191 protein-coding genes, 10 tRNA genes, 1 other RNA gene and 1 pseudogene (1 of these 203 cut by a window edge) are annotated in these 230,686 nt (G+C 65.2%); 136 read left to right on the top strand and 67 right to left on the bottom strand.

The genetic code is table 11. The annotated features are described in order from the left end of the window. A protein-coding gene (locus tag AC5RVS_RS13595; protein ID WP_494108543.1) for a UDP-glucose dehydrogenase family protein crosses the window boundary here: on the bottom strand, positions 1-751 show its 5' portion. It extends 563 nt beyond the left edge of the window; 751 of the gene's 1,314 nt are visible here — the first part of the coding sequence; the start codon lies at positions 749-751; its stop codon lies off the left edge, out of view. A gap of 124 nt (positions 752-875) precedes the next feature. On the opposite strand from AC5RVS_RS13595, the gene gltX reads away from it, so the two are divergent. From gltX to AC5RVS_RS13560, 7 genes are all read left to right on the top strand, one after another. Beyond that, entirely contained in the window at positions 876-2,375 is a 1,500-nt protein-coding gene (gene gltX, locus AC5RVS_RS13590) for a glutamate--tRNA ligase (protein WP_494108542.1), read from the top strand. Positions 2,376-2,517: 142 nt separating this feature from the next. After that, positions 2,518-2,589, top strand: a tRNA-Gln gene (locus AC5RVS_RS13585). Positions 2,590-2,652: 63 nt separating this feature from the next. Further along, positions 2,653-2,725 (top strand) — tRNA-Glu (locus tag AC5RVS_RS13580). A gap of 50 nt (positions 2,726-2,775) precedes the next feature. Further along, positions 2,776-2,851: transfer RNA gene (locus tag AC5RVS_RS13575), tRNA-Glu, on the top strand. Between the two features lie 101 nt (positions 2,852-2,952). Next, positions 2,953-4,743, top strand: a complete 1,791-nt coding sequence (locus tag AC5RVS_RS13570; protein ID WP_494108541.1) for a dynamin family protein — start codon at positions 2,953-2,955, stop codon at positions 4,741-4,743. Then, positions 4,740-6,350 (top strand): GTPase, encoded by a 1,611-nt coding sequence (locus AC5RVS_RS13565; RefSeq protein ID WP_494108540.1) that lies wholly within the window; start codon positions 4,740-4,742, stop codon positions 6,348-6,350. Before AC5RVS_RS13570 ends, AC5RVS_RS13565 begins: the two co-directional genes overlap by 4 nt. Before the next feature lie 23 nt (positions 6,351-6,373). Then, positions 6,374-7,414, top strand: a complete 1,041-nt coding sequence (locus tag AC5RVS_RS13560) for a thiamine-phosphate kinase (RefSeq protein ID WP_494108539.1) — start codon at positions 6,374-6,376, stop codon at positions 7,412-7,414. Between the two features lie 6 nt (positions 7,415-7,420). Here AC5RVS_RS13560 and AC5RVS_RS13555 read toward each other — a convergent pair whose 3' ends face one another. Continuing rightward, a complete protein-coding gene (locus AC5RVS_RS13555; protein WP_494108538.1) occupies positions 7,421-8,140 on the bottom strand; it encodes an IclR family transcriptional regulator in 720 nt (239 codons plus the stop codon). 147 nt (positions 8,141-8,287) lie between these two features. Here AC5RVS_RS13555 and leuC point away from each other — a divergent pair, with 147 nt between their 5' ends. The 6 genes from leuC to AC5RVS_RS13525 all read left to right on the top strand — a co-directional run bounded on the left by leuC (position 8,288) and on the right by AC5RVS_RS13525 (position 14,881). Next, positions 8,288-9,754, top strand: a complete 1,467-nt coding sequence (gene leuC / locus AC5RVS_RS13550; protein WP_494108537.1) for a 3-isopropylmalate dehydratase large subunit — start codon at positions 8,288-8,290, stop codon at positions 9,752-9,754. Between the two features lie 15 nt (positions 9,755-9,769). Next, positions 9,770-10,369, top strand: a complete 600-nt coding sequence (gene leuD, locus AC5RVS_RS13545; protein ID WP_494108536.1) for a 3-isopropylmalate dehydratase small subunit — start codon at positions 9,770-9,772, stop codon at positions 10,367-10,369. A 224-nt stretch (positions 10,370-10,593) separates the two neighbouring features. Continuing rightward, complete coding sequence (gene murA / locus AC5RVS_RS13540; RefSeq protein WP_494108535.1) at positions 10,594-11,910, top strand: UDP-N-acetylglucosamine 1-carboxyvinyltransferase; 1,317 nt, start codon at positions 10,594-10,596, stop codon at positions 11,908-11,910. Positions 11,911-11,916: 6 nt separating this feature from the next. Then, a complete protein-coding gene (locus tag AC5RVS_RS13535; protein WP_494108534.1) occupies positions 11,917-12,702 on the top strand; it encodes a lysophospholipid acyltransferase family protein in 786 nt (261 codons plus the stop codon). Further along, positions 12,699-13,733, top strand: coding sequence for an NAD(P)H-dependent glycerol-3-phosphate dehydrogenase (locus tag AC5RVS_RS13530; protein WP_494108533.1), 1,035 nt, complete (start codon positions 12,699-12,701; stop codon positions 13,731-13,733). Before AC5RVS_RS13535 ends, AC5RVS_RS13530 begins: the two co-directional genes overlap by 4 nt. Beyond that, positions 13,730-14,881 (top strand): D-alanine--D-alanine ligase family protein, encoded by a 1,152-nt coding sequence (locus AC5RVS_RS13525; protein ID WP_494108532.1) that lies wholly within the window; start codon positions 13,730-13,732, stop codon positions 14,879-14,881. The genes AC5RVS_RS13530 and AC5RVS_RS13525 overlap by 4 nt, the downstream gene beginning before the upstream one ends. A gap of 9 nt (positions 14,882-14,890) precedes the next feature. On the opposite strand, the gene AC5RVS_RS13520 is transcribed toward AC5RVS_RS13525, so the two are convergent. Then, positions 14,891-15,373: a DUF3515 domain-containing protein gene (locus AC5RVS_RS13520; protein ID WP_494108531.1), complete on the bottom strand. Its 483-nt coding sequence runs from the start codon at positions 15,371-15,373 to the stop codon at positions 14,891-14,893. 73 nt (positions 15,374-15,446) lie between these two features. Here AC5RVS_RS13520 and AC5RVS_RS13515 point away from each other — a divergent pair, with 73 nt between their 5' ends. The 14 genes from AC5RVS_RS13515 to AC5RVS_RS13450 all read left to right on the top strand — a co-directional run bounded on the left by AC5RVS_RS13515 (position 15,447) and on the right by AC5RVS_RS13450 (position 34,028). Beyond that, positions 15,447-16,499 carry an LCP family protein gene (locus tag AC5RVS_RS13515; protein ID WP_494108530.1) on the top strand — a complete coding sequence of 351 codons (1,053 nt, stop codon included), beginning with the start codon at positions 15,447-15,449 and terminating at the stop codon, positions 16,497-16,499. A gap of 8 nt (positions 16,500-16,507) precedes the next feature. Then, on the top strand, positions 16,508-17,311 hold the full coding sequence (locus AC5RVS_RS13510; protein WP_494108529.1) for a hypothetical protein: 804 nt from the start codon (positions 16,508-16,510) through the stop codon (positions 17,309-17,311). 53 nt (positions 17,312-17,364) lie between these two features. Continuing rightward, positions 17,365-18,582 (top strand): glycosyltransferase family 4 protein, encoded by a 1,218-nt coding sequence (locus AC5RVS_RS13505; RefSeq protein ID WP_494108688.1) that lies wholly within the window; start codon positions 17,365-17,367, stop codon positions 18,580-18,582. Beyond that, a complete protein-coding gene (locus AC5RVS_RS13500) occupies positions 18,579-20,321 on the top strand; it encodes a glycosyltransferase family 4 protein (RefSeq protein WP_494108528.1) in 1,743 nt (580 codons plus the stop codon). Before AC5RVS_RS13505 ends, AC5RVS_RS13500 begins: the two co-directional genes overlap by 4 nt. Positions 20,322-20,323: 2 nt before the next feature. Beyond that, entirely contained in the window at positions 20,324-21,223 is a 900-nt protein-coding gene (locus tag AC5RVS_RS13495) for an ABC transporter permease (protein ID WP_494108527.1), read from the top strand. Further along, positions 21,207-22,109, top strand: a complete 903-nt coding sequence (locus AC5RVS_RS13490) for an ABC transporter ATP-binding protein (RefSeq protein ID WP_494108526.1) — start codon at positions 21,207-21,209, stop codon at positions 22,107-22,109. The genes AC5RVS_RS13495 and AC5RVS_RS13490 overlap by 17 nt, the downstream gene beginning before the upstream one ends. Before the next feature lie 236 nt (positions 22,110-22,345). After that, a complete protein-coding gene (locus tag AC5RVS_RS13485) occupies positions 22,346-24,022 on the top strand; it encodes a glycosyltransferase family protein (protein ID WP_494108525.1) in 1,677 nt (558 codons plus the stop codon). Positions 24,023-24,032: 10 nt separating this feature from the next. Continuing rightward, positions 24,033-25,340, top strand: a complete 1,308-nt coding sequence (gene wecC / locus AC5RVS_RS13480) for a UDP-N-acetyl-D-mannosamine dehydrogenase (protein WP_494108524.1) — start codon at positions 24,033-24,035, stop codon at positions 25,338-25,340. Between the two features lie 9 nt (positions 25,341-25,349). Continuing rightward, positions 25,350-26,210, top strand: coding sequence for a hypothetical protein (locus AC5RVS_RS13475; protein WP_494108523.1), 861 nt, complete (start codon positions 25,350-25,352; stop codon positions 26,208-26,210). 53 nt (positions 26,211-26,263) lie between these two features. Further along, the gene (locus tag AC5RVS_RS13470) at positions 26,264-28,198 is read left to right on the top strand and encodes a glycosyltransferase family 2 protein (RefSeq protein WP_494108522.1); all 1,935 of its coding nucleotides are present in this window, start codon (positions 26,264-26,266) and stop codon (positions 28,196-28,198) included. Between the two features lie 649 nt (positions 28,199-28,847). Then, positions 28,848-30,101, top strand: a complete 1,254-nt coding sequence (locus AC5RVS_RS13465) for a nucleotide sugar dehydrogenase (protein ID WP_494108687.1) — start codon at positions 28,848-28,850, stop codon at positions 30,099-30,101. A gap of 149 nt (positions 30,102-30,250) precedes the next feature. Continuing rightward, on the top strand, positions 30,251-30,763 hold the full coding sequence (locus AC5RVS_RS13460) for a hypothetical protein (protein ID WP_494108521.1): 513 nt from the start codon (positions 30,251-30,253) through the stop codon (positions 30,761-30,763). After that, positions 30,756-32,771 carry a glycosyltransferase family 2 protein gene (locus tag AC5RVS_RS13455; RefSeq protein WP_494108520.1) on the top strand — a complete coding sequence of 672 codons (2,016 nt, stop codon included), beginning with the start codon at positions 30,756-30,758 and terminating at the stop codon, positions 32,769-32,771. Before AC5RVS_RS13460 ends, AC5RVS_RS13455 begins: the two co-directional genes overlap by 8 nt. 240 nt (positions 32,772-33,011) lie before the next feature. Beyond that, on the top strand, positions 33,012-34,028 hold the full coding sequence (locus AC5RVS_RS13450; RefSeq protein ID WP_494108519.1) for a DUF6395 domain-containing protein: 1,017 nt from the start codon (positions 33,012-33,014) through the stop codon (positions 34,026-34,028). Positions 34,029-34,898: 870 nt separating this feature from the next. On the opposite strand, the gene AC5RVS_RS13445 is transcribed toward AC5RVS_RS13450, so the two are convergent. The 3 genes from AC5RVS_RS13445 to wecB all read right to left on the bottom strand — a co-directional run bounded on the left by AC5RVS_RS13445 (position 34,899) and on the right by wecB (position 38,828). After that, positions 34,899-35,714, bottom strand: coding sequence for a hypothetical protein (locus AC5RVS_RS13445; RefSeq protein ID WP_494108518.1), 816 nt, complete (start codon positions 35,712-35,714; stop codon positions 34,899-34,901). Between the two features lie 323 nt (positions 35,715-36,037). Further along, entirely contained in the window at positions 36,038-37,090 is a 1,053-nt protein-coding gene (locus tag AC5RVS_RS13440; protein ID WP_494108517.1) for an ATP-grasp fold amidoligase family protein, read from the bottom strand. 595 nt (positions 37,091-37,685) lie between these two features. Next, the gene (wecB, locus tag AC5RVS_RS13435) at positions 37,686-38,828 is read right to left on the bottom strand and encodes a non-hydrolyzing UDP-N-acetylglucosamine 2-epimerase (protein ID WP_494108516.1); all 1,143 of its coding nucleotides are present in this window, start codon (positions 38,826-38,828) and stop codon (positions 37,686-37,688) included. A gap of 581 nt (positions 38,829-39,409) precedes the next feature. On the opposite strand from wecB, the gene AC5RVS_RS13430 reads away from it, so the two are divergent. From AC5RVS_RS13430 to rsmD, 3 genes are read left to right on the top strand one after another with little or no spacing between them, the layout of a single operon-like run. Then, a complete protein-coding gene (locus AC5RVS_RS13430) occupies positions 39,410-40,348 on the top strand; it encodes a DAK2 domain-containing protein (RefSeq protein ID WP_494108686.1) in 939 nt (312 codons plus the stop codon). Continuing rightward, positions 40,338-42,533: an ATP-dependent DNA helicase RecG gene (locus tag AC5RVS_RS13425; RefSeq protein WP_494108515.1), complete on the top strand. Its 2,196-nt coding sequence runs from the start codon at positions 40,338-40,340 to the stop codon at positions 42,531-42,533. The genes AC5RVS_RS13430 and AC5RVS_RS13425 overlap by 11 nt, the downstream gene beginning before the upstream one ends. 3 nt (positions 42,534-42,536) lie before the next feature. After that, positions 42,537-43,127, top strand: a complete 591-nt coding sequence (gene rsmD, locus AC5RVS_RS13420; protein WP_494108514.1) for a 16S rRNA (guanine(966)-N(2))-methyltransferase RsmD — start codon at positions 42,537-42,539, stop codon at positions 43,125-43,127. On the opposite strand, the gene AC5RVS_RS13415 is transcribed toward rsmD, so the two are convergent. Together AC5RVS_RS13415 and AC5RVS_RS13410 are read right to left on the bottom strand one after the other, a co-directional pair. Further along, positions 43,110-43,880, bottom strand: a complete 771-nt coding sequence (locus AC5RVS_RS13415; protein ID WP_494108513.1) for a spermidine synthase — start codon at positions 43,878-43,880, stop codon at positions 43,110-43,112. The two genes, rsmD and AC5RVS_RS13415, sit on opposite strands and share 18 nt — an antisense overlap. Before the next feature lie 3 nt (positions 43,881-43,883). Further along, positions 43,884-45,125: an aminotransferase class I/II-fold pyridoxal phosphate-dependent enzyme gene (locus AC5RVS_RS13410; RefSeq protein ID WP_494108512.1), complete on the bottom strand. Its 1,242-nt coding sequence runs from the start codon at positions 45,123-45,125 to the stop codon at positions 43,884-43,886. Between the two features lie 62 nt (positions 45,126-45,187). Between AC5RVS_RS13410 and coaD the strand changes: the two genes are divergently transcribed. Together coaD and galU are read left to right on the top strand one after the other, a co-directional pair. Beyond that, a complete protein-coding gene (gene coaD / locus AC5RVS_RS13405; RefSeq protein ID WP_494108511.1) occupies positions 45,188-45,670 on the top strand; it encodes a pantetheine-phosphate adenylyltransferase in 483 nt (160 codons plus the stop codon). Between the two features lie 60 nt (positions 45,671-45,730). After that, positions 45,731-46,663, top strand: a complete 933-nt coding sequence (gene galU, locus AC5RVS_RS13400; RefSeq protein WP_494108510.1) for a UTP--glucose-1-phosphate uridylyltransferase GalU — start codon at positions 45,731-45,733, stop codon at positions 46,661-46,663. On the opposite strand, the gene AC5RVS_RS13395 is transcribed toward galU, so the two are convergent. Continuing rightward, positions 46,660-47,214: a YdcF family protein gene (locus AC5RVS_RS13395; RefSeq protein ID WP_494108509.1), complete on the bottom strand. Its 555-nt coding sequence runs from the start codon at positions 47,212-47,214 to the stop codon at positions 46,660-46,662. The genes galU and AC5RVS_RS13395 overlap by 4 nt on opposite strands. A gap of 219 nt (positions 47,215-47,433) precedes the next feature. On the opposite strand from AC5RVS_RS13395, the gene AC5RVS_RS13390 reads away from it, so the two are divergent. The 6 genes from AC5RVS_RS13390 to AC5RVS_RS13365 all read left to right on the top strand — a co-directional run bounded on the left by AC5RVS_RS13390 (position 47,434) and on the right by AC5RVS_RS13365 (position 52,989). Beyond that, complete coding sequence (locus tag AC5RVS_RS13390) at positions 47,434-47,997, top strand: YceD family protein (RefSeq protein WP_494108508.1); 564 nt, start codon at positions 47,434-47,436, stop codon at positions 47,995-47,997. 2 nt (positions 47,998-47,999) lie between these two features. Continuing rightward, positions 48,000-48,203 carry a 50S ribosomal protein L32 gene (rpmF, locus tag AC5RVS_RS13385; protein ID WP_127511582.1) on the top strand — a complete coding sequence of 68 codons (204 nt, stop codon included), beginning with the start codon at positions 48,000-48,002 and terminating at the stop codon, positions 48,201-48,203. Positions 48,204-48,214: 11 nt separating this feature from the next. Further along, the gene (rnc, locus tag AC5RVS_RS13380) at positions 48,215-48,934 is read left to right on the top strand and encodes a ribonuclease III (protein ID WP_494108507.1); all 720 of its coding nucleotides are present in this window, start codon (positions 48,215-48,217) and stop codon (positions 48,932-48,934) included. Beyond that, entirely contained in the window at positions 48,927-49,922 is a 996-nt protein-coding gene (gene mutM / locus AC5RVS_RS13375) for a bifunctional DNA-formamidopyrimidine glycosylase/DNA-(apurinic or apyrimidinic site) lyase (RefSeq protein ID WP_494108506.1), read from the top strand. Before rnc ends, mutM begins: the two co-directional genes overlap by 8 nt. A 207-nt stretch (positions 49,923-50,129) precedes the next feature. Next, the gene (locus AC5RVS_RS13370) at positions 50,130-50,957 is read left to right on the top strand and encodes a glycosyl hydrolase (protein WP_494108505.1); all 828 of its coding nucleotides are present in this window, start codon (positions 50,130-50,132) and stop codon (positions 50,955-50,957) included. 91 nt (positions 50,958-51,048) lie between these two features. Continuing rightward, the gene (locus AC5RVS_RS13365; RefSeq protein WP_494108504.1) at positions 51,049-52,989 is read left to right on the top strand and encodes a glycosyl hydrolase; all 1,941 of its coding nucleotides are present in this window, start codon (positions 51,049-51,051) and stop codon (positions 52,987-52,989) included. Between the two features lie 27 nt (positions 52,990-53,016). On the opposite strand, the gene AC5RVS_RS13360 is transcribed toward AC5RVS_RS13365, so the two are convergent. The 6 genes from AC5RVS_RS13360 to AC5RVS_RS13335 form a co-directional block, all read right to left on the bottom strand. Further along, the gene (locus AC5RVS_RS13360) at positions 53,017-53,832 is read right to left on the bottom strand and encodes a serine hydrolase domain-containing protein (protein ID WP_494108503.1); all 816 of its coding nucleotides are present in this window, start codon (positions 53,830-53,832) and stop codon (positions 53,017-53,019) included. An 8-nt stretch (positions 53,833-53,840) separates the two neighbouring features. After that, positions 53,841-54,854, bottom strand: a complete 1,014-nt coding sequence (locus AC5RVS_RS13355) for an NAD-dependent epimerase/dehydratase family protein (RefSeq protein ID WP_494108502.1) — start codon at positions 54,852-54,854, stop codon at positions 53,841-53,843. After that, positions 54,851-57,490 (bottom strand): alpha/beta fold hydrolase, encoded by a 2,640-nt coding sequence (locus AC5RVS_RS13350; protein ID WP_494108501.1) that lies wholly within the window; start codon positions 57,488-57,490, stop codon positions 54,851-54,853. Before AC5RVS_RS13350 ends, AC5RVS_RS13355 begins: the two co-directional genes overlap by 4 nt. Then, on the bottom strand, positions 57,484-58,509 hold the full coding sequence (locus AC5RVS_RS13345; RefSeq protein ID WP_493986929.1) for a 3-oxoacyl-ACP synthase III: 1,026 nt from the start codon (positions 58,507-58,509) through the stop codon (positions 57,484-57,486). Before AC5RVS_RS13345 ends, AC5RVS_RS13350 begins: the two co-directional genes overlap by 7 nt. A gap of 200 nt (positions 58,510-58,709) precedes the next feature. Then, positions 58,710-60,206: a hypothetical protein gene (locus tag AC5RVS_RS13340; RefSeq protein WP_494108500.1), complete on the bottom strand. Its 1,497-nt coding sequence runs from the start codon at positions 60,204-60,206 to the stop codon at positions 58,710-58,712. After that, positions 60,191-61,201 carry a glycosyltransferase family 2 protein gene (locus AC5RVS_RS13335; RefSeq protein WP_494108499.1) on the bottom strand — a complete coding sequence of 337 codons (1,011 nt, stop codon included), beginning with the start codon at positions 61,199-61,201 and terminating at the stop codon, positions 60,191-60,193. Before AC5RVS_RS13335 ends, AC5RVS_RS13340 begins: the two co-directional genes overlap by 16 nt. A gap of 293 nt (positions 61,202-61,494) precedes the next feature. On the opposite strand from AC5RVS_RS13335, the gene smc reads away from it, so the two are divergent. The 6 genes from smc to AC5RVS_RS13305 all read left to right on the top strand — a co-directional run bounded on the left by smc (position 61,495) and on the right by AC5RVS_RS13305 (position 69,237). After that, a complete protein-coding gene (gene smc / locus AC5RVS_RS13330; protein ID WP_494108498.1) occupies positions 61,495-65,106 on the top strand; it encodes a chromosome segregation protein SMC in 3,612 nt (1,203 codons plus the stop codon). Positions 65,107-65,124: 18 nt separating this feature from the next. Beyond that, on the top strand, positions 65,125-65,901 hold the full coding sequence (locus AC5RVS_RS13325; protein WP_494108497.1) for an alpha/beta fold hydrolase: 777 nt from the start codon (positions 65,125-65,127) through the stop codon (positions 65,899-65,901). Next, a complete protein-coding gene (locus AC5RVS_RS13320) occupies positions 65,898-66,599 on the top strand; it encodes an esterase/lipase family protein (RefSeq protein ID WP_494108496.1) in 702 nt (233 codons plus the stop codon). Before AC5RVS_RS13325 ends, AC5RVS_RS13320 begins: the two co-directional genes overlap by 4 nt. Positions 66,600-66,796: 197 nt before the next feature. Beyond that, positions 66,797-67,780, top strand: coding sequence for a 1-phosphofructokinase family hexose kinase (locus AC5RVS_RS13315; RefSeq protein ID WP_494108495.1), 984 nt, complete (start codon positions 66,797-66,799; stop codon positions 67,778-67,780). Further along, a complete protein-coding gene (gene surE, locus AC5RVS_RS13310) occupies positions 67,777-68,559 on the top strand; it encodes a 5'/3'-nucleotidase SurE (RefSeq protein ID WP_494108494.1) in 783 nt (260 codons plus the stop codon). Before AC5RVS_RS13315 ends, surE begins: the two co-directional genes overlap by 4 nt. A gap of 171 nt (positions 68,560-68,730) precedes the next feature. Next, entirely contained in the window at positions 68,731-69,237 is a 507-nt protein-coding gene (locus tag AC5RVS_RS13305) for a flavin reductase family protein (RefSeq protein WP_494108493.1), read from the top strand. A gap of 22 nt (positions 69,238-69,259) precedes the next feature. On the opposite strand, the gene AC5RVS_RS13300 is transcribed toward AC5RVS_RS13305, so the two are convergent. Continuing rightward, a complete protein-coding gene (locus tag AC5RVS_RS13300) occupies positions 69,260-69,727 on the bottom strand; it encodes a GatB/YqeY domain-containing protein (RefSeq protein ID WP_494108492.1) in 468 nt (155 codons plus the stop codon). 30 nt (positions 69,728-69,757) lie between these two features. After that, complete coding sequence (locus tag AC5RVS_RS13295) at positions 69,758-70,492, bottom strand: glutamine amidotransferase (RefSeq protein ID WP_494108491.1); 735 nt, start codon at positions 70,490-70,492, stop codon at positions 69,758-69,760. A gap of 207 nt (positions 70,493-70,699) precedes the next feature. On the opposite strand from AC5RVS_RS13295, the gene ftsY reads away from it, so the two are divergent. Beyond that, positions 70,700-71,908, top strand: coding sequence for a signal recognition particle-docking protein FtsY (gene ftsY, locus AC5RVS_RS13290; RefSeq protein WP_493987520.1), 1,209 nt, complete (start codon positions 70,700-70,702; stop codon positions 71,906-71,908). A gap of 77 nt (positions 71,909-71,985) precedes the next feature. On the opposite strand, the gene AC5RVS_RS13285 is transcribed toward ftsY, so the two are convergent. Continuing rightward, positions 71,986-73,251 carry an MFS transporter gene (locus AC5RVS_RS13285; protein WP_493986942.1) on the bottom strand — a complete coding sequence of 422 codons (1,266 nt, stop codon included), beginning with the start codon at positions 73,249-73,251 and terminating at the stop codon, positions 71,986-71,988. 387 nt (positions 73,252-73,638) lie between these two features. Here AC5RVS_RS13285 and AC5RVS_RS13280 point away from each other — a divergent pair, with 387 nt between their 5' ends. The 4 genes from AC5RVS_RS13280 (at position 73,639) to AC5RVS_RS13265 (ending at position 77,922) form a co-directional block, all read left to right on the top strand. Continuing rightward, entirely contained in the window at positions 73,639-74,943 is a 1,305-nt protein-coding gene (locus AC5RVS_RS13280) for an ammonium transporter (RefSeq protein WP_494108490.1), read from the top strand. Further along, positions 74,940-75,278, top strand: coding sequence for a P-II family nitrogen regulator (locus AC5RVS_RS13275; protein ID WP_494108489.1), 339 nt, complete (start codon positions 74,940-74,942; stop codon positions 75,276-75,278). Before AC5RVS_RS13280 ends, AC5RVS_RS13275 begins: the two co-directional genes overlap by 4 nt. Before the next feature lie 343 nt (positions 75,279-75,621). Continuing rightward, positions 75,622-76,053 carry a DUF4383 domain-containing protein gene (locus AC5RVS_RS13270; protein WP_494108488.1) on the top strand — a complete coding sequence of 144 codons (432 nt, stop codon included), beginning with the start codon at positions 75,622-75,624 and terminating at the stop codon, positions 76,051-76,053. Positions 76,054-76,206: 153 nt separating this feature from the next. Next, positions 76,207-77,922, top strand: coding sequence for an HNH endonuclease signature motif containing protein (locus AC5RVS_RS13265; protein WP_494108487.1), 1,716 nt, complete (start codon positions 76,207-76,209; stop codon positions 77,920-77,922). A gap of 23 nt (positions 77,923-77,945) precedes the next feature. Here AC5RVS_RS13265 and AC5RVS_RS13260 read toward each other — a convergent pair whose 3' ends face one another. After that, the gene (locus tag AC5RVS_RS13260) at positions 77,946-79,340 is read right to left on the bottom strand and encodes a glucose-6-phosphate dehydrogenase (RefSeq protein ID WP_494108685.1); all 1,395 of its coding nucleotides are present in this window, start codon (positions 79,338-79,340) and stop codon (positions 77,946-77,948) included. A gap of 287 nt (positions 79,341-79,627) precedes the next feature. Here AC5RVS_RS13260 and ffh point away from each other — a divergent pair, with 287 nt between their 5' ends. The 15 genes from ffh to AC5RVS_RS13185 all read left to right on the top strand — a co-directional run bounded on the left by ffh (position 79,628) and on the right by AC5RVS_RS13185 (position 91,217). Beyond that, positions 79,628-81,214: a signal recognition particle protein gene (gene ffh, locus AC5RVS_RS13255; RefSeq protein WP_494108486.1), complete on the top strand. Its 1,587-nt coding sequence runs from the start codon at positions 79,628-79,630 to the stop codon at positions 81,212-81,214. 196 nt (positions 81,215-81,410) lie between these two features. Beyond that, entirely contained in the window at positions 81,411-81,968 is a 558-nt protein-coding gene (locus AC5RVS_RS13250; RefSeq protein WP_494108485.1) for an NUDIX hydrolase, read from the top strand. Between the two features lie 10 nt (positions 81,969-81,978). Then, positions 81,979-82,692, top strand: a complete 714-nt coding sequence (locus AC5RVS_RS13245) for an alpha/beta hydrolase (protein ID WP_494108484.1) — start codon at positions 81,979-81,981, stop codon at positions 82,690-82,692. 23 nt (positions 82,693-82,715) lie between these two features. After that, the gene (locus tag AC5RVS_RS13240; protein ID WP_494108483.1) at positions 82,716-83,957 is read left to right on the top strand and encodes a hypothetical protein; all 1,242 of its coding nucleotides are present in this window, start codon (positions 82,716-82,718) and stop codon (positions 83,955-83,957) included. Positions 83,958-84,023: 66 nt separating this feature from the next. Continuing rightward, positions 84,024-84,911 carry a VOC family protein gene (locus tag AC5RVS_RS13235; protein ID WP_493986951.1) on the top strand — a complete coding sequence of 296 codons (888 nt, stop codon included), beginning with the start codon at positions 84,024-84,026 and terminating at the stop codon, positions 84,909-84,911. 69 nt (positions 84,912-84,980) lie between these two features. Next, entirely contained in the window at positions 84,981-85,466 is a 486-nt protein-coding gene (locus AC5RVS_RS13230) for a hypothetical protein (protein ID WP_494108482.1), read from the top strand. A gap of 228 nt (positions 85,467-85,694) precedes the next feature. Next, complete coding sequence (gene rpsP, locus AC5RVS_RS13225) at positions 85,695-86,123, top strand: 30S ribosomal protein S16 (RefSeq protein ID WP_493977360.1); 429 nt, start codon at positions 85,695-85,697, stop codon at positions 86,121-86,123. Next, positions 86,123-86,362, top strand: coding sequence for an RNA-binding protein (locus tag AC5RVS_RS13220; RefSeq protein ID WP_493977361.1), 240 nt, complete (start codon positions 86,123-86,125; stop codon positions 86,360-86,362). The genes rpsP and AC5RVS_RS13220 overlap by 1 nt, the downstream gene beginning before the upstream one ends. A gap of 110 nt (positions 86,363-86,472) precedes the next feature. Beyond that, positions 86,473-87,021, top strand: a complete 549-nt coding sequence (gene rimM, locus AC5RVS_RS13215; RefSeq protein ID WP_494108481.1) for a ribosome maturation factor RimM — start codon at positions 86,473-86,475, stop codon at positions 87,019-87,021. Next, positions 87,022-87,906, top strand: coding sequence for a tRNA (guanosine(37)-N1)-methyltransferase TrmD (gene trmD / locus AC5RVS_RS13210; RefSeq protein WP_494108480.1), 885 nt, complete (start codon positions 87,022-87,024; stop codon positions 87,904-87,906). It abuts the gene before it with no gap. Positions 87,907-88,244: 338 nt separating this feature from the next. Beyond that, positions 88,245-88,604 (top strand): 50S ribosomal protein L19, encoded by a 360-nt coding sequence (gene rplS / locus AC5RVS_RS13205; RefSeq protein ID WP_493941266.1) that lies wholly within the window; start codon positions 88,245-88,247, stop codon positions 88,602-88,604. 32 nt (positions 88,605-88,636) lie between these two features. After that, entirely contained in the window at positions 88,637-89,347 is a 711-nt protein-coding gene (lepB, locus tag AC5RVS_RS13200; RefSeq protein WP_494108479.1) for a signal peptidase I, read from the top strand. Between the two features lie 5 nt (positions 89,348-89,352). After that, positions 89,353-90,165, top strand: coding sequence for a signal peptidase I (lepB, locus tag AC5RVS_RS13195; protein WP_494108478.1), 813 nt, complete (start codon positions 89,353-89,355; stop codon positions 90,163-90,165). Then, on the top strand, positions 90,162-90,860 hold the full coding sequence (gene rnhB / locus AC5RVS_RS13190; RefSeq protein ID WP_494108477.1) for a ribonuclease HII: 699 nt from the start codon (positions 90,162-90,164) through the stop codon (positions 90,858-90,860). The genes lepB (AC5RVS_RS13195) and rnhB overlap by 4 nt, the downstream gene beginning before the upstream one ends. Positions 90,861-90,893: 33 nt before the next feature. Further along, complete coding sequence (locus AC5RVS_RS13185) at positions 90,894-91,217, top strand: DUF2469 domain-containing protein (protein WP_494108476.1); 324 nt, start codon at positions 90,894-90,896, stop codon at positions 91,215-91,217. Positions 91,218-91,256: 39 nt separating this feature from the next. Here the strand turns inward: AC5RVS_RS13185 and AC5RVS_RS13180 are convergent, their stop codons facing one another. From AC5RVS_RS13180 to AC5RVS_RS13145, 8 genes are all read right to left on the bottom strand, one after another. Then, positions 91,257-91,619: a cupin domain-containing protein gene (locus AC5RVS_RS13180; protein WP_494108475.1), complete on the bottom strand. Its 363-nt coding sequence runs from the start codon at positions 91,617-91,619 to the stop codon at positions 91,257-91,259. 77 nt (positions 91,620-91,696) lie between these two features. Continuing rightward, positions 91,697-93,100 carry an NAD(P)/FAD-dependent oxidoreductase gene (locus AC5RVS_RS13175; RefSeq protein ID WP_494108474.1) on the bottom strand — a complete coding sequence of 468 codons (1,404 nt, stop codon included), beginning with the start codon at positions 93,098-93,100 and terminating at the stop codon, positions 91,697-91,699. A 10-nt stretch (positions 93,101-93,110) separates the two neighbouring features. Then, the gene (locus AC5RVS_RS13170; protein WP_494108473.1) at positions 93,111-94,223 is read right to left on the bottom strand and encodes an ABC transporter ATP-binding protein; all 1,113 of its coding nucleotides are present in this window, start codon (positions 94,221-94,223) and stop codon (positions 93,111-93,113) included. Next, positions 94,213-95,010 carry an ABC transporter permease gene (locus AC5RVS_RS13165; RefSeq protein ID WP_494108472.1) on the bottom strand — a complete coding sequence of 266 codons (798 nt, stop codon included), beginning with the start codon at positions 95,008-95,010 and terminating at the stop codon, positions 94,213-94,215. Before AC5RVS_RS13165 ends, AC5RVS_RS13170 begins: the two co-directional genes overlap by 11 nt. After that, complete coding sequence (locus AC5RVS_RS13160; protein ID WP_494108471.1) at positions 95,007-95,933, bottom strand: ABC transporter permease; 927 nt, start codon at positions 95,931-95,933, stop codon at positions 95,007-95,009. Before AC5RVS_RS13160 ends, AC5RVS_RS13165 begins: the two co-directional genes overlap by 4 nt. Then, the gene (locus AC5RVS_RS13155; protein ID WP_494108470.1) at positions 95,933-97,054 is read right to left on the bottom strand and encodes an ABC transporter substrate-binding protein; all 1,122 of its coding nucleotides are present in this window, start codon (positions 97,052-97,054) and stop codon (positions 95,933-95,935) included. Before AC5RVS_RS13155 ends, AC5RVS_RS13160 begins: the two co-directional genes overlap by 1 nt. Before the next feature lie 56 nt (positions 97,055-97,110). Continuing rightward, entirely contained in the window at positions 97,111-97,674 is a 564-nt protein-coding gene (locus AC5RVS_RS13150; protein WP_494108469.1) for a helix-turn-helix domain-containing protein, read from the bottom strand. 163 nt (positions 97,675-97,837) lie between these two features. Next, the gene (locus AC5RVS_RS13145) at positions 97,838-98,458 is read right to left on the bottom strand and encodes a TetR/AcrR family transcriptional regulator (protein WP_494108468.1); all 621 of its coding nucleotides are present in this window, start codon (positions 98,456-98,458) and stop codon (positions 97,838-97,840) included. Between the two features lie 144 nt (positions 98,459-98,602). Between AC5RVS_RS13145 and AC5RVS_RS13140 the strand changes: the two genes are divergently transcribed. Both AC5RVS_RS13140 and AC5RVS_RS13135 read left to right on the top strand, forming a co-directional pair. After that, positions 98,603-100,771 (top strand): GcvT family protein, encoded by a 2,169-nt coding sequence (locus AC5RVS_RS13140; RefSeq protein ID WP_494108467.1) that lies wholly within the window; start codon positions 98,603-98,605, stop codon positions 100,769-100,771. 11 nt (positions 100,772-100,782) lie between these two features. Then, complete coding sequence (locus AC5RVS_RS13135; RefSeq protein ID WP_494108466.1) at positions 100,783-101,076, top strand: glycine cleavage T C-terminal barrel domain-containing protein; 294 nt, start codon at positions 100,783-100,785, stop codon at positions 101,074-101,076. A gap of 23 nt (positions 101,077-101,099) precedes the next feature. On the opposite strand, the gene AC5RVS_RS13130 is transcribed toward AC5RVS_RS13135, so the two are convergent. Beyond that, positions 101,100-102,248, bottom strand: coding sequence for an NAD(P)/FAD-dependent oxidoreductase (locus tag AC5RVS_RS13130; protein WP_494108465.1), 1,149 nt, complete (start codon positions 102,246-102,248; stop codon positions 101,100-101,102). A 677-nt stretch (positions 102,249-102,925) separates the two neighbouring features. Between AC5RVS_RS13130 and AC5RVS_RS13125 the strand changes: the two genes are divergently transcribed. The 6 genes from AC5RVS_RS13125 to AC5RVS_RS13100 all read left to right on the top strand — a co-directional run bounded on the left by AC5RVS_RS13125 (position 102,926) and on the right by AC5RVS_RS13100 (position 108,928). Next, positions 102,926-103,666: a DUF8548 family protein gene (locus AC5RVS_RS13125; RefSeq protein WP_494108464.1), complete on the top strand. Its 741-nt coding sequence runs from the start codon at positions 102,926-102,928 to the stop codon at positions 103,664-103,666. A gap of 328 nt (positions 103,667-103,994) precedes the next feature. Continuing rightward, positions 103,995-104,351 (top strand): YraN family protein, encoded by a 357-nt coding sequence (locus AC5RVS_RS13120; RefSeq protein ID WP_494108463.1) that lies wholly within the window; start codon positions 103,995-103,997, stop codon positions 104,349-104,351. Further along, complete coding sequence (locus tag AC5RVS_RS13115) at positions 104,351-105,889, top strand: YifB family Mg chelatase-like AAA ATPase (RefSeq protein ID WP_494108462.1); 1,539 nt, start codon at positions 104,351-104,353, stop codon at positions 105,887-105,889. The genes AC5RVS_RS13120 and AC5RVS_RS13115 overlap by 1 nt, the downstream gene beginning before the upstream one ends. A 38-nt stretch (positions 105,890-105,927) precedes the next feature. After that, positions 105,928-107,133: a DNA-processing protein DprA gene (gene dprA, locus AC5RVS_RS13110; RefSeq protein ID WP_494108684.1), complete on the top strand. Its 1,206-nt coding sequence runs from the start codon at positions 105,928-105,930 to the stop codon at positions 107,131-107,133. An 89-nt stretch (positions 107,134-107,222) separates the two neighbouring features. Next, positions 107,223-108,176 carry a tyrosine recombinase XerC gene (locus tag AC5RVS_RS13105; RefSeq protein ID WP_494108461.1) on the top strand — a complete coding sequence of 318 codons (954 nt, stop codon included), beginning with the start codon at positions 107,223-107,225 and terminating at the stop codon, positions 108,174-108,176. Positions 108,177-108,424: 248 nt separating this feature from the next. Next, positions 108,425-108,928 (top strand): DUF3145 domain-containing protein, encoded by a 504-nt coding sequence (locus AC5RVS_RS13100; RefSeq protein WP_494108460.1) that lies wholly within the window; start codon positions 108,425-108,427, stop codon positions 108,926-108,928. 124 nt (positions 108,929-109,052) lie between these two features. On the opposite strand, the gene fabF is transcribed toward AC5RVS_RS13100, so the two are convergent. From fabF to aceE, 6 genes are all read right to left on the bottom strand, one after another. After that, positions 109,053-110,288, bottom strand: coding sequence for a beta-ketoacyl-ACP synthase II (fabF, locus tag AC5RVS_RS13095; protein ID WP_493986972.1), 1,236 nt, complete (start codon positions 110,286-110,288; stop codon positions 109,053-109,055). Positions 110,289-110,391: 103 nt separating this feature from the next. Beyond that, positions 110,392-110,637: an acyl carrier protein gene (locus AC5RVS_RS13090; RefSeq protein ID WP_136786952.1), complete on the bottom strand. Its 246-nt coding sequence runs from the start codon at positions 110,635-110,637 to the stop codon at positions 110,392-110,394. Between the two features lie 111 nt (positions 110,638-110,748). Beyond that, positions 110,749-111,816 carry a beta-ketoacyl-ACP synthase III gene (locus tag AC5RVS_RS13085; protein ID WP_493986973.1) on the bottom strand — a complete coding sequence of 356 codons (1,068 nt, stop codon included), beginning with the start codon at positions 111,814-111,816 and terminating at the stop codon, positions 110,749-110,751. Continuing rightward, positions 111,813-112,778, bottom strand: coding sequence for an ACP S-malonyltransferase (locus AC5RVS_RS13080; protein ID WP_494108459.1), 966 nt, complete (start codon positions 112,776-112,778; stop codon positions 111,813-111,815). Before AC5RVS_RS13080 ends, AC5RVS_RS13085 begins: the two co-directional genes overlap by 4 nt. Before the next feature lie 95 nt (positions 112,779-112,873). Continuing rightward, positions 112,874-114,205: a PucR family transcriptional regulator gene (locus tag AC5RVS_RS13075; RefSeq protein ID WP_494108458.1), complete on the bottom strand. Its 1,332-nt coding sequence runs from the start codon at positions 114,203-114,205 to the stop codon at positions 112,874-112,876. A gap of 127 nt (positions 114,206-114,332) precedes the next feature. Next, complete coding sequence (aceE, locus tag AC5RVS_RS13070; RefSeq protein ID WP_493986976.1) at positions 114,333-117,074, bottom strand: pyruvate dehydrogenase (acetyl-transferring), homodimeric type; 2,742 nt, start codon at positions 117,072-117,074, stop codon at positions 114,333-114,335. 384 nt (positions 117,075-117,458) lie between these two features. On the opposite strand from aceE, the gene AC5RVS_RS13065 reads away from it, so the two are divergent. The 6 genes from AC5RVS_RS13065 (at position 117,459) to gnd (ending at position 122,216) form a co-directional block, all read left to right on the top strand. Then, complete coding sequence (locus AC5RVS_RS13065) at positions 117,459-117,881, top strand: DUF3052 domain-containing protein (protein ID WP_493986977.1); 423 nt, start codon at positions 117,459-117,461, stop codon at positions 117,879-117,881. Beyond that, the gene (locus AC5RVS_RS13060) at positions 117,878-118,342 is read left to right on the top strand and encodes a peroxiredoxin (protein WP_494108457.1); all 465 of its coding nucleotides are present in this window, start codon (positions 117,878-117,880) and stop codon (positions 118,340-118,342) included. Before AC5RVS_RS13065 ends, AC5RVS_RS13060 begins: the two co-directional genes overlap by 4 nt. Before the next feature lie 6 nt (positions 118,343-118,348). Beyond that, on the top strand, positions 118,349-119,182 hold the full coding sequence (locus AC5RVS_RS13055; protein WP_494108456.1) for an NAD-dependent protein deacetylase: 834 nt from the start codon (positions 118,349-118,351) through the stop codon (positions 119,180-119,182). A gap of 195 nt (positions 119,183-119,377) precedes the next feature. Continuing rightward, positions 119,378-119,450, top strand: a tRNA-Val gene (locus AC5RVS_RS13050). A gap of 1,022 nt (positions 119,451-120,472) precedes the next feature. After that, positions 120,473-120,655: a hypothetical protein gene (locus AC5RVS_RS13045; RefSeq protein ID WP_494108455.1), complete on the top strand. Its 183-nt coding sequence runs from the start codon at positions 120,473-120,475 to the stop codon at positions 120,653-120,655. A gap of 124 nt (positions 120,656-120,779) precedes the next feature. Next, the gene (gene gnd, locus AC5RVS_RS13040) at positions 120,780-122,216 is read left to right on the top strand and encodes an NADP-dependent phosphogluconate dehydrogenase (protein WP_494108454.1); all 1,437 of its coding nucleotides are present in this window, start codon (positions 120,780-120,782) and stop codon (positions 122,214-122,216) included. A 125-nt stretch (positions 122,217-122,341) separates the two neighbouring features. Here the strand turns inward: gnd and AC5RVS_RS13035 are convergent, their stop codons facing one another. The 7 genes from AC5RVS_RS13035 to msrA all read right to left on the bottom strand — a co-directional run bounded on the left by AC5RVS_RS13035 (position 122,342) and on the right by msrA (position 129,022). Beyond that, positions 122,342-122,866 carry a DUF1360 domain-containing protein gene (locus tag AC5RVS_RS13035; RefSeq protein ID WP_494108453.1) on the bottom strand — a complete coding sequence of 175 codons (525 nt, stop codon included), beginning with the start codon at positions 122,864-122,866 and terminating at the stop codon, positions 122,342-122,344. A gap of 178 nt (positions 122,867-123,044) precedes the next feature. Further along, complete coding sequence (locus AC5RVS_RS13030) at positions 123,045-123,953, bottom strand: sunset domain-containing protein (RefSeq protein ID WP_494108452.1); 909 nt, start codon at positions 123,951-123,953, stop codon at positions 123,045-123,047. Between the two features lie 282 nt (positions 123,954-124,235). Further along, on the bottom strand, positions 124,236-125,558 hold the full coding sequence (locus AC5RVS_RS13025) for a hypothetical protein (RefSeq protein WP_494108451.1): 1,323 nt from the start codon (positions 125,556-125,558) through the stop codon (positions 124,236-124,238). A 251-nt stretch (positions 125,559-125,809) separates the two neighbouring features. Continuing rightward, the gene (locus tag AC5RVS_RS13020) at positions 125,810-126,796 is read right to left on the bottom strand and encodes a diaminopimelate dehydrogenase (protein WP_494108450.1); all 987 of its coding nucleotides are present in this window, start codon (positions 126,794-126,796) and stop codon (positions 125,810-125,812) included. 47 nt (positions 126,797-126,843) lie between these two features. Further along, entirely contained in the window at positions 126,844-127,431 is a 588-nt protein-coding gene (gene epsC / locus AC5RVS_RS13015; RefSeq protein ID WP_493986990.1) for a serine O-acetyltransferase EpsC, read from the bottom strand. A 46-nt stretch (positions 127,432-127,477) separates the two neighbouring features. Continuing rightward, the gene (gene cysK / locus AC5RVS_RS13010; protein ID WP_493986991.1) at positions 127,478-128,413 is read right to left on the bottom strand and encodes a cysteine synthase A; all 936 of its coding nucleotides are present in this window, start codon (positions 128,411-128,413) and stop codon (positions 127,478-127,480) included. An 84-nt stretch (positions 128,414-128,497) separates the two neighbouring features. Beyond that, entirely contained in the window at positions 128,498-129,022 is a 525-nt protein-coding gene (gene msrA, locus AC5RVS_RS13005; protein ID WP_493986992.1) for a peptide-methionine (S)-S-oxide reductase MsrA, read from the bottom strand. 97 nt (positions 129,023-129,119) lie between these two features. Here msrA and AC5RVS_RS13000 point away from each other — a divergent pair, with 97 nt between their 5' ends. Both AC5RVS_RS13000 and AC5RVS_RS12995 read left to right on the top strand, forming a co-directional pair. Further along, positions 129,120-130,109, top strand: coding sequence for a Nif3-like dinuclear metal center hexameric protein (locus tag AC5RVS_RS13000; protein ID WP_493986993.1), 990 nt, complete (start codon positions 129,120-129,122; stop codon positions 130,107-130,109). Between the two features lie 74 nt (positions 130,110-130,183). Then, positions 130,184-130,924, top strand: coding sequence for a zinc ribbon domain-containing protein (locus AC5RVS_RS12995; protein ID WP_494108449.1), 741 nt, complete (start codon positions 130,184-130,186; stop codon positions 130,922-130,924). 338 nt (positions 130,925-131,262) lie between these two features. On the opposite strand, the gene AC5RVS_RS12990 is transcribed toward AC5RVS_RS12995, so the two are convergent. Both AC5RVS_RS12990 and AC5RVS_RS12985 read right to left on the bottom strand, forming a co-directional pair. After that, entirely contained in the window at positions 131,263-133,026 is a 1,764-nt protein-coding gene (locus tag AC5RVS_RS12990) for a hypothetical protein (protein WP_494108448.1), read from the bottom strand. A 148-nt stretch (positions 133,027-133,174) separates the two neighbouring features. Further along, a complete protein-coding gene (locus AC5RVS_RS12985; protein WP_494108447.1) occupies positions 133,175-133,939 on the bottom strand; it encodes a YaaA family protein in 765 nt (254 codons plus the stop codon). 128 nt (positions 133,940-134,067) lie between these two features. Here AC5RVS_RS12985 and rnpB point away from each other — a divergent pair. Beyond that, an RNA gene (rnpB, locus tag AC5RVS_RS12980) (RNase P RNA component class A) lies at positions 134,068-134,459 on the top strand. 26 nt (positions 134,460-134,485) lie between these two features. Here rnpB and AC5RVS_RS12975 read toward each other — a convergent pair. After that, positions 134,486-135,247: a glycerophosphodiester phosphodiesterase gene (locus tag AC5RVS_RS12975; protein WP_494108446.1), complete on the bottom strand. Its 762-nt coding sequence runs from the start codon at positions 135,245-135,247 to the stop codon at positions 134,486-134,488. A gap of 564 nt (positions 135,248-135,811) precedes the next feature. Here AC5RVS_RS12975 and AC5RVS_RS12970 point away from each other — a divergent pair. The 3 genes from AC5RVS_RS12970 to AC5RVS_RS12960 all read left to right on the top strand — a co-directional run bounded on the left by AC5RVS_RS12970 (position 135,812) and on the right by AC5RVS_RS12960 (position 139,566). Beyond that, positions 135,812-137,347: a L,D-transpeptidase family protein gene (locus AC5RVS_RS12970; RefSeq protein WP_494108445.1), complete on the top strand. Its 1,536-nt coding sequence runs from the start codon at positions 135,812-135,814 to the stop codon at positions 137,345-137,347. 357 nt (positions 137,348-137,704) lie between these two features. After that, entirely contained in the window at positions 137,705-139,165 is a 1,461-nt protein-coding gene (locus AC5RVS_RS12965) for a glyceraldehyde-3-phosphate dehydrogenase (RefSeq protein WP_494108683.1), read from the top strand. A 200-nt stretch (positions 139,166-139,365) separates the two neighbouring features. Continuing rightward, complete coding sequence (locus AC5RVS_RS12960) at positions 139,366-139,566, top strand: hypothetical protein (protein WP_494108444.1); 201 nt, start codon at positions 139,366-139,368, stop codon at positions 139,564-139,566. Between the two features lie 54 nt (positions 139,567-139,620). On the opposite strand, the gene def is transcribed toward AC5RVS_RS12960, so the two are convergent. The 3 genes from def to orn form a co-directional block, all read right to left on the bottom strand. Beyond that, the gene (def, locus tag AC5RVS_RS12955) at positions 139,621-140,193 is read right to left on the bottom strand and encodes a peptide deformylase (RefSeq protein WP_494108443.1); all 573 of its coding nucleotides are present in this window, start codon (positions 140,191-140,193) and stop codon (positions 139,621-139,623) included. A 141-nt stretch (positions 140,194-140,334) separates the two neighbouring features. Further along, positions 140,335-140,407, bottom strand: a tRNA-His gene (locus AC5RVS_RS12950). 151 nt (positions 140,408-140,558) lie between these two features. Next, on the bottom strand, positions 140,559-141,173 hold the full coding sequence (gene orn / locus AC5RVS_RS12945; protein WP_493987001.1) for an oligoribonuclease: 615 nt from the start codon (positions 141,171-141,173) through the stop codon (positions 140,559-140,561). A 210-nt stretch (positions 141,174-141,383) separates the two neighbouring features. Here orn and mptB point away from each other — a divergent pair, with 210 nt between their 5' ends. The 9 genes from mptB to AC5RVS_RS12900 all read left to right on the top strand — a co-directional run bounded on the left by mptB (position 141,384) and on the right by AC5RVS_RS12900 (position 149,857). Beyond that, positions 141,384-142,916: a polyprenol phosphomannose-dependent alpha 1,6 mannosyltransferase MptB gene (gene mptB / locus AC5RVS_RS12940; protein WP_493987002.1), complete on the top strand. Its 1,533-nt coding sequence runs from the start codon at positions 141,384-141,386 to the stop codon at positions 142,914-142,916. 36 nt (positions 142,917-142,952) lie between these two features. Further along, complete coding sequence (locus AC5RVS_RS12935; protein ID WP_493987003.1) at positions 142,953-143,369, top strand: DUF3224 domain-containing protein; 417 nt, start codon at positions 142,953-142,955, stop codon at positions 143,367-143,369. 118 nt (positions 143,370-143,487) lie between these two features. Beyond that, the gene (locus tag AC5RVS_RS12930; protein ID WP_494108442.1) at positions 143,488-144,336 is read left to right on the top strand and encodes an ABC transporter permease; all 849 of its coding nucleotides are present in this window, start codon (positions 143,488-143,490) and stop codon (positions 144,334-144,336) included. A gap of 14 nt (positions 144,337-144,350) precedes the next feature. After that, a complete protein-coding gene (locus AC5RVS_RS12925) occupies positions 144,351-145,103 on the top strand; it encodes an ABC transporter ATP-binding protein (RefSeq protein ID WP_493987004.1) in 753 nt (250 codons plus the stop codon). Continuing rightward, positions 145,100-146,173 carry a glycosyltransferase family 2 protein gene (locus AC5RVS_RS12920; RefSeq protein ID WP_494108441.1) on the top strand — a complete coding sequence of 358 codons (1,074 nt, stop codon included), beginning with the start codon at positions 145,100-145,102 and terminating at the stop codon, positions 146,171-146,173. The genes AC5RVS_RS12925 and AC5RVS_RS12920 overlap by 4 nt, the downstream gene beginning before the upstream one ends. After that, complete coding sequence (locus tag AC5RVS_RS12915; protein WP_494108440.1) at positions 146,170-146,994, top strand: CDP-alcohol phosphatidyltransferase family protein; 825 nt, start codon at positions 146,170-146,172, stop codon at positions 146,992-146,994. The genes AC5RVS_RS12920 and AC5RVS_RS12915 overlap by 4 nt, the downstream gene beginning before the upstream one ends. Continuing rightward, complete coding sequence (locus AC5RVS_RS12910; protein WP_494108439.1) at positions 146,991-147,926, top strand: glycosyltransferase family 2 protein; 936 nt, start codon at positions 146,991-146,993, stop codon at positions 147,924-147,926. The genes AC5RVS_RS12915 and AC5RVS_RS12910 overlap by 4 nt, the downstream gene beginning before the upstream one ends. Positions 147,927-148,003: 77 nt before the next feature. Next, the gene (locus AC5RVS_RS12905) at positions 148,004-148,465 is read left to right on the top strand and encodes an FAD synthase family protein (protein WP_493987008.1); all 462 of its coding nucleotides are present in this window, start codon (positions 148,004-148,006) and stop codon (positions 148,463-148,465) included. A gap of 111 nt (positions 148,466-148,576) precedes the next feature. Continuing rightward, positions 148,577-149,857, top strand: coding sequence for a polysaccharide pyruvyl transferase family protein (locus AC5RVS_RS12900; RefSeq protein ID WP_494108438.1), 1,281 nt, complete (start codon positions 148,577-148,579; stop codon positions 149,855-149,857). Here the strand turns inward: AC5RVS_RS12900 and AC5RVS_RS12895 are convergent. Beyond that, a complete protein-coding gene (locus AC5RVS_RS12895) occupies positions 149,854-150,906 on the bottom strand; it encodes an acyltransferase family protein (protein ID WP_494108437.1) in 1,053 nt (350 codons plus the stop codon). The two genes, AC5RVS_RS12900 and AC5RVS_RS12895, sit on opposite strands and share 4 nt — an antisense overlap. Positions 150,907-151,144: 238 nt before the next feature. On the opposite strand from AC5RVS_RS12895, the gene AC5RVS_RS12890 reads away from it, so the two are divergent. Beyond that, positions 151,145-152,470, top strand: coding sequence for a glycosyltransferase family 2 protein (locus tag AC5RVS_RS12890; protein ID WP_494108436.1), 1,326 nt, complete (start codon positions 151,145-151,147; stop codon positions 152,468-152,470). An 11-nt stretch (positions 152,471-152,481) separates the two neighbouring features. Here the strand turns inward: AC5RVS_RS12890 and AC5RVS_RS12885 are convergent, their stop codons facing one another. Continuing rightward, positions 152,482-154,593: an acyltransferase family protein gene (locus tag AC5RVS_RS12885; RefSeq protein ID WP_494108435.1), complete on the bottom strand. Its 2,112-nt coding sequence runs from the start codon at positions 154,591-154,593 to the stop codon at positions 152,482-152,484. 179 nt (positions 154,594-154,772) lie between these two features. Between AC5RVS_RS12885 and AC5RVS_RS12880 the strand changes: the two genes are divergently transcribed. Further along, positions 154,773-155,873 carry a stealth family protein gene (locus AC5RVS_RS12880; RefSeq protein WP_494108434.1) on the top strand — a complete coding sequence of 367 codons (1,101 nt, stop codon included), beginning with the start codon at positions 154,773-154,775 and terminating at the stop codon, positions 155,871-155,873. Next, on the top strand, positions 155,870-159,313 hold the full coding sequence (locus AC5RVS_RS12875) for a CDP-glycerol glycerophosphotransferase family protein (RefSeq protein WP_494108433.1): 3,444 nt from the start codon (positions 155,870-155,872) through the stop codon (positions 159,311-159,313). Before AC5RVS_RS12880 ends, AC5RVS_RS12875 begins: the two co-directional genes overlap by 4 nt. Here AC5RVS_RS12875 and AC5RVS_RS12870 read toward each other — a convergent pair. From AC5RVS_RS12870 to AC5RVS_RS12850, 5 genes are all read right to left on the bottom strand, one after another. Next, a complete protein-coding gene (locus AC5RVS_RS12870; RefSeq protein ID WP_494108432.1) occupies positions 159,310-160,515 on the bottom strand; it encodes a CDP-glycerol glycerophosphotransferase family protein in 1,206 nt (401 codons plus the stop codon). The genes AC5RVS_RS12875 and AC5RVS_RS12870 overlap by 4 nt on opposite strands. 42 nt (positions 160,516-160,557) lie before the next feature. Further along, positions 160,558-163,431 carry a GH25 family lysozyme gene (locus tag AC5RVS_RS12865; protein WP_494108431.1) on the bottom strand — a complete coding sequence of 958 codons (2,874 nt, stop codon included), beginning with the start codon at positions 163,429-163,431 and terminating at the stop codon, positions 160,558-160,560. A 303-nt stretch (positions 163,432-163,734) separates the two neighbouring features. After that, positions 163,735-165,636 (bottom strand): glycosyltransferase, encoded by a 1,902-nt coding sequence (locus tag AC5RVS_RS12860; RefSeq protein ID WP_494108430.1) that lies wholly within the window; start codon positions 165,634-165,636, stop codon positions 163,735-163,737. 56 nt (positions 165,637-165,692) lie between these two features. Then, positions 165,693-165,765, bottom strand: a tRNA-Arg gene (locus tag AC5RVS_RS12855). Positions 165,766-166,055: 290 nt separating this feature from the next. Continuing rightward, the gene (locus AC5RVS_RS12850) at positions 166,056-166,895 is read right to left on the bottom strand and encodes a hypothetical protein (protein WP_494108429.1); all 840 of its coding nucleotides are present in this window, start codon (positions 166,893-166,895) and stop codon (positions 166,056-166,058) included. 386 nt (positions 166,896-167,281) lie between these two features. Here AC5RVS_RS12850 and AC5RVS_RS12845 point away from each other — a divergent pair, with 386 nt between their 5' ends. After that, a complete protein-coding gene (locus tag AC5RVS_RS12845) occupies positions 167,282-168,544 on the top strand; it encodes a CDP-glycerol glycerophosphotransferase family protein (RefSeq protein WP_494108428.1) in 1,263 nt (420 codons plus the stop codon). 16 nt (positions 168,545-168,560) lie between these two features. On the opposite strand, the gene AC5RVS_RS12840 is transcribed toward AC5RVS_RS12845, so the two are convergent. After that, positions 168,561-169,787: a CDP-glycerol glycerophosphotransferase family protein gene (locus AC5RVS_RS12840; RefSeq protein WP_494108427.1), complete on the bottom strand. Its 1,227-nt coding sequence runs from the start codon at positions 169,785-169,787 to the stop codon at positions 168,561-168,563. A 230-nt stretch (positions 169,788-170,017) separates the two neighbouring features. Here AC5RVS_RS12840 and AC5RVS_RS12835 point away from each other — a divergent pair, with 230 nt between their 5' ends. After that, entirely contained in the window at positions 170,018-171,520 is a 1,503-nt protein-coding gene (locus AC5RVS_RS12835) for a glycosyltransferase family 2 protein (RefSeq protein WP_494108426.1), read from the top strand. A gap of 85 nt (positions 171,521-171,605) precedes the next feature. On the opposite strand, the gene AC5RVS_RS12830 is transcribed toward AC5RVS_RS12835, so the two are convergent. Continuing rightward, on the bottom strand, positions 171,606-173,453 hold the full coding sequence (locus AC5RVS_RS12830; RefSeq protein ID WP_494108425.1) for a glycosyltransferase: 1,848 nt from the start codon (positions 173,451-173,453) through the stop codon (positions 171,606-171,608). Further along, entirely contained in the window at positions 173,450-173,833 is a 384-nt protein-coding gene (locus tag AC5RVS_RS12825; protein ID WP_494108424.1) for a hypothetical protein, read from the bottom strand. The genes AC5RVS_RS12830 and AC5RVS_RS12825 overlap by 4 nt, the downstream gene beginning before the upstream one ends. 418 nt (positions 173,834-174,251) lie before the next feature. On the opposite strand from AC5RVS_RS12825, the gene AC5RVS_RS12820 reads away from it, so the two are divergent. Together AC5RVS_RS12820 and ettA are read left to right on the top strand one after the other, a co-directional pair. Next, on the top strand, positions 174,252-174,827 hold the full coding sequence (locus AC5RVS_RS12820; RefSeq protein ID WP_494108423.1) for a single-stranded DNA-binding protein: 576 nt from the start codon (positions 174,252-174,254) through the stop codon (positions 174,825-174,827). Positions 174,828-174,921: 94 nt separating this feature from the next. Then, positions 174,922-176,604: an energy-dependent translational throttle protein EttA gene (gene ettA / locus AC5RVS_RS12815; RefSeq protein ID WP_493977427.1), complete on the top strand. Its 1,683-nt coding sequence runs from the start codon at positions 174,922-174,924 to the stop codon at positions 176,602-176,604. 90 nt (positions 176,605-176,694) lie between these two features. Here the strand turns inward: ettA and AC5RVS_RS12810 are convergent, their stop codons facing one another. After that, the gene (locus AC5RVS_RS12810; protein WP_494108422.1) at positions 176,695-177,579 is read right to left on the bottom strand and encodes an acyl-CoA thioesterase; all 885 of its coding nucleotides are present in this window, start codon (positions 177,577-177,579) and stop codon (positions 176,695-176,697) included. A gap of 155 nt (positions 177,580-177,734) precedes the next feature. Between AC5RVS_RS12810 and AC5RVS_RS12805 the strand changes: the two genes are divergently transcribed. After that, positions 177,735-178,265 (top strand): acyl-CoA thioesterase, encoded by a 531-nt coding sequence (locus tag AC5RVS_RS12805; RefSeq protein ID WP_494108421.1) that lies wholly within the window; start codon positions 177,735-177,737, stop codon positions 178,263-178,265. Beyond that, the gene (locus tag AC5RVS_RS12800; RefSeq protein WP_494108420.1) at positions 178,265-178,939 is read left to right on the top strand and encodes a DUF8185 domain-containing protein; all 675 of its coding nucleotides are present in this window, start codon (positions 178,265-178,267) and stop codon (positions 178,937-178,939) included. The genes AC5RVS_RS12805 and AC5RVS_RS12800 overlap by 1 nt, the downstream gene beginning before the upstream one ends. Positions 178,940-178,966: 27 nt before the next feature. On the opposite strand, the gene AC5RVS_RS12795 is transcribed toward AC5RVS_RS12800, so the two are convergent. From AC5RVS_RS12795 to glsA, 6 genes are all read right to left on the bottom strand, one after another. After that, the gene (locus AC5RVS_RS12795) at positions 178,967-179,494 is read right to left on the bottom strand and encodes a globin (protein WP_493987028.1); all 528 of its coding nucleotides are present in this window, start codon (positions 179,492-179,494) and stop codon (positions 178,967-178,969) included. A 40-nt stretch (positions 179,495-179,534) separates the two neighbouring features. Continuing rightward, complete coding sequence (locus AC5RVS_RS12790; protein ID WP_493987029.1) at positions 179,535-180,008, bottom strand: OsmC family protein; 474 nt, start codon at positions 180,006-180,008, stop codon at positions 179,535-179,537. Positions 180,009-180,093: 85 nt separating this feature from the next. Beyond that, positions 180,094-182,208 carry a DUF6541 family protein gene (locus AC5RVS_RS12785; RefSeq protein WP_494108419.1) on the bottom strand — a complete coding sequence of 705 codons (2,115 nt, stop codon included), beginning with the start codon at positions 182,206-182,208 and terminating at the stop codon, positions 180,094-180,096. A 200-nt stretch (positions 182,209-182,408) separates the two neighbouring features. After that, positions 182,409-184,961 (bottom strand): aminopeptidase N, encoded by a 2,553-nt coding sequence (pepN, locus tag AC5RVS_RS12780; RefSeq protein ID WP_494108682.1) that lies wholly within the window; start codon positions 184,959-184,961, stop codon positions 182,409-182,411. A gap of 262 nt (positions 184,962-185,223) precedes the next feature. After that, a complete protein-coding gene (locus AC5RVS_RS12775; RefSeq protein WP_494108418.1) occupies positions 185,224-186,822 on the bottom strand; it encodes a glycosyltransferase in 1,599 nt (532 codons plus the stop codon). Between the two features lie 293 nt (positions 186,823-187,115). Beyond that, complete coding sequence (glsA, locus tag AC5RVS_RS12770; protein ID WP_494108417.1) at positions 187,116-188,894, bottom strand: glutaminase A; 1,779 nt, start codon at positions 188,892-188,894, stop codon at positions 187,116-187,118. A gap of 151 nt (positions 188,895-189,045) precedes the next feature. Here glsA and AC5RVS_RS12765 point away from each other — a divergent pair, with 151 nt between their 5' ends. The 10 genes from AC5RVS_RS12765 (at position 189,046) to AC5RVS_RS12720 (ending at position 197,813) form a co-directional block, all read left to right on the top strand. After that, positions 189,046-189,519, top strand: coding sequence for a ribose-5-phosphate isomerase (locus AC5RVS_RS12765; protein WP_494108416.1), 474 nt, complete (start codon positions 189,046-189,048; stop codon positions 189,517-189,519). Between the two features lie 14 nt (positions 189,520-189,533). Beyond that, on the top strand, positions 189,534-190,433 hold the full coding sequence (locus AC5RVS_RS12760) for an Fpg/Nei family DNA glycosylase (RefSeq protein ID WP_494108415.1): 900 nt from the start codon (positions 189,534-189,536) through the stop codon (positions 190,431-190,433). 260 nt (positions 190,434-190,693) lie between these two features. Continuing rightward, positions 190,694-190,764: transfer RNA gene (locus AC5RVS_RS12755), tRNA-Gly, on the top strand. Positions 190,765-190,902: 138 nt separating this feature from the next. Further along, positions 190,903-190,975 (top strand) — tRNA-Pro (locus AC5RVS_RS12750). Positions 190,976-191,029: 54 nt separating this feature from the next. Further along, on the top strand, positions 191,030-192,454 hold the full coding sequence (gene tig, locus AC5RVS_RS12745) for a trigger factor (protein WP_493987035.1): 1,425 nt from the start codon (positions 191,030-191,032) through the stop codon (positions 192,452-192,454). 446 nt (positions 192,455-192,900) lie between these two features. Further along, a complete protein-coding gene (locus tag AC5RVS_RS12740) occupies positions 192,901-193,515 on the top strand; it encodes an ATP-dependent Clp protease proteolytic subunit (protein WP_493987525.1) in 615 nt (204 codons plus the stop codon). Positions 193,516-193,555: 40 nt separating this feature from the next. Further along, complete coding sequence (locus AC5RVS_RS12735; protein ID WP_493987036.1) at positions 193,556-194,227, top strand: ATP-dependent Clp protease proteolytic subunit; 672 nt, start codon at positions 193,556-193,558, stop codon at positions 194,225-194,227. 200 nt (positions 194,228-194,427) lie between these two features. Then, on the top strand, positions 194,428-195,720 hold the full coding sequence (gene clpX, locus AC5RVS_RS12730) for an ATP-dependent Clp protease ATP-binding subunit ClpX (protein WP_493977441.1): 1,293 nt from the start codon (positions 194,428-194,430) through the stop codon (positions 195,718-195,720). A 60-nt stretch (positions 195,721-195,780) separates the two neighbouring features. Continuing rightward, a complete protein-coding gene (gene clpX / locus AC5RVS_RS12725; RefSeq protein ID WP_494108414.1) occupies positions 195,781-197,073 on the top strand; it encodes an ATP-dependent Clp protease ATP-binding subunit ClpX in 1,293 nt (430 codons plus the stop codon). A gap of 119 nt (positions 197,074-197,192) precedes the next feature. Beyond that, entirely contained in the window at positions 197,193-197,813 is a 621-nt protein-coding gene (locus tag AC5RVS_RS12720; RefSeq protein ID WP_494108413.1) for a mycothiol-dependent nitroreductase Rv2466c family protein, read from the top strand. A gap of 398 nt (positions 197,814-198,211) precedes the next feature. On the opposite strand, the gene valS is transcribed toward AC5RVS_RS12720, so the two are convergent. After that, positions 198,212-200,836 carry a valine--tRNA ligase gene (gene valS / locus AC5RVS_RS12715; RefSeq protein WP_494108412.1) on the bottom strand — a complete coding sequence of 875 codons (2,625 nt, stop codon included), beginning with the start codon at positions 200,834-200,836 and terminating at the stop codon, positions 198,212-198,214. A gap of 93 nt (positions 200,837-200,929) precedes the next feature. Here valS and AC5RVS_RS12710 point away from each other — a divergent pair, with 93 nt between their 5' ends. From AC5RVS_RS12710 to ndk, 8 genes are all read left to right on the top strand, one after another. Beyond that, on the top strand, positions 200,930-201,298 hold the full coding sequence (locus tag AC5RVS_RS12710) for a DUF488 domain-containing protein (RefSeq protein ID WP_494108411.1): 369 nt from the start codon (positions 200,930-200,932) through the stop codon (positions 201,296-201,298). 226 nt (positions 201,299-201,524) lie between these two features. Next, entirely contained in the window at positions 201,525-201,851 is a 327-nt protein-coding gene (locus AC5RVS_RS12705; RefSeq protein WP_493987041.1) for a hypothetical protein, read from the top strand. Positions 201,852-202,016: 165 nt separating this feature from the next. After that, positions 202,017-202,760, top strand: a complete 744-nt coding sequence (locus AC5RVS_RS12700; protein ID WP_493987042.1) for an SDR family oxidoreductase — start codon at positions 202,017-202,019, stop codon at positions 202,758-202,760. A 252-nt stretch (positions 202,761-203,012) separates the two neighbouring features. Further along, positions 203,013-204,746: an HNH endonuclease gene (locus AC5RVS_RS12695; RefSeq protein ID WP_494108410.1), complete on the top strand. Its 1,734-nt coding sequence runs from the start codon at positions 203,013-203,015 to the stop codon at positions 204,744-204,746. Positions 204,747-205,233: 487 nt separating this feature from the next. Continuing rightward, positions 205,234-208,515: an isoleucine--tRNA ligase gene (gene ileS / locus AC5RVS_RS12690; protein ID WP_494108409.1), complete on the top strand. Its 3,282-nt coding sequence runs from the start codon at positions 205,234-205,236 to the stop codon at positions 208,513-208,515. Between the two features lie 14 nt (positions 208,516-208,529). After that, positions 208,530-209,882, top strand: coding sequence for a bifunctional folylpolyglutamate synthase/dihydrofolate synthase (locus AC5RVS_RS12685; protein WP_494108408.1), 1,353 nt, complete (start codon positions 208,530-208,532; stop codon positions 209,880-209,882). An 8-nt stretch (positions 209,883-209,890) separates the two neighbouring features. Then, positions 209,891-210,370 carry a DUF4233 domain-containing protein gene (locus tag AC5RVS_RS12680; RefSeq protein ID WP_494108407.1) on the top strand — a complete coding sequence of 160 codons (480 nt, stop codon included), beginning with the start codon at positions 209,891-209,893 and terminating at the stop codon, positions 210,368-210,370. Between the two features lie 108 nt (positions 210,371-210,478). Next, the gene (ndk, locus tag AC5RVS_RS12675) at positions 210,479-210,895 is read left to right on the top strand and encodes a nucleoside-diphosphate kinase (protein ID WP_493977451.1); all 417 of its coding nucleotides are present in this window, start codon (positions 210,479-210,481) and stop codon (positions 210,893-210,895) included. A 107-nt stretch (positions 210,896-211,002) separates the two neighbouring features. Here the strand turns inward: ndk and AC5RVS_RS12670 are convergent, their stop codons facing one another. Beyond that, complete coding sequence (locus tag AC5RVS_RS12670; protein WP_494108406.1) at positions 211,003-211,677, bottom strand: vitamin K epoxide reductase family protein; 675 nt, start codon at positions 211,675-211,677, stop codon at positions 211,003-211,005. A 394-nt stretch (positions 211,678-212,071) separates the two neighbouring features. Here AC5RVS_RS12670 and AC5RVS_RS12665 point away from each other — a divergent pair, with 394 nt between their 5' ends. From AC5RVS_RS12665 to AC5RVS_RS12610, 12 genes and pseudogenes are all read left to right on the top strand, one after another. Beyond that, positions 212,072-215,884, top strand: a complete 3,813-nt coding sequence (locus tag AC5RVS_RS12665) for an Rne/Rng family ribonuclease (RefSeq protein ID WP_494108405.1) — start codon at positions 212,072-212,074, stop codon at positions 215,882-215,884. Positions 215,885-216,389: 505 nt separating this feature from the next. Continuing rightward, complete coding sequence (rplU, locus tag AC5RVS_RS12660) at positions 216,390-216,698, top strand: 50S ribosomal protein L21 (protein ID WP_493977453.1); 309 nt, start codon at positions 216,390-216,392, stop codon at positions 216,696-216,698. Positions 216,699-216,753: 55 nt separating this feature from the next. Then, complete coding sequence (rpmA, locus tag AC5RVS_RS12655; RefSeq protein ID WP_493967755.1) at positions 216,754-217,014, top strand: 50S ribosomal protein L27; 261 nt, start codon at positions 216,754-216,756, stop codon at positions 217,012-217,014. A 125-nt stretch (positions 217,015-217,139) separates the two neighbouring features. Further along, positions 217,140-218,654: pseudogene (obgE, locus tag AC5RVS_RS12650) on the top strand (GTPase ObgE); the annotation flags it as partial. A 25-nt stretch (positions 218,655-218,679) separates the two neighbouring features. Continuing rightward, the gene (proB, locus tag AC5RVS_RS12645; protein ID WP_493987526.1) at positions 218,680-219,813 is read left to right on the top strand and encodes a glutamate 5-kinase; all 1,134 of its coding nucleotides are present in this window, start codon (positions 218,680-218,682) and stop codon (positions 219,811-219,813) included. Between the two features lie 82 nt (positions 219,814-219,895). Then, positions 219,896-221,212, top strand: coding sequence for a glutamate-5-semialdehyde dehydrogenase (locus AC5RVS_RS12640; protein ID WP_494108404.1), 1,317 nt, complete (start codon positions 219,896-219,898; stop codon positions 221,210-221,212). Positions 221,213-221,336: 124 nt separating this feature from the next. Continuing rightward, the gene (locus AC5RVS_RS12635; protein ID WP_493987050.1) at positions 221,337-221,570 is read left to right on the top strand and encodes a hypothetical protein; all 234 of its coding nucleotides are present in this window, start codon (positions 221,337-221,339) and stop codon (positions 221,568-221,570) included. Between the two features lie 45 nt (positions 221,571-221,615). Then, entirely contained in the window at positions 221,616-222,260 is a 645-nt protein-coding gene (gene nadD, locus AC5RVS_RS12630) for a nicotinate-nucleotide adenylyltransferase (protein ID WP_494108681.1), read from the top strand. 34 nt (positions 222,261-222,294) lie between these two features. Beyond that, a complete protein-coding gene (locus tag AC5RVS_RS12625) occupies positions 222,295-223,758 on the top strand; it encodes a hypothetical protein (RefSeq protein WP_494108403.1) in 1,464 nt (487 codons plus the stop codon). A 40-nt stretch (positions 223,759-223,798) separates the two neighbouring features. Further along, the gene (gene rsfS / locus AC5RVS_RS12620; RefSeq protein ID WP_493987052.1) at positions 223,799-224,185 is read left to right on the top strand and encodes a ribosome silencing factor; all 387 of its coding nucleotides are present in this window, start codon (positions 223,799-223,801) and stop codon (positions 224,183-224,185) included. 151 nt (positions 224,186-224,336) lie between these two features. Next, a tRNA-Ala gene (locus AC5RVS_RS12615) sits at positions 224,337-224,409 on the top strand. Between the two features lie 73 nt (positions 224,410-224,482). Next, positions 224,483-224,555, top strand: a tRNA-Ala gene (locus tag AC5RVS_RS12610). Between the two features lie 261 nt (positions 224,556-224,816). On the opposite strand, the gene AC5RVS_RS12605 is transcribed toward AC5RVS_RS12610, so the two are convergent. Next, positions 224,817-225,740, bottom strand: coding sequence for a LysR family transcriptional regulator (locus AC5RVS_RS12605; RefSeq protein ID WP_493987053.1), 924 nt, complete (start codon positions 225,738-225,740; stop codon positions 224,817-224,819). 747 nt (positions 225,741-226,487) lie between these two features. Between AC5RVS_RS12605 and nrdH the strand changes: the two genes are divergently transcribed. From nrdH to nrdF, 4 genes are all read left to right on the top strand, one after another. After that, positions 226,488-226,730, top strand: a complete 243-nt coding sequence (gene nrdH, locus AC5RVS_RS12600) for a glutaredoxin-like protein NrdH (RefSeq protein WP_127513743.1) — start codon at positions 226,488-226,490, stop codon at positions 226,728-226,730. A gap of 31 nt (positions 226,731-226,761) precedes the next feature. Continuing rightward, positions 226,762-227,244 (top strand): class Ib ribonucleoside-diphosphate reductase assembly flavoprotein NrdI, encoded by a 483-nt coding sequence (gene nrdI, locus AC5RVS_RS12595; protein ID WP_493987054.1) that lies wholly within the window; start codon positions 226,762-226,764, stop codon positions 227,242-227,244. A gap of 17 nt (positions 227,245-227,261) precedes the next feature. Further along, positions 227,262-229,382, top strand: coding sequence for a class 1b ribonucleoside-diphosphate reductase subunit alpha (gene nrdE / locus AC5RVS_RS12590; RefSeq protein WP_493977561.1), 2,121 nt, complete (start codon positions 227,262-227,264; stop codon positions 229,380-229,382). 165 nt (positions 229,383-229,547) lie between these two features. Beyond that, on the top strand, positions 229,548-230,525 hold the full coding sequence (gene nrdF / locus AC5RVS_RS12585; RefSeq protein ID WP_493987055.1) for a class 1b ribonucleoside-diphosphate reductase subunit beta: 978 nt from the start codon (positions 229,548-229,550) through the stop codon (positions 230,523-230,525). The last annotated feature ends 161 nt before the right edge of the window (positions 230,526-230,686 follow it).

Below are 230,686 nucleotides of genomic sequence, written 5' to 3'. Positions count from 1 at the left end.
GGCCGATGCGGTCGTCCATGCCGATGGCGTCGGCGAGGGCCGTGACGTCGGCGCCCGTCGCCGCACAGATTTCCGCCATCGCGTTGATGAAGGAAATCTTCGTGGCGAGGAACGAGTTTGCAGCCGTCTTCACAAGCTCTGCCGTTGCATAGTCGACGACCAGCCGGGGCGTGTTGTCGGCCAGCGGAGTGGCATACACCTCGTCAAGGGCTGAGGTCGCGGCCTCGCCGGCGGCGCCCTCGGGGACGCCGTACACAAAACGGTCGGGAGTCAGCGTGTCCTTGACTGCGTGGCCCTCGCGTAGGAACTCAGGGTTCCATGCCAGGACGGCACCGGGGGCGCCGGCAGCAACGGTTTCAGCCAGCCGCGCTGCAGTTCCGACGGGGACGGTCGACTTGCCGACCGCGACGTCCCCATTACGCAAATAAGGGATGAGTTCGGTAAAGGCCGCGTCAACATAGGTGAGGTCTGCGGCATACTCGCCCTTGCGTTGGGGAGTGCCGACGCAGACAAAATGCACCTGCGCACCTTCGGCCGCGGCCATGTCGGTGCTGAAGGTCAAGCGGCCTGTCGCCTGAACTTCAGCAAGGAGTTCAGGCAGGCCCGGCTCGAAGAAGGGAGCCCTGCCGGCCTGCAGGTCAGCAACCTTCCGCTCATCGACGTCTATGCCAACAACATCGTGGCCCAACTTGGCCATGGAAGCTGCGTGCACGGCACCGAGATAACCGCAGCCGATGACAGAAATACGCATGGAAATCCTTTGAGATGGAAAATGCAAAGAGTAAAAGCTGTTGACAGTATCCCGGGTTCATTCTCGCGATGCCAAAACGTATAAACAACGGTGCAGCGCGCAGCAGACTAAACTGGAGCACATCATGACTACTGCAGCTGCCATCCCCTCTGTCGACGACGAAACTCCTGTCCGTGTGCGCTTCTGCCCGTCTCCCACGGGCACGCCGCACGTAGGACTGATCCGGACTGCCCTGTTCAACTGGGCCTACGCCCGGCACACCGGCGGCACCATGGTGTTCCGGATCGAGGACACGGATGCCGCCCGCGACAGCGAGGAAAGCTACCAGCAGCTGTTGGAAGCGCTGAAGTGGCTGGGCATTACCTGGGACGAGGGCGTGGAGGTCGGCGGACCGCATGAACCGTACCGCCAGTCCCAGCGCGGCGATATCTATCAGGACGTCATCGCGAAGCTGAAGGAAGCCGGCCACCTCTACGAGTCCTATTCCACCCCGGAAGAAGTCGAGGCCCGGCACAAGGCCGCCGGCCGCGACGTCAAGCTGGGCTACGACAACTTTGACCGGGAGCTGACGCGGGACCAGATCGCCGCGTTCAAGGCCGAAGGACGCGAACCAGTGCTGCGGGTCCGGATGCCGGACGAGGACATCACCTTCGCCGACCTCGTGCGCGGGGAGATCACCTTCAAGGCCGGCAGCGTGCCGGACTTCGCCGTCGTCCGCGCCAATGGCAAGCCGCTCTACACGCTGGTCAACCCGGTGGACGACGCGGTGATGGGCATCACCCACGTTCTCCGCGGCGAGGACCTGCTGTCCTCGACTCCCCGCCAGATCGCGCTCTACCGGGCTCTGGTGGACATCGGGGTGGCGCGCTACACGCCGCTGTTCGGCCATCTCCCGTACGTGATGGGCCAGGGAAACAAGAAGCTTTCGAAGCGCGACCCCGAGTCCAACCTGTTCCTGCACCGGGAACGCGGTTTCATCCGCGAGGGCCTGCTCAACTATCTCTCCCTGCTGGGCTGGTCGCTGTCCGCCGACGAGGACATCTTCACCATCGACCAGATGGTGGAAGCCTTCGACATCCACGACGTCCTGGCCAACCCGGCGCGCTTCGACCTGAAGAAGGCCGAGGCCATCAACGGGACCCATGTGCGCCTGCTTGAACCCGGCGACTTCAAGCTTCGGCTGGTCCCCTACCTGCAGCACGCCGGCCTGGTCGGGGAGTCGTTGACGGAACGCGAGCAGATGATCCTCGCCGACGCCGCACCGCTGATCCAAGAGCGCATCACCTTGTTGGGCGAGGCGCCGGAGATGATGGCGTTCCTTTTCAAGAACGACAACGAGATCGAGATCGCCGACGATGCGCGCAAGGGCCTGCCCGAGAACCTGACGGAAGCCCTGGACGCCGCCCTGGCCGCGCTCGAACCCCTCGAGGAGTGGACGGCAGAGAACATTCAGGCAGCCTTGCGGGCGGCCTTGGTCGAGGGCCTGGGGCTTAAGCCGCGGCTGGCCTTCGGGCCGGTGCGCACCGCCGTCTCCGGCCGTCGGATTTCGCCGCCGCTTTTCGAATCCATGGTGATCCTGGGCAAGGACTCCTCCCTGGCGCGTATCAAGGCCTTCCGCGGCTGAGCGCGGCCCGAGCCACGCACGGTCTGGCCGCCGCGCGTCGCTCGTTTTGCACTTTCGAGCAGGCATCCGGTAAAGTAATTACTCGTGCTGAGGCGCTAGGGAAAGGGCGAGAGCCCGTTTCCAACGGCTCCGAAAGTGCCATTGGGATATGGTGTAATTGGCAACACAACGGTTTCTGGTACCGTCATTCTAGGTTCGAGTCCTGGTATCCCAGCGCTACAGTCTCCGCTCCGGCGGAGACTGGATTGTGTGGAGCGAAAACTCCACGCAAACCTACGGCCCCATCGTATAGCGGCCTAGTACGCCGCCCTCTCACGGCGGTAACGCGGGTTCGAATCCCGCTGGGGTCACGGTCCGACAAGGACAAGGCAGTGCAGGCCTTCAACTGTGCAAGCTATGCGGCCCCATCGTATAGCGGCCTAGTACGCCGCCCTCTCACGGCGGTAACGCGGGTTCGAATCCCGCTGGGGTCACCAACAGCCGGTCCCGGACATCCCGTCCAGGACCGGCTTTTTGTATGCCCGGAGATTCGTCATGCCTACGGCCCGCCTTGGCGTAGGTGACGGCTCCTGCTGGCATGATAGGAAACGTGACGAGCAGGTTGCCCGAGGGCCAAGACAGGGGAGCGGCGGCCGCTGTCGTGCTCCTGGAACAAAGCCGCGACTCGCTTGAAGCGATGGAGTTGCCGCTGGACGTTCCCGGTGCCGCTGCAGCCCGCGACTCAATCGCGGCCGCCATTGCCCAATTGAACGACTACGTTCTGCCCCGCTACCGCACCCTGGAAGCGCCGCTGCTGGCAGTAGTTGGAGGATCCACCGGGGCCGGGAAATCAACGCTCGTGAACGCGGTGGCGGGTTTTCCGGCCACCCGTGCCGGAGCGATTCGGCCCACCACGCGCCAACCCGTCCTGCTGCACCATCCGAGCGACGCGGCATGGTTCACGGAACGGCGGATCCTGCCCGGCCTCAGCAGAATCACCGGAACACTGGCGACGGACGCTGCCGACAGGCAAGCCTACAATCCGGAACCCGCGGGCGAGCCCGCGGGAACCTCTCTGGTGTTGCTCGCCGACGGCAGCATCCCTGCCGGCATAGCGTTGCTCGATGCACCGGATATCGATTCGATCGCCGACGAGAACCGGCGACTGGCCGGACAACTGCTGGCCGCCGCGGACTTGTGGATTTTCGTCACCACCGCCAACCGGTACGCCGACGCCGTGCCGTGGGCGCTGCTCCTGGACGCCGCCCGCCGGGACATCGAAGTGGCCGTCGTCCTGGACCGGGTACCGGAAGAAGTTGAGCGTGAGGTCCGCGCCGACCTTGCCGGCCTGCTGCAGCGGCAGGGCCTCGCAGCGGCCCGGCTGTTTGTCATCCTCGAGTCCAGGCTGGACGACCAGGGCATGCTGCCGGCCGGTGCCGTCGATCCCCTCCGGGCGTGGCTCCAGGAACTCGCCGCTGACGCGTCCGGCCGCGCCGACATTGCCCGCCGCACCCTCGGCGGGGCGGTGCGCTCATTGGCCACAACGGTCGGGGCGGTCGCCGATGCCGCGGACGACCAGCATGCCGCCGGCCGGAGACTGCGCAAGGTCGTGGAAGACGCTTACGAGGCGGCGACCACGCGGGCTCTCGCGGCTACGGAGGACGGAACCCTCCTCAGGGGCGAGGTATTGGCGCGGTGGCAGGACTTTGTCGGCACCGGGGAATTCTTCCGGGGCATCGAGAGCGGGATAGGCCTGCTGCGGGACCGGATTGGCGCGTTCTTTTCCGGCAAGCCCGCTCCCTCCGTCGAAGTCGAGGAAGCCATCGAGTCCGGCCTGCAGGCCGTCGTCGTCGAGGCAGCGGCCGCCGGCGCCGAGGAGGCCGACACGCGCTGGCGGGCGGACCCGGCCGGACAGGGCCTGCTCGGACGGGAGGACCTCTCGACCCCCAGCGCGGGCTTTGCGGATGAAGTAGCGCGTGAAATCCGGGCGTGGCAGGCAGACCTGCTGGAATTGATCCGCAGCGAGGGCGAAAGCAAGCGCTTTACCGCACGGATGCTCTCCTTCGGAGTAAACGGCCTCGGGGTGGCCCTGATGGTGGTAATTTTCGCGGCCACCGGCGGGTTGACCGGTTTGGAAATCGGCGTGGCGGGCGGAACGGCCGTCGTGGGCCAGAAGCTGCTGGAAGCGGTCTTCGGCGAGGACGCCGTGCGCCGGCTGGCGCGCAAGGCCCGCGCCGAGCTGCGGGAGCGCACGCGCAGGCTCATGCACGCCGAAGCGGAGCGCTTCCTGTCCCGGATCCCGGACGTGCCGCAGGCAGGGCCCCTGCGCGGACTGGCACAGCAGCTGCAGGCCTTGGGAGCCCAGACGGACACGGGAGCGTCGGATTGAGCCGCCACCGGGGGCAGCCCGAAACGTCCCTGTTGCAGACACGGCTGGATGCCTTGAACACAGCAGGCGGGCTCGCCGCGGGCGTGCTGCCGGAAGCGGAACTCGCACCCATCAACGAAGTCCTGGAACGGGCCAGCACCCGCCGTTCCCTGTCCGCCGAGCACACCGTGGTCGGGTTTTTTGGTGCGACGGGCAGCGGAAAATCCTCCCTCTTCAACGCCGTATCCGGGACGCACTACGCCACTGTGGCGGCACGTCGTCCCACCACATCGGAAGCGTTGGCGGGAATTTGGGGAACCGCCGGCAGCGAACCGCTGCTGGACTGGCTGCAGGTGGCCAACCGGCACGTTTTGGACGACGGGTCGTTCGCCGGGCACGGCGGCCTGATCCTGCTGGACCTGCCGGACTTTGATTCCACCGCCGTCGAGCATCGCGCCATTGTGCAACGGTTCGTCGGCCAGGTCGACGTACTGGTCTGGGTGCTGGACCCGCAGAAGTACGCCGATGCAGCCGTGCACCATGGGTTCCTGCGGCCGCTGGCCTCCCACGATGCGGTGACGTTGGTGGTGCTGAACCAGGTGGACCGGCTGGCCGAGGGACAGCTGCAACCGGTCTTGGGTTCGCTGAGGGAGATTTTGCTGCGTGACGGTCTCGGCCGGGTGGATGTTTATCCCGTCTCCGCCACGACGGGGACCGGCCTTGAGGAGCTGACGGCAGCAATCACGGCCTTCGCCGACAAGCGGCAGGCCGCAGCGGAGCGGCTGCTCGCCGATGTCAGAAAGGCAGCCCAGGCGCTGGACGTTGAACCCGAGGCGGAGCCGGCCGGCGTCAGCAAGGCAGCCAGGAGCATCTTGGCCGAGCAGCTGGCCCAGGCGTCAGGGGTGGATGCGATTGGCGACGCCGTGGGGGCTTCGTACCGGCGGCGGGCGCATGCCAGGACCGGATGGCCGGTAGTCCGCTGGCTCGGAAAACTGCGCCGTGATCCGCTCAAGCGGCTTAACCTGGACCGCAAGGACGTCAATCCGCTGCTCAACCGCTCGTCGATGCCGGCGCCGGGCCCCGCCCAACGGGCGCAGGCCGACAAGGCTATCCGGCAGTTCGCCGACCGCGCCGGTGAAGGCGCCGGCGCCCCTTGGCGCGCAGCCATCCGGCGGGCAGCACGGTCCGCGGAGGAGACACTTCCGGACGACTTGGACCAGGCCTTGGTGGGCACAGACCTGCGCTCCGACCGTGCGTCGTGGTGGTGGCCCGTCTTTGGCCTGCTCCAGTGGCTCGCCCTCGCGGCCGCCTTGGCCGGAGCGCTCTGGCTCCTGGGCATCGCGGCCCTGGGGTACCTCCAGTTCGTGGTGCCTGAGACACCGCTGGTCGAAGGCTTCCCGGTGCCGACCTTGTTGCTGACCGCCGGGGTCCTCGCCGGGGTGGTGCTGGCGCTGGCATCCGGCCTGATCTCACGTTTCGTTGCCCGCGCCCGCGCCTCGAAGGCACGACGGCGGCTCCGGGACGCTGTTGCGCGGGTGGCGGAAGAGCGGGTGGTACGGCCTGTCGAAGAGGCAGTGGCCCGGCACCGGGAATTCAGGCAGGCAGTGCTGCAGGCGTCCGGGGAATGACATCCGCGGGGAGCCGCGGGGTCATGGAGCCGGCAACAGACGAGATACAAGGGAGAACGCAAAGATTGGCCGCTGAACTGACTGTTAACGATCTGGACGAAGGGGCGCTTCTGGACAGGATTTTCCCCCGGCTCGGCCCGGCCAACGTCCCGGTCGGCCCAGGCGATGACGCTGCCGTTATCGACGCACCCGATGCCCGGACCGTCATCTCGATCGACACGTTGGTCCAGGATCAGGACTTCCGGCTTGAATGGCCCTCCGGGTACCGGACCACGGGCTACGACGTCGGGTGGAAATCCGTGGCGCAAAACGTCTCGGACATCAATGCCATGGGAGCAGTGCCAACGTCCATGGTCATCAGCCTGACCCTGCCCGGTGAGACGCCGGTGGCGTGGGTCGAGAGCCTGGCCGACGGCGTGGCGGATGCCATGCGCAAACTGGGTGCGGACCGGTGCTCCGTCGTCGGCGGTGATCTTGGCCGCGGCGAGGCGCTCGTGGTCACGGCTGCCGTCACCGGGGACCTCGAAGGCCGCCGCCCCGTACTGCGCGGCGGTGCGCGTCCCGGCGATGTCGTCGCCGTGGCGGGGACGCTCGGGCGGGCGGCGGCTGGATTACGTCTGCTCGAAAGCACACATTTCAGCGAAAAGGCCCCGGCTTCCCTGCAGGCGCTGGCTGCGACCCAGTCCCGGCCCGTGCCTCCGCTTTGCGCCGGCCCGGCTGCGGCAGAATCCGGCGCCACCGCCATGATGGACATTTCGGATGGCCTGCTCCGCGATGCCTCTCGGTTGGCACGCGCCAGCCGTGTCGCGGTGGACCTGACGTCAGCACAGTTGCAGCACTTTTCCGCACCGCTGGACGAGGCAGCCGCTCTGTTGGGCGCGGACCCCATGGACTGGGTCCTCGGCGGCGGCGAAGACCATGGCCTGCTCGGTACCTTCCCCGCCGCACGAGCCCTGCCGGGGGGATTCGCCGCCATCGGCGTGGTCCGCGGCAGCGGATCGGCTCCTGTGACCCTCGACGGCATTTCCGCCCAGGTCCGGGGATGGGACCACTTCCGGGGCTGAAGCCTGCTAGTCGTTGGTCTTCTTCAAGGCTTCGGTCAGTTGCGCGGCCGCGTTGCAGACCACCTCGGCGTGGAGCCGGCCGGGTTGCCGCGTGAGCCGCTCGATCGGCCCGGAGATGGAAACTGCGGCAATGACCCGCCCGGACGGACCGCGGACCGGGGCCGAAACAGACGCCACGCCTGGTTCGCGTTCGCCGAGGCTCTGGCCCCAGCCGCGGCGGCGCACGCCGGCGAGGACCGTCGGGGTGAAACGCGCCCCATGAAGTCCTTCGAGCAGCCTTTCGTGGTCTTCCCACGCCAGCAGCACCTGGGCGGCGGAGCCGGCCTTCATCGAAAGCTGCGTCCCAACGGGAATGGTGTCCCGCAATCCGATCGGCCGCTCGGCCGAGGCGACGCATACCCGCGAATCGCCCTGCCGGCGGAAGACCTGGGCGCTTTCACCCGTGGCATCGCGGAGGTTCATGAGCACCGGGCCGGCAGCTGCTATGAGCCGGTCTTCGCCCGCGGCCGCGGCCAACTCGACCAGCCTGCTGCCCAGGACGAACCTGCCTTGCATGTCCCGGCTGACCAGCCGGTGGTGGACCAGCGCCAGGGCGAGCCGGTGGACGGTGGGCCGGGCCAGCCCGGTGGCGGCAACCAATTGCGCGAGGGAAGTGGGCCCGGCCTCCAGGGTGTCCAGCACCATGGCCGCCTTGTCGATGACGCCGACACCGCTTGGATTGTCCATAAGCTGATACTCCCATCTCAATATGTGAGATGCAAGTCCATTGACTGGCGGGAGAGCAGCCGCACTGGAAGAGTTAAAGCACACACTTAGTGCGGGCCTCCCGGCGGGAGGTAACCCTGCGTTGGTATTGATGGAGGAGATCTGGCCATGGCCGGTAACACTGCGGGCAAGACGCTCGCCGAAAAAGTCTGGGATGCACACGTCGTGCGCCGCGGCGAAGGTGAAGGCGCGGCGCGCCAGCCCGACCTCCTCTTCATCGACCTTCACCTGGTGCATGAGGTCACGTCGCCGCAGGCTTTCGAGGGGCTGCGCCTGGCGGGGCGCAAGCTGCGCCGGCCGGACCTGACCATCGCGACCGAGGACCACAACACCCCCACGCTGGATATCGACAAGCCCATCGCCGATCCCACCAGCCGCACCCAGATTGAAACACTTCGCACCAACTGCCGGGAATTCGGGGTGCGCCTGCACTCGCTCGGGGACGCCGAGCAGGGAATCGTGCACGTGGTGGGGCCCCAGCTGGGGCTCACCCAGCCGGGCATGACCGTGGTGTGCGGCGACTCGCATACCTCCACCCACGGCGCGTTCGGTGCGCTGGCTTTCGGCATCGGGACCTCCGAAGTAGAGCACGTGATGGCGACGCAGACGCTGTCGCTGAAGCCGTTCAAGACGATGGCCATCAATGTTGAGGGCACGCTGCGCCCCGGCGTCACCGCCAAGGACATCATCCTGGCGGTCATCGCCAAGATCGGAACCGGCGGCGGCCAGGGCTACGTGCTCGAGTACCGTGGCTCCGCCATCCGGGCACTGAGCATGGAAGCCCGGATGACCATCTGCAACATGTCCATCGAGGCGGGCGCCCGCGCCGGCATGGTCGCCCCGGACCAGACCACCTTCGACTACCTGAAGGGCCGTCCGCACGCCCCGGAGGGTGCCGACTGGGACGCCGCCGTCGAAAACTGGCAGACGCTGCGTACCGACGACGACGCCCCGTTCGACGCCGAGGTCTTCCTGGACGCCGACACGCTGGAGCCGTTCGTCACGTGGGGGACCAACCCTGGACAGGGCGTTTCCCTGTCGGAAGCCGTGCCGTCGCCCGACGACTTCGCCGACGAAAACGCCAAAGCCGCGGCGGAACGCGCGCTGACGTACATGGGTCTCGAAGCCGGCACCCGCATGAAGGACATCCCGGTCGACACCGTCTTCCTGGGCTCCTGCACCAACAGCCGGATCGAGGACCTGCGCATCGCGGCAGACATCATCCGCGGCCGGACCAAGGCGCCGAACGTGCGCATGATGGTGGTCCCCGGCTCCGCCCGCGTGCGACTGGAAGCAGAGGCTGAAGGCCTGGACAAGGTGTTCAAGGAGTTCGGTGCCGAGTGGCGGTTTGCCGGCTGCTCCATGTGCCTGGGCATGAACCCGGACCAGTTGGCACCGGGGGAGCGCTGCGCGTCCACGTCCAACCGAAACTTTGAAGGCCGGCAGGGCAAGGGCGGACGGACGCACCTGGTATCGCCGGTAGTGGCGGCGGCCACTGCAGTCCGGGGCACGCTGAGTTCCCCCTCGGACCTGGGCCCGGTCAACAACGACGCCGTATCGCGGCCTGCTGCTTAAGGAGCCTGAACAATCATGGAGAAGTTCACCACTCATACCGGCATCGGCGTCCCGCTGCGGCAGTCCAACGTGGATACCGACCAGATCATCCCGGCGGTGTACCTCAAACGGATCACCCGGACAGGCTTCGAAGATGCCCTCTTCGCGGCCTGGCGCAAGCACGAGGACTTCATTCTCAACCAGGAGCCGTTCAACCGCGGGTCCGTCCTCGTGGCCGGCCCGGATTTCGGTACCGGTTCCTCGCGTGAACACGCTGTCTGGGCGCTGAAGGACTACGGGTTCCGTGTTGTGCTCTCCTCCCGGTTCGCCGACATCTTCCGGGGAAACTCCGGCAAGCAGGGGTTGCTGGCTGCCGAGGTCGCCCAGGATGACATCGAGCTGATCTGGAAGGAACTGGAGAACCACCCGGGCACCGAAATCACGGTGGACCTGGAGTCGAAGACCGCCATCTGCGGAACCATCACCGCCCCGTTCGAGATCGACGACTACACCCGCTGGCGGTTGCTCGAAGGTCTGGACGATATCGGGTTGACCCTTAAGCATGAGGCGGAAATCACCACCTACGAAGCGACCCGGCCATCGTGGAAGCCGAAGACCCTCCCGGCCAAAGTCTGAGGACACGCGCTTTGCCCCGAATCGGCGCCGTCGAGGGAACCGTTCCGGCTCCGTCGGCGGCGCTGATTTGCACCTGAGACTGCATCATGCAAGGCACCGGCCGGCCGCAGGGAAAGCGCCGGGCTCGTACCCCGTTTATTTCAGAGTGGTCACGGATTGCCAATATGCTTAGCTGAGGCCTTGGCGCAGTTCGGCGCTAAACTAGCTTGAGGAAACAGGTATTCATGGCAAGTGTTTTGACCATTCGTGGTGGCGTTCCGTTGGCGGGGAAGGTGTCCGTCCGCGGTGCCAAGAACCTGGTTCCCAAAGCGATGGTCGCGTCCTTGCTCGGCGGAGACGCGTCGGTCCTGCGGAATGTGCCCGAAATCAGGGACGTGGAAATCGTCACCAGCCTGCTCCGGCTGCACGGCGTCGAGGTGTCCAAGGACGCGGTGACCGGTGACCTCACGCTTGACCCCACCAACGTCAAGACAGCCCACATGAAGGACATCGACGCCCACGCCGGTGATTCCCGTATTCCGATCCTCTTCTGCGGGCCCCTGATCCACGCGATCGGCGAAGCCTTCATCCCCGACCTGGGCGGCTGCCGAATCGGCGACCGGCCCATCGACTACCATCTCGACGTGCTGCGGCAGTTCGGCGCGATCGTGGACAAGCGGCCCGGTGGCATTGCCATCTCCGCACCCAGGGGATTGAAGGGCGCGAAGCTCACGCTGCCGTATCCCAGCGTGGGCGCCACCGAACAGGTTCTCCTGACCGCAACCCGCGCCGAAGGCATCACGGAACTAAGCGGCGCCGCCATCGAGCCGGAGATCATGGACCTGATCGCCGTGCTGCAGAAAATGGGCGCCATCATTTCGGTCCAGACCGACCGCGTCATCCGTATCGAGGGCGTCACCGAACTGGCCGGGTTCAACCATCGAGCGTTGCCCGACCGCAACGAGGCAGCGTCCTGGGCTTCCGCGGCCCTGGTGACGCAGGGAGACATTTACGTCGAAGGGGCCCATCAGGGCGATCTCACCGCCTTCCTGAACACCTACCGCAAGATCGGCGGGGCGTTCGACATCGACGACGACGGCATCCGCTTCTACCACCCGGGCGGGAGCTTGTCTCCGCTGGTGCTCGAGACCGACGTCCACCCCGGCTTCATGACGGACTGGCAGCAGCCCCTGGTCGTTGCCCTGACGCAAGCCGAAGGCGTCTCGATCGTGCACGAGACCGTCTACGAGAACCGGTTCGGATTTACCGAAGCCTTGATTCGAATGGGCGCGAACATCCAGGTGCACCGCGAATGCCTCGGCAGCATTCCGTGCCGCTTCGGGCAGCGGAATTTCCTCCATTCTGCCGTCATCTCGGGACCCACCCAGCTTTCCGGCGCAGAAATTGACATCCCCGACCTCCGCGGAGGATTCAGCCACCTGATCGCCGCCTTGGCGGCGGCAGGAACCTCCCGCGTCACCGGCATCGAACTCATCAACCGTGGATACGAACGCTTCCAGTCAAAGCTGGAGGGCCTCGGCGCGGATTTCGACGTCGAGTAGGCGGCCATGGGAGCAGACTCCAAAGAGCGGGTGGTCATCGGCGTCCTCGCCGGCGCAGTCCGGCCGTTCCTGAACCTGGCACTCCGGCGCAACTGGACGGGGACAGAGAATTTCCCCAAGGACCGGGGATTCATCGTCTGTCCGAACCACAACACGGAGATCGATCCACTGGTGGTCGGCCATTACGTCTACAACCAGGGCGCCCTTCCGCATTTCCTGGCGAAGGCCTCGCTGTTCAAGATTCCCGTGGTCGGGCAACTGTTGACGGCGGCCCGGCAGATACCGGTGGAGCGAAGCAGCTCGGGCGCAAACCGTTCCCTGGACGCCTCGCGCGAGGTGCTCGATGAAGGCGGTGCCGTGATCATCTACCCCGAGGGGACGCTGACCCGGGATCCGGATCTGTGGCCGATGCGCGGGCGCACCGGGGCGGCAAGGCTCGCCCTGCAGACCGGCGCTCCCGTCATTCCGGTTGCGCACTGGGGTGCCAACGAACTGTTGCCCCGCTATGCGAAGAAGCCGAGCCTTTTTCCGCGCAAAACGGCCCACGTCACGGCCGGACCTCCGGTGGACCTGAGCGAATTCAGCGGCTTGCCGATCACCAGGACCGTTCTCGAGGCTGCAACGAATAGGATTATGGACAGCATCACGGCGCTGCTCGCCGAAGTACGCGGCGAGGAAGCGCCTGCCGTCCGCTGGGATCCTTCTGCTCACGGTCAAAGCGCCATTGGCCGGGACTTTGGTTCCGGCGAGCCGGTGCATACAGAAGAGCTACCGCCCGAGGAGAAGTTGTGACCGCACGCCCCGACCTGCCTGCCAACATCGCAGTTCTCGGAGCAGGAAGCTGGGGCACCACCTTTGCCAAGGTAGTCGCGGACGCCCATCCCGAGGTCGAGGTCAGGCTTTGGGCCCGGCGTGCGGAAGTGGCTGCGGAAATCAATTCCACGCACCGGAATGCGAAGTACCTGCAGGACATCGTGCTGCCGGAGAACATCGTCGCTTCGGAGGACGTAGCCAAAGTCCTCCATGGTGCGCCGCTGGTGGTACTGGCGGTTCCCGCCCAGACTCTTCGGCCGCAGCTGGCTTCCTGGAAGCCGCTGCTCGATCCGGAGGCAGTGGTTGTCTCGCTCATGAAGGGACTGGAGCGGGGCACCGATGCCCGCATGAGCGAAGTCATCAAGGAGGAGCTAGGCCTGTCCGACGACCACGTAGCCGTCATTTCCGGCCCCAACCTGGCGCTTGAGATTGCGCGCAAGGAGCCGACCGCCTCCGTGGTGGCCTGCACGGACGACGACACCGCGCAGTGGATTGCGCGGCTGTGCACGGCCAGCTATTTCCGTCCCTACACGAACCCGGACGTGACGGGGGTGGAGATCGGCGGCATCGTCAAGAACATTATTGCCCTCTGCGTGGGAATTTGTGACGGCAAGGGCATGGGTGACAACACCAAGGCGACGGTCATCACCCGCGGACTGGCCGAGACCACCAGGCTCACCCTTGCCCTCGGTGGCGAGGTCCAGACGATGGCCGGTCTGGCGGGGCTAGGCGACCTGGTCGCCACCTGCGCGTCGCCGCTGTCGCGCAACCATACGGCCGGACGGCTCTTGGGCGAAGGCCTGACCCTCGACCAAGTGACGGAACGAATGACCCAGACAGCCGAAGGCATCAAGTCGGGCCGCGCCGTGCTGGATTTGGCCACCAAGGTGGGCGTGGACATGCCGATCACCGAGGCAGTGGTTGCCGTTTTGGAGGGGCAGGTTTCCGTTGAGGCGCTGGCGCCACGCTTGTTGACCCGTGAACTCAAATCCGAAGGTGAACTCCAATGAACGACGAAAGCGTGCCCACCGCGAACGCTCCGGCTCCGCGCCGCAAACCCCGCGTTGCCGTCCTTTTCGGCGGGCGGTCCAGCGAACATTCCGTGAGCTGCGTCACCGCGGCCGGGGTTCTCGGGGCCATCGACAAGGACAAGTACGACGTCGTTCCCATCGGCATTGCGCGCAACGGCCAGTGGGTCCAGGTCGCCGATGATCCGGCCAAGTGGTCGCTCGCCTCGGGGAAGATGCCGGAGATCAGTACGTCCGCCGAACCTGTCATGCTGGCCAGCCGGCGGGACACGCCGGAACTCATGGTTGCGCCGGCCGCGCAGGTTCCGCAGAGCCTGGGGAACGTGGACGTGGTGCTGCCGCTGCTGCACGGGCCGTTTGGCGAGGACGGAACGCTTCAGGGGTTGCTGGAAATGGCCGATGTCCGATACGTCGGCGCCGGCGTGCTGGCCTCTGCCGTCGGCATGGACAAGCACTATATGAAAGTGGTCTTCGAATCTGCCGGCCTCCACGTCGGCCCCTATCAAGTCATCACGGACCGTCAGTGGCAGCAGGACCCGGAAGCGGCGCTCGAACGTCTGGGCACGCTTCAGTTCCCGGTCTTCGTCAAGCCGGCCCGGGCGGGCTCTTCCATGGGCATCACCAGGGTCGCCGAGCCGGGCGGCCTCCGCGCCGCCGTGGAAGCTGCCCGGGAACACGATCCCAAGGTTGTTGTCGAAGCCGGCATCATCGGCCGCGAAATTGAGGTAGCGGTGCTGCAGGGCCGGGGAGTGGAACCCACCCGCACCAGCCTGCCCGGGGAAATCGCCGTCCAGCCCGGCGGGCATCAGTTTTACGATTTCGAGGCGAAATACCTGGACGGTACGGCGGCTGCGCTCAGCTGCCCGGCGGATCTGCCCGCTGACGCCACGGAGAAGGTACGCGAGCTCGCCGCGCAGGCGTTCGACGCGCTCGGGGGAGAGGGGCTCTCCCGGGTTGACTTCTTCTACACGCCGGACGGCGAGCTCATTATCAACGAGATCAACACCATGCCGGGGTTTACGCCCATCAGCATGTATCCGCAGATGTGGGCGAAATCCGGGCTGCCCTACACCGAGTTGATCGACGAACTGCTGTACCTGGCGCTCAACCGCAAGACGGGTCTCCGTTAAGCAGGCTGGCTACCGGACGTCGGAAATGCTCAGGCACTCCCGTTCCTGGGGGATTTCAGCCGCAGCCGCCGAGAGGTCCATCAACACGCTGCTCTCGGCTACGTCGTCGGGCCTGAAAATCAGTTCCGTGGCAGGGGTGCGCCCGTAGGTTGTGGCCGTCCAGTAGCCGTTCTCGCCTTCGCGCAGCACCCAGTCGACGTCGTCGACCGAGACGCATTGGTCCGTCGTAGGGCCCGGAACCTGCACCCCGCACCGCAGGATTACCTGGGAAGGGTCCCCCCAGGCGGCCGTAGCCTGGCTGCTCGTCTCCCGGCGTGGGAAATCGGCGACGTACTGCGGGAGGATGACCATCATCGGTGCGCATCCGGGGTTTGCCGCGTCCGGAGCCGCGTCGACATTAACAACCGGCGAGCAAGCAGACGTAAAGGCAACGGTTGCCGCTCCCAGCAATAATCCGAGGGAGAAGCGGCGTGGCGAAATCATGCGCGGCATAGGTCCAGTTTACGGTTGTCGTAGGCAATGAGGCTAAAATGAACAGGTTGCCTAAGTTGGGAAGGTCGATCCGTTGACTGAAGAATCGCATTATCCGGACTATGATTCCGGGCGCCGCCTGCGTCAGGGGCGGAAAAAGAATCGATCTGTCTTGATTACCATGGTGACCCTGTTGGGTCTCGTTTTGGTGGCAGCGATCGTAGCCGGTGGCTACCTCTTCAACTTGGCGAACACTTTTAATCACGAGACCCAAACCATCGATAGCGCCTTTCCAGAAGACGGGAACCGTCCGGAGAAGAACGATGACGGGTCGATGAACATCCTGTTGATGGGTTCCGACAGCCGCAACGCCAACGACGGGGAGAACCTGTCTGGAATTTCGGATGGCGGTCGCTCGGACACAATGATGCTCATGCACATCCCTGGCAACAAAGAGGCCGTCTACGTCATGTCCGTCATGCGCGACACCTGGACGGAAATCCCCGGTTACGGCGAGCATAAGATTAACGCCGCTGCAGCCTTCGGAGGAGTGCCGCTCACAGTTGAAACGTTTGAAAGACTCCTCGACACCCGCATCGACCATGTAGCCATCATCGACTTTGCCGGTTTCCAGGCTTTGACGGACGCCTTGGGCGGAGTCCAAATTAACAATCCCATGGCGTTCCAATCCAGCGGTTCAATGGGAGAGTTTTTTCCCCAAGGGGCACAAACCCTGGATGGTGAGTCGGCCCTGAAGTTCGTCCGGGAACGTAAGGCCTTCAGCGACGGCGATTATCAGCGTGTTAAAAACCAGCAGCTTTTCGTCAAAGCCATCATGTCGCGTTTCCTGACAGCGGATACCCTGACTAATCCCGGCCGAATTGCTGACGTAGTCTCCGACTTCTCGCCGTACATCAGCGTCGATTCAGGGTTCGACGCGGTTACCGCCGGTTCCCTGGGCTTCGGCCTCAGGAATATCCGCACGTCGGATGTCCACATGTTCACGTTGCCGACCTTGGGTACCGGAACGTCGGCGGACGGGCAATCAATCGTGGTCAAGGATGAAGCAGCAATCGCGGAGGTCACTAAAGCGTTGAAATCGGGCTCGATGGACGATTACTGGGCGACCTCCGAAGCCGCTGGATAGGATCCGATGTGAAACTCGCGAGGACATCGGCGACAGTATCGCTTGTCGCCCTCTTGCTGACCGGGGGAGCCGCATCGGCGGCCGTTGCATCGGAGTTCACCGTGAGGCCGCCCGTCGTCCTCATCCAACCGGAAACAAATGAGTCCGTCGTGCCCGAACCGGCAGCGCCTGGGATTCAAAATCCTGCAGCGCCGCCGAGTCCGGCGCCCGCACAGCCGGAGCCGGAACCGGCACCGGAACCCGGCAATCAAGAACAGGATCCAGTTGAACCTTCGCCGGCCGAACAAGGCGCCGATGCCGAACAGGAGGTAGATCCCGCGACCGGGCCCGCGGTCGATCCCGTTACAGGCTACTACTTGGATCCGGTGTACGGCCTGCCCATCCACCCCTCCACTGGATATTTGATGCACCCGGCCACCGGGCTGTTGTTCGTGCCCAACACGGATTACCTGATGGACCCCGTAACGGGGGATTACTTTGACCGGTACACCCTTCTCCCAGTGGAAGGTACAAAGACCGCCGAACCCAACCCTGAGAAATCTGAGCAGCGCAAAAAAGACAAGGAGTCTGACTCAGCTGCCAGCCCTGCGCCGACGTCGGAGCCAAGTCCGTCTTCCACGGCAGAAGCAGCGGCTTCCGGGGACGGACCGCCCTTGGCCGGACCGGAGGAAAGGGCCTCTAGCGTAGGTTCATCCCCCTTGCTGCGCGCGAGCGTGGCGGCGGGCCTGATCGCCATCGGCATTCTCTACTACCTGCGGTTGCGTGGCGGCCGCAAACCAACTCTGCAACACGGCGTCCATCCGGGCGCCTAGTCCCGCCACTGCGCACCAGTCTCAAGTTTTAGGGGGAGCTCTACGTGCGGATCATGCTCTTGACCCATTCATACACACCGGAAGTGAGCCCGCCGCAACGTCGTTGGTCCCAATTCATCACTCATTTCCGTCAGCGCGGCTGGGAGGTGGAGGTCGTGGCTCCCATCGCCCACCTTCCCGAAGGCCGCCGCACTCTTCCCAAGGACCAGGCAGGCCGGGCTTTCCGCCGGCATGCCGGTACCCACGGTGAACGAATCCGTAGAGTGCCCTACCTGCCGCATCGGACAACCCGTCTGGGCAGGCTTGCCAATCACGCGTTTTCGGCAGCGTGCACTATTCCTGCTGCCATGATGGGGCGTCGACCTGATGTGCTCATCGTGACCGTGCCGAGCTTGCCAATTCTCGGGGCGGGGTTCGTCGTCGCAAAATTACTCAAGGTCCCGCTGGTCGTGGATATGCGCGACGCCTGGCCGGACATCGCCCACGATGCCCGGCTGGTCCAGGGCGGGGCCAAGAGCTTGGCCGAGAAGGCGATCATTGCCATTCAAGACCGTGCGGATCTTGTAGTCACTGTTACTTATGGCTTCGCGGACACGTTGCGTGAACGCGGACTGAAGAACGTGGCCACGGTCACCAACGGCGTGGACCTGGACTTCATCGAGGAGCTGCCCCCGCGGCCTACCGACCCGTCCCGGCTGGAAGTGGTCTATCTTGGCAACCACGGGGAGAGCCAGATGCTGGAAGTCGTGGTCAAAGCGGCGGCTTTGGTGGGGGACAAGGTTCAACTCACCATGGTGGGCCACGGCGTCGAGCGCAACCACTTGATTAATCTAGCCACCGAGCTGGATGCCCCGGTGGAGTTCCATCCGCCAGCCAACCGGACTGCGGTGATGGAGTACTACCGCCGCGCGGACACTTGCGTAGTGTCTCTCCGCGATGACTGGAAGTCTTTTGAAACCACCATCCCCTCCAAGACCTTTGAAGTGTTGGCTCTCGGCCGCCACGTTACTGGTATCGTCCTCGGCGAGGCCAAGAAGATCCTTGAGGACTCCGGCACTGGCGACGTCGTTCCTGCGCAGCCGGAGGCCGTGGCGCAACTGTGGCGGGACCTGATCGACGACCGCTCCCGTTTGGCTACTGGTGGTTCTGGCCGGGAATGGTTGAGGAACAACGCCAATGTTCCGACGCTTGCCGCCTCCTACATGGAACTGCTCGAGAGCGTAGCCGCGCCAGCCGTGGGTACAACGACCACCACAGTGGCCGCCCAATGAGCTTTTGGCAGTTGCCGGGCAATGCCCGGTTGGCTGAGGCCACCCTCCGCCAGCATGTGGGTGACGACCCGATGGTCCTCGCACTTCAGGTTTCGCGGCGGCTGCCGGCCCGGCTGGTGCAGCCGCTGGCCCGACTGGCCGCCCGTACACGTGGCAGGGGCGTGCTTCAGCCACTGGGCGCCTATATCGCTGGTGACCTTGACCTTGCCCGCGAACTGCTCGAGTCGGCCGCCCAAGCCGGGGCGTCCGGCGGTCTGGCACGGCGGCTGGCGGACGTAGCCATCGCGGCCGCCATGCCGGAGGTAGCGGACAAGCTCCTGCAGAATGTGGCTTCCGGTACAGCCGGTCGCAGCGGTACCGTGGCCAGGCGCCGCTGGTACGACGGCGATATGGCCGGGGCGGTAGCCGTGCTGGGCGCCGGCACGCGCCGGGAGCGACGCCAGCGGCACCAGTTGGCCGGTGAGCTGAAGGTCTTCACCGGGTGGACACCCCGGTTGCCATCGGTGGATGGATACGTACCAGAATCCCAGACGGTGCTGCATCTGCTGACCAATTCCCTGCCGCATACGGGAAGCGGTTATGCACAGCGTTCGCATTCTCTGCTTAAAGCCCAGCGCGAGCTCGGGTGGAGGGTCCATGCCGTTACGCGAACGGGCTATCCAGTGCAGGTGGGGCGCCTTTTCGCGCAGGAAAAGGACGTGCTCGACGGCGTGGTCTACCACCGGGACTTGCCCGCCAATTTGGCGCGTGGTTTCGACGAGCGCCTCCAGCAGCAGGCGGAGCGCCTGCTGGCGCTCGCGTTGGAGATCCGGCCCGCCGTTCTTCACACGACCACCCACTTCGTCAACGGTTTGGTGGCAGCGGCAGTGGCGGGTGCGCTCGGAATCCCCTGGATTTACGAGGTCCGTGGACAATTGGCGGATACTTGGGCCTCCACCCGGGGGTCCGACGCCCGGAGCAGTCAGCGGTACAAACTGTTCCGTGAGCGCGAAACTGCTGTCATGCACCGGGCAAACGCAGTGGCCACCCTCGGGGTGACGATGAAAGGGGATATCCTAAGCGAAGGATTAAGCCCGGAAAAGGTGCTGCTTCTGCCCAACGCGGTCGGAGACGGCTTCCTCAACGAGCCTTACACGCCACGCGAAGCCAGGCGTCGACTGGGTCTACCCCAGGACGGGACGTTCATCGGGACAGTCAGCAGCCTCGTTGATTACGAAGGCCTGGATGATCTGCTCAGGGCCTTCGCCCTGCTGGCCGGTGAGCATCCAGATCTCAAGTGCCTGATTGTCGGGGATGGTGTCGCTGCGCCCAGGCTCAAGAACCTGGCCGCGGAGCTCGGCGTTTCGCCGCGGGTCCTGTTCCCGGGGCGGGTGCCCAGGACCGAAGCGCATGTGTACCACCAAGCATTGGATGTTTTTGTTGTGCCACGAAAGGATCTCAAGGTGACTCGTAGCGTCACTCCGCTCAAGCCGGTGGAGGCGATGGCCTCTGCCCGTCCGGTCGCTGCCAGCGATCTGCCGGCCCTGCGCGAGATCGTCCTGGAAGGCAGAACCGGACTACTGTTCAAGGCGGGCGACCCCGCGGACCAGGCTGGAGCGGTCGGGAAACTTGTGGCAGATGCGGAACTGCGCATGGAGCTGGGGAAGATGGGACGGACATCCGCTTTGGCAGAACGGACTTGGGCGGCGAATGCAGCGGCGCTGGCCCGGCTGTATACCGACGTTGAAGGTGATCGCTGATCGTGACTGAAACCCGGCCACAGGCAGCGAATCCCGCTCCGGTTCAGCAGACGGTGACGGTCCCGGTCAGCCTGAAAAAACTGCACAGGATCGGTGCACGCCCGGACTTTACGGATTATCTGGTCCAGCTCTGGGACCGGCGGCAGTTCATCATCTTCGATGCCCAAGCCCGCGTGCAGTCCGCTAATGACAAGGACAAGCTGGGCAGCCTGTGGCTGATCCTCACCCCGCTGTTCAACGGCCTGACGTACTACTTTATCTTCGGCATGCTGCTGGGGACGGGCCGGGGCATCGATAATTTCGTGGGGTATCTTGTGATCGGTATTTTCACCTTCCAGGTCTCCGCCGGTGCTCTGTTACAGGGCGCCCGCAGCCTGGTAGCCAATGAATCCGTCATCAAGGCGTTCACATTTCCCCGTGCTGCTTTGCCGATCGCGGTGAACCTGCGCGAGTTGCTCTCCTCGATTCCGTCCACCATCGTTATGCTGCTGATCGTTCTCATAGCTGCGCCAATTGAGGAGATAACATGGCGCTGGCTGCTGATCATCCCGGCCATTCTCCTCCAGCACCTTTTCAACCTCGGCATCGGCATGCTGCTGGCCCCGTTCCTGTACAAAGTCCACGACATTGGAAACCTACTGTCCTTCCTGACTCGTTTGTGGATGTACAGTTCAGCCGTCTTCTACAGTCTGGACCGCTTTAAGGACTACCCAACTTTGGTTAAGGTTCTTGAGGCGAACCCCTTGTATATAGTCATCGACATCATCCGGGACTCCGTCCTTTATGCCACCACGCCGAGCTGGCAGAGCTGGGCGGCCTTGACTGCGTGGGCCTTGGGGCTGTTGGCCGTTGGCTTCTTCGTTTTCTGGCGTCAGGAGGAATCTTATGGCCGTGTCAGCTAGCGGGGTCCGGTGGGACGCCGAGCCGTCGGTCGTTGTCGACCAAGTGGATGTTCAATACCGCACTAAACAGGATGCATCGCGGGACGGCGGCTCGGCCACGGGACTTTCAGGTGTCATCCGACGTCGGATCAACCCTTCGGGCAAGGCTGTCAAGCGCGCGTTGCACCAGGTCAGTTTCGTGGGGTACAAAGGCGATTCCATCGGAATCATCGGCCGCAACGGCTCCGGTAAGAGTACCTTGATGCGAGTCTTGGCCGGCTTGACGTTACCCACGGGTGGCGCCGTATATGCCCAAAGCCAGCCCGTCCTCTTGGGCGTGAACGCAGCGCTGATCTCCTCCCTCTCCGGTGCCCAGAACATCCGTCTCGGATGCTTGGCCATGGGCATGACTGACGATGAAGTGGACAGCAAGTTTGCGAGCATCGTTGAGATGTCGGGGCTCGAGGACGAGATCAATCATCCGATGAACACCTATTCCTCGGGCATGGGCGCTCGGCTCCGCTTTGCCATCGCCTGTGCAGTGGATCCGGAAATTCTGCTAATCGACGAAGCCCTGAATACCGGTGACGCCCAATTCAGGCAGCGGTCCAAGCAACGCATGGATATCATCCGCGATCAGGCGGGCACTGTATTCCTGGTCAGCCACAGCGCAGGCACGATCAAGGAGAACTGCAACCGCTGCATCTGGCTCGACAAAGGTGACTTCATCATGGATGGGACCCCGGACGAAGTCACTAAGCAATATCGAGACTTTGTCTGGCGCATGACTGAGGGCAACAAGGACCACGGTATGCGTATTCGCAATGAAATCATGTCCAGCCGTCCTCATCTGCAGGTCGAACTGCTCGAGAGCGGCTGGCGGAGCGCCAAGGCCGGCAGAAAATGACTGCTTTATTGGACGCCGCATCCTTTAGGCGCGCGCTATGGCATGTGCGCCACGGCGGAATGGCGGCTTTACGGGAGCATCTGCTGCGCCAAGACCCCGCGGGGGCCGGTCCTCGGCTTCTGCCCGTCTTCTCAAAGATCGCGCTTAGCCCGAGGCACCGGAATCGTCCCCGGATTGAACCCACGCAGCCCACGGCGGCCGTTCCAGTGAATGCCCGAGTGCACGCCGGTGTCATCTTGGACGAATTTTCGCTGGCGGGATTCGAGTGGGAATGGCGCTGCACGCCTTTGCGTCCCGGACTGAGCCAGGCCGAAGTAGCTGAACTTGGACTGGACCTGGTGCTGATCGAGTCGGCCTGGGCGGGAAACGACGGTGCGTGGCGCTACAAGCTGTTGGGTAGCACAGGACCGTCCCCGCAGATTCGGGAGCTGATTGCCCATGCAAAGGCTTTGCATCTCCCGGTCGTGCTCTGGAACAAGGAAGACCCACCGCATTACGAGGACTTCTTGCCGCTGGCCAAGCTCTGCGATTACGTTTTCACTACCGACGAGAACATGTTGGCGCTATACCGCAAGGATCTGGGGCACGCCAACGTGGCCTGTTTGCCGTTCGCCGCTCAGCCGAAGATCCACAACCCGGTGCGGCCGAAGCGCGGTTGGCAAGACAGGGACGTGGCCTTCGCCGGCATGTACTTTGCGCATAAGTACCCCGAACGGCGCAAGCAGATGGACATCATCCTCCCCGGTGCAGCCGAAGCCTGCAGCGGACGGGAATTTAAGTTCGAGATCTTCTCCCGCCAGCTTGGCAAGAAGTCCGAGTACCAGTTCCCGGAGCCGTTGGACAAGTTCGTCGTTGGATCCCTTTCCTACCGGCAGATGCTCACCGCCTACAAGGCGTACAAGATCTTCCTCAACGTGAATTCTGTGGTTGATTCAGCCACAATGTGCTCGCGGAGGATCTTCGAGATGACGGCCGCAGGCTCGACGGTAGTGACTACGCCAAGTCCGGCCGTGGACTACTTCTTTCCTGAGGGAGAGCTGCCGGTAGTCCAAAACCGTGTGGAGGCAGCCCACACCATTCGAGCGCTGCTAAAAAATCGGGAGTATGCAGAACGCCTGGTCCACCGAGCGCAGCGACGCATCTGGTCCGGACACACCTACCGCAACCGTGCGGAGCAGATTCTCCAAGCAGTTCGTCCGGAATTGGCGGCTGGTACGGACAAACCTGTAGTTTCCATCTTGGCTTCGAGCATTCGACCGGGGCAACTGGACCATGTGATCGACGGAGTCGCCGGCCAGCGCGGTGTCACCGTTCAATTGCTCTATGGTGCCCACGGTTTTTGTCTGGACAAGGATGAGTTCAAGCGGAAATGCCTTGCGGCGGGGATCACAGATGCCCTCGCACTGGAATTTCCGGCAGAGGTGACGTTGGGGGAGTGTTTGAATGCTCTCGTCGAGCAGGCGTCCGGGGAGTTCGCGGCCAAGTGGGACGATGATGATCTCTACGGACCCTGGTACTTGTTCGACCAAGTGCAGGCGCTTGCCTACGCAAGTGCCGCTGTCCTCGGAAAACGGGCGCACTACATGCACCTACAGGGACTGGATGTCACAGTGTTACGAAATTCCCAATTCGAACACCGATACTCCCACTTCGTCGCCGGGCCGACGCTTTTCGGGCGGCTTGCGATATTCCGTGAGAACCCCTTTCCTGCCGTCAGTCGGGGCGAGGATACTTCGTTCCTGAGAAGTGTTCTAGAATCGGGTGGGAAGATTTACGCCTCAGACCGTTTCAACTATTGTCAAGTGCGCGGCGCAGACCACACACAGCATACTTGGCAAGCAACGGCCCACGAGTTGCTTGCTACGTCTGCCATAAAGTTTTTCGGAAATCCCGTGGAACAGATCTTTATATAGGGAGTCGATTATGGAGAAGGTCAGGTATGACCTCGCCGTTATCGGTTTGGGGTACATCGGACTGCCGACGGCGGCGACTTTCGCCAGCCAGGGAAAGCACGTGGCCGGTGTCGATGTGAACCATGCCACTGTTGATGCCGTGAACCGGGGGGAGGTTCCGTTCGTTGAACCGGACCTGGGTGTGGTGGTATCCGGCGCGGTGAGCCTCGGCAACCTTAAAGCTTTCACCGAAGTGCCTCCGGCTGACGCTTTCATCGTCTGTGTTCCTACGCCGGTACGGGTCGACAAAGATGTGGACCTCTCATACTTGCGCAGCGCAGCGGAAAAGCTCGCGCCGGTGTTACGTGGAGGAGAACTGGTCATTCTGGAGTCCACCTCGCCGCCTGGTACCACCGAGCGCATTGGTGAGTTTCTGGTCAGCGCCCGGCCGGACCTGAGCCTCGCTCCGGAGCCCGGCAAACGGCAGATTTACTTGGCACACTCACCCGAACGTGTGCTGCCCGGCCGAATCATGGTTGAAATTGTTACCAATGATCGCGTAGTCGGCGGCCTGACACCGGAGGCATCCTCCATGGCAAGGGAACTGTACAGCGTGATTTGCCAGGGCGAAATCCACCTCACCGATGCCAAGACGGCCGAGATGACTAAGCTCGCGGAGAACTCGTTCCGCGATTTGAATATAGCCTTCGCCAACGAACTGGCCTTGATGTGCGGCAGCATGGGCGTGGACGTCTGGCGCTTGATAGAACTGGCCAATCGTCATCCGCGCGTCGATATCCTGAATCCGGGTCCCGGAGTCGGGGGCCATTGCATTGCTGTTGATCCGTGGTTCCTCGTCGGTGCTTTCCCGGAGCACTCGGGCCTGACGCGTGCGGCGCGCGACCTGAACGATTCCATGCCCCGCCATGTGGCGGAAAAGGCACTGGCAGCTGTCGCAGAGTTGGAGGAGCCGACGATCGTTGTCCTGGGCCTTGCCTTCAAGGCCAACGTCGACGACACTCGGGAATCTCCGGCCGTGGACGTAGTGCGTATGCTTTCCGCGGCAGCTCCTGCCGCCGATGTGATCGCTGTGGATCCGCATGTAACGACACTTCCACAGAGCCTCACCGGCCTGCGCAACCTGCGTTTGGAGGAGCTTGATGTAGCGCTGGATGTGGCCGACCTAGTGGTCCTGCTGGTTGATCATGATGAATTTAAGTACCTGGATCAGGAGCTGTTGATTGGTAAGCGTGTCATTGACACCCGCGGTGCCTGGCGGCAGCCCGATGCTTTGGAGGCAGAACTGGCCACCATGTCCGCGGCTGCCTTCGCCAAGTAGGACGTGTCGATGACACGCACCGGCATAGGCTCCAGCATCCACGAGCAGGTCTTGCAATGGCAGGCCGAGGCTGACGTACCAACCGCAGGCGTCCAGCAGCCCCGTCAAACCCCAATTGGTACTTTGACCATCATGGTGGACGCCCGAGCCGCGGATGCACGCACTACAGCGTTGACTATCTCTTCTATTTTCTCGGGCAGCGTGCAGCGCTCCTTCCTCCAGGTGCTGATGCCGGAATCTGCGGACTCGGCAAAACTGGAGCGGTGGTTGGCATCCGAAGTCGGCGTCCAGTTCATCCGCAGTGTGGAAGACGCAGTCGCGGGGGAGCAGTATTTGCTGGTTTGCCCAGCGGGCGTAATGCTCGGCACATATTCCATTGAGGCCGCCATTGAAGCGGCAGCGGAAACGGGCGCCGACCTGCTGCGGGTACTCGTAGACGGCGCCCCAGGCACAATGGAACTTTGGAAGACCGACAGGTTAGGCCCTCCCGCTGCAATGAACGGCGCAGAGCAAGCCATCCGGAATCAGGGCAGCGAGAGGTGGGTATCGGGGGCCAGTCTCGGCGCCCACGCTCTTGGCCGCCCCGCGCCCAAGCAATTCCTCCGCAAAGGCAGGGCCGGTAAGTTTGATCTGCACGTCGTCGTCAAGGACCTCAAGGATCCTGCGACGAGGCGGGATTATGAGCACCAAGTGCGCCGGCTCGAATTGGAACTGGCCCGCGCCAAGCGCCATCAGTGGCAGGACGCCGTGAGCAAAGCCTCTCCTCCCACGGCCTTACTGCCCTTCGGCGCCGCCCTTCGGAGGGGTCCGCGGTACATCGCCTCTCGAGCCGCTGCCCGCTTACGACGCCGCAACGCGGGGTTGAAATAGCGGTGGTCCTTGCCAATACCTTGGCCGGCAGTAGCAACATTTCGCTTCTGCGGTTGGCCAATGCACTCAATTTCGGACCGAAGGCCTTCGAATGGACGTTTGAGGATCTGAACGAGCCTCAAAGCATCGCGTCTGCCTCCAAAGCGCAGCAACGGTGGCATGACAACTTTGTGCTTGCCGTCCGGTCGGTGGCACAGGCACGGCAGTGGCTGCCCCTGCTGACGCTGTCCGGCAAGGCACACCGGGTCCACTTGGTGCTGCAGAACGACGGCGAAAAGCACCCGCCGCCGGCACGGCCCACGGTCGCGCAAATGCGCGCAGGGCTGATGATCTCGGCGTCGGCAGCGCCGGAAGGATATGCAGCCGTCACCGTTGCGGCGGGCAAGTGGGTAGATGTCCACCGCGCGATCGCCGCGGGGCTGATGCATCTGGAAATCGGCCGGCCCGGATCGGTGCTTGGTGGTTTGCGGGTGGGGATCACGGATCCCGCTCACGCGGCCTGGGCCGCAGGCGATCCATTGGCCCGGTCGCTTTGCCCGGACCTGCTAGAACCGGCCGACGAGGATATCTTCCCGGTGGACTTGGTAGTGGCGGACACCGAACCCGAAATCGCCTCGGTCCGGAGGCCTGCCGGTTTTGTCCGGCCCACTGATGGGCTGGCGGATAACAGCGGCTGGTCAATGGCCCTGCCGCCCGTGGATGTGCGCTGTGTGTCGCCGCGCGGCTTCAACCCCTACCCGGACCACGGCACCGTCCGCGCCAACTTCGCCCCCGGGGGCGGCCTGGTCTTCAGGGATGCCGAAGCTGCGGATGCTGACCAGCCGGTTGCTTCGCTGGCTCCAGGGGAGCCGCTCGGCGAGTACTGCATTGCCGCGCTGCGCTCCCGCAGTTATGTGGACGTTTCCACGTTGGTTGGCGCAGCCGACCACCGTGCCACCGCCGTTGTGCTTTCCGGCCTGGCCACGGCCGGCGTCCCGCTCTTGAGAGCGGGCGACACGGCTGCTGTGCGCATGCTCGGACCGGACCTTGCTGCCGCCATTTCGGCCTTCGACGCACAGGACACGGCGTTGCTGCGCGAATCCAAGTCCATTGACATGCGCCGGCTGGCCCTGGGTCTCTTCGAACCGGCCGCCCGCTGGAACCACTGGGCCGCCGGCGCCGGAATGACGCCCCTGGAACCGGAGGCGGTCAGCGTGGTGCTGGCCACCCGCCGTGCCGACAGGATCCGGGAAGCCGTCCGGCAAATCGAGCGGCAGGACTGGCCGGCCGTGGAAATCGTGCTGGTGCTGCACGGCATCGAAGTGCCCGATGCCGAGCTGGAGCAGCTGCGTGCAGATTGCTCGCGTGACCTAGTGGTTCGAAAAGCCGGACCTGAAAAGGTTTTGGGAGAGGTGTTGAACCTCGGCGTTCGAGCCGCCGGAGGCGGGCTCATTGCCAAGATGGACGACGACGACTGGTATGGGCGGCATCATCTGCGCGACTTGATCTACGCCCGCCGCTACTCCGGTGCGATGCTCACCGGAAGCCAAGTTGAATTTGTTTATCTGGAGGATCTGGACATCCTGACCAGGCGTCCCTCCGAGGGAGAGCGCTACTCGGACCATGTGGCTGGCGGCACCATGCTGATTTCTAAGTCGGACCTGGCGGACGTCGGCGGCTGGCGGCCGGTGCACCGCGCCGTGGACCGCTGCCTGTTGCAGGCAGTGGAGGCCGCGGGCGGCAGTATTTACCGCAATCACGGCCAGAACTACGTGATGCATCGGTACAATGACGCCCCGGGGCACGGTGGACACACCTGGGCGCCGGAGACGGAGACCTTCCTGCAGAATTCCCGAGAGCAGTGGGACGGGTTCGTCCTGCCGCCGCAGATCGACGCCGAGGATATCCGCTACTATCCGCCCGGTCGCCACGCCAGCCTGTCCAGCGTTTTCAGTAGGCTTGCGTCAGGCCCGCAGACCGCCGCTTCGGCAAGGGGAGAGCAGGAATGACCCGGCAACCAGTCATTTGGGTCTGTGGACAATGAAGCCCTCTTCAGTCGGCAGTAGCGGGGACGCCCAACCAAAGAGGTCTAAAACCTTTCGCCCAGTAACCAAATTCTGCCCAGCACACCTAGGGCCTTGAGTAGCTGCGACTAGTTTCGGAGAGGAAGCCGATTCAGCGCTTGGCCACGGGAGATGCCCGCTTCAGCGGCTGCTCCTCTGGACACCCCGGTCGCCATCGTCTTCAAGCCGGTGAACTCGGGGTGCGTATACCTCCCGAAACCTGTCCCCAGCCGGTTAATTCTTTGAGGTGATGGTCGCCTCCGAGCTTGATCGTGAACCTGGGTATCAGGGAGTCGGGAACGGGCCGCAACCACGCCTAACTCCATCCAGGTGTCCTCACGCTGTCCGCTGGACTCTCGTCTGGTGAAACCTTTATAATATAGTAGCCACACGGATTATTTATCGTGAGCCCTGATATTAGGAAACAAACTAACAGGCCCTTTTGGTTTTCAGCTCATCAGATGTCACATACAGTGCGATTATAACGGTTGTGCCAGATAATGACGGTAGGCATGCGGCTCCGTGAATAGGTGTGAGTGCGATTCTCAGCTACGGTACGGTGCTGGAAGATCAGTCCATGAACCGGAGAAAAAGAATGAAACTAGTCGTAATAGGACAGGGGTACGTTGGCCTCCCCTTGGCTCAGGGAGCCTCGGCATCGGGTGTCAAGGTAACCGGACTCGATCTGAACGAAGTTACCGTGCGCAATCTAAACGCCGGACGGTCGCACATAGACGATTTAAGCGACCAAGATGTCATGAAGATGATCGAGGAAGGATATGAAGCAACTACGGACGCCGCCGTGATCGCGGATGCCGACGTCGTAGTCGTTTGTGTCCCCACACCATTGGGGGAAGGAGGCAGCCCTGATCTTCGCGCCGTTGAAGGCGCAATGCGTTCGGTGTCGTCGCACATACGCGAGGGCACCCTCGTTATATTGGAATCAACAACATATCCAGGTACAACGAACGATCTTGTCCTGCCGATCCTTGAGAAGAGCGGCCTCATCCTCGATGAAGATTTTTTTCTTGCCTTCTCACCCGAACGAATTGATCCGGGGAACCCTATCTGGGGCTTGACAAATACACCGAAGGTAGTCGGGGGCGTCAGTCCCCGATCAACTGAACGCGCCCAATCGTTTTATGAACGGTTTATCGACGTCGTGGTGCCCGTGAAAGGTGCGAAAGAGGCGGAAACCGCCAAACTTCTCGAGAACACTTATCGACATATCAACATTGCGTTGGTCAACGAAATGGCCAAATTCTGCCATGAGTTAGACATCGATCTATGGGATGTCATCGACGCCGCGAAGACTAAACCATTCGGCTATGAGGCGTTCTATCCGGGACCTGGTGTTGGAGGACATTGCATTCCCATCGATCCCAATTATCTTAGCTTCCAGGTTCAACGTTCACTGGGATATCCCTTCCGCTTTGTTGAACTCGCGGAAGAGATCAATAATTCCATGCCCCGATACATTGTAGATCGTGTGCAGGACATGCTGAACCAAATTGGCAAGGCACTGAACGGGGCAAAAGTCCTGCTGCTTGGCGTGACCTATAAGGCAAATATTGCGGACCAGCGCGAATCTCCGGCCCTCCCGATAGCAGAGATATTGCTGGCTAAGGGCGCAGAGATTTCGTATCATGATCCGAGCGTCCCGGAATGGTACGTCAATGGCTTAGAGATTCCTTTTGCCATCGAACTGGACGACGCGATTTCCGATGCGGACATCGTGCTTTTACTCCAGAATCACTCTGCTTATGACCCGGACGCGATGAGTAAAAACTCACGCATCTTCTTCGATACTAGAGGAGCGACTACCACTTCATCGGCGAACCGTCTGTAACAGTAGCAAATCTAAGTTCAAGAGAGAGTAATTTCCCGATGCCTCCCCGCAGAATGGCCATAATCCTCGCGACTGCGGCGGTTGCTGCATGTACCGTCATTGCCGTATATGGAAACGCTGTCTTTGCAAGTGTGTCTATGGTTGGGATTATGGCGGCGACCGCCGCTTGGATCGTTGCAGATATCAGAACAAAAGTTATCCAAACTCGAAAAGCATCCGTCAAGCTGGCTGCAGATGTTGCACGCTTGGAAATCGAGATCCGGCAGACGCATGCCCATCAGTCGGAATTGTTGCGGATGATGAAAGAGGATCAGCAACAAATTGTTATCCTCAAAGGAAAGATTGACCGCGGACGCGATAAGACGATCGATCACATCAAAGCTCTCCGCGGCGAAGTCGTCAAGCTACTAGCGGACCAGGCGCATTTGATCGAAGCTGTGGAGACTATCCGTGGCGATTCCACCGAAGCTTTCAATCTGAGCAAGATAGGTCGCGTTGAAACGCGCATTTACTTGGAGGACTTGAAATCAGAACTTCTTGCAAAAGTGGAATCGGCACTGCACCCACGTGCGCACGTATCGGGGTCCGCCACCAGCTGCGAGACTCCCGCATCCGACTTGCGAGAATCTTACGTTTCGGAGACTGGTAGTGCCCATGACTAAGTTTGACTGTATGGGTAAGTCCAGCCGTGAATGCCAAGTTTATTACTCGCGTCAAGTCAGCGCATATGAAAGAGAAAACGTTCTCCACGCCGCCCTACGGATTCGATCTTCTGCTGCGCGAAACGTTTTGGCTCGCCTAGCATCGAATGAGCGTTTCGACTTTAACGAGATCCGGTCGTGGTTTATGTCAGGCGCCTCAACGGACATAACTATGTTTGATAGAGACTGGCTGTTGGGTTTGGCTGAATTCCTCATGCTTCAGAATGAGCGGATCGATACTCAGTTGGGAAGCCTCATCGTTGACACAGTTTTGGCTGAGGGCGGCGGGGCATCGTTCTCGCCGGCCTTAAGGAAGATTTCCGTCGATACGGCGCTTCGAGACAGGGACCTTGGCCGTGCATCCCGGTTGATACAGTGCTTTGACTGGCACCCAAGGAGGCGGGCATCGCTGTCTTTGAACATGTCAAATCCTTTCGTGTCCGCTGCGGAATCTGACAGTGAAGAACGATGGATCGAGTCGCTCAATGCCATGGTGGCGGCCCCTGGGCTCAGACGAGTTGCACTTCGAGATCAGGATGGAGGAATGCCGTTTGACCGCCTGACCACGGTGCCAACGGTCACCGAGACATCCTTAAAGCCCTCTGAAGAACCACTGGTCACAGCGGTTGTTACTACCTACAAACCCGACTTGGGTCTCCTGACGGCGGTACGTTCGCTTGTCGCACAAACCTGGCAAAATCTCGAGATTCTTGTTGTTGATGATGCGTCTGGTGCAGAATATGACGGTATCTTAGAGCAAGCCCTTCAACTCGATCCTCGCGTACGGCTAATCCGTCAGATACGTAACGGAGGGACCTATATAGCCCGCACGAAGGCAATGGTTCTTGCGCAGGGCGAATTCGTTACTTTTCAGGACTCTGACGACTGGTCGCGACCAGAGCGCATCACGACCCAGATGCAGCCCCTCTTGCAAGATGATCGCATCATGGCTAGTCATAGTCGCTGTATTCGTTTGGACGAGCAGTTGGTTTTCGATGATCCCGGGTATCAGAATCCTCTCAGGTTGAATAGCTCATCGTTACTTTTTAGGCTATGGCCAGTAATGAGAAGAATAGGCTACTTCGATACCGTCAGAAAAGGCGGCGACAGCGAATTCCAGGAGCGCATAGAGATAGCATTCAGACAACGCATTCCTGTTGTTGGGAACTTCCCCCTTGCGTTCGTACGTCTTAGTAAAGGTTCGTTGTCAAGAGCAGAGTTCCAACCACGTTGGAGACATCAGGCGCGTGTTTATTATCCATCGCTCTATAAAGCGTGGCACGAGAAGGCTGTCAAGGAAAACCGGAGCCTCTTTGTCGATCACGTGATCTCGGAGCGGAAATTTTCTGCCCCCAATCGTTTTTTGCAGTCAAAAGACAAGGAGACAGAATATGATGTGCTTATCTGTGCAGATTTGCGCTATTCCGAGACGGTTGGCGCACGCCTAATCAAAGTTACAGAGGCCCTCTCCTCCTGCAAATTGCGGGTTGGATTAATTGACATGCAACCTTTCCTTAGCATCGCTAGGTCGATTTCTAACACTAAGATACAGAATCGATTAGTGCGCAAAGACATATCGAATCTTGTTAACTCGGGAAAGGCTTCGCTCGTGGCGACGGACGACAATGTTACTGCGCGTCTCATTGTGGTGGATGATCCAATATTATTGCAATTCGTGGGAGATGAACCGTGGGCTGTCCAGGGCGCGAAGGGTTTGCTACTTGTCAATGAACCACCTTTGGATTCAGAGAGTAGACTACTAAAGTACAGCGTAGAAGATTGCATTGAAAACTCGCGGAATGTCCTTGGCCAAGACCTTGTGTGGGTGCCGTCGAGAAATGATGTTGCCGAAGAATTAGCTTCTGGAGTGCCGGCGGAGCTTTTGGCCAAACCTGTGCATTGGGACTTTTGGGAAGAACCACATGCATTAGCTGCTTGGATCAATGAGCAACTGAAACCGTCCTTCTGACCGCCGAACTATGTTATTTCGCCTTAACGTAAAGGATCGCTATATGTCCATACTGCGAGTTCTAGTCGCAGGGAGCGCGGCTGCGCGGCTTCCGTAATTCGGCCACTCAAATGTGCTTCGAGAGTGGAATGGTTAAGGGAGCTGGACTTGGCGTGTTGCTTTGCATGCTATGCCAGTCCGCATCCGGTAGCGGGTGGATAATAGGTTTGAGTCTTTACGCGCTGTAGGAAAGGTACAAGAATGAAGTGGTCTCTTGACGGGCCTAAGTTGGTATTCCATCACCAGGGCGGTGATATCTTCTGGGATATGCCTCACGGTTACGGTATGCCAAGTCGCGAGTTGTTGTCACTGGTCGAATACGTAATGCTCACGCCGCACGGTGAGAAAGTTGATGTGATTCCAAGAGACGTGGGGTTCGGCAATGCTCGGCACGGGCGCACTGCCGTTGCCTTTTCGGGCGGCGTGGATTCAGCGGCTGCACTCAGGTTAATTGAAAATCCAATACCGATATATACGCGCGTGGCGGTGCCGAGCAAATTGCACAAGCTGGAGAATGCGCTCTTAGCAGTCAAAGAAGTAGGTGGTATCTCCATAACCACAAACCAGGATTATCTAGCCAAAGCCTATGGCAAACCGCGTGGCTTTTACGGCGCGGCGGGATGGACAGTTACCAGCCTGTTGCTTGCAGAACATTTGAATATCACAACTTTTGCCGACGGTAACATAATCGAGTTTATTTACCTCCGGTCTCAGCATGGACATGGGACGAAATATGTTGAACCTCGGATCAGTGACTTGGAAACCGCATTCACAAAGCTGGGCTTCTACTACTTTTGTCCATGTGCTGGTCTGACAGAGGTGAGTACAACCAAGATCGCTAGAGGGTTCCAATACGCCATGGGATGCATGAGAGGTTCTAATGGGAGGCCGTGTCTGAACTGCATGAAGTGCTACCGAAAGTGTGCACTCATCGGCAACCCAATACCGTCGAATCCAGAGGTTGAAAAGGTACTAGCAAGAGCATGGGTGCCAGTACTAGGAACACTGCTCTGGGCAAGGGATATTTATGGACTCCGTCATGAAAGGATAAACGATCTCACTCGCGACATTTCTTGGGTAGACGCTTGGTATGGTGAGTCGATTCGTCATGTTCCCGTGCATCTAAGAGAATACTTCTTGGAGCAATTGGAGGCTTATGGAATCCGAGCTTTGAGCGACGATTCCAGCCTGAAGAGTTGGTCTTCGTACGTCGGCTAGCCAATTGCTGAGGATTTTTTGACCCACTTCAGGCTGGAGCGCATCATCATCAACACAGCGCGTGCGGCATGGTCCAGGCGGCGTCAGCCGCAAGAAACTGCTGGATAAGGCCCGCCCCAGGATGAGACGCATGTGCGTTTCATCGCAGGCCTCACAGTAGGGCACAGCACACCGAGGCCTAAAGGCCAGCAACCCAGATTCATGCTTATTCAGGACACTCCAAGTAAGTAGCGCATGCGGCATCTCATCCGTTGGCAATAACAGCAGGTGCTTCGCCGGGACGAATTCCATCGGTCAACCGCGCCTACCCCTGGTCTCCTTAGTCATTTGGTGGCGGATCAGCGTCCGTATGCTGGTCGCCATTTCCACTCATGGGAGTGGTACAACGCTGATAGCAGCTCGGGCGACCATACCCGCAGTACGTTCCTAATGGCGCCTAACGCCGCTGAGGGATTGCCTCCGCCATTTTCTACCCGAGAGAGGGCCGCCAGCGGCGGGCTGGGCATCGCCACGAGCGAGGGGGTCAGAGTGCAAGGGCGCGCCGCCAGTGGCACGTGAAGTAACCCCTAACGGGAGAACCCGGGATCACGACTACCGGTGGGGCGGCATTGGCGCGGCTGAGGCCATGGAAAACCTGCATGTGTTCTTCCTGGCGGAGGGCCAGTAGTCCCTACCCGGTGCGGTTCCTCGGCACTGGAGGACACGAATAATAGTTCGCGTACATTTCAGTACGGGGACGGGCGCCGACTGGGAGCGGGTGACCCTGCTCCTGGACATTCACGGGAGACATCATCCCGGCTCTGCCACCTACCACATTGCTTCGATCGCCGGCCTGCAGAGACGATGGCCCGAACCTGCAACAGCGTCCGGTCAGCGTTTGGTCACGGCGTTCAATTGCGGTTCGAAAACATCTGCCCGCGGAGTGATGTGACCATTACCAAGGTCGATTGGGACGATCTCAATTGTTCCGTCCTCACTCACTCCACCGCTCGTCGACAAGCCGAACAACTCAGCGAAAGCGGCGCAATGAACCCGCACATGGTGGTCGTCGCCCTGGTTCATCACATAGCGCACCTTGTTTTGCCGCGCCATGTTGGCGTAAGTGTGTACAGCCGAGAGTCGCTCGATGTACTTTTCGTGCGCCTCCTTGCCGCTCAGCCCTGGGAAGGCATGCTCCACGAGCCGGTTGTAGTGACCCGAATAGTATTTCGACACGTCAGTTTGCGGAGCGAAGACAATCGCAGTCGAGCCAGGCCACCGGATGGAGTGCTGAAGGGCAGCGAAACCGCCTGCCGATGATCCAGTGAACTGGACATCGTTTGACCCGCAGACGTCCGCAACCTTCCTAACTATTGCCAAGAACATATCTGTAGGATCGTCGTCGGCGGCACCGACGAACCAGCCGATCTTCATTTCTTCCGACAGTAGTAACGTCGGATCAGCGAACAAGATAAATGATTCCGGACTCCGCATCCGAGAGGTTAGACGCTCAAACAGCGGTAACCGCTGCTTGTCCACAGCTCCATGGTAACCAACGGTTAGGACCGGGTGGCTGCGGATCGCGGCAACGCATTCGATAACACCGCCTTCCCACTTAATGCGGTGGGTAGCTACTTCCTCCGTCGGAGTGAACTTTTCCACGCTGTCATGTTCGTAGATAGGGATTTTATAATATTCGTCCTGCACAAGAGTCAACTGTACTGGCCCGCTGCGTGATTTTACGAATTACTCAGCTGATCAGGCGTAGATGCAAACCTCTAGCCTCGCACCCTTGCTGCGGTCGGCACCAAGGGCATACCCAAGAAACTCGAGTGGAAGAATCCGGCTCACCTCACTGAGCCACCATCTGCACGCTCGTGGGCCACTGAACCGGCGACCCTCGTGGGCCCGAACGGATTCGGTCGCGAAGATGTAGGGGTCCACTGCTGGCTGCTTCTCATCAGTAACTGTCATGCTAACCAATGTTTCCAGCGTCAGGTAGACGTAACGCCCGCGGACGACAATCAGATCTATTCTGCCAGGTCGGGGGAAGCAGTTGAGACCTTATAGGTTGAGAAATATTTGGAAAAAGACTTCCCGTTGAACAAATCAATTAGCAGTCTTGCTTCTGCTTCCAGGAAAAGATGCCCGAACTCCTTATCGATATTATCGTATAGGCGGCCAGCATAAATTCCGCCCGGATGTGGAGTTATCTCTCCGAGGTAGCATTCCTTCGCCCCGCGAAGAAAATCGATTCTCAAAAAGGGAACAGGCGAAGCGAGAGATATACGTTTTGCGTGCTCAAGCAACCCGCTGGGGATCCCAGATCCCTCAAAACTCGATATGTTTTTCAAAAACTTAAAAGACTCACCGTTGGGTCGATAAGAGCAGTATAAATTCTGTCCATCTTCTCCACGGCCACGGGCAATTTCGAGCACGGCGCCAATGTGGCCATAGAATGAATAAAACTTCAGGTCGCTCGCCAATTCCCCTGCGGTATTGAGAACAGCTTCTTCGATAATCCAAGCATCCATAGAGACGCGAGATTCGTGCCCTCGGAGTTCAAGCAGGGCGCTGGGGAAGTCCTCGTATACCTTCTGTGTTCGAAGTGACTGTAAATGCAGATTTTGGTCGACAAAGAATACTCCTCGTGAAGAGTCTCCCCAAGTAGGCTTGATGACAGTAAGCGGACGCAGTTGTAGGGTGTCGAGTGACGCGTTTCTCGCGTATATATTTGGGATAGGCACGCCGAGAGTTTTTGCAAACTCTTGGTCAGCCTCTTTAGAGTTCAGACTGGGTGCAAGGGGGCATCCCATTTGCGCAAGTTTGGACTTGAATCGCATCATATTGGTAACGCATGAACGAAAGGATACGCCGATTCCATAAATGTCGCCATCGGTGACAAAGCTTTGCTTCATATCTTTCGTGCTCAATGGCGAATACAGTGCTGTCAGAAGCCTCTCACGGTCAGCCTGCGGCATGTCCTGCTGTCCTCGTACTCGGTTTATGGTTCTCCAAAGCTGCTGCAGCCCGTTTGCGTATTCATCAACGGCTCGAGTAACTTCCGCATCGTAGGTGCCCATTATAGCCTTTCGTAAAGTTGGAGAGATGGCTTCAAGCGTTCATTTAAGTCGCCAGGTAGATTCCATCGATCCATTTCAGGGATTCACTACTTTTAGTGGTAATTCGTGCTGGTCTGTATTTATTGCTGGCCCCTTGCACGGAGCGCGAGGAGTAATTGCCCTGATTGCTGGGCAGCTTGCGATGACGTAGGTTAAGGATCCATATACGCACTTGGGCCGCACGGTGAAGGTTGGGCGATGTGCAGCATAAATCGCTGTCTGTTGGGTGCTTCGACGCGCTTGAAAGCTGGGCGGCACATGGGGTAATTCCGTGATTTGATGTGCTGGCTGAGTTCAAAGGCGGTTACCGTTGGTGCGTCCATGTCCATCTGTCTGGCCTTCACTTGGAGGCCCCATAACGAGTTGGGGGCCAGACAAGGAGGTCTCGTTGGCGGCGCACGTTACCTTGTCCTGGGGGATGCAGTAGGTTTCATCGAGCTCATAATGGAATAGGTTGGAACCCATGAATCGCGCGTCGCCGGCCGCAGTAATTTGCGAAGTGACAATTATTGACTCCCGGCCTCGGTCCGTCAAAGATTTCAGTGGGAAGCACGGTTTAGCCCGCGAAGTCCGGCAGTCGCTCGCCTAGGCCAAGCAGGGCACGGACAGCAGCGACGGTCCGGGCGGCGGCTCTGCCGTCGCCATAAGGGTTCACCGCTGCTGCCATGGCGTCATAGTGGTCCCTGTCATCGACCAATTTGGTGACCTCCGCTACTATCCTGTCTTCATCGGTGCCGATGAGCATGACCGTGCCCGCGTCAACGGCCTCGGGCCGTTCGGTGTTTTCCCGCATGACCAACACTGGTTTCCCCAAGCTAGGGGCTTCCTCCTGAACACCGCCGGAGTCGGTTAGCACAATGTGGGCAAGCGACAGCAGGCGAGTGAATTCCGGGTAGTCCAAAGGTTCGGTGACCACGATGTTTGCAGCCCCATCTAGTGCGGGCAGCACTGCTTTGCGCACTACCGGGTTCTTATGGATGGGGAGGACAATTACAATGTCGGGATGCCTGGACGCAATGCGGGACAGGGCACGCCCTACCCCTCGCATTGCCTCTCCCTGGTTCTCCCGCCGATGGGTGGTCACCAACAGGACCCTTCGGTCTTCGGCGGTTAGTTGCTCCAGTCGCGGATCCGTGAAGGGCGTTTCGGTAGCGACAGCCCTCAATAGGGCGTCGATCACGGTGTTTCCGGTGACAACGATGTCGCGGTCAGTCACATTTTCAGCTATCAAGTTGGCTTTGCTGGCGACAGTTGGGGCCAAGTGAAGGCTGGCAATTTGGGAGGTGATCTTGCGGTTCGCTTCCTCTGGAAACGGAGAGAACACGTTGCCGCTGCGCAATCCGGCTTCGACGTGGATCACAGCAATGCCTCGGTTGAAGGCGGCTATAGCCGCGGCGGTCGACGTCGTGGTGTCGCCTTGGACTAGGACGGCCGCAGGCGTGACATTGGTAAACAGCGTGTCCAAACCTGAAACGGTACGCGTGAGGATTCCGTTTAGTGACTGGCCCGGCTGGATGATGTCCAGATCGTGGTCGGGGGTGATACCAAAAAAGGTATTGACCTGATCCAACATTTCGCGGTGCTGCCCAGTGACTGTGACCACGCACTGGAAGCGGGGGTCAGCCTCCAGCGCCTTAATGATTGGCGCCATCTTGATCGCCTCGGGGCGGGTGCCGTATATAGGCATGACGGTGTGCAAGGATCCCCCAGTGGTAGCGGTGATGCAGCCCTGAAACATGGGCAGAACTGGTTGTCAGGCTTCCCGCTCCCGTTACAGGAAACGTTGGGCCTCTTAGAGCATAATGAGTGCCGCGATCAAAAGAGGAATAGTGACTATGACAGCCACAGCCAGCAGCGCGGCAATCCGTCGTTTTCTACGATATGCGCGTTCTGAATTACGGGGGATAACGTTATTCTTGGCACGTGCATCCCCTGAACGCATGGTGTTGGAGCTCGCAGGGCTGCTCATATGACGGGCTGCCGGCAGCTCCGCAGGTGAGTAAGTCATGGAAGGGCCTCCGCGCGTATTAGTAAATCTTCCCTAACACTATAGATGGCCAGAATTCGTCCAAGCCTTGGCACGCCCGACCGGCAGTCCTAGCGGACCCTGAGTTCAGCGCAGTCTTGATCGTCCCGCCTTTGCGGAACTGCCACGCCCGGAGGGACAACTGCGGTAGGCTCGATTAACGCCGGAGAACTAAGGACGATCGTTGGCGGGCATCGCCGGCGCATGCAGATGGGAACAGTTTGCAGACGAAGATTGCTGCCAATGCCGAAGCGCTGCGCCGCTGGCTGTCCAAGGCCGAAGTCGTCCTCGGCAACCACAGCGACCGTCTGAATGCGATCAATATCTTCCCGGTCGCCGACGGAGACACGGGGACCAACCTTTATCTGACTATCCGGGCGGCGGCGAAGTCGGCCGCTGAAAACCGGACGGCGGACATCGGCGAACTCCTGGCCGGAGCCGGCCAGGCCGCGATGGAAGAAGCGCGCGGCAACTCGGGCACCTTGTTGTCCGTTTTCCTGGCGGCCCTGGCCGAACCTTTGCGGGGCACGACCCGGTTGACCGGGCCGCTGCTGGCCGCGGCCCTCCAGCGTGCCGAAATCCGGTGCTGGTCAGCGTTGAGCGAGCCCGTTGAGGGAACCATGCTCTCCGTCATCGCCGCAGTCTCCCGGGCGGCGTCGGCGGTACATGCGGCGAAGAACGGCGACGACAGCAACCACGGGCTTGCGGCAACGTTGGAATCGGTCGTGGAGGAGGCCGTCGTCGCGGTCGTCAGGACCGAGACGCAGCTCGGCGCACTGGAGTCGGCGCACATCGTCGACGCGGGCGCCGTCGGGTTCCTGCTGATCATGGACACCTTGCGTGCCAGCGCCCTGGGCGTGGAACTGCAGCCGGAACTGCTGGACGGCCTGCACGGATACAACGTGCAGGATCCCCACCTGCATCTGGACCACGTGGATGAAGGCGTCGAAGTGATGTGCACCGTCAACCTCAGCCCCCTGGACGCCGCAACGCTGCGCTTGAAGCTGGACGAGTTGGGCGACTCGGTCATCATGAGCGCGGTGACCGAAATTGAGGGCGGGTACCGTTGGCGCGTCCACGCCCACGTGCCGGACGGCGAAGCGGCCCTGGACGTCATCCGTGAGCTGGGTGAACCGATGAACGTCAGCATGACGGAGCTGGCCGGCCCGCCGGAGCAGTCCCATGGCGGCTGACCTGCCTGATGAGCTGAGCGTCCCGCTGGAGCGGCGGCTCGGCAAGCGCTCGGCCTCGGCACTCGAAAAACACCTGGGCATGACGGTGACCGGGGAACTGCTGAATTACTTCCCGCGGCGATACATGAAGCGCGGGGAGCTGACCATGATCGCCGAGCTGCCGATCGACCAGGACGCAACTCTGGTGGCCCGGGTGCTCAGCACCAGTTCCCGCAAAATGCGGGCCCGTCGCGGTTCGCTGACCGAGGTTGTCGTGACCGACAATTCCTCGGACATCAGCCTCACCTTCTTCAACGGTTATCAGGCCGAACGGGAGCTGCGGCCGGGAACCATCGCCATGTTCTCCGGCAAGGTGACCTCCTACCGCGGAAACCTGACCTTGACCAACCCCGACTACCAGTTGCTCGAAGACGCCTTCGAATTCGACGCAGAGGAGGCTCTGCGCCCGGTGCCCATGTATTCGGCTACGGCAAAGCTGGGCAGCTGGCGGATCAAGGCAGCCGTTGACCTTTTGCTCGATGCCGTGGACTTCAGCCGCCTGGGCGACCCCATCCCGACCGACATCGCAGTCCGGGATGGGATGCTCTCGCTGGCCGAGGCCTACGAACAGATCCACCGGCCCCCAACGATGGAGGCCGCCAACGCGGCCCGGGACCGTTTCCGGTATCAGGAAGCGCTGGTTTTGCAGGCGGCCCTCGGGCGGAAGCGGGCCATCGCCGCGGCGGAACAGGCGACTGCGCGCCCGGGACGGAAGGGCGGTATTGCCGACAAGTTTGACGCCCGCCTGCCGTTCGACCTGACCTCGGGGCAGCGCGAGGTCGGCGCAACCATCGCGGCCGAGCTGGCCGGCGATTCACCCATGAACCGGTTGCTGCAGGGCGAGGTCGGTTCGGGGAAGACCCTGGTTGCCCTTCGGGCCATGCTGCAGGTGGTCGACTCGGGCGGGCAGGCCGTCCTGCTCGCGCCGACCGAGGTCCTGGCGGGCCAGCATTTCGCCTCGATCACCCGGACGCTCGGACCCCTGGCGCAGGGCGGCATGTTGGGCGGCGACCCCGACGGCACCAAGGTTGTGCTGTTGACCGGGTCGATGACCGGAACGGCCAAGCGCAGGGCCTTGCTCGATGTGGCGACCGGAGAGGCGGGCATCGTCGTCGGCACCCATGCCCTGCTGTCCGACTCGGTGCAGTTCCTGGACCTTGGCCTCGTGGTGGTGGACGAACAGCACCGGTTTGGCGTGGAGCAGCGCGACCGCCTCCGGAGCCGTTCGGCCACGCCCCCGCACCTGCTGGTCATGACCGCCACTCCCATTCCCCGGACGGTGGCGATGACCGTCTTCGGGGACCTGGAGACGTCCGTGCTGACAGAGCTGCCCGCGGGCCGCGCGCCGATCAGCACCCACATGGTGGCTTTGCAGGAACACCCCGCCTGGGAGGGCCGGATCTGGGAACGTGCCCGCGAGGAGGTCGCCGCCGGCCGGCAGGTCTACGTTGTGTGTCCCAAGATCGGCGATGACGAGCTCGAAGAAGCCGATCCGCCGGACGAGCTGTCTGAGCAGCAGGAGCAGCAGCGGCCCATGGCGTCGGTGGCCGCTCTCGTCGAGCACCTGAACGGGCTGCCGGTCCTGGACGGGGTCCGGATCGGCATGCTGCACGGCCGGATGGACCCGGAGCAGAAAGCTTCCGCCATGGCGGCTTTCAACGACGCCACGCTGGACATCCTGGTGTCCACCACGGTCATCGAGGTTGGGGTCGACGTGCACAACGCCACCATGATGGTGATCCTGGACGCCGACCGCTTTGGCATTTCGCAGCTCCACCAGCTCCGCGGACGGGTGGGCCGGGGCGGTCTCCCGGGTACCTGCCTGTTGGTCACGCAGCTGGAGCCGGGGCACCCCAGCCGGGAGCGGCTGCAGGCGGTCGCCGCGACCACCGACGGGTTTGAACTCTCGCAGGCAGACCTCCAGTTGCGTCGCGAAGGTGACATCCTCGGGGCGTCCCAGTCCGGCGGCAAATCGACCCTGAGGCTGCTGCGCGTGATCAAGGACGAGGCGGTTATCGCCCAAGCCCGGGAAGACGCGACGGCGATCCTGCAGCGTGACTCCACCCTCGCCCAGTATCCGGAGCTGGCGGACGCCATCGAGTTGTACCTGAATCCCGAGCGGGAGGCCTTCCTTGAGCGCGGGTAGCCGTTGAGTCGCATCGTCGCCGGCGTGGCCGGGGGCCTGACCCTGGCGAGCGTGCCGGGGGAGAACACGAGGCCCACGACGGACCGGGTCAAGGAAGCGCTGTTCTCCCGGCTGGAATCCTATGACGTGGTGGCCGGCGCGCGGGTGCTCGACCTTTTCGCCGGCTCCGGGGCACTGGGAGTCGAGACCGCCAGCCGCGGTGCCGCAACAGTGGACCTGGTCGAAGCGGCCGACAAAGCCGTGGGGGTCTGCCGCCGCAATGCCGAACTGGTCAACGACAAGCTGGGCCGGAGGACGGTCAAGGTACACCGCATGAAGGCGGAACGGTTCCTTGAGGACCAGCCGGCGGGACACCACTGGGACCTGGTGCTGATGGACCCGCCGTACCCGCTGGGCGAGGACGCGCTGGGCGGCATCCTCAGATCCCTGTCCGGATACCTCGCCGACGGTTCCGTCGTCGTCGTTGAACGCTCTTCGCGGTCTCCCGAACCCGGATGGCCCGAAGGCCTCGAGCGGTTCGCCGTCCGGAAGTACGGCGAGACCCAGCTCTGGTTCGCCGAACCTGCCAGGGATCCGTCAGCCGCCGGCGAATGAATCGAGCTCGGGGCCGGTGAGGACGGCCGCCGGGTGCGGGCCCGCCGCCACCAGGGCGGCCGACCATTCCGCCGGCCAGGAGCCATCGCGGGCGGCGAGGACAATGTTTCCGGCCCTTCGGCCGCCGAACATGCTGGCCTCGCCCAGTGCCGCCACTGAACCGGCGACCGACGCCAGCTCGGTGATCTGCCGCTTGGCGAACGCCAGCGGCGGATCGTCTCCCACATTGACCAGCACCACGCCGTCCGGTTCCAGTACCTCCAGCAACTCCTCGTAAAAGTCCGCCGTGGTCAGGTGTTCCGGGGCATCGTCGCCGGCGAAGACATCCAGCACGACCACATCGAAGGTTCCCTCGATGTCCCCGAAGGCCAGTTCATGCCGCGCATCGCCGAAGTGGACCGCGAGGTCGGTTCCGTCCGGCATGGGAAGGTGCTCGAGTACGAAGTCCAACAGCTCCCGCTCCAGCTCGACGGCGACCTGCCGGGAACCGGGCCGGGTGGCCTGCACATACCGGGCCAACGTCAGCGCCCCCGCGCCCAGATGGAGGCAACGCAGCGGGACCCCTGGCGGGCCCGCCAAATCGACAACGTTGGCGATCCTGCGCAGGTATTCGTAGAAGACGTCGTCGGGATGCCTCAGATTGACGTGTGATTGCTCGGCGCCGCCAATGCCCAGGACGAAGGACCCCGGCACGCGGTCGTCCTTGTCGATGGTGGCATGCAGGCCGCTGCCTCGAAGGTAACGTTCGGCCACTGCTCAGACCCTGTTCGGCAGCGAGGCGAGACGGTGTGCGGCTTCCTGCAGGACCTCGGTCTTCTTGCAGAATGCGAAGCGCAGCAACGAACGGGTCCGCTCGGCGCCGTCGGGGTGGCAGAAGACCGGCACCGGGATGGCAGCGACACCAATCTGCTCGGGCATCCGGCGGGCGAGTTCCAGCGAGTCGGTAAAGCCCAGCGGCGCCGTGTCCACGTTAACGAAGTACGTTCCCTGCGGTGTGAAGACATCGAAGCCTGCCTGCCGCAAGCCGGCGCTGAGCAGGTCCCGCTTGGCCTTCAGGTCACCGGCGATTCCGCTGTAGAACGAGTCCGGCAGCCCCAGCCCCACCGCCACCGCGTCCTGGAACGGCGCGCCTGAGCTGTACGTGAGGAATTGCTTGACCGTACGCACCGCGGCGACGAGGTCCGCCGGGCCGGAGAGCCAGCCGACCTTCCAACCGGTGAACGAAAACGTCTTGCCTGCCGAGGAGATGGTGAGTGTCCGCTCGCCGGCTCCGGGCAAGGTGGCGATGGGGATGTGCGGTACATCGAACGTCAGGTGCTCGTAGACCTCGTCGGTGACGATCAGCGCGTCGTAGCGCTCGGCCAGCTCGACGATGCGCGCCAACGTCTCGCGGGAAAAAACGCTGCCCATCGGATTGTGCGGGTTGTTCACCAGGACCATGCGGGTGCGCTCCGAGAAGGCCGCTTCGAGTGCGTCGAGGTCCGGCTGGAAATCTGGGGCGAGGAGGGCAGCCGTGGTGTGCCGGGCCCCGGTCAGCCCGATGAGCGCACCGTACGCGTCATAGAATGGCTCGAACGTCAGGACTTCGTCGCCCGGTCCGGTCAGCGCCAGCAGCGTCGCGGCCAGCGCCTCGGTGGCTCCGGTCGTGACGATGATTTCGGTTTCCGGGTCCGGCGACAGGCCGTAGAACCGCTGTTGGTGGGCGGCAATAGCGCCCCGCAGGGTGGGTGATCCCTTGCCCGGAGCATATTGGTTTTTTCCGCCCCGTATGGCGTCGATGGCGGCGGCAGCGATCTCCGCCGGACCATCCTCGTCGGGAAACCCCTGCCCCAGATTAATGGCGCCGGTCCGCGCGGCGAGGGTCGTCATTTCCTCGAAGATGGTGACGCCGAGGCCGCCGTCGTCGGCGAGGAGGTTCGATCCGGCCGCGGTCCGCTGCCACGGTGCCGGAACATCGGCCCGCCTTCCGTGGACGAGTTGCCTCATTGCTGTGCTCATGACTCCCAGTATTACCACCGAAGCGTGGTGCACCGTCCGCCGGATCGACTAGATTCGACTCTATGCGCCGTGCCGTTTGCCCAGGATCCTATGACCCGCTCCACAAAGGCCACGTGGAAATCATTGCCCGTGCCGCCAGCATGTACGACGAGGTCATCGTCGCCGTCTCGACCAACTACGCCAAGAAGTACCGCTTTAGTCTCGACGAGCGGCTCACCATGGCCCGCGAGACGCTGTCCTACCTCCGCGGCGTGAGCGTTGAAGCCATGGGCGAAGGCCTGCTGGCCGAATACTGCCGCAGCCATGGTGCCGGCGTCATCGTCAAGGGCCTGCGCTCGTCGCAGGACTACCACTACGAGCTGCCCATGGCGCACATGAACCGGCACCTGGCCGGCATCGAGACGGTTTTCCTCGCCGCGGAGAGCAGCTACACGCACCTGTCGTCCACCTTGATCAAGGAGATTGCCTCGCTGGGCGGGGATATTTCGGAGTTCGTGCCGAAGGCCGTGCTCGCCCGTTTCCGCGCGGGGGAGCAGGTCCGCTAGCCCTGCCGGGACTGGGTAGGCGATTACGGCGGAGCCGTTGCTTCAGCTAACGTTTGACGCATGCCTCAAGCTCAATCAGTACGAAAAGCCGTTCTGCCTGCCGCCGGGTTGGGGACCAGGTTCCTGCCGGCCACGAAGGCCATGCCGAAGGAAATGTTGCCTGTCGTCGACAAGCCGGCCATCCAGTATGTCGTCGAAGAAGCGACACGCGCCGGCCTGGACGACGTCCTGATGATCACCGGGCGCAACAAGCGTTCCCTGGAGGACCACTTCGACCGCGTCCCGTTTATCGAGCAAACTCTGGAGGACAAGGGCGACGACGCCAAACTGGCCGCGGTCCGGGAATCTTCCCAGCTGGCCGACATTCACTACCTGCGTCAAGGAGACCCCAAGGGTCTCGGCCACGCGGTTCTCTGCGCCAGGCAGCATGTGGGCAACGAGCCCTTCGCCGTCTTGCTGGGCGATGACCTGATTGATGAGCGCGACGAACTGCTCACGGAGATGATCGCGGTCCAGCAGGCGACCGGCGGTTCCGTCATCGCCCTGATGGAAGTCGATCCGGAAGCGATCAGCGCCTACGGTTGCGCCGACATCAGCCGCATCGACGGCGCGACGCACGTGAAGGTGAACGGCTTGGTGGAGAAGCCCGCCGCCGCCGAGGCGCCGTCGAACCTCGCCGTGATCGGCCGCTACGTCTTGCATCCGGCCGTGTTCGACGTGCTGGAGCAGACCCCGCCCGGCCGCGGCGGAGAAATACAGCTGACGGACGCGCTGCAGGCGCTGGCCGGGTCCGAGGAGGACGGCGGCGGGGTTTATGCAGTGGTCTTCAAGGGTCGCCGGTACGACACCGGCGACAAGCTCAGCTACCTCAAGGCGGTGGTCTCGCTGGCGACGGAACGCGAAGACCTGGGACCCGAGTTGAGCTCCTGGATTGTCGATCTGGCATCGCAAATCCAGGCGCGGGATCACGTCCCTGTAACCGCCGACGCCTAGATCTGGCTGGCACAGACCGGCCGGATCCAGGCGGAAGCCAGTGCGACGGATTCTTCGGTGAACCGTCGCAGCCATTCGGCCGGCCCGGCGTCCGGGGATGAGGCCGCCACCATGATGTGCTCGTCTGAACATTGCCGAATGTAAGTCGACGCCCGGGCGACGTGATAGCGGGAAGTTACTACTACCACGTTGTCCCAGCCATTGGTTTGGGCCAAACGGGCGATGCTGCGCGCTTCACCACGCGTGGTACCAACCTCCGGAGTGAAGCAGATCAACTCATACGGGATAAGCGACGGATCCTGGCAGGCCCGGTCAGCATGGATGTTGCCGGGAGTGTCCGTGGATGAGAGCACCAACACGGGAGCAGTTCCCTGCTCCATGATTTCAAGCCCCAAGGGCAGCCTTTCGCCGCTGGCCCCTGCGAGGACCACGACAGCATCGGCCTCGCGTAGAGGTTGGGTCTGCGGGTTGTAGAACAGTGCATAGCACGCTGTGAGCCATACCGTCCCCAGGGTCACGGCCGGTGCAAGCAGCGCGAGCATAGTCATCATGAGACGACGGGTCTTCCACGAAGGACGAGTGCCTGCCACATCTTCACGCTATCTTTGCTCATGGCAATCGCCTTCGACGACCCGGCTTCCGCCGTCGTGATTCCCAACACCGCCCCTTGGTTTGGGCAGGCGGGAGATCCGGGCTAAGATGATACGTCGGTCGTATGTTCCTTAGGAGTTCTCAGTACTGTGGTCTTGAACCATGATCAAAGTTCGGCCTTGACCCTTGCGGTCAAGGACCTCGGGCGCAGCCCGGGCACCATGCGGACTCTTGAAGAACGTATCGCTGCGCCGAAGGATTTCGGGGCAGCACTCATTGGCGTTCAGGAAGGCTCCGATATGGAGTTGGACCTGAAGCTTGAGGCCGTGCACGAGGGAATCCTGGTTTCCGGCACCGTTTCCGTGGCTGTCACGGGCGAGTGCGGGCGCTGCCTGGATCCCATCGCGTACGACCTCGACGTCAATGTGCAGGAACTCTTCTACTACGAGGAAGCTGAACTCCTCGAGGAAGAAGAACAGGACGAACAGCGGCGGGTTGAGCGCGATCTGATCGATCTCGAGCCGGCGCTGCGGGACGCAGTGGTGACCGCCCTGCCGTTCCAGCCGGTGTGCCGGGAAGACTGCCAAGGCTTGTGCCCGGAATGCGGGATGCGCCTTGAAGAGGATCCGGGTCACCACCATGAGGTCGTGGATCCTCGCTGGGCAGCCCTTGCCGGGCTGGCCGGTACGGCCGCCGACGAGGCGCCCAAAAGTAAAGAGTCAGACGAGAGAGAAGAGAGTTAGCCGTGGCTGTTCCCAAGCGGAAGATGTCCCGCTCGAATACGCGCGCACGCCGGTCCCAGTGGAAGGCCACTGCGCCCAACCTGGTCAAGACCGTTGAGAACGGCCGTGTCACCTACAGCCTGCCGCACCAGGCCAAGGTTGTCACCGACTCGGCAGGCACCGCGCTGTTCCTTGAGTACAAGGGCCGCAAGGTAGCCGACGCGTAACAACGTACGGCATGCCTTCAACTGAAGAGCTTTTGGAGCGTCTCGGCGTTGATATCGACGCCGAGACGCTCCGTCTTGCTTTAACCCACCGTTCCTACGCCTACGAGCATGGCGGACTGCCGACCAACGAGCGCCTGGAATTCCTCGGCGACTCGATCCTGGGCTTTTCCGTGACCGACGCGCTGTACCGGGACAACCCGGACCTGCCCGAGGGCGAACTGGCCAAGCGGCGTTCCGCCGTCGTCTCCACCCGCGCGCTGGCCGGCATCGCGCGCAGCCTGGAGGTCGGCCAGCATGTGCTGCTCGGCCAGGGCGAAAAGCTCACCAACGGGGCCGACAAGTCGTCCATCCTGGCCGACACGATGGAGGCCCTCTTCGGCGCCGCCTACCTGTGCCAGGGCATCGAAGCGGCACGTCAGCTGGTGATGCGCCTCGTCGGGCCGCTCCTCGCGGATGCCGACGCCCTGGGCGCGGGCACGGACTGGAAGACCAGCATCCAGGAGCTGGCCGCCGCCCGGAAGATGGGCAACGTGACCTACCAAGTGGAGGGATCGGGCCCGGACCACGCCCGGACCTTCGTGGCCACGCTGCTGATCGGCACCACCGAATACGGCCGCGGCACCGGACACTCCAAGAAGGAAGCCGAGCAGGAAGCTGCGGCCACCACATGGCGGGCGCTGCGTGCCTCGCTGCCCGTGTCGGTGACGGAGACCGCCGACTCCGATGCCTGAACTGCCTGAGGTGGAGGTTGTCCGCCGCGGGCTCGCCCAGTGGGTCCGCGGACGGACCATCACCGGAGTAGACGTCCTCGACGAGCGATCCATCCGGCGCCACGCCCTCGGAGTCGACGACCTGCGCGGCAACCTGATTGGCGCCCACGTGGCCGACGTCGCCCGGCGGGGAAAATTCCTCTGGATGCCGCTGCTGGAGACCACACCGGACACTTCGCCGCCCCCGGCCGCGGTTGAGGCCGTGCCCGACGAGCCCAAACTCGCCCTGATGGCACACCTCGGCATGAGCGGGCAACTGCTGGTCGAAGACAGCGCGCAGCCCGACGAGAAGCACCTGAAGGTCCGATTGACGCTCAGTCCGGCCGAAGGGACCGATGGCCCGCCGATGCCGGCCGAGCTGCGGTTCGTAGACCAGCGGATTTTCGGCGGCATGTTCCTGGCCGACCTGATGCCCACTCCTGACGGCCACGCCGGCGGCATGTCCGAGACCGGCCTGCCGCTGATCCCGGTCGAGGCCTCGCACATCGCCCGCGACCCCCTCGACCCGGCGTTCTCCTTCGAGGCGTTCTACCAGCGCCTGCGTGCCCGCAGGACCGGCATCAAGCGCGCCATCCTGGACCAGGCCCTGGTCTCCGGCATCGGCAACATCTACGCCGATGAAGCGCTGTGGGCCGCCAAGCTGCACTACGCCCGCCCGACCGACACCTTGCGCCGCAAGGAAGCCGAGCGGCTGCTGAACGCTTGCCGGGACGTCATGACCAGGGCGCTCGACGCCGGCGGCACCAGCTTCGATTCCCTCTACGTGAACGTCAATGGCGCATCCGGGTACTTCGAACGGTCGCTGAACTCCTACGGCCGAGAGGGCGAGCCCTGCCACCGCTGCAGCGAACTGGGGCTGTCCACGAGGATCCGCCGGGACACCTTCATGAACCGGTCCTCCTACACCTGCCCGGCCTGCCAGCCCAGGCCCCGGAACGGCCGCTGGTAAGTACCCTGGGCCGGCGCCCGCCGCTCCCTGGATGGGAAGTGCAGGCATAGCCCTTAGCCTGAATCTGAGCAGGCAGACACCATGTTGCCCGCGATTCCCCGGCGGAATGTGCCGTGAAGTGCGTGAAAACGATGACGGGCCCTCGCCATTGCCCCGCGTCGGGAAATATTCTGTTATTCCAACCCTTTTACCGCGGGAGAGGAAATCGTGGACCGTCGAAAGTTTCTGACCGTGCCGTTGGCGGCTATGGCGGCGCCGGGAGCTGTCCTCGCTTCTACTGCCGCTCCCGGACAAGCCGCAACCAGGGCGCTTAAAGGCATAGCTCATGGCGGTAAGGACGCACTCGCGCTGAAGCAGATCCAGAGTCTAAAGGTTGATTGGTACTACACTTGGGGGTCGACTTACACCGTCACCACTAATCCGCCGTTTGTGCCGATGGTCAAGGACGCTAGACGGCTCTTGGAGCAAAATGCCATCGGAAATGTGATGAAACAATTGCCGGTGACGAAAGCCAAGCACCTCTTGGGCTTCAACGAACCAGACCACCGGGCCCAGGCCAACATGTCCGTCGATGAGGCCATTAGGCTGTGGCCAAGACTCCAGAAGACAGGTCTGAGACTGGGATCTCCAGCGACGGTCAATCCAACGAGTCCCTGGCTCTCCGAATTTATGTCCAAGGCGAAGAAGGCCGGGCTGCGCGTGGATTTTATGACCATGCACTGCTATGCGTGGCCTAACGCCGATAGTTTCTTGGGCAAGGTTAAGGCGCTGTACGAGAAATACGGGAAGCCCGTCTGGGTGACTGAATACGCCGTAGCGGACTGGTCGGCTACGAAAATAAGACCGAGCCGCTACAGCAGGGCCGAGACCAACGATTTCATGAGAGCCACGGTAGCCGGAATGCGTGCCATGCCTTTCGTTGAGCGTTTCTCCTGGAAAACGCGGGCTGCCTTTGACCCGATTATGGGCTCGTCGGCGCTTTATCACACAAATGGTTCGCTGACCTCGACTGGCAGGTTGTACGCGTCGCTGTAGAAGAGGCTGCAAATAAAGGTGGTGGACCCGCCTAAACATGTCGTTCGACTAGGCTGAAACGGATATCCGCAGGGGAGCCAGGAGAGCCGCATTGTCGTCTGAGAAGCCGTTTACCGTAGGACGACGCACAGCCCTGGGCTTCGTTGCCGGCGTAGCTCTGCCGCGGGTGGTCACCTACACACCTGAGCAGCCCGCGGCGCCGAGCCTGGAAGCCGGCAAGCCGGTCGACGCGAGCATAGAGCAGGCCGCTGCCACCAGCGTCAGGCGCCCGTGGATTGGCGTTCGCGTACGCGGCGAATCCGAACAGGACTACACCGGCGCCAACTACTTCAAGCCGACGCAGGAGCTTGAGTCCGAGCTCAACGCAAGCTTCGACGTCGTGTCCTATTACCGGGCCGTCGGGGCTGACACTGCAGAGACTTACACCGCAGAGGTAGTGCCGGAACTGGCGCGCGACAGGACGCGGAAGCTCATGTACGCGCTCGAAATCTGGAAGGAGAACGACGCCTTCATCAAGGAATTCGACGCGAAGAGCGGGATCTATCGCGATCTGGTCAGGCTTTTTCAAGCCATCATCGACGGCGGGAACATGGAGCGCGTCTATCTGGCGCCGTTCCACGAGGGCAACGGCACGGACAGCTACCCGTGGCAGATGTACCGGGACACCGATGCCAACAGCCCGGAGAAGTTCAAGCAGGCGTTCCAGCGGGTCGTGAAGTTGGCCCGCTTTATGGGCGTGGAGTGCAAATTCATCCAGTGGTATCTGACCAGCAACGGCGGTGACGGCGATTCGCAGAACCTGGCGGAAGGGTATGCCGGGGACGAATGGGTGGACCTGGTTGGGGTTTCCTATTACAACCGCTCCAACGCGAAGGGCTACAGCGAGACCTGGCTGCCCGCCGGAGCAGAGCTGCGCCGGTTCGTCAGCCGGGTCGAGGCAATGTCCGCCCGCAAGGTCTGGATCTGCGAGTCCGGCTGTGCGGCCAGCAACCAAGGAGAGGACAAGGGTCAGTGGTATGCGGATCTGATCCGTTTGGTGGCCTCCCCGGAGCTGCCCCGGATCGAGGCGGCAATCCTGTTCCTCATCGACGCGGACTCGACGGACATGCGGTTGGAAAATGCGGAGCAGAGGCGGTTGGTGGGTCAGGCAATTAACGACGCCGGCCGGGTGACCCGCTTCGAAGAGCCCTCGGATTTCAACCGTAACCTGTTGCCGCCGTCCGTTTCGGTACCCGAGTCCACAGCCACCTGGTCCCTCGCCGGGGACGGTTCCACATTCGAGATCACAACCAACGCTCCGTCCGTCATGGACCGTGGAACCACCAGCCTGCGAGTGACGAAGCCGAAGTCCAACGGTTCATCCGAGAACGACTATGCGGTCTATCGCGACGCCCGGTCCGGCGAACTTGATTTCGAGCTCGGCAAGCCGCACGTGTTCACCTTCAAGGCCCGCGCCTCCTTCGACGGCTTCCGCCTCAGCGCAGGCATGCGCCAGCCCGACGGCGATGCCCTCTTCTCCGGCGACCGTTCGCTGCTGCTCGGCACGGTTTGGCAGACTCACATTGTCCAGTTCGCCAATACTTCCGACGACCAGGGGGCGTGGCGTTTCCCCTTCTTCCGGTACGGCACCAACTCCCAAGCCGGCTGGTTCGAGATCACGGACCTGAAGATTGCCCGCGGCACCTATCCCAGCCCGAACGTCGACAAGGTGCTCCGGAAACGTGTGCGGAGTACGCCTGAGGCGGGCACCATCCGATGGTCCTGTGAGCACGGGGATCTCTACCGGGTGACCCTGTCCGGTAACCGGTCACTCGCGCTGCCCTCCGGCCTGCCTTATGACGGGCAGGATCTGACGCTGCGGGTGAAGCAGGACGGCACAGGGAAGCGTCGCCTGGAGCTGGCTTCAGGGTTCCGAAAGTCCTCAGTCGCTCTGACACTGGCCGAGGCGCCGAACGCCACGAGCCTGCTGACGTTCCAGTACGATGCCGATGCCGGCAAGTGGGGCCTGGTCAACCTCGTCCGGTGGGACTGACCGGAGGTGGCCGCTGGTAACCGGGCTCTAGCGCCGCAGTTCAGCCAGCACGGCATCCGTGTAGGCGGGCCACGCGTCGGCGGCCCAGGACCCGAAGTCGCGGTCGGTGAGCGCGATGCACGCGGCGCCGGCGTCGGGATCCACCCAGAGGAAGGTGCCGGACTGGCCGAAGTGGCCGAACGTCTTCGGTGAGCTCGTGCTGCCGGTCCAGTGCGGCTCCTTGTGGCCGCGGACTTCGAAGCCCAGGCCCCAGTCGTTGTTTTGCTGGCGGCCGAACCCCGGCAGCACACCCGCCAGCCCCGGGTAGGTGACCTGCGTTGCTTCCTGCACCGTGGCGGGGGCCAGCAGCGACGGCCGCTCGAGTTCGGCGGCGAAGCGGGACAGGTCAGCGGACGTGGAGGTTGCCCCGGCTGCGGGGGAGCCGTCCAGGCTGGTGTCCTTCATGCCGAGGGGAACCAGCACGCCTTCGCGCAGGTAGTCCGCGAAGGCGATGCCCGTGGCGGCCTCGAGCGTCTCGCCGAGCATCTCGAAACCCGCATTGGAGTAGAGCCGCCGGCCGCCGGGGGAGAACCTGACGGTGCGGTCGCCGAAGTCGTAGCCGGCGCTGTGGGCCAGCAGGTGGCGGACGGTGGCGCCTTCGGGGCCCGCCGCCTGGTCCAGTTCCAGCGCGCCTTCTTCGACGGCCAGCAGCACCGCGTAGGCGCTGAGCAGCTTGGTCACGGACGCAAGCGGGAAGCGGCGCTGCTGGTCGCCATGGGAGGCCACAACGGCGCCGTCGGCCGCGACGACGGCGGTGGCCGCGTTGTCCACCGGCCAGGATTCGATCAGCTTCACGCTTTCCATGTCTGCTCCTACCTCGTCGTTCCGCCGTAGTGGGCTGCCAACCGGCGCAGCCCTTCCTCAATGCTGACCTCGGGCACCCAGTCCAGCACCTCGTGGGTGCGGCGCTGGTCGAACCAGTGCGCAGTGGACAGCTGCTCGGCGAGGAAGCGCGTCATGGGCGGTTCGTCGTGGACCAGCCCGCGCGCTCCGGCAGCAGTCCAGACCCGTTCAATAACGGCGCCGGCGCCGCGGGCCACCCAGCCGGGGACCGACCATCCGGGCGCCGCCACGCCGGCGGCCGCGCAGATGCCGGCGATCAGTTCGCCGACCGGCCGGGGCTGGCCGTTGGTGACCACCAGGGCCTGCCCGTGCGCCTGGTCCATCCGTTCGAGCGCACGGACAATCGCCGCCGCGGCGTTGTCGATGTAGGTGGTGTCGATCAGGGCGGCGCCGTTGTCCAGCAGCGGCAGCCGGCCGGCCCTGGCCCGCGCAACCACACGTTCCACCAACTGGGTGTCGCCGGGGCCCCAGACAATGTGGGGGCGGACGGCGGCAACCCGGAATCCGGGGGAGTCCTGGGCCAACGCGAGCAGTTCGGCGGCGGCCTTGGACCGGGCATAGTTGCCGCGGGCCCGGTCCGGGTCAGCCGTCCCCGCACCGGCGCCGGCAATTGCCTCGCCGAAATGCGCGACCGAGGGGGAGGACACGAACACCACGTCGCGCACACCGGCAGACTTCGCCGCGTCCAGCAGCGTCCGCGTGCCGTCGATGTTGGTGGCGACGAACTCGCTCCACTCGCCGGTGAAGGAAACTTTCGCCGCCAAGTGGATGACGGCGTCGGCTCCTTCGACCGCCCGGGCGACGGCGGCGGCGTCTGTCAGCGAGCCGAGGACGGTCCCGACAGCGGATCCGACGCCGGCCGCGGGGCGGCGCTGGAATGTGCGGACGCTTTGGCCCTCCACCAGCAGCAGCCGGGCCACGGCCGCGCCCAGCATCCCGCTGGCGCCCGTGACGAGGACGGTCCGGGTTTCCGCGGCGCTCACGGTTTGGTGATCCGTCCGCCGGCCAGCGCCGTGCCGGCCCACGCCGCCAGCCTGGCGCGGTCGATCTTGGAGTTATGCCGGATGTCGGTGGGCAGCTCGGGGAGCACCAGGACGGCGGCCAGGTCCAAACCCGTGGCGCGGGCGACGGCGGTGCGCACCTCTTCGGCGAGGGCGTAAGGTGCGGTGCCCGGCGACGACGACGGCGGCACGGTCTCCAGCACCGCGACCGGCACCTGCGCCCCCGCGGGACCGACGCCGACGACGGCGGCCAGCCGGACGCCGTCGTGCGTTTCCGCCGCCTGCTCGGCGGCCACCGGGGTGGCGACGCCGTTCGCCGTGGTGATGATGTGCGCCAGCCGGCCTTCGACCCACAGGTGGCCGTGGGCGTCGAGATGGCCCACATCGCCGGTACGGTGCCAGCCGGGCACGGACGCGCTGTGCCGCTGCGTGATCCAGAGCCGGTCGTACCGGTCCTTGACGTGCGGGGCGCTGACGAGGATCTCCCCGGTGACGCCGGGGTCGGAGGTGGGCAGGTCCGCCACGCTGCCGTCCCCGGCAACGGCCGCGATGGCCACCGTGGCCCCCGCCACCGGGGTGCCGACGCAGACGCCGTTCCCAAAACCGGCCGCGCGGATCTCCGCCAGGCTGATGTCCGTAACCGGCAGCGCCTCGGTCATGCCGTAGGGGGTGTGCAGCCCCGCGGACGGCATCAGCGACTGCACCTTGGCCAGCAACGGTTCGGGGATCGGGGCGCCCGCCGAAAGCAGCAGCTTCACGTCGGCCAGTGCCACCCGGTGTTCGTCCGTGAGGCCGTCGGCGGTGGCCAGCACGTTGGCGAGGGCGGCCGGCGAAGCGAAGACGGCGGTGGCGCTGACTGCCGCGGCAGCATCGGCCAGGGCCGCGGCGGTGAGCGTCTTGGGCGCGGTGACGTCCATGTCCGGGGTCACCGACGTGGCCCCCAGCGCCGGACCCAGCAGGGCGAACGGCGCGAAGCCGGCCACGAGCGAGGTGCCGGCCTCCAGCCCGTAGGTGTCCTTGAGGGTGTCCCGCATGGCGGCCAGCCGGCGGTGCGTGTAGACAACGCCCTTGGCCGGGCCGGTGGAACCGGAGGTGAAGAGGATGGCGGCGTCGTCGTCGGGATCGGGGCCTGCATGCTCGGCGCGGCTGCCCGCCGGGGCGGCCGCAATGGCGGCGGCTTCGAGGAGTTCGGGAACGGAGTGGGCAACCCCGTAGAGCGTGCGCTTGGCCCGGCCCATCCCGGTCAGGCTGATCCGCTGTCCCGGCCAGTTGAACAGCCGGGCGGCGGCGAAGGCACGTTCGACGCCGATGATGAACCGGGGGCCGGCGCCCTTGATCGCGCGGCTCAGGCCGGCGGGCCCCAACCCGGCGTCGGCCACCACGATGACGGCGCCAAGCTTCAGGCAGGCGTAGATCAGGCTGGTCAGTTCAATGCCGGGCGGGACCAGCAGGTTGACGCGGTCGCCTGCGCTCACGCCGATCCGGGCGAGGCCGTCGGCGAGCAGGTCCACCCGGCCTGCAAGCTCGGCCCAGGACAGCGTCCGCTTTCCTCCCGCCGCGGCGCCCAGCGGGGCCATGTCGACGACGGCGGGGGAATTGTCGTTCCGGCGTTCGTCCAGTTCGGCGAGCATGGAGCGGAAGGGAGCCGCAGCCCGGGGCTCTTCTGCGGCCGCCGCGCGCCCGCCGCCAGCCACGGCGGCGTCGAGCCACGTGAACACGGGGGCGGCGATGTCGCGGTCCTCGGGGAGGAGGTGTCCGGCGCCCTCGAAGCGGTGCACGTCCGCCTGCGGCAGCCGGTCCATCAGGTCGCGCAGGTAGCGGTCGGAGAACACCGGGTCCCTGGGGCCCCACAGGATCAGCGCCGGAACGTCCAGGGTGCGGATGCCTTCGGCCACCCCGTTCAGCGCGTCCCAGCTGGGCGTGCCCTCGTCGGCGGGGATGTCGGCCACGAAGTTGCCCACTCCGGTGCGGCGGGCCGTGTGCCGGTACGGGGCCATGAACGCGTCCCTGACGTCCTTCGCCAACGGAGGACGCGCCAAAGCGTGCGTGACGCGCAGGAACGCGGCCGACGTCGTCGTGCCCCACTGGTGCACGGCGGGGTGCAGCGCCAGTTTCAGCGGGGCGGGCAGCCCGAAGCCGGCGGGGTGCACGGCGGTGTTGGTCAGGACGACGCCGGCGAGCTGGCCGCGGTGCCGGGTGGCCCAGCCCAGCGAGATCACGCCGCCCCAGTCGTGTCCGACGGTGACGACGGGGCCGGTGATGCCCAGTTCGGCGGTCAGGTCGCCCAGATCGGTGATCCGGTCTTCGAGCCGGCGGAAGCTGCCGGTGCGTTCGGAGAAACCCATGTCCAGTTGGTCGACGGCGACCACGCGCCACGGCGCCGCGGCGTCACCGGTGGCGGCCAGCAGGCTGCGCCACAGGTAGGACCAGGTGGGGTTGCCGTGCACGCACAGCAGGGTGCCGGCCGGCTCGATGCCGCGTTCGGCCAGTTGCGGCCCGTTGTCCAGAAGGTGCCAGGTGTGCGCGCTACCGGCCGGGTCCACGGCGGCGGTGGAGCGGACGCGGACGCGGCGGGACCAGGCCGGGTCGACTCCGGGCCAGAGGGGGGCGTCTACCACGCAATCTCCATCATTGTGGTGTTCAGGCCGGAGCCCACGCCCATGCAGAGCACCCGGTCGCCGCTGCCCAGGGTCTGGGATTCCTGGGCCAGGGTCATCGGCAGCGAGGCCGGCCCCACGTTGCCCCACTTCGGGAAGGTGATCGGCACGCGTTCGCGGACCAGATTGACGGCCTTGATGATCGCGTTGGTATACGAGGTCGAGACCTGATGCGTGACGTACCGGTCCATGGCGGTCCAGTTCCAGCCGTCGCGGTGGGCCTCGTGCCAGGCATTGACCACCAGTTCCAGCCCGTTCTCCAACAGGCCCTTGGTGTCCGTAAACATGCCCGCGGGCCCGCCGACGCACAACTTGTGGTGCTCGGTGCCGGCGCGGGAGACGCCGCCGAGGATCCGGTGCGAGCCGGGGTGGGCGTCGGCGGGGCCGATCACGGCCGCGGCGGCCCCCGACCCCAACGTCAGCGTGGCGAATTCGCGCAGGTAGTCGGCGCGGGTGGAATCCGGGTGGTTCAGCCGCTCGAAGGTGGTTTCCTGGGTCGGCTGCGCGTCCTCGCCGGCGACGATCAGCGCGTACTTGATCTGCCCGGAATCGATCATGTTGGCGGCCAGCGTGATTCCGTTGACGAAGCCCAGGCAGGCGTTCGTCAGGTCAAAGTTCATGGCCGACGACGGCAGGCCCAGCCCGTGGTGGATCTTCACCGCGACGGACGGCTCCAGGTTCTTGCGCGTGACCGAGGTGTTGATCAGCAGGCCGATCTGGCCCGGCTCCACGCCGGCTTCGGCAAGGGCCTTGGCCCCGGCTTCGATGGCGGCGTCGTCGAATGATGATCCGGGCGACCACCAGCGGCGTTCGGTCACGCCGGCAACACGTTCCAGCAGCTTCCGGGAGAGCTTCAGGCGCTTGAGGCTGGGTGCCAGCCGGTCGTCGAAGTCGGCGGAACTGACGGCTACCGGGGCCTCCACGCTCGAGACGGCCAGCAGTGCCGTGTTGTCATGTCGAAACGTCGCGTTACCGATCAATATCCAGCCTTTATTCGTCTTCCGGGACGGTCACCTGTATGCGGAGAATCCCGCATGGGTACCCGAACTCTTAACTATGCACCTCGAAGCAGCGTTCCGCACGTGCCGAGAATGGCATGGGACTGTGGTCATTGTCTCGCCCGCTGCTCCTCCGTGTGCGGCGGATAGCCCTATTGACGTTACCCGGGGACCACAAAGTGTCATCCCAGGGGCGGTCCGGATTCGGCTGGTACGGCGGAAGCTTTGCGGAATCTGTTGTTCAAACGGCGGTCCGCCAGAAAGAGCAATCCGGCAAGTGAGCAGGCGACAGCGGGCCAATAGCTATACCGGAAATCAGAAGCCGGGACAATCGGAATGTAACCGGCAAGGTAAAGAAAAGACGACCAGCTGAGCGCCGCGATGTAGGGCCGCATATATCTTGCCTTCGGGAGTAACAAGATGATGGTCACCGCGACAGCAAGCCAGAACCAGGCCCTGAAGAACCAAGGGAACGTTTTCGCACCCAGTTCCACTACATAATCGAACAGGATGTTGTCGGCCTTGGTGGGCTCAACGTGGTACTCGGCGGGGACTGCATGGCGGCCCGCCGTGATTCCCACGTACTCGCTCTTGCCAACAAACAGGAAGCGCGCGTAGGTCTGCGCCCGGTAGTAGGCATACCGGACAGGGTGGGTGACGACTTCGCTCAGCCAGAGGTCCCGGACCTCCGACTGATAAGCGATCGGTTCGAAGGATTTGCCGGTTGCCCCGCGGCCATAGCACTTCCAATAAGCATCCCAAATCGCGTCTTCAGCCTGACATTCTTCGCGGGCTTGCAGCAGCTTGTCTTCCAACTCCTGGGGGATATCCGCATCCCTTATCTCATCGGCAGGCACGGTGAAGATGATGTCGTCCAGGAAGACCTGGGACAGCTGGCCGGTGGCCTTGGGCTGGAATGCGGCGTTGAACGCTGCACCCGCGCCCAGCAACAACACCAGGAACGTCACGGCGGCTATCGAATATCCGCCCACAAAGTGTTTCCGGTCGGCCGTCAGCCGTCTGCGCCGCTGCGGTGACGCGTTGCGCCACGCCCGGTAGAGGAGGAAGACAAGGGGGAGGATCGCAAAGAACGCATTTTTTCGGACCATCGCTCCGTACAGCAGGAACAACAGCGACAGGGCGAGCAGCGGATATCGGAATCTTGGGAAGCGCTCGGCCAGCAGTATGAGGACGGTGCCGCTAAAGAACGCGATCATCATGAGCACGTCCTTCCACATCACACCTAAGAACGTGATGGTGAACGGCAGCAGCGGAATCGCGAGGGCGAGCGAGGACATGAGCCGGCTGCGGGTGAGGTCGTGAAGGTAGATCGCCAGCAGCAGCGCGGCAACGAACGTCAAGCAGATCTGCACCAGCACCATTGAGCTGACTTCGCCGGTCAGCCTGTACAAACCTGTCCAGCTGGCCGTCATGATGGCAGGGTGCCAGTCGTCCAGCGGAATCAGGCCGAGGACCTGCTTGAGCTGATGGGCAGAATCATTCGTCATGCGTCCCGGCCGGTTCGCCACCCACAGAAAAACGGTGGCCAGAAAAGCGGCGACGCCCAAGACTGAAAGCCACCAGTAGTCAGACGCAGTCCATGCCGGCCGTACGTCGGTCGGGCCGCCGGTCTGGCTGCGGGCCGTGCGGGCGGATGAACCGCTCACGTGTTCGCCCACTCGGGACGCACCTGTGCCGCGTCCGCCGAAACCGCATGTCCATCCTGCTGCTGCTGCGGCGGCTCCAGCCGCAGGTAGGCCAAGCGGGCTGCTTCACGCCGTCCTCGCTTCAAGCCGTCGAGGATGATGCCGATGCAACCCACCAGAACCGCCAGCCCCATCAAGGCAGCAGCCAGAATCGCCGTCGGGAACCGGGGAACCAGGCCGGTTTCGAAGAACTCGATGACCACGGGCACCCCCAACCCAAGGGAAGCCAGCGCCAGCGCTGCGGCGATGGTGCCGTGGAAGAGCGTCGGCCGTTCCTGGCGGACGAGCTGAAAGATGAGGGACAGGATTTTGAAGCCATCCGTGTAGGTATTGAGCTTGCTTTCGCTTCCCTCGGGCCGTTCGCGGAATCCGACCTCGACCTCGGTCTGCGGCAGGCGCAGGGACGTCAGGTGCACCGTGAATTCGGTCTCGATTTCGAATTCCTTGGACACGGCGGGGAATGACTTGGCGAAGCGGCGGGAAAACACGCGATACCCCGACAACATGTCCGAAACCTGGGATCGGAAGAGAAGGCTGACAACCCGGTTAAACATCCGGTTGCCCATCTCATGCCCCGGGCGGTACGATCCGGTTTCTGCCGTATCGGCACGAACACCGAGCACCTGATCGTACGGGCCGTCCAACAGGGCTTCGATCATGCGGGGCAAGTCCGCCGCCTCGTACGTGTCGTCGCCGTCGATCGTGACATAGATATCGGCGTCGATATCGGCAAACGCCCGCCGGATAACGTTGCCCTTGCCCTTGCGCGTCTCGTACCGGACGACGGCGCCGGCTGCGCGCGCCAGCTCGGCGGTGCGGTCGGAACTGCTGTTGTCATAGACGTAGACCGTTATCCCCGGGACTGCGAGTCTCAGATCCCGGACCACGGTGGCAACTGTCTGTTCTTCGTTGTGACACGGGACAATGGCGGCAATACGCTGTCCCGGAAAACCAGCTGGATCTGACACGGGCAAAAGTACTCCTAACCGGAGGTGGACTGGCCTTCAGGGTAGTTCGCCGTGGCCAATACACAAGGTTGCCACCCCCACCGTCCGGGGTCATTGATTTCGGGGTCGGGTAGCAAAACATCGCGAACGCCTCGTCCGCGCGTCGGCAATGTACGTCCTGGACAGGATGACCGGGCCTCCACAGGCTGGCCTTTACACGGGCTTGTCCACCAAGACAAGCCCGTCCTGCCCGGGAATTCGCGGAGGGCACGGTAGATTGATGCAAGGAAAACGTCCGCCGCGGGAGACACAACGTGCATCTTAAATCTCTGACTGTGCGGGGCTTTAAGTCTTTTGCGTCGGCGACGACCTTCGACTTCGAGCCCGGCGTCACCGCCGTGGTCGGTCCCAACGGGTCGGGCAAGTCCAACGTGGTGGACGCCCTCGCCTGGGTGATGGGGGAGCAGGGCGCCAAAACGCTGCGCGGCGGCAAGATGGAGGACGTCATCTTTGCCGGGACGGCGGGCCGCCCGCCGCTGGGCCGCGCGCACGTGTCGCTGACCATCGACAATTCCGACGGCGCCCTGCCGATCGAATACTCCGAGGTCACCATTTCCCGCACCCTGTTCCGCACGGGCGGGTCCGAATACGCCATCAACGGCAGCAGCTGCCGGCTGCTGGACATCCAGGAACTGCTCTCCGACTCCGGGCTGGGCCGGGAGATGCACGTGATCGTCGGCCAGGGCCAGCTGGACAAGGTCCTGCACGCGACGCCTGAGGACCGCCGGGGGTTCGTGGAGGAAGCAGCCGGCATCCTCAAGCATCGCCGCCGCAAGGAAAAAACGGTGCGGAAGCTGGAGTCCATGCAGGCCAACCTGCAGCGGCTGACCGACCTCACCGGCGAGATCCGCCGCCAGTTGACGCCGCTGGGTAAGCAGGCAGAGGTGGCCCGCCGGGCCCAGCAGGTCCAGTTCGAGGTCCGCGATGCCCGTGCCCGGCTGCTCGCCGACGAGCTGGTGGAGCTGAGCACCTCCCTGGCCCAGGAAGTGGCGGACGAGGCCGCGCTGAAGACCCGGCAGGCCGAGGTGGAGAAGACCCTGGAATCCGGGCGCCGGCGCCTGGCCGAGCTGGAGCGGCTGGCGGCCGAAGCCACGCCGACGCTGAACGCCGCGCGCGACAGTTGGTACCGGCTCTCGTCCACCCGCGAACGTTTCCGTGCCCTCGCCAGCCTGGCCAATGAACGACGACGGCTGCTCGGCTCGGCGGAGCATGAACCGGAGGGCGGGCGGGACCCGGAGATCCTGGAACAGCAGGCAGCCGAGGTCCGCGAGGAGCAGGCCGAGCTGGAGTTCGAGCTCGAGGACCGCCGTGGGGTATTGGACGACGCGATCGAAGCGCGCGCCGCCGCAGAGCGGGCGGCGCAGGACGAAGAGAAGCGGCTGACCAACATCCTGCGGGCCGCCGCCGACCGCCGCGAAGGGCTGGCCAGGCTGGCCGGCCAGGTGGGCGCAGCCAGGTCCCGCGTGGAGTCCGCCGAGGCCGAGCTGGGCCGGCTCCGGGCGTCGATCGGCGAGGGAGAAGAACGCCGACGCCAGGCGCAGGCCGAATTCACCGCGCTGGAGTCCCAGGTGGCCGGGGTGGAACAGGGCGAAGAGGGTCTGGACGCCGCGTACGAGGACGCCAGCGACGAACTCGCCGCCATTGAGGCGGAGCTGGAGCAGTTGCGGGCCGACGAACGCGAGGCCGAACGCGAACGCGACGCCCTCGCCGCGCGCAAGGAGGCACTGGAAGTCGGGCTGAACCGGCGGGACGGCAGCGAGACGCTGCTGGCCTCGGGCACCGAGGGCGTGCTGGCCCCGCTGGCGGACCTGATCACCGTGGAACCCGGTTACGAAGCGGCGATTGCGGCAGCCTTGGGGCCGCTGGCCGAGGCCGTCGCCGTCGCCGACCGCGACGCCGCCGTCCGGGCGCTGGAACTGATGAAGGCCGACGACGCCGGCCAGGTGGACCTCCTCATCGCCGGCGCGCCGGGGGCGGAGGGCGGAAGCGCCGGCGATCACACGGGGCTCCCGGAAGGGGCCGTCCCCGCGGCCGGCCTGGTCCAGGCCAAGCGGGGCGTCGAAGGAACGGTGCGCACACTGCTGGGCTCCGTCGTCGTCGTGGCAGACCTCCGGATGGCTGCAGGGGTTATCGCGATCGACGCGGCGCTGTCCGCCGTCACCCGGGACGGGGACATTTTCACCGCTTGCGCGGCGCGCGGCGGATCCGCCGGCGGTCCGAGCCTGTTGGAGGTCCAGGCGGCCGTGGACGAAACCATGCACCGGCTCGAAGCCGCCACGGCCCGGGCCGAACGGGCCAAGTTCGCGATCGCCGGCGCAACCTCGCGCCGCGACGGGGCCAAGCTGCGGGCGGACGCCGCCCTCGAGCAGCTGCACGAATCCGACGCCCGGCTGGCCGCCGTCGCCGAACGCCTGGGGCAGCTGGGCTCGGCGCTGCGCTCGGCCACGGGGGAGAGCGAACGGCTGGCCAAGCTGGTGGAGGCCGCCGAGGCGAACATCGTCACCGAACAGCAGAAGCTGGCCGACATCACCGGGCGGCTGGCCGCGGCACAGGCCGCCGAGGATGCTCCGGCCGACGCCGAACCGTCCACCGAACAGCGGGACGCGCTCGCCGCGGCGGCCGCCCGGGCACGCCAGGTGGAAATGGAGGCCCGGCTGGCGCTGCGATCGGGCGAGGAACAGCTGACGGCCATCGGCAACCGGGCGGCCTCGCTGGAACGGGCCGCCGCCACGGAACGGCACGCCCGGGCGCAGGCCGCCGAGCGGGCCCGCAAGCGGCGGCTCCAGGCCGCCAAGGCCGCCGCCGTCGCGCAGGGTGCCCAGCAGGCGTTGGCCTGGCTGGACGTCTCGGTGGACCTCGCCGAACGGGAACGGGACGAGGCCGAAGAGGTGCGTGCGGCGTGGGAGGCGGAGCTGTCCACGGTGCGCTCGTCGACCGACGCGCTCGCCGCCGAACTGCGCGAGCTGACGGATACGGTCCACCGCGACGAGCTGGCACGGGCCCAGCAGCAGTTGAAGATCGAGGCCCTGCAGACCCGCTCCATCGAAGAGCTGGGCCTGACCCCCGACCATCTGATTGCCGAGTATGGGCCGGACCAGCCGGTCCCGGTCGCCACCGCGGCGTCGAACGACAAGTGGGCCGCACTGCGGGCCCCGGTGGACGAGGAAGGCAACGCCGTCGTCGAGGGTGTTCCGTTCGTGCGGGAGGAGCAGCAGAAGCGGCTCAAAAAGGCCGAACGCGACCTGGCCGCGCTGGGCAAGGTCAACCCGCTGGCGCTGGAGGAGTTCGCCGCGCTGGAGGAACGCCACCAATTCCTGAGCACCCAGCTGGAAGACCTCAAGGCCACCCGCAAGGACTTGCTGGAGATCATCAAGGAAGTCGACGAGCGGGTGGAACAGGTCTTCACGGAGGCCTACCGAGACACGGCCGTGCAGTTCGAGCGGGTGTTCGGCCGGCTCTTCCCGGGCGGCGAGGGCCGGCTGGTGCTCACCGACCCGGAGGACATGCTCACCACGGGCATCGACGTGGAAGCCAGGCCGGCCGGCAAGAAGATCAAGCGCCTGTCCCTGCTCTCCGGCGGCGAGCGCTCGCTGACCGCGGTGGCCCTGCTGGTGGCGATCTTCAAGGCCCGACCGTCCCCGTTCTACGTGATGGACGAGGTGGAAGCGGCGCTGGACGACACCAACCTGGGCCGGCTGATCACCATTTTCGAGGAGCTGCGCGAATCCAGCCAGCTGATCGTCATCACCCACCAGAAGCGCACCATGGAAGTGGCCGACGCGCTGTACGGTGTAACGATGCGCGGCGACGGCGTAACCACCGTCATCTCGCAGCGGCTGGAACATGCAAAGGCACTGGTCGACTGAGGTAGGAAGGCAGGCGAATTGGCGGGAATACCGGGCGAGACAGCCCAGATGCTGACCATCGACGGATGCGAGGTCCGCATCCGGACCGTCGGCTCGGGGCCCACGGACTTCGTGCTGGTACACGGCATCGGCGTCTCCGGACGCTACTTTGAACCGCTCGCGGCCGAACTGGCCCGGCACGGCACGGTACACCTGGTCGATCTGCCGGGCCACGGCGGAACCGCCAAACCGGAACGCGCACTCGGGCTGGTGGACTTCGCCGGGCTGGTCGACGGGGCCATGGGCCGGCTGGGCATCGGCCCCGCGGTGCTGGTGGGCCACTCCATGGGCTGCCAGGTCGTCGTGGAAATGGCGCTGCATCACCCGGATACCGCCACCGCACTGGTGCTGCTGGCGCCCACGGCGAACCGCCGCGAGCGCACGGCCTGGCAACACGGCCTCCGGCTGTTCCAGGACGGGTTCCGGGAACCGCTGACCGTGGACATGATCGAGGTCACCGACTATGTGCGCTGTGGGCTGCGCTGGTACCTGAAGACACTGCCGGCCATGCTCGACCAAAAGCTGGAGCACCGGATCGCCGGCGTGCAGGTGCCGGTGCGCATCGTCCGCGGCGACCGGGACCCGATCGTGCCGCTGTACTGGTGCCGCGAACTGGCCGATGCCTGCCCGGACGCGACGGTGGACAGCATCCCGGGCGAGGCACACGTGATGATGTTCCGTTCACCCGGCCCGGTGGCCCGGCTGTGCCTGGCCACGGCCGGATTCGACGATGCTGCCCTCGTAGACCGGTCGTGAACCACCTGCCCCCGGGACTGCGGCTGGGCCGGGCCTGGCTGCTGGACTACGCCTACATCGGCTACCAGCAGGTCCGCGGTCTCTTCGACCGGACCGGCCCGGCCCGATACCGGGAGGCCGGAACCCGCCGGGCGGACCCCGTCGTCGTGCTTCCGGGCATCTACGAGTCCTGGAAGTTCATGCGCCCGCTGATCGAGCACGTCCACGGCCGCGGGCATCCGGTGCACGTGATCGAACCGCTGGGCTACAACGTGGGCAGCGTCGAGCGGATGGCCGGGCTTGTCGCCGACTACCTCCGCGGGCAGGACCTGGACAACGTGACCATCATCGCGCACAGCAAGGGCGGGCTGATCGGCAAATACGTCATGACGGGTGCGGAGTCCGGGGCGCGGGTGAAGCGCATGGTGGCGATCGGCACGCCTTTTTCCGGTTCCCGCTACGCGTCCTTCGCGGTGACGCCGATGGTCCGGGCGTTTGCGCCGAACAACCGCGTCCTGCGCCGGCTGCTGGCCAACCTGGAGGTCAACCACCGGATCGTGTCCGTCTACAGCGCGTTCGACCCGCACATTCCCGGCGGCTGCCGGCTCGACGGCGCCATCAACATCCGGCTCGAGACCAGCGGGCACTTCAAGATCATCGCCGAGGACCGCGTGCGGGAAATCATCGACCGGGTGCTGGACGGCGCGACGCCGGAATGACCGGCCCGGTCCCCGTTTCCCACGGTGCGGTGGGGACTTGCGCGCCGGGGGCGGCCATTGTCCGGTCCGCGGCGGGGCGTTAGTGTCGAAACCAAGGACCACTTCAGAGGAAACCGGGCAGCCGCGCAGCCGTGACGGCGGTCCGGGCAACACAAGGAGGCAGGCATGGCCGGACACCGGTTCGATGGAGGTTCGCGATGGGCTCCGTAGTAATTTTTGCTCCCTCGCCCGTTCTCACGGTGACCGTGGAGGACGTCGAGGGCATTGCCGATATCCACCTGCACGCCGGCGGCCAAGGCGTCTGGCAGGCGCGGATGCTGACCGCCCTTGGCGCTTCCGTCACGATGTGCGCCGCGTTCTCGGGCGAAGCCGGCGGCGTGATCCGGCATCTGATCGCCGACGAGGGGGTCAAGGTCCTCCCGGTAAAGGGCGAGGGCAGCAGTGCGGCGTACGTCCATGACCGGCGGGGCGGCGACCGGGAGGTCATCGCCGAGAGCCCCGGGGAAAAACTGACCCGCCATGAGCTCGACGAACTCTACGGCCTGACCCTGCAGGCCGGGATCGAGGCGGGCACGGCGATCCTCAGCGGCGCGGTCCGCGAAGACGCCGTGCCGCACGACGTCTACCGCCGGCTTGCCGCCGACCTGCGCACCGCCGGCTGCCAGGTGATCACCGACCTCACCGGCGACCGGCTCACCGCCGCGCTCGCCGGCGGCGTAACCGTGGCCAAGATCGCCGACGACGAACTGACCGAGAGCGGGCGGGCCGCCTCGGACGAACCCGAGGCGATCATCGAGGCAATGCGCGGCCTGCACGCTGAAGGAGCCGGCACGGTGATTGTCACCCGCGCGCACCTGCCGTCCCTGATGCTGCATGAAGGCGCCCTCAGCGAGATCCGGGTCCCAGAGATGCAGAGCGTGGACACCCACGGGGCGGGGGATTCGCTGACCGCCGGGGTGGCGGCGACCCTGGCCGACGGCGGCACCATCCACGAGGCGGTGGTGCTGGGCACGGCTGCCGGCGCGCTGAACGTGACCCGCCACGGCCTGGGCACCGGGGAAGCGGGCGCCATCCGGAACCTGACCAAGCTGGTGACGGTCTCGCCCTACGACGGCGGCGGGAAGGCAACAGGCCGGAAAATCAGCCCGGACGAGCTGGCGCGGAAGGTTCAAGAACAATGAGCAAGCCGAAGATGGTCCTGATCACCAACGACGACGGCATCGACTCCCCGGGCCTGCACGCCTTGGCTGCGGGGGTCCTGGAGGCCGGGCTGAACGTGACGATCGCGGCCCCGGTTGCCGAGGCAAGCGGCAGCAGCGCGTCCATCACGGCCCGGGAGGACGAGGGCCGCATCCGGATCGAGCGGCGCACGCTGGCGGGCCTCGAGTCCGTGCCGGCGTTTGCCGTGCACGGCACGCCCGGTTTCATTGCCATGATTGCGCCGCACGGTGCCTTCGGGGATGCCCCGGACCTGGTGCTCTCCGGCGTGAACCGCGGCGCGAATGTGGGCCGGGTGATCCTGCACTCCGGCACGGTCGGCGCGGCGCTGACCGCTGGCGTGAACGGCGGACGCGGGATGGCGGTGTCCCTGGACACCGGGCTGGAGCCGGCGCACCTGAACTGGAACACCGCGGCCCGGCTGGCCACCGGGCTGTTGCCGTACCTGATGGACCAGCAGACCGGCACCGTGCTGAACCTCAATGTGCCCAATGTGGACGGCGCCCGGCTGCCCGAATACCGGTCCGCGACACTGGCGGAATTCGGCATAGTGCAGACCACGTTGGCCGAGCGCGGAGACGAGGACCTGCGGCTGGCAATTGCGGACAGCCGGGAGGAAGCCCCGCCGGAGAGCGACTTCGCGCTGCTGGCCGCCGGTTTCGCCACGGTCACCGGAATCCAGCCGGTCACCGAGAGCGAGTTGCCGGAGCTTTCGGCCACCATGGCCACGTTGCAGTGGTAATCGGGAAAGCCCCTTGAAGGGAGGCCAGGGTCCCGCGGACCCTGGCCTCCCTTTTGATGCGGCCCCGGCCCTCCAAGCGCCGACCGCGGCCTAAGGGGTTCCCGGACGGGACCTTCGCCGTCGCCGGGGCGGCCGGCACAGCATCGGCGTGAAGTACGGCATGATGTGGGAATGGCGCAGAAACAGGCAACGTCCGAGCAGCTCATGAGCGGCTTCGTGCAGGGCTTCGACTATCCGATGTACATCGTCACGGCCGCCGGGGCCGGGGGCGAGCGGTCCGGCTGCCTGATCGGCTTCGCCACGCAATGCAGCCTGAAGCCCGCCCTGTTCCTGGTGTGCATCTCGCAGCAGAACCGCACCCATCCCGTCGCGCTGGAGGCCGGCGTCCTGGCGGTCCACGTGCTGGAGCGCGGCCAGCGGGCGCTCGCAGAACTGTTCGGCACCACGACCCGCGACGACGTGGACAAGTTCTCGCACTGCGACTGGGTGCCAGGGCCGGAGGATGTTCCGCTGCTGGCGGACGCCGCGCGCGTGCTGGTCGGACGCGTCGTGAAAAAGGTCGATCTCGGCGATCACACCGGGTTCCTGCTGTCCCCGCTCGAGACCCACGGGGAGGATGCCGCCGAACTCCTGGCCTTCAGCGACGTCCAGGACCTCGACGCCGGCCATCCGGCCTAGATTCCGTCGGTGACCTCCTCGGTTACTGCCGGGCCAGGCGCCCGCGGACCATCTCGCTGACGGCCTTGCCGTCGAAGCGGCCGGCGACCTTCTCGGTGACCGGCTTCATCACCGCTCCCATCTGCCGCATGGACAGCTCCACGCCCTCTGCTTTGAGCCCGGCGATGGTTTCATCGACGATCTCCGCCACCTCGGCCTCGGTGAGCGGCTTGGGCAGGTACGCCTCGATGACCTCGGCTTCCGCGGTTTCCGCGGCGGCCCGCTCCGGCTCCCCGGCTTCCGTGTAGATGCGCGCAGTGTCGCGGCGCTTGGCCGCTTCCTTCTGCAGCAGCGCGGTGGTCTGGGCGTCGTCCAGCTCCACCGGCGCCTTGCCGGACTTTTCCTTGGTCGCGATTTCGCCCAGTACGTTGCGGACGGTGGTCAGGGCCGTCTTGTTGCCCGCCTTCATGTGGGCGACGACGTCGGCCTGCAGCTGCTCTTTCAAACTCATGCGGGTTCCTCGTTTCGGTGGTGTGCTGTGTCAGTCGGTGGCGTAGCGGGTGACGAAGTTGCGGAGTATCCGCTGCGGGATCGTCACGGTGCGCCCGCGCACCCGTTCCATGACGGCATCGGCCTGGTCCGGCGGGAAATAGCCGGCATCGCGGTAGATCCAGATCCGGGTCAGCAGGCCGTCAACATCCAGCTCGGCATGGAACTGCGTGGCGTAGAGGTTCTCGCGCAGCCGGAACATCTGGTTGGGGCAGTGCGCGGACCCGGCCAGGCGGACCGCGCCCGCGGGCAGCACCGAGCAGGCCTCCTTGTGCCCGACGAAGGCACCGAACTCCCGGGGCAGGCCGGCGAGCAGGGGATCGGCGCCGCCGGCGTCGGTCAGCACGATCTGCGCTTCACCGATCGGCTCGCCGTATTGCCGGTCCACCACGCCGCCGCCGTACCGGCCCAGCGTGCCGACGCCGTAGCAGGCGCCCAGGAACGGGAAATCGTGTGCGATGACGGTGTCCAGCAGCTGCTCCAACTCGGCTTCGACGCGCAGCTGGGCGGCGGACTTGAACGCGTCGTCGTCGCTGGAGGTGTACGGGCTGCCGCCGAGGATGATCCCGCTGTAATCGTCCAGATCGATGGCCGGCATCGGGCCGGCCTCCAGCCGCACACGCTGCAACTGACCCGGTTCCAGGCCGCCGAAACGGGCGAAGGCCGCATACTCTTCATCGGCTGCGGTGTCTTCGGCGCGTGTGGCCAGCAGCAGGAACGGCTTCATGCGTCGATCGTACAGTCGCTGCGGCAGGCCGTGGAACGTGCGCTGGCCGCCGTCGCCCGGCTCGGCCGCCGCTGTTGCCGTTGCTGCGCCCGCAGTCGCCGTTCCCGTCCGCCTCGGCCACCGCGTTCCAGCTAACGCCGCCGCCGTCGCCGTCCGACCCGTGACGCGGAACGCTCAGCAGCTAGGCTAGGAACCGTGGACGCAACCATGATCATCATTTACGTAGTCATCGCCATTGTCGTCATCGGATTGGTGGCAACGCTGCTGCTGCGGGGACGCAGGACCCCGCCCGGCACGTACACCACCACCCGGGACGCCAATGACCCGGCCATGCCGCCTACCGGGGGCGGGACCGGCACCCTGGAAGCGCCCCGCGGACCGACGGCCCCGGCGCCGCCCCTCGGCGCACCGACCGAGGAGGAACTGCCGCCGGCCGACGTCGAAATTCCGGAGGACGCCGCCGCGCTGGAGACCATCCCGGTCGAGACGCCGGCACCGGTGCAGGGCCGCCTGTCCCGGCTGCGCGCCCGGCTGGTCAAGTCCAACAACGCGCTGGGCAAGGGGCTCCTGGCGTTGCTCGCCAGCGACAAGATCGACGACGACGTCTGGGACGAAATCGAAGAGACGCTCCTGCTGGCCGACCTGGGCACCGAGCCCACGATGGAACTCGTGGATGCGCTCAAGGACCGGGTGAAGGTGGAGGGCAGCCGCAGCCCGGAGCAGGTCAAGGCCATGTTGCGCGAGGAACTGATCAAGCTGGTGGACCCGTCCATGGACCGCTCGCTGGCCGTGATGCGCCATGCCGACCGCCCCGCGGTGATGATGGTGGTGGGCGTCAACGGCGTGGGCAAGACCACCACGGTGGGCAAGCTGGCCCGCGTGCTGGTGGCCGAGGACAAGGACGTGATCCTCGGCGCCGCGGATACCTTCCGTGCGGCAGCGGCCGAGCAGCTGGCCACCTGGGGGTCGCGTGTGGGCGTGCCCACCGTAAAGTCCGACGTCGATGGCGCGGACCCTGCGTCCGTCGCCTTCGAGGCGGTGAAGGCCGGCATCGAGCAGGAAGTCGATGTGGTCATGGTCGATACCGCCGGGCGCCTGCAGAACAAGGTGGGCCTGATGGACGAACTCGGCAAGGTCAAGCGCGTGATCGAGAAGCAGGCCACCGTGGACGAGGTGCTGCTGGTGCTCGACGCGACCACCGGCCAGAACGGCCTGAACCAGGCCAAGGTGTTCGCCGACGTCGTCAACATCACCGGCATCGTGCTGACCAAGCTGGACGGCACCGCCAAGGGCGGCATCGTCGTCGCCATCCAGCGCAGCCTCGGCGTACCGGTGAAACTGGTGGGCCTGGGCGAAGGCGCCGACGATCTGGCGCCCTTCGAGACCGAGGACTTTGTGGACGCGCTGCTGAATTAGCGTCAGCCGGGCCAATCCGCTTGGCGGTTCCCGCGGCGGCCGCGGGAACCGCCGGGAAGCATCACTCGCGTCCGAAGTCAGCCCCTGGCCGGCTCCTCGAGGGGCTTCACCAGCGTCTCGCGGCCGAAGAGCAGCCAGAGGAGGGCGGCGCCCAGCATGATGGCGCCGGTGGCACCGAAGGCCCAGGCATAATTGAGCCGGTCGGCCAGCGCTCCGGCCAGGACCGGGCCGATGATCGCACCGGCGTCGGTGCCCATCTGGAAGACGGCCAGCACCTTCCCGCCGCTGCGGTCGTTGCCGATGATGTCAGCAATGGCAGCCTGCTGCGCCGGCCCGAGCAGCCCGGATCCGAAACCCGCGATGACCGAGGCTGCCACGAACACCGGGACGGACTCGGTGAACCCGATGGCTGCGATCGCCAGCCCGGCAATGGTCAGCCCGGCAATCACCAGGGGACGGCGGCCGGCGGTGTCCGAGAGACGGCCGGAGAAGGTCAGCGCCAGCGCGTTGCCGACGGCGAAGACGGCCAACGCCAGCCCGGCAGTCTCCGGGCCCGCACCCAGCACGGCCGCGGCAAAGAGCGGAATCAGCGCCATCCGGACCCCGAACGTGGCCCAGCCATTGGCGAAAGCGGACACGACGGCGGCGCGGTACCCCGGGTCCGAGAGCGCCTCGCGCAGATCCATCGTTTCGGGAGCCGGCGCGTCGTTGCCGGTCCGGGCGGCCGGTTTCTTGAGCATGACGGCGACGACGGCTGCCGCCACGAGCAGGGCGATGGCATAGACCACGAACGGCATGCGCAGGCCGAACCCGGCCAGCAGGCCGCCGGCCACCGGGCCGAGGATGCCGCCCATCAGGAACGTGCCGGCGTAGAGGCTGGAAACCCGGCCGCGGCCGTCCGGCGGGGCCAACCGCAGGATCAGCGCCATGGCCGAGACTGTAAACATGGTGGAGCCGAGGCCGCCCAAGCCACGGAAAATCAGCAACTGCCAGTAGTCCTGTGCCAGCGCGCAGGCGCCGGTCGAAGCCGCGACAATCAGCAGGCCGGTTAGGTACACCCTCCGTTCACCCCAGCGGCCCACCAGGGCGCCGCCCGCGGGCGCGAAGACCAGCCGGGCGAGGGCAAACACGCTGACGATGATGCTGGCAGCCGCGACGCCGACGTCGAAACTTGCGGCAAACTGCGGCAGGACCGGAGCCACCAGTCCGTAGCCCAGGGCGATGACGAAGGCGGCGGCAACCAGCACCTTGATGTCGCGAGGAATCGGAGTAGGCGCCGGCTTGCCCGGACGCTGGTGGCCGGACAGGCTGAACTGACGCGCCGTGCGGCGGAAAACTGGCATGTCAACCAGCGTAGCCCGACCCGCGCGCCCGCTCGGTGCCGGCCCCGGGCCGCGCGCCGCCGTCGTCCTCTGTGCCGGACTCGGTGCCGGCCCCGGGCCGCGCGCCGCCGTCGTCCTCTGTGCCGGACTCGGTGCGGGACTCTGCCGCCGCCGTCGTCCTCTGTGCCGGACTCGGGCCGCGCGCCGCCGTCGTCCTCGGTGCCGCTTTCTGCGCCGCCGCTCTGTGCCGCCCGAAACAATGCCGAAACACGACGGTTGCACGGGTTTTACCTGCGCTGGTTTCTTGTAACGCGGCCGCAACGAAGCATCTGGTTGGCCGAAACACGCCGTCGGCAGTCTTGGTTCATCGGCGGGAAGTTGCCCGCCAACGAACGAGGGGACGTGAAAATGGATCTGTCAGCGGGTCACGTCTGGGTGATGCTTTCGGCGGCCATGGTGCTGCTCATGACGCCGGGACTGGCATTTTTCTACGGCGGAATGACGCGGGCCAAATCGGCCCTGAACATGATGATGATGAGCTTTTCCGCCGTCGCGCTGGTGGCGGTGGTCTGGGTGCTCTGGGGTTACTCGATGAGCGGCGGCGTGGGCGTGGCGCAACTCTTCGGCAATCCGTTCGCCGCGTTCGGCCTGGAGGGGTTGCTCAACACCGGGGACCTGATCAGTGCCGGCTATGGTGCCACGTTCGCCATCATCACGGTGGCGCTGATCTCCGGTGCCATCGCCGATCGCGCCAAGTTCAGTGCCTGGGCGGTCTTCGTACCGGTCTGGGTCACTTTGGTTTACTGCCCGCTGGCCTTCATGGTCTGGGGCGGCGGATTGCTTGGCGCCGAGGGGGTCATCGGTGCCTGGGCGGGCGAGGCGATCGATTTCGCCGGCGGCACGGTGGTGCATATCAACGCCGGTGTCGCCGGCCTGGTCCTGGCCCTGATCCTGGGCAAGCGCAAGGGCTTCGGCAAGGACCCGGCACAGCGCCCGCACAACATTCCGCTGGTGATGATCGGTGCCGCCCTGCTGTGGTTCGGCTGGTTCGGGTTCAACGGGGGAGCGGCGGGCACGGCGCAGGAAGCCGGCCTGATCTGGGTCAACACCATGGTCGCCCCGGCGGCGGCCATCGCGGGCTGGCTGGTGACCGAGCGCCTCCGCGACGGCCGTCCCACCTCCCTCGGGGCGGCTTCGGGCGTTGTCGCGGGGCTGGTGGCGATCACGCCGGCCTGCGCCAATGTTTCCCCCGTGGGGGCGGTGGGCCTGGGCCTGGTGGCCGGAGTGCTGGCCGCGCTGGCGGTCGGGCTGAAGTACAGGCTGGGCTACGACGACTCGCTGGATGTGGTGGGCGTCCACCTGGTCGCCGGGCTGGTCGGAACGCTGGCCCTGGGCTTCATCGCCCTGCCGGTCGAGGGTGCAGGCGGCGGCCTCTTCTACGGCGGCGGTGCCGCCCAACTGGGGGCGCAGTCCGTGGCGGCGGCGGTCTCCATGCTGTTCTGTGGCGTGATGACAGTGATCATCGGCTTGGCGATCCACAAAACCCTTGGCTTCCGGGTGACCGAAGAGGATGAGGTCGCCGGCGTGGACCTTGCCCAGCACGCCGAATCCGCCTACGAATTCGGCGGCCTGGGCACCGGCGGAACCTTCATCCCGCACCCGGCAACCGACCCCAGCGCCCGCAGCACGATCAAGGAAGAGGTCAGCGCATGAAACTCGTCACCGCCATCATCCGGCCGGAAAAGCTGGACGCAGTCCGCAACAGCTTGGAAAGCTACGGAGTCCAAGGGCTGACCGTCAGCCAGGCCAGCGGGTACGGGCGCCAACGCGGCCACACGGAGGTCTACCGCGGCGCCGAATACACCGTGGACCTGCTGCCCAAGGTCCGCGTCGAGGTCCTCGTGGCGGACGACCTGGCCGACGACATCGTCGACGTCCTCGTGGCAACGGCCAACACCGGCCGCGCGGGCGACGGCAAGGTCTGGCTGGTGGATGTGCAGGAAGCGGTCCGCGTCCGCACCGGCGAACGCGGCGAGGCAGCCATCTGAGACTTCGAACCACAACATGATGAACCCTTCCGGCACCGTCATCTCCTGGCGGTGCCGGAAGGGTTCTGTCGTGCTGATAACGACGGCGGCGCTCGGTTCTGTCCTCCGCGGCGCCCCTGTCCTCAGCGGCGCCCCTCGGCACCGGGGGAACGGCGTCGGAACTGCACAGGTCGGCAGCAGGGGGTTTGGCTGCCACAGCACTGTTACGGCACCGGGCGGCATAGCCGGAGTCCGGCTGCGCCACTAGGATGGGCGCCGCCGGGACGGCACTGGGCGGTCTAGCAGGGATATTGGCGCGCCACTAGGATGGGCGCCACGGCAGGCACCATGTGGAAGGGAACCTATGCAGTCCACACCAGTCCAGAAAGCCGCACGGATCTCAGCCATCGTTCTAGCCGTGCTGGCAGTCCTTGGCTTCATCCCCGGCATAACAGCCGACTATGACCAGCTCGGTATAACAGGAAACGGGCCGGACGCCCAGCTCTTCGGGCTGTTGGCCATCTCGGTTTTACACAACGTGTTGCTGCTGCTTTTCGCGGCCTTGCTCCTGGTTACGGCAAAGCGGGCCGGTGCTGCCAAAGTCACCTTCATGGCACTGGGGCTGTTCAACCTGTTGGCCGCCCTGTACGGCCTGATCAACGCCCGCTACGGATCGGAGACGTGGGTTCCGGCGGGGGTTAGCGACAACTGGTTCCATTTAGTGCTCGGCGCAGTGCTGTTCTTCCTCGGTCTGCTCAGAGGCCCGGTGGTGATTGGAAGGCCGAGGTCCGGTTAGGAACCTCGCCAATGTCATGGCGAGGTTCCTAACCGGCCCCGCTGGTACAGCCTGCCCTACGACTCGTCCTCCACAAGCCCACGACGGCCGGCCGTCATCCCCATACATCGAACTTTTGTTCTAGTCGAGGCTCGTGCTGCGTAGCGTTGAAGTATGGCAGCGGAACCGTTCGACGAGGCACAGGAGCCGGAGGAATTCTCCGGCACCCCTGCCGTGCCCGACGACGGTGCCGCTGCGGTTTCGGTACCGGCGCGGCAGGGGTGGGCGGAGGATTGGGAGGAACTGGGGCCGGCGGAATTGGCCGGTCTGCTCGCGGGCACCGACCCGGCTACCTTGGACGACTGGTCGACCCTCGATTACCTCCAGGCGGTGCGCAAACACGAGGCCTGGACCCAGTCCCGTAGGGTGCGGGCCGTGCACCGTATGGCGGTGCTGCGCCCGGCCACCGGCGCCGAGGCCGGGGCACCGGACGGGATCTGCCGGCACGCCGCCCACGAGCTCGCGCCCATCCTGGCCGTGCCCCGCCAGCGCGCGGCAGCGGAACTGGCCGACGCCCACCAGATTGCCACCTGCCTGCCCGCCACCCTCGCCGCCCTCGACAAAGGCGACCTCGATCTGGACCGCGCCTCCGCCATCGCCCGCAAAGGCGCCGGCCTGCCGTCCGAGGTCTTGGCAGGGTACGAGGCCAAGGTTGTTCCGGGCGCCGGTGCCATCACGTTGGAATCCGTCCAGGCCCGGGCCCGCACCGCCCGCGACCGGCTGCACCCCGAACCCCTCGAAACCCGGCACAAAGCAGCGATGGAACGCCGCACCGTCCAGTACCTGCCCCAGGACGACGGGATGGCCGAGCTCTACATCCGCACCAGCGCGGACAAAGCCCTGCTCGCTTACAACCTGATGCAGGCCTACGCCCGCAAACTGCAGACCGCCGACGAAACCCGCACCCTGGGCCAACTCCGCGCCGATGTGTTCACCGACATGCTTCTCCGCTACCCCGACCGCGCCTACCGGCCCGGCACAGACACGGCCGCAACCACCGGAACCGCCGCCAACCAAGCGGCAACCGGCCCGGGATTGGCGACCGACTCCGGAACGGTGGCCGGGTCCGGGACGGGAGCCGGGTCCGGGACGGGAGCCGCAGCAGCAGCCACCGGGAGGGCAAGGCAGGGGCCCTGTACCTGCGGGGGCGGGAACGTGACCGCCGCCGTCGCCGTCACCGCGCCCCTGCCAACGTTGCTCCGGCTCGCCGAAGCACCCGGCGACCTCACCGGCTACGGGCCCATCCCGCCCGACATGACCCGCGACCTTGCCGCCCTGGCCAAATCCTGGCTGACCGTGCTCACCGACGACCACGGCCAGGCCATCGCCGCCGCCAAAGACCTGCGCCACCCGCCTGAATGGCTTAAACGCCTCGTCCGACTGCGCGACCGGCACTGCCGCGACTACGGCTGCACCATCCCCGCCGACCACTGCGACATCGACCACACCATCGCCTGGGAAGACGGCGGCAAAACCGTCCTCGAAAACCTCAGCGCCAGATGCAAACCCGACCACAAAGCCAAACACCACGCCGGTGCCACCGTCACCCAGGACCCCGACGGCGCCCTCCACTTCACCACGCGCTCCGGCCACACTCACACCACCACCCCCGACGACGGCTGGACACTCACGCTCCCCTCGACCCCCAGCGAAGGAAATGCCACGGAAAGCCCGGACGACGGAGCCAACAGTTCCCATAGCGACACCGGCGGCGAGGGAGATGCCACTGGAAGCCCGGACGACCGGGCAAACAGTCCCCGAGACGAGACTGGTGGCCACGGAGCCGCGGACGCGGACGGCCCACGGGACGGTACCCCGCCACCGTTCTAGATATTCACCGTTCTAGATCTCCGTCAGGGGAGCGGCCTGTCGCTCCGGGAAGTTTCCCAGCCGGCGGGCCCGTTGCTGCCCGCTTCGTATTCTTCCAGCGGAACTTCGTCCTTCTCCCAGGCCTTCAGCACGGGCTCGACTATCCGCCAGCAGTCCTCGGCGATATCTCCGCGGACGGACAGGAGCGGGTCGCCGCGCAGCACGCCTTCCAACACTTCGCCGTAGGGCAGCAGGTCGGCCGAGTGCAGGTCGGCGCTCATGACCGCCCGGTCCAGCGTGAAGATGTCGCCGGGGCCGTTCACGTCGATCTCCAGTTGAAGGGTTTCCGGTCCGAGGCCAATCCGCAGCCGCGTCGGGGCGTCGATGCCCTTGAAGCCCGTTGGCAGGTGGTTGACCGGCTTGAAGGTGATGATCACTTCCTTCTGCGGCTTGCCCAAAGCCTTTCCCGAGCGCAAGATGAACGGCACGCCGGACCACCGGGAGTTGTTGATCGAAACTTCAACCTCGGCCAGGGTTTCGGTCTTCCTGACCGGGTCCACGCCCTGTTCGGCGGCATAGTCCGGAATGTCGCGGTCGCCGATCCGCCCGGCCGTGTAGCGGGCACGCCGCGTGCTCTTGGCGAAATCCGGGTTGATGCTGCTGGCACGGAGGACGCTGCCGATATGGTCGCGCAGGTCCCGTTCCTTGATGGTGGCCGGGGCGTTCAGGGCGGTCAGCGCCATCACCTGCAGCAGGTGGCTCTGGATCATGTCACGCAGCGCGCCGGCGCCGTCGTAGTAACGGGCGCGGCCCTCCAAAGCCAACGACTCATCGTAAAAGATCTCAACCTTCGCCACATGTTCATTGCTGAGCAGCGGCTCCAGCAGGCGGTTGGCAAAGCGCAGGCCGAGGATGTTGAAGACCGTCGCCTTGCCCAGGAAGTGGTCCACCCGGTGGATATGGTCCTCCGGCACCAGCTTCAACAGCGTCTTGTTCAGCGATGCGGCCGATCTACGGCTGGAGCCGAACGGCTTTTCCAACACCAACCGGGTTCCCTCCGGTACGTCCTCGGGCCGGAGTATCTCGCAGGCTTTCTGGCTGACCGCGGGCGGCAGGGCAAAGAACACGGCAACCGGACCATCCAGCGCGGCCAGCAATTCCGCCAGTGCACCTTCCGCCGTCACGTCCACCGAGTGGTACCGGGTGTTCTCCTGGACGTCGATCAGTTGCCGCCGTCCGTCGTCGTTCGCGGCACCTGCGCAGGCTTCGAAGGCGCCTCGGACGCGTTCCTGCCACCTGCCCTCGTCCCAGTCGTCCGAGCCAGCGCCCACCACTTTCAGTCCGCTGGTCCTGCCTTGCGCGATCAATTTGCCCAGCCCGGGCAGCAGCAGCCGGCCGGTCAGGTCGCCGGAAGCTCCCAAAATCAGCAACGTGCGGATCTGCAGCGGTCCGTCGGCAGCGGGGGAGGACACGGCCTCGGTTTGGGTCTGTTCCTGTGTCTGGGTCTGTTCAACGCTCACGTTTCCCACCTTGCCACGGCACTACAGTTAGGGGGAACGGTCCGTCGGCAGCATGAGCGCCCGGCTGCCCAAGGGCACTCGGTCCGCACGGGAGTCAACCGGGGTGGCCGGCGCGACTGCTGCCACCGCCAGTTGATACCCTTAAGTGCTGAACTCCGGCGCGGCCCGGGGACTGTGAACCAGATCGACGAAAGTAGACACGGCCCGTGTTCAATTCACTCTCTGACCGGTTGGCCTCAACCTTCAAGAATCTGCGCGGCAAGGGACGGCTGTCCGAGGCCGACGTCGACGCCACCGTGCGCGAAATCCGGCGTGCCCTGCTCGACGCCGACGTCGCCGTGCCCGTGGTGCGCGAGTTCACGGCCCACGTGAAGGAACGCGCGCTCAGCGAAGAAGTCGCCGCGGCGCTGAACCCCGCCCAGCAGGTCGTCAAGATCGTCAACGACGAGCTGGTCAACATCCTCGGCGGCGAGACCCGGCGCATCAAACTGGCCAAGACCCCGCCGACGGTGATCATGCTCGCCGGCCTGCAGGGCGCCGGCAAGACCACCCTGGCGGGCAAGCTGTCCAAGTGGCTCAAGGGCCAGGGCCACAGCCCGCTGCTGGTGGCCGCCGACCTGCAGCGCCCCAATGCCGTGACCCAGCTCCAGGTCAACGGCCAGCGCGCCGGCGTGCCGGTCTACGCCCCGCACCCCGGCGTGCAGTCCGAGTTCGACGCCGTCACCGGTGATCCGGTGGCCGTGGCCCGCGACGGCGTGGCCGAGGCGCGGCAAAAGCTCTACGACGTGGTCATCGTGGACACCGCCGGCCGGTTGGGCGTGGACGCCGAGATGATGCAGCAGGCGGCTGACATCCGCGCCGCCGTCAACCCGGACGAAGTGCTCTTCGTGATTGACGCGATGATCGGCCAGGACGCGGTCAACACCGCGCAGGCCTTCAACGAGGGCGTCAACTTCACCGGCGTGGTCCTCTCCAAGCTCGACGGCGATGCCCGCGGCGGCGCGGCGCTCTCCGTTGCGTCGGTCACCGGCAAGCCGGTGATGTTCGCTTCCACCGGCGAAAACCTGGACGACTTCGAGATCTTCCACCCGGACCGGATGGCCAACCGCATCCTGGACATGGGCGACATGCTCACCCTGATCGAGCAGGCGGAGAAGTCCTGGGACAAGGGCGAAGCCGAACGGATGGCGCAGAAGTTCGCCGACCAGGAAGACTTCACCCTCGACGACTTCCTCGCCCAGATGCAGCAGATCCGCAAAATGGGCTCGATGAAAAAGATGCTCATGATGATGCCGGGTGCCGCCAACATGCGCCAGCAGCTGGAGAACTTCGATGAACGCGAAATCGACCGCGTGGAGGCGATCGTCCGGTCGATGACCCCGCACGAGCGCGTTGCCCCGAAGATCATCAACGGCTCCCGCCGCGCCCGCATCGCCAAGGGCTCGGGCGTGCACGTCTCCGAGGTCAACGGCCTGCTGGAGCGCTTCGGCCAGGCGCAGAAGATGATGAAGAAGATGGCCCAGGGCGGCGGCATCCCGGGCATGCCCGGCGTGGCCGGGCCGGGCGGCTTCGGCGGCGCACGGAAGAAGCAGCAAACCGCCAAGGGCAAGAAGAAGGCCCGCTCCGGCAACCCGGCCAAGGCGGCACAGGAGCTGCGCGAGGCCGAGGAACGCCGCAAGAACAAGGCATCCGTTCCCGCGGGAAGCGCCTTCGGCGCCCCGCAGGACGGGCAGGACTTCGACCCGTCGGCGCTGAACCTTCCCAAGGGCTTTGAGAAGTTCCTCGGCAAGTAGCCGCGAAGACTGTACCGTTGCACGTAAGTGCCCCGTCGTTTATCCGGCGGGGCACTTTCCATGCGCCGGAAGGTAAGCTGGGTGTCGAATCGTATCAACGCGGACACGTACCGGCATCACGCGGATCGTTGGCCGGGCGGCTTTCTTCGCCCCGGCGAAAGCGGTCCCACCCGCGGCAGCGCAGCGAAGGAGTTTTGTGGCAGAGCAGGCACGCGGCGCCGACGGCGGCCGGCCCGGAACGCGGCGGGACACCGTCGCTGTGATCGTCCGCAGTGTCGGCGGTTCCGTGGTGCTGGTGGATAATCCCGGCGGCCCCTCGCTGCCGGCGGCGCCGGTCCTGCCCGGCGAGGACCCGCGGGCGGCAGCCGCCCGGGTGCTCGCCGAGTCCTTACTGCTCGTACCACCCGGGCGCATCCTCGCGCTGGATTACCAGCCGATGGACGGCGAGGCCGCGGAAGCCATCACCTTTGTGTACGACGGCGGAACCTACGACGGCGGTGAACTCGCCGCCGGTGCCGGGGGACAGGCGGTCTTCCTGCCGGTCGAGCAGGCCGAAGCCGTCCTGGACCCGGCGCAATCCGCCCAGCTGGCCGCTGGGCTCCGGGCCCACGAACTGCTCACCGTGGTTGAACTGCGCCACGGGCAGGTGCTGCGGACCGGGCAGCGGCGCGTCCCGGAACGCGAATTGGTGCCCCACGTCTGGGCGCTGGAGGCCGCGGGCGACTCGAAGGGAACCGTGGGTTCCGGCGTCTAGTATTTCTCCCATGGCAGTCAGAGGCAGCGGAGAGCGGGTGGTCTTTGTCCACGGCACCGACAGCTTCGGAGCCGCGGCCTGGCCGCACCAGCACCGCCTGGCCGGACGCTACGACTGCCTGTTCCTGCGCCGCCACGGGTTTGACCCCCAAACAGAACCCCGCCCGACGGACTTCGACGAGGACGCCCGGATCGTCGGCCGACATCTGGGCCCGGGGGCCCACGTCGTAGCCCACGCGCAGGGCGCCGTCGCGGCGATGATGGCCGCGGTCGATCACCCAACCAGGGTGCACTCGCTCACGCTGTTCGAACCCGCTTGCCTGTCCCTGACCGCGGATTTGCCGGCCACCCGTGCCTACCGCGAACGGCTGGAGCCGTTGTTCGACGCGCGGCGGGAGCTGACCGACGAGGAATACCAGCGTGCCTTCGTCCGGCTGGTGGTCGGCGTCGAGGCGCTGCCGCTGGCCACCGCGGCCGACCGGACACAGGCGATGCGGGTCCGCCTGCAGTCTCCGCCCTGGCAGGCGCCGCTGCACATCGTCCCCGGCTTGCCCACCCTGGTGGTCACCGGCGGCTGGGAACCGCTGTACGAGGAAGTGGCCGAATACCTGGCGGGGACAGGCGCCGTCCACCGCCACGCCGGCGGACACCACCGCCCGCAGGACACGGACCGGGGCCATGCCCTGCTGACGGCCTTCCTGGCCGGGGCAGCACTGCCGGACTGATCATTGGTTGCTAGCGTTGAGCTATGAATGAATCAGGCTGGGAACCAGCGTCAGGACAGCTGTGGTGGCCGTGGCCGCTGGACGAGGCCGGCGTCGCGGCCCTGCAGCAGCAACTCACCGACCGCTCGCTGCTCGGCGCCTTTGCCGGCGGCGCCCCGCAGGCAGGCGACAGCGTGGTCTCTGTGCTGCTGGCCGTGAACGGGGAGCAACGCGCCGCCGTCCTGGATCCGGCCGGCCAGGCAGTGCCGGGGCCCGACGTCGCGGCCTTGGTCCGCGGGCTCTCCGCCGACCTGGGGGCGGCCGTGGAGATTGACGGCGTCGAATACGAGGCACCCGCACCCGATGCTGCGCTGGAAGTGGATGCCGTGCCGGAACCGGACGAGGCCGAGGAGCCCACAGTGCCGGACGCGGCCGAGCTGCGCACCGTGCTGGTGGGCAAGTTCCGGCGCGAGGACCTGATGATGTTCGGCGCCCTCAACGGTGTAGAACTTCATGTCCTGGAGCCCGACGCGGGCAGGCCCGACGGGGCCGCACCCGGCCAGCGGATCGTGTTGGTCTACGGGGAGGCGGCACCCGGGCTCTACAACTGGCCGGCCTCGGCCAAACCGATTGTGGCGCTGATGGATCTGGACGGCTTCCGCGCGGTCGAGGCATGGCTGCCCGGCACGCGGAGCGACCCGGACACCAGCTTCTGGCATGCCTGGGAGGCGCCGGCCAAGCCGTTCCCTTCGGCGTCCCGGGCCGACGCCGAGGCGCTGCGGCTGCTCGGCCGGATTGTGCATCCGGAAGGACCCGACACGCAGCGGCTCAGCGATGTGCTCGGCCTGGCACCGGGCGCCGTTGAGGGGCTGCAGGAGCTGATGGCCTCCCCGGACGAGCCCGGGATCCTGGCCCGCGCGGGCCAACTGCTGCAACTGCCCCCGGTCGCCGCCCGGCTCGCCGAAGGGTCGCTGCAGCCCGACCGGGTGCCCGGGATGGAATCGATCCCGGTCCAGTCGATCGGCAGGGCACTGCTGGAACTGGCCAGCACCCCGGCGGAAGGCAGGGGACCGTTGGCGGCGTGGCAGCGCGCCGTCGTCGCGCGCCCCGGCCTGCTGGCCGGCAGCGCCGCCGCGGCTGCCACCGGCGCCGCCCTGCTGTTCCGCGCCGCCGGACGCCGGCCCGCCGGCTCCCGGTTCTTGCGCGCCGGCGCCCTGGGGCTGGTGCTGCAGGCGGCCGGAGACGTGGCGCTGGGCAGCTACCTGGCGTACCGGCGCCGCCGCTGAACCCCGGATACGCCCGCGGGAGCCCCGGACTGGAATAAACGTGAAGCTTCAAGTATTGTTAATTGCATGAACATTCAAGTAAATCCCCAGGACCTGCTCTCCGGCGACCTCAGCATGGGCACCGTGATGCTCAAGGTCGGCGATATGAAGAACATGACCAACTACTACCAGCAGGCGCTGGGGCTGGATCCTGTCTCGGAGGGTCTGGGCGGGGTTTTCCTGGGCCGCGGCACCACGCCGCTGCTCCACCTGGCTCCGGCCAACGGGCTGCAGCTGCCGTCCCGTGGCGAGGCCGGGCTGTTCCACACCGCCTTCCTGTTCGAGAACCAGTCGGACCTGGCCGCCACCGTGGCCACCGCGGCGCAGACCGATCCCTCCCGGTTCGCCGGCAGCGCCGACCACCTGGTCAGCGAGGCGTTCTACTTCACCGACCCGGAGGGCAACGGCATCGAGCTCTACTGGGACCGCCCGCGCGACCAGTGGTCCTGGAATGAGACCGCCGACGGCAAGGAGGTCCACATGGACAGCCTGGCCCTCAACCCCCAGACCTACCTGCAGAGCCACCTCACCGAGGAGTCCCTCGCCAGCCAGCGCGGGGCCGGCGCCGGAATCGGCCACGTGCACCTGCAGGTCGGCGACACAAACGTCGCCGAGGAGTTCTACGTGAAGACCCTCGGTTTCGAACGCACCGCCGGCTGGCATGGCCAGGCACTGTTCGTCGCCGCCGGCGGCTACCACCACCACATGGCCATGAACGTCTGGAACAGCCGCGGCGCCGGGCCGCGCAAGGACACCCTGGGCCTGGGCGAGGTGCTGATCCACGTGCCGACTGAGGACGAGGTCGGCGCCCTGACCGAACGCCTCACCAGCGCCGGCATCGCCAACCACCACACCGGGGCCGAGCTGCGCTTCGAGGATCCGTGGCGCAACCAGTTGCGCGTCGCCGTCGGCTGAGGCGGAATCCCGCCCGGTGCGGCTAGGCTGAAGAGGAACCACTCGGTCTAGCCGCGGAAGGACCTGCAGATGTCCGGAACCACCGAAATCTTCGTCGCCACCCACGATGTCGCCGTCCGGCGCGCCGCCGAGCTCGAGGCCAGCGTCGACTCCCGTGGGGAAACCGACGGGCCAATGGCCCAGGTCGAGGATGCGCCCAGCCTTCGCCTCAATGGGGTCACCGACCTGGAGGTCGAAATCCTCGGCGGCCTGGCTGCCAAGGCCGTCGGCGCCGCCGGCGGCGAGGCCCTGGACATGGCCGACGTCTCCAGCGACTACCTGATGGTCGCCCCGGATGCCATGGTCCAGTCGCTGGCGGAACTGCTGACCTACACCGACGACGACGGTGCCTCCTTGATCCCGGAGGTCGCCTCGCGGTGGGCCGCCGAAGAGGACATGCCGTTCAGCGGCGCCATCGCCGAAGACAACGTGCGCCGGATTGCGCAGCTGGCGTCGCAGGCGGAGCAGGCCGAACGCCAGCAGCTCTACGTCTGGTCCACGACCGCCGAAGCCTGACGTTCCCGGGCCCAACGGCCTCGGGTGCCCGCCGCCGAACCGGCGGCAACGCGCCGCCGTCGCCAAGTCGCGCGGATTGGTTCCTATCTGGCACAATAGACAGGTACTCGATCTGCGCGGCCCCTCTCTCCGCGTGTGTATCTTGTCCTTTGAACCCCAACCATGGCCCGCCCCACGGGAGCAGACATACGGGTTCGCCCATTTTCAGAACCAGGAGTGACCACAACAGTGGCCGTAAAGATTCGCCTTAAGCGCTTCGGTAAGAAGTTCTCTGCCCACTACCGCGTCGTTGTCATGGATGCCCGCGCCAAGCGCGACGGCCGTGCCATCGAAGAGATCGGGCAGTACCACCCGACCGAAGAGCCCTCGTTCATCGAGATCAACTCCGAGCGTGCCCAGTACTGGCTCGGCGTCGGCGCCCAGCCGACCGAGCAGGCCGAAGTTCTGCTCAAGATCACGGGCGACTGGCAGAAGTTCAAGGGCATTGAGGGCCAGGAAGGCACCCTCAAGACCAAGGCTGCCAAGGAAGCCTTCGTGGCTCCCGAAAAGGATTCCGTGATCGTCCCCGAGGCCATCACCCCGAAGGCCAAGAAGGAAGAAGCTGCCGAGGCTCCGGCCGAGGAAGCAGCCGCAGACGAAGCCGAAAAGGCTGAGTAATGCTGGCCGAAGCGCTCGATCATCTGGTCCGCGGGATCGTTGACAGTCCTGACGACGTCAAAGTAACGCAGAAGAGCAACCGCCGCGGTGACATCATCGAGGTGCGTGTTCATCCGGAGGATCTGGGCCGCGTCATCGGCCGCCAGGGCCGCACCGCCCGCGCACTGCGCACGGTAGTGAACGCCTTGGCCGATGACCAGGTCCGCGTGGATGTGGTCGACACCGACCGCCGCCGCTGATCCGGATCGGCGCCTGCCCGGCACCGAGCCGGGCACCCATTCCATAACCTCCGGCCCCTGTACCAGATAATGGTCCAGGGGCCGGACGTTTTTCTTCCAGAGGAGTCTGCATGCAGGTACAAGTTGCCCGGATCGGCAAGCCGCACGGCATTCGGGGCGAAGTTACGGTCCAGGTGCTGACCGACGCTCCGGCCGATCGCTTCGTTCCCGACGTCGAGCTGACCGTGGAGCCGGCCGGCCTGGGGCCGCTGACGGTGCGCAGTGCCCGCTGGAACAAAGACATCCTGCTGCTGGGTTTCCATGAAGTCGCCGACCGCAACGGCGCCGAAGAACTCCGTGGCGCCAGGCTCTTTGTCGACACCGAGGACGTCGAGGACGACGACGACGCCTGGTACGAACACGAGCTCGTCGGCCTCGACGTGCGCGTCGGGGAAGACGTGGTGGGCAAGGTCTCCGGCCTGAACACCATGCCCGCCCAGGACCTGCTGATCGTGGAGGACCTGAACGGCGGGGAAGTCCTGGTGCCGTTCGTCGAGGAGATCGTGCCGGAGGTGGACGTGGAAGCGGGCTTCGTCCGGCTCACGCCGCCGGCCGGGCTGTTCGAGCTGAACTCCCCTGACGCGCAGGAGACCCCCGACGACGGCGAGGGGGAGCGCTAGGTGCGCATCGACGTCGTCAGCATCTTTCCGGAGTACCTGGCCGCGCTCGATCTGTCGCTGATCGGCAAGGCGCGCCAGGACGGGCTGCTGCAGCTGCAGGTCCACGACCTGCGCGACTTCACCACCGACCGCCACCGCACCGTCGATGACACCCCGTACGGCGGCGGCGCCGGCATGGTCATGAAGCCCGAACCCTGGGCGCAGGCGCTCGAGTCGGTGGTCGTTGCCGCGTGCTCCGGCCCAGACCTGTCGGCCCGCCCGGATCCCGCCGCGGACAGGGTCCCCGAACCGGCCGCCGCGCGACCCGTCCTGATCGTCCCGTCCCCGGCCGGCGAGGTCTTCAACCAGGCCCTCGCCTACGAGCTCGCCGCGGAGGACCACCTGGTCTTCGCCTGCGGCCGCTACGAGGGCATCGACGAGCGCGTCCTCGACTGGGCGGACGGGCATTTCCGGGTCCGCCCGGTCAGCCTCGGCGATTACGTGCTTAACGGGGGAGAGGTCGCCGTGCTGGCGATGGTCGAGGCCGTGGGCCGGCTCATTCCCGGCGTCGTCGGAAACCCCGACTCGCTGGTGGAGGAGTCCCATTCCGACGGGCTGCTGGAGTATCCGGTCTACACCAAACCCTCCGAGTGGCGCGGCCGCGGGATCCCGGACGTGCTGCTCAGCGGCAACCACGCCAAGATCGCCCGGCACCGCCGCGACGAACAGCTGCGCCGCACCGCCGAGCGCCGCCCGGACCTGATCCTGGCGCTGGATCCGGAGACCCTGGACAAGCAGGACCGCGCCACCCTGGCCAAACTCGGCTACACCGTCACGCCGGATCAGGTCGTTCCGGTTCCGGCGAGGTCGGGGGATGCCGTCGAGAACACCCCGCATACCTCCTGATCTCGCAGGCAGACGGTCATCTGGCGCCAGCTCAGGGGGTTGCTGCCCCTGGCCTCGGCGACGGTACCTGACGGGCGCGCCGGTACCGGGTTCCGGCGCACCCGGAGCTTCAGCCGCGCCGGAATTAGAGCTTGGGCCGTGCCGTGTGGCAAAATAAAGGATTGTGTCCGCTGGGCACGTTCCTGCCACAGGGGGAGCGTTGCCAACAGCCGGACTCTCCGGCCGCCGATTCCCGGATGGCCGGTTCTTGAATTTCGGCAGCGACTGTTGCAGGCATCTGCCTGACCGTCGCGCCGTGACCAAAGTGAATGACCTGTGGCGTTCACCAGGAGTGAGCAATGCATATCCTCGACTCTGTTGACGCAGCATCCCTGCGCAGCGACGTTCCCGAGTTCCGCGCCGGCGACACCGTCAAGGTGCACGTGAACATCATCGAAGGCAAGACCGCCCGTATCCAGGTTTTCCAGGGTTTCGTCATGGGCCGCCAGGGCCATGGTGTCCGTGAGACCTTCACGGTCCGCAAGGTTTCCTTCGGCGTGGGCGTGGAGCGTACCTTCCCGGTACACTCCCCGATCATCGACCACATCGAGGTCGTGACCAAGGGCGACGTGCGCCGCGCCAAGCTGTACTACATGCGCAAGCGGCACGGCAAGGCAGCCCGCATCAAGGAGAAGCGCGACTTCGGCACCGCCAAGTAAAGTTGCCCACCGGCAACTTCTTGACCTAGGCAGTGCAGCACCTCTCTGGTTCCCCCGAAGCTTCGGGGGAACAACCAAGACGCCGGCCCGGACTTCCGGGCTGGCGTTTTGTGTTGGCCGTCGTGGCCTGCGCCGTGGTGCTCAGCTCCGTCGTTCGCGCCACGCTGCTGGACGTGTACTACATCCCCTCCGGGTCGATGGAGCCGCTGCTGGAGACCGGCGACCGTGTGCTGGTTTCCCGCACCGACTACCACCTCGGCGCGATCCGGCGGGGTGACCTGGTGGTCTTCGACGGGCGGGGCTCGTTCGCGCCCTTCAACAGCGGCAATTCCCCGTTCGTGGACGCCCTCCACCAGGCCGGCCAGTGGCTCGGAATTGCCGGCAGCGACACGATCTACGTGAAACGCGTGATCGGCCTGCCGGGCGACTCCGTCGAATGCTGCGGCCCGGACGGGCGCCTGCTGGTCAACGGCGAACCGGTCCAGGAGGACTACCTCTTTCCCGGCGACGCGCCCAGCGAGATGGAGTTCTCCGTCCAGGTGCCCAACGATAGATTGTGGTTATTGGGGGACCACCGGTCGGCCTCGGCCGATTCGCGGGCCCTCCTCGGCGCGCCCGGCGGCGGCATGGTCCCTGTGGAGCGCGTCATTGGCCGCCCGCTGAGCATCATCTGGCCGCTCGACCGGATGGCCGGGCTGGACCGGATACAGTTGGATGCCCAGCCGGCGGAGAATCGAGGATAGTGAGTATGGACCAGGACCCGAAGGACACTGGCGGGTACCAGCCGGATGCCTCCGGGCCGCGGAAGCGCGAACGCAAAAGCGAACGCAAGAGCGCCGGGCGGAACTCCCTGGTGTCGTGGCTGAAGGAGATCGCCACGATCGTCGCGGTCGCCGTCGTCCTTTCTTTCCTGATCAAGACGTTCCTCTTCCGCGCCTTCTTCATTCCGTCGACCTCCATGGAGGACACGCTGGAGGTGGACGACCGGATCTTCGTGAACCTGTTGGTCCCGCAGCCGTTCGAGCTCAGCCGCGGCGACGTGGTGGTTTTCCAGGACAAGCTCAGTTGGCTGCCTCCGAACGGCATGGACGACGCCGGCAACTGGTTCCAGCAGATCCTCACCTTCGTCGGGCTGATGCCTGATGCGTCCCAGCAGCACCTGGTGAAGCGCGTCATTGGCCTCGGCGGCGACCAGGTGGTCTGTTGCGACGCCGATGGCCGCATCTCGGTCAACGGGGAGCCGCTGGACGAGGATCCCTACCTCGCGCCGGGCTCGGACAACACCCGGATTCCCTTCGATGTGACTGTGCCCGAGGGTAAAATCTGGGTCATGGGCGATAACCGGAACCATTCCGCGGACTCGCGCGAGCATCAGGACGAGGCGTCGCAGGGCTTCGTGGACCTTGAGTCCGTCGAAGGCAAGGCCAGCGTCATCGCCTGGCCGTTGGACCGGCTGGGCTTCCTGGGCAATTATCCGGAAGTGTTCGACGGCGTCCCGGAACCGTCCGAGGCTTCCGGCACGGAGCAGCCGGCCTTGGCCCGGCAGGACGAGTCACAGTGACCGGCAGGGCCCCCACGCTGCGCTTTGAGCGTTCCTTCGTCGAGGCCGGGCATCGGCTGGTCGCCGGTGCGGACGAAGTGGGCCGCGGAGCCCTGGCCGGACCGGTCAGCGTAGGGATGGTGGCCATCGACGCGACCTCGGCCAAACAAATCCGCGGCGTCCGCGACAGCAAACTGCTCAGCCCGGCGGACCGGGTGGCCCTGGTGCCCAAGATCCAGAAGTGGGCGACGGCCTACGGGGTGGGACACGCCAGCGCGGCGGAAATCGATGCGCTGGGCCTGATGGCGGCCCTGCGGCTGGCCGGTGCGCGCGCCTGGGGCCAGGTGCTGGCCACCGCGCGCCCGGACATCGTGATCCTGGACGGCAACCACGACTGGCTGTCGGCCGGGGAACCGTCGCTCTTCGACGACGTCGCGCAGCCCGGCTGCGACGCGCCGGTCCGGACCAGGATCAAGGCGGACCTGCAGTGCCTCAGCGTGGCGGCCGCCAGCGTGCTGGCCAAGGTGGAGCGCGACGCCATGATGACCGGCTACGCCTCCGACTACCCGGACTACGCCTGGGACATCAACAAGGGCTACGCCACTCCCGCGCACCGAGCCGCCCTGCAGGGCATCGGCCCCTCGGAGCTGCACCGCAGAAGCTGGCGGCTCACCCCCGAGCAACCGCTGATGCCCGCCGTCGAACTCGCGGAGTAAACGCCGCCGGGCAATCTGGGGCAGGATGGATACATGAGCGCCGAAGACCTTGAGAACTACGAGACCGACATGGAGCTGCAGCTCTACCGGGAGTACCGCGATGTCGCCGGCCTGTTCAGCTACGTCGTGGAAACCGAGCGCCGCTTCTATCTGGCCAACCACGTGGACCTGCAGGCGCGCTCTGCCGACGGCGAGATCTACTTCGACCTGACCCTGCAGGACGCGTGGGTCTGGGACGTCTACCGTTCCGCCCGGTTCGTAAAATCCGTCCGCGTGATCACGTTTAAGGACGTCAACGTCGAGGAACTTGCCAAGAACGACGACCTCACCCTGCCCAAGGACGGGCTCGGCAGCTGACCGGCTACCGGCCGTTGACCGGCTACGGCAGCTGACCGGCTACTGGCCGCCGACCCCGTCCAGGGTGATGTAGGTTTTCCGGACGGTGTCGTGGACCTCCCACGTGCCCTTCCAACCGGCGGGCATGACAACGGTGTCGCCGGCGCCCACTTCCACCGGTTTCTGCCCCTCGGCGGTGATCGTTACCCGCCCGGCCAGGATCTGGCAGACCTCGTGGTAGCCGTCCCGCACCGCGGTGAACAAACCGGGGGAGCACTCCCAGATGCCCACGTTCAGGCTGTCCGCGCTCCAGACCTCCAGGGATGCCTCGTGCTGGTCTACGGTGACCGCCGTGGGCTTGGGCGCGGACGCTCCGAGCACGGCGTGGGGTGCCGAGGGGAGGTGGATGGTGTCAATGGACATGGTTGATCCTTTCTCAGGGGTGATCCGCGCTGGTCGAGCAGGGCGGTGCTTGCGCTGCTCGACCAGCGCGAAGTACTTCAGGCGCGGCCGGAGATGAGGTCTGCGGCCTTGGCGATGGGGGATGTGGACGTGCGGCCGGAGTTTTCCGACTTGTCTGCGGCGTAGTACGCCGCGTACAGGGCTTGGACGGCAATCCAGCGCAGCGGTTCCACTTCCCATTTGCGCACCCGGCGGTTCACCCACGGCATGGTGGTCAGTTCGCTCTCCGAGCCCAGGACCAGGTCCCGCAGCGTCCGGCCGGCCAGGTTCGTCGCGGTCACGCCGGTGCCGACGTACCCGCCGGCCCAGCCGATGCCGGTTTCCCGGTCCAGTCCGACGGTGGCCTTCCAGTCGCGCGGGACGCCCAGCACGCCGGCCCAGGCATGGTCGATGCGTGCACCGCGGGCCGCCGGGAACATGTCATGCAGGATCGCGGTCAGGTTCTGGATGGTTTCGGGCTGGGTGGCCCCGTCCGTGTCGGTCTTGGAGCCAAACCGGTAGGGGACACCGCGTCCGCCGAGCGCAATTCTGTTATCGGCCGTGCGCTGGGCGTACATGTAGGCATGCGCCATGTCGCCCACGGTGTCGAAGTCATTCCACCCGATCGCCGCCCAGACGCCGTCGCCGAGGGGTTCGGTGGCGATCATCGACGAATTCATCGGCAGCCATTCGCGGTGCGACCCCTTCAGGTTCGCGGTGAAGCCCTCCGTCGCCCGCAGGATGTACTCGGCCTGGACGTCACCGTTTTCCGTCCGCGCCAGCCGGGGGCTGATCTCGGTGACGGTGGTGTCCTCGTAGATCCGCACCCCGAGTGCTTCCACCCTCTCCGCCAGGCCGCGTACCAGCTTGGACGGATGGATCCGGGCGCAGTGCGGCTGGTGGATGGCGCCGAGCGTGCCGGCGATCCGGACCCGCTCGTTGCTTTCCGCCGCGCTCAGCAGGCGGACGCCGGACTCGGGCCACTCGGCTTCGGCTGCGGCCAGGGCCTTGAGCCGTGCCAATTGGGCCGGGTTGCGGGCCACATTCAGCTCCCCGCCCTTGCGGACACCGGCGTCGATGCCCTCCGCGCCGGCGACGGCGATGACCTCATCCACGGTCTCGTTCAGCAGCGTCTGGAACCGGCCCACCAGCGCACGGCCGTGCGCCTTGACGTACTGGCCGCGGCCGCCGGTGATGCTGTTGGTTAACCAGCCGCCGTTGCGGCCCGAGGCACCGAAGCCGGCGAAGCGGCTCTCGAGCACGACGACGTCGAGCTCCGGCCGGGCCTTCTTGAGGTAGTACGCCGTCCACAGCCCGGTGTAGCCGGCGCCGACGATGGCGACGTCCGCCGTCGTGTCCCCGGCCAGGGCCGGCCGGGGTGTGGGCAGCCCGCCCTCGGCAAACCAGAAGGAGACGTTGCCGTTGACCGTCGAGGCCGTCTCGTTGATCAGTTTTTTGCTCATGGTGTGGTTCCTAGGTCGTGGAGACGAGATCGGAGTCTTCGAGCAGTACGCCGTCGTGGGCGGACCAGTAGACGAAGGCATCGTCTCCGGGCTTCAGGCCGTTGCTTTCGGACAGCGGGGTGCGGACGATGCCGGTGGAACCGTCGGCCAGCTGCAGCTCGTATTTGTGGCCGGAGCCCAGATAGATGTTCTGGACCACCTTGACCGGGACGGTGACGGCCCCGCCGGGAGCTTCCTCCGCCTTCGGGGCGACGCGCAGCTGTTCGGGCCGCAGGACCAAGGCGCCCTTGCCGGAGACGCTGCGGCCGGCGGGGCCGCGGAGCCTGGCCCCGTGGAAGTCCATGGACCACTCCCGGCCGGACGTATCGACATCGGCACGGAAAATGGTGGACTCGCCCATGAACTGGGCCACGAACAAGCTGGCGGGGCGCTCGTAGAGCTCCGCGCTGGTACCGACCTGCTCGATCCTGCCGTTGTTAAAGATGGCGATGCGGTCGCTGAGGATCAGGGCTTCTTCCTGGTCATGGGTGACGAAGACGAAGGTGCGGCCGACTTCCTGGTGGATCCGCTTGATCTCCAGCTGCAGCTTCTCGCGCAGGTTCTTGTCCAGGGCGCCCAGCGGCTCGTCCATGAGCAGCGCCCGGGGATTGAAGACCATGGCGCGGGCGAAGGCGACGCGCTGCTGTTGGCCGCCGGAGAGTTCGCGCGGGTAGCGGTCCTCATAGCCGGACAGGCCGACGGTCTTCAACGCCTCGGCAATCAGCGTTTTCTGCTTGGACTTGGGAGTCTTGCGCTGCTGCAGCGGAAACGCGATGTTCTCGGCGACGCTCATGTGCGGGAACAGTGCGTAGTGCTGGAAAACGACGCCGAGCCCGCGCTTGTGCGCCGGCACGTTGTCCACGCGCTGGCCGTCGATTTCGATCGAGCCGCTGGTCAGGTCGGTGAAGCCGGCCACGAGATTCAGCGTGGTCGTCTTGCCGCTGCCGGACGGCCCCAGCAGCGTGATGAACTCACCCGGCTCGATGGTCAGCGACACGTCGTCCACGGCGGTGGATTTGGCATAGCGCTTGGTGACATTTTGGATCTCGATCCGGGTGCCGGCCCCGGTGAGCTTACTGGACACGTTTCCTCCTACGCATACTGAGCAGCCCGACGGCAATGATGATTGTCGTCAAGAGCATGATCATGGTTGCCGCGGCCGCGATGGTCGGGTCCGTGTCCCTGGTGACGGACGAATACATCTTGACGGGCAGCGTTTCCAAGTACGGACTTTTAATGAAGATGGACAACACGACCTCGTCGAACGAGGTCACGAAGGCGAAGAGCGCCCCCGAAACGACTCCGGGCAGAATGGCCGGCAAAATGACCCTCAGGAAGGTGGCCCACCGGTTCGCGCCCAGGCTTGCGGCCGCCGTCGCCAGCCGCTGATCGAAACCGCTGAGGGCCGCCGTAACGGAGACGACCACGAACGGGACGGCCAGGACCGTATGGGCCAGCACGAAACCGCTCAAGGTGCCCAGCATCTGCAGCCGCAGGAAGATGGCGTAGATGCCGATGGCGAGGATGATCGCCGGCACCACGATCGGGGCCAGCAGCAGCGCCTGCACTGTCTTGGCGGCCCGGCGCCGCACAAACTTCTGCAGGCCCATCGACGCCGCGGTGCCGATGACCGTCGCCACGACGGCAACGATGACGCCGATCAATATCGAATTGCCGAGGGCCGACATCCACGCCCGGTCGCTGAAGAAATTCTCATACCAGCGCAGTGACCAGCCCGACGGCGGGAAAGTCAGCGAGGCCTTGTCCGTAAAGCTCAGCGGAATGACGATCGCAGTCGGTGCGATCAAGATGACGGCCACCAGTCCCGCATAGACCAACAGCAGGGACCGGGTCAGCACGGAATGTTTCACAGCAGCCCTCCTTCATCGCCGGCGGCACGTTTGCTCTTGCGCAGCAGCAGCGCCAGCAGGCCCAGCAGCAGCAGGGTGGCAACGAGCAGGATGACGCCCAGCACGCTGCCGCGGCCCCACTGGAGCTGGCCATTGACCTGCACGTAGATGTATTGCGAGATCAACATTTCGGACGGTGAGCCGAGCAACGCCGGCGTGATGTAGAAGCCGAGCGCCTGAATGAAGACCAGCAGGGAGCCGGACACCACGCCCGGCATGGCCAGCGGCATGAAGATCCGGGTGAAGGAGACGAAGGGAGCGGCGCCCAGGCTGCCGGAGGCCTGCAGCAGCCGCAGGTCCACGTTCCGCATCGACGCATACAGCGGCAGCACCATGAAAGGCAACAGCACCTGGACCATGCCGATCAGGACGCCGGTGGTGTTGCGGATCATTTCGAATGGCCCCAGCCCCAGGAACCCGAGCATGCCGTTGATCAGGCCGTTGTCCTGCAGCAGGATGATCCACGCGAAGCTGCGGATCATCAGCGACGTCCAAAACGGTATGAGGACGATGACCACCAGTGCGGCGCGCACCTTCGGGCCGGAAATCACCATGAAGTACGCATACGGGTAGGCCAGCACCAGGCAGATGGCTGCGGACAGCAGCGCCACCCACAGCGTGCGGCCCAAGACGGCCCAGTTCCCGGCGTTGGAGGCAAACCACTCGTAGTTCTGCGGGCCGGGCACGGGATCCGCCACGCTGCGCCACATTGCCTCTGCCAGCGGATAGGCGAACACGCCGACCATCAGCGCCAGCGCCGGGAGCAACAACAACAACGGACTCAGCCGTGTGCGCCTGCCGGCCACCGGCGCCGCACCCTCGCCATTCCCCGTCCGGCCAGCCGAGGCTGCCGGCCGGACGGGGTCTTTGACTGCATTGCTCATTAGGAGACCCAGGCCGTCCAGCGTTCCAGGGTCGAGGCGTAGTTCTCGCCCCACCAGGCGAAGTCAGAGACCAGGACCTTGTCGGCGATCTCCGGCTCGGTGATGAGGAACTTCTTGCCGTTCTCATTCACCGCCGGCTTGGCGTCCACGTGGACCGGGGAATACGACGTTTCCTCCGTGAGCTTTTCCTGCTGTTCCTTGCCCAGCGCGTAGTTGATCAGGGCCATCGAAGCCTTCGGGTTCTTGGCGTTCGTGGGAACGGCCAGGACATCCATGACCACGACGCCGGTCTCCCAGACCGGCTCGAACGGGGCACCGTTTTCCACGGCTCCAAAGGCGCGGCCTGACCAGATCAGGGCCATGTCCACTTCCTCGGCCTCCAGCATCTGCTGCGACTGGGCACCCGTGGTCCAATACACGAGGCTGTCCTTGATCGTGTCCACCTTTTTCAGCGCCCGCTCGACGTCGAGCGGGTACAGGTCCTCCTCGGCCACCCCATCGGCGATCAGGGCGCCCTCCAGGAGGCCGCCTCCGACGTCGGCGCCCTGGACGGCCCGCTTGCCGGGAAACTTCTCGGTATCGAAGAAATCAGCCCAGCTCTGAGGCGCGTCGCTGAACTTCTCGGTGTTGTACACCATGACCGTGGCGTACTGCATGGCCGGCACATAGCAGTCGCTCGCCAATCCCTCCGGAATATTGGACTTATCGATGATCGAGAAGTCCAGCTTCTGCAGGAGCTTCCCGCATTGCCCGGCCGCCCAGTTCGAATCGGTGTCAACGACGTCCCACGTGACGTTGTTCGACTCCACCTGTGCCTGGATTTTTGCGTACTCCATCGGCCCATCGGACAGGATGTTCGCCCCGGACTCCTCGGCGAACGGCGTCACTGCCGCCGCCATCTGTCCGTCCTGGTACAGCCCGCCGTACGAGGCAAAGGTCATGTTCAGGCCCTCCAAGGCGCCGGGCTTGACCGTGCCGGCCTCCGCAGGACCGGTGCCCAGGTCGATCTCGGCGGAGGCGGCACTGCCCCCGCCGCCGCAGGCCGACAGGAGCAGGGCAACTGCTGCCGCCATTCCGACCGGCAAGGCCCGCTTGCGGCGGGGTGTGGTAACTGCTGACATTGTTTCTCCTCTTTCGTGTGAAACGCTGACTGTCGAAGTGTGCTGACTGGAAGGTTCTAGGTAGTTGGCGGGCTGATGATCCACATGACTTCGGATTCGCCGTGGGCCAGGTTCCGAAGACCGTGCGGCGTGGAGGAGAGGTATTCGACGCTGTCCCCGCCTTCCAGGACATGGGACTCGCCGGCGAGGCGAACTTCCACCCGCCCCTTCAAGCAAACGAGGACCTCCTGGGCATTGCCGTGCGCGTACAGCTCCTCGCCGGTCCCGCCGTGAATCTCGAGCTCGCCGGCGTAAACCTCCAGATTCCGCTGCGGCGAGCCAGTGAGCAGGTATTTGTTGAGGCCGTCGCCGGAGTGGAAAACGGGCCGGTCGGCCTTGCGCAGTACCCGGCCCTCGGGCCTGGTGCCGTCGATCAGTTCCGCCGTCGTTGTTCCGAGGGCTTCCGCGATTTTCTTGAGCGTGGAGACGCTGGCGTTCGAGTGCGCGTTTTCCAACTGGCTCAGGAAACCCGAGCTGACGCCGGTCAGTTGAGCCAGGCTGCGCAGCGAGATACCCCGCAGTTCCCGGGCGGCGCGAATGCGATGGCCGATGGACTGCTCGTTGTCGGCTGCATCGTTCACCAAACACCTCCCTAAGTCATACCGAACAGGTGATTTGTATCACTAATCACTGTGTTTAGTCAGACCCTAGCCCGGGAGCCGGCCGGAGACAAGGGGTCCGCCGGTTTTTTCGTGAGCGGGATTTTTGGACGGTTTCAAGCAACCGCCGATGCCGCCCCTCCGGTCATCCCTCCAGATCGGCTCTAAGCTGTAGGCGTGCCGCCGAGAGCAGCAGCGAATTGGTGTAGTCCGGCGTGATCTTGGGGTCCTTGGTGGCCACGGCCATGATCAGGCCGTCGATGAGCGCGACGAAGGTGTCGACGATCTGATCCACGGGGATGGCGGGGGTGAATTGGCCGGCGTCCGTGCCTTCAGCAATGGCTTCGGCCAGCGCCTGCCGCCATATGTTGTTGGTGTGCACCACAACGGGTTGCACCTCCTCGTATCTGCTGGCGGCCGCGCAGGACTCCAGCCAGACGGTGCAGTTTTCCGGATCCGTGACCGCACCTTTGAGGAGCGCCCGGATCTTCCCGGCCGCGTCTTCCCGCCGCAGTGCCGGCAGTTGCCATTCCGTCGCCCTGCGCTCGCACGCGGTGACCAGCATTTCGCGGACCACGGCGTCCCGGCTGGGGAAGTAGTGCTGGATCATCCCGATGGAAATCCCGGCTTCCGTGGAGATATCCCGCAGGCGGATTCCGTCGAATCCGCGGGTCGCCAGGAGCCGTTCCGCCGCCTCGAGGATGAGCAGGCGCCGCGGCTGATCCTCGATGGAGAATGCGGGCTTGGGGGCGGCAACGGGGGTCATGATTTCCCTTCAATGTGCTGTGATACGGTTCACAATAATTCATTATTAACGCAAAGGACAGCGGGCGGAGCGCACCGTCCACTGCGGGCACGGACGACCGCATGGCGCGCGCCCGTAACCTGCCACCAACAGAAGCGAGGAACCATGGACCGGCTCGTCGACCGCACCATCAGCGCGTCCGCCTTCACCCAAGAAGCCCACCAGCCGCTGCCCGCCCGGGCGCGCACCGTCGTCGTCGGCGGGGGAATCGTAGGGGCCAGCATCGCCTATCACCTGGCGGCGGCGGGGGAGACGGACGTCATCCTGCTGGAAGGCAACGTCCTGGGCAGCGGCACCACCTGGCACGCGGCAGGCCTGGTAACCGGCGGGAGGACCACGACGGCGATGACCAAGCTGGCCAAGTACGGACTCGAGACCTACGGCACGCTCGAACAACGGTCCGGGCTCGACGTCTCGTTCCAGCAATCCGGCTCGGTCATGGTGGCGCGGACCCCCGGCCGGGTGGATGAAATGCACTACGCCTGCGACGTGGCCCGCCAGAACGGCACCGAGGCGGAGATCCTGGACGCCGCCGGCCTGGGCCGGCTGTGGCCGCTGGCCCGGACCGACGGCGTGCTCGGCGCGCTCTACCTGCCGGGCGACGGGCACATCAACCCCGGCTACGCGGCGCTGTCCTTCGCCAAACTCGCCCACGAGCTCGGCGCCGACCTCCGCGAAAACGTGTACGTCACCGGCATCCGTCACGTTGAGGGCCGGGTGACCGGGGTCGTCACGGATCGGGGGACCATAGAGAGCGAACGGGTAATCCTCGCCTGCGGGCTGTGGACGCGCGATCTGGCCGCGACCGCCGGGGCGCATGTGCCGCTGTACGCCGCCGAGCACGTGCACGTGAGGACCGAGGAGATCGACGGCGCCGTGCCCGAGCTGCCTGTCTTCCGGGACCTGGACAACAGCTACTACATCCGGCATGAGCGGGGGCGGCTGCTGGTCGGCGCCTTCGAGCCGGACGGGCTGCCGCGGCCGGTGGGTGAGATCGGCCGAGGCGGTTTCGCGGAGTTCGAGGCCGACTGGGAGCATTTCGCGGCGATCCGCAGCAAGGCCGAGGCGGCGGTGCCGGTACTGGCGCAGAGCCGTTACGACCGCTTCCTCAACGCCCCGGAAAGCTTCACTCCGGATTCCAACTTTGTCCTAGGGGAGACGTCCGAGGTGCGCAACCTCTTTGTTGCGGCCGGCTTCAACTCCCAGGGCATCATTTTCGCCCCCGGCGCCGGCCGGGAACTGGCCGAGTGGGTGATCTCCGGATCGCCCGGCTTCGACGCAGCCGCGGTGGACGTCCGGCGGTTCTCGCGGCACCAGAGCAACCGACGCTACCTCCATGCACGGACCCGGGAGGGGCTGGGACGCCTCTACGCCATGCACTGGCCGCAGCTGCAGCCGGCCACCGCCCGCAACGTCCGGCGCTCGCCGCTGCACTCCCGGCTCGCCGGGCTCGGCGCCTGCTTCGGGGAACTCAACGGCTGGGAGCGGGCCAACTGGTATGGCGACCCCGGGACCGCGCCAGGCTATGACTACAGCTACGGCCGGCAGAATTGGTTCGACCGCGTCGGCGAGGAGCACCGTGGCGCACGGGAAGGGGTGGTGCTGTTCGACCTGAGCTCCTTCGCGAAGATCGAAGTGGCAGGTCCGGAGGCGCTGGAAGTCTGCCAGCGGGCTTGTACCGCGGACGTCGACGTCCGCGTCGACAAGGCCGTCTACACCCTGATGCTCAACGAGGCCGGGGGGATCGAACTGGACGGCACCGTGACCAGGCTCGGGGAAGACCGGTTCCTCGTGGTGACGCCCGCCTTCAGCCAGGACAAGACCCTGGGGTACCTGCGGCGGCTGGCGCAAGGCAAGGCGGCCGCGGTCTTCGATGCGACGGCCGGCCTGGCGACGATCGGGGTCATGGGGCCCAAGAGCCGGGAACTGCTCAGCCGCGTCTCGCCCGAGGACTGGTCGGACGCCGCCCAGCCCTACACCGAAGGACGGACGGTGGAGGTTGCAGACGGTTTCGCCTACGCCCTGCGGGTGAGCTTTGTCGGCGAACTCGGCTACGAGCTGTACCCGGGCGCGGACACGGCCGTCAATGTGTTCGACGCGTTGTGGGAGGCCGGTCAAGACCTCGGCGTGCGGCTGGCCGGCTACCACGCCCTCGACTCGTTGCGCAGCGAGAAGGGTTTCCGCCACCTCGGGCACGACATCGGCCCCGCCGACGACCCGTACTCCGCCGGACTCGGCTTCACCGTGGCGCTGGCCAAGCGGGCGGCTTCGTAGGCCGGGACGCGGTGGCGAAGCTGGACCGGGCGGCGCCCCCGTACCGGACCGTGTACGTGGCGCTGGACGACCCGGAGCCACTGTTCGTGCACGACGAGACCGTTTTCTGCGACGGCGTGCCGGTGGGTCGCATGACCAGCGGCAGCTACGGCTACACGCTGGGACGCGCTGTTGGGCTTGCCTCGGTCGCCGGGGATGCGGACCTCTCCGGAAGATTCACGGTCGGATGCAAGGGCAAGCTCGTCGCGGCCACGGTCTCTCGACGCCCGTTCTACGATCCGAAAGGTGAGCGGCTGCGCGGTTAGCTGCCGGGGTCTCCGCCGCTTAGTCAGCGGCCCAGCGCGGTCGGAACACCCCAGTCGGCGCTTTCCGCGACCTCGAAGCGACCCAGCCGGTAGGGGCTGATGTCAGCCTCGGGCTGCTTGTCCTCGGCCAGGTCGGCGACAATGATGCCCATCAGCGCCGAGTACTTGAAGCCCTCGCCGGCATCCCCGCAGGCAACAACGACGCCGGGGACCGGCGAATCGATGACGAACCTGCCGTCGGGGGTATCGGTCCACACGCAGACCTGTGCGTCGAGCACATCAGGCTGCAGCGACAACAAATTGCGGCGCACCCGTTCCCGGATGATGCCGGTGCGCACCTCATCCGGGGACCTGTCGGCATCTCCCTCGGCGTAGTGTCGCAGCGGACTGTCCAGGCCGACCTTGTAGCCTACGCCGGGGCTGCTCATCGCGTAGATGCCCGGAGCTTCGTCCGTGGGGCCGTCAAAGAAGCAGGGATAGTCGTCGGCGGCGCCCCGGCGACGAGCATCACCGAAGTGGACCACCTGCTCCAGGTACGGCCGAAGCGGCGCGGGCAAACCAAGCTGTGAGAGCAAGGCGCCGCTCCCCGGACCGGCCGCAATCACCAACACGTCCGCATCGACGCGCCTGCTATCGGAGAGGGAAGCCCTGACAGTCCCTGCAGTTGCCGAAACCTCGGCCACCGTGGCTCCTTGCAGAAACGTGCCGCCCGCCGCGGAAAACAGCCGAAACTGGGCCTGCAGGCTCACATCGGCCAGGACGACGCCGGCGTCCCGCTGCCAGATGGCATCCCGGCCATCCGGCCTCAAGCCGGGCAGAAACTGTGCAACTTCACTCGAGTCGACCTCCTCGAAGGGCACGTCTTCGGCGAGAAGGGTTGACCGCAGGCGCGGCAGCGACATCGTGTCTCGCCACAGCAGGCCCTTTTGGAGGTAGACCGGCGTCCCGGCCCTGCTCGATAGCCGCTTCATGGCTTCCAGCCCCAGCCTGGACAGCCGAACCCGACCGGGGTCCGGGTCGGCAATGCGCCACATGCGGGTCGGTCCATAAGAGGATGACAGCGGGTTTGATACGCCGAAGCGGTCAATCAGGGTGACGTGATGACCTCGACCGGCCAGCTCGGCCGCTGCCGGCAATCCCCACGCACCGGCTCCAACGACAGTTATCCGCACTGCGGGTCCTTCCTGTTCCCTGAACCGTTCCTGTCAGTACCACGCGGCATGCCGGCGGCCCGCGTCCGGACGACGCGTATGCCGGCGCCCCGAGGCTGAGATAGAGCGCAGGCCAAGGTGTGCTGCGCGTCACTTCTTCAGCGTAACGGAGGCTGCCGCCCTGCCTGTGCATGCCGCAGGCGATGCGCGCCCCCACCGATGCTCGCGCGAACCCCGGCGGGCGCCCTTGACCGCTTGTCCAAGGCGGACCTGGCCGGAGGCCATGGCCTCGATGCCGCCGTGTCCTGCACAGGCTGCCGTCCGGGGCGGGCAAACCGGGGGTGGTCTAGCTGGCTGGATCTGCTAGGTCGATTCGGCGATGCAGTTTCTGGATCCAAAGTCAATAAGCTTGACCTATTGAGCCAGATAACGCCGGTGCCGCCACTGGGATCAGGGATCTCCACAAGGAAGCCATCATGAATCGGTGTGCTGACTTCAAAGAAACCAAACTCGCTTTGGAGCATGGCCTTTACCTACGCGCGCTCTTCATCTGCCGTTCCCGGGTTGCGAAACATTACGACCTTTTTGATGCCACAACGACGGCCATTGTTCCTAAGTAGCTCACGTCGATCCTTTCGTTAGATGCGGATCGGTGCTTATAAGTAAACAAGATGGAAGGGCACTGCTAAAGTGCGCCTATGACCTACGCCCTCAGCGCTGAAGCTGACATTCTGGCCGAAAAGTGCCGCGAGCTTTTCGACGATCAGGCCCGCTGGATCACTGCCGACGGCTACTCGAATAGCTTGGCTCTCGCCATCATCGATTCGATCTACTCAACAGGTTCGCATTACCAGAGCGTCAAAAACGTGGTGAACAAGTACAGGGCCTATCGGGAAGCTCAGGGAGCCAACGCTTATCATGACGGCGTCCATGAGCTACTGCAGACCTTCGAGGAACTTGGCGGCAGCAGTGGCTGGGCGGCTATGGTGGGCAACAACAAGCCGGCGCATACGAAGGAAAACGCGCTCCTGAAGGCGGAGGTCATTCGCCGAGCAGCCGAGATGATGAAGTCCCTTGGCATCACAACTAGAGCAGCGCTTCACCAAGAGGCAGCTAAGAACGACTCTCTTGAACGTGTAAAGAAGGCCTGGCTAAGGCTTCCGAGCCAGTCGTCCGGTATCACGTTTAACTACTTACTCATCCTCTCAGGATTCCAGTCCGTCAAACCTGACCGGATGATCATCCGCTTCGTAGAGGAACATGCAGGACTGGCTGAGAAGAGCCTTGCGCCTATGCAAGCGGCAGAGCTGATTAAAGAAGCAGCGCTCCGGTATCCCACCGAACCTCGGCGACTAGACCACGTCATTTGGCGCTATGAGTCCGGGCGACAAGTGTTTCTTTCCGACGAAGTTGCCTCGTCAATCGGTACTCTTGCCTGAATATTCATAGTTAGCTACGGGAGTGCCTTGAAATGCTCTAATAGTTGGTCTCGGGGCGGCAAGAAAGGTCCAAGACGAAGCGGGATGTCCAGGCGTCCGCGTTGCACAACGGGTAAGCGAGCAAGGAGCAGTTAACCAGCTCAGGCAGCATGCCCAGACATGCTAGTCAGTCGTCCAGGGTCCCTTCAACTGCTTGTGCATTCTCCGGGCTCCATTCAATAAAGCCTGACTTCTCACTTCTCCTACACGAGTTAGTTTTCCTGCAGCTGTCCACAGCCAACATTTCACCCCGCTTTCATGCACCCGGTTCTCCATCAGGCTGGAGGGCATGAGAGCGAAAGACGAACTGGGCCGACGCGGCGAGGAAATGGCCGCGGCCTATCTTTCCGGCGCCGGCCACCGTGTCATCGACCGAAACTGGCGCAGCCCGGACGGCGAACTGGACATCGTAGCGGTGGACGGGGCGACCATCGTGGTCTCCGAGGTCAAGACCCGGCGCAGCACCGACTACGGCCACCCCTTCGAAGCCATCACCGACGCCAAGGTCCGCCGTCTCCACTTCCTGGGGCACCAGTGGCTGCGCGACCACGGCATGACCGGTACGGCGATGAGGGTGGACGCCGTCGCGGTGCTCTACGGACAGGGGCGGTGGCCCGTGATCGAGTACATGAAGGACGTCGGCTAATGGGGCTCGGACGGACGTTCTCGGTAGCGCTGGTGGGCCTCAACGGACACATCGTGGAAGTCGAAGCGGACATCGGCCAAACTCTCCCGGCCTTCATTCTTCTGGGACTGCCGGACGCTGCCCTGACCGAGGCCAAGGAACGGATCAAGGCCGCGGCGAAGAACGCGGGGGTTCCGCTTAGCAGGCGGAAGATTACAGTTAACCTTGTCCCCGCTTCGCTGCCGAAGAAGGGCTCCGGCTTCGACCTGGCCATCCTGATGGCCTCGCTCCAGGCGGCGGGAGACGTCCGGCCCAGCGGTCGTACCGTCTTCCTGGCCGAAATGGGACTCGATGGGAGGCTCCGGCCGGTCAGGGGTGTACTGCCGGCGGTTATTGCGGCAGTCGAGGCCGGATATCCGCATGTTGTCGTAGCCAAAGCCAACGCCGCCGAGGCCGCGTTGGTGCCCGGCGCCCAGGTGCGCAGCTTCAGCAACCTCGTTGAGGTGTTGATGGCCTTCGGTGCCGACGCGGACCGGCTCAATATCGGCCCGCCGGAGAAGCCTGCCCCGTCCGTCCCGGCCACGGCTCCTCCGGCGCCCGCCCCCGACCTGGCGGACGTGGCCGGGCAACATGAAGCCCGGATCGCGCTGGAAGTCGCAGCCGCGGGCGGCCATCATTTGCTGCTCGTCGGTCCGCCCGGTGCAGGCAAGACGATGCTCGCCGAACGGCTGCCGGGCATCCTGCCCGATCTTCCCGACCACCATGCCATGGAGGTCACCGCCATCCACTCCCTGAGCGCCACGGCGGCCCCGCTGACCGAGCTGGTTCGTCGGCCACCCTACGAGAGCCCGCACCACACGGCAACGGCCGTCTCCATCATCGGGGGCGGCTCAGGCATGCCGCGCCCTGGAGCGGCCTCGCGGGCACACCGTGGCGTGCTCTTCATGGACGAGGCGCCCGAATATGACCGGCAGGTTCTCGATGCGTTGCGCCAGCCGCTGGAGAGCGGACGGCTGGTGGTGCACCGGGCGGCGGGCAGCGCGGCCTACCCGGCACGCTTCCAGCTCGTCATGGCAGCGAACCCCTGCCCGTGCGGGCTCTCCGGTGGCAAAGGTTTGGAATGCACCTGCACGCCCGACCAAAGGCGCCGCTACTTTGGCAAGCTCTCCAACCCGTTGACCGACCGCATCGATCTCCAGTTGACTCTGCCACGGCTGACGGTGGGGATGATGGCCACGGGCGCGCGGCGGGAGGACAGCGCGGCTGTCGCCGCCCGGGTGGCGGTGGCTCGGGCGGCACAGCGTGCGCGGCTGAAGCCCTGGGGCATCGGGTTGAACTCGGAGGTCAGCGGCGAATTGTTGAACGGGAAGCTGCGGCTTCCGGCCACTATCACCAGGGATTTGGACCGGGCCATGGAGAGCGGAGCGCTGACCGGTCGTGGCTACTCGCGTGTCCTGCGCGTGGCGTGGACGCTCTCCGACCTGTACGGCCTGGACCGACCGGACCGGGACTGCGTCAGCACAGCCCTGGCCTTCCGCCAAGAGGTCAAGGCGGCGTGACCATGCCTTCCCCATCTGCGGCCGCCGGCCAGGAGGAGATGACCAGGATGACGCAACTGCCGTCCACCAATGAACGCCTTGCGAGGGCGGCGTTGTCCCGGCTGATGGAACCATCTGACTGGATCGGCCAGGCACTGGTCGCTACGGCCGGCGCGCACGACGCCCTGAGAATCGCCACCGGCCAGATAAACGCCGGGCATGGTTTACAGGCCGAATTGCTGCGCGCCCTTGACCGCGAGCCCTCTGCCGGCAACCCCCAGCCGCTAAACGACGCCCTCGACCGATGGGCGCCGCGGATAAAGGACCTTGCGCCGGAACGCGACCTTGCGGTCATAGGCAGGCTCGGCGGCACCGTGCTCATTCCGGGAGACGCTGTGTGGCCGGCGGCGTTGGCGGATCTGGGACTGGGCGAACCCATCTGCCTCTGGGCGCGGGGAAGGTTTACGGACGGCATACCGGAGCTACGGTCGACCGTGGCCGTAGTCGGCTCCCGCGACAGCACGAACTACGGCAACCAGGTAACCGGCGACATCAGCAGCGGGCTTGCCCAGCGCGGCTATTGCGTGATTTCCGGCGGGGCCTACGGGATCGACGCGCAGGCGCATCGGTCGGCCCTGGCGGCGGAAACGGAACATGTCGCCACCATGGCGGTCATGGCCGGCGGCTTGGACCGGTACTACCCGGCCGGAAATGAAGAACTGCTCCGCGCCATCGCCAGCCGGGGGATCCTGCTGGCGGAAGTGCCGCCCGGCGCAGCACCAACCCGATGGCGATTCCTGCAAAGAAACAGGCTCATCGCGGCCTTGGCCGCCGCGACCATCGTCGTGGAAGCCCGCTGGCGCTCCGGGGCACTGAACACCGCCCATCACGCCGCGGGTCTTGGCCGCAGCGTGGGCGCAGTACCCGGATCCGTCTACAGCGCGAACTCCGCCGGCACCCACCGGCTGCTGCGCGACGGGAGCGCAACGGCCGTCACGGACGCCGCAGAAGCGGCCGAACTCGCGGGCCCGCTGGGAATAGTGGAGCCCGGGGCCCAAGAGGTGCTCGCGGACCACGACGGACTTGGCGTGGACGACCTGTTGCTGCTCGACGCCCTGCCGGTTCGCCGGGGAAGCACCGTAGACAAGCTCGCCACCGTCGCGGGGATCCCGGTCCGCACCGTCCTCGCGGGGCTCGGACGTCTGGAGGCGGCGGGATTGGCCGTCCAAGATGGCTCCGGCTGGCGCCGGCGGCGCAAGGACTGAGGCGGACAAGGGAAAGGAGGCCACGGCAATTCAGCCCCGCTCCCGTGCGCCTCCTTGAGTTCGGTGGGCCGGGCCAGCAAAGTGAGGGGATGAGCTCTGCAGACCAACCCGAACCGCAGGGCACCGAGTCGCTCCCGCGGGCGTTCGACGTGGCCCTGGATGGGTTCGCCCGCTATCTGAAGGCGGAGCGCGCGCGCTCGGAACACACCATCCGCGCCTACGTGACCGACGTCCGGCACCTGCTCGGATACGCAGCGGAAACCGGCGCCAGGGAGCTGCCCGAGATCACCCTCGGGACCCTGCGGTCCTGGCTGGGCGCGATGAACGGAGCCGGCATGGCCAGATCCACGCTGGCGCGGCGCACAGCCACCGCCCGCACCTTCATGGGCTGGGCGCTGCGGGAGGAGCTCGTCCGCACCGACCCGTCGCTCAGACTGAGGGCGCCCAAACGCAACAGCTCGCTGCCCACCGTGCTGCGCCCGGCCCAGGTCGACGAGCTGTTCCGGACGCTCGCCGAGGAAGCGGCGGAGGGGGCGCCGATGCCGCTGCGGGACCGGGCGATGATCGAGCTGCTCTATGCCACTGGCGTCCGCGTCAGCGAGCTCGCTGGCCTGGACATCGACGAAGTGGACAACGAACGCCGGACCATCCGCGTGCTCGGCAAGGGCAACAAGGAGCGCACCGTCCCGTTCGGCCTGCCGGCCGCCGTCGCCATGGACGACTGGCTGCGCCGCGGCCGCCCCAAGCTCGCCATCGCGGAAAGCGGTCCGGCCTTGTTCCTGGGCCAACGCGGCAGGCGGGTGGACCCGCGCCAGGTGCGTTCGGTCGCCGCGAGGCTCTTCGGCCTGCTGGGCGACACCTCGGCCACCGGGCCGCACGCCCTCCGGCACAGCGCCGCCACCCACCTGTTGGATGGGGGAGCGGACCTGCGGGCCGTCCAGGAGATCCTGGGCCACAGCACTTTGGCGACCACCCAGCTCTACACCCACGTCTCCGTGGACCGGCTGCGCCGCAGCTACCAGCAGGCGCACCCGCGGGCCTGATCGCGAAAACGGCAGCGGCGGGCCGGACCAGCCATCCACCCGGAACGCGGCATGCGAGGGCCCCGAAGCGCCCTGTACTGGCGCAATCGGCGACACGCCATAACACATTGGTAGTTACACTGGCGCAATTCCTTGCCGTACGGCACAATGAGGAACGAAGCGTCGGAAACAGCAGTACTGACAAGTTCCATCCGTTGACAGGCTGAAGGTCGTTGGGGAAGACGTACCTACAGCAAATGGAGGATGGGATGTCTGTTGTGATGACGCGTGGAGTGCTGTTTGTGCATTCAGCACCTTCGGCACTGTGCCCTCATATCGAGTGGGCCGTCGGATCCGTCGTGGACAAGCGAACGGATCTTGAGTGGACCCCTCAACCGGCCGCGCCCGGAATGTACCGGGCTGAGTTGTCGTGGGTCGGGGCGCAGGGGACCGGCGCCATGCTGGCTTCCGCCCTGCGCGGCTGGGCCCACCTGCGCTATGAAGTCGCCGAAGAGCCGAGCGCCGGTGTGGACGGCGGCCGCTGGTCGCACACGCCCGAACTCGGCATTTTCCACGCGATGACTGACGTCCACGGAAATATCATGGTGAGCGAGGACCGCATCCGCTACGCCTACGAAGCCGGGGCCGGCGATCCAGCAACGGTCTATCACGAACTGTCCCTCGCCCTGGGCGAGGCCTGGGACGAAGAGCTCGAGCCCTTCCGCCACGCCGCCGAAGGCGCACCGGTGCGCTGGCTGCACCAGGTCGGCTAAAGCCCCGCAACGTCCCCGCAACACCGCATCCTCCATCACGCAAGAAGGGAGGGCGACCGGAATAAAACCGGCCGCCCTCCCTTTCGTGCTGCCCGGAGGCAAGCACATGGTGAACGGTGAACTGCTAGACGTTGCGGAACACGACGACGGCGTTGTGGCCGCCGAACCCGAAGGAGTTGTTCAATGCGACGATGTCGCCCTGCGGCAGGTCGCGGGCGGAGGTGACCACGTCCAGCGGGATCTCCGGATCCTGGTTTTCCAGGTTGATCGTGGCCGGAGCGCGGCGTTCGTAGACAGCCATCACCGTCATGACGGATTCGACGGCGCCGGATGCACCGAGCAGGTGTCCGGTCTGCGACTTCGTCGCGGAGACGGCCACGTTGTCCACGTGGTCTCCGAGCGCCGCCTTCAACGCGGTGTATTCCGGCTTGTCGCCCACCGGGGTGGAGGTCGCGTGGGCGTTCACGTGCACCACGTCCGTAGCCTGTGCCCGGGCATCGAACAGCGCGGCCTTCAGCGCACGGGTGGCGCCAAGACCTTCGGGATCCGGGGCGGTGATGTGGTACGCATCGGCGGTGACGCCGGAGCCGGCAAGTTCGGCATAGATGCGGGCACCGCGGGCCAGGGCGTGTTCCTCGGCCTCGAGCACCAGCGCACCGGCGCCTTCCCCCATCACGAAGCCGTCCCGGTCCAGGTCGTACGGACGCGAGGCACGCTCGGGGTCGTCGTTGCGCCTGGACAGGGCCTGCATCGCGCTGAACGCCGCGATGGGCATGGGGTGGATCGCGGCCTCGGCGCCGCCGGTCATGACCACGTCGGCCTTGCCGGCGCGGATCAGGTCGATGCCCAAGGCCATGGCTTCGGTGCCGGAAGCGCAGGCGGAGACCGGGGTGTGGGCGCCGGCGCGGGCACCCAGGTCCATGCTCACGGCCGCGGCTGGACCGTTCGGCATCAGCATCGGTACGGTCATCGGCAGCACCCGCCGCGGCCCGCGGTCGCGCAGGGTGTCCCACGCGTCCAGCAGCGTCCACACGCCGCCGATACCGGTGGCGAAAGCTACGGCCAGGCGGTCGTGGTCCACCTCTTCGATGCCGGAGTCTTTCCAGGCCTCACGGGCCGCCACCACCGCGAACTGCGTGGAGGGGTCCATCCGCTTGGCTTCGACCCGGGTCAGTACTTCGTCCGGGCGGTTGCTGGCCTGGGCGGCGAACGTCACCGGCAGCTCGTACTGGGCCACCCAATCATCTTCGAGGGTACGGGCCCCGGAAACGCCCTTGAGGGCATTCCGCCACATCGTGGGGACGTCGCCGCCGATCGGGGTGGTGGCGCCGAGGCCGGTGATGACTACTTTGCGTGCCATTGATTCATTCTCTCAATAGTGATTGGGCAATAAATCCAGTGCGGCGGCCGGACCGGGGGTCACCCGCCGGCCGCCGATCCCGGGAGGCCCGGGCGACGCGGAACTAAGCCTGGGCGTTGACGATGAAGTTGACGGCGTCACCGACGGTCTTGAGGTTCTTGACCTCTTCGTCCGGGATGCGCACGCCGAACTTCTCCTCGGCGTTGACCACGATGGTCATCATCGAGATGGAATCAATGTCCAGGTCATCGGTGAAGGACTTGTCCAGCTCGACAGCCTCCGGGGCCAGACCGGTCTCTTCGTTGACGATCTCGGCCAGACCGGCCAGGATTTCTTCGTTGCTAGCCATGGTGGCTCCTTTTCTTGTGCTGCCGGACGGTGTCCGGACGGGGTGTCAAACCGCGGTCTGCGGCCTGGTTCTGGTTGGAATGTGGGGGAGGCCCGACTACCGCAAGGCAGTCTACGGCAGGACGATGACCTGCGCGCCGAACACCAGTCCGGCGCCGAAGCCGATCTGCAGGGCGAATCCGCCGGAGAGCGCGGGGTTCTCCTGCAGCAGCCGGTGCGTGGCCAGGGGGATGGACGCCGCCGAGGTGTTGCCGGCTTCGGCGATGTCCCGGGCCACGACCACGCTCTCGGGCAGCTTCAGCTGCTTGACCATCTCGTCGATGATGCGCATGTTCGCCTGGTGCGGCACGAACGCGGCGAGGTCTTCCGGCTGCAGCCCGGCCGCCTCCAGCGCCTGCTTGGCTACCTTGGCCATCTCCCAAACCGCCCAGCGGAATACGGACGGACCGTCCTGGCGCAGCGTCGGCCAGAGCTTGCTGTCTTTCTCGTCGAACGTGTCCGAGACGGCCGACAGCGAGCCGGCGGCCTCCGCTGCCAGCGAGAGCTCGCGGACGTCGTTGAGGGAGTGGGTCATGCTGATGGTGTCCCACTTGCTGCCGTCGGAGCCCCAGACCGGCTTGCTGATGCCCGGCGTATCGGACGGGCCCACGATGACCGCGCCGGCGCCGTCGCCCAGCAGGAAGGACATGGTCCGCTCGGTGTTGTCGATGACGTCGGAGAGCTTTTCCGCCCCGACCACCAGTACGTAGTCGGCGGTGCCCGAGCGCACCAGGGCGTCGGCCTGGGCGATGCCGTAGCAGTAGCCGGCACAGGCAGCGGAAATGTCGAAGGCGGGAGCCGGGGTGGCGCCTATCCGATCGGCCAGGGCGGCGGCGGCCGACGGCGTGGCGTACGGATGGGAGACGGTGGAGACTAGGACGGCCCCGAGCTGGTCGCCGGTGATGCCTGCCTGTGCCATCGCTTCCTTGGCGGCGCCTTCGGCCATGTCCAGCACGGACGTCTTGGCGTCCGCCCGGTGGCGGGTGATGATCCCGGTCCGCTGGCGGATCCATTCGTCGGAGGAATCGATCCACTGGCAGACATCGTCGTTGGTGACGATGACGTCGGGACGGTACGCTCCGATGCCGAGGATGCGCGTGAAGTCGCGTAGCGGGGTCTGCTGGATGACGGGTGTGCTCACTGCTCGGATTCTCCAGACGTGCTGTTCATGACGGGGGTCTGTTCGGTGTGCTCGGCGATGAAGGCCCGGGCTGCTTCCAGGTCTTCCGGCGACTTCAAGGCCATGGTCGCCACGCCCTTCATGCCGCGTTTGGCCAGCCCGGCCAGGGTGCCGGCCGGCGGCAGTTCCAGCAGCCCGGTGACACCGACGGACACCAGCTTCTCCATGCACTTGTCCCAGCGCACCGGACGCGAAACCTGGGCGATCAGGCTGTCGAGGTTCTCATCGCCGCCGAAGACGGGTTCGCCGTCGTAGTTGGAGAGCAGGGTCAGCGCCGGCAGGGCCGGCTTCAACTGGGGACGCAGGGTCTCCAGGGCGCTGACCGCGGGAGCCATGTGTTCGGTGTGGAAGGCTCCGGCGACCTTCAGCGGGATCACCCGCGCCTTGGCCGGCGGATTCGCGGCGAACGCCTGCAGCTGCTCGAGCGTGCCGGCGGCCACCGTCTGGCCGCCGCCGTTGGCGTTGGCCGCGGTGAGTCCGGCCGCTTCGATCGCGGCGAGCACTTCGTCCGGGTCGCCGCCGAGCACGGCACTCATGCCGGTCGGGGTCTGCGCGGCGGCGCGCGCCATGGCGTTGGCCCGCTCGCGCACGAAGTTCATCGCATCGTTCTCGGTCAGCGCGCCGGCAATGGCGGACGCCGTAATCTCACCCACCGAGTGGCCGGCGACGACGGTGGACAGGTCGAGGGGCTCATCGGCGGTCAGGGCGCGGGCGGCCAGCAGGCCAGCGGCCACGATCAGCGGCTGGGCGACGGCGGTGTCCTTGATGGTCTCCTCATCCGACACGGTGCCGTGCGTGAGAAGGTCCAGCTGGGCGATGTCGCTGAGCAGTCCGAGGTGTTCGGGCACACCGGGGACCTCGAGCCAGGGATTGAGGAATCCGGGCGTTTGGGAACCCTGGCCCGGGCAGACGATTGCAAGCACGTATTCAAGCTTTCCAAAGAGGAGTCGGTTTCCACGGTGTTTCGGCACACGAAGCTCGCCGAACCGCTTTGTAGGAAGTCTACAAGGTGGCGCAACTACTGCCGAGCCGGCGCGCGGTCCTTCGGGCTCCGCGCGGGAGCCACCAGGCGGCCGACGCCGAGGGCGGTCTGGAGCACGAAGGCCTCCCGCGGCAGCAGCGGATCCCAGCCGGTCACGTCGCACACCCGGCGCAGCCGGTAGCGCACCGTGTTGGCGTGGACGAACAGTTCCCGGGCCGTGGCTTCCAGCGAATGACCCAGGGACAGGTAGCTGGAAAGCGTTTCGACCAGCCCGTTGCCGGCATTGAGCAGCGGCACATAGATGTACTTGTAGAGGTCGCGGCGCGCGGCGTCGTCGCCGGACATCACCCGTTCGGGCCACAGGTCGTTGGCGGCCACGGGCCGCGGCGCGGCCGGCCAGGCCCTGGCCGCGTTGAGCCCGGCGAAGGCGGCCTGGGCCGAGGTGCTGGCATCCACCAGCGAGCGGGCTTCGGGGCCGTAGACCACCGGCCCGGGCCCGAAGAGCTCGGCCAGCCGCACGAAGGCGGTGTCCTGGTCCGATAGGCCGCCCAGCACCAGGATCAGCCGTTCGCCCTGGATGCCCACCAGCGTGTCCGCGGCGTAGCGGGAACTGGCGCGGCGCAGCTCGGTCACGAAGCTGGGGCCCGGTTCACCGGGGGAGCCGCCCACCATCACCGTGATGGGGCCGGTGGTCTTCCAGCCGACCGCGGCGATCCGGGAACGCAGCGCGTCGGAGCTTTCGCCGCGCAGGATCGCGTCGACGACGAGCGCCTCTAGCCGGGTGTCCCACGAGCCACGGGTCTCGGCGGCGCGGGCGTACACGTCCGCGGCGGCGAAGGCGACCTCGCGCGAATAGCGCAGCACCGCTTCGCGCAGCTGGGCCTCGTCGCCTTCGCCGGCAAGGTCCGGCACTTCGTCTTCCACGGCTTCGACCACCACGCGGATCAGCTGCAGTGCGCGTTGCAGGCTGATGGAACGGGTCAACTCGGTGGGGGCGGTGCCGAAGACATCGTTCATCACCCAGGCCGGGGACGTGGGGCGTTCATACCACGTCACAAAGGACGCGATGCCCTTCTGCGCCACCAGGCCAAGCGCGGAGCGTTCGTCCGGCCGCAAGCCGCGGTACCAGGGCAGGTCCGAATCCAGCCGCTTCAGGGTCACTGTCGCCAGCGCGCCGATCTTGGTCCGCAGCCGTTCCAACGTTGCCGGGTTGCCGGTGGCCGCCCGGTCGCCCTTCCGCCCGGCGCCGGGGCGGCCCCCGCCGGCGGCTGATGTCGACGGCGGCGCCTGCCGTGCCGTGGTTTTCTTGGCGGCCGTCGTGCCCGGTGGGGCAGCCGTCTTGGCGGGTTCGGTCCGGGCGTGGGGCATGCAACGAGCATACGCACTTGCCCGGGCAAGCTCCATTCCGTCTTTTGTGTGGTTCCTACTAAAACAGGCGGCGGACCGGCCGGAAAAGGCCAGGTCCGCCGCCTGTCTGGTGGCGCGGTTGCCGCGGTTAGGAGTCGCCGCCGGCGTTGCCCGAGGTGCCCGCGTTGACGTCCATCAGGCGGTACTTCTCGAACGCATCCCGGGGCACATTCTGGTCGATCTCGCCGCGGCGGGCCAGCATCTGCAGGGCCCGGACCACGATTGAGTGGCTGTCGATCTTGAAGAAGCGCCGGGCCGCGGCCCGGGTGTCGGAGAACCCGAAGCCGTCGGCGCCCAGGGTCGCGAACTCGTTGGGCAGGTACTGCCGGATCTGGTCCGGCACGGCGGCCATGTAGTCGCTGACCGCCACGATCGGGCCGGTCGCGCCTTCGAGCTGCTGGGCCACAAAGGGCTTGCGCGGCTCGGAGCCGGGGTTCAGGAACGCCTCCTCCTCGGCGGCCAGGCCGTCGCGGCGCAGCTCGTTCCAGCTGGTCACCGACCAGACATCGGCGGAGACGCCCCAGTCATCGGCCAGCAGCTGCTGGGCTTCCAGCGCCCAGGGCACGGCCACGCCGGAGGCCAGCAGCTGGGTGCGCGGCCCGTCGACCTTGGCCGGAGCCAGCAGGTAGATGCCCTTCACCAGGCCCTCGACGTCCAGTTCCTCCGGTTCGGCGGGCTGGACGATCGGCTCGTTGTACACGGTCAGGTAGTACATCACGTTGGGATCCGGATGGTTGCCGCCGTACATGCGGTCCAGGCCGGCGCGGATGATGTGCCCGATCTCGTACCCGTAGGCCGGGTCGTAGGTGACGACTGCCGGGTTGGTGGAAGCCAGGACCGGGGAGTGTCCGTCCGCGTGCTGCAGGCCCTCGCCGGTCAGGGTGGTCCGTCCCGCGGTCGCGCCGATCACGAAGCCGCGGGCCATCTGGTCGGCGGCGGCCCAGAAGAAGTCGCCGGTGCGCTGGAAGCCGAACATCGAGTAGAAGATGTAGATCGGCACCAACGGCTCGCCATGGGTGGCGTAGGAGGTGCCGACGGCGGTGAAGGCGGCGGTGGAGCCGGACTCGTTGATGCCAGTGTGCAGGATCTGCCCCTGCGGGGACTCCTTGTACGCCAGGACCAGGTCGCGGTCCACGGAGAGGTAGTTCTGGCCCTTGGGGTTGTAGATCTTCGCCGTCGGGAAGAACGAGTCCATGCCGAAGGTCCGCGCCTCGTCCGGAATGATCGGGACCACGCGGGCGCCGAATTCCTTGTCCCGCATCAGGTCCTTCAGCAGGCGCACGAACGCCATGGTGGTGGCCGCCTGCTGTTTCCCGGAGCCGCGCTTGGCGACCTCGTAGGCCTTGTCCTCGGGCAGGTGGAGCTGCTGGTGCGCGGTCCGGCGTTCAGGCACGGCGCCGCCGAGCGCTGCCCGGCGCTCCATCATGTACTTGATTTCCGGAGTGTCCGGTCCCGGCCTGTAGTACGGCGGCCGGTACGGATCGGCTTCGAGCTGCTCGTCCGAGATCGGGATGCGCAGGTGGTCGCGGAAGTCCTTCAGGTCCTGCAGGGTCAGCTTCTTCATCTGGTGGGTCGCGTTGCGGCCCTCGAAGTGCGTGCCCAGACCGTAGCCCTTGACCGTCTGGGCGAGGACCACCGTGGGCTTGCCCTTGAATTCGGTCGCGGCGCGGTAGGCGGCGTAGACCTTGTGGTAGTCGTGGCCGCCGCGCTTGAGGTTCCAGATCTGCTCGTCGGTCATGTCCGCGACCATTTCCTTGGTCTGCGGGGTCTTGCCGAAGAAGTGCTCGCGGACGAACCCGCCGGATTCGGCCTTGTAGGTCTGGTAGTCGCCGTCGAGGGTGGAGTTCATGATGTCCACCAGCGCGCCGTCCTGGTCCTTGGCGAGCAGTTCGTCCCACTCACGGCCCCAGGTCACCTTGATGACATGCCAGCCGGCGCCGCGGAAGAAGGCCTCGAGCTCCTGCATGATCTTGCCGTTGCCGCGCACTGGGCCGTCGAGGCGCTGCAGGTTGCAGTTGATCACGAAGGTGAGGTTGTCCAGCTTCTCGTTGGCTGCCAACTGCAGGAAGCCGCGCGACTCCGGTTCGTCCATCTCGCCGTCGCCCAGGAACGCCCAGACATGCTGGTCGGAGGTGTCCTTGATCCCGCGGTTCTGCAGGTAGCGGTTCAGCTGCGCCTGGTAGATGGCGTTGGCCGGGCCGATGCCCATGGAAACGGTCGGGAATTCCCAGAACTCGGGCATGGAGCGCGGGTGCGGGTAGGAGGGCAGGGCGTGGCCTTCGCGGGACTTCTCCTGCCGGAAACCGTCCAGGTCCTCCTCGGTCAGCCGGCCTTCGAGGAAGGCGCGCGCATACATGCCGGGGGAGGCGTGGCCCTGGAAGAAGACCTGGTCGCCGCCGCCGGGGTGGTCCTTGCCGCGGAAGAAATGGTTGAAGCCCACTTCATAGAGAGTTGCTGCGCCGGCGTACGTGGAGATGTGTCCGCCCACGCCGATGTCCGGGCGCTGGGCCCGGTGCACCAACATGGCGGCGTTCCAGCGCATCCATGCGCGGTAGCGGCGCTCGATCTCCTCGTCGCCCGGGAACTCCGGCTCCTGGTCGACCGGAATGGTGTTCACGTAGTCCGTGGTGGTCACCATCGGCACGCCGACGCTCTGCGCACCCGCACGCTGCAGGATGGAGCGGACAATAAACTGGGCCCGTTCGGTGCCCTGGCTCTCCACCAGACCGTCGAAGGACTCAATCCATTCGGCGGTTTCTTCGGGATCGCGATCCGACAGCTGGCTTGTCAGCCCGCTCAGGATGTGCGAGGTATCTTCTCCTGCGCTCACGTCCAACCTCTCATACGTGCAGATTGTGTCTGCGCCTTACGTGGCATAGCGACCCGGCGCATGGTCCGGCCGGGAGATATTCTTCAGTGCCACTCTAACTGTTCAGGGCATTACAACGCAGCCGGAGCCGCCCGTGCCAGTTGTTACGACGACGGCGGAGGCCGCGCCGCCGTCACCCCGGGAAGCCCCACCGCCGTCGTTCCCGGCAGGCGCACGCCGTCGTCCCTTAAGAAGAGGCGTAAGAGGCGGCGCGGCGCGGCAAAAAACCGCAGCGTCTTGCGGGTGGCTTGAAGCGACGGCGATTAGGGTGTTGGCTTGTAACTAGCAACACGCCCATCCTCATCGGTGGGGCGAATCAAATACGTTCCATACAGGAGGAGCACAGTGGGCGAGGCCGAAGCCGCCGCGGTAGAGAATGTGGCAGGCAATTTGGGTTTCAAAGACGGGGACCTGATCCAGGAATTCGGCTATGACGAGGACGTGGACTTCGATCTGCGTGACGACATCGAGGACCTCACCGGCTCCGAACTGCTTACCGAGGACGACCACGACGTGGTGGACGCGGTGATCCTGTGGTGGCGCGACGGCGACGGCGACCTGGTGGACGCGCTGGTCGACACGCAGACAACCCTCGGGCCGGGCGGAGTGGTCTGGGTGCTGACGCCGAAGTCCGGCCGGGACGGCTACGTGCCGCCGGCCGACGTCCAGGAAGCGGCGCCGACTGCCGGCCTGCACGTGACCACGTCCGCCGGAGTATCCGGCGATTGGGCTGCCACCCGACTGGTCAGCAAGCGGACCAACAAGTGACCGCGGACGCACCCCGGACAGGGCTGCCCGCACCCGATTTCGAGCTGGCCAACCAGTTCGGCGAACCCATCCGGCTCTCCGCCCTGCGCGGTGAGAACGTCGTGCTGGTGTTCTACCCGTTCGCGTTCTCCGGCATCTGCACCGGCGAGCTGTGCGAGCTGCGCGACGACCTGGGCCTTTTCCGCAGCGAGAACGCCCGCGTCCTGGCCGTCTCGGTTGACCATAAGTTCGCCCTGCGGGCGTTCGCGGAGCAGGAGGGCTACGAGTTCGACCTGCTGGCCGACTTCTGGCCGCACGGCGACGTCGCCAAGGCCTACGGCGTGTTCGACGACGACTCCGGCATGGCGCTGCGCGGCACCTTCATCATCGACGCCGAGGGGACCCTGCGGCACGTGATCCGCAATCCGCGCAGCCAGGCTCGCGACATCCAGGAATACCACCGCGTGCTGAAAGAGCTCTAACCAGCCATGGAGTTGCTGCGGCCGGCGCTCGAGATCCTGGCTGGACGCCGTCTGGCCGTGTTGACCGGCGCGGGCCTCAGCACCGATTCCGGCATCCCGGACTACCGTGGCCCCACCTCCATTCCGCGCACTCCGATGACGTACCAGCAGTTCGTGGGCGACGAGGACCTGCGCCGCCGCTACTGGGCGCGCAACCACATCGGCTGGCGGCACATGCACCACGCCGCGCCCAATCCCGGCCACTACGCGCTGGCAGCGATGGAGGAGAACGGCCTGCTCAGCGGCCTGATCACGCAAAACGTGGACCGGCTGCATGAGGACGCCGGCAGCGTGAACGTCATCGACCTGCATGGGCGTTTCGACCGGGTGATTTGCCTGAACTGCGGGGATGTGACCAGCCGCTCCTCGCTGGCGGTGCGGCTCGAGGAACTCAACCCCGCCTACGCCGCCACCGGAGATGCCGGCGACGTCGCTCCCGACGCCGACGCCGAGGTCGCCGACACCACCCGCTTCGTCGTGGCCGACTGCCTGGTCTGCGGCGGCATGCTCAAGCCGGACTTCGTCTACTTCGGCGAGAATGTCCCCAAGGACCGGGTGGCGGCGGCCTACGCCATGGTGGACGACGGCGAGGCGCTGCTGGTCGCCGGGTCCTCGCTGAGCGTGATGAGCGGCCTGCGGTTCGTCCGGCACGCCTCCAAACAGGGCAAACCCGTGGTGATCATCAACCGAGGCGCCACCCGTGGCGACGCATTGGCCGACCTGAAGCTGGAAACGGGCGTCTCCGAAGCTCTCGGCCACCTGGCGGCGGAGTTGCCGGGCCGCCTCCCTAAGCTGGCCTGAGACGCGGCCAAAGGGACTGCAGTGTGCCCTTCCGGGCGCCGACCGTTCCGACTGAGGGGAGTCTCAGGTTACAGGTTGCATCGTGTTTATCCGCACGCCAATTTGGTTGGCGTTCACGCCGGGTTATCCGGTAGAGTAAATCCTCGTGATGTTGCGGCGGATAACGCTCCGCGGTCCCGCTTTCGACATTACAACGGGTCTTTAGCTCAGCTGGTAGAGCGCCACGTTTACACCGTGGATGTCATCGGTTCGATCCCGGTAGGACCCACGGGCCAACCCCGCTCTGTCAGGCAATTCGTCTGAAAGCGCGGGGTATTTTCGTTCCCAGGCCACCCCGGATGCGCCGACCCGCAGCCTCCGATTCCTGAGCGAATCTTGGGATTTAGCAGGGGACTGCCGGTGTAACGTGGGGCTCCCGGTGACCGCTGCATGGGGGCAGTCAGAGCCGGATGGATGAGGTAAACGGCCCCGCCCGCTGTTGGGGGATGGGCGGGGCTGTTCCTCAGAACCATGGGATGCCCGATGAAGTATCCGTCCGCGTGCAGCACCCGCCGGCGTCGGACCCCGTTCCCGCGACTCCAGGCGAGACCAAATAGGCGTGTTTTCCACGCGCGCCCCGCATTAGGCAGGTTGTCCTGTCCCGCTTCCATGAGGTCTCCCCGGCATAGCCGGAAAGAACCGCCAGCCAGCGGTCGGTCGCGCAGATCCTCGTACCCGGAGTTGCTGTTGCAGGCGGTTCACAGCTCCAAAAGGGAAAGGCACTGTCCCGTGAGGGACAGTGCCTTTCGGGGCAGCCGTTAGATGGGGGATCAACGGAACTGCCAGGGGATAGGCGGTGCAGCAACCAGGAGATGGGGGCTCCCGGGCGTTCAATGCCACCGCCAAGCCACAGTTTGCCATGACCCGTGGGCATTTCTCAACCACCATGATTGATCTGTTAAACGTGTCTCTCATTATCAGCTAATCCGGACCAAAATGCGGCGCACAGCCCTACCATCCACGCCCCTTCGAACGGTGCTGTCGGGCCCCAATTGCGCCGATCTTATGCCAAGACAAAGCAGCCGCTGCGTCATGCCATAACGGTTAAGCAACGGCGCTTGCATACTCTCCACAACCGGCCTCCGGTCTGCAACGCTGTACCGATCATGCTGGTTTGCGTTAGGGGCAACAATGGAGAAGTTCTGCCGGAGTGCAGGCCGCAGTTTCATCCCTGTGCGCACCGTCTCGGCGCAGCGTTGTGCCTGCTGCGGCACGCACCGCCGGCCGTGGTCGGCACAGGACGCTGGCTGGATGCCCCGGCGGGACCTGGATGAAATCGACCTGATCGCGGCAACGCCTAGTGTCTTGACTCCCCGCCCGGATCCCGGCGCGGACGCCACCCCCGGCGTGGGTTTTCCCGGCGAGGACGACGCGGACGATGACGCAATCGACGCCTGGCTGCGCTTCCGCCCCTCGGCTGCCGCCGGTGAATGAGTCATAGCTAACGTCCGCGCGCTTAGCCGGTGCCGCCGGTCGGGATTAGGCTTGATGAGGAACCTCGGCCCTCGGGCTGTACGCTGACGTCCCTGACCGCGGGGACCGCACACATGGAGACTCAATGAGCGCACACATCGGTGTGACAGGTCTGGCCGTCATGGGCGCCAACCTGGCACGGAACTTCGCCCGCAACGGCTACACGGTCGCCCTGCACAACCGCTCGGTGGAAAAGACGGACGCCCTGCTGTCCGCCCACGGCGACGAGGGGGATTTCATCCGCACCGAGTCGCTGCAGGAGTTGGTGGACAACCTGCAGAAGCCCCGCCGCGTGCTCATCATGGTCAAGGCCGGCAAGCCGGTCGATTCGGTCATCGAGCAACTGGTGCCGTTGCTGGAGGCGGGCGACATCGTCATCGATGCCGGCAACTCGCACTACGAGGACACCCGGCGCCGGGAGGCCGCCCTGGCGGAGAAGGGACTGCACTTCGTGGGCATCGGCGTCTCCGGCGGCGAGGAAGGCGCACTCCTGGGCCCGTCCATCATGCCCGGCGGCTCCCGCCAGTCCTACGACTCACTCGGCCCCATGCTGGAAAAGATCTCAGCCAAGTACGACGGCGAACCCTGCTGCAGCTGGGTGGGCACCGATGGCGCGGGCCACTTCGTAAAGATGGTGCACAACGGCATCGAATACGCGGACATGCAGGTAATCGGCGAGGCCTACGACCTGCTGCGCACCGGTGCCGGCCTGGAACCGCAGCAACAGGCCGAGATCTTCACCGCGTGGAACAAGACCGAACTGTCGTCCTTCCTCATCGAGATCACCGCCGAGGTGCTCGCCCACACCGACGCCAAGACCGGCAAGCCGTTCGTCGACGTCGTGGTGGACTCGGCCGGACAGAAGGGCACCGGCCGCTGGACCGTTGTCTCCGCGCTGGAACTGGGATCGCCGGTCTCCGGCATCGCCGAGTCCGTTTTCGCGCGCGGTCTTTCCTCGCAGCGCGGCCAGCGGGCGATCGCCCAGGACGTGCTGTCAGGGCACGAAGAGGACGTCAAGGTCCCGCAGAGCTTCGTCGAGGACGTCCGCCAGGCGCTCTTCGCCTCCAAGCTGGTCAGCTACGCGCAGGGCATCGACATGCTCGGTTCCGCAGCGGGCGAGTACGGCTGGGACCTGAAGCTGGACGAGATCGCCTCGCTATGGCGCGCCGGCTGCATCATCCGCGCAGAACTGCTGGACGACATCATGAAGGCCTACGCCGGCGACTCAAAGCCGGAAAACCTGCTCTTCGCCCCGGCCTTCGCCGAAGCGATCGGCGCGGCAGTCCCCGCCTGGCGCCGCGTGGTGGCCACCGCCGTCCAACTGGGCATCCCGGTACCGGTGTTCGCATCCTCGCTGGCCTACTACGACGGGCTGCGCCGCAAGCGCCTGCCCGCCGCCCTGACCCAGGGCCTGCGCGACCTCTTCGGCGCCCACACCTACGGCCGGACGGACGCCGAAGGCACCTTCCACACCCTGTGGAGCGGAGACAAGTCCGAGGTCTCCGCCGTCGACACGCACTGATCCGGACGGCGGACAGCCGCTTGAGGAATTCCCGGAGCCCCCAACCGATTTTTGAGGTTGGGGGCTCCGGCGGCTTATCCCGCTTTCGTTCGGGACTCAGGAGGCCCGGAGCGATTCGTCGGAGATCATGCCGCCGACTTCTGCACCTTCGAGTAGAAGAACTGGAGGAGGTCGGCCCCGAATTCGGCGCTGAACAGGGCGGCGGTCCAGCGGGTTGGTTTCGGAGCCAGTAGCAGGCCGAAGATGAAGCCGCTGGCCACCCATTGGCCCAGGCAGAACGGGCACGTGAGTAGTTCGCCGATGGCTTTCCGTGGCCCGGTGCCGCGTACGTCTTCGGCCAGTTCGGCTGCTCCGCTTTGCCCTTCGAAGGTAGTGAAGGGGGCCCGCAGCGGGCTGGTGACCGGGGCCTTGGTCAGCAGGCGGGAGAGCTTGTGCGTGGCAATGGCGATCAGCGCCAGGTCGCTCCACCGGGGTGCTTCCGGCAGGGTACGGCGGGAGCGGCGAACGGCGGCTGTCCCCAAGGCCAGTCCTGCGCCGTGGACGCCCATCAGCAACAGGAATGAGCCCAGCGGCCGGTGCTCTCCGTGGGTGTATTCATCCTTCTCGCGCCGCAGCAGGGCCCGTAATCTCTGAGCGTTTTCCTGATACATGTGTTGCTTGCCTTCCCGGGCTGGTGCCTGGGGCGAGTTTATCGATGCCCCGGGCCTCGCAACAGGGCGGGACGCTCGTGGAACCGCATAATCGACGGGCGAAATCCGCGTGGTTAAGCGGAAATCGGCCCCTCCTCGGATACTTGAGGAGGGGCCGATTTTTCAGGATTCCGTCCTGCTATCGCTTTGAAGCGCGGTAGCCGGCAGCAATGGCTGCGCCCTGGCTAGCGAAGCACTCTTCCGGATTCGTGCGGTTGTAGAATGCCCCGCCCGGCACGTGATAGATCCCAGAGCTGGCGTTGCCCTTGATCGGGTAGCCCGACGGGCAGTTCCAGCTGCCCGTTCCGGCAACACTGCTGGGCTTCGCGCCGGCCTTGATAGTCAGCCACTGGCCCTTCGTGGCAGTGCGCGTGTTGGTCGACGACGGCAACCGGTACTCAACGGTAGTGGTTACTTTGTACTTGCCGGCCCGCAAGGATACCGACTTCTTGTTCTTGGCTACGGTCTTACTGCCGGCTTTCACCGTCAGCGTCTTGGGCACGACTTTCACGCCCTTGGCAGACGAAACATTCGGCTTGATGCTCGCCGTGCCGTTATAAGGAGCCTTCTTGCCCGCAATGGTCTTCAGCGCCACTGCAGTGCGGACCACGAGCTTTTGTGTCTTCGACGTCGTCTTGAGCTTCGAGTAGACGCGCTGGCCGTCCACTTCTGTGTAAGTCTTGTACTTCACGGTTGTGGCCACCGAGTAGGTTCCGGCCTTGAGCTTCGCGCTCTTCTTGTTCTTGAGCACAGTCTTGTTGCTTTGCTTGACCGTGATGGTCTTGGCTGTAACGGCGACCCAGCCGGTGGCAGCAACTGTGGGCTTCACCGTGGCAGTGCCGTTGACCGGGGCAACCGGGCTGCCGATATTTTTGATCGCCACGCTCGTCTCGGGCGCAGGCGTCGAGACCGTCGCCTGAACGGCGGTACCAGTCACCGCTGTAACGGCCTGGACCGGAGCCGCGGTTGCGGCAGTGACGCAGCTTAGAAGGAGCGAGGCAGCGGCTGCGAACACAGCGGCGCCACGCACATAAGGTGCGAGTTTCAATTTCCCCAACTTTCCCGGACGGAGCCGGAACCAAAATGATTACAGGTTATCGTACGAGCAAAATGCTCAGGCATCGGCCAATATTGCCCAGCGTCGTCGCCCACCAGACGCTGTCCTGCAGCCGATTGCATGGGATCTGGACGCTCTGCGGCGGGGAGAAGGAGAGATGGGTTGTTGCAGAATCGCAACAACCCATCTCGAATGAGCCGTGTTTGAGGAATACCGTTCCTGAAGGGTTCTGGTTATGGATTCTTCATCACGGGGATAGTGATTGATATTTCTCTAGAATCCCTTGACGTACTCAACGGACCCGTCGTACGAATCCGTGATGCGCCAGACTCCGCCCTTGACTGCAGCGGCCGGGACATCGGCAAACACGACTCCGTAACCGATGGAGGATTCTACGTCTACTTCCGCGGGAAGCAGTGGCCCCATATCGAGGTAGGAATCTTCTACCGTGTACCCGGAGTCGTTGTAGATGTTCCCGTCGCCCCCGATGTATTCCACGACGATCCAGTCGGCGGGGTCCAAGATGGAATCGCTGCTGTTACCCAGGAGCAGTTCTACATAGAGGTCCACTTTTCCAGACTCTGTGTTGCTCGGGTATTGACGTGGTTCGAAGAACAGCACCGTCCAGTCAGGCAAGGTGAATATCTTGTCGATAGCGAAGGGGTCTTGCCTCGTTGATCGCACAAACAGCACCGTTTCAGCTGACGTGGCTTTCCCGGCTTTGTTCGTGACTACGACTCGGTAGGTATCCAGTTCGTTCTTCGACCGTGCGGTAAATGTGTAGTTCGCGCTTGTTGCTCCCAAAATCCTCTTCCAAGAGACCCTGCCGTCGGCTCCTTCGACCTCATGTTCCCATGCGTAGGACAGGGACCCACCCGTGGCTTGGCTCTTGATAGTGACGGATTTCCCCGTGGTGGTCTGAATTGAACGCGGGATCTTCACCGTCGGTTTGACGACGGTCGTGACCTTCACGCTGTTGGAAGTCGCTTTTCCGGCCTTGTTGCCCGCTATGGCCCGGTACTCATTTACTGACTGCCCGGAGGGAGCTGTGAAGGAGTGGGTTGACTTGGTGCCCGTGGAAATGTTCGCCCATTTAGATCCTGCCTTACGCTGCCACTGGTATGACATGGCTCCGCCGCTCGCTTTGACCGAAAGGGTTACCTTCGATTGGGCAGGAGTGGTCACATTCTTGGGCTGAGTCGTGATCCTAGGTGAGGTGACAACGGTGAGCGTGGCGCTCCTCGAAGTGATTGTCGAGCGAGAGTTGGAGACGAGGACGCGGTACTGTGCGCCATTAAGGCTAGTCGTGGCCTTGACCATGAGAGTGTGGGTTTTTGCAGAAGAGCCGGTGGCTTTGACCCAGTTATTGGACTTAGGTTTCTTGACCTGCCATTGATACCTGAGTTTGCTGCCGACGGCCTTGACTTTGAAGCTATGGGTTTTGCCGCTGGCCACGGTTGAGGACTTTGGAGAACCCGTGATCGTTGCCTTCGCGACTGCCGTGGAGACCGCTGTCGTTGAAGTGACGGTAACGGTGACTGGGTTCGCCTGAGCTGGAGCGAGTGCTATCGGTGCAGTGAATAAAAGAGCGGCCATTGAAACTGTAACGGCGCGCTGAAGTAGCCTTTTCAAGAATTTCCCCCAACAGGAATGAAAACAGAGCAGACGGAAGAGAAAGCTCCTCGTCAAGTTGAGGAGTTATCCGAATAATACCTAATCATTAGGCATAAGCAGTCAACGGCGTCATCGGGGCGCGAGAAACCTAGACAGATGGCGAGAGGCCCCTCTGCGCCATGCAGAGAGGCCTCTTAGGGGTGGTCGAGCAAACCGGCCGACCGCGACGAGTTCTACAGCAGTTCGGCTCGCAGTTCGGCCGCCGATTTGGGCGAGAGTAGTCCGGGTGGAACGTCGAAGACGGTCACGGCGCCGAACCGGCCCTGCTGGTGCAGGCGGTGCACGGCCCGGGCGTAGGCCACCAGGACGCTGGCCGTGAACTCCGGGTTGCTCTCCAGCGTGAGTCCGTATTCGATGACCTGAGCGTGTTCGGCGCTGGTGTTGCCGCTGCGGATGGTCATCCCGCCGTGCGGCATGGCGCTGTGGTCGCGGGCCAGTTCTTCGGCCGAGATGAAATGGACCTCGGTATCGTACTGGTCAAAGTAGTGCGGCATGGTCACGATGGCCTCGCGGACTGCGTCGGCGTCGGCGCCGTCGGCAAGCACGACGAAGCATTCACGGGTGTGCTTCTGCCGCGTCTCCAGTTGCGGACGGCTGCCGTCGCGCACCTGCTCGATGGCGGCTTCCGATGGGGAGGTGTACTGCACGCCGGCTGCGACACCGGGTACCCGGCGGACGGCGTCGGAGTGCCCCTGGCTCAGTCCGCGGCCCCAGAAGGTGTAGGTGTCGCCGTCGGGCAGGAGGGCTTCGCCATAAACCCGGTTGATGGAAAACATGCCGGGGTCCCACCCGGCGGAAATCAGCGCCGTCTTGCTGGAGGCACGCGCCGGCACGTTAACGGCGTCGAAGTATTCCGGGATGCGGGCGTGCGTGTCGAAACTGTCCACCGTGTTGAAGCGGGCCGCCATGACCGGTCCCTGCTGCGGGAGGTCCTCCTTGGAACCGCCGCACAGGATCAGCACGTCGATGCTGTCTTCGTGGGCGGGGAGCTCGTCCATGACAAACACGGCAGTCTCCTTGCGCAGGGTGGCAAGGTCTGAGGGGGACCGGCGGGTGAAGACCCCGGCCAGTTCCATGTCGGGGTTTTTGGCCACCGCGGCCTCCACGCCGCGGCCCAGGTTTCCGTAGCCGGCTATGCCGATGCGGATCGATTCGCCCACGGCTTGTCCTCTCGTCAGGTTCAACGTTTATCAGGCAGCAGTGGACGTTAGATCCACATCGCCGGGTCGATGTATTCGGCCGGGTCTACGGCGGGTTTGGTTTCGCGCTGTGGATCGCGGTGGCGGAAGGTGGCCGGGATGCCCGTGATGATCGATTCCGGCGGAGCGTCCTTGACCACAACGGCGTTGGCGCCCACGGCGCTGTCAGCACCGATGACCACGGGACCGAGCACTTTGGCGCCGGCACCGATGACCACCCGATCGCCGATGGTGGGGTGGCGCTTGACCTTGTCCAGCGAGCGGCCGCCGAGCGTGACGCCGTGGTAGAGCATCACGTCTTCGCCGATTTCGGCGGTCTCGCCGATCACCACGCCCATGCCGTGGTCAATGAAGAACCGGCGGCCGATGGTCGCGCCGGGATGGATCTCGATGCCGGTCAGGAAGCGTCCCGCCTGCGAGATCAGCCGGGCCGGCAGCCGCAGCGACGGGTTGGCCCACATCCTGTGTGTCAGCCGGTGGATCCAGATGGCGTGCAGCCCGGAGTAGGCCAGGAAATTCTCCACGCGGCCCCGGGCCGCCGGGTCGTGCGACCGGGCGGCCTCGAGGTCTTCACGCAGTCGCGCTAGGAAACCCATGTGCTCTTTCTGATCGGACATCGCCGCTCGGCGGCAAGGAAGCTGGTTAGCCGCGGATGTCGTCGTACAGGATCGTGGAAATGTAGCGCTCACCGAAGTCGGGCACCACGGCCACGATCAGCTTACCGGCGTTCTCCGGACGCTTCGCCACTTCCAGCGCCGCCCACACGGCCGCGCCCGAGGAGATGCCGCCGAGGATGCCTTCCTTGATGCCCAGATCGCGGGCAACGGCGACGGACGCCGACGTCGGCGCGTCCAGCACCTCGTCGTAAACGCTGGTGTTCAGTACCTCCGGCACGAAGTTGGCGCCCAGGCCCTGGATCTTGTGTGGGCCAGGATTGCCGCCGGTGAGGATGGGGGAGTCTTCCGGCTCGACGGCGATGATCTGGACGCCGGGCTTGCGCTCCTTCAGCAGGCCGCCGGCGCCGGTGATGGTGCCGCCGGTGCCGATGCCGGCCACCAGGATGTCGACCTGGCCGTCGGTGTCGGCCCAGATTTCCTCGCCGGTGGTGGTGCGGTGGATCAGCGGGTTGGCCTCATTGGCGAACTGCTGGGCCCAGATGGAGTTCTCGGTGTTGGCCACGATCTCCTTGGCCTTTTCGACCGCGCCGCGCATGCCCTCGGAACCGGGGGTCAGCACGATTTCGGCACCGAAGGCGCGCAGCATGACGCGCCGCTCGGTGGACATGGTCTCCGGCATGGTCAGGATCACCTTGTAGCCGCGGGCCGCACCGACCATGGCTAGCGCGATGCCGGTGTTGCCGGATGTGCCCTCCACGATGGTCCCGCCCGGCTTCAGCGCACCGGCCTTTTCGGCGGCGTCGACGATGGCCACGCCAATCCTGTCCTTGACCGAGTTGGCCGGATTGTAGAACTCCAGCTTCACGGCGATTTGGGCCTCCAGGCCCTCGGTGAGCCGGTTCAGGCGCACCAGCGGGGTGCGCCCCACAACCTGGGTGACGTCGTCGTAAATCGGAGCCATGTTTTCCTGCCTTCTGGCCGTTGGGCCGTTACAGATGGGAGTAACAAAACTTCTTCCACACTAGTCAGCGCGGCGAGCGGTGAGCTAAGCGGTGAGCCATTCGGCGTAATATTTTCGGGCCTTGGCCAGCTTGGGATTGATGATCACCTGGCAGTAGCCGGCGTCGGGATGCTTGGCGTAGAAGTTCTGGTGATAGTCCTCCGCCGGGTAGAACTCGGGCAGCCGCACAACCTCGGTCACGATGGGGTCCTGCCAGTCCGCCTGCGCGCGCTCGATGGCGGCTTCGAAAGTCTGCTTCTGTTCGTCGTCGACGTAGAACATCGACGAGCGGTACTGCGTCCCGACGTCGTAGCCCTGGCGGTTCAGGGTGGTGGGGTTGTGTGAGGCGAAGAACATTCCCAGGATGACGTCTTCGGGCACCACCGTTTCGTCGAACGTCACGGCGACCACCTCTGCGTGCCCGGTCGTTCCGGAGCAGACCGCCTCGTAGGAGGGATTCTTCAGGTGGCCGCCGGTGTAGCCGGAAACCACCTCCGTGACACCGCGCGTCCTGTTGTAGACCGCGTCCAGGCACCAAAAGCACCCACCGCCAAGCACAAAAGTCTTCATGGCTTAACAATGTCACGGACCCCTCGAATGTTCCCGGGCGGCGAACGTGGGCGGTGGCTGGTGGGCGGACCACCGCGGATGGGGTAGAAAAGGATTCATGGTCGACGACGAACAGCTCCGCACCGGGGATGCCGAAGCCCCCGAAGGCACCAAAGCCCCCGCGGGAACCGAAGGCGAAAAAACCCAAGTCCCCGCAGGAACCGAAGCCTCCGAGGGAACCGAAACCTCCGTGCAGGACGAAGCGCGGCCGAAGACGCCAGTCCTGGGCGATGTGCTGCTGGCCATCGAGGAGCTCTGGCCCGAATCGCTGGCCGAGCCATGGGACGCTGTGGGCCCCGTCGTCGGCAGGCCCTCGGCCGAAGTGCAGAAGATCATGTTCGCCGTGGACCCGACAACCGACGTGATCGCCGAGGCCATCGAGTGGGGTGCCGACCTGCTGCTCACGCACCACCCGCTGCTGCTGAAGCCGGTCAATTCGGTCGCAACCACCAGCTTCAAGGGAGACGCCGTGCACCGGCTGATCGAAAGCGGCTGCGCCTTGGTCACGGTTCACACCAACGCGGACAGCGCCGTCGGCGGCGTCTCGGACGTGCTGGCCGATGCGCTCGGGCTGCAGGACGTGCGGCCGCTGTCACCCGCGGACAACGGTTTGCCGGAAGAAGGCATCGGACGGGTGGGGGAGCTGGCCGAAGCCAAAACACTGGGCGAGTTCGCCGAACAGGTGTTCAGCATCCTGCCCGCCGTCGCCGGGGGAGTGAAGGTGGCCGGCGACCGCAACGGGATCATCCGCAGCGTGGCCGTGTGCGGCGGTGCAGGGGACTCGCTGTTCGACCAGGTCCGGGCCTCGCGGGCGGACGTTTATGTCACGGCCGACCTGCGCCACCACCCAGCGTCCGAAGCACGCGAAGGAGCCGTGGACGGCCGGCCATACCTCATCGACGTCTCGCATTTCGGCAGCGAATGGCTGTGGCTGACGCCCGCATCCGTGGCGCTGGACAATGTCCTGGCGGACCAGGGCTACACGGTGGAGGTCAAGGTCAGCGTCACCAACACCGATCCCTGGGATTTCGTCCTGACGCCGGGGTAGCAGCCCTCCGTCCGGACTGTAGGCTAGGACGAGGCTGAACCGCAGCGGTTCCGCAGCGTTTTGAAAGGACGTACATGGCGAAGGCACCGGCTTCCGAGCAACTGAGGCTGCTCGACCTGCAGGCACTGGACGGCAAGCTCACGCAACTGAGCCGCCGCGCTGCAGCCACCGCCAAGAACGCCGACATCGACGCGCTGGTGGAGAAGCTAGCCGCCGCCGACTCGTCGCTAGTCGCCCTCAACACGGAGATAGCGGACACCGAACGCGAACTGAAGCGCGCCGAAGGCGACGTCGAAACCGTCCAGTCGCGGATCGAACGCGACCAGAAACGCCTGGACGGCGGAGCGGGTTCGCCCAAGGACCTGACCGCGCTGCAGCACGAACTGGTGTCGCTGAATAAGCGCCGCAGCGACCTGGAAGACGTGGAGCTGGAAGTGATGGAGCGCCTCGAGGGGCTCCGCACCCGGCAGGCCGAACACCAGCAGGCCAACGACCAGCTGCGCGAAGAGCTGTCCGGCCTGGAGCGTGCCCGCGACGAAGAGCTCGCCGGCATCGAAAGCGACCGTGCCGCTGCCGCCGCGGAACGCCAGGAGGTGGCGGGCAGCTTCGAGGCGTCCCTGCTGGCCGTCTACGAAAAGACCCTTGCGCATCGGGGCATCGGCGCCGCCCGGCTGTTCCACGGCAAGTCGGAGGGCTCCGGCATGCAGCTCAGCCCCGGCGACCTGGCCGACATCCGCAAGGCCGCACCGGACGACATCGTCTTCTGCCCCGACTCCGGCTGCATCCTGATCCGCTCGGAGGAGTGGGGCAGCTAGCCACTGGCAACGCTCCACTCGTTCCAGAGGCCAGCTCCCACAGCATAGAGCGGTTCCGGCGGGGAAATCCTGAGGGTAAACGATGCGCAGGCCGGGACGTCCTTCGCAAGAAAGCTGACGGCGGTCCCGCACGACTCAGGGACGGTCGGGCACTTTTTGTTTAGGGTTGCATCACCCTATTGCAGGGCGCCGGATGGGGTGCTGAAGCGAGGACACGGTGCCTCCAGTACTGTCGCCAGCAGTGCCTTTGCCCCATGTCACCGATGGATCGCACGCGTTCGAGCAAACGCCCAATGTAGCGATCAGGGCGCTGCGGGTAAAGGCGTGGGCCGGGCTAGTCAGCGCACGATCAGGCGGGACAGCCTCCGCTTGATCTTCCGCCTGAGCGCCGGCGGCGCGAGGCGGACAATCCCGCTCCGGAACGACGCCGGTCCGGGTACGGTGTCGTGCATCGTGGCGGTGGTGCCGGCGGCGTCGGCGGCCCGGATCTGTACGGTTTTGCCGGCCGGGAGGGTGTAAAGCCCGCCGGCGCTGCTGAGGCTGACGGCGACTTCGTACGTTCCCGGCAGCAGCGCCGAGATGTCGACGCCGGTGCCCTTGGGGGTGCCGAAGTGGGCCCCGGAGTAATCGCTGAGCGCGTCGCCGAAGACGTCCGCGTTCCCGCGGAAGCCCCCTGCGGCCAGGGGGAAGGCGTGGGTGCCGGCGGGCCCGTGCAGCACCAGGTAGTAGCGGGCGGTTTCATTGTGGGGGATTTCCACACCACGCACGGCGTAGTCCCCGTCCAGATGCACCCTAGGCCCGCGCGCCCAGCTGGTGCGCAGCCGGAAGTACGCCTGTGCCGGGGCGGTACCGAGCACGGGCCGTACATCCAGCACGGCGCCGCCGGGCCGCGTCCGGAAGCGGTACAGCCGCCCGTCCAGTTGCGATTCGGCCGCCAGCGGTGTGCCCGAGGCCAGCGGCAGCTCCGCCTCACGGCCAGGGACCGCCAGCCGCAGCCACACCTCGTACGTCCCCGACGGCAGCCCACCCAGATCAATGCCCCGGTGCTTGCGCGAGGAAAACCTAGCCAGTCGGTAATCGCAATAGGCCTGTTGGAAGTAGCTGAAGGAGATGCCCGCATCCTCGTTCCCACCCAGGGCGAACTCGTGTCGGGAGTCTTCCCCCGCGAGCACCAGCGTGCTGGCCAGATCCGTCCACTGACCGGTGGCATGCCCGCGCAGGAACCCCACGCCCTCCGGAAAGAACACCGATCCGGCCAGCCGCGCGCCGCTGAAGTTGGCGACGACGTCGCCCGCCTCCCGCTGCCGCAACAGCAGGTCCGCGCGCAGCTGCGGTTCCAGCCGGTTCCCGTTGCGCACCGTGCCGTAGCGCGGCGGCGCGTTTTCTGCGAGTGCATAGAGCGTGGCCAAAATCAGCGGTACGTTATAGCGCGTCACATCCGTGTGCTCGTTCACCAGATCCGAATCTGTCTCGATGAAGTTGAAGTTCGCGTACTTGGCGAACAGCGGCAGCGCGGGCACAATCTGCGCCAGGTGGAACTGGTCCTGCGGGGAGCTGAGCACATAGATGTTCCTCTCCGTCTGTACATCGGCAGCCACCGCGTCGGGCAGCAGCCGGTCCAGCTTCTGCATCTCGGCCTGCCCGCCGCCGCCGGTCATGTGCGCGAAGATCTTTGGCCGGTTGGCGCGCGTATGGGTGCCGACGTACATCTGGGGGGCGCTCGCGAGGATATTGCCGAAGTCGTATTTGATTCCCAGATACAGCGCAGCAAACCCGCCCTTGGAAAAACCCGCCAGCGTGCATTCATTCCGGCTCAGCCCCAGCCGCTCCAGCTCTGCATCGATCAACGCGACCACTGCCTGCTCAATGGAAAAGTCCATGTTCCGGCACAGGTAGTATGCGTGCTGCCCATCGAACTTGTCCTTGATCCACAGCCAGTGTGCCTGACTGTCCTGTGAGGCCCGGCCGTCAAACTCGTAGCTGTCGAGCGCACCCACCCCGGCGAACATGACAATCAGGTGGCGCCGGTCCAGCTTCGCCGCGCGCCGCTTGTACTGGACCAGCACGCCGCCGTGGACAAAATCTAGTTCCCGTTCGGACATGCGACCCCAACGCCTCCATCAATGCTTCACGTTCTCGGACTGACCGAATCTACGTGGCCTGGGTGAACGTGGGGCAAACTATCGGCGACACCGGCATCGAACCCCGGCGGTGGGGCCAGTACTTCAGGGCCGGGCCGGGTCCGCATTCCTAGGCGGCCAGAGTGATATTCAGCGCGTGCGCCTTGCGGGCCGTGCCTTCGACAAGTTCAGCCTCCCAGACTTCCTGTGCTGCCTTCAACAGTGCAGCCGGCGTCGCGGGCGCCTTGCCGCGCCTGGTCACCAAGTGGCGGGCGAGTTCGCCACGGGTGTGCTTGGCGAAGTGCGAGACCACGGTGCGTTTGCCGTTCCGCTCTTGGAAAACGTTGACCACTACCGTCCGGGCAGGGTCAGGAGTCCAAGCGGCGGCGTAGGTGCTTGAGCGGCAGTCCACCACCAGGTGGCCCTCCACATGGGTGTCCAGCGCCTGGGGGAGCCGCTTCTTCCAATAGGAGGCAAGCTTCCCGGTTTCCGGCAAGCCCACGGACATGGACAGCCGGTAGGCCGGGATGTTGTCTGCAAAACCGATCGCGCCCCACAGCGCTGAGATGACGACGACGGCGGTGTCCGCCTTGTGCTTCTGTGCCGCGGTCATGGATTGGTAGCCGAGGGCGTCGTAGAGCACACCGGAGTAGACAGTGTGCGCCGGGGCGGAGGGTTCGTCGTGCAACCGGGTGTTGCGTTCCACCTCGGCGGCCAACGAGGCTCCGACGCCCAGACGGGCGAGAGCCTCCGGGCTCCGGCTGACGCGGGCCAGAGCGGTCAGCACTTCCTCGCGGGCCGGGTTCAGCTCCGGAAACTGCAGTTCCTGCAGGTCGAACGGGTGTCCCTTGACGGCAGCGGTCTTCCCTTCGGAAGGCGGAACAAGAATCAGCACCGTAAGAGCCTACCGTCGGGCGTCGCGGCCGAACGAAAGGCGCCCCGCCGCCGTCGTCCCTGAAGGGAAGCGGCAGAAGCGGGGAGATTACGGGTGACGGGGGAGCAGGCCGTATCCTGAAGGCGGGACGGGTTGGCTGGGCGATCGCGTCGGGCTGGTCCGCGAGGATGAGTCCGCCGAGGAAAGTCCGGGCTCCACAGGGCAGGGTGGTGGGTAACGCCCACTCGGGGAAACCCGCAGGCAAGTGCCACAGAAAACAGACCGCCAGGACTGCTTCGGCAGGACCTGGTAAGGGTGAAACGGCGGTGTAAGAGACCACCAGCGCCCCGGGCGACCGGGACGGCTAGGTAAACCCCACCCGGAGCAAGGTCAGACAGGGCACGATCGAGGGCTGCTCGCCCGAGTGTCCGGGTAGGCCGCTTGAGGGTACCGGCAACGGTGCTCCTAGATGGATGATCGCCACCCGGCGGCGGGCAACTGCCGCAGGTGACAGAACCCGGCTCATAGGCCAACCCGTCCCTTTCTCATCTGGCGCCATCTGCGGAATCACTCGGCTGCAAGTGCCTCAGACAGCATCCACGGATCGTCCGTAAAGACGCCGTCCGCCCCAGCCTCCAGCAGCGAAGCTGCTTGTTTCGGATCGTTCACAGTCCACGGCCACACTGTTAATCCGGCTTCCTTCATGGCAGCGATGCTCGTGCTATCGATGTCCTTATGCGGACCGATGTGTGAGATTCCGTCTTCCCTCACCGTCGCCGGATCGATCTCGGCGTTCGCGCCAACGAGGAATAGAACGTTCAGTCCTTCGTTTGCCAAGCGCGTCGCGAGGCCGTAGTCGAAAGATTGAACGATGACGTTCTGTTCTATGCCGCGGCGGGTTATCGACTCGACAAAGCCGTCCACATCAATGCCCGACTCCTTGATTTCCGGTACAAGAACGTGGTTCTCGCCGTACTCATCCGCAATTTGCTCCCAAGTGGTGGGTGTGCCGGGCGCACCCCCTGCCGGATGACGGATCGCAGCCTGGCGCCACTCAGCGAGCCTGATGCTCCGCGGTTCTCCCGCAATGCCGCTCATGGTCCTGTCCACCGTTTCATCGTGGAGGGGGACAAGAGTTCCATCACCGAGAACCCTCAAGTCCATCTCGATGGGAAAGTCGGACTCCGCCACGGCTTTGAATGCTTCGGATGAGGATTCGGGGTATACCAGAGCCCCGCCCCGATGGGCCACCATCGTAGGTCTTTCGGGAGCAGCGCAGGCGGTCAGAGCCAACAACAAACCTGCGAGACATGCGATCACTCGTTTCACCCGTTGAGTCTAAGGTGCGTCCGACTATGCCCATGAATGAAACAGCCTCGCCGCGGGGGAATGGCGAGTCCATTCATGCCGCCTAACATTCCGCGGGCCTTAGACGACAGTGGTCGATACAGTCTCAGCTGGTTCCATCGCCAGCCTGCATCTCTCGCCGGGGGAACTATGAACCGCCCTTCGCTTACGCCTTCTACGCTGCGCTCCATGTTGCGCGTTGGCCTGACAACAGCAGTCCTCACGACGCTGCTCGCCTCGACTCTGCCAGCCTTCGCTTCCAGCGAGGCGGCACCGGTCAGCCAATCTTCCCAAGCGCCCGTTCCCGCTGATCCAACACCGGACAGCATGCCGAACAATGGCGAAAGCCCCGTCCCGACCGAGGCCCCGGTCGGCGAAACAACTCAGGAACCCCAGCCGACACCAACCGACGCTGTTTCTTTACCTTCGACTCCCGCGGTCCCATCCAGCGGCACGTCCGAGGAGCCAAACGTTCCCGCAACCCCGACACTGTCGGTGCTGCCCACAGAACCGGAGAAGGCACCAGGGGAGCGTTCTAATGCGCTCGTGCAGCAGAGCGCCCCCCAGGAAGCTCCCGAGACAGATGAGACGCTGGCAGAGCCACCGCATGTAGCGGCAGGGCAGAAGACAATCGCCGCGAAGGCCATGGCCTTAAAGCTCAGCCCGGTCAATGACTTCCGTTGCACGCTCAAGGACAACGGCTGTGTCCGCACCTACACGGACAGCGGCGGGACGGCGCGGATTGGTATCTACTGGTCGGCGGCTACGGGCGCTTTCGCCGTGGATCTCAAACATGCGATCTACAAGACTTTCCAAGCTGCCAAGTACGAAAACGGCAAGTACGGCTATCCCATCGCAGACATGAAGGTCGCCTCCGACAAGAGCGCCTCGCAGCGATTCCAGGGAGGCACCATCAGCTACACGCCTCCGCACATTGTCGCCGGCAAAAAGGCCATCGAAGCCAAAGCAAAATTACTCAAGCTGATTGCGGTCAACGATCTCAACTGCCGCCTGGTGGACAACGGGTGCGTCCGTACCTACAAGCCGTCCTCGAAGAGTGCCAAGCGGATCGGCATCTACTGGAGTGCGAAAACCGGTGCTCGAAGCATGGACCTTCAGCACCAAATCTTTAAGAAGTTCAAGACTTCAGGATATGAACGCGGGACCTTGGGCTACCCGACGGCCGACATGAAGTGCGGCCTCAAGTCCAAGGGATGTGTCCAGCTCTTCCAAAAGGGGACGATCGCGTACTCGCCCTCTACGGGCGCCAGGATTCTCACTGCACAGATGAATTACAGCTGGAAGGCCCGCGGTAGCCAGAACGGCACGTTGGGCTACCCCTTGCAGGACGCCGTGAAGCGCAGCGGCAAGACCACGCAGGTTTTCCAGGGCGGCTCCCTGGTGGCGGCTCGGGTGGGCGCCGTGATGTACCCGAAGAATGAGTGCTGGGCGATCGGCGCGAACAAGACCCGCTACGCGCATGGCTGGGCCAACCGCATTTCCTTCACCATCGCGGAGAAGTACGGAACCTCCAAGGCCAGCTTCATCAACTGCGTGCGGGTTGGCTCCGTCTACAAGCAGGAATGGAAAACGGGCAAGGCGACCGTGGGACTCAAGGGGTTCAAACGCCCGGGAGTGGCATCCGGGCACACCCAGTACCGCTGGTCCCCGCAGGGCAGTTTCACTGTCCATGAAGCATTCGGTGAGGGTAACCCCGGCACGGACCTCAAGTACAAGAAGCTGAACAAGCGGTCCAGATGGTCCGGTACGCTCGGCTCCTCCTACAACAAGTACTACGAAGCCGGTTCTGTGGGTTATGAACGGTGGCCGGACGAGAACATGTGGTTTTTCATGCGCCTGCCGACCGGGGACTACCGCCAAGGCGCTGTGATCGACTACAACCGCGGGCCGGGGCAAACTATCAGGCAGGGAGCGGGATTCGCCATTTTCCTGCACGCCAACCCCGTTCCGACGGCGGGTTGCATCGCACTGGACCTCAAGAACGTGGTCCGGTACCTCAAGACCGCGGACCCCGGGGACAGAATCATCATGGGCGTCCGGCAGGACATCTTCAAAGCCTGATCCTTCGAACGGCCGACGGCGGCGCGTCCCTGAGCGGGGAGCACCGCCGTCGGCGTGAGGCGGCGGACCCAGCCGGCCGGCAATCCCCAACCCTGTGAGGCAGTTCACGTGTAACGGTGCGTACGTGCTCCGCGTAGTCTCTAGAATGGATAACGGATAGGCGTGAGCCGCCGCCGATCGAAAGTCGGCGACGGGAACGGGCAGATCCACAAAGCTTCCCGCCGGCACTTGGCGGTGGCGTGCCGCGTGGCCGGACAGACTGTCGGGCCAACCGGCGTCGTCGTGAAAATCCACGGCGGTGACAACCGGGCTCGAGGGAGAGCCCGGCTGATGTAGGAAGGTAATTCTGTGAACCAGATGTCAGAGTCGGCCCTGGATACGTGGACCAACCGCGAGGCACTTGCCGAAGCGATGATCCCGATGATCGGGCGCTTGTACCGCGAAAACAACGTAGTCACCTCCATCCACGGGCGCAGCCTGATCAACCAGTCCGTGGTGGGCATCCTGAAGGCGCACCGCTTTGCCCGCCAGATTGATGACACCGAACTGCCGCTGGAAGAGACCTTCCCCGTGCTGCAGGCGATGAGCGAGCTGGACCTCGGCGCAGGTTCCGTGGATTTGGCCCGCCTGCTGGTGAAGTTCAAGAACGAGGGTGACGGCGCCGAGCTGAAGGACTTCGTGCGCACCGAGCTGGCCGATATCGTCGGCAAGCGCGGCGCCGACGAGCGCACCAGCACCGACGTTGTGCTCTACGGCTTCGGCCGCATCGGCCGTCTGCTGGCCCGGATCCTGGTGGGCCACTCCGGCGGCGGCCACGGCCTGCGCCTGCGCGCCGTCGTAGTCCGCAAGGGCAGCGACGACGACCTGGTCAAGCGCGCCAGCCTGCTGCGCCGCGACTCGGTGCACGGCCCCTTTGAGGGCACGATCTCCGTGGATAAAGACAACAACACCATCCAGGCCAACGGCACCCTGATCCAGTTCATCTACTCCAACGACCCGGCGTCCGTCGACTACACCCAGTACGGCATCAAGGACGCCATTGTCGTGGACAACACGGGCAAGTGGCGCGACGAGGCCGGGCTGTCCCAGCACCTGCAGTGCCCCGGCGTCTCCCGCGTGCTCCTCACCGCTCCGGGCAAGGGCAGCCTGAAGAACATCGTCCACGGCGTGAACCACTCGGACATTACCGACGAGGACAAGATCGTCTCCGCCGCCTCCTGCACCACCAACGCCATCACCCCGGTCCTCAAGGCTCTGAACGATAAGTTCGGCATTGCCCACGGCCACGTGGAAACGGTGCACTCCTACACCAATGACCAGAACCTGATCGACAACTTCCACAAGGGTTCCCGCCGCGGCCGCTCCGCCGCGCTGAACATGGTGCTGACCGAGACCGGTGCAGCCAAGGCAGTGGCCAAGGCCCTGCCGGAGCTGGAAGGCAAGCTCACCGGCAACGCCATCCGCGTCCCCACCCCGGACGTTTCCATGGCCATCCTGAACCTGAACCTGGAACACGACGCCACCAAGGAAAGCCTGAACGAGTACCTGCGCGGCATGTCGCTGAACTCGGACCTGCGCAAGCAGATCGACTACATCGACTCTCCCGAGGTCGTCTCCACCGATTTCGTCGGTTCCCGCCGTGCGGGGATCGTGGACGGCCTGGCCACGATTGCCAGCGGCAAGAACGCCGTGCTCTACGTCTGGTACGACAACGAATTCGGCTACAGCTGCCAGGTGGTCCGCGTGCTCGAGGAGATTGCCGGCGTCAACCCGAAGATCTTCCCGGCCGTGCTGGAACCGGTGGCCGAGACGGTCTGATCGCCCTTACTCGGCAATAACGACGGCGGAGCCGGCGGCATGCGAATGCCGCCGGCTTCTGCCGTTTAGAGGCCGGTGGCATTGGGGGACTCTTGCTTAATGGCCGGTTCGTCGCGATCCAGACGGCCCTGAAGGTTGAAGCGGTCCACGGAACCACTGACGCTATGGCTTTGCGGCGGCGCCGTTCCTACAATGGCCGCATGGTAGAGATGACGCGTTGGGAACGGGCGCAGGTCAATCATAAGGAGGCCCAGCGGCTGCTGGATGCGGCGCAGGACGCCTACGCCCGCGGCTATGTGACGGAGAAGCGCGTTGACGAACTCAAACGGCTGCGGGACATCGCGCTGGAAGATCTGCACCGTTGCGAAAAGGACCATAGGTCCAGTCTCACGGACAGCTGACCCGGATCCGCCCTCTGGGATTGGGGACCTCAGTGCGCAGAGGGCTGCGGACGGCTAGTGGCCGAACGGGTCCGGATCGACCCCGGGCAGCCACGTGTTGCCGGGAACGCCCCAGCCTTCCCTCTTGATGTTCTTCCGCGCCCGCTTGCCCCACCGGTCATTGAGCCGGTCGATGTAGAGCTTGCCGTCCAAATGGTCGTACTCGTGCTGCATCACGCGGGCGAACCAGCCGGTCGCCTCGAAATCCACCGGGCTGCCGTCCGCGTCGAACCCTCGGACGCGGGCCCACTCGGCCCGCTTCAGGGGGTAGCTGTGTCCTGGCACGGACAGGCAGCCCTCGTTTTCCTCGTCGGGGTCGGGTTCCGCGCCCGAGACCTTGCCGAGTACCAGGGTCGGATTGACCAGTACGCCCCGCGGCGGGACGTCGTCGTCGTTGGCGAATTCATAGGTGAAGATTCGCAGTCCCACCCCGATCTGCGGCGCAGCGAGCCCTACGCCGTGTGCCTCGTCCATCGTCTCGAACATGTCATCGATGATCGCGCGGAGCTCGTCGTCGAAATTCTCAACCTCGGCTGCACGGCGGTGCAGCACCGGCTCGCCGGTGATAGTGACGGGGCGGACGGTCATTTCTCTCCTTCACTCAGGGTGATTCGCCTGGGCGTGCGCTGTTCAACCATCAGCGCGAGGCGCCCCCGTTGCGGCCGGACATGCGAAGAGCCGCCCCGGCTTCGGGACGGCTCTGCCTGCCGGCTGCTGCCGGACATTCGGGGTGAGTAACGGGGATTGAACCCGCGACCTCCTGGACCACAACCAGGCGCTCTGCCAGCTGAGCTATACCCACCAAGTGCCCTCTTGTTCCTCCCGACAGACCCCGCTCGAGCGGTTCCTGCCGGTCTCCAACCAGTAAGGCAACGCAGACCAGTTTACATGCTTTTCATCTGGCTTTTGCCACTTTAGGCCATTCCCGCAGGGAAAGTGGTACAGCTAACATCCTAATCCCCGGAAGTGGCGCCGATGCTTGCGGCGATCTTCTTGGCGGTGGCTGAATCCGGGCCGGGGGAGGGGACGAAGACGGCCTGCCGGTAGTAACGCAGCTCATTGATTGAGTCCTTGATGTCGCCCAGTGCCCGGTGTCCGCCGCTCTTGGCGGGCGCTTGAAAATAGGCCCGGGTGAACCAGCGGCGCGAGAGCTCCTTGATCGTGGAAACGTCGATGATCCGGTAGTGCAGGTGATCAATGACGCGGGGCATGTCGCGGGCCAGGAAGGTGCGGTCCGTGCCAACGGAATTGCCTGCCAACTGCGCCTTGCGGGGTTCGGGAACCCACGCCGTGATGTATTCCATCACTTTGTCTTCGGCCTCGGCCATCGTCATGCCGTGCGGCAGCTCGTCCAGCAGTTTGGACGTGGTGTGCATGCTGCGGACGAAGTCGTTCATCTGGGCGAGAGCCTCCGCAGTGGGCTTGATGACGACGTCGACTCCCTCCCCAAGGATGTTGAGTTCCGAGTCGGTCACCAGGACGGCGACCTCGATGAGCGCGTCGGCTTCAAGGTCCAGTCCGGTCATTTCGCAGTCGATCCAGACAATATGTTCGTTAGAGATTGGCACTGGACAAATGTATCGCGTCAGGGTGCTGGCGCGCGGGACAGGCGGCAGGGAATGCCGAGGCCCCGGTGCTAACATGCAGAGAGCACCTCAAGCAGGCGTGCCTCCCACGCTGCCTTCGACTGACCGTTCCGAGGCGTGCAGACCACCCCAGCGGCACGCGCCGCACCGGACCAGGTGTACTGACCCCGGAGTGATTGGACCGCCGAGAAGATGACTGCCCCAAGACCCGCGACTGAACCTTCCAGCTCCCGCAGCGGAAGCGTCGTCAAGGAACGGTCTACCCGGAGCATCCTCGAGGGCGCCATTGGCTCGTTCATGATGTTCCTCGGGTCGCTGGGGGTCGGGTGGCTGGCCTCGGTGTCCGAACTGCGGCGCTGGCCCCTGCTGATCTTCCTGCGGGTGGAACTGGTCGGTGTGATCCTCTCGGTGGTCCTGCTTGCCCTCGGGGGCATGATCCTGGTGCGGGCCTGGCTGCGGCTCGGTCAACAGTTCACGGTTTGGGGCGAGTCCGCACGGCGGGCAACGCTGACCGCTATCGTCGCCTGGGGCACCCCGCTGGCACTGTGTATCCCACTGTTCAGCCGCGACGTCTACGCCTACATCGCCCAAGGCAAAGTCATGGTCAACAACCTCAATCCCTACGTGGATGGGTACGACCAGTTGCAGAACTATCTGCAGACCGGCGCCGACGACCTCTGGGCACGCAGCCCAACGCCTTATGGGCCGATCTTTCTCTGGATGGAGGAGTTCATCGTCTGGCTCACCGGCGGCCACCCGGAATACTCCATCATCATGTTCCGGATCCTCGCGATCGGCGGTGCCGCGCTGTGCGTCTACTATGGGCCGAAACTTGCCGAACTGCACGGCATCAACCCCAACCGGGCGTTGTGGCTGGCCTGTGCAAATCCGTTGTTCCTGACCACCTTCATCGCCAGCATCCACAACGATGCCCTGATGCTGGGATTGGCCCTTGCCGGCCTCTACCATGCGGCGAACCGACGGGTACTGCTGGGCATCTTGCTGGTGACGCTTTCTATTGGCATCAAGCCGATCACCCTGATCTTCCTGCCATTTGTCGGCCTGTTGTGGGCGGGCAAGGGGGCCAGTTGGCCGCGCAAATTCGGCTACTGGGCCATGACGGCCGGAATTTCCTTCGGGCTGCTGGCAATTTTGGGAGCGATCAACGGGCTGGGATTCGGCTGGGTGGGAGCCTTGAGCCAGCAAGGAGCCGGCCTGATGATCTGGTATGCCCCGGTCGGGCTGCTGGGGATCTTCCTGGGGCTGGTCTCCGGCGGCTTGGGGTTCGACGGCGCGATGGTGCAGTCCGCCGTCTACACGGGCGGCAGGGTAGTGGCCGTGCTGATTGTTCTCTACACCATGTTCCGCGGCAGCTACGACCGGATTGTTCGTCGGCTCGCGCTGGCGCTTGCCGCCGTGGTGTTGCTTGGCCCAATGATCCAACCTTGGTACATCGTTTGGCTGCTGCCGCTGTTTGCGGCCACAGGGATCCGGAATGACTGGCAGGTACAGACTGTCTACGCGGTGACGTCCTTCCTGATGATCTACGCGATCACAGACCAGCTGGACATCTTCCCCTACATCGAATTCGACCTCGACATGGCGCGGCTTCTCGCCTGCATCGTGGCCGTCGCCTTCGCGCTGTACCTGGTGTTTCTGGATCCGAAAACCCGCAAACTCTTCCGCAAGAAATATGCCGACTCACACGACCAGCGACTCTTCTGACGCACTCGGCAACCGATCTAGGAGAAACAGGGCATCATGACCGAGGCCGAACACATCATCGCCGCCGACTTCGACGTCACCGATTGGGTGCCGGAACCCTATGAGGTCGAGGGAACGAGCTCGGACCTGAGCCGGGTCCGCGTGACCAAAGTATTTGACGGATTGATCACAGGCACCAGCCGCGCAGAACTGCTGATGGCCGGCAACAGCACCGGTGCCGGATACGTTGCATCCGAAGTGTTCAGTGGCTCCGTGGATGGCCGCGAAGGCACGATGGTGATCCAGCACTGGGGACTGGCGGAGGGGGAAATCGCTGTCAGCGACGGGCACATCATCCCCGGCTCCGGCACGGGCGGCCTCGACGGGATTGTGGGGAAGGCCACGTATTCGCAAGACACGGCGGGGCAGCACAGCCTGGAACTGCGTGTGTTCTTCCGGGACGTCGAGGGCTGACCCCCGCGGCTGCTCGTAAGCTGGACCGGTTCGATCTACTACACTCAGTAGAGGCGCGGCGGGGTATGGCCCCGTCGCGATTAGCGTTTATTTGACTGACCTGTAAGGGACATGTGGCATGAGCCTTGCCGAGGAAGCGGCGCAGAACAATCTTGAGCGGGTTGGACAAAGACCACCCCTGCGCGAGTATCTGGCCGAAGTCTGGCGTCGCCGAGAACTGACGACATCCATGGCGAAGTACCGGATCCAAGCGGGCAATGAGGAAAACCGCCTGGGTATGGCTTGGGTCGTGCTCAAACCGACCATGAACGCTCTGATCTACGGTCTCGTTTTCGGTTTGCTGCAGGGCGACCGGCGGCCGGAGAACATCGTTGCCTACATCGTCATCGGTGTGTTCCTCTTCGAGTTCTTTGCCAGTTCCTTTTCTCATGGCGCGGATTCGATCATGCGGAACAAGGCCTTGGTACAGACGCTCGCCTTTCCACGGATCACCCTCCCCTTGGGAGCGGTCATTCAGCAGCTGATGAACCTCGTGCCGATCCTCGTGGTGATGGCCCTGATCGTTTTGATCTCGGGCAACCCGTTGAGCTGGAGTTGGCTGCAAATCATCCCTCTGGTTGTCCTCATGACCATGTTCAACACGGGGGTCGCGCTGATCTCGGCGCGATTGACCGTGCACTTGACGGACATCAAAGAGATCATCCCGATCATTACCAGAGTCCTGTTTTACACATCCGGGGTCTTTTTCCAAGTGGACCGTATCCTCGGCGCATTCCCCTGGCTGGTTGCTGTCTTTGACTTCCACCCCTTGTACGAATTCTTGTCCTTGGCGCGTTCTGCCATGCTCCCTGATCACGAGGCCGACCCCACCTACTGGTTCTACGCAACCATCTGGAGCGTTGGACTGCTGTTAGTCGGGGTGGTTTTCTTCTGGAAGGCCGAAGAACGCTACGGCAGGATCTACTGAGGAGCGACGGAACAATGACAGAAACGGCACATAGGAGCAAGCCCGTAGTCATCGCGGACTCCGTCCACGTGGAGTACAAGGCCTACGCGACGGGCAGGGGACTGAAGGAAAGCTCGCGAAAAATCCTGACTCCGCATAAGGCTTTGCGCACAGTCCATGCGCTGAGGGGGGTCAGCTTCAAAGCGTACGAAAACGAGTCGATAGGCATTATCGGTTCGAATGGATCCGGCAAGTCAACCTTGATGCGTGCCATTGTTGGATTGACTCCGACGACGCGTGGCGCGATCTATGCCTCCTCCCGGCCCAGCATGCTCGGAGTTGGTGCGGCCCTGATGCCGAAGCTGTCCGGCGAAAAAAACATCATCCTCGGCGGTCTTGCGCTCGGCTTCACCAAGGCCGAGATGATGGAACTCAAAGACGAAATCATCGCGTTCGCCGAACTCGAGCAGTTTATCGATCTGCCGATGGGAACGTATTCCTCCGGAATGCAGGCCCGCTTGAAATTCGCGATCGCTGCTTCCAAACAACACGACATCCTGATCGTGGACGAAGCCCTCGCCGTCGGGGATCAACGCTTCCGGCAGCGCAGTGAAGCACGCATTAGGGAGATGCGCGAGAACGCCGGAACCGTCTTCCTGGTTTCACACTCCATGAAGTCCATCAAAGACACCTGCAGTCGCGTGCTCTGGATCGAAAAGGGTGAACTGCGCATGGATGGCGAACCGGCGGAAGTCGTCAAGGCATACCAGGAGTTGCGGAATCAGTGAGCCGAAGTCCCGATCTGAGGGCGCTTGCCGGCACGCCTGGCGTCTCGTACATCATGCCGATCCTTAATGAAGCCGGGCATGTGGCTGACGCTGTTGCGAGTGTCCTCGCACAGCATTATGAGGGCCCCAAAGAAATCGTGTTGGCTGTAGGTCCATCGACTGACGGAACGAGCGCCATCGTGGAGCAGTTGAAGCAGCGCGAACCGCGAGTAAAAACCGTTGAATCCTCGACCGGCAGAACGCCTGTTGGTCTGAATTTGGCGATCGCAGCCAGTCGTCATCCAATAGTCGTCCGAGTTGATGCCCATACCGAACTCGATGCCGGCTACACCGCCCAGGGGGTAGCCACCCTTTTGCGCACTGGAGCTGCGGACGTGGGCGGGCTGATGGACGCACAGGGCCGGACACCTTTTCAGCGTGCGGTCGCCGCGGCCTACCATTCCCCCTTGGGGCTGGGGGGCGCGGCTTACCACAGCGGCGCTCCGGAAGGACCGGCGGAATCTGCATATTTGGGCATCTTTCGTCGCGAAGCGTTGGACGCCGTCGGGCACTACGACGAAACGTTTTGGCGCGGCCAAGACTGGGATCTCTGCCTACGCCTGCGCGAGGCCGGATATTCTGTCTGGTTCGACCCCAAGCTCAGCGTTACCTATTGGCCACGCAGCACTTGGAACACGCTCGTCCGACAGTTCTACGCCGCGGGGACTTGGCGCGCTGAACTCGCCCGCCGGCACAAGTCGGGCAAGTCGACGCGGCACTTCCTGCCGCCGCTGCTGATCGCAGGCCTGGGGACAGGGATCCTTGCCGCCGTTCTGACACTCGCAGGGGTAACGTCAAACTGGCCGATCTGGCTCGTTGCCGGGACAGCGGCGCTTGCACTGATCCCGCCGTTCTACGCCTTGGGAGTGGTCCTGGCCGCGGCAACGGCCAAGGGGCAACTGCGGATGCGGGACCGGCTGTGGCTTCTAGCGGTCCTGCCATCCATTCACATCAGCTGGGGACTTGGCTACATCAAGGGAAGGCTGTTTGGCGCCCACGGGACCGTCGACACCGGTCGGAGGAAAAGATGAATACGCCTTCCCGTCCCGGCCGCCCAACCTTGGAGCAATTGAGGGCGGTCGCCCAGCCTCCGGAAGTACGCAGCCGCAAGAACGCCGAGCACTGGACGGCCGAGCTGTATCTGCGCCACATCTCCATCTACCTGACCAGCGTGCTGGTGCGCACGCCGATTTCCGCGAACGGCGTCACCGGGTTGATGATCCTCTCGGGTTGGGCGATTTCGGCATCGTTGCTGATTCCCGGCATCTGGGGCCCGCTGCTGGCGGTGTTCTTTTCCCAGTTGCAGCTGTACTTCGACTGTAGTGACGGCGAAGTGGCCCGCTGGCGCGGCACACAGGGCCCCAAGGGAATCTTCCTGGACAAGATAGGTCACTACACAACGGAAGGGCTTATCCCCATAGCGCTGGGTATGCGCTGCATCGGGGAGTTCCGCCTTCTGCAAGCCGACCCTGGCCAGGCATATATGCACCTCTTCCTCGGCACCGCGCTGGCGCTGCTGATCGTGCTGAACAAAGCCCAGAACGAGATGGTCCATGCCTCGCGTGCGCTGGCAGGACTCGAGAAACTGCCCGACACGGCGGAGGCCAAAGCGGTTCCGTCGGCTACCCTCGTGGGCAAGTTGCGACGCCTCGCCAGGTTCCTGCCCTTCCATCGGGTCCTGCACTCCGTGGAGATGAGTTTACTGATCCTCGCCGCAGCCATTGTGTCCCTCCTCGCCTCTGCTCCTGGAGTGGGGGAACGCTGGCTTCTGTACGTTCTGGTCCCCGGGGCACTGTTCGTGAACCTGGGACATTTCGTCGCAATCATGGCTTCGCCGAGGTTGCGGAAATGAACGCGAGGAGACAGAACACTTCCGAGAGCCTGACGGCGCCAGACGACGTGGGCACGAAGCCGACGTTCGGCGTCGTTATTCTGACGCAAGGCACACGCCCGAGGGAACTGTCGCGGGGATTGAAATCGCTGCAGAACCAGCGGGGAGTGTCGTTGGATGTGGTCGTTGTGGGCAACGGTTGGCAGCCCGCGGATTTGCCGGCTGGCTTCAAAGCGCTGTACCTGGAGGAGAACCTCGGAATACCGGCTGGCCGGAACGCCGGTGTGCCGCATGTGACCGGAGAATACCTCTTCTTCCTGGACGACGATGCATGGTTGCCAGACGACGACTTCCTGCTGAACTGTGTTCAGCTCTTCCAGGCCGAACCGGACATCGGCATGATCCAGCCCCGCATCGAGGATCCTAGCAATCCGGATGCGCCGCAGCGCTGGATTCCGCGACTCCGTAAGGGCTCTTCGGACAAGTCCGGAAACGTGTTCTCCGTCGTCGAAATGGCCATCACGATGCGCCGCGACGTCTTCGACCTAACGGGCGGCTGGCCCGCGACGTTCTGGTACGCACATGAGGGCATCGAGTTTGCCTGGCGGGTTTGGGACACCGGCTTTCGAACGTGGTACGCCGGGAACCTCCGCGCCGGACACCCTGTCATAGACCCGCGGCGCCATGAACAGTTCTTCCGCCTCAACGCCCGCAACCGGGTGTGGTTGGCACGGCGAAACCTGCCCTGGCCGTTCAGTTGGGCTTATGTGGCTACGTGGACGCTGGTCCAGATAGCCCGATCCCGACGGAACCGGCCCGAGCTGAAGCCGTGGTTCGCCGGTTGGCTCGCTGGCTGGCAACAAGACCCTTGGGGGCCGGGTGAATCGCAGCGGAAGCTGGCCTGGCGGACTATCGTGCGGATGGGGCGGGCCGGCCGGTGGCCGGTCATCTAATCGCAGCCGACCCAGCGGCGGTGGATACACTGGCCAGCAGACCTACAACGTCCAAGCAAAGAATCAGGGGCAAGCGCGTGAGCAAGACTGTGCTGACCTATGGAACATTCGACCTGTTCCATATCGGTCACTTGAACATTTTGAAGCGTCTCAAAGGTCTGGGCGACCGGTTGATTGTCGGCGTATCCACGGATGAATTCAACGCCATCAAGGGCAAGAAGCCGGTGGTTCCCTTCGAGCAGCGCATCGAAATAGTCCGGTCAATCCGGTACGTGGACGAGGCGATCCCGGAAGAGAACTGGGAACAGAAGCGCTTTGACATTGAGAAGTACGGCGTCGACGTCTTCGGCATTGGCGAGGACTGGAGGGGCAAGTTCGATGATCTGGAAGACAAAGTGGAAGTTGTCTACCTGCCCCGAACGTCCGGCATCTCTACAACCGAGATGAAGCGTGTGCTGAGCGCGTTTGATGAGCGCCACGTAGACGAGCTCAAGCGAACCCTCGACAGCATCAGCCAGATCGTCAAAGAGCTGTCCTAGCTGCAGGGAAAACAAGCCGGCCGCAGATCCGTCTGCGGCTTCCTTCGGCGCGTCGTTCACCGGTTGTCTGAGCGCGGGTCCTAGAATCGCCGACAACCGATAGTGCGAGGAATGACTGTGACTGTAGGTGCCGAAACTTCTGTGCTGGACGACATCGCCAGTGCGCTCGAGCAGTTGGTACCAAAGGGTGTGCGTGTCCGGCGGCATTCGCCGGACTGCGTTGCCTTGGATGCAATCATTCACGGTGACCGTGTGGCCTTCGACCTGATGATGCTGGCGAATGAGATACGCCTGACGGTCTTTGGACGGACCCATACGGCGCGGACTTTGGTCAGATCCTTAATCGCTTCGGGCGGAACACGCCTTCAGCGTGAAGGACAAAAACATGTGCTCAAAATCTGGAGCGCCGCCGACCATGGCCAGGTCGCCAAAGAAGCCAACGCGCTGATCGACAGCTTCATCAAAAGCGCAGCGTGGCGCAGCATTGAGTCCAGGACCGAGGTGCTCGGCCGTGGGGAAGTGCCCGCTTTTTGGTGGGACGGACGGGTAAACTTCGGCGACCTTATCGGCCCATGGCTGGTGTCGTCTTTGACCGGTAAACGCCCGGTGAACGTCCGCGGCTCGCTGGCTCATCCCGGGGCCATCATGTCGGTCGGGTCGGTCATCAACATGCTGGAGAGGCCGGGCTACCACATCTGGGGATCGGGTTTGCTGTCTCCGCTGGACGGACCCAAAGTACGGCGCCTGCGCGCCCGGAAACCAACCCAAATCACGGCTGTCCGAGGCCACCTCACCCGCAGGGAAATCATCTCCAGCCTTGGTTGGGACGTTCCGGAGGTACTGGGCGATCCCGCTCTATTGCTTCCAAGAATTTTTGAACCTACGCCTGCAGAGGCTGCTGGCGGCGTGATCCTCCTGCCGCACTACAAACACAAAGCTCTGCTGCCTGAACAGATATCAGACGATATCACCACCGTCGATGTCGAGCAGGAGGCGGCACAGGTGGTGAACGAGATCGCGTCGGCATCGCATGTGCTCGCCACTTCGCTCCATGGACTGATCGTTGCCCAGGCTTACGGCGTTCCTTGGACTTGGGTGCAAATCGAAGGCAGCGAGTTGGCCGGTGACAGATTCAAGTTTCAGGACTTCTTTTCCACACTCGATGACTCCGCTGTCCATCGAATGGCGTTGACGCCAGATGAGATATCGGCTGGGTCGCTTCGAGCAGCGGCCCGCCATTCGACGCTGCCGAAAACACTGGTCGACCTCGATCGCCTCTGGGATGCCTTCCCTCACGACGCCGTGTTCGGAAAGCGCCTACGGCGTTCACAGCTCCGAAGGAGCCTGACGGCGCGGGTCCGACGCGTCGCCAAGCGCGTGGCCGCCCGCTAGGACTGTTGGGTCACCTTCGGCCGCGAGGTGAATCTCTTCAAGAAGGTCAGGGGCTCAACCGCCGGTTCAGCGATCCGCTGTACGGGCTTGGACGCAGCAACTCCGCAGAACAGCACCGCCGCGAAGATGAACAGACCTGCCCTCACTGTTGGCTGTCCGGTTTCGGTCAACGAGGTTGCCCCGATAACCGTCAGGACGGGCAGATGAAGTAGGTAAGGATACATGGTGGAACGGCCAGCATCGGCGATCCAACGCCCCGCCTTGGTCGGCGTCCCTGGTTGTCCTGGCAGCACCAACATAAAGGACGTGGCAAGGGCGGTGCCGACAACCAGCGCACCGAGGCGCCATAGCATCCCTTCACCTGGGAGGAGTCCCAAGGCCTCGTAGCCGGCATTGCCTAGGAACGGTCTGCGCCAAAAGTCTTCATGGAGGAAAACGGTCGTGATTGCCGCCATCAACAGCATCAACGCGCCGCCGAAGCGCCAACGACGGTCCAAACGCCACGCCGAGATTCTCTCCACCAGCCAAGGGCCCAGCAGGAACAACGGCAGGAAGTACATGATCCGGGACAGCGAGAGGAATCCGCCAATGTGCTCGCTCAGTCCGGCGACCAGGGCCAGAGACGTCGCCAATGGCACCGCGTAAGGAATCCCCCTGAACCATGGAGCGAGCAGGCGCCATCCGGCGAGTGCAACCAGAAACCAGAGTCCAAATGTTTGGGATGTAAAGGACCAGCTTGGGGTCGCGCCCTTCACGACGTAGTTCATGCCGAAGGCGATGAGCTGGAACACGATATACGGAAGGAGAAGCTGCCAGAAGATCTTTCGCAGGTTCTCGCCGTTTGCTTCCGTTCGAGCTGCACCCCACCCAGCGAGGAGGACAAACACCGGAATGTGAAACATGTAGACGAAGTTGGAAACGACGAGCGCCGCGCCGCTGTCCCCGCGGATTTGGCCCATCGCGTGGCCTACGACGACGAGGACGATGGCAGCCCAACGAGCCTGGTCGACCCACGTTTGCCTGGTCCGAGAGTTGGAGTGCAGTGTCAATTCGCTCCCAGTCGTAAATAATGAACGGCTTACAGCCTAGCCTCTCGGGCATCGAAGTTCCCCTCTGTCACAGCGGCGGATACTCTTGTAGTCGCTAAGCTGAATCGGTCAAAGTGAGGGTTACATGGTTCTGGGCAAGAGATGGGCAGACGTAGCGCTAAAGGTGGCAGACCGTGCGAAACCGTCAGCGCACCGACGCATGGATTCAGGACCATCGGCTAGTGCCTCGACAGCGCGGGTGGCAGTTGTGGTTCCCGTCTATAACGCCATGCCGTATCTGACAGAGCTGCTCAATTCGCTGGAAGCACAGGACTTGGCCAAGGCCCTCTTCGAGGTCATTACAGTCGATGATGGCTCCACCGACTACAGCGGCGAGATTCTCGATGTTTATGCTGCCCGGCTCAGCAACATGCGGGTCATTCATCAGGCGAACAGCGGGTGGCCCGGAAAACCACGCAATGTAGGCATGGCTGCCACTACGGCCGACTATGTATTTTTCTGCGACGCCGACGACAAGCTTGGTCCGCAGGCACTGCGCCGGATGCTGGAGTTCGCAGATTTGCACGGTACGGATGTACTGGTTCCCAAGATGGTTGGCATTGGCGGCCGCCGCGTGCAGAGCGCCTTGTATCAGGAAACACTCGTGGACGCAGACCTGCGCACCATCCTTCGGTCCCTGTCACCGCAAAAAATGATTAGACGCGACCTGTTGCTGGGCAACGGCATTCGCTTCCATGAGGACAAGGTCCGGCTCGAAGACGGCATGGTCATCTCCCAGTGCTATCTGAAAGCAAAGCGGATTTCTGTTCTGGCGGACTATGACTACTACTTCATCCGCACGCGCACGGACGGTGCCAACATCAGCAGTGCTGTCACCGTTCCGGAAGGCTATACGTGGTCAGTGGGGGAGATCGCCAAGATTCTTCTGTCCGGAGCGCCCGAACCCGAGTTGGCCCGGATGTTGGTGCTTGACCTCTACCGTCGCAAGTGCCTCCGCGTCTACGAGCCCCACCGATACCTGAAGATGTCGGAGGACATCCAACGCCGCTGGGTCCATGCGCATGCTGAGTTCGTGGAAAAGTACATTCCGGCGGAGCTGGCCTCCAGCCTGCCCGAGCCTGCGCAGCGCAAGACCTCCATCATTCGTGACCGTGACGCCGCAGCAATGCTTGAGGTGGTTAGATCGGAGGAAGCGCTGGAGGTCGACCCCAAAGTCACCAGTACGACTTGGGGCCCCGGCGGTTTGGACCTGCAGCTGAGCGTCAGCTCGCCGGCTGACAGCCTTAGCATCCTCCTGCGCACCCGGGACGGAAGCATCGAAGAGCGGCTGCCCGGTCAGTCAGCGTCTGGTCCGGGGCGGTTCAGGTGCACTATCGGCCAAAGCGTACTCGAGACGCTGGGAGGGCACATCGTCGACGTATTCGGGGAACTGTCCGAGCAGGGGCGACCTGGCAGCCCACGACGAGTGGGTGTGGTTCCAGAGGTGCAGATGGGGAAGGGACCGGGCGGTGAACGTCCTTACACCACTGTTCACGGCAACGTAAGCGTAGACCTGCGCGGCTGAAAGGCAGGCGCTCAGCCTTTCAGCGCCGCCAGGACTGCGCTTTCCAGGTACGGTGCGAGCGTTTCCGCGTATGTGCTTGTGATGTGCGACGCGTCGAAATAGGTGACGACTGATCCTATGACTGCTGGACAGGTGCCATCCGCACAGAAATAGCCGTCCATGTTCACCGTCCGGATCCTTGGATGGTCCAGCTCTATCGCGGCTGTGGTGACCGGGTCCATCCAATACCATTCGTCAGGCGTGCCCGAGCATTGTTCAGGGTTGCCGGGGTTCTCGGCGAGGCAGTCCGGAATCGAAGGAATGGTATTTCCAGGGAAGGGCGGGTCCTTGATGACGACGACGCTGGCGCCGCTGTCCGCCCAGCGGGACAGGTAGTCAAGGTAGCCATCGACGGCGGGTTTTTCGGTGCTGTCCCACGATTCGCCTTGCACCGGGACAGACTGACGCTCCGAAGTAACGATCAGGTCGAACGCATCGCCGCCGGTTTCGTCCAGCACCCAGTCGCCGTAGGCGGCGCAGTTCGCCGTCTTTTCCTCGGTATCGAACTGCAGTGGCACCGATGTCGGGTTGCACCTGGAAACCAGGTACGTGGAGATCGTCCAGTCATTCTGTTCAGCCAGCACCTGCAACGCGGGAAGCCATTGACCGGCGTGCGAGTTTCCAACTAGCGCGACTCTGGTGGGCCCATCCCCGTACGTGCACACAGGGCGGTCGGTAAACGGCTGGTTCGACCAGCAACCGTCGGCGTAGGCGTCGGATTTGTCGTCTTTCGCCAGCGATGGCTCGGGTACTACCGGCGCCTGGGGGTCCGGTACGCATTCGTCAAACCCCTTGGCGATGGCGGCGGCACCAAAACAGGGATCACCATTGTTCACCATGGCAGTGAGCTGTTGTTCAGCCTGTGAGGTGCGGTGGTTAACTTCTACCAATTGCGCGCCGCCCACTGCCGTGAGGAGCACCATGCCCACTGCCGCGAATCGGTATGTGGGCACCAGACCATTCTTGCCGGAGGGAAACCGGAATCGGTCCTCAACGAACGTCTTGCTGAGTCCAGCCAGCACCAGCGTCGCAACCAGAATCAGCGACTTGTCGAGCCAGCCCAGTTCGCCGCCGCTGACGTACGGCAGAAGAACGATCAGGGGCCAGTGCCACAGGTAGACGGAGTAGGAAACCTCGCCCAGCCATTGGACCGGGCGATTCCGCACAAACCGGGTGGGGGAGAGCCTTCCCTCAGCATGGGCAAAAATCACCAGCGCGGTGCCCAGGACAGGCAGTAGCGCGGTATAACCGGGGAACGGCGTTGCTCCGGTATAGAACACGCCTGCCCAGACGATTGCAGCAATGCCGGCCCACGCGAGTGCTGCGCGCGCGGCACCAGGCAGGTAATGTGCCACGGTCGGCGCCACCAGTGCCACCAGTCCGCCCATTCCCAGTTCCCACATCCGGGTGGGCGTGATGAAGTAAGCGCTGCCGGGTTCAGCAGCGGTGGCGGCAACGGAGAAGGCAAGGGAGAGGACCACGACGGCGGCAACCGCCGCCAGAAGCAGGCGCCGCGCGTTCAACGACCGCTTATGCGCGAACCAGAACACGACGAACACGAGGACCGGCCACAGGAGGTAAAACTGCTCCTCTACCGATAAGGACCAGAAATGCTGGGTGGGGGTAGGTGCGTTCTCGGCGGCCAGATAGTCGACCGAACTTCCGGCCAGCACCCAGTTCTGCACGTAGAGTGCCGACGAGATGATCTCCTTGGCGATGGCGCCCCATTGCGTGGGCGGGGCCACCAGCCTCGACGCAACGGCGGTGGCCGCCAAAACGACGAACGCTGCCGGCAGGAGACGACGGATCCGGCGCCCCCAAAACGCGGTTAAGCCGTGCCAGTCCATCGGCGGCCGCCTCACCAGGTGGGAGGTAATCAGGAAGCCCGAGATGACGAAGAAGACGTCCACTCCGACGAACCCTCCGGTCAACCGGTCGGGCCAGAGATGGTAGGCAACCACCAGGGACACGGCTATGGCGCGTAGTCCCTGTATGTCCAGCCGAAGCCCGGTGCCGGCCTTCGGCAATGAGGGGGTGGTCTTGGGCGGTGCTGCTACAGCGATGGTCTGGCTCCTGGCGGTCACGTCCGAATAACAGCGGATAGTCTATCGAACCGTCACGTCGTGACGGGGATGCGAAGGAGGCAGGTCGATTCAGGTCAGGCACAGGCAGCATTGCTAAGCTATTGCAGTCTTGGGCGCCGAAGAGTGGCGGTGCCAGTGGCAGTGGAGTAGCAGCGCAAGCCGTTGCAGGAAAGGAGCCCATGCGCTTCGGACTCAAGGGCCGCCTGGCAGCGGCCATCCCGTCTAACGTGATGCCGGCGGTGTTCGATGTCATCGCCAGCGGCAGTCGGCCGCAGGCTGTTCCCGGACACACGCGAGGGTCGGACCTGCCGCTCCTGACGACGGTTGATTTCCCCATAGACGTGGTCTACACATGGGTCGACGGCAACGATCCCCAGTGGCAGCGCAGCAAGGCGCAGGCGATGGTCGGCAGCGACCCGGCACACAGGAACCGCACAGCCGCCAACGAAGCGCGTTACTCTTCGCGCGGCGAACTTCTATACTCGCTGCGTTCGCTGGATTATTTCGCTCCTTGGGTCCGACACGTGTATCTGGTGACGGCGGGACAAACGCCGCAGTGGCTGGATGCCTCCAATGGCCGGATTACCGTGGTGGACCACCGGGAAATCTTCTCCGATGCCAACGCGCTGCCAACTTTCAACTCCCATGCCATCGAGTCCCAGCTTCACCACATTGACGGGTTGAGCGAACATTTCCTGTATATGAACGACGACGTGTTCTTCGGGCGGCCGGTCGAGCCGGAGCTGTTCTTCCACGGCAACGGGCTTGCCAAGTTCTTCCTGTCCGAACAAGCAGTCGATTACCAGCCGCGCTCGGCGGAGGACCTGCCCGTGGACAGCGCGGCCAAGAACAACCGTGCACTGCTGGAGGCTGCCTTTGGCCGGACCGTGGAGCGGAAGTTCCAGCACGCAGCCCACCCCCAAAAGGTCAGTACCTTGTCCAGGTTGGAGCACGAACATCCGCAGGAGCTGTTGCGGACCCAGCGGAGTAAATTCAGGGATCCGGGCGATCTTTCCGTAGCGTCCTCGCTGGCCCACTACTATGGGTTCGCCATCGGGGCTGCCGTTCCGGGGGAGCTGTCTTACCGCTACGTTGACATCAATGATTCGGCAGCTCAGGCCAAGCTGTTACGGTTGCTGCGGCGTAAAGATGCGGACGTTTTTTGCCTCAATGAGGTAGACAGCGCCGGGATGGATACCGGAAAAGTGGACTCGCTGATTCAGGGTTTCCTGAACGCCTACTTCCCTGCCGCCAGCACCTTTGAAAGGGAACAGTCATGACATCACGAACCGGCGCTCTCCGTTCCGCGCTTCAGGGCGCACGCCTGGTCACCGGCAGGGGCCGCGGGCCGGCGAGAAAGGACTTTTGTTCGTTGCGCCTGGAGCAACGGGGCAGGGTTCTGCATGCCCGGTTCAGTGTTTCCACCAAACTCCGACCTGCCTCCCTGTGGAGCAAGAATACGGCCGGCAACTGGACCAAAGTCGCCGACGTAACGGAGGTTCCGGCCGCAGCAGGAAGGGAAAGCCGCAGCTACGGTGTCCAGGTTGATTTGGCGGATCTCGCGCAGGCGGCAGTGTCCCTCCCGGAAGGTGAGGACGGCGAAATCCTAGGTCTCTTCGTCCAGTTCCGGGCGGTGGCCAAGGACTTGCCGAAGTTCAGCACCAACATCTTCGACAGCGATCCGGTCGCCACTGTCCTGACGGAGGCAAGCGGAAAACGATACGCCGACATTCAATCCGCGTTGGCGGACGGTTCGTTGGCGGGGGATAAGACCATGACGGCTTGGGCGTCATTCGGACGTTTTGCCGACAGCGAAGTTGGTTCACTCCGCCGGGTCCTGGTCCAAGGGAGCACCTTCGAGCCGTACATCAACCGGCACGGACTGCTGTCACTTGCGGTGAACCGGCCGCTGAAGCCCTATAACGCCGTTTACGTCCACCGGTTGACCGTGAACAGGGGAAAGGTGGACCTGCGTGCGACGCTGGTCACCCGCCACGGTGAGGCTGAAGCAGTGGAGTTGATGCTGCTTGGGCGTGAGAGTGGAGCTCGTTACACTTCAACCGCCGTATTCGTGCTGGATACCGAGGCGACTCGGCGCAAACACGGGCTCCGTCGGTACAAGCTGCATGCCCGCTTGGACTTGCGCGCTGTCCCCGACGAAGAATTAGTGCGCGACGAAATTCTGGATGCCTGGCTCCAAATCCGTGCCGTAGGCGCAACCGAGCCGCAGCGCACGCGCGTGGGGCGTACCCGATACGTTACGCGGAAACTGACCCGTCCCGGATGGCAAAAGCGGGGAGACAAAACGCTGGCCATCACGCCCTACTACACCTTCAAAGCCAAAAACACGTCTTTCCACGTTGAACTCCTGGATACCGATGCCTTCGAATTTTTGCGGGAGCAGACCCGGAAGGGCCGGATCCGGGATTCCCAGACAGAACGCAAGCCAGTCTGGCTTGTGGGGGAGCGTCCTTACAAGGCCCAAGACACCGGGCTGCACTTCTTCCGCTACATGCGGCGGGAGCACCCTGAAATCGACGCCAACTATGTGATCGACCCTGCGTCGCCGGACCTCCGCAACCTGGACGGCCTGGACCACGTGGTGAACTACCGCTCCAGGGAACATTTCGAACTGGCCTTGCGGGCCGAACGGTTCATTGGCTCGCACCATCCCGACTTTCTGTATCCCACCTGGCTCCCGCAGTTCCGCAAGGCAGTGGGCGGCGTCAAGGTGTTCCTGCAGCACGGGGTGATGGGTACCAAGTGGATGGTCCCGAACTACGGCAAGAAAGCTCCCGGATTCGACACCGACCTGTTTATGGTCAGCTCGGAGCGGGAAAAGGAATACATCGTCAGCGACTTTGGCTATCCGCCCAAGGACGTGCTGGTGACCGGCTTGTCCCGGTTCGACGCGCTCTTCGCCGGCGATGTGTCGGTGCGGCCCAACCAAATCCTGATCATTCCTACGTGGCGGGACTGGCTCCAGAACCCGGATCAGTTCGAAGAGTCCGAGTACTTCCAGGAGTGGAACGCGCTGCTCCACGACGAACGACTGCGCGCTCTGGTTGATAAGCACGACGCCGAGGTGATCTTCTGCCTGCATCCGAACATGCAGCAGTTCCGGCACCACTTCTCCGGGGCACCAGCGCGTGTTATCTCCCAGGGTGAGGTGGACGTGCAGTACCTGCTCAAGGAAAGCGCTGTCCTACTGACCGACTACTCGAGCGTGGGCTTCGACTTCAGTTTTCTTGAAAAACCGGTGCACTACTTCCAGTTCGACCGCGAGCGGTTTTTGGGACCGCAAGGATCGCATTTGGACTTGGATGAGGAATTGCCGGGCGACATTGCTTTTGCCCGGTCCGCCGTGCTGGACCAGCTGGAGTCCACGCTGGGGCGCGGCTGCACCCCCAGGCCAGAGAATGTCGCGCGATCCCGCCGTTTCCTGACCTTCCGGGACACCAATAACTGCCAGCGGATCTTCGAGGCCGTAGCCGGAGCCCGCCCCGCTGAATCCCGGTGGAAAAAAACCTTGGACCCGGAGTTGTTCGAACGGCTGTTTGGCAGGTTCCGACGCAGCCGCTTCTACTTCCCGGCCATGCAGCGGATGTTCGCCTTGGTCTCGAAGACGCCCATGGACGCAGACCTGATGGTGTTCGAGTCCGGGCTGGGGAAACAGTACGCCGACAGTCCGCGCTATATCTACGAAGAACTGGTGCGGCGCGGGGACACACGCCGCAAGGTATGGGTCTATCACGGCAAGCTCCCGGCGCCCGACCCCTACACCAAGGTAGTCAAGCGGCTCTCGCCGAGCTACTACTGGTATCTGGCCAAAGCCAAGTACTGGATCAACAACCAGAATTTCCCGCACTACTTCCGACGCCGGAAGGACGGGGTGTTCATCCAGACCTGGCACGGCACACCGCTGAAGAGGATGGTCCACGACCTAAACGCTGTCCACGGCCGGGACACGGGCTACATTTCCCGCGTGGACCAGGCTGTGAAGCAATGGACCACGCTGCTTTCGCCGAGCCCTTATGCTACGGAAGCCTTCAGGAGTGCCTTCCGCTACACCGGTGAGGTTGTGGAGCTGGGGTACCCCCGCAACGACATCCTCGTGCGGCCGGACGCCGAGCAGCGCTCCGCTGCCGTTCGGCGGAAACTGGGTATCCCTGAGGGCAAGCGTGTGGTCCTTTACGCTCCAACCTTCCGGGACGACCAGTCGACCGGCACGGGACGGTTCCGTTTCGATCTGCCGTTTGACGTGGAAGCCTTCAAAGACCGCTTCGGTGACGACACCGTGCTGCTGCTGCGGATGCATGTGCTGGTCAGCGACGCCGTGAAGATTCCGGAAGAAGCGGGCGATTGTGTCTACGACGTCTCCAAGTACCCTGAAATCCAGGAACTCTACCTGGCCAGCGACGTGCTGATCACCGACTATTCGTCGGTCTTCTTCGACTACGCCATCCTGCAACGGCCCATCATCTTCTATGCCTACGACCTGGAGAACTACCGCGACGCCCTGCGCGGGTTCTACCTGGATTACAGCACGGAATTGCCCGGGCCTGTGACACAAACCGAAGAAGAACTGTTCGACGCTATTGGCGAGAGCCGTTCGAGCGACTCGGCACGCGAGCTTAAGCTGAAAAACTTCGTAGCCAAGTACGCACCGCGCGACGACGGAAGCGCGGCCGGGCGTGTGGTGGACCGCTTGCTGTCTTAGGGTGCCGGCTGTTCCGCGAGGATCTTCGCCACTGCGTTGACGAACCGCACGGTGCTCGCGCCCGGCGAAGTATCGCCGAAATGGTGGGCGATCAGCTGCAGCAGGCCAGGGCTGATCCCGGCTGCGGCAGCCTCGGCCAGCAGCGCCGGCGTCCGTGCTGCCTCGGACTGGTCAATGAGCCTGGTCTTGGCGGCCACGCCCTGTGCATCGATGTAGGCCCCTGGATCCGAAGGCTTCGTCATGAGCAGGGGCTTCCGGCTGGGAAGCCAATCCAAGGCCATGGCAGAGATATCGCAGATGCACAGGTCCGCTTCCGCCATGGCGGTTGAGAAGTCGGCAGCCGTGTCCACCCGGTGGCCCGCTGGCTCAGCCTTTTCCGCAGAGACGATCATCTTTTCAATCTCGTGCAGAGCGGCACGGTGAGCGGCGAGCCTGCTGCCGGTCCGCGGATGCGGCCGGAAGACCAACCGGTAGCGGGCATCAGCCAGGAGGGAGCCGACAATCTCCCGTCCATGGCTGGCCAGCGAGCCGTATGCCATGGCTGGACGGTCCCCTTCCCAGGTGGGGGCGTACAGGACGGTGAGACGTCCGCCGTCGTTCTTGGTTTGCGACGCAGAAGCGGCGAAGTCCAGTTGCGGCCGTCCAATCTCCACCAGGTGGGACTCATCAAACCGCTGCAAGGCGGCCAGGATGCGTTCCCGGGAGGCGGGGCCCGCGATGAAGGCGAAGTCGTAGGCCTTCAGCTGGTTGGAGACCATGGACACCTTGTCGCTCTCCCCGTGGCTCAGGTGCACGTGCACCTGAGCCGGCAGGCGGAGAACCGTGAAGTTATCCCGGTTGTTATTGACGTAGAACACGATCCGGGCCCCGGCGCGTTCGATGAATGTCTCCACCTCCGCGATGCCCTTGGTGAGGAACACCGGCAGCGGGGAATCAGGAAGCAGTTCCGCGGCCGTGGCTGGCCGGTGGACCAGAACCGCGACCCGGTGGCGCTCCGCCAGCTTCGCCATGGGAGCAAGCCATTGCCTTACCTGATAGGCGCTGTCCGGGCCGTCAGCGAAGTACAGGACACAGTCGAACCGGTCGCCGGCGTTCCTGTTGGCGTCGGCCAGCCGGGTTCGCACGCGGCGTTCCGTCAGCACGCTGTTGGCCTCGGTGATGATCCGGGCGGCGAGAGGCTGAAGGCGGGACGCGATGGGCAACAGTGAATCCTGACGTCGGAGGGGTGGACCTACCTGAACAGCTTAGAGCCTCCCCACGTTGCGCCGTTTGGCATAGCCGTCGTTGGTCATGGCGTTGCCACGGTAGAGCCACATGGCGCCGGGGCCGGTTGTGGCCAGCAGATCCACCTTGTTGTCCGAGGTCGTGTCACCGGGTCCGAGGATTTGCCTGTACTGTTGCCATCCGCCGCTGCCGATCTGCCGCTCGGCGTTGAACCACGCTCCCGAAGCAGTCTTGGCGGTGCGTCCCTGCCGGAGCCAGAGAGTTCCGTCCGACTTGCTGGCCACCAGGTCCACGGTGCCGTTACGGTCATAGTCGCCGACGCCGACAATCTGCGAGTAGTTCCAGCCGGTGTCGATACGCGTGCGCGTACCGTGCTGGCCGTTGCCCGGACCGGCGTACAGCCATGCCGAGCCGTCAGGGCGGACGCCGAGCAGGTCGTTCTTGCCGTCGCGGTTGACGTCGCCCGTGCCTACCAGGGCCACGAACTGGTTCCACCCGCCGGTGCCGATCTTCACCCGGCGCTTATAGCCTTCGCTGGAACTGCTGACGGTGCCAGTACCGGCGTAGAACCAAAGCGTTCCGTTGGTCTGTCGGGCTACTAGATCGTTTTTGCCGTCCCGGTTGTAGTCGCCGACCCCGACGATGGAGCTGTAGATGTGCCAGCCATGCCCGATCCGCTCGGGCGTGCCAAAGCTTCCCTTGCCGGTTCCGCGCATCAGCCAGAGAGTTCCGTCCGCCTTGCGGCCGATCAAATCGCTGCGGCCGTCGCCGGTGAAGTCGCCCGGAGTGACCACGGTGTCAAACTGCTTCCAGGTGCTGCTGACCAGGGTCCTGGCGTTGTAGCCCTCGGAATCGACCATCTGGGTGCCCTTGTAGAAGCCCAGTGAGCCATCGGGGCTGATGGTGAGGAGATCGTCTTTCTTGTCCCGGTCGTTGTCCCAGACTCCGAGGATGTCAGCGAAGGACCCCCAGCCCCAACCAATCTTGCGGGCAGCCGCAAAGGTGTTCGTTCCGGTCTTCCCTGTTCCGGCGTGCAGCCACAGGGTTCCGTCACCCTTGGAGGCCACAACGTCTACGCGCCCGTCACCGGTGAAGTCTCTGGTCGCAACCAGCGTGGTGTAGCTGCCCCAGCCGCTGCCGATCTGGCTGCGGGTGCCGGGCTTGCCGTCGCCGGGAGCCGCGTACAGCCATACCGTGCCGTCTGACCGGCGGGCGAGAAGGTCGTTGGTGCCGTCGGCGTTGAGGTCGCCGGGCCCGATGATGTGGGTGAACCCGTTCCAGCCGCTGCTGCCGATGCGAACCCGCGGCTGGAACGTCCCGTTGCCTTTGCCCTTGTACAACCACAACGACCCGTCGGTCTGCCGGGCCAAGAGATCGTTCAGCCCGTCTCCGTTATAGTCCCCGGTGCCGATCAGGAGGTTGTAGATCTGCCAGCCGCTGCCGATTCGGGTCGGCGCGTTGTACCCGCCCGATCCGGTCCCGGGGTAGAACCAGAGCGAGCCGTCCGTCCGGCGGGAAAGCAGGTCGCCGTTGCCGTCGCGGTTCAAGTCGCCCGGTGCGGCGTAGCGCTGGGTGCGATCCCACGTGACGGTCCGGTTGTAGGCGAAGTTTTGCAAGTCGGTGTAGGAACCCCGCCACACATTCGAGTCGCCCGAGTAGGGGCCCGTTGAGCTGTACTGCCAAATGTCGTAGGAATTCCAGCCAGCCGGCAGCCAAGGGGTGCCGGTAGTGTAGTGCGCGACGTGCAGCGGGTGGTTCTTGAACGCCGTGCTGTTGCCGGTGCACTTGTTCCACCAGTCCGCGGTGGTGTAGATGGCCGGGAGGCGGCCGGTGCGGGCCTTGATGGTGTTCGAGAAGTCCTTGATCCAGTTGACCATGGCCGTCGGGGACATGCTGTAGCAGGTGTTGCCCAGTTCCGGATACGGGTTGTATTCGATGTCCAGCAGGGGCGGCAGGGTCTTTCCATCGGCGGACCAGCCACCGCCGTTGTTCACCATGTAGTCCGCCTGTGCCTTGCCCGACGAGACGTTGGGGATGGCGAAGTGGTACGCGCCGCGGATCATGCCGACGTTATAGGAGCCGGCGTACTGCGATGGGAACAACGGGTTCTTGTACGACAAGGCCTCGGTCGACTTTACGTACGCAAACCGGGCCCCGTAGTTCCACTCGGTATTCCAGTTGACGTTGGGCTGGTGGCTGCTGACGTCCATGCCCTGGACTCCGCTGGGCTTCCACTTGGTGCGGCTGAATGAGGGGAGCGCCGCGGGTGCCACAACGCTGGTGCGTTCGATGTCGAGGACTTCGAGCTGGGCGTCGAGTTCTGCCAGCACTTCCGGCTGTTCCAGTTCCCGCTCACGTTCCCGGCGCTGCTGGAGACCTTGGCCCATGTCGGCGCCGTGTTCGCCCTGCAGGGTCTTCAGGAGCTTAAGGAGTTGCTCCTGGCTGAGTTCCTCGACCGGCACCTCGACGGATTCCGGTTCGTCTGCCGTCGGGGTCGTATCGCTGGCTTCGGGGGAGGGCTGGGCCGTCGGTTCTTCCGTGGCAGCGGCGGGGGAGGATGGTTGTGGGCCCTCGCCCGGTTGTTCGAGGCCCGGCGTCTGTCCGGTTTCGTCGTCGATCTGCGGTTCATTTCCGGACGAGTCGCCGGGAGCCAGATAGGAGGGCGAGGGCGGTGCCGTTCCCAGGCCGGTGGCGGCGGGGGCCTGCAGCAGGGCACCGTCGGGTGTCGACGCAGGTTGCGAGTCCGGTGCTGGCTGCTGCAAGTCCTGTGCGGATGCACCGGGGGCCATCAGGAGGCCTACCGCCATCACGACGGCGGTTGCGCTGGCCAGACGAGCAGTGGCTCGCTGGTTTCGCTTGGGAGAGGCTGCGGGGCTGCGGCGGAAGCTGGGCATGGAATGCTCCGGACAATAGGGCACGAACGGGCCGGGTCAAGAGAGCCGCAACCTCCGGTTGGCAATGGCGAAGCGTCGGCTCAAGGGCGTCGGTTAAACGTTATCAGCCGCGTCGGCGAAAACACTGAGCCAGGGGGTGCGTTTCCACGAAAGTCGACAACTGTTAGCCAGCTGTTAATGTGCGCTGCTGCCTCCCAAACGGCCCGCCAGGCGGGGAGCCGGTGCCCCGGGCCTCGGCGGCGGACGGCGCGCCCGCCAGTCGGGCGGGAGCCGGTGCCCCGGGCCTCGGCGGCGGGCGGCGTGTCAGTCTTGGGGCTTGCGCTTCATCGACAGCGAGCCATGCTTCGTGGCGTAGAGCTGGTATAGCCGCCCGGCCTCCACCTTGAGGGTGCTGAAGGCGAGCCGCAATTCATGGCCGTCTCCAGCGAGGCGGGCGTGGAAGTCAAAGATTTCGCCCGGTGCAGACTCTGGCACATGAAGCTGCCAGGTTCCGTCTTGTAGGTGGGCGTGTGTCGTCGCCTTGTCGCGCCGCCGGCGGACGAAAACTTCCGCCGCCTCCGCTATCCCCGGCCGGGGAGCAAGGCAGAGGACGTCATCTTCCCACCACGCACGGTCGAGCAGGCGTTCCACTGTCTTCCCTGTGACGCGGACGGCGCGCGGAGGCCCCGACAGAACCTGCCGCCACGACTCCACAAAGGTGTCGGCGTTGAACCGGTCCAGGGTCCGGAGTGCGTTTTCCCCCATCTTCCTGCGAAGCTCGTCGTCCTCCATGAGGGCGAGGATCCGGTCGGCCAACAGCCCGGTGTCACCGAAGGGGACCAAGAGTCCGTTTTCTCCGTCGATGATGACGTCCCGGGGGCCGTAGTTGGCATCGTAGGCCGCTACGGGGACGCCGTAGGACATGCTCTCCAGAAGGATCAGCGGGAACCCCTCCGACTGTGAGGTCAGGAGCGTAAGGCATGCCCCGGCGTAGATGTCATCGGGGTTGTCGGCGAACGGCATGAAACGGACGTGCGCGCGGATGCCCAATTCGTCGATCAGCGTCTGGATCCGGGTCTCCTCGTCGTCGCGGTAGCCGAACCCGAACACCTCCAGGCGGGCGCTGGGACGGGAAGCGAGAATTTTGGCGAAGACGCGCATGGCTTCGTCCACGCGCTTCTTCGGGTGCGTCCGGGCCACCAGCACGATCCGGTCGGCGTCGACGGCCTTGCCGTCTTCCCTTGCCGGCGGCGCCACTTGCGGGATCACGGCCAGTTGGTCGCCGTGGCCGAACTCGGTGCGGATGTCTTCCCGCTGGGCTTCGGTCAGGAGAACCACCGAGTCCCATCCGCCAAAGGACCCCAGGAGCCGGCGCCAGCTCGGGCTGACCCCGGAACCAAGGGTGTAGGGGTGCTCCTGGTGGTTGCTGTGGACCGCGGCGACCTTTCCCAGATTGGGGTGGCGCAGCGAATGGACGACGTCGTCGAGGTTTTCGGCCGGCAGGTTGGGCAGGTTCTCCCGGAACTCGGAGGTGATGACCGGTGCCTGCTCGCCGGCAAGCAGGCGTTCGAAGGCGAACTTGTACAGCTGGCCCATCGACGAGAAGGTCTCTGGCTCTGGGCCGAACAGGTACCCCTTGCGCCACTGCTTCTCGCCGGGGTTTTGCAGGATGGTGAGAAAGCATTGACCGTCGCGGCCGATGTAGCGCTGGGCGGCCGGAGTTGCGGAGCCCGGCTGGTAGTCCAGAATCCTTGCCACGCGACCGTGCTCGTCCAGTTCCCAGCGGCGGGTGCGCAGCCGGTCTGGGCCGAGGTCCTCGATGGCCGCCGGGATGCCGCTGGCGTGGAACCGGACGTAGTGCTCCTGAACTCCGTTGCGGAAGTAGGCGAAGGCCAGACCGGAAGTTCCCACCGGGAACCGGACGAAGTCGGCCTCGCCCGGCGGCTGGACGCTGGGCCGGGTCTCGGCATCCGGGCTCGGGTCCAATGAACCCAGCACGCTGCGGACCTTGACGTCGGGGTGCAGGTGGCCGTCGGCCTTCAACTCGGCTACGTCGGCTTCCAGCCGAGGCTGGAACGCAAGGACCTCAATCCAAACATCAGCAAAACCGCCCTGCTCGGCCAAGGCGCTGGCGCGGGACCGCACGGCCTTGACCAGCCCCCCGCGCTTCAACGCAAGGGTGTTGACCGGGAAGTGCGCGGTCGGCATCGGCTCGGGTGTCTGCATCGCTGTGCTGTTGTCCTCATCTTCGTAGCGCGGGCCGAGCCGGTCATATCTTGTTGCGCCCCGGACAGGAATCGAACCTGCGACCAAGAGATTAGAAGGCTCCTGCTCTATCCGCTGAGCTACCGAGGCTGATGGCCGGCTACTGTCGCAGTCCACTCCAATTCCGGAGTCTCCAAACGTGTCCAGTCAGTGCCACTCTCGTGGACACTAATGCGGCCGGTGCTTAGTCTAGCAATTCGTTCAAGGCGGGGCGCGATGGCGGCCACGGCGGCGCTTCCCGTCGTCGGCCAGGGGTGCGACGCACTGCCACAGTGAAGAAGGACGTACTGTTCTGACCCGTTCCGTTCTGCTGCCCACGCCGGGGCTTGCACAGACTCCCGCGGCCGGGCGCCCGGCGCCCGGCCGCGGGAAGGGGCTTGCTACTGGCCTGTTCCGGCGTCGCCGCCACTGTCGGGCGGGCCGCCCTGCCCGGCTGGGCCGGGTGCCGGGATCTCTTCCGGTGCTGGTGCCTGGCTCGGCTCCGGGGCAGGCTCGGTGGTCTGGCTCGGTTCCGGGGCAGGGGCCGGGTCCTGTTCGGTGCCGTTCGATTCTCCATTTCCCGGCTCGTCAGTTTCGGTTGAGCTGTTTCCGCCGACCGAGGGATCGTCCGTGGTCGGAGCGTCGTCGGCCGCACCATCTTCGGTCTTCGCGGGATCCTCGTCGTCCTGTTTGGCCGGCTTGTCCGTTTGATCCGCGGCCTCCTGGTTGCCGCCCAGGGTGCCAAGGGTCGTCTTGTGGGCGCTTGAGGCATGGTCGATACCCGTAGTCGAGGAGACCAGGCTGGAGATCGGCTGGCTGGTGCCGAGTTCCACCGCGGTGATGCCGACCATCGCGATGGCGAAGGCAGCGGCACTGGCCAGTCCAACCTTGACCCACGTCATCGGGGCGATGGGCTTTCTGGCAGGTTTAGGCTGCGGTTCGATCGCTTCGGACGGGGCGTTGGCGGCCACCTTCTCGACCTCCCGCAGGGCCCCCACGCGAGCCTTGGGGATTTTCTTCAGGGCCACAGTGGCGGCCGAACTCAGCGTCCGGGCATAGAGCGCGGCGCCCACGGTGGCGACGACGGAACCGAGTGCGGCGCCGATCAGCGTTCCGGCGACGCCGAGAAAGGACCCCACTACTGCGGAGGTCACCGCGGCCAGCGCCGAGGCGATAGTTTGGGCGCCACTCAGTCCGAGAAAGGGCTTGGGCTTGTCGTCGGCAGCGGAGTCGTCAGGCATATTGGTACCTAGTTCGGTCGGAGAATATTACGAGTAGGTAACGATACCTGTGCGCGGCTGGTTCCCGACATGGCCGTCCTTAAATGAGAGGCTGCTCACACCGGGGCCCGGGAGGGTCGTTCCGATGTGCTGGCTCGGGAAAGGCGGGCCCGCCTCGTCTCGTTGGCCGGGCGCCGTCGTCGTCTTCTTTCCGCGGGAGCGGCTACTTCTCTGTGGCCTCCGTAGGCACCGCTGAGGCGAACTGCGCACTTTGCCTCTAGCGCGGAACCAGCAATGTGTCCCAAGATAACAACTGAGATCAGCGTCCGCTGTAGGGATCAAACTGCCGGTCGCTTTCGCCTCTTGTATGCTGATTCAAAGCTGACGATCGACGGGCGATGGCGTCTATGAAGGAATGGCTGGCGGACAAGATTTCGGCGGGGCTGAATTCTGCTCCTGCCCGCAATTTCCGGGGCTGGCTCGGAATCAAGCCAGCTGCGCGAGCGAACCACGAGCTCCATGGGGTGAAGGTTCCGGCTGACGTCGCCGTTTATTTCGGTGACGTGGCCGCCAAGAACTACCAGCTGGAACAATGGCTCGCGGTCCTGTATGAACTCCACCGGCACCACCCGGTCGTTTTGGTATTTCGCAGGGTCGGAGCCCTCCGCGCACTCAAAGGCAAGACCGGGCTGCCATGCATTTTCGTGCGGCGGTTCGAAGACCTGGTGCACCTGTATGAGGACAATGACTACCGATTGTGCCTGTACGTGAACAACGGTGTCAGCAACTTCCAATCCCTGGCGAATCCTCGAATGGTGCACGTGCACATCAATCACGGGGAAAGCGACAAGCTGTCCATGGTCTCAAACCAGGCCAAGGCATATGACAGGGTGATGATTGCCGGTCCGGCTGCACTGGAACGGCACCGGAGCGTACTGGTGGACTTCGACGAGTCCAAATTGCTGGCCGTCGGGCGACCCCAGCTCGACATCGACTTCCCGGCCGGGCTCTCTCCACACGCGGGGCGCACCGTCATGTACGCGCCGACGTGGGAAGGAGAGAACTACGCGAACAACTACACCTCGCTTGACGTTTTCGGTAAGGAAATCGTCACTTCGATTCTTTCCCTGGCGGGAACGCGCTTGGTCTACAAGCCCCATCCGCGCGTCGCGGAGTCCAGCGACCCAGGAGTTTCTCAGGCCCACGCCGCGATCCTCGGGCAAATAGACCAGGCCAACGCGGCGGGAGGCGATCATGTAGTGGCAACGGCCGGAAATATCCTGACCATGTTTGACCGGACGGACGTTCTGGTGACAGATGTCTCCAGCGTCGGCTTGGATTACCTTTACCTTCACCCCGACCGACCGCTCATTCTCACTGATCGCCGGAACGACCCGGAGGCACTGCAACGGGAGGCCCCGGTGAGCCGTGCCTGCCCAATCATCGATGCCGGCTCTGTTCAGGATGCAGGAGCCATCATCGCGGAGGCATCTGACGACGACGCGCGGCGCGCCATGCGCGTGGACATGCGGCAGTACTATTTCGGAAACTTGGACCGGGGGGAGTCAACGCTGGCTTTCCTGGCGGCCGTGGACAAGTTGATTTCGGACCGCACCCGGAAGCTTTCGGACTACGAGTTCCAGAGGAGCTCGCTGGAAGCGCAAGAATAGTGGAACTCGGCCTTCATTATTTTCCCTGGGGTTGGCGGTCCTGCACTCGTTCTGCTTCAACCAGGAGCTCTTCCACTGCCCGGATGAAGCGGCCGGTACTCGCTCCAGGGGAAGTGTCGCCGAAGTGGTAGTGGATGAGTTCAAGTTGTCTTTCAGGAACAGGCTCTGCCAATCGGTCCCGTATCAAATGAGGTACACGCCAGCTATCTTCGGCTTCCAAGAGCGGAACTACCGAGGCGATTCCAGACTGAGGAACCGGCGCCTGTTTTTGGACTGGACGCGTGATAAGCATGTGCTTGCGCTGAGGCAACCAATCCATCGCCATCGCTGAAATATCGCAGATGCAGAAATCCGCGTCGGCCATCGCAGCGGCGGGGCCCTCCCTCTGGTCACGAAAATGACCGGAGGCCGGATCACGCTTTCGGGTGTTCGCAATCAAGCGCGTGATCTCCCGGACTGCGTGCTTGTGTTCCGCAAGTCGCGACCCGGTGCGTGGGTGCGGCCTGAAAATCAACCGGCAGTCACGATCCGCCAGCAGGGACTTCGCCAGGCTTACCCCATGGGAGACACATGAGCCGTATTCCATGGCCGGACGGTCACCTTCCCATGTCGGGGCATACAGAACAGTGGTACGTCCGTTGTGGTGTGCTAAGGCGGGCGGATAGAAGTCGAGCTGTGGCCTGCCGACCTCCACCAGTTTTTGAGCGTCAAAGCGTTTTAGGGCACTGACTATCCGACGGCGCGACGCCTCTCCGGCGATGAAAACCTGATCATATGCTTTCAGCTGATTGGAAGCCATGGAGAGCTTGTCGCTTTCCCCGTGGCTGAGGTGGACATGGAATGGGCCGGCGGTTCGCAGCACGGTGAAGTTGAACTGGCTGTTGTTGACGTAGAAAACGACGCAGACCGAACGGCTGGCGAGAAACTGTTCGACTTGTTGTATCCCCCGGGTCAGGAACACCGGTAGAGGGGAGTCCTGCGCCAGCAACTGGGCAGTGACGGGCCGGTGGGCGAGGATGGCCACAGGGTGGGTCTTGGCCAGTTCCCTCATTGGCTCAAACCACTGGCGCACCTGGTATGCGTTCGAGGGCCCATCTGCGAAGTACAGAGCACAACTGAACTTTTCCCGCCCGCTGTTGTGGCGCTCCTTCAAGCCACGCTGTACCCGGGGCTCCAAAAAAACATCAGACGATTGCTCGCCCAGCATCTGCAGCGCCCGGCGCGACTTCGAAAAGATTGACAAGGAATCTCCCGGGAACGACGAGTTGGTGCAACAGTCTAAACATGCCGTGAACGGTCTTGTGCAGGGTACTTGCTTGCTTAATCCTTATCCCTGTTCGAGGTGACAGCCGCTAGGAGTCAACTGGTTCCGCGGACCTTTCTCTGAACGATACTGTGATGGCGTGCGTCTTTGCGCCACGCAACTTGCAGGGATGCACGGCCTGAAATGCGTCGCTCTCGAGGAGATCCGGAATGGCGGGGAACAACATTGATCTCTCCGTGGTGATCCCTGCTTATAACCCGGGGCGCTACCTCCAGCCCTGTCTGGAGTCCGTTGCGGACCAGGACCTGGCTGACATGAGAGTGGAGATCATCGCCGTTGATGACGGCTCCACTGACGGCAGCGCCGAACTGTTGGAGAGGTGGGCTGACAAGCTGCTATCCATGGCCGTGATACACGAGCCTAACTCGGGTGGTCCTGGTCGCCCAAGGAATATCGGGTTGAACCAAGCCACAGGACGTTACGTGTTCTTTTTAGACGCGGATGACTATCTGGGCAGGGAAAGCCTGCGGAGAATGGTTGCCTTTGCCGACCAACACGAATCTGATCTGGTCATCCCTAAACTCGTCGGGGTCAACGGTAGGTGGATACGCGAGTCGGTTTACCGTGAGACCCAGGTGGATGCAGACTTGTTAAAAGCTTCACAAGCGTCGGGTCCGACGAAACTTTTCCGCCGATCCGTCATCGAAGAAAACTGTTTACGGTTCCCTGAGGGGAACGTTCCGGCCGAAGACACCGTCTTCTTATTCAAGATGTTTGCGGTCGCACGCCGTATCTCAATCGTTGCCGATTATGATTACTATTTTGTCGAGTTGAGAGACGATGCTGCGAATAGAACCATGCAGCCGGTGGATCCGTATAAGTATGCTGACTCGCTCATCGCCGCGATGGAGGCAATTCAAGGCAGATTGCACGACCGGGTTATTGAGATGGAGCTTTGCCTGGAGCTTTTCCGCCGGGTCGGGCTGAATAAGTATGGTCCCAGCTATGCGGAGGCGCGGTCAAAAAGGCAGCAGGACTGGGTCCAGGCGCATAGGGGTATCATTTTACGATTCTTCCCTCCTGGCTCTGAGATGGCTCTCAAGTCGCCGGCGCGAGAGCGCCTGGCGTTAATCCGGGAGCAGCGGGTCTCGGCCTTGGCCAGTCTCGCTACAGTGGCATCGACCCCAAAAGTGCAGGCGGCGGCGGAACAGGTACGGGCGCGCCGCCAGAACATGGTTCTAACCGGCGAAGTGAGTCTGGAGTCCGCGTTCCGCCGTTTGGACGGGGTCCATGTGGAGTTGGTCCCGCGCGATAAACAGCGCCATCTGTCCTTCGAGTCGGCAGGCGGGAGGTTGGCCGTAGACGCCGGAATGTCTCAAGTTGCGCCACCGCGGGAAAAGTTTGAGTTGGAGCTTGATGCGGCTATCCTGAAAGCGTTGCCGGAGGGGATCTGGGACATGTTCCTGGTTGCTTCTACCGCGGGCAGGCAGATCAAAGGGCGGCTAGGGGTGGCACCGGATCTTCGTATGGCCGCAATGCATGCCTACGGCAAGTCGATCACTCCCTATGAGACCGTCCACCATAATCTCAGCGTGAAGGTTAACAGTCGACGCGCCGGCAGATCCTCTTATCGGGCCATTTTGGGCGGAATCCGGGCTGCGCTTCGGCGGTTTAGGCGTCCGCATCCTGGCGTGGCCAATTCTGGGTCCTAGATTGCCGATCTTGTGCAGCAGCGCGCCGTACTGCTTGCGGGTTCGCCGCCAGGGGTGCGAAATCCAGTCACCGGTCCAGACTGCGTTAGACGTGCTTGAGGCTCAACGAACCGTGGATTGTCGCGTAGGGCAGCCAGTGGGTGTGGCCCGGGAAGCCCACCCGAAACGTGTGAAGGATATTTTTTCCGTAGACCTGCAAGCTGATGTCGAGCTCGTTGTTCGCATCCGGTACCCCCGCCCGCAACATCGCAGCAGTGATAGTGCAAACGACTTCCAGTTTCCCCTCTTCGCGTCGCGCGATTGGGGCCGGAAAGAACGCGGGAGCGCCGGCGGACCTGCGGCTGATGACGATGTTGGCTGCGAGTGCGTCTTCAGCCGGGGGACCGCTCAGCTGGCGCCAGGTCACCTGAGCCGCAAGATCTACATCACCTGTTGCGTTGTAGCAGACTTCCTTCAGGGTGAGGTCCAGGTCGCGGAGGACGATTCTGTCCTGTTTCTGTGCCCAAACCCGGGCTAGCACGTCAGCCCATCGGCGGAGTATGGCACCGTCGGAGAACCTCTCACTACGCTCCCAAGCGAGCTCACCCATTCGCTTCGCAAGGTCATCATCGGCACAAAGTTGGATAATCCGTTGGGCAGCCGCTTCCACGTTGCCAGGCTGAATCAAGTACCCGGTCTCCGTGTCATCGATGACGTCACTGGGGCCATACCGAATGTCATATGAGACGGGCGGGCATCCGCGGCCCATGCTTTCCAACAGCACGAGCCCCTGCCCTTCGTTTCTGCTGGTCAGCAAAGAGAATCTTGCCTGCTCGAATTCCCGGGCAGCGGCTGTGGAGTGGCCGTGGAACTTCACCACCTCCTGAAGGCCAAGAGCGACGGTCTGCGCCTGAAGACCGGCCCTCAAAGAGCCGGTGCCGTAAATATCCAGCGTGCAATCGGGCAGACTCTGGTGCACGACGGCCATGATGTTCAGGGCTTCGGCAACGTTTTTCTGTGGTTCGAGCCGACAAACCATGACCCCCCGCTTCGGCAAGCGATTCCTAAACGGCGGAAGATGTTCCGCTCTGCCGCTGGGGTTGGAGATCGTGAACAAGTTGTTGGACCGGCCAAACCTGTCTTCGAAATCGCGTTGATTCCTGTGGGTCAGGAAGACGATGCCGTCCCAACTTCCCGTCTCGTCGACGATTGTTCGGCGTCCGGTCCCAAGTTTACCTTGGAAGGGATCTTGCCCTGCCTTGACATGGCTATTGTGCATCACAATCAGCTTGACAATGTTGTCTTCTTCGAGAGGCGCGACGATAGTGCTTGTGAAGGCACTGTCGACAACGAACGTCGAATGCTCTCCGCTTGTGAGTTCCCGCATCCACGAGCGGTAAAAGTCGCCGGCCGAGCGCCATCTTTCGATCGGTTCTCCGTGGCGGTCGAACAAGGTGAGGTATCTTCCTGCGGACTCGCCCTGCCCGTCGAGCGGCTTTTCGTCGCGTAAGAACTCACTTCCATCTTCCCGGTAGAACTTCCGCCAGGCGAATGTCTGGCCATCGGGACGCTTTGCTTCCGTCATGAAAGTCCGGCCCGAAGGATCGGTGACGGAAAGGGAGTAGGCAAACGGTCCAAAATCTGAAGGAGGATCCTGCACATCGGTGAGGGGAATTCTTCCACCGAGGGCGGCTGCCCGGTAGTACTGGTAGATATTGAGCACCCTTGTCGCTGGAGAAATCTTTTCCCGCTCTTGCAGGACGGATACGGTTCCGGCGTAGCTCGCCTTGGGCTCGAAAGTTAAGACACTGGCATCGACTCCGGCGTAGTCATGCATCGCACGTGCGCGGTGAAGACTCATGGTCGTCATGCCGCCAAACTCTGTCGGCAGAGCCCAAAGAACCATGAAGTACCGTGATGCCGGCAGCGACACAGCATCCTCCAGCGTTTTCACGATGTTGTCTTCTTCACACTGAAATTGCCGTACACGGTGGCATAGGGGAGCCAAGGACGCGCTGTGGGAAGCCACTTCACTCTGGTCTTCTTCTCCTGAGCGCCTGTTCGTGCAACAAAATAAATGTCGACTACGTCCTGTTCATCGAAGCCGATATCATGCAGGTTGATGCAGCATTGAGCGGTCCGTGATTCTTCTTGTCCGGGGCCGTCAATCACCTCGGCCGCGAATTCTTTCTTCCGGCCGCCGCTGCGCTCCGAGAACACGTAGGAGTATGTCGAGGGACCCTCGTCTGTTGCGGAAACACTGCCGGAGAGGGTCAATATGCCCTGATCGGTGAGCATCGCTTTCTCAAACTTGAACTCAGCTGCATCTTTCACCAGAGGACACTTCCTGCTTGCATTTTCGACGACCCATTCTTATGTCGGCCCGGGCTTGATTCGCGCGCGTCCTGTTGCCCTGGTTCTCACGTGACGATACCTGTTAAGGCGGGAAAAATGAACGTCCCGTTTGACATCACCGTGACCGGGAAAGGGAGAACTGCTGCACTGGACGCCGCGGGCAGGTTTCGGTCACCGCCTGGCGCTCCTGCAAACGAACTTCACGCAACCCTGAGCGCATCGGCTCAAGCTCGTGGACCATCGGGTCACGGAAGCGGGGGCGTGTGCCCCTACACCGGCGCCTGTAGGCCGTACTCCGTCCACAGCGGCTAGGGCGTTGCTTTAGACCCTCGCCCCGCCGCGGAAGATTGGGACGTGCCGGCGGCACGGCCGGCTTGGACGAGATCGGAGGCAGGAGATGAGCGACTACATTACGGTTCGCGGCATACTCGGCACGGAGGTGCAGCAGAAGCAGACCAAAAAGGGGGATTCGGTGGCCGAGTTCAGGCTGGCGTCGTCCGGGGACTGGTTGAACCGTGACACCGGTGAATGGGTCAAGGGCGTGACCAACTGGTACACGGTCCAGGCCTTTCGGGGACTAGCGGAAAATTTGTGGAGGAGCCTGTCCAAGGGCGACCCAGTGGTGGTGACGGGCAGGCTGAAACTGCGCCAGTGGGAGTTGCAGGACGGGCGCCGCGGCACGTCCCCGGAGATCGATGCCGATTCTATCGGGCACGACCTCCGCCGGGGCACCGCGGAATTCACCAAGAACGGTTCCGTTTCATCCCTTTCGGCGGGTGGCCCGGCAGGCCAGGACGGGCAGCAGCGGCGGACCGGAGCCGACTACCGGTCGATGGCCTTGGCTGCATCTGGTGCCGATCTCGGAGCCGGCGACCCTGCTGACGCGGTGGAGCCATCCATGATGGCTGCCAGCGGTGCGAGGGCGTTGGACGGCGAGCAGGAGAAAGAGCCGGACCTGCCCATGGCCGGCTGACGTCCGCCGGCGGGCGGCAGCGGTGCCACCCGCCGGCGGGAGCGCCCGGTGTCTGAGTATGTGATCGTGCCGCGCAGCGACTAGCCTTGAGGGCATGGCGGAATTCATTTATACGATGTCCAAGGCCCGCAAGGCCGTTGGCGACAAAGTCATTCTGGACGACGTAAGCATGTCGTTCTTCCCCGGCGCCAAGATCGGCGTCGTCGGCCCCAACGGTGCGGGCAAGTCCACGATCCTGAAAATCATGGCCGGCCTGGACACCCCCTCCAACGGCGAAGCCAGGCTCAGCCCCGGCTACACCGTCGGCATCCTGCTGCAGGAGCCGCCGCTGAACGAGGAAAAGACGGTCCTGGGCAACGTCCAGGAAGGCGTCGGCGAAATCTACGGCAAGATCCAGCGCTTCAACGAAATCTCCGAAGAGATGGCCAGCCCGGATGCCGACTACGACGCGCTGCTCGAGGAAATGGGCAAGCTGCAGGAGGCCATCGACGCCGCGGACGCCTGGGACATCGACTCCCAGCTGGAGCAGGCCATGGACGCGCTGCGCTGCCCGCCGGGCGACGCCGACGTGACCGTGCTCTCGGGTGGCGAGCGGCGCCGCGTGGCACTGTGCAAGCTGCTCCTGCAGAAGCCCGACCTGCTGCTGCTCGACGAGCCCACCAACCACCTCGACGCCGAAAGCGTGCTGTGGCTCGAGCAGCACCTGAAGTCCTACCCGGGTGCCGTCCTCGCCGTGACCCACGACCGGTACTTCCTCGACCATGTGGCCGAATGGATCGCCGAAGTGGATCGCGGCCACCTCTACCCGTACGAGGGCAACTACTCCACCTACCTGGAGAAGAAGCGCGCCCGGCTCGAGGTCCAGGGCAAGAAGGACGCCAAGCAGGCCAAGCGCTTGACCGAGGAACTGGACTGGGTCCGCTCCAACGCCAAGGGCCGGCAGACCAAGTCCAAGGCCCGTCTGGCCCGCTACGAGGAAATGGCTGCCGAAGCGGAGCGCACCCGGAAGCTGGACTTCGAAGAAATCCAGATTCCGCCGGGACCGCGGCTCGGCCAGCTGGTCATCGAGGCCAAGGACCTGTTCAAGGGCTTCGGCGACCGCGAGCTCATCAAGGACCTGTCCTTCTCGCTGCCGCGCAACGGCATCGTTGGCGTGATCGGTCCCAACGGCGTCGGCAAGACGACCCTGTTCAAGACCATCGTCGGACTCGAACCACTGGACGGCGGGGAGCTGAAGATCGGCGATTCCGTGAAGATCTCCTACGTGGACCAGTCCCGCGGCGGCATCGATCCGAACAAGACCCTGTGGGAGGTCGTCTCCGACGGGCTCGACCACATCCAGGTCGGCCAGGTCGAAATGCCGTCCCGTGCCTACGTCTCCGCGTTCGGCTTCAAGGGTCCGGACCAGCAGAAGAAGGCCGGCGTGCTGTCCGGCGGTGAGCGCAACCGGCTGAACCTCGCGCTGACTTTGAAACAGGGCGGCAACCTGCTGCTGCTCGACGAACCGACCAACGACCTGGACGTCGAAACGCTCTCCAGCCTGGAAAACGCGCTGCTGGAATTCCCCGGCTGTGCCGTGGTGGTCTCGCACGACCGCTGGTTCCTGGACCGGGTGGCCACGCACATCCTGGCCTACGAAGGCACCGAGGAAGAGCCGGCGAACTGGTACTGGTTCGAGGGCAACTTCGACTCCTATGAGCAGAACAAGGTCGAGCGGCTCGGCCCGGACGCGGCCAAGCCGCACCGGGTCACGCACCGCCGCCTGACCCGCGACTAGCACAGATGAATGGAACGGCCGGGCCCCGCAGGGAGCCCGGCCGTTCCATTTGGTCAGCTATGTGGCGCAGGGGAGGCCAGCCACTCCGGCCTACGGAATGCGGATCATGCCCTCCTGGGCGACGGTAGCGACGAGTTCGCTGGCCCGGTTGAAGATCTTGCCGACCGCCAGGCCGCGGGCACCGGAGGCACTGGGGGAGGACTGCACGTAGAGCAGCCAGTCGTCGACCCGTACCGGGCGGTGCCACCACATGGCGTGGTCCAGGCTGGCGACGCTCATGCCCGGAGTAACCCAGCTGACGCCGTGCTGGCGCAGGATGGGTTCCAGGAGCGTGTAGTCGCTGCCGAAGGCCAGCGCGGCCCGGTGCAGGCCCTGGTCGTCGGGCAGCGGCCCTTTGGTCTTCATCCAGACGGCGTTGACCGCCTGGCGTTCGCCCTTGGCCTGGACGTAGAGCGCGTCCTGGACATGGCGGACGTCGAAAGGGCGGTGGTAGGCCATGTGCCGGGCCACCGGGTGGTCCACCTTGCCGAGCAGATCCGCGGTGCTCGGCAAGGTTTCCGGGTCCGGGATTCCGTCGGGGAAGCCTTCCTGGTGCTCGAGCCCCTCGGCCGGGGTCTGGAACGAGGCGATCATGGACAGGATCGGCACGCCGTTCTGATAGGCATGGGTGCGGCGGGCGGAGAAGGAACGGCCGTCGCGCAGCCGTTCGACGCCGAAGGTAATCGGCAGGTCCGCGTCGCCGGCGCGCAGGAAGTACCCGTGCATGGAGTGGATGGGCCGGTCCGGTTCCACGGTCCGCAGGGCCGCGATGACGGACTGGGCGAGCACCTGGCCGCCGAAGACCCGGCCGCGCGGCTGCTTTTCGGAAACGCCGACGAAAATCTCCTCGTCCGTATTGGCGCCGTCGGCATCGGAGAGGTCCAACAGCTCCAGCAACACCGCCGTCGGATCGACGTGTTCCTCGATGGCGGTCATGTAGTCTCCTTGCCGATTACCCGCGGGTACGAACACCTCCGACAGTAGTTGGCACCGCTCAACCGCTCAACTCCGCGGCGCCCCTCACGCGGGAGCACTCCAGTCAGTCAGCATGCAGGTTAGTTGCGGCTCCCGCGCTTTGAGAGGATGGCATCATGTCTTCCGTTCCGCACAATGCCCCGAGGTTCTCGATCCAGCTGAGGTTCAGCGACATTGATTCCTATGGACACGTGAACAATGTGACCTATCTGGGCTATCTGGAAACGGCCCGGGTGCTGCTGCACCAGCTGCGGCCGGAGCTGCCGGCCACCGCCGGCCACAGCCAGGGGGCGAGGCTGCGTGAACTGGGCGGCGCCGGAAACCAGACGCTGGTGGGACGGCAGGAAATCGAGTACCGCGTACCGCTGGACTACCGGACCGAACCGGTGAACGTCGGCGTGTGGGTGACGAGGCTCGGCACTTCGAGCTTCGACCTGGGCTACGCCGTCCTTGATGCCGACGCAGGGGAGACCGGCACCGTGCATGCGCTGGGCGCGTCGACCATGGTGCTGGTTTCTGCGGCAACGGGACGGCCGGTGCCGCTGCCGGACGCGTACCGCGCCGCCTTGCAGCTGTGGGTCGGGCCGCCGGTTCCGTTCCGCAACAGTGCACATGCTGCCGGCACGAACGAGGAGGCCGCACAGTGATGTCCACCGGAACGCCCGTCCTGCAGTTGGCCGATGTCCAGGTCGCGGCGGACTTGAAGACGTTCGTCAGCCGGTCCCGTGCCGCCGGCGACGGCGCCATCCACCTGCAGGCCTTCGGCAGTGTGCTGGCGGCCTACGTTTGCATGATGCGCCCGCGGATTCTGGGCGAGGCGACGCCGACGATCCTCGGGCTGCGGGTCATGCCGCTGTCGGCTCCGGCCGCCGTCGAGGAGACCGTCACGCTGGCCTCGGTCGGAGACCGGCTGGCCAGGATGGGGAACGAGGAAACCGGCCTGGCCCTTCCGCCCACGACCGTGACGGAATCCTGGACGGGTGTGCTGCCGCCGCGGTCCGGGTGGGAACACATCGGCAGCCTGCAGCCCGAGGTGTTGGAGGAGGCTGCCCGGGAGGGCATCCGGGAGATATCCGAGGCCCTGCCGGACAACCCCGGCCAGCTCATCGTCAACAACGCGCGCAGCACCGTCTGGAGCCGGCCGCTGCCGGCGGCCGGCGGGCTGCCGGAATCGGTGGAGCTCCCGGCCGGGGCGGCGTTTGCCGCCCTCACGCTGGGCTTCCTGGACGGGAACCCGGCAGCGGTGTACCGGAACGGCCGCTGGCTGCGGCTCAGCACCGGCCGCGGCCACGTGCTGGTGCGCAGCGGCGCCTCGCTGTGACGGAGCCGGCTGCGTCGCCGGAGCCGGTCAGGCGCTGTTGACCATGGAGTGGGCGGCGCGCTCGAAGTAGTCCCAGAGCGTCTGTTCGTGCAGCGGCGGCAGTTCCAGGGCATCAACGGCGCGGCGCATATGCTTGAGCCAACGGTCGCGGGCGTCGAAGTCCACCTTGAACGGCTGGTGCCGCATCCGCAGCCGCGGGTGGCCACGCTGTTCACTGTAGGTTCCGGGGCCGCCCCAGTACTGTTCCAGGAACATCCGCATCCGGACCTTGGCCGGGCCGAGGTCCTCCTCCGGGTACATCTGACGGAGCACGTCGTCCTCCGCGATCCCGTCGTAGAAGACGTCCACGAGTTTCACGAACGTCTCGTGCCCGCCGACGGCGTCGTAGAAGTTGTCCGTGTACGCGGGCTGCTTGAACGCGTTCGCGGCGGCCGGCGCCGGGGTCAGCGTGGCCAGCGGCTGGCCGAAACGGGACGGAAGGGCCGCGCCTCCGGCTGGCTGCCCCATACCGGGGCGCGCGGCGGGCTGTTCGGGGGTCTGGGGTATTTCGCTCATCGATGGTCTCTGTTCGCTGATGCTGTCGGGAACCATTGTCTCAGCCCGCGACGACCCGGGGTTCGTGGTGGACCGGGAAGTTCACGCTGCGCGCAATGAAGCAGACCTTGTTGGCATCCGTATGGAGTCGCTGGGCGAGGTCGGCCTGGCCCGGATCTGCGATGGCCACCCGGGGCCGCAGCGTTACGGACGTGAATTCGCCGCTGCCGTCACGGTTCAGGCGCAAGGTGCCCTCGGCGTCGTCGTCATAGGCCGTCACCACGATCCCGTTCTTCACCGCCACGTGCAGGTAGGAGAGCATGTGGCACTGGGACAGGGCCGTGAGCAGCAACTGTTCCGGGTTCCAGCGGTCCTTGTCGCCGTGGAAGGTGGGGTCGGCGGTCCCGGCGAGCTCCGGCAGCCCTGCCGCGCGCACCACGTGGTCCCGTCCGTAGCCGCGGTAGCTGGCGGTGCCCTCGCCGCGGTTGCCGGTCCAATGGAGGGAAACTGCGTACTGGTGCTCGGAAAGGTTCATGCCGCCATTAAACCCCGTCCTCCTGCGTCCCGCCTCTACCGGCCCCGTTCTCACGCGGGGCCCGCTTCTGTCAGGCCCGCACCCCTCAGCGGCAGGCGGTGATTTCGTAGAGCGCCGCCGTGCCGTGGGAGGCGATCAGGCGGAAGCCGCGGGAGAAGTCAATGCCGTGGAAACCCGGCCATTGGTGTTTTTCGCTGTGCTGGTAGCCGCGGGTCGGCTGGTCGTCGTACAGGTGGGTGGCACCGGTGCTTTGCAGCGCGTCGCAGACCCGCGGATCGGACATGATGTCGCGGAAATGGTGCCGCAGGTAGTCCTTGTCCGCGCTGCCGGCGCTGCTGACGTTCTGGAAATAGACGGTCCGGTGGCCGGTGAGGGAGTAGATGTAGGGCAGGCCGTTGAAGGGATCGCCGATGACGATGGCGTCGTCGGGCAGCAGCGGATCCAGGGAGCGGATGAACTCCTGCTCGTCGCCCATCAGCGCGCGCCCGTCGCGGTGTTCGGTGACACCGTAGCGGACCGAGGCCGCCTCAACCCGGACGTCGTGCCGGAATCCGCCGGAGGCGACGAAGACGGCGGCCAACACGGCAAACGCCAGCGCCGCGGCCACCGAACGGCGCGAGCCGGTCGGATTGAGGGTCCGGAAAAGCCCGGCCAGCAGGGTGCACAGCCGCTCCAACGCCAGGGCAGCGAAGACTACCCCCAAAGTGTGGACCAGCGGGGCGATCCGCGGCGGGTCCGTGTACCAGAAGCCGCTGAGCCAGCGGAAGGGGCGGTCTTCCGGGCCGGCCGCGAGGATGAACAGCACGATGGCGGCCGCCATGCCCGCAACTGCGGGTCGGGCGCGGTGGATGAAGCAGGCCAGCACGGTTCCGGCCGCCATGAGGAGCCCGACGACGACGGCGTAGCTCTCCGGAGTGGCGTCGGCGCTGTCCGGTTGGCGCGGCAGGTCGAAGAAGAGCCACGCGAGGGCGTCAGCCCAGCCCGCAGTGGACCCGCGTGGATAGGAGACGACGGAGGCCACGAGGTTTGAGGTGGCCAGGACGAACGCGCCGGCAGCCGCGGCGGCTGCCAGCAGGCCGACCGCCGTGTAGAAAAGCCCGCGGCGGCTTCGCCAGAGCCGGGCCAGGCGGAGTACGACGAAGCGCGCCAGGTAGATCCCGCCGAGCACCAGCAGGCTGCCGAAGGCGGAAGGATGGATCCAAGTCGCGCCCACGACGACCATCGCCAGTGCGCTGAGGTCCGCCGTCGTTCTTCCCTGCCCGCTGCGGGGCGGGGGACCATCGCCGGCGCCGGCCGCGGCCGGAGCGGCAGTACGGACGGCGGTTTCGGCGCCAGGGTCGGCCGTGCCCGGAGAAACGGGACGGACAGCGGTTGTGCTCCGGGCGCCAGCGGCAACGGCCTGCGCCTTCGCCTCCGCGGGCAGCCGGTACTGCAGTTCGATGCCGAGCGCAAGGATGGCCGGCAGCAGCGCGGCCGCGAGGCCGTTGGGCCACTGCCCGGCACGGAACATCTGGACAACCGGGAAGGCCAGCATGGAGGAAGCTATCACCGGCGCGAGGACCCACACGAGCGGCCGGGCGGGGAACAGCGCCCGGGCCAGCAGGGCCAGGGAGGCCGGCCACATCAGGCAGCCGATCACCACGCAGGCCAGGTTTCCCGCCGTCACCACGTCGCCCGGGACCAGCGACACCATCGCATGCCAGCCGGCGGGATAGAACGACGGCGGCGCCCCGCCGAAGATCGGCCAGATGCTCCAGGGGCTGGCCTGGCCGTTGTCCTTGATCCACTGCAGGACGTTGACGTGGTAGGTCGGATCCCAGGCCTGCGAGACGCGGTGGATGGAGCCCATGGCCCCCAGCATCACCGAGCCCAGGATCAGCGCCGCGAGGGCGAGCGAGACCGCCAGCAGCCAGGCGGTCGCCCGCGGCACGTCGAGCCGCGCCGCCGGCGGAGGAACGATGGCCCGCCCGAGGAGCCAGCACCCGCCGATGCCAAGCGCCGCCAGCAGGGCGGCCGAGAGCAGGTTCCAGCGCACCCCGGTCGCCAGGCACACCATGGTGCCGACCGCCGCCAGCGCCGTACCGGACGCCGGGGCCAACACGAGGGAACGGACGGCGGGCTGGCGCAGCGCCCGGAGGGCCAGGAAGCCGGGAAGGTAGAAGACAGCGAGCATGACAGCCAACTGCCCGGCAACTGCCATCAGGACTCCCTTGCGCCATCACCCGTTGTGGAATTGTAGATCCGCGGGAGTGCAGGCGCAGCACCTCGCGGGAATGCTCATGAACCGTAGGGGAGGCAGATGTCGCGGTGGTGAACGGGGGGAGAACGCCTCAACGGGGCTGCCCGCCGAAACGAGTGTTTCGGCGGGCAGCAGGTCGGTGTGGGACGACGCTCTTCGGGCTACCGGTCGGCGGCCTGGGCCTTGAGGGCGCGGACGATGCCGTCCTTGTTTTCCAGCACCAGGCGGCGCAGGGCGGGAGAGCGGTCTGCGAGGGACTCCAACCAGGCGTCCGTGGCGTCCACGGTGGCCCGAGTGGACAGCTGCGACGGGTACAGGCCGACGACGATCTGCTGCGAGAGTTCGTGCGTGCGGGTGGTCCAGATGTCTTCGATGGCGTCGAAGTACTTCGCGGCGTAGGGCTCCAGCAGCGTGGTGTCATGCACGCGGGTGAAGCCGGCGATGACCGACTGCTGGGTGGCGTTGGGCAGTTCGCCCTTGACGACGACGGATTCCCAGGCTGCCGCTTTTGCCTCGGCGGTGGGGATGGCGGCTTGCGCCAGTGCCGCGGCGCGCTGGCCGGTGGCGGTCTGGTCCCGCTCGAGTTCGGCGTCGATCTCGGCCTGGCCGAAGCGGCCGCCGGCCACCAGCGAGGTGAGCAGTTCCCACCGCAGGTCGGCGTCGACGGTCAGCCCCTCCAGCGTGCGCTCGCCGGAGAGCAGCGCGGCCACGGTGTCCAGCTGCCCGCCGGTCTGGGCGTGCACGGCGAAGGCCTTGGCGAACTGCAGCTGCGAATCGGAACCCGCGGCTGCCTCTCCGGCCAGTTCCCAGAGCCGGTCGGCGGCAGCGATGGTCAGCCGCTTGCGGTCGTCCGGGTTCACGTAGAAGGTCAGCGTGGTGGCCAGCTGGCGCAGCAGCACCAGCACGACCGAGGAGTCCGTCTCGTAGGCGATGTTGTTCAGCACCAGCTCCACGTATTCGCGCGCCGGGGTCTCGCCGTCGCGGGTGGCATCCCAGGCCGAGCCGAGCACCAGGGTGCGCGGCAGCGACGCGGTGAAGTCCTTCAGGTGGCTCTTGGAGGTGGCCAGGGACACCTCGTCCAGCCGGATCTTGGCGTAGGCCAGGTCGTCGTCGTTGAGCAACACCAGCGCGGGCCGGGCCAGCCCGGCCAGCTGCGGCACCTCGGTGCGCTCGCCGTCAACATCGAGTTCCTCGCGGTGCGTGCGCACCAGCTTGCCGGCGTCGTCCATGTTGTAAAAGCCGACGGCGAGCCGGTGCGGGCGGATGGTCGGGTAGCCTTCCGGCGCGGTCTGGAGGATAGCGAACGAGGTGATGGCGCCGCCGTCGTCGGTGGAAATCTCCGCACGCAGGGTGTTCACGCCGGCGGTCTCCAGCCACTTGGCGGACCAGTCCTTCAGGTCGCGGCCGCTGGAGGTTTCCAGTTCGCCCAGCAGGTCGGCCAGCTCGGTGTTGGCCCAGGCGTGCTTGCCGAAGTACTCGCGGACGCCGGCCATGAACTCCTCCTGGCCCACCCAGGCCACCAGCTGGCGCAGCACGGAGGCGCCCTTGGCGTAGGTGATGCCGTCGAAGTTGACCTGCACGTCCTCCAGGTCCTTGATCTCCGCGGTGATCGGGTGGGTGGAGGGCAGCTGGTCCTGCCGGTAGGCCCAGGACTTCTCCATCGACGCGAACGTGGTCCAGGCGCCCTTGTATTCGGTGGCCTCGGCGGCCGCCAGCGTGGACATGAATTCGGCGAAGGACTCGTTCAGCCACAGGTCGTTCCACCAGCGCATGGTCACCAGGTCGCCGAACCACATGTGCGCCAGTTCGTGCAGCACGGTGATGGCGCGGCGCTCCACCATGGCATTGGTGGGGCGGGAGCGGAACACGTAGTTTTCCAGGAAGGTGACCGCGCCGACGTTCTCCATGGCGCCGGCGTTGAACTCCGGCACAAACAGCTGGTCGTACTTGGCGAAGGGGTACGGGGTGCCGAACTGTTTTTCGTAGAACTCGAAGCCCTGCCGGGTGAGGGTGAAGATGTTCTCCGCGTCCATGTACTGCATCAGCGACTTGCGCGCGAACACGCCCAGCGGGATGGTGCGGCCGTCGGAGCTGGTCAGCTCGCTGCGCACGGACTGGTACGGGCCGGCGATCAGCGCGGTGATGTAGGAGGAGATCCGCGGGGTGGGCTCGAACGCCCAGGTGGCGGCCGCACCGCCGTCGTCCGTGGAACCAATGTTCCGGGGGGCCGGGGTGGGGGAGTTGGAGATGACGTCCCAGTGTGACGGCGCGGTGACGGTAAAGCGGAAGGCCGCTTTCAGGTCCGGCTGCTCGAAGACGGCGAACATGCGGCGTGAATCCGGGACCTCGAACTGGCTGTAGAGGTAGACCTCGTTGTCCACCGGGTCCACGAACCGGTGCAGGCCCTCGCCGGTGTTCATGTAGAGCGCGTCGGCGTCGATCTCCAGCACGTTGTGCTCCGCGAGGTCCGGCAGCTGGATGCGCACGCCGTCGGAGACCTCGGCCGGATCCAGCGCCTTGCCGTTGAGCGTGACCGAGCGGACGGTGTCCGTGACGGCGTCGATGAACGTGGAGCCGCCCGGCGTGGCGGTGAAGGTGACCACTGTGCGCGAGCCGAAGACCTTGTCGCCGCGGGTGAGGTCCAGCGTGACGTCGTACGACTCCACGCGGAGCAGTTCGGCGCGGGCGCGCGCTTCGTCACGGGTGAGATTCAAACCTGGCAAGTTCGCCTCCAGAAGTACTTAGGTGTCCCGGCTGGGCGGGACCGGACGGTGTGCGTGGCGGGACGCCGATATGAAACAACCCTTGCACAATGTGGCCATTGTCTCACCGCAGCGGGGTGGTGCGCAGCAGTTGCGGCAAGAAAGGCGAATAGTTGCGGGCGGAGGCGGCCGGCGCCACATGATCGTGAGCCGGGCGCGTGGCCCGCGCCCAGCGTCCGTGGCGCGGAGCCGGGGCCAAGCGCCGCGGGACGGCTCAGCCGCCGGCGAGGACCTTGGTCCAGGCGGAGACATAGCCGGGTTCGTCGAAGCGTTGGAGGGTTTCGCGGCTGGATTGGGCGAACCGGGAGCGCAGTTCCGGATCGCGCATCAGCGCCAGGAGGCCGTCGGCCAGCGCCTGCCGGTCGCCGAAGGGCACCAGGAAGCCGTTCTCGCCGTGCCGGATCACGTCGCGCGGGCCGTAGTTTGCGTCGTAGGCGGCGACCGGCACGCCGAAGGACATGCTCTCCAGCAGGATCAGCGGGAAGCCCTCGGACGCCGACGTCAGCACCGTGGCGCACGCGGTGGCGTAGATGTCCGCCGGGCTGTTGGTGAAAGTCGGGAAGCTGACCGCGGCGCCGACGCCCAGTTCGTCGATGAGCGCCTTGACCGCTCCTTCCTCCTCGTCGCCGTAACCGAAGCCGAAGACCTCCATCCGGGCCCGGGGGTTGGAGTCGTGCACCAGGGCGAACACCCGAATCGCCTCGTCCACCCGTTTCTTCGGGTGCAGCCGGGCCACCATCACCAGCCGGTTCGGATCGGTGGCGTGGCCCGGCTCCGGCTGCCCGGGCTGTCCCGCCGGCTCCGGCTGCCCTGGCGGCTCCGGTTGCTCTGGCGGCGCCAGTTGGCCGATGGTGTGAAGCCGGTCGGCGTGGCCGAATTCGGCGGCGATGTCTTCGCGCTGAGCATCGGTGTGCAGCACCACGCCGTCCCAGGCGTCCAGGTTGTCCAACAGCCGGCGCCAGTTGCGGCTGACACCGGATCCCGCCACGTACGGGGGCTCCAGGTGGTTGCTGTGCACGGCGGCGATGCGCCGCAGGTTCGGATGCCTGACGCTGCCGACCACATCGTCCAGGTTCCGGCCGGGCAGGTTATTCAGGTTCTCGCGGAATTCAGAGGTCAGTACCGGCGCGTCTTCACCGGCGAGCAGTTGTTCGAAGGCGTGCCGGTAGAGCTCGCCCGGGTCCGCAAAGGTGAGGGCATCGCCGTCGTCGCGGGCCACGCGGTCGAACAGGTAGCTGCGCCCCCATTTGGGCGAGCCGGGATGGTGCGTGATGGTCAGGAAGCAGCGGCCGTCGCGGCCGATCAGGCGCTGGGCGGTGGGCGTCTTGGACGACTCCTGGAAATGCTGGACCAGCACCAGGCGGCCCTGTTCGTCCATCTCCTCCCGGCGAAGCCGCGCGCGGTTGGGGGCAAGCTGTTCGACGGCGGCCACCGTGCCTTCGGGGTGGAACCGCACGTAGGAGTCCTGGATCCCGTCGCGGAAGTACCCGAAGGCCAGCCCGGAGTTGCCCACCGGCACGATGTCGTAGTCATCCTCGGGCGGAGGCTGCGCCGGTTGGCGGGTTTCCGTCCCGGGGCTCGGATCCAGCCCGTACAGGACGCTGCGGACCCCGACCTCCGGATGCAGATGGCCGTCCGCCTTGAGGCCGGCCACATCGCTGGCGAGCCGGTGCTGCAGGCCCAACACCTCGATCCAGATCTGTTCGGCCGCCCCGTTCCGGGCCAGCGTGTTGGCCCGGGTGCGCACTGCCTTGACCAGGCCGCCGCGCTTGAGCGCCAGGGTGTTGACGGGGAAGTGGACGGTGAGCGGCACGGTGGCATCCTGTCGTCAGGGATGCCGCCATTGTTGCGGCCAGCCGGGCGCTAGTAAAGGGGCGGACGACGGCGGGATCGCCGCCGAGTCAGCTAACGAGCGCGCCGCGCGCCGCGCCGGTCAGCCTTGCGCGCCGCGCCGCCGCCCAGCCCTGGGCGCCGCGCCGCCGGTCAGCCTTGCGCGCCGCGCCGCCCGTCAGTTCGTGCGCGCCGCGCCGCCGGTCAGTCCTGCCCGCGGCCGGTCAGCCTCTGTCGGCCCTGCCGCCGGTCAGCCTCTGTCGGCCGTGCCGCCGGTCAGCCTTGGGCGGCCGCCACGGCGAGGTCGTGTTGCTCCGCCGCGGTTTCCAGCAGCCGTTCGGCCAAGAGCAGGGCCGTGCCCGGGGAATCTTGCCGCAGGCGCGCATAACCCTCCGGCGTGAGTACCTCCACGATGACCTTCCCCTCGGCCTGGACGTGGGTCCGGGGCGGAGTTCCGCCGAGGCCCCCGAAGCTGGTTCCGGCGGAGAAATACCGGGCGGCGTGATTGTCCCCGGGATCGGTGGCGGCCGTGCGTGCCTGCCCCTCCATGACCAGGACCAGGCCCGCGCCTGGCTCGCCAACGATGGCCGCGCCGTCGTCGTACGTCCGCCGCTCCAGATAGGCCGCGAGCGTCTCGCGCTCGCCGGCGGGCAGGGAGCCGACCACGGGGTGATCCTGCAACTGCAGCCGCCCGCCGGCCGCCGGCTGTCCTCCGTACCGGTCGATGAGGCGGTTTTCGCACCACTGGGCGGCAGCGTCCAGGGACGGGAACGCCGTCGGCCGGTCGCCCGTGCCGGCCTCTTCCGCGGACAGCAACCGGGACGGGTCCACGAAGATCAGCAGGCAGGGATCCGACGTTTCCTGCAGCCGCAGGAACATGGTCTTGGTGCGGCTGCCGAGCTCGTCCAGCCGGCTGATGTCGATCACCAGGACCTCATGCGTCGCGGCCAAGTCGGCGGACATCCGGATGACTGTCTCCGCTTCGGGAAAGAGCATGTCGCCGTGGACCTCGAGGAACCGCACCGTGTGCCCGTGCTCGGCCAACACGGCCAGCTCCGGCGCCGGGCGAACCCGCGGCGACGGTTTCCCAGCCAGGTCGTAGTCGGCGCGGATCGTGGACCGGGCGCTGCGGGCGGCATGGATGAAGTGCAGTCCCAGCTCCGCCGAGAGTTGTCGGCACGCCTCGGTGCCGCGGACACTGTTGCCGTGCTGGTCGAGCCGCGGCGAAAAGACGGCGAGCCCCAGCTGGCCGGGCAGCACCGCCAGGATGCCGCCGCTGACCCCGCTCTTGGCCGGCAGCCCGATGCCCGCCACCCAGTCGCCGGCATCGTTGTACATGCCGCAGGTCGTCATCACGCTGAGCACGTGCTCGGCTATCCGGGGCGTCAGGACCTCCTCGCGCGTGATCGGGTTGACCCCGCGGTTGGCCAAGGTGGCCGCCATGATCCCCAGGTCACGGCAAGTGACGCTGAGTGCGTTCTGCCGGAAGTACAGGTCGAGGGCGGCCTCGGTGTCGTGTTCGATCACGCCCTGGCTCTTCAGCAGGTAGGCGATGGCCCGGTTGCGGTCACCCGTACGGAGCCCGGACTCATACACCTTCGGGTCCATCCTGATGTCGCGTCCGGCGTAGGCCGAATAGGTCGTCCGGAGCCGCTCGAAGGCTTCGTCACCGTAGCGGTCGACCACCAGGGCGGAGGCGGCGATGGCCCCGGCGTTGATCAACGCGTTGCGCGGCCGGCCGGTATCCGCCTCCAGGCTGATCTCGTTGTAGGCATCCCCGGACGGCTCCACGTCGATCTTCTCCCGCACGTCCTCGAAGCCGTGCTCGGCCAGCGCCAGGGCGTAGGTAAAGGGCTTGGAGATCGACTGGATGGAGAATTCGGACCCCGTATCGCCGGCCTCGTAGGTGCGTCCGTCCGCCATCGTCATGCTCAGCGCGAGCAGATCCGGATCCTCGATCCCCAGCTCTTCCGGACCGCCGGCCAGGGACCCTTCGGTGTTGCCGGCAAGACCGGCAAGGACGGACTCGAGGTAGTCACTGATCACTGGCTCCATAGGGGCACACTATCGACGGCGGGCGCGGCCCGATAGGGGGAGCGGCGCGCCGGGACGGCGGGATGGCTGGGGCGAAGACGCGTCGCCGGCCCTGCTCCAGTAGGCTGGAAGCCGCCATTCTTCCTCCCCGCACGCCACAGAAGGACCGTACATGCGCGTTCACATTGCCACCGACCACGCCGGCCTGGAACTGAGCCACCACCTGATCGACCACCTGGCCGGCCAGGGCCACGACGTCGTCGACCACGGCCCCGCCGCGTACGATCCCGAGGACGACTACCCCTCGTTCTGCATCCGCGCCGCGCTGGCCGTCGTCGAAGACCAGTCCGCCGGGGTGGAGGCGCTGGGCATCGTGCTCGGCGGCTCGGGCAACGGCGAGCAGATCGCGGCGAACAAGGTCAAGGGCATCCGGGCCGCGCTGGCCTGGAACCTGGACACCGCCAAGCTGGCCCGCGAGCACAACGACGCCAACGTCGTCGCCGTCGGCGGCCGCCAGCACAGCGTCGAGGAAGCCACCGCCATCATCGAGGCGTTCCTGGCCGAGCCGTTCTCCCACGCCGAGCGCCACGTCCGCCGGATCGGCAAGATCGCCTCCTACGAGACCACCGGCGACGTCCCCGCCTGATCAGGGAACCGGTCATGCCTGAAGGCCATTCAGTCCACCGCCTGGCCCGCCAGTTCCAGGACGTTTTCGCCGGCGAGCGGTTGGCCGTCTCCAGCCCGCAGGGCCGGTTTTCCGCCGGCGCCGCCCGGCTCGACGGGGCGAGGCTGCTGGCCGCCCGCGCGCACGGCAAGCAGCTCTTCCTGGAGTTCGACAACGGCCTCGTCCTGCGCGTCCACCTGGGCCTCTACGGGGCGTGGGACTTCGGCGGGGATGAGAGCTTCCGCGGCGCCTCCAGCATCGGGGCGCCGCGCCGGGTGGGGGAGCAGGAATCGTACGACGACGGTGCCCCGGTCACGTACGCCGGCCCGCCGGAGCCGGTGGGCCAGGTGCGCGTCCGGCTGGTGTCCGACCACGGCTGGGCCGACCTGCGCGGCCCCACCGCCTGCGAGGTGCTCACGCCCGGGGAGGCGTCCGCCGTCGTCGGCAGGCTGGGGCCGGACCCGCTGCAGGATGCGGCGGACCGGGGTGCCGAGTTCGTCCGCCGGCTGACCTCTAAGCGCACCGCGGTGGGACAGCTGCTGATGGACCAGAACGTGGTGGCCGGGGTCGGCAACGTCTACCGGGCGGAGACCCTGTTCCGCCGCGGCCTGAACCCGTGGCTGCCCGGCAAACAGGTTTCGCCGGCGGAGGCGGGGCTGCTGTGGGCGGACATCGTGGAGGTCATGAGCGACGGGGTCCGCGACGGCAAGATCATCACCACCCGCCCCGAACACCGCGATGCCGACGCCGGCCGGTCGCTGCCGGTCTGGCCGGACAACGCGCACTACGTGTACAAGCGGCAGGGGATGCCGTGCCGCTTGTGCGGCACACCGGTCGCCGTGACTGAGATGGCCGCCCGCAACCTGTACTGGTGCCCGGCCTGCCAGCGGGCCTGAGGGGTTCGGGCCGCAGGGTTGCTGCAGGCCTGGTTCGTCGTGCCGCAGCCTGCCTGCCTGCGACGCCGGCGCGTCCACGCGGCCCACCCGAATCTTCGGCGAGGGCAGGGTTTATCTGCGAGGGCAGGGTCTATAGCCCCTGCTCTCGACGCTTAACCCTGCCATGGAGGAGACGGGGTAGGGGCGATGGTTTCCGCGGCACCGGCGTCCGCCCGATTTGTCGAACGGGCCCGCCCTCGTGCTAAAGTTTCATCGTCCTCGGGGATGTAGCTCAATGGTAGAGCCTCAGTCTTCCAAACTGATTACGCGGGTTCGATTCCCGTCATCCCCTCGCGTCAGGGAGGCGGCCCAGCACGGGCCGCCTTTTCTGTTCGCAGCCGATGCAGTCATGCGACGTGTGCCGGCGGCGTCCGGTTGCACGGGGATTGTGCAGCAGGCCGCGAATGCCCGTAGACTTGCGTGTGCACTACGGGGCGTAGCGTAGTGGCTAGCGCGCCTGCTTTGGGAGCAGGAGATCGCAGGTTCGAGTCCTGTCGCCCCGACTCTGTATTCTTGGTGCAGATTTAACCCCAATAGCTATCAGGAGTTCTAACGCTGTGAAGAGCGCTGTCGAAAACCTCACCCCTACCCGGGTCAAGCTCAATGTTGAGGTCCCCTTTGAGGAACTCAAGCCCAGCATCGACGCGGCGTACAAGACCATCGCGAGCCAGATCCAGGTTCCCGGCTTCCGCAAGGGCAAGGTTCCGGCGAAGCTGATCGACCAGCGCGTGGGCCGCGGCTACGTGATCGAGACGGCTATTAACGAGGGGCTGAACGGCTTCTACCAGGGCGCCATCGAAGAGACCGGCATCCGCCCGCTGAGCCGCCCCGAGGTTGAAATCACCGAGGTTCCCGACCCGGCCGCCACCGAGGGCCAGCTCGCCTTCCACGTTGAGGTTGACATCCGCCCCGAAATCGAGCTGCCTGAGTACTCCGGCCTCGAAGTCACCGTCGAAGCCACCGAGGCTTCCGAGGAAGACATCCAGAAGGCCCTGGACGACCTGCGCGGACGCTTCGGCACCCTGAAGACCGTTGACCGTCCGGCCGTTGCCGACGACTTCATCACCATGGACCTGTCCGCCACGGTGGACGGCGAAGAGGTCGACTCCGCCGCGGACCTGTCCTACCAGGTCGGCGCGGGCACCATGCTTGAGGGCCTGGACGAGGCCGTGACCGCGCTGAGCGCCGGCGAGGACGCCACGTTCGAGACCAAGCTTGCCGGCGGCGAGCACGCCGGCAAGGACGCCACGGTCACCGTGAAGGTCAAGGCCGTCAAGGAGCGCGAGCTTCCCGAGGCCGACGACGACTTCGCCCAGCTGGCCAGCGAGTTCGACACCATCGCCGAGCTGAAGGAAGACCTGGCCAAGCAGGCCGCCGACGCCAAGGTCATGGAGCAGGGCGTCGAGGCCCGCGACAAGGTGCTGGACAAGCTGATGGAACTGGTCGAGGTTCCGGTTCCGGACTCCGTCGTCGAAGAGCAGATGGAACAGCACTTCCGCCCGGAGAACAGCCACGGTGAAGACCACGACACCGAGGAGCACCGCGCCGAGGTCCGCGAGAACACCGAGAAGGCCTTCCGCAACGAAATCGTGCTGGACGCCGTGGCCGACAAGGAAGAGCTGGGCGTCAGCCAGGCCGAACTGATCGACTACATCGTTTCCTCCGCCGGACAGTACGGCATGGACCCGAACCAGTTCGCGCAGCTGCTGGACCAGTCCGGCCAGGTCGGCATGATGGTGGGCGAGGTCCGCCGCCGCAAGGCCCTGGCCAAGGTGCTGGAGCTGGCCAAGGTCACCGACACCAACGGTGCCGAGGTGGACCTGAGCGACTTTGTCCGCCCCGCCGGCGAAGAAGAGCCCAACGTCGAAGACATGATCCAGGCCGCCGAGGCCGAAGCCGCCAACGCGGAATCCGCCGAGGAAGCCCCGGCCGCCGACGAGGCAGCCGAGGAAGCCCCGGCCGCCGACGCCGAGAAGAAGTAGGCAGCAGCAGGTACTGCTGCCGCACGGACTGACCGCCGGATCCCCTTTACGGGGACCGGCGGTCCGCCGCTTTAACGCCCACGGCTGGGGGACCGGCGGTCCGCCGCTTTAAGTTCCACGGACGACGCCGGTGCCCGGCTCCGGTGCGCGGGTTTCCCTCCCTGATGGGCGGCGACGGTGCCGGTGGAACCAAGCCCGCCGCCGGTCGGGGCATGCCCGCCGAAGGGGGCTCCGCCGTCGTTATTTCTGCTGGAGGCAGAGCGCTTTCCCGCGCCATCACAGGCCTGATGCGCCGTCAGCGAACAGCGCGCCGTGCGGGAGGAATCGGGCAGCGGAACACGTTACTGTCCAAGTAGGTAAACGACCTTAGGGCCACCGGTGACGGTAGTGCCCGGGGAAGAAGCGAGAGGTATTTCAGCATGTCGAATGAATCCGCCACTCCGAGAATGGCTTCGGTCGATGCGGCCAGCCGCGAAGACTACATCTACAACCGCCTGCTCAAAGAGCGCATCATCTGGCTGGGCTCCGAGGTCCGCGACGAGAACGCCAACGCCATCTGCTCGCAGCTGCTGCTGCTCTCCGCGGAGGACCCGGAGAAGGACATCTACCTCTACATCAACTCGCCCGGCGGGTCGGTGACCGCCGGCATGGCCATCTATGACACCATGAAGTTCATCCCGAACGACGTGGTGACCGTGGCCACCGGCCTGGCGGCCTCCATGGGCCAGTTCCTGCTCTCCTCGGGCACCAAGGGCAAGCGCTACGCCACTCCGCACGCACGCATCCTGATGCACCAGCCCTCCGGCGGCATCGGCGGCACGGCGTCCGACATCAAGATCCAGGCCGAGCTGATCCTGCACATGAAGCAGGTCATGGCCGAGCTGACCGCGGAGCAGACCGGCCAGTCGGTGGAGCAGATCCTGATCGACAACGACCGCGACAAGTGGTTTACGGCCGAGGAAGGCCTGGCCTACGGCTTCTTCGACAAGATTTCGGCCCACGCCGGCGGCGTTTCCGGCGGCGGCGGGACCCAGAGCGGCTCCGCCTCCCAGGATTCCTGAGCCCACGCGCCACCGACCCGAATACAAGCAGGAGAATCTCATGGACTACAACTTCGGTGCCGCTGCCGGCGGTTTCGCCGCCAACATGCCGCAGAACCGCTATGTGCTGCCCCAGTTCGAGGAGCGCACGCCCTACGGCTTCAAGCGCCAGGACCCCTACACCAAGCTGTTCGAGGACCGGATCATCTTCCTGGGCGTCCAGGTCGACGATGCCTCCGCCGACGACGTCATGGCCCAGCTGCTGGTCCTTGAGTCGACGGACCCGGACCGCGACATCACCATCTACATCAATTCGCCCGGCGGGTCGTTCACCGCGATGACCGCGATTTACGACACCATGCAGTACATCCGCCCGGAGATCCAGACCGTGTGCCTGGGCCAGGCGGCCAGCGCCGCGGCGGTGCTGCTGGCAGCGGGTACGCCGGGCAAGCGGCTGGCGCTGCCGAACGCCCGCGTCCTGATCCACCAGCCGGCGCTGGGCGGCGGCGAGCACGGACAGGCCTCCGACCTCCAGATCCAGGCCGACGAGGTCATGCGGATGCGCAAGTGGCTGGAAGACGCGCTGGCCATGCATTCGGGCAAGGACTCCGCGCAGGTCAACAAGGACATCGAGCGGGACAAGATCCTCACGGCCGCGGGTGCCTTGGAATACGGACTGATCGACCAGGTGCTCGATTCCCGCAAGATCCACAAGCCGGCGATCACCAAGTAAGTTTCGTAAAATAGTCTCAATGCCTGCACTGCCCGTGGCGCGTCATATCGCACCACGGGCAGTGTTGTTACTGAAACTGTCGGCGCAGTGAATTAGAGTTGTTGTCAGCTGGCCTCGGCAGCGCAGTGCCTGCCCGGCAATAGTCGGGCGGCGCGGCTGCCGCGACGAGTTGCCGACGTAGACCAAGTAAGGGGACGGATATGGCTCGCATAGGTGAGAGCGCTGACCTGCTCAAGTGCTCTTTCTGCGGCAAGAGCCAGAAACAGGTCCGCAAGCTGATCGCCGGCCCCGGCGTGTACATCTGCGACGAATGCATCGAGCTCTGCAACGAGATCATCGAGGAGGAGCTGGCCGAGGTGTCGGACCTGGGCAGCTTCGAACTGCCCAAGCCGCGGGAGATCTTCGACTTCCTGCAGGAATACGTGATCGGCCAGGAGCCCGCCAAGCGCGCGCTGGCAGTGGCGGTCTACAACCACTACAAGCGGATCCAGTCCGGTCATGCGCCCAAGGGAACGGCCAACCTCTCCGATGCCAGCCCGCTGGAGGACGTGGAGGTCTCCAAGTCCAACATCCTGCTGATCGGCCCCACGGGCTGCGGCAAGACCTACCTGGCCCAGACGCTGGCCCGCCGGCTGAACGTCCCGTTCGCCGTCGCGGACGCCACGGCGCTGACCGAAGCCGGCTATGTGGGCGAAGACGTGGAGAACATCCTGCTCAAGCTCATCCAGGCCGCCGATTACGACGTGAAAAAGGCCGAGCAGGGCATCATCTACATCGACGAGATCGACAAGATCTCACGCAAGAGCGAGAATCCCTCAATCACCCGCGACGTCTCCGGTGAAGGCGTCCAGCAGGCCCTGCTGAAGATCCTCGAGGGCACGGTCGCGTCCGTGCCGCCGCAGGGCGGCCGGAAGCATCCGCACCAGGAATTCATCCAGATCGACACCACGAACGTGCTGTTCATCGTCGCCGGCGCCTTCGCCGGGCTGGAGGAGATCATTGGCTCCCGGGCCGGCCGCAAGGGTATCGGCTTCGGCGCCCCGCTCAAGGACGCGGCGGGGGAGAAGGACAGCTACGGCGAGGTCATGCCCGAAGACCTGCTGAAGTTCGGCCTGATCCCGGAGTTCATCGGCCGCCTGCCGGTGATCACCACGGTGTCCAACCTGGACCGGCCGGCGCTGATCAAGATCCTGACCGAACCGAAGAACGCCCTGCTGCGCCAGTACCAGAAGATGTTCCAGCTGGACGGCGTGGAGCTGAGCTTCGAGCAGGAGGCGCTCGAGGCCGTGGCGGACCTCGCGCTGGAACGGGGCACCGGGGCCCGCGGGCTGCGCGCGATCATCGAAGAGACCCTGCAGCCGGTCATGTTCGACCTGCCCAGCCGCGAGGACATCGCCTCCGTCGTGATCACCGCGGACGTGGTGCTGAACAAGGCGGAACCGGCGCTGATCTCCCACGACGTGGTCGCCAAGCGCCGGAACAAGTCGGCCTGACACTGCACTGCTCCGGATTTCCGGACGATCGATCGAGGACCAGACAAGGGGACACACACTATGGCCCGGACCGCCGGAAGCTCAGAGCTGCTCACCTGCTCGTTTTGCGGCAAGAGCCAAAAGCAGGTGAAGAAGCTCATCGCAGGCGGCGGCGTGTACATTTGCGACGAATGCGTCGGGCTGTGCAACGAACTGCTGGAGGAAGAATTCGGCGCCGGTGCTGCCTCCGAACTGCTGGAGCTGCCCAAACCCCGTGAGATCTTCGGCTTCCTGCAGGAGTACGTGATCGGCCAGGAGCCGGCCAAGCGCGCCCTGGCGGTGGCGGTGTACAACCACTACAAGCGCATCCGCTCCGGCCACGCTGCCCCGGGCAACGCCGGCCTGACTGCCGCCGGCGCGCTCCAGGACGTGGAGATCGCCAAATCCAATGTCCTGCTCATCGGCCCCACCGGTTGCGGCAAGACCTACCTGGCCCAGACGCTGGCCCGCCAGCTGAATGTGCCGTTCGCGGTGGCGGACGCCACGTCGCTGACCGAAGCCGGCTATGTGGGCGAGGATGTGGAGAACATCCTGCTCAAGCTGATCCAGGCCGCCGGCAACGACATCAAAAAGGCCGAGCAGGGCATCATCTACATCGACGAGATCGACAAGGTGACCCGCAAGAGCGACGGCCCCTCGATCACCCGCGACGTCTCGGGTGAAGGTGTGCAGCAGGCCCTGCTGAAAATCCTGGAAGGAACCGTGGCTTCGGTGCCGCCGCAGGGCGGACGGAAGAACCCGCAGCAGGAGTTCCTCCAGATCGACACCACCAACATCCTCTTCATCGTCGCCGGCGCGTTCGCCGGGCTGGAAGAAATCATCGGCTCCCGGGCCGGACGCAAGGGCATCGGCTTCGGCGCCCCGCTCAAGGATGTCGTCGCCCAGCAGGACAACTACGGCGAGGTCATGCCCGAAGACCTGCTCAAGTTCGGGCTGATCCCGGAGTTCATCGGCCGCCTGCCGGTGATCACCACCGTGGCCGAACTCGACAAGCCCGCGTTGATCCGGATCCTCACCGAGCCGAAGAATGCGCTGATCCGCCAGTACCAGAAGATGTTCCAGCTGGATGGCGTGGAGCTGGCCTTCGAGCAGGACGCCTTGGAAGCGGTGGCCGACCTGGCCCTGGAACGCGGAACCGGCGCGCGGGGCCTGCGGGCGATCATGGAGGAAACGCTGCAGCCGATCATGTTCGACCTGCCCGGCCGCGATGACATCGCCACCGCCGTGATTACCGCGCAGACGGTCCTGGCCGGGGCGGACCCCACCCTCATCCCGCACGACGTCGAGGCCATCCGCCGCCGCGACTCCGCCTGACCGTCCCGTATCCGGGCGCCGGTGCACGGTACCTGGCGCGTAGGCGGAACAAAACCGCCGGCGGGGCAGTTACCCACAACAGTACGTATAACCAGTCCTCCTGAAGGAGCTTTTGCCGTATGTCTGAAAGTGCTGCACCGTCGACCGTCGATTTCTGGTTCGATCCGGCCTGCCCGTTCGCCTGGATCACCTCCCGCTGGATGCTGGAGGTGGAGAAGGTCCGCGACGTCAAGGTCGACTGGCATGTGATGAGCCTGGCCGTGCTCAACGACGGCCGCGACGAGCTGCCGGAGGACTACAAGGAGTTCCTGAAGAAGGCCTGGGGCCCGGTCCGCGTGATCATCGCCGCCCGGGAACTGCACGGCAACGCCTACGTGGGGAAGCTCTACGACGCCATGGGCACCCGCATCCACAACGAGGGCAACAAGGACTATGAGTCGGTCGCGGCCGCGGCGCTGGAAGAAGTCGGCCTGCCCGCCGACCTGGCCCGCTTCGCCACCTCCGACGAATATGACGAGCAGCTGCGCGCCAGCCACGAAGAAGGCATCTCCAAGGTGGGCGACGAGGTCGGTACCCCCGTCGTGGCCTTCAACGGCACGGCCTTCTTCGGCCCGGTGCTGACCCGCATCCCGCGCGGCGAAACCGCCGGAAAGATCTTCGACGGCGCCGTGGCGCTGGCCGACTTCCCGTACTTCTACGAGATCAAGCGCTCCCGGACGACCAGCCCCGAGTTCGACTGACCGGTAGGGGCCCGGCCGGGCCCCTCATGCGGAGGTCGTCCGCGGGACCCGTGACGCCGCCGGCCGGCACGCCGTCGTTGCGGAAAACAATTTCGCAAAACTATGGCGTGTCGGCTTGCGCAGGAGTATAAACATCTATACGCATCCCCCAAAAGATGCGGGACCGAACACCAAAGATTCAGTGACAAGTAGTGGACTAGCTCCACAAACTGCCAGCCTGTGACGAGGCTCGGAAGACCTGAAGATCGGCGGAGTTCGCGAGATCCAAAGCGTCACCTTTGGATCAAAGAGTCGAAGCCCCACCAACGGCTAAACGCTGATGGGGCTTCCCCTCGTTAACGGGCCCGAACCGGACACCGAACGGCCTGGAGCCAGCTACCCGAACGCCTTGGGGCGCTCTACTCGGCCGGGGCCTCGGCGGCCGCCAGCTCGACCTTCGCGACCGTCAGCTCACCCTCCGCCTCGCTCAGCAGGACCTCGCGGGCATTGCCGGCGGCCTTCAGGTCACCGAGCCCGGCCTCAAGCTGGGCCACCTGGGCGGCCGAACCGGTGATGGTCGCGGTGAGAACCTCGGTGCGCTGCTTGACCTTGGCCTCGGACTTCGCCTTGCGGATACCCCCCAGCGCCTGGCCGACCGTCCCGAGCAGCCCCGTGTCGGCGGCCGAGGCAATCGGGGCGAGCCCCGCCGTCGTCGGCCATTCGGCGCGGTGCACCGAACCGGCGCGCCACCAGCTCCAGACCTCTTCGGTGGCAAAGGGCAGGAACGGTGCGAAGAGGCGCAGCAGGGCATCCAGCGTGGTGGCCAGGGTGGCCAGGACCGATGCCTGCTCCGCCTCGCCTGCGGCACCGTACGCGCGGTCCTTGATCAGCTCGACGTAGTCGTCGGTGAAGGACCAGAAGAAGCTTTCGGTGACCTGCAGGGCGCGGGCATGGTCGTACTTCTCGAACGCGGCCGTCGCGGTCTCCACCACCTCGGCCAGCTGGCCCAGCAGCGACTTGTCCAACGGATTGGTGACCACGGCGTCGCCGTCGGCAAGCACCGAAGCCTCGGTGGCACCCAGGTTCAGCACGAACTTGGAGGCGTTCAGCAGCTTGATGGCCAGGCGGCGGCCGATCTTCATCTGCGCGACCTCGTAGGCGGTGTCCGCACCCAGCTTCGCGGAAGCCGCCCAGTAGCGCACCGCGTCCGCGCCGAACTGGTCCAGGACGTCGGTGGGGACCACCACGTTGCCCTTGGACTTGGACATCTTCTTGCGGTCAGGGTCCAGGATCCAGCCGGAGAGCGCCGCGTGCTTCCACGGCGCGCAACTGTTCAGCGCGTCGGCGCGCACCACGGTGGAGAACAGCCAGGTGCGGATGATGTCGTGGCCCTGCGGGCGCAGGTCGAACGGGAAGACGTTGTTGAAGAACGATTCGTCCCGGCTCCATTTGCCCACGATCTGCGGCGACAGCGACGAGGTGGCCCAGGTGTCGAGCACATCGGCGTCGCCGATGAAGCCGCCGGGCTGGTTACGCTGCGACTCCTCGTAACCCGGAGCGGGGTCCGCGGCCGGGTCCACCGGCAGCATCTCGTCGGAGGGCACCACCGGGTTGTCGTAGTCGGGGTTGCCGGCGGCATCCAGCGGGTACCAGACCGGGATCGGCACGCCGAAGAACCGCTGGCGGGAAATGAGCCAGTCGCCGTTGAGGCCTTCAATCCAGTTCTCGTAGCGCGAGCGCATGAACGCCGGGTGGAACTCGATCTCCCGGCCCCGGCTGATCAGCCGTGCCCGCCGGTCCGCGTCCCGGCCGCCGTTGCGGATGTACCACTGCCGTGAGGTGACGACCTCCAGCGGCTTGTCGCCCTTTTCGTAGAAGTTGACCGGGTGGGTCATCTTCTGGGGCACGCCGTCCAGTTCGCCGGCCTCGGACAGCAGTTCCACGACCTTCTCCTTGGCGGAGAAGACGGTCTTGCCAGCCAGCTCGGCGTAGTTCGCCTTGCCTTCCTCGGTGGTGATCCACTCCGGAGTGTCGGCTAGGATGCGGCCGTCGCGGCCCACGATGGAGCGGGTGGGCAGCTGCAGCTCCCGCCACCACGTCACGTCGGTCAGGTCGCCGAAGGTGCAGACCATGGCAATGCCGGCGCCCTTGTCGGGCTTGGCCAGCGGGTGGGCCTTTACCTCCACCTCCACGCCGAACAGCGGGGACTTCACGGTGGTGCCGAACAGCTTCTGGTAGCGCTCGTCGTCGGGGTTGGCCACCAATGCCACGCAGGCGGGCAGCAGCTCGGGGCGGGTGGTTTCGATGTGGATCTTCTCGCCGTCGGCGGTTTCGAAGGCGTAGCGGTAGTAGGCGCCGGGCATCTCCCGGTCCTCGAGCTCGGCCTGCGCCACGGCGGTGCGGAACGTGACATCCCAGAGGGTGGGTGCTTCGGCCATGTAGGCGTCGCCGGAGTTCAGGTTGGCCAGGAAGGCGCGTTGGGATACGGAGCGGGACACGTCGTCGATGGTCCGGTAGGTCAGTTCCCAGTCCACGGACAGGCCCAGGGTGCTGAAGAGGTTCTCGAAGACCTTCTCGTCCTCCACAGCCAGGGTCTCGCAGAGTTCGATGAAGTTCCGGCGCGAGACGACGTCGAAATCGCGCTGGTTCTTCGCGGGCGTGGCCGGCGGCTGGTAGTCAGGGTCGTACGCCACCGAAGGGTCGCAGCGGACGCCGTAGTAGTTCTGCACCCGTCGCTCGGTGGGCAGGCCGTTGTCGTCCCAGCCCATGGGGTAGAACACGTTCTTGCCGCGCATCCGCTGGTAGCGGGCCAGCACGTCGGTCTGGGTGTAGGAGAACATGTGTCCCACATGCAGCGAGCCCGAAGCCGTGGGCGGGGGAGTGTCGATCGAGTAGACCTGCTCCCGCGTGGTCTCGGGATTGAACTTGTAGGTCCCCTCCTCGCGCCAACGCCGGGTTAGGGCGTCCTCAAGGCCTTCGAGGGCGGGCTTGTCGGGAACGTTAACGGTAACGGGCGTGTCTGTGCCCGGGGTATGTTCTGCCATGTTGGCCATTCTTTCATGCCGGGCAGGGAATGAAGATTCTGCAGACGGCGGTGGAGCCTACCTGCCAAGGCCCGCCTCGCGTAGCATGCGGCCATGGCGAACGTTCACATCAAGCGGGTCTACGAACCGGCCGACGACGGCGACGGCTACCGGGTGTTGGTGGACCGGATCTGGCCGCGCGGCATCAAGAAGGACGAGGCGGAGCTGGACCTCTGGCTGAAGGAAGCGGGGACATCCGCCGAGTTGCGCAAGGAGTTCAGTCACCGGCCGGAGAAGTTCGAAGCGTTCACGGTGGCGTACCGGAAGGAGTTGGACGGTTCCGAGGCACTGAAGCGCTTGCAGGAACTGGCCCGCGAGCATCCGAAGCTTTGCCTTCTCTACGGCGCCAAGGATGAGACGCACAACCAGGCCGCGGTGCTGCGGGACTTGATCCTGGAAGAACTCGGCGGGGAATCCGGCTGACATGCCGCGGCGGATGGGGGAGGTGCTTGGTGTCGGCGGCCCGCGGGGTGGGATGACTCGAGCCGGTAGCCGTGACACATGGCGCGGTGCCGTCCTGGCCAGGGTGGGCGCGGCGGTTCTGGGCGGTTCCATCGCGGGCTGCGGGGTTATCCCCGGGCTCGATGCACCGCCGTGTCTCCCGCCGGAGTATTCGGTGAGCCCTGCGGAGGCGATCTCAGGGCAGGCTGTGACTGTCTCAGCGCCGGACGCTGACTGTGACCCGCGCTACGGCAGTGACGCCCGGATTGAAGTGATCGTGACAGACGCTTCCGGTGCAGAAGTCGTTCATGAAACCGCCCCGATGAACGACGGCGGCGGCTTCACCTATACATTTACGCTCCCCTCCGAGACTGCGGCCGGCAAGGCCTCGGTGACGGCGCTGCCCTACAACGTCGACTGGTGTGATGACACCGGCCGGAACAATCGCGTTTCGAAAGTTGCTGGAGAAGACAGCGTCGAACTGGAGCGCGTATCGTGCGCGATCCCGGTGAGACCCCTCCTGATCAACCGGTAATCCCTGCTGATCACTCGGTAATTGCGCCCTCGCTCGGCGAGTTGGTCTTTCCCGCCACTCGGCACAACTGGGCCTGCAAGTGACGGACGGATCCAGGGCAGGCTGTGGCATCGGCGAGGCGTCGTACCGTGGGTCCCGTTTTCGTTCGCCATTAGGCTGGGATCCATGACCAAACGCGTAGTAGTAACGGGAGCAAGTTCGGGTATCGGCGCCGCCACCGTGCGGGCACTGCGCGGAAGCGGTTGGGAGGTAGTGGCTGTGGCCCGGCGTGCAGACCGGCTTGCCGCGCTCGCCGAAGAAACCGGCGCAGTGGCGATGCCAAGCGATGTGACAGACCAGGCCTCTGTCGATCAGTTGGTGGCCGACGTGCTTGCGGGTGGCGGGATCGACGCGCTGGTGAACATCGCCGGGGGAGCCTTCGGAGCGGACACCATCGGTGAGGGAAAGCTTGCCGATTGGCAGAAGATGTACGAGGTCAATGTCCTCGGCTCCCTGCGGATGATCCAGGCGTTTCTTCCGGCCTTGCGCGACAACGGCGAAGGATCGGTCGTGCTGCTGACCTCCACCGCGGGGATCGTGGCCTACGAAGGCGGCGGAGGCTACGTAGCCGCCAAGTTCGCCCAGCACTCGATGGCCGGCACCCTGCGCCTGGAAGAAGCGGAACACAACGTGCGCGTGATCGACATCCTCCCGGGCTTGGTGCAGACGGAGGAGTTCTCGCTGAACCGGCTCGGCGGTGACCGGCAGGCGGCCGACAACGTCTACGCCGGTGTGGAGAAACCGCTGCTGGCCGAGGACGTCGCCGACGTCGTGGCCTACTCGCTCAACCTGCCGCATCACATAAACCTTGACCAGATCGTCATGCGTCCGGTGGCACAGGCCGCCGCCCACAAATTGATCCGAAAGTAGCAAGAGCGAAAACCGGGCGATTCCCCTTTTCTCTCTATCTCGAGCGTCTGGATCGGGAACGCCGGATTCTCCGATTTTTGCCGTGGTGAGCGGCTTTGTGTCCACCTCTACACGCGCAAACTCATTCTCCCGAAGCGCCCGCTTGTCCTCTAACACGGCGACTCTCCCTCCACAGGCGTGCAGCGGCTGGCAGTTTTGCACTTACGTCGAAGATCCGTTCTACCCCTGACGCGCGGTGCGTAGCGTTGAAGTATGGCAGCGGAACCGTTGGACGAGGCACAGGAGCCGGAGGAACAATCCGGCGTTCCTGCCCTGCCCGACGGCGGTGTCCCCGCCCGTGAGTTGTGGGCGGAGGATTGGCAGGAGCTGGGTCCGGCGGAACTGGCCGGTCTGCTCGCCGGAACGGATCCGGGAACCTTGGATGACTGGTCAGCCCTGGAGTACCTCAAAGCGGTCCGCAAGCATGAGGCGTGGACCCAGTCGCGGCGGTTGCGAGCCGTGCACCGCATGGCGCTGCTGCGCCCGGCCACCGGCGCCGATGCCGGGGCCCCAAACGGGATTTCACGCCACGCGGCCGCCGAACTCGCACCTATCCTGGCTGTGCGTCGCGAGCGGGCCGCTGCCGAACTGGCCGACGCGCAGCAGATCGGCACGTACCTGCCCGCCACCTTCGCTGCGCTGGACGCCGGCGAGATTGATATGTCCAGGGCCGTGGCGATCGCCCGGAAAGGCATGGACCTGACGCCGGCCGTCATGGCCGACTATGAGGCCAAAGTCGTCCCCGGCGCCGGGACCATCACGCTGGAATCCGTTCAGGCCCGTGCCCGCACCGCCCGCGACCGGCTGCACACAGAGCCCCTCGATACTCGGCACCGGGCCGCGATGGAACACCGAACCGTCCAGTACCAGCCCCAGGACGACGGGATGGCCGAACTCTACATCCGCACGTCGGCGGAGAAAGCGATGCTGGCCTACAACCTGATGCAGGCCCACGCCAGGAAACTGCAGACCGCCGACGAGACCCGCACCCTCGGGCAGCTCCGCGCCGATGTCTTCACCGACATGCTCCTGCGCTACCCAGACCACGCCTACCAGCCCGCCGCCACAGTACAAGGAAGCGGCACCGCTGCCGCAACAACGGCATTGGCGGAGGCAACCGCCGAACCAGCCACCAGGCACGCAACGAGCGGGCCGTGCATCTGCGGGGCGGGGAACGTCACCGCGTCCGTCGCCGTGACGGCGCCCGTTGCAACCTTGCTCCGGATCTCCGAAGAACCCGGTGACCTCACCGGCTACGGGCCCATCCCGCCGGGCATGACCCGCGACCTTGCCGCGCTGGCCAAGTCCTGGCTGATCGTGCTCACCGACGACTACGGCAAGGCCGCCGCCGCCGCCAAAGACCTGCGCCACCCGCCCGAATGGCTCAAACGCCTCGTCCGGCTGCGCGACCGCCACTGCCGCGACTACGGCTGCACCGTCCCCGCCGACCACTGCGACATCGACCATACGATCGCCTGGGAAAACGGCGGCAAAACCGTCCTCGAAAATCTCAGTGCCAGATGCAGACCCGGGCACAAAACCAAACACCACGGCGGCACTACCGTCACCCAGGACAGTGAGGGGGCGCTGCACTTCACCACCCGCTCCGGCCACACCCACAGCACCGCCCCCGACGAAGGTTGGTCTCTCACCGACCCGACAACAATCAGAAGCCGCGACGCGGCCGCGAACGGGCAAGAAGCCGCCGCCGCGAACGGGCAAGAAGCCACCGCCGCTGCTAACGAAAATGAAGCCGCCGCGGCGGATGCCGGGAACGGACATGAAGCCCCCGCCGCGGACGCCGGGAACGGACATAAAGCCGCCGCCGCGGACGCCGCGAACGCACTTAAACCCGCCGCCGCTGACGCGCAGGAAGCCGGGGAAGAGAACCTGCAAGAGAACCGACAAGAACAGGGACCCCCGGACGACAGCCCGCCACCCTTCTGAAGACGGCACAGCAGCACGCGACGTTGGGCCCCAGACGTTCGGGCCAGACGTTGGCGCTGATTGGATGCCTGACGTCGCTTCCCGAGTGAGCGGCATCTGGTGCAAGGACGGGTTGGCCAACCACCGGACGAACAAACGGTCCGGGAACGATGCAGGCTTTTCGTCGCGTTTCGACAGCCGCGCCGCCGTGGCCGTAAACTTGAGTCATCAGCACTGACCCGGCCATCACCGGTGAGCTTCCGGAAGAACAGCGCAGGCCAACATCCTGGGCTCAGTAGAACCGGACGGGTATGCCCGTCACAGCAGCGAATGAGTGGCTGTCCCTTTGCGTCGGTTCCGGCGCATCAGGCCAGCAAGTGAGGTGGTACCGCGGGTTCCGCCCCGGCAGCACGGTGAGGCTTTTTCAGCCGCACCGGAGGCACCGGAGCAGGACACGTCCTCGCAGAAGTACCCACACTTGCCGAGCTGTCTTTTCAGGATGACGAACATGCCACAGATCTATCCCAAGGCTTCCACCGCCGGCGCTGCCGCTGCCGAGAGCTCGCCTAAGTTCCCCGAAATCGAGGAGCTGGTGCTCAAATACTGGCAGCAGGACGGTACCTTCCAGGCCTCCGTCGATGCCCGCGATGCCGGCAGCGACGGCAGCAACGAGTTCGTCTTCTACGACGGCCCGCCCTTTGCCAACGGCCTGCCGCACTACGGCCACCTGCTCACCGGATACGTGAAGGACCTGGTGGCCCGTTACCAGACGCAGCGCGGCCACAAGGTGGAGCGCCGCTTCGGCTGGGACACGCACGGGCTGCCGGCCGAGCTGGAAGCCATGAAGCAGCTGGGCATGACGGACAAGCAGCAGATCCTGTCCATGGGCATCGACAAGTTCAATGACGCCTGCCGCACCTCCGTGATGAAGTACGCCGACGAATGGCAGGAGTACGTCACCCGCCAGGCACGTTGGGTGGATTTCGAAAACGACTACAAGACGCTCAATGTCGAGTACATGGAGTCGGTCCTCTGGGCCTTCAAGCAGCTGCACGAGAAGGGCCTGACCTACCAGGGCTTCCGCGTGCTGCCTTACTGCTGGCGGGACGAGACGCCGCTGTCCAACCACGAGCTGCGGATGGACGACGACGTCTATAAGATGCGCCAGGACCAGACGGTCACGGTCACCTTCCCGATCCGCGCCGACGGGTCGGACAACGCGCTGGCGGCGGAGCTCGCCGGCGTCAACGCCCTCGCCTGGACCACCACGCCGTGGACGCTGCCCACCAACGCAGCCCTCGCCGTCGGACCGGAGATCGACTACGCGGTGCTGCCGGCCGGCCCCAACGGGACGCAGGCCGCGGGGGAGAAGTTCCTGGTGGCGGAGGACCTGCTCGGCTCCTACGCCAAGGACCTGGGCTACGACGACGCCGCTGCCGCCACCGAGGCGGTGACGGCCCGGTACGTGGGTGCCCAGCTGGCCGGGCTGCGCTACGAGCCGCTCTGGGACTACTACGCCGACGCCGGGAAGTGGGGCACCGGGAACGCCTGGCAGATCGTCGTGGCCGACTACGTGACCACCACCGACGGCACGGGCCTGGTCCACCAGGCGCCGGCGTTCGGCGAAGACGACCAGAAGGTCTGCGAAGACAACGGCATCCCCGTGATCGTCTCCGTGGACGAGGGCGCGAAGTTCCTGCCCTACTTCGCCGAGGGCCCGCTGGCCGAGATCGCCGGTGTGCAGGTGTTCGAGGCGAACAAGCCGATCACCCGCGTGCTGAAGGCCGAAGGCCGGCTGGTCCGCCAGGCCAGCTACGAGCACAGCTACCCGCATTGCTGGCGCTGCCGCACGCCGCTGATCTACCGCGCCATCTCCTCCTGGTACGTGGAGGTGACCAAGTTCAAGGACCGGATGGTCGAGCTCAACCAGCAGATCAACTGGATCCCGGAAAACGTGAAGGACGGCCAGTTCGGCAAGTGGCTGGAGAACGCCCGCGACTGGTCCATCAGCCGCAACCGCTTCTGGGGTTCGCCCATCCCGGTGTGGGAATCGGACACCCCGGAGTACCCGCGCCGCGAGGTGTACGGTTCGCTGGCCGAGCTGGAGGAAGCGTTCGGCACCCTGCCGCGCAACCACGACGGCGAGGTCGACCTGCACCGCCCGTACATCGATGAGCTGGTCCGGCCCAACCCGGACGACCCGACCGGCCAATCCATGATGCGCCGCGTGGAGGACGTGCTGGATGTCTGGTTCGACTCCGGTTCGATGCCCTACGCCCAGGTGCACTACCCGATGGAGAACAAGGACTGGTTCGACAGCCACAACCCGGCTGACTTCATCGTGGAATACATCGGCCAGACCCGTGGCTGGTTCTACACCATGCACGTGCTCGCCACCGCGCTGTTCGACCGACCGGCGTTCCGCAACGTGATCAGCCACGGCATCGTGCTCGGCTCCGACGGGCAGAAGATGTCCAAGAGCCTGCGCAACTACCCGGACGTGTCCGAGGTTCTGGACCGCGACGGCTCCGACGCCATGCGCTGGTTCCTGATGGCCTCCCCGATCCTGCGCGGCGGCAACCTGATCGTCACCGAGCAGGGCATCCGCGACGGCGTCCGCCAGGTGATGCTGCCGCTGTGGAACGTCTGGCACTTCTTCAAGCTCTACACCAACTCCGCGAACAACGGGGCGGGCCATGAGGCCGTCTCCGTGCTCGGCGACGCCGACCGGATCAAGGGCATGGAGTCCCTGGACCAATTCATCCTGGCCAACACCGGGGACCTGGTCCGCGACATGACGGCGGCCCTCGATGCCTACGACGTCTCCGGCGCCTGCGACGCGCTGCGCGAGTACCTGGACACGCTGACCAACTGGTACGTCCGCCGTTCCCGCCAGCGGTTCTTCGACGAGGACCGCGACGCGTTCGACGTGCTCTACACGGCACTGGAAGCGGTCTGCCGCGTGGCCGCTCCGCTGCTGCCGCTGGTCACCGAGGAGATCTGGCGCGGGCTGACCGGCGGGCGTTCGGTCCACCTGACCGACCTGCCCGACGCCGGCGCGTTCCCGCAGCTGGCCGAACTGGTGGAGCTGATGGACACCACCCGGCAGATCTGCTCGTCCGGCTCGAGCCTGCGCAAGGCCGCGAACCTGCGCGTCCGGCTGCCGCTGGCCTCGCTGACCGTGGTGGTTCCGGGCGCCGAACGGCTCTCCGGCCAGTACGCCGTCATGATTCAGGACGAGCTGAACATCAAGTCCGTCCGGCTGATCGACGCCGCCAACGCCGCCCCGGAAGAATTCGGCATCTCGCAGAGGCTGGTGGTCAACGCCCGCGCGGCCGGCCCACGGCTGGGCAAGAACGTGCAGCAGGCCATCAAGGCCGCCAAGTCCGGTGACTGGTCGGTGGACGACGCCGGTGCCGTCACCGCCGGGGGACTGCTGCTGGAACCGTCGGAGTACTCACTGGAAACCGTCGTGGCCGGGGACGCAGCGGCCGGTGCCGCCGTCACCATGCTCCCCGGCGGCGGGTTCCTGGTGCTGGATACCGCCGTGACCGCCGAACTGGAGGCCGAGGGCGTGGCCCGCGACTACGTCCGCGCCATCCAGCAGGCACGCAAGGACGCCGGCCTGGTGGTCAGCGACCGCATCCGCACCACGGTGACGGCGGACCAGTCCGTGCTGGACGCGCTGACCCTGCACCAGGGGCTGGTCTCGCAGGAAACCCTCACCGTGGACCTCGTCCTGGTGGCCGGGGACGGCGACGCCGTGTCCGTGGAAAAAGCCGGATCCTGAAGGGGCACCAAACCATGAGTGATGAATTCGGCGTCGAGAGCGTCTACGCGGAACTGCTGGGCCGCGCCCCGGAAAACAAGATGGAACCACGCATGGAACCGCTGTTCCGGGCGATGGACATCCTGGGCGAACCCAACAAGGCCTTCGCCAGCATCCACCTGACCGGCACGAACGGCAAGACATCCACGGCCCGGATCATCGAGGCCGGGCTGCGGGCGCACGGACTGCGGACCGGACGCTACACCAGCCCGCACCTGTCCAAGGTGACCGAACGGATCAGCATCGACGGCGAGCCCGTCGCGGACGAGACGTTCGTGCGGGTCTGGGACGAAATCCGGCCGTACCTGGAAATCGTCGACCAGGAACTGAACGCAGAGGGCGCGCCGCGGCTGACCTACTTCGAGTGCGTGACCATCCTGGCCATCGCCATCTTCGCCGACGAGCCGGTGGAGGTGGCAGTGATCGAGGTCGGCCTGGGCGGCATCACCGACGCCACGAACGTGGTGGACGGCCAGGTCTCGGTGATCACCCCGATCTCGCTGGACCACACCGACCTGCTCGGCGAAACCACCGAGGATATTGCCCGGGAAAAGGCCGGCATCATCAAGCGCGGCGGATACCTGGTCAGCGCGGCCCAGCCACTGGACGCCGCCCAGGTGCTGCTGGAGCAGGCGCGGGACCTTCAGGTGCCCTTCCGCTTCGAAGGCGTCGAGTTCGGCGTCGAGTCCCGCAAGGTAGCCGTCGGCGGCCAGCAGCTGACGATCAACGGGTTGGCAGGCCGCTACCAGGACCTGATGCTGCCCTTGCACGGCGCGCACCAGGCCCAGAACGCCGCGGTCGCCGTGGCCGCGCTGGAAGCGTTCCTCGGCGGCGGCGAAAAGGAACTCAACGTGGAAGTCCTGCGCGAGGCGTTCCTTGAGGTGACCTCGCCCGGCCGGCTGGAAGTGGTCCGCACCGCGCCGACCATCATCGTGGATGCCGCCCACAATCCCGACGGGATGAAGGCCAGCGCGCAGGCCATCCTGGAGGCGTTCCATTTCAGCAAGCTCATCCCGGTGGTGGGCGTGCTGCAGGAGAAGGACGCCGTCGGCCTGCTGGAACAGTTGCGCGAGCAGCTCAGCGACCTGACCGACGAAATCTGCGTCACCGAGTCCAACTCCCCGCGGGCCATTCCCGCCGAGCAGCTGGCCGAGGATGCCATTGCCGCAGGGTTCCACGAGAACGCAGTGCACATCGCGCCCCGGCTGGACGATGCCGTCGAATGGGCCGTCGGCCGGGCCGAAGCCGACAACGACCTCGCCGGCGGCGTGCTGATCACCGGGTCCATCACCCTGGTCGCCGACGCCCGCATCCTGCTAGGAAAGTAACAAGATCCATGGCCAAACTGACCAAAGCCCAGCGCGAGTGGCGTCCCGACATGCCGAAGAAACGGCGCTCAATCAAGACGATGTTCGCATCCACCGTGCTGTTGCTGGAAGCCTTTGTCGCCTTCTTCGCCACGCTGGTGGTGTTCGGGCTTTACCGGGACGACGTGCCTGCGGCGCTGATCCTCGGACTGGGGATCGGCCTGAGCGTCCTGCTGTTGCTCTGCTGTGCCCTGCTGCGCCGCCCGGCCGGCTACGCCATCGGCTGGGCGATGCAGGTGGTCCTGATCGCCACCGGCATCGTCGAACCCGTGATGTTCGTCGTCGGCGTGCTCTTCGCCCTGTCCTGGTGGTACGCCGTGCGCACGGGCGGCAGGCTGGACCGCGAGAACGCGCAGCGCGACGCCGAACAGGCGGAATGGGAACGCCGGCGTGGTTCGGAGGCCGGCAGCGCGGACGACGCCGGCACCGCTGACGACGCCGGGCACTGACGACGCGGGCACCGCGGACGACGCCGGGCGCTGACCTGCGCCGCGCGCGCGTCCCGTAGGATTGAACGGGGTTTTCGGAGCTAATCGTGAAGCGAATGAGGAGAAATTGTGAGCGTTGAACGCACACTGGTACTGGTCAAGCCCGACGGCGTATCCCGCGGTCTCACCGGCAGCATCCTGGCCCGCATCGAGGCCAAGGGCTACACGCTGGTCGAACTGAAGCTGGTCAACGCCACCCGCGAACTGCTGGAACAGCACTACGAAGAGCACGTCGGCAAGCCGTTCTACGAGCCGCTGGTCGAGTTCATGCTCTCCGGCCCGGTCGCCGCCGCCGTGTTCGAGGGGCACCGGGTGATCGAGGGCTTCCGGTCGCTGGCCGGCACCACCGACCCCACCACCGCCGCCCCCGGGACGATCCGCGGCGACTTCGGCCGCGACTGGGGCGTGAAGGTGCAGCAAAACCTCGTGCACGGTTCCGACTCGCCCGAGTCCGCCGCGCGCGAGATCGGCATCTGGTTCTCCTAGACGCTAAAAGCCGGCAGAGGCCGCGGCCCCGGACGGGGACGCGGCCTCTGGTATATCCGGGCTGACCCGGGAAGGCGATCCCGGGTCAGCCCAGGAAGCCAGCCGGGTCAGCCCAGGAAGGCGTCGATGAAGGCCAGAAAGATGGTCCCGGCGGTCACGATCCACAGCAGGGCCGTCAGAGTCCAGGCCCAGCTGCCGGCGAAGCGGACCACCGCCGGCGGCGCCTTGATCACGCCGTGCGCCAGGTTCCGCGCCGTGGTGTGCACCGTCAGCGGGATCATCGCGGCCCACACGCCCATGCAGTACAGGCACAGGATGTGGATGTCGTAGAGCGCCTGGCTCCACAGCCAGACGACGAAGATGAAGCCCAGCGTGACGCCGATCTGCAGGCCGATCCAGTACCACCGGCGGAACCGCGCCCCCGCAAGGATCGCCACCGCCGCCGTGATGGGAACGGCGAAGGCGACGATCCCGATCAGCGGGTTGGGAAAGCCAAAGAGCCCGGCCTGCCAGTGCAGGAACACCTTGCCGCAGGAAACCCACGGGTTGATGTCGCAGCTGGTCACGTGGCCCGGATTCTCGTAGGTGGCCAGCCGTTCCAGGACCAGGATGCCGGACATGATCCAGCCGAAAACGCCGGTGGCCAGCAGCAGCCAGGCGAAGGGTTTCTCCCGGGCGACGCCGGGGACCTCGCTGTCCGGCAGTTGGCCGGACGCGGTCGCGGCCGGGGAGGTGGAGGTCTGCGCGTGGGTCTGCACCGTTATCCTCGGGCTAGGGGACATGTGGCTCGATTCTACGCCGGAGCGAACGGCCATTACTCACCAAATCGCACCCGGTGTGAGAGAATGATCGTGGCTAATAGCAGCCCCACATGCTGCTGTTGGTCCAGCGACAGGCTTCCAGGTCCGTCGGCGATGCTTCCCGAACAAGCAGCCCATCAATCCGGATGGGCGCTGGGAATCCGCCGGACGGCCCTGCCGGTGAAGAGAAGGTTACGGCAGACGGAAAAGCGCCGCTGGTCCCCGGGTGTGCCGCGCCCCACGTGATGGCGCGAGCTCGGGTGATACCAAGACGACTTTCGGTGTCGGGCAGCCCAAGGCACCCGGATACCCGGCTACATGCCCCCGAGGGCACCGGGATGTGGCCGGTGCCGCAAGGGTTGGAGCACAACTTTAAATGGACAATGAACAGGTAATTCCCGCTACCTCCTCTCCGGTCGACGTGCCGGAGGTACCAGCCAAGAAACCGCCGCGGCCCCGCCGCAAGCCCACCGTGTCCGCACCGTCGCAGGACCAGCTGGACGTTGATGTGCCTGCAGCGGCGGCCACTGCCCCAAACAACGACGGCGATGCCTCCGCCGCTTCCCCATCGACCGCCGCGGCGCCCGACGCCGCGATAGCCGCCGGCGAGCAGCCCGCGGGGGAGCAGCCCGCTGGCCAGGATTCCGCCGGGCAGGACCCCGCAGGCGGCCAGCCGGCCGAGGCGGCTCCGGTGACAACCCGCGTCCGCCGGCCGCGCAAGACCGCGGCCCAGAAGGCCGCGGAAGCCGCGGCCGCCCAGGCCGCGCCGCCAGAAGATGCCGCCGCGGCGGAGCCGGGCAGTGTCCCGGCGGCAGCTGGTGCACCCGCCGCCGACCAGCCGGACGAAACGGCTCCCGTCAAGACCCGCACCCGCCGGCCGCGCAAGACCGCCACCGAAAAGGCCGCCGAGGCCGCAGCACCGGAAACCCTCCAGGACGGGGCCAGCGCACAGCCTGCCGCCGAACCGGTCGAAGCCGACGCCAGCCCGGAAGCCGACGGAGCGGCGGAGCCCGCCGAACAGCCGGCAGGCCGACGTCGCACCGCCTCCACCGGAACCCGCACCCGCCGCAGCAGCAAGGCCCAGGCCACCGCGGCAGCAGCCGCCGAACTCACCATCGCCGAGGGTGAAGCCCCGGCCACGGCGCCGGCCCCGGTGACGGCCGACGCAGGCGATGCAGCCGAAGCCATGGCCGGCAACACCGCCGGGACGGAAACGGCAGCCGGCAGTACGGCAGGGGAGCAGCCCGCGAAGGCGCCCCGCCGTCGTCGCTCCGCCACGGCCGCCGCCGCTGCCCCTGTTGCCGAGGAAACCCCCGCCACCGCGGAGACGGCCCCGGCCGCCGAACCGGAGCAGGCCGCCGCCACGGGAGACCCGGCCGAAGAATCCGCCGCAGAAGCGGTCGCCGGGACCGATCCGTTCACGATTCCGTCCTCGCCGGTGTCCCTGCTCTTCCACGCCCCGGACTTGTCCGCCGTCGCCGCCAAGCCGGAACCGGCCGCGGCCGACGACTCGGACGAGGACGACGAGGACGGCGGGCGCCGCCGCAGCCGGCGGAACCGCCGCGGCCGCACCCGCAACCGCTCCGAGGCCGAAACCGGCAGCGATGAGGCCGGCAGCACGGAAGAAAGCGACGAGACCGCAGAGGCCGCCGACGAGGGTGCCGCGGGGGAGAAGGACGGCGTGACCTCGCGCCGCCGCCGGCGTCGCCGCCGCGGCGATGCCGATCTTGAACTCACCGGCGGTGCCGACGACGACCCGCCCAACACGGTCACCCGGGTGCGGGCGCCGCGGCCCATCACCGAGACCGCCCCCAGCAACAAGGTGGCGTCGGTCAAGGGTTCCACCCGCTTGGAGGCCAAGAAGCAGCGCCGCCGCGAATCGCGCGAGACGGGCCGCCGCCGCCAGGTCATCACCGAGGCAGAGTTCCTGGCCCGTCGCGAATCCGTCGACCGCCAGATGGTGGTCCGCCAGCGCGACGACAGGATCCAGATCGGCGTGCTCGAAGACGGTGTGCTGGCCGAGCACTTCGTGTCCAAGACCCAGCAGGACTCGTTGATCGGCAACGTCTACGTGGGCAAGGTGCAGAACGTGCTGCCCAGCATGGAAGCGGCCTTCATCGACATCGGCCGCGGCCGCAACGCCGTGCTCTACGCCGGCGAGGTCAACTGGGACGCCGCCCACATGGACGGGCAGCCGCGCCGGATCGAGCTCGCGCTGAAGTCCGGCGACTCGGTCCTGGTGCAGGTCACCAAGGACCCGGTGGGCCACAAGGGTGCCCGCCTGACCAGCCAGATTTCGCTGCCGGGCCGCTTCCTGGTCTACGTACCCGGCGGTTCCATGACCGGCATTTCCCGGAAACTGCCCGACGTTGAACGCAACCGGTTGAAGAAGATCCTGAAGGAACATGTTCCCGACGGCGCCGGCGTGATCGTCCGCACCGCGGCCGAGGGCGCCAGCGAAGAAGAGCTGATGAACGACATCAACCGGCTGCGCGCGCAGTGGGAAGGCATCGAATCGCGTGCCGGTTCCACCAAGACGCTGGCACCGGAGATGCTCTACGCCGAGCCGGACCTGACCATCAAGGTGGTCCGCGACGTGTTCAACGAGGACTTCTCCAAGCTGGTGGTTTCCGGCGAAGAAGCCTGGGACACGATCGAGGCCTACGTGACCTATGTGGCCCCGGACCTGGTGGACCGGTTGGAGAAGTGGACGTCGGAGACGGACATTTTCGCCGCCCAGCGGATCGACGAGCAGATCCACAAGGCGTTGGACCGCAAGGTCTTCCTGCCCTCCGGCGGTTCCCTCGTGATCGACCGCACCGAGGCCATGACGGTGGTGGACGTCAACACCGGCAAGTTCACCGGCTCCGGCGGCAACCTGGAAGAAACCGTCACCAAGAACAACCTGGAAGCGGCCGAAGAAGTCGTCCGCCAGCTCCGGCTGCGCGACATCGGCGGCATCATCGTCATCGACTTCATCGACATGGTGCTGGAGTCCAACCGCGACCTGGTGCTGCGCCGGCTGGTGGAATGCCTGGGGCGCGACCGCACCAAGCACCAGGTGGCAGAGGTGACCTCGCTGGGCCTGGTCCAGATGACCCGCAAGCGCATGGGCACCGGGCTGCTGGAAGTCTTCGGCGAGCAGTGCGAGCATTGTGCCGGCCGCGGCGTGATTACCCACGACGAGCCGGTCGAACACCGCCGCCCCGCCGCGGCCACCGAGCACCACCAGGTCCGCATCGAAAAGCGCTCCGAACGGCAGTCGCGCAGCGAGAAGCGCCGCAGCCGCGGCCAGGGCGGGCAGGAGTCTGCCGCCGAGGCCCCGGCCGCCGTGGTCCAGGAAGACGACGCCGAGCGCCGGGCCAAGGCCGAGGCCGCCCGCGCCGCACTGGCCAACATCGCCGCCGCAGCCCACGCCGCCCACGAGGCGGAAGAGCACCCGGAGACGGCCAAGGCCAAACGGCACGACGGCGAAGAACCCGCCGCGGCAGCCGTTGCCGGCAAGCCTGAAGCGGCGGCGGCCGGTACGTCCGCCGGAGCGTCGGGCCAGCCTGCAGGCTCCGGACGCAAGCGCAGGTCGCGCCGCGCGGACGACCCCGGCGTCGCAACCGCCGTCCCCGCGGCATCGGCCGGCAAGGAACCCGAAGCCGCCGTGCTGGAGATCAACGGAGAAACGGTGGCCATCCCGCGCGCCGTGCACACCCCGGTGGCCGCGCCGGAAGAGCCGTCGCTGACCTTGGAGAGCCTCACCGAGGCTTTCAACAAGGTTGCCCCGGTGGAGAAGCCGGACCCCAAGGTCGCTCCGGCGGAGACACCGGAGCCAGCCGCGGTGGGGACGTCCGGGGCTGCCGAACCCCAGGCCCCGCAAAGCGATGCACGGCCCGCGAAGGCCGCCGAACCACAGGCCCCGCAAGGCGATGCCCGGCCGGTGAAGGCTGCCGCACCGCAGGCCCCGCCGGCGGCCGCCGTCCGCAAGCCGCGCCGCCGTCGTGCAGCCAGCAGCCCGCAGGGTGCTGCCGATGCTCCCGTCCAGACGGTGGATGCCGCCGTTTCTTCGGAGAGCGACGGCGGCCACCGCCACGCCGCCACCGCTCCGGCCGCGTCCGCGCTGGCCGAAGCGGCAGGGGACAAGAACGAAGCTGCGGCTCCGGTGGTGCTGGGTGTAGGAGTACCGGCCTCGGAGCTGTAGGCGCCGTCGCATGCCGGGCAGGCCGCGGACCGCATCGGTTCCGCGGCCTGCCTGTGCCCGGCCTGCCTCGTGCTCGGCTCGGGCTGTGCCGGGCTCCGAGGGGCTGCCTGTTCCCGCCTCCGGCTTGCTTGCACCCGGCTGCCGCGGGCAGGCCGGCAGGACACCGATCTTAGGTTTGTTTCCGCCGCGGAATCGGCGGACGCCGTGTCGCGACGGCGAAATGCGCGTTCCCGGGCTGCGCGGCCGGTAGTATTGTGTGGTGCGCCCGAGCGGATTGCAGTCCGCCCGCGCCAGGAGAAGATGACGCCAGAGCCCGTCCCGGCACCCCCGGAGCCCCCTGGTTTGCGGCTGATAGCCGCAATAGCGTAATCTAGATCTTCGGTGCGTACGCCTTCGAAGGGTTTCCACCCGCAGGCGCGGATGCACAGTGCTTTCCAGGCCGTCACGTCGTGCCTGCGTATTCGAGCAAAAACTGTAATAAACGTCTAGAGAAGTGAGTTCCCAAGTGGTGTACGCGATTGTCCGCGCCGGCGGCCGCCAAGAAAAGGTTTCCGTTGGAGACCTCGTGACCCTTGACCGCGTCCCCGGCGAGGCCGGTAGCACCATCGAGCTGCCTGCTCTGCTCCTGGTCGACGGCGACAAGGTCACCTCTGCTGCCGATGCTTTGGCCAACGTCAAGGTCACCGCCGAGATTGTCGAAAATCTCCGCGGCCCCAAGATCGTTATCCAGAAGTACAAGAACAAGACCGGCTACAAGAAGCGCCAGGGCTACCGTTCTGCACTGACCAAGGTCAAGGTCACCGACATCGCGTAAGCGGTTCGCTGACTTTTAGTAAACGTTCCTTCAGAAACAAAGGTAGGCAAATCAGATGGCACATAAGAAGGGTGCGAGCTCCACTCGCAATGGTCGCGATTCCAACGCACAGCGCCTTGGCGTGAAGCGCTTCGGTGGCCAGGTAGTTTCCGCCGGCGAGATCATCGTCCGCCAGCGCGGCACCCACTTCCACCCCGGCGCCAACGTCGGCCGTGGCGGCGACGACACGCTGTTCGCCCTCGAGGCCGGTGCCGTTGAGTTCGGCACCCGCCGCGGACGCCGCGTCGTCAACATCGTGGCTGCCGCTGGGGAGTAATCCAAGCAGCTAACAGCTTTCCAGTGAGGCGGGCCGTCGGTCCGCCTCACTGGTGTTTTAACCAGACTAGAATCACTGGTGGGCCGTTTCGGTTCGCGCCCACCGGCACAGAGGAGATCGATCACGTGGCAACATTCGTTGACCGGGTAGTCCTGCATGTATCCGGCGGATCCGGTGGCCACGGTTGCGTCTCCGTCAAGCGCGAAAAGTTCAAGCCGCTGGGCGGGCCCGACGGCGGCAACGGCGGCAACGGCGGCGACGTGATCCTCCGCGTGGACCCCCAGACCACCACGCTGCTGGACTACCACCACGCCCCGCACCGGCACGCCACCAACGGCGGCCCGGGAATGGGGGACTGGCGCGGCGGCAAGAACGGCGCCACGCTGGTGCTGCCCGTCCCCGACGGCACGGTGGTCAAGACCAAGAACGGTGATGTTCTCGCCGACCTCGTGGGCGAGGGCGCCGAGTTCGTGGCCGCGGCCGGCGGCCAGGGCGGGCTGGGCAACGCCGCGCTGGCGTCGGCCAAGCGCAAGGCACCCGGATTCGCCCTGCTCGGCATCCCGGGCGACGAACGGGACATCGTCCTGGAACTGAAGTCCATCGCCGATGTGGCGCTGGTCGGCTTCCCGTCCGCGGGCAAATCGAGCCTGATTGCGGCCATGTCCGCCGCCCGGCCGAAGATCGCCGAGTACCCGTTCACTACGCTGGTGCCGAACCTGGGCGTGGTCCAGGCCGGCGACATCCGTTTCACCATTGCCGACGTGCCGGGCCTGATCGAGGGAGCCAGCGAAGGCAAGGGCCTGGGCCACAACTTCCTGCGCCACGTGGAGCGCTGCGCCGCACTGGTCCATGTGTTGGACTGCGCGGCACTGGAGGCCGACCGTGACCCCCTCTCCGACCTCGAGATCATCGAGCGGGAGTTGGAACAGTACACGGTGGACATGAGCTACGCCGGCGCCGACGGCGACGTGGTCCCGCTGAACCAGCGCCCCAAGCTGGTGGCGCTGAACAAGGTGGACGTGCCCGACGGCCGCGATATGGCCGAATTCGTGCGCCCCGAGTTGGAAAAGCGCGGCTACACGGTGTTCGAGGTCTCAGCCGCCAGCCACGAGGGGCTGCGCCAGCTCGGCTTTGCCATGGCCGGGATCGTCGCCGCCGCCCGCGCCGAAGCGAAGGCCGCCCCGCCGAAGGTGGCCCCCGCCGTCCTGCGCCCGCGCTCCGTGAACGAGCGCGGCTTCACCATCCGGCGCGAGGAAAAGAACCTGGAACCGCTGTTCCGGGTGCTCGGGGACAAGCCGGAGCGCTGGGTCAAGCAGACCGACTTCAACAACGACGAGGCGGTGGGCTACCTCTCCGACCGGCTGGCCAAGCTGGGCGTCGAGGACCAGCTGTTCAAGTCCGGCGCCCGCCCGGGCGACACGGTGGTGATCGGCGAAGACGACGCCGTGGTCTTCGACTGGGAGCCCACCATGGCGGCCGGCGCCGAACTGCTGTCCTCCCCGCGCGGCACCGACCTGCGCCTGATGGAGTACATCCGGCCCACCCGCGAAGAGAAGCGCGAGCAGTACCAGGAGCGGAAGGAAGCCAGGGCTGCCACCCGCGCCGAACTCGAGGCCGAGCGCAAGTCCGGCATCTGGACAGCAGGGGAAGACAGTGACGACGACGATGCGCGCTGAGCCGGCTACGGCGGCTGACCGGACGCTGCTCGCCACGGCCGAGCGTCTGGTGGTCAAGGTCGGCTCTTCGTCGCTGACCTCGGTGGCCGGAGGCATCTCCGAAGAGACCCTGCTGTCCCTGGTAGAGGTGCTGGCCGCCCGCCGCAACGCAGGCACCGAAGTCATCCTGGTGTCCTCCGGAGCGATCTCCGCCGGATTGGCCCCGCTGGGATTGGCCCGCCGTCCGCGGGACCTGGCGACCCAGCAGGCAGCCGCCAGCGTGGGTCAGGGCCTGCTGATGGCCCGCTACACCCAAGCCTTCGGCGCCCGCGGCATTACCGTCAGCCAGGTGCTCCTGACCGCCGAGGACCTGATGCGGCGCCAGCACTACGCCAACGCCTACCGGGCGCTGCACCGGTTGCTGCACCTCGGCGTCGTCCCCGTGGTTAACGAGAACGACACCGTGGCCACCCACGAAATCCGCTTCGGCGACAACGACCGGCTGGCCGCCCTGGTGGCCCACCTTGTCAAGGCCGACGCGCTGGTGCTGCTCTCGGACGTAGACGCGCTCTACGACGGCCCGCCCAAGGACGGCGCGCGGCGGATCCCGCTGGTGGCCCGGCCGGAGGACCTGGACGGCGTGAACATTGGCCGCACCGGCGCCGCGGGCGTCGGCACCGGCGGCATGGTGACCAAGGTGGAGGCCGCCGGAATCGCCGCAGGGTCGGGCATTCCGGCCCTGGTCACGTCCACGCCGAACGCGGCGCGGGCGCTGGCCGGCGAGGACGTGGGCACCTGGTTCGCGGTCAGCGGCACCCGCCGGCCTCCCCGGCTGCTCTGGCTGGCGCACCTGGCCTCCGTGCAGGGCAGGCTGGTGCTGGACGACGGCGCCGTGCAGGCCGTGCGCGAAAAGCACCGGTCGCTGCTGCCGGCCGGCATCGTGTCGGTCAAGGGCGACTTCGAACCGGGGGATCCGGTGGAGCTGGCCGACGGTGACGGCCGCGTGGTCGCCCGGGGCCTGGTCAACTTCTCCTCCTACGAGCTCCCGCGCATGCTGGGCCGCTCCACCCGGGAGCTCGCCGCGTCGCTGGGCCGGCAGTACGAGCGCGAAGTCATCCACGTGGACGACCTCGTCCTGCTCTGAACCACCGCGTCAGCCGGCGGCCGTAGCGTAACGTGACCTCCGTCGTCGTCCTGTGCCGGGCCCACGGGCTAAAATCAAGGGTATGACCCAGACAGCCCCTTCCCAGTCCACGGCCGAAGAGCTCCCGGACGGCCGGAAACCGGACGCCACCGCCGCCGTCGAGGCCATCGCCGGACGGTCCCGGACCGCCGCGCGCCGGATGGCACGCGCCAACCGGGCCTGGAAGGACAAGGCGCTGCAGGAGATCGCCGACTCCCTGATCGCCAGGCGCGACCTGGTCCTGCAGGCCAACCGCCAGGACCTGGACGAGGGCAAGTCGAACGGCACCAGTGCCGCCCTGCTGGACCGGCTGACCCTGGACACCAAGCGCATCGACTCGCTGGCCGCTGCCCTGCAGAACCTGGCCGCGCTGCCGGACCCGGTGGGCACCGTCATGCGCGGGCAAACACTGCCGAACGGCCTGCGGCTGCGCCAGGTCCACGTCCCCATGGGCGTGGTCGCCGCCATTTACGAGGCGCGCCCGAACGTCACCGTCGACATTGCCGGCCTTGCGCTCAAGAGCGGCAACGCCGTGATCCTGCGCGGCGGCAGCGCGGCGCGGCACACCAACGTTGCCCTGCTGGGCATCATCCGCGACGCGCTGGACCGGGTGGGTCTGCCCTCCGACGCGGTGCAGAGCGTGGACGACTACGGCCGCGAGGGCGCCACCGCGCTGATGCAGGCGCGCGGCCTGGTGGACGTGCTGATTCCGCGCGGCGGCCGCGAGCTGATCCAGTCCGTGGTGAACAACGCGAAGGTTCCGGTGATCGAGACCGGCGAGGGCAACGTCCACATCTACCTGGACGAATCGGCCGGCTCGGAGATGGCCGTGGACATCCTGCTCAACGCCAAGACGCAGCGGCCGTCGGTCTGCAACACGGTCGAGACCCTGCTGGTGCATCGCGACGCGGCAGCCTCGGCGGACGTCCTCGCGGCACTTGCCGGTGCCGGCGTGCGGTTGCATGTGGACGAGCGGGTCGCCGGCATCCTGCCGTCCGGCGTCGAGGCCCAAGCCGCCACCGACGAGGACTGGGGCCGCGAGTACATGGACCTTGACCTGGCAGTGGCGATGGTGGATTCCATGGACGATGCGGTCAAACACATCCGCACCTGGACGACCGGCCATACCGAGGCCATCATCACCAACGATCTGCGCAACGCGGAGAAGTTCATCGCAGAAATCGATTCGGCGGCAGTGATCGTCAACGCCTCCACCCGGTTCACCGACGGCGGGGAACTGGGCCTGGGCGCGGAGGTCGGCATTTCCACCCAGAAGATGCACGCCCGCGGGCCGATGGGGCTGCGTGAACTGACCACCACCAAGTGGATCGTCCAGGGCGACGGCCAGGTCCGCGCCTAAGCAGGTGCCGGCCGGGCCGGTCCCGGCCGAATCACGGTTCCGCCGCCGGAACGCGTACCATGAGTAGGAAGCCATATCCCGTCCGCCTGCGTGCGGCCGGGCTGAAGAACCGCAAGGGAGAATCATGCTGTCTCAGGTCCTCGACGCCGCACTCGTGGCCAGCGAAGCCGCACACGTCGAATTACCGGTCCCCGCCTGGGTGGTCGGCGCGGGTTTCATGGCGGTCTTCCTGATCATGATGTTCGCCACGATCGCGTTCACCAGTGTCGGACAGCGCCACTCGGCGGTCGAGGAGCACGTGGACCCGCACCGGCAGCATCCGAACAAGCACGATCACGGCCAGGCCACGCGCCGCTAGCCGTTCGTGTCCGCGCTGCCCGTCAAAGCCCCGCACGCCGGAGACCTGCACCCCACTTACCCGGGGCGCAAGCTCCGGCTGGGCGTCATGGGCGGAACGTTTGACCCGATCCACCACGGGCACCTGGTGGCGGCCAGCGAGGTAGCCTCTGTCTTCGGCTTGGACGAGGTGGTCTTCGTGCCCACCGGCCAGCCCTGGCAGAAGAGCGGACGCGAGGTCAGTCCGGCCGAACACCGCTACCTGATGACCGTGATCGCAACGGCCTCGAATCCGCAGTTCACGGTCAGCCGGGTGGACATCGAACGGCCTGGGCTGACCTACACCATCGACACGCTGCGGGACTTGCGCGCGGCGCGTCCCGATGCGGAACTGTTCTTCATCACGGGAGCGGACGCACTGGCGCAGATCATGTCCTGGAAGGACATCGACGAGCTGTGGTCGCTGGCGCACTTCGTGGGCGTGACCCGGCCGGGCCACGAGCTGCACAACTTGGGCCGCAAGGATGTGAGCCTGCTGGAGGTTCCGGCGATGGCCATTTCCTCCACGGACTGCCGGGAGCGCGTGGCCGACAACCAGCCGGTCTGGTACCTGGTGCCGGACGGCGTAGTACAGTACATAGCCAAGTATGGTCTCTACCGGCGCGCGCCGGACGGCGCCGTCGCCCTGAGCCAACTGCAACCAAGCCAATGAAATCAGTCGTTTACTACTGGGTGATCAGCAAAGCATGAGCAATCAATCCCAGCCGCCGCCCAGCCGCCGGGACATCCGGCGGCAGCGCGACGGCGCCGGCACGGGTCCGGAGACTGCCTCCGGGAACGTCTCCCAGGCACCGGATGCCCAGGCCGCGGCCCCAGTCGATGGCGGGGGAGAAGTTGCCCAGGCGTCCGGCGAGAGCCGGACAGAATCCCGCGAACGCCAGGGCGAGCGGTCCTCACAGACCCGCGCCCGCGAGCGTGAAGCGCGCCGTGCACTCAAGACCCTGACCGCGGCGCTGCCCAAGATTCCGGCCCCCGAGCAGGAACAGGTGCCGACCCGGCGCCAGCTGCGCCAACAGCAGTTGGAGCGCGAGAACCGCGTCCCCGCGTCCGGCGCACCGGCCGAGGGCCGGCCCGGGAATTCGGGTGCCCCGGCTGCCCCCACAGACACGCGCTCCCGTTCGTTAGGTGAACCGGGCGCCCCGGCTGGTAAGGCGAACACCCGCGCCCGGACGTCGGACGCCACCGCAGACGCCCGGGCGTCGGACGCCCCCGCAGACGCCCGCGCCCGGACGTCGGACGCCCCGGCGGATGTCCCGTATGAACCGCAGCGTCCGCCGATCGAGGGCGGACGGCGGGCCCGGCGCGGCGGGGACACCGGCCGGCATCCGGTCCAGCCGCCGGCCGACGCGCAAGAGAAGCCGCTCTCGGCGGCCGGACGCGAGGCCGTCGACGCCGGCGAGATGACCGTTGAGCAGGCGCTGGCTGCCCGCGATCTGCTGATGGGCCAGGCCAAGAACATGGTGGCCATGATGGAGTCCCGGCAGGAGCAGGACCCCCACGACGTGGACCTGGAACTGCTGGCCCAGCAAAAAGCCCTCGCCGAGCGTGCCGCAGTACTGAACCGCCGGGCCGCGGACAAGAAGCGGCTAAGTGACGAAAACGAACAGCGCCGGCACACGGCCACGGACAGGCCGGCGGCGGACATTGCCTCCGCTCCGATGGAGTTCGTGGCCGTCCCGGGGACCGACCGGCACGTGCTCCGGCCGTCGTCGACGTCCTACGTTCCGGTGGTGACGACGCCGGCTCCGGCCGAGGCGCCGCCCGTCCGGCAGCCGGCTCCCGCACGTCGGCAGCCGGCACCCGAAACGGCCAAGCCGCAATCGCCGGCGGCAACGGAAGCTGTGCCGGCAGTGGCAGGGACACCTGCGGGACAGGACCGGAACCCCGCCCCGGGACCCGTGGACACGGCCGCTTCGGCACCGCCGCGGTCGCAGATTTTGGCCCAGGCCGAAGCACTGGCCGAAGGGCGCGCTGCCACGATCCATCCGCTCAAGGCCAGCAGTGCCTACGGACTGGATCCCCTCGACGCCCGGACGGCAGGGCTCGACCGGGTCCGCCGGATCAGGCTCGCGGTCGGTGGTGCACTGGTGCTGGGCGCCGCTGCGTTCGCAGCGGGAATTGCCATGATGCTCGGAGTCTTTGGCGGCTAAAGCCGCCGCTCAAACGCTGGTTCACATTCCAAGGAGACACATGACCGCACCCGAGAGCTCAATCGCCATTGCGCGCACTGCCGCGAAGGCAGCCAGCGACAAAATTGCCGAAGACATCGTCGCCATCGACGTCAGCGAGCGGCTGGCCATCACTGACGTGTTCCTCATCGCTTCGGCACCCACCGAGCGGCAGGTCAATGCCATCGTTGACGGCATCGAAGAGGAGCTGCACAAGCAGGACCTGCGCCCGATCCGCCGTGAAGGCCGGTCCGAAGGGCGCTGGGTACTGCTCGACTACGCAGGCGTCGTCATCCACGTCCAGCATCAGGAAGACCGCGTCTTCTACGCCCTGGAGCGCCTGTGGAAGGACTGCCCGTTCATCGATTTGCAGTTGGACGAGAAGCCCGCGTCGACGGGCACGGAGTAGACGCAGCGAGCGAGCCCTGCCGGGCCGGGACAAATCTGTCCGGCCGGTGGGCCCGCCCGGGGTCCATCCGCTGATTTGGAATCCGTGAGAGTCTCTGCATAGAATATTCAAGTTGCTTCGAAGGAAGCGACGCGGAATCCGCAAGGATAACGGGGCTGTGGCGCAGCTGGTAGCGCACCTGCATGGCATGCAGGGGGTCAGGGGTTCGAGTCCCCTCAGCTCCACTCTGTGAAGCACCATCGGTGATATTCACGCAGCGGAATATAATCGCCGGTTCGGCGAATCACTTCCATTCCAGGGGCTGTGGCGCAGCTGGTAGCGCACCTGCATGGCATGCAGGGGGTCAGGGGTTCGAGTCCCCTCAGCTCCACCCATCAACGAAGGTCCGGCACAAACAACCGTTTGCGCCGGACTTTTTCGTTTCCTGTGAAGCGGACGCTCCGAGGTCCCGCGAACCCACGGTTTTCGCCCCTCTCTTTATCCCGGAGCCCGCCGCTGCTAGCCGGCAGTCCTCGGCCAATCGCCTCAAGATTCAGCTGTGGGCGAACGGGGCTTGCCCCCCGACTCGTTCGAGAATGCCATGCTCCATGAGGCAGGCACGGGCGACTTTGGTCCGACGGCAGGCGCTCCCTCAGGTGCGCCTGGTCGTGATGCTCATGTCGCGCAGGATCACCGACAGCTGGTCCATGAACAGGCCCAGCTGGGCGTTCTGCCGGTCGTTGATCAGCAGCGCAAAGATGTTCCGTGCCAACCGGATTTCCGGAACGTCCAGCACTACGATGCCGTCCGCTCCGTTGTGCATGGCCAGTTCCGGCACCAGCGCAGCGCCCAGGCCCGCCGCGGCCATGGCCAGGCTGGCATTGAAGTCGTCGCAGTAGGCCACCACCCGGGGGTGGAGGTTGCAGCTGGCGAAGAGACGCTCGATCACGGTGGCGTCCGCCGTGCCTGGATGGTGCATAATCCAGGGCATCTCGGCCAACTGCGAGGCCGTCACCGAGGCCCCGGCGCGGATGCCCCATGACTCGGGCAGTACCACCCGGAAATTGTCGTCGCCGATCCATTGCCGGCTCACCGTGTTGGGCCAGGCCAGCCCGCCCTGGCCCACTTGGAACACGAGGGCGACGTCGAGGCCGCCGCCGGCCCGCAGCCCCTGGATCGTCTGTCCCGGCTCGGCGACGGATACCTTGAGGTTGATCCCCAGGCCCGGCCATCCGGGGGCCTGCAGCAACCGGGGGAGTACGTAGGTGGCCAGGCTGGGAAAGATTCCCAGCCTGACTTCCTGTGTGCTGGTGTCCTGGCTGCGGGCCGTGGCAGCCAGCAGTGCATCGATGTCCGTGAGGACCTTGGCCGCGTGACGGGACATCACCATCGCCGTTTCGGTCGGCTGCACGCTGCGCGCCGACCGCTCGAACAGCTTGGCGCCAGTCTCGCGTTCCAACGCGGACATCTGCTGGGAAACGGCCGAGGCCGTATAGCCCAGGTTGGCTGCCGCCGCGGCAAACGACCCCCGCCGGGTCACCTCAAGCAGTGTGCGCAGATGCACCGTGTTGACCATCAGCTCTCCTGTCGCTCGTTCCTTCCTGCGCTAAGCCTACCTTGGGCTCTGCTGGAACCGCGGGCCGTTTCGGGACGGGGCGACGCGGCCCCAGGGGTGCGGAGGGGCATCGCCGTGCGCGGGTCCGGAGCCGGGCGCAAGAAACACCTCAGACCCGGTTGTGCACTCCCGGACTGTGCTGTCCGGGAGGAATGTCGCGGCCCTCCGAAGCGTTGTGTTAATGGTGCCAAAAAGGACCGAGGGGGAGTGGTTCGAGCCCCGGGCATGCTGCGGAGACAGCCGCCTGATAAACGCCATCGGACTGCGGAGCGTGGAGCCGGCGAAAGCGGCGCGGCCGATTGTCCGAAGGGGCCGCTATAGTCCGGATCACTGGAGCGGCAGCAGGAGAGACGACCAAACCGGGGAACCACAACATCTAGTGGTCGTGGCACTACGAACGACACGCCGAGGAAACAGCGACACGAGACTTTCCGAAGTTGTGGGCAGTCCATCCACAGGCTGTGGACGGCGACCTGGAAAGGCCGGAATATCAACTGTTTAACCGCAGAAAATATCCCCATGGGCTGTGGACGAAGGCGGACCCGGAATGACATACTTGTAATACATCATCTTGGGGTTCCGAATGGCCGAGTCCACAAGATGTAGTATTGGAACCGCTGGCGGGCAGCGAGCGCGGGTTCTTCTCAGGGACAGCCGCACAGCCAGAAAACAGCAGAACGCCGTACCGAGAATTAGGGGAGAAGGACCATGACTGTAACGGTTTACACCAAGCCAGCATGCGTGCAGTGCAATGCCACGTACCGGGCTCTGGACAAGAAGGGCATCGCCTACCAGAGCGTTGACCTGTCCCAGGATCCGGAAGCGCTGGAGCGTGTCCGTTCCCTTGGTTACATGCAGGCGCCCGTCGTCGTCACCGAGCAGGACCACTGGTCCGGGTTCCGCCCGGACAAGATCGAGGAGCTGGCCCAGGCCGCTGCCTCAGTAGCCTGAGCGGACTCGTTCGGAACCAGCACCAAACGCCATGACCGAGCTGCTGATGAGTGAGGCCGCCAGGCGCGAGGCGGGTCCGGCAACCGGCGGGACCGCCGACACGGACCTGATCTATTTTTCCTCCGCCTCCGGCTACACCGACCGCTTCATGCAGAAGCTGGGGCTGCCGGCGGCACGGATCCCGCTGCGCACCCAGCAGGAGACGCTTCACGCGCTCCGGCCGTTCGTCCTGGTACTGCCGACGTACGGCGGGGAATCCGGCAGGAACTCGATTCCGCCACAGGTCATCAAATTCCTCAACCGCGAGGAGAACCGGCGCCTGCTCCGCGGAGTGATCGGTTCCGGAAACACGAACTTCGGCACAACGTACTGCCTGGCGGCGGAGAAAATCGCCGCCAAGTGCCAGGTGCCGCTTCTCTATCGATTCGAACTCATGGGCACGTCCGAGGACGTCGACCGGGTCAAGCAAGGATTGGAACACTTTTGGAAACGACAGTTGCACACGCGGCCATAGCCGACGCCAAGCCAGAACTGCCGGCGGCATTCAAGGGACTGGGCTACCACGAACTCAATGCCATGCTGAACCTTTACGGTCCGGACGGGAAGATCCAGTTCGAAGCCGACCGCGAAGCTGCGCGCCAGTACTTCCTGCAGCACGTTAACAACAACACGGTGTTCTTCCATGATCTGGAAGAAAAACTCGACTACCTGATCAAGAACGACTACTACGAGCGCGAGACGCTCGACCAGTACACGATGAACTTTGTCCGGTCGCTCTACGACCGGGCCTACAAGAAGAAGTTCCGTTTCGAGACCTTCCTGGGCGCGTTCAAGTTCTACACGTCCTACACGCTGAAGACGTTCGACGGCAAGCGTTTCCTGGAGCGCTACGAAGACCGCGTCTGCATGGTGGCGCTGCATTTGGCCAGGGGTGACGAGGAGCTGGCGAACCGGCTGGTGGACGAGATCATCGACGGTCGCTTCCAGCCGGCCACGCCCACGTTCCTGAACGCCGGGAAGAAGCAGCGCGGCGAGCTGGTCTCCTGCTTCCTGCTGCGCATCGAAGACAACATGGAGTCGATCGCCCGCGGCATCAACTCCGCCCTGCAGCTGTCCAAGCGCGGCGGCGGCGTGGCGCTGTCGCTGACCAACATCCGCGAGCACGGCGCGCCGATCAAGCAGATCGAGAACCAGTCCTCCGGCGTCATCCCGGTCATGAAGCTGCTCGAAGACAGCTTCTCCTACGCCAACCAGCTCGGCGCCCGCCAGGGCGCCGGCGCGGTGTACCTGCATGCGCACCACCCGGACATCTACCGCTTCCTGGACACCAAGCGCGAGAACGCCGACGAAAAGATCCGGATCAAAACGCTCTCGCTGGGCGTGGTCGTCCCGGACATCACGTTCGACCTGGCCAAGAAGAACGAGGACATGTACCTGTTCTCCCCGTACGACGTCGAACGCGTCTACGGGGTGCCGTTCTCGGACATCTCCGTCTCGGAGAAGTACTACGAGATGGTCGACGACAGCCGGATCAAGAAGACCAAGATCAGCGCCCGCGAGTTCTTCCAGACGCTGGCCGAGATCCAGTTCGAATCGGGCTACCCGTACATCATGTTCGAGGACACGGTGAACCGCGCCAACCCGATTCACGGCAAGATCATCATGTCCAACCTCTGCTCGGAGATCCTGCAGGTTTCCTCGCCGTCGCTGTACAACGAGGACCTCACCTACGCCGAGATCGGCAAGGACATTTCCTGCAACCTCGGCTCGATGAACATCGCCAAGACCATGGACTCGCCGGACTTCGGCACCTCCATCGAGACCGCCATCCGGGCGCTCACCGCGGTGTCGGACATGTCCTACATCAACTCGGTGCCCTCGATCGCCGAAGGCAACCTGCAGTCGCACGCCATCGGCCTGGGGCAGATGAACCTGCACGGCTACCTGGCCCGCGAGCGGGTGCATTACGGTTCCGAGGAAGGCCTGGACTTCACCAACATCTACTTCTACACGGTGCTGTTCCACGCGCTGCGTGCCTCGAACAAGCTCGCGATCGAACACCGCCAGACCTTCGGCGGCTTCGAGAAGTCCAAGTACGCCTCGGGCGAGTTCTTCGACAAGTACACCGAACAGGAATGGGTGCCGCAGACCGACCGGGTCAAGGAACTCTTTGCCCATGTGGAGATCCCCACCCAGGCGGACTGGCGGGAGCTGAAGGCCTCCGTCATGGAGCACGGGATCTACAACCAGAACCTGCAGGCCGTTCCGCCCACCGGTTCGATCTCCTACATCAACAACTCCACGTCCTCGATCCACCCGGTGGCATCCAAGATCGAGATCCGCAAGGAAGGCAAGCTGGGGCGCGTGTACTACCCGGCCCCGTACCTGACCAACGACAACCTGGAGTACTACCAGGACGCGTATGAAATCGGCTACGAGAAGATCATCGACACCTACGCCGCGGCCACTCAGCACGTGGACCAGGGCTTGTCGCTGACGCTGTTCTTCAAGGACACCGCCACCACCCGCGACATCAACAAGGCGCAGATCTACGCTTGGCGCAAGGGCATCAAGACCATCTACTACATCCGGCTTCGTCAGCTCGCGCTGGAGGGGACCGAGGTGGAGGGCTGCGTCAGCTGCATGCTTTAGCAGCCCACAGTAATTGAAAAGTACGACGGCGGGTGCCCGCCCGCCGTCGTACGGGCACCGACGGGGCGCCGGCAACCACCGGAACCGGCGGACCACTGCCGGCCGCAGCGACGGCCGGCATTCGGGCACCATGGAACAACACAGATTTGCGAAGAAGGGGAAGCGATGTCAGCCGAGAAGGTCAAGCTTCTGCACCACGTGGAAGCGATCAACTGGAACCGGATCCAGGACGAGAAGGACGTTGAGGTCTGGAACCGGCTCTGCAACAACTTCTGGCTGCCGGAAAAGGTGCCCCTGTCCAACGACGTGCAGTCATGGAACACGCTCACCGAAGACGAAAAGCTGCTCACCATGCGCGTCTTCACCGGCCTGACCCTGTTGGACACGCTCCAGGGCACCGTCGGGGCCGTATCGCTGATTCCGGACGCCCTGACGCCGCACGAGGAGGCCGTCTACACGAACATCGCCTTCATGGAGTCGGTGCACGCCAAGAGCTACTCCTCGATCTTCTCCACCCTCGCCTCCACCAAGGAGATCGACGAGGCCTTCCGCTGGTCCACCGAGAACGAGAACCTGCAGAAGAAGGCCCGCATCATCGAGGGCTACTACTACGGCGAGGACCCGCTCAAGCGGAAGGTTGCCTCCACGCTGCTGGAGTCCTTCCTCTTCTACTCGGGCTTCTACCTGCCCATGTACTGGTCTTCGCGGGCCAAACTGACCAACACCGCGGACCTGATCCGGCTGATCATCCGTGACGAGGCGGTGCACGGCTACTACATCGGCTACAAGTTCCAGAAGGGCATCGAAGGCGAGTCCGAAGCGCGCAAGCAGGAGCTGAAGGACTACACCTTCGAGCTGCTCTACGAGCTGTACGAGAACGAGGTGCAGTACACCCACGACCTCTACGACGCTGTTGGCCTGGCCGAGGACGTCAAAAAGTTCCTCAACTACAACGCCAACAAGGCGCTGATGAACCTGGGCTACGAGGCCATGTTCCCGTCCACCGTCACTGACGTGAGCCCGGCCATCCTCTCCGCCCTGAGCCCCAACGCGGACGAGAATCACGACTTCTTCTCCGGCTCCGGCTCCTCCTACGTGATCGGCAAGGCCGTCAACACCGAAGACGAGGACTGGGACTTCTAGTTCTGCAGCCGCCAAATATCGTCGTAGAGCGGATCCCCGATCCGGTCGAGGGCCCTTTCGCCACCGCAGGACAAGAACCGGCAATCTCTATAGCCTAGGGATGTGGAGGGCGTATGACAGTTCGCAGCGCAGGCATCCTGCTGTACCGGCGGAGCCTGGAA

Source organism: Arthrobacter sp. Y3221048, from assembly GCF_059092685.1.
Note: the sequence above shows the minus strand (reverse complement) of the source record. Positions and strands in the feature narration are given on the sequence as shown.

Bases quoted from the DNA above. Each gene is read 5' to 3' on its own strand.
- AC5RVS_RS13525 (WP_494108532.1), top strand. From the start codon at position 13,730: ATGAACGACGAAAGCGTGCCCACCGCGAACGCTCCGGCTCCGCGCCGC.
- AC5RVS_RS12735 (WP_493987036.1), top strand. From the start codon at position 193,556: ATGGACTACAACTTCGGTGCCGCTGCCGGCGGTTTCGCCGCCAACATG.
- AC5RVS_RS12695 (WP_494108410.1), top strand. From the start codon at position 203,013: ATGGCAGCGGAACCGTTGGACGAGGCACAGGAGCCGGAGGAACAATCC.
- AC5RVS_RS13560 (WP_494108539.1), top strand. From the start codon at position 6,374: ATGGAGCCGGCAACAGACGAGATACAAGGGAGAACGCAAAGATTGGCC.
- AC5RVS_RS12790 (WP_493987029.1), bottom strand. From the start codon at position 180,008: ATGAACCTTTCCGAGCACCAGTACGCAGTTTCCCTCCATTGGACCGGC.
- surE (WP_494108494.1), top strand. From the start codon at position 67,777: ATGAGCAAGCCGAAGATGGTCCTGATCACCAACGACGACGGCATCGAC.
- AC5RVS_RS12805 (WP_494108421.1), top strand. From the start codon at position 177,735: ATGTCTTCCGTTCCGCACAATGCCCCGAGGTTCTCGATCCAGCTGAGG.
- rnc (WP_494108507.1), top strand. From the start codon at position 48,215: ATGCCTTCAACTGAAGAGCTTTTGGAGCGTCTCGGCGTTGATATCGAC.
- clpX (WP_493977441.1), top strand. From the start codon at position 194,428: ATGGCTCGCATAGGTGAGAGCGCTGACCTGCTCAAGTGCTCTTTCTGC.
- AC5RVS_RS13220 (WP_493977361.1), top strand. From the start codon at position 86,123: ATGCTGGCCGAAGCGCTCGATCATCTGGTCCGCGGGATCGTTGACAGT.
- AC5RVS_RS13440 (WP_494108517.1), bottom strand. From the start codon at position 37,090: ATGGGCACCTACGATGCGGAAGTTACTCGAGCCGTTGATGAATACGCA.
- AC5RVS_RS13100 (WP_494108460.1), top strand. From the start codon at position 108,425: ATGTCTGTTGTGATGACGCGTGGAGTGCTGTTTGTGCATTCAGCACCT.
- AC5RVS_RS12635 (WP_493987050.1), top strand. From the start codon at position 221,337: ATGCTGTCTCAGGTCCTCGACGCCGCACTCGTGGCCAGCGAAGCCGCA.
- AC5RVS_RS12665 (WP_494108405.1), top strand. From the start codon at position 212,072: ATGGACAATGAACAGGTAATTCCCGCTACCTCCTCTCCGGTCGACGTG.
- AC5RVS_RS12700 (WP_493987042.1), top strand. From the start codon at position 202,017: ATGACCAAACGCGTAGTAGTAACGGGAGCAAGTTCGGGTATCGGCGCC.
- AC5RVS_RS12910 (WP_494108439.1), top strand. From the start codon at position 146,991: ATGAACGCGAGGAGACAGAACACTTCCGAGAGCCTGACGGCGCCAGAC.
- epsC (WP_493986990.1), bottom strand. From the start codon at position 127,431: ATGGGTTTCCTAGCGCGACTGCGTGAAGACCTCGAGGCCGCCCGGTCG.
- AC5RVS_RS12685 (WP_494108408.1), top strand. From the start codon at position 208,530: ATGAGTGATGAATTCGGCGTCGAGAGCGTCTACGCGGAACTGCTGGGC.
- AC5RVS_RS13520 (WP_494108531.1), bottom strand. From the start codon at position 15,373: ATGCCGCGCATGATTTCGCCACGCCGCTTCTCCCTCGGATTATTGCTG.
- AC5RVS_RS13035 (WP_494108453.1), bottom strand. From the start codon at position 122,866: ATGTATCAGGAAAACGCTCAGAGATTACGGGCCCTGCTGCGGCGCGAG.
- nrdH (WP_127513743.1), top strand. From the start codon at position 226,488: ATGACTGTAACGGTTTACACCAAGCCAGCATGCGTGCAGTGCAATGCC.
- ettA (WP_493977427.1), top strand. From the start codon at position 174,922: ATGGCGGAATTCATTTATACGATGTCCAAGGCCCGCAAGGCCGTTGGC.
- AC5RVS_RS12845 (WP_494108428.1), top strand. From the start codon at position 167,282: ATGAAGGAATGGCTGGCGGACAAGATTTCGGCGGGGCTGAATTCTGCT.
- rsfS (WP_493987052.1), top strand. From the start codon at position 223,799: ATGACCGCACCCGAGAGCTCAATCGCCATTGCGCGCACTGCCGCGAAG.
- AC5RVS_RS12860 (WP_494108430.1), bottom strand. From the start codon at position 165,636: ATGCAGACACCCGAGCCGATGCCGACCGCGCACTTCCCGGTCAACACC.
- AC5RVS_RS13490 (WP_494108526.1), top strand. From the start codon at position 21,207: ATGGCCGTGTCAGCTAGCGGGGTCCGGTGGGACGCCGAGCCGTCGGTC.
- clpX (WP_494108414.1), top strand. From the start codon at position 195,781: ATGGCCCGGACCGCCGGAAGCTCAGAGCTGCTCACCTGCTCGTTTTGC.
- AC5RVS_RS13410 (WP_494108512.1), bottom strand. From the start codon at position 45,125: ATGAGCACAGCAATGAGGCAACTCGTCCACGGAAGGCGGGCCGATGTT.
- AC5RVS_RS12835 (WP_494108426.1), top strand. From the start codon at position 170,018: ATGGCGGGGAACAACATTGATCTCTCCGTGGTGATCCCTGCTTATAAC.
- gltX (WP_494108542.1), top strand. From the start codon at position 876: ATGACTACTGCAGCTGCCATCCCCTCTGTCGACGACGAAACTCCTGTC.
- AC5RVS_RS13230 (WP_494108482.1), top strand. From the start codon at position 84,981: ATGTCCGGAACCACCGAAATCTTCGTCGCCACCCACGATGTCGCCGTC.
- AC5RVS_RS12915 (WP_494108440.1), top strand. From the start codon at position 146,170: ATGAATACGCCTTCCCGTCCCGGCCGCCCAACCTTGGAGCAATTGAGG.
- AC5RVS_RS12740 (WP_493987525.1), top strand. From the start codon at position 192,901: ATGGCTTCGGTCGATGCGGCCAGCCGCGAAGACTACATCTACAACCGC.
- AC5RVS_RS12995 (WP_494108449.1), top strand. From the start codon at position 130,184: ATGGCGAAGGCACCGGCTTCCGAGCAACTGAGGCTGCTCGACCTGCAG.
- AC5RVS_RS12710 (WP_494108411.1), top strand. From the start codon at position 200,930: ATGGCGAACGTTCACATCAAGCGGGTCTACGAACCGGCCGACGACGGC.
- AC5RVS_RS12850 (WP_494108429.1), bottom strand. From the start codon at position 166,895: ATGCCTGACGACTCCGCTGCCGACGACAAGCCCAAGCCCTTTCTCGGA.
- cysK (WP_493986991.1), bottom strand. From the start codon at position 128,413: ATGGCTCCGATTTACGACGACGTCACCCAGGTTGTGGGGCGCACCCCG.
- AC5RVS_RS13535 (WP_494108534.1), top strand. From the start codon at position 11,917: ATGGGAGCAGACTCCAAAGAGCGGGTGGTCATCGGCGTCCTCGCCGGC.
- AC5RVS_RS13125 (WP_494108464.1), top strand. From the start codon at position 102,926: ATGACCTACGCCCTCAGCGCTGAAGCTGACATTCTGGCCGAAAAGTGC.
- AC5RVS_RS13460 (WP_494108521.1), top strand. From the start codon at position 30,251: ATGGCGGCGACCGCCGCTTGGATCGTTGCAGATATCAGAACAAAAGTT.
- proB (WP_493987526.1), top strand. From the start codon at position 218,680: ATGCGCGCTGAGCCGGCTACGGCGGCTGACCGGACGCTGCTCGCCACG.
- AC5RVS_RS13360 (WP_494108503.1), bottom strand. From the start codon at position 53,832: ATGGAAAGCGTGAAGCTGATCGAATCCTGGCCGGTGGACAACGCGGCC.
- lepB (WP_494108478.1), top strand. From the start codon at position 89,353: ATGGACCAGGACCCGAAGGACACTGGCGGGTACCAGCCGGATGCCTCC.
- AC5RVS_RS12990 (WP_494108448.1), bottom strand. From the start codon at position 133,026: ATGTCCGAACGGGAACTAGATTTTGTCCACGGCGGCGTGCTGGTCCAG.
- AC5RVS_RS12625 (WP_494108403.1), top strand. From the start codon at position 222,295: ATGAGCAATCAATCCCAGCCGCCGCCCAGCCGCCGGGACATCCGGCGG.
- AC5RVS_RS13455 (WP_494108520.1), top strand. From the start codon at position 30,756: ATGACTAAGTTTGACTGTATGGGTAAGTCCAGCCGTGAATGCCAAGTT.
- AC5RVS_RS13075 (WP_494108458.1), bottom strand. From the start codon at position 114,205: ATGCCCCACGCCCGGACCGAACCCGCCAAGACGGCTGCCCCACCGGGC.
- AC5RVS_RS12865 (WP_494108431.1), bottom strand. From the start codon at position 163,431: ATGCCCAGCTTCCGCCGCAGCCCCGCAGCCTCTCCCAAGCGAAACCAG.
- AC5RVS_RS13570 (WP_494108541.1), top strand. From the start codon at position 2,953: ATGATAGGAAACGTGACGAGCAGGTTGCCCGAGGGCCAAGACAGGGGA.
- nrdF (WP_493987055.1), top strand. From the start codon at position 229,548: ATGTCAGCCGAGAAGGTCAAGCTTCTGCACCACGTGGAAGCGATCAAC.
- AC5RVS_RS13475 (WP_494108523.1), top strand. From the start codon at position 25,350: ATGACACGCACCGGCATAGGCTCCAGCATCCACGAGCAGGTCTTGCAA.
- AC5RVS_RS13300 (WP_494108492.1), bottom strand. From the start codon at position 69,727: ATGAGTTTGAAAGAGCAGCTGCAGGCCGACGTCGTCGCCCACATGAAG.
- AC5RVS_RS13155 (WP_494108470.1), bottom strand. From the start codon at position 97,054: ATGTCAGCAGTTACCACACCCCGCCGCAAGCGGGCCTTGCCGGTCGGA.
- gnd (WP_494108454.1), top strand. From the start codon at position 120,780: ATGAGCGCACACATCGGTGTGACAGGTCTGGCCGTCATGGGCGCCAAC.
- AC5RVS_RS13555 (WP_494108538.1), bottom strand. From the start codon at position 8,140: ATGGACAATCCAAGCGGTGTCGGCGTCATCGACAAGGCGGCCATGGTG.
- AC5RVS_RS13280 (WP_494108490.1), top strand. From the start codon at position 73,639: ATGGATCTGTCAGCGGGTCACGTCTGGGTGATGCTTTCGGCGGCCATG.
- AC5RVS_RS13105 (WP_494108461.1), top strand. From the start codon at position 107,223: ATGAGCTCTGCAGACCAACCCGAACCGCAGGGCACCGAGTCGCTCCCG.
- AC5RVS_RS12765 (WP_494108416.1), top strand. From the start codon at position 189,046: ATGCGCGTTCACATTGCCACCGACCACGCCGGCCTGGAACTGAGCCAC.
- AC5RVS_RS13275 (WP_494108489.1), top strand. From the start codon at position 74,940: ATGAAACTCGTCACCGCCATCATCCGGCCGGAAAAGCTGGACGCAGTC.
- AC5RVS_RS13265 (WP_494108487.1), top strand. From the start codon at position 76,207: ATGGCAGCGGAACCGTTCGACGAGGCACAGGAGCCGGAGGAATTCTCC.
- AC5RVS_RS13450 (WP_494108519.1), top strand. From the start codon at position 33,012: ATGAAGTGGTCTCTTGACGGGCCTAAGTTGGTATTCCATCACCAGGGC.
- galU (WP_494108510.1), top strand. From the start codon at position 45,731: ATGCCTCAAGCTCAATCAGTACGAAAAGCCGTTCTGCCTGCCGCCGGG.
- AC5RVS_RS12820 (WP_494108423.1), top strand. From the start codon at position 174,252: ATGAGCGACTACATTACGGTTCGCGGCATACTCGGCACGGAGGTGCAG.
- AC5RVS_RS13465 (WP_494108687.1), top strand. From the start codon at position 28,848: ATGAAACTAGTCGTAATAGGACAGGGGTACGTTGGCCTCCCCTTGGCT.
- AC5RVS_RS12605 (WP_493987053.1), bottom strand. From the start codon at position 225,740: ATGGTCAACACGGTGCATCTGCGCACACTGCTTGAGGTGACCCGGCGG.
- AC5RVS_RS13395 (WP_494108509.1), bottom strand. From the start codon at position 47,214: ATGATGACTATGCTCGCGCTGCTTGCACCGGCCGTGACCCTGGGGACG.
- AC5RVS_RS13145 (WP_494108468.1), bottom strand. From the start codon at position 98,458: ATGACCCCCGTTGCCGCCCCCAAGCCCGCATTCTCCATCGAGGATCAG.
- rimM (WP_494108481.1), top strand. From the start codon at position 86,473: ATGCAGGTACAAGTTGCCCGGATCGGCAAGCCGCACGGCATTCGGGGC.
- AC5RVS_RS13270 (WP_494108488.1), top strand. From the start codon at position 75,622: ATGCAGTCCACACCAGTCCAGAAAGCCGCACGGATCTCAGCCATCGTT.
- AC5RVS_RS12810 (WP_494108422.1), bottom strand. From the start codon at position 177,579: ATGACCGCCATCGAGGAACACGTCGATCCGACGGCGGTGTTGCTGGAG.
- AC5RVS_RS12785 (WP_494108419.1), bottom strand. From the start codon at position 182,208: ATGGCAGTTGCCGGGCAGTTGGCTGTCATGCTCGCTGTCTTCTACCTT.
- AC5RVS_RS13120 (WP_494108463.1), top strand. From the start codon at position 103,995: ATGAGAGCGAAAGACGAACTGGGCCGACGCGGCGAGGAAATGGCCGCG.
- AC5RVS_RS12795 (WP_493987028.1), bottom strand. From the start codon at position 179,494: ATGAGCGAAATACCCCAGACCCCCGAACAGCCCGCCGCGCGCCCCGGT.
- AC5RVS_RS13180 (WP_494108475.1), bottom strand. From the start codon at position 91,619: ATGTCCATTGACACCATCCACCTCCCCTCGGCACCCCACGCCGTGCTC.
- AC5RVS_RS13185 (WP_494108476.1), top strand. From the start codon at position 90,894: ATGAGCGCCGAAGACCTTGAGAACTACGAGACCGACATGGAGCTGCAG.
- AC5RVS_RS12670 (WP_494108406.1), bottom strand. From the start codon at position 211,677: ATGTCCCCTAGCCCGAGGATAACGGTGCAGACCCACGCGCAGACCTCC.
- msrA (WP_493986992.1), bottom strand. From the start codon at position 129,022: ATGAAGACTTTTGTGCTTGGCGGTGGGTGCTTTTGGTGCCTGGACGCG.
- AC5RVS_RS13175 (WP_494108474.1), bottom strand. From the start codon at position 93,100: ATGAGCAAAAAACTGATCAACGAGACGGCCTCGACGGTCAACGGCAAC.
- AC5RVS_RS13295 (WP_494108491.1), bottom strand. From the start codon at position 70,492: ATGAAGCCGTTCCTGCTGCTGGCCACACGCGCCGAAGACACCGCAGCC.
- coaD (WP_494108511.1), top strand. From the start codon at position 45,188: ATGCGCCGTGCCGTTTGCCCAGGATCCTATGACCCGCTCCACAAAGGC.
- ileS (WP_494108409.1), top strand. From the start codon at position 205,234: ATGCCACAGATCTATCCCAAGGCTTCCACCGCCGGCGCTGCCGCTGCC.
- AC5RVS_RS13000 (WP_493986993.1), top strand. From the start codon at position 129,120: ATGGTCGACGACGAACAGCTCCGCACCGGGGATGCCGAAGCCCCCGAA.
- AC5RVS_RS12800 (WP_494108420.1), top strand. From the start codon at position 178,265: ATGTCCACCGGAACGCCCGTCCTGCAGTTGGCCGATGTCCAGGTCGCG.
- AC5RVS_RS12720 (WP_494108413.1), top strand. From the start codon at position 197,193: ATGTCTGAAAGTGCTGCACCGTCGACCGTCGATTTCTGGTTCGATCCG.
- wecC (WP_494108524.1), top strand. From the start codon at position 24,033: ATGGAGAAGGTCAGGTATGACCTCGCCGTTATCGGTTTGGGGTACATC.
- AC5RVS_RS13425 (WP_494108515.1), top strand. From the start codon at position 40,338: ATGGCGGCTGACCTGCCTGATGAGCTGAGCGTCCCGCTGGAGCGGCGG.
- AC5RVS_RS13045 (WP_494108455.1), top strand. From the start codon at position 120,473: ATGCCCCGGCGGGACCTGGATGAAATCGACCTGATCGCGGCAACGCCT.
- AC5RVS_RS13055 (WP_494108456.1), top strand. From the start codon at position 118,349: ATGGAGTTGCTGCGGCCGGCGCTCGAGATCCTGGCTGGACGCCGTCTG.
- AC5RVS_RS12930 (WP_494108442.1), top strand. From the start codon at position 143,488: ATGAGCCTTGCCGAGGAAGCGGCGCAGAACAATCTTGAGCGGGTTGGA.
- AC5RVS_RS13240 (WP_494108483.1), top strand. From the start codon at position 82,716: ATGAATGAATCAGGCTGGGAACCAGCGTCAGGACAGCTGTGGTGGCCG.
- AC5RVS_RS12640 (WP_494108404.1), top strand. From the start codon at position 219,896: ATGACCCAGACAGCCCCTTCCCAGTCCACGGCCGAAGAGCTCCCGGAC.
- rpmA (WP_493967755.1), top strand. From the start codon at position 216,754: ATGGCACATAAGAAGGGTGCGAGCTCCACTCGCAATGGTCGCGATTCC.
- AC5RVS_RS12935 (WP_493987003.1), top strand. From the start codon at position 142,953: ATGACCGAGGCCGAACACATCATCGCCGCCGACTTCGACGTCACCGAT.
- nrdI (WP_493987054.1), top strand. From the start codon at position 226,762: ATGACCGAGCTGCTGATGAGTGAGGCCGCCAGGCGCGAGGCGGGTCCG.
- AC5RVS_RS13500 (WP_494108528.1), top strand. From the start codon at position 18,579: ATGAGCTTTTGGCAGTTGCCGGGCAATGCCCGGTTGGCTGAGGCCACC.
- leuD (WP_494108536.1), top strand. From the start codon at position 9,770: ATGGAGAAGTTCACCACTCATACCGGCATCGGCGTCCCGCTGCGGCAG.
- AC5RVS_RS12900 (WP_494108438.1), top strand. From the start codon at position 148,577: ATGACTGTGACTGTAGGTGCCGAAACTTCTGTGCTGGACGACATCGCC.
- AC5RVS_RS12880 (WP_494108434.1), top strand. From the start codon at position 154,773: ATGCGCTTCGGACTCAAGGGCCGCCTGGCAGCGGCCATCCCGTCTAAC.
- AC5RVS_RS12760 (WP_494108415.1), top strand. From the start codon at position 189,534: ATGCCTGAAGGCCATTCAGTCCACCGCCTGGCCCGCCAGTTCCAGGAC.
- AC5RVS_RS13305 (WP_494108493.1), top strand. From the start codon at position 68,731: ATGGCGCAGAAACAGGCAACGTCCGAGCAGCTCATGAGCGGCTTCGTG.
- murA (WP_494108535.1), top strand. From the start codon at position 10,594: ATGGCAAGTGTTTTGACCATTCGTGGTGGCGTTCCGTTGGCGGGGAAG.
- AC5RVS_RS13505 (WP_494108688.1), top strand. From the start codon at position 17,365: ATGCTCTTGACCCATTCATACACACCGGAAGTGAGCCCGCCGCAACGT.
- fabF (WP_493986972.1), bottom strand. From the start codon at position 110,288: ATGGCACGCAAAGTAGTCATCACCGGCCTCGGCGCCACCACCCCGATC.
- leuC (WP_494108537.1), top strand. From the start codon at position 8,288: ATGGCCGGTAACACTGCGGGCAAGACGCTCGCCGAAAAAGTCTGGGAT.
- AC5RVS_RS12925 (WP_493987004.1), top strand. From the start codon at position 144,351: ATGACAGAAACGGCACATAGGAGCAAGCCCGTAGTCATCGCGGACTCC.
- AC5RVS_RS12680 (WP_494108407.1), top strand. From the start codon at position 209,891: ATGGCCAAACTGACCAAAGCCCAGCGCGAGTGGCGTCCCGACATGCCG.
- glsA (WP_494108417.1), bottom strand. From the start codon at position 188,894: ATGGAGCCAGTGATCAGTGACTACCTCGAGTCCGTCCTTGCCGGTCTT.
- dprA (WP_494108684.1), top strand. From the start codon at position 105,928: ATGACCAGGATGACGCAACTGCCGTCCACCAATGAACGCCTTGCGAGG.
- valS (WP_494108412.1), bottom strand. From the start codon at position 200,836: ATGGCAGAACATACCCCGGGCACAGACACGCCCGTTACCGTTAACGTT.
- AC5RVS_RS13235 (WP_493986951.1), top strand. From the start codon at position 84,024: ATGAACATTCAAGTAAATCCCCAGGACCTGCTCTCCGGCGACCTCAGC.
- mptB (WP_493987002.1), top strand. From the start codon at position 141,384: ATGACTGCCCCAAGACCCGCGACTGAACCTTCCAGCTCCCGCAGCGGA.
- ftsY (WP_493987520.1), top strand. From the start codon at position 70,700: ATGATCATCATTTACGTAGTCATCGCCATTGTCGTCATCGGATTGGTG.
- AC5RVS_RS13090 (WP_136786952.1), bottom strand. From the start codon at position 110,637: ATGGCTAGCAACGAAGAAATCCTGGCCGGTCTGGCCGAGATCGTCAAC.
- AC5RVS_RS13025 (WP_494108451.1), bottom strand. From the start codon at position 125,558: ATGGCCGCTCTTTTATTCACTGCACCGATAGCACTCGCTCCAGCTCAG.
- def (WP_494108443.1), bottom strand. From the start codon at position 140,193: ATGACCGTCCGCCCCGTCACTATCACCGGCGAGCCGGTGCTGCACCGC.
- AC5RVS_RS13245 (WP_494108484.1), top strand. From the start codon at position 81,979: ATGGCAGTCAGAGGCAGCGGAGAGCGGGTGGTCTTTGTCCACGGCACC.
- AC5RVS_RS13115 (WP_494108462.1), top strand. From the start codon at position 104,351: ATGGGGCTCGGACGGACGTTCTCGGTAGCGCTGGTGGGCCTCAACGGA.
- AC5RVS_RS13140 (WP_494108467.1), top strand. From the start codon at position 98,603: ATGGACCGGCTCGTCGACCGCACCATCAGCGCGTCCGCCTTCACCCAA.
- AC5RVS_RS12960 (WP_494108444.1), top strand. From the start codon at position 139,366: ATGGTAGAGATGACGCGTTGGGAACGGGCGCAGGTCAATCATAAGGAG.
- mutM (WP_494108506.1), top strand. From the start codon at position 48,927: ATGCCTGAACTGCCTGAGGTGGAGGTTGTCCGCCGCGGGCTCGCCCAG.
- AC5RVS_RS12875 (WP_494108433.1), top strand. From the start codon at position 155,870: ATGACATCACGAACCGGCGCTCTCCGTTCCGCGCTTCAGGGCGCACGC.
- AC5RVS_RS13160 (WP_494108471.1), bottom strand. From the start codon at position 95,933: ATGAGCAATGCAGTCAAAGACCCCGTCCGGCCGGCAGCCTCGGCTGGC.
- AC5RVS_RS12965 (WP_494108683.1), top strand. From the start codon at position 137,705: ATGTCAGAGTCGGCCCTGGATACGTGGACCAACCGCGAGGCACTTGCC.
- AC5RVS_RS13285 (WP_493986942.1), bottom strand. From the start codon at position 73,251: ATGCCAGTTTTCCGCCGCACGGCGCGTCAGTTCAGCCTGTCCGGCCAC.
- AC5RVS_RS13315 (WP_494108495.1), top strand. From the start codon at position 66,797: ATGGGCTCCGTAGTAATTTTTGCTCCCTCGCCCGTTCTCACGGTGACC.
- rplS (WP_493941266.1), top strand. From the start codon at position 88,245: ATGCATATCCTCGACTCTGTTGACGCAGCATCCCTGCGCAGCGACGTT.